Below are 230,686 nucleotides of genomic sequence, written 5' to 3'. Positions count from 1 at the left end.
GCGAGCGCGGCGACATCCTCTTCCCCGAGGACGGCTACGTCTCCGGGCTCCACTGCCAGATCTCGCTCCAGGGCGGCCGCCTGTTCCTCACGGACCTCGGCAGCTCGAACGGCACCTTCCTCCGCGTCCTCGGCGAGACCGAGATCACGGGCGGCGACATCCTGCTCATGGGTCAGCAACTGTTCCGCATCAACGTCTGAGCGCGCGCCAGCGGCGCCCCGAGGACGGCGACCCGTCCCGCTCGCACAACCCGACGCCCCATCGTACGCTCAGCAGCAGCCCTGAGGCACTCGCCATGGAAATGGTCCGCACCATCCGCGTGGTCGCCGCCGTGATTGAACAGGACGGCCGGTACCTGATCACCCAGCGCCGGCCGACCGCCGTGCTCCCGATGCTCTGGGAGTTCCCCGGGGGGCGCGTGGAGGAGACCGAGACGGACGCGGCCGCGCTGAAGCGCGAGGTCCGCCACCGGCTCGACGTCGAGATCGAGGTGGGCCAGCTGATCTCGTTCGTGAGCCACCCCTACGAGCGCTACGTCGTCGACCTGTACCTCTACGAGTGCCACATCAAGAGCGGCGAGCTCGCCTCGCTGGCCGTGAACGCGTTCCGGTGGGTCACGAGCGCCGAGTTCGATCGCTACCCGTTCACGCCGGCGGACGAGGCCAGCATGAACAAGCTCCTCGGCATGACCTGACGCGCCCGCGCCCTCACAGGCGCGGCGAGCGCCGCAGCAGCACGAGGAACATCGGCCCGCCGAGCATCGCGGTCACCGCGCCCACGGGCGGCTCGGTGCCGAGCCACCGGAACAGGAGCCGCGCGACGAGGTCGCACGTGACGAGCAGGACGGCGCCGGCCACGAGCGACAGCGGCAGGAGCCGCCGGTGATCCGCGCCGCAGAGCCGGCGGACCGCGTGCGGGACGATGAGCCCGACGAAGCCGATGAGGCCGGTGCGGCTGACGATCGCGCCGACGACGCACGAGGACGCGAGGAAGACCCGGCGCTCGACGGCGCGGACGTCGACGCCCAGGGTCCCGGCCGACTCGTCGCCGAGCGAGAGGAGGTTCAGCCGCGCGGCGTCGGCGAGGAGCACGGCGCAGCCGGCGGCGACGTAGACGGCGACGCCGAGGAGGGCCGGGGTCGTGGGCAGCTCGACGAAGCCGATGAGCCACCGGAGCAGCTGCTGGGCGCGCGAGGGAGAGACGAGCGTCTTGAGGAAGGAGATGAGGCCCGCCGCGATGGCGTTCACGATGACGCCGGCGAGGAGCATCGAGGCGCCGGAGGTGCCCTCGGCCGCGCCGCGCGCGATGGCGTAGACGAGCAGCGTCGCGACGAGGCCGCCGGCGAGCGCCGCCGCGGGCAGGAGCGTGGCGCCGAGGACGGTCGTCGCGCCGACGCCGAGCGCGATCGCGACCGCGGCGCCGAGCGCGGAGCCGCCGGAGACGCCCAGCACGTACGGCTCGGCCAGCGGGTTCCTGAGCAGCGCCTGGAACGCGGCGCCCACGGCCGCGAGGCCGGCGCCGGAGACGGCCGCGAGGAGCACGCGCGGCAGGCGCACGTCGAGGAGGAGGGTCCGGTCGAGGCCGGGCTCGGCGACGGCGCGCGCGATCGAGACGGGCTCGGCGCCGAGGAGGACGGCGAGGACGAGCGAGAGCACGAGCGCCGCGGGCGCCGCGGCGAGGACGAGCGCGCGGCGGAGGCCCCGGCCAGGCGCGGGCGGCGCCGGGAGGGAGGGCGCGCTCGCTCGGCGCGGGGCGCGGCCGGACACGGGCAAGGTCAATCCTGGCCGCCTCCGCCCGCGGGCGGCAGCGGGGCGTGCCCGCCGCCTCGCTCGGCGTTCCGCTCGTAGATCAGGCGCAGCCCGGTGAGCGTCAGGTCGTCGTCGACCCCCTCGATGGTCTCGGTCTGCGGCGCGATGAGCCGCGCCAGGCCACCGGTCGCGATGACGCGGCACGGGTAGCCGAGCTCCCGCCGGAGGCGGCCCACGAGCCCGTCGACGAGCCCCGCGTAGCCGTACACGATGCCCGACTGCATCGAGTGGACGGGGTTGCGGCCGACGACCCGGGGCGGGAGCGCGATCTCGACGCGGGACAGCCGCGCGGCGCGGGAGAAGAGCGCCTCGGCGCTGATCTGGATGCCCGGCGCGATGACGCCGCCCAGGTACTCTCCCTTCGGGGTCACGCAGTCGAACGTCGTCGCCGTGCCGAAGTCGACGACGATGACGCCGGCGGCGGCGTGATCCCCCCGGTCGGGCTCGGCCGCGTGCGCTCGCGCCGGCGCGGCGCGGGGCGCGGGCTCGGGCTGCCGGCGCACCCACTCGTGCGCCGCGACCGCGTTGACGATCCGGTCGGCGCCGACCTCGCGCGGGTTCTCGTAGAGGATGGCCATGCCGGTCTTGATGCCGGGCCCCACGACGAGCGGCTCGATCCCGAACGCCCGCTCGACGAGCCCCACCATCGTGTCGGTCAGCGTCGGCACGACGCTCGCGACGATCGCGCTGTCGATGCGGGCGAGGTCGACGCGGCGGAGGTCGAGCATCTGCCGGACGAGCACGGCGTACTCGTCCGAGGTGCGGGAGCGCGCGCTCTCGCAGCGGAGGTGGTGCTGGAGCACCTCGCCCTCCAGCACCCCGAAGCTGATGTTGGTGTTCCCGACGTCGATGGCGAGCAGCATGCTGGCCCGACTCTAGCGCCGCGCGCCCGGGATCCGGCCAGGATTTCGGACGCGCCACCGGCGCTCGCGGCGCGCTGCCGCACGCCCGCCGCGCCCGGCCTTCAGCGCTTGCGCGCGAGCGTCACCCCGTCGCGCACGGTGAGCATGACCTTCTCGACCCGGGGATCGCGGAAGACGAGATCGTTGAAGGCGGCGATGGCGCGGCCGTCCGCGCTCTCGGGGGCGAGGACCTCGCCGCTCCAGAGGGTGTTGTCGGCGACGATCAGCCCGCCGCTGCGGAGGCGCGGGAGGGCCTCGTCGTAGTAGGCCGGATACCGCTCCTTGTCGGCGTCGATGAACACGAGATCGAAGGCGGGGCTCGCCGGCATGGCGCGGAGGGTGGCGAGCGCGTCGCCGAGCGCGATCCGGATCTTCCCGCCGTGCTCGCTGCGGTCGAAGAACGATCGGGCGATGCGGACCACCTCGGGGTCGCGATCGCACGTGATGAGCTCGCCGTCCGGCGGGAGCGCCTCGGCCATGCTGAGCGCCGAGTAGCCGGTGAACGTCCCGATCTCGAGCACGCGGCGCGCCTGCATGAGCGCGACCAGCATCCTGAGCAGGGCGCCTTCGACCCGCCCGACCTGCATGACCGCCCTCGGCTCGTGGGCCAGGGTGAACTCGCGCAGCTCATCGAGGAGCGCGGGCGGCGGCTCGGAGTGGTCGTGAACGTAGCGATCCAGCTCTGGATTGACGATGGCGATCATGGCGAGGTTCCTCGGCCGGGCACCGTAGCATCGGTGCGCGCTCCCTCCTCACCTCACCTTGAGCCGCCGGCGGCCTTCGCGGTAGCGTCGACCATGGCCTTCTCTTCCTGGAAGACGTGCGCCGCCGCGGCGCTCCTTGCGGCGGCCTGCAGCTCGACGGACGGCAGCCCCGGGACGGGCGGCGCCGGCGGGGGCACGGGCGGCTCCGGCGGAGGCACGGGCGGCGCCGGCGGGGGCACGGGCGGCTCCGGCGGCGCAGGCATGGGCAGCGGGGGCGCGGGCGGCTCCGGCGGGGGCGCTGGCGGCGCTGGCGCAGGCGCGAGCTCCACGACGGCCGGCGGCGGCGCGGGGGGAGAGGCGGTCTACGACTGTGCGTCGCTCGGCGACCCGTGCACGACCTGCCTCGCCCTGCGCTGCCAGGAGAGCTATTGCGCGTGCCAGCGGAGCGCGGAGTGCGCCGCGCTGGGCAACTGCCTCCTCGGCTGCGCGGCGGAGGACGTGGCTTGCGAGCAGGCGTGCCTGACGGCGCACCGGGCGGGCATCTCGGGCATCTTCCTCGAGGGCGGCTGCGCGTCCGAGCGGTGCAGCGCGCAATGCCCATCGCGAGACGCGCTGTCCCCTTGCGCGTCCTGCCGGTTGACAGGGTGCGCAGCCGAGATGAACGCGTGCGTCGCCGAGCCGTCGTGCAGGGCAATGCTCGCGTGCGTGGATGCGTGCCGTGCGGACGGAGATGGCTGCCTGGAGGCGTGCTCGGCGATGCACGCGGACGGCGTGCAGGCTGCCGGGGCGGTCTTCGCATGCGAAGAGGCGCGGTGCGGGGCGGATTGCGGGTGACCGGTGAGCCGCCGCGAGCCGCCATGCCGCGCCGCGCCGCGGGGGTCGACGCCCCGGGCGAACAGACATACCATTCCGTCGTGGCCTTCCTCGGATTGCGCGAGATCGAGCGGGACCCGTACGCGGTCGTCCATCACGACCCCGCTCAGCAGCTCGTGCTCATCAAGCGATATTCGCTGAACTATCCGAGCATTGCGGCGATCGAGCTGAGCTTCGACCGCATCAATCGGTCGCTCGAGGCGATCGCCAGGCGGCACACCCTGCTGCTCGTCGACGCCCGCGACGCACCGCTGCGCAACGACGCCGGGTTCGAGAATGCGTTCGCTCACTGTCACACGCGGCTGACGGAAGGCTTCAAGAAGACCGCGGTCCTCCTGAAGAGCGCGACCGGGGTGCTCCAGCTAGGCCGGCTTTCGAAGGGCTATACAAAGCCGATGGGCATCTTCACCCGCCCCGAGGACGCGCTCAACCACCTCGGCGTCAGCGTCGACCTGAAGCAGCTCACCGATCCCTGACGCGCCCCTCTACCCCGAAGCGGGGCTCACCCGCACAGGAGACGGGCCCAGATCGGCGTTTTCGGCGCGGAAGCGTACTCTTGTACGCTGAGCACCGAAAACGTCGAGGTGGGCCCGTCTCCTGTGCGGGTGAGCCCCTCAGGAGAGAGGTTTGCCGCCGGTTACGCCGAGGACCTCGCCGTTGACGTAGATCGCCTCGTTCGAGGCCAGGAACACGAACGCCGGGGCGAGCTCGGCCGGCTGCGCCGGGCGCTCCATTGGATGATTCTTGCCGAAGGTGGCCACCTTCTCCTTGTCGAACGATTGCTGGATGAGCGGCGTCCACACGGGGCCGGGCGCGACGACGTTGACGCGGATGCCACGCTCGATGAGGTCCTGCGCCAGGCCCTTGCTGAAGGTGACGATCGCCCCCTTGGTGGACGCGTAATCGAGGATCTGCGGGCTCGGCTGGTACGCCTGGATCGAGGCGACGTTGATGATCGAGCCGCCTTCCTTCATGTGCGGCAGCGCGTACCGGATCATGTGAAACATGGCCAGGATGTTGACGCGGAAGGTGCGCTCGAGGCGCGCGGCGTCGATGTCCTCGAACCGCTCGACGGCCTTGCCCTGCTCCGCCGCGTTGTTCACGAGGACATCGATGCGCCCGAATTTACGCGCCACCTCTTCGACCACCTTCCGGCAATGGGCCTCGTCGGCCAGGTCGCCGGGCAGCGTGAGCGCCTCGCGCCCGGCCTCCTTGATGACCCGCGCCGTCTCCTTCGCGTCCTCGTGCTCGCTCAGGTAGGAGATCGCCACGTGGGCCCCCTCGCGGGCGAACGCGAGCGCGACGGCGCGGCCGATCCCGCTGTCCCCTCCGGTGATCAGCGCGATGCGGTCCTTCAGCCGGCCGAGCCCCTTGTACGACGACTCGCCGTAATCGGGCCTCGGCTCCATCCTGGCTTCGATTCCGGGACGCTCCTGTGTCTTGCCCTCGAAAGGCGGCTTCGGGCCCGCGCCTTTCGGATCCGCTGTCGGTCCAGTGTTCTGCATAACCTCCTCCTGACGCTGCGCTGCGGTGAGAGGACGAACGCGCTCCCACCGAACCCTGGCCATAAGGGCGGCGGGACAGCTCAGCCATCGGTGGCCGCCTGCTCTCCAGATCGGAGCTCCCCCTACCTCCACCGGCGCGGTGACCAGCGAGCGGCGCGCGCCGTCGGATCCCCGCCGGGCGCTCGCGAGCGGACACGGCAGCAGAGATCTCTCGGTGATGGACGTGATGGACGTGATGGACGTGATGGACGTGATCGACGTGACGGACGTGACGAACGTGTTCGAGCAGACGACGCGGCGGCCCTGTCGCGCGGTACGACCGCCGCGGCCTGTCACATCAAGGCTTGACAGGCGACAGCTGGTCCGGTGTCTTCACCCTGCGTTGTCTCGCGGCACGCCGCCGGCGAAGACGCGGAGGAGAACCGTCGTGATGAAACACATCGACGAGAGCCGTCTGGAGTCAGATCTCGAGTATCGGTTCGGGTATCTCATCGAGTTTGTCGGCTTCGGCGAGGCGGACATCGCGGCGATCCACGGCGCCGCGCCGCACCTCGCCCCCCGGGTCGAGGCGCTCGTCGACGCGGTGTACGAGAAGCTGTTCCTCTACGACGCCACGAAGCGCCACTTCGTGCCGAAGCAGCACGGCTACGAGGGGGCGCCCCCGGCCGACCTCGCGTCGCTCACGCTGGACCACGAGCAGATCAAGTTCCGCAAGCAGCACCTCTCAACCTACCTCGTCCGGCTCGTGACCCACCCGTATGATCCGAAGATGGTCACCTACCTCGACATGGTGGGGAAGATCCACACCGCGAAGGCCGGCAATCCCGAGGTCGTCGTCCCGCTCGTGCAGATGAACGCGCTCATGGGCTTCGTGTCGGACGCCCTGCTCCAGACCATCCTTTCGCTGGGCCTCGACCGGGAAGCCGAGGTGCGCACCCTCCGCGCCTTCAACAAGCTGCTCTGGCTCCAGAACGACCTCCTCGCGCGCCACCACCTCTCGGCGGCCTGATCCCCCTCCCCTTCCGGCCATGCGTCGCTCGCCGGGACGGACCGCAGCGGCGGGCTGCGCGCCGGCCTCCCGGGGGCGGCGGCGCGTCGAGCGGACGGCCCATTGCGCAATCGCGCGACCGCTTGCGCAAGGGCACAACGGCGCGCGCTGCGCCGCCCCGCCGCGCGCGCCACGCGCAGGCGGGGGCGCCTCCGGATCGCCTGATTCGGCCGGGAACGCCGCGACGAGGAGCCCGGCACATGCGGTGCTAGGCGCCCGCCCACCATGAACCGATTCTTCGATGGCATCGCTCTTCTCGTGGGGCTGTCCGTCATCCCGACGATCGCCGGCTGCAGCGACGAGCCATCCGAGGAGGAGCGCCGCTTCGCCCGGCTCGCGAAGCGCGCCGAGCAGGTGCGCGAGCTGTCGTTCCGCCACGCCGTAGCGGTCGTCACGATCACGCGGGACGAGTACGAGGCGGACCAGGAGGCGGCCGCGGCCGCCGCCGAGGAGGACGATCTCGCGGAGATGGCCGCGACCTACGGCCGCCTCGGCTACTTCGCCGTCGACGCGGACCTCCGGAAGACGCTGGCTCGCTCGGGGGACTGGGCCGCTGCGTGGTACTCTCTCGAGAGCAACGGCATCACGCTCATCGGCCAGGTGGACGACTCCGTCCTCATCCACGAGTACGTGCACGGGCTCCAGGATCAGCATTTCGACCTGGCGCCGGACCAGGACGACACGCTCACGAGCGACGCGTTCCTCGCGCAGCGGGCGGTCACCGAGGGCGACGCGACGCTCGCGGAGGGGCGCTTCATCATGCAGGAGCACCTCGACGCCGATCTGCACCTCGTGGACTGGGGCCCGCTCCTGGCCTCGGTGCACGCGCGCCGGGAGGAGCTCCTCGCCGAGAGCGATCTCCCCCTCTTGTTCATGGCGTATCCATCGTTCGCCTACAGCTTCGGGCTCGAGTACTGCGCTCACAACCTGACCGGCGCGAGCGCGGCGACGCCCGTCATCGACAGGCTCCCGCCGTTCGACTGGTCGAGCGAGGACGCGCTCTTCACGACGCGGGCGCCCACGAGCACCCAGCAGATCCTCGCCCTCGACGCCCAGGACCCCGAGGTCGGCGTCGGCCTGGACGAGATGCCGTCGACGCTCGACGACCGGCTCGAGCGGCTCGACTGGGACACCCTCGGTGAGTGGCTCACCTACCTGCTCCTGCGCCCGCTCGAGGGCGCGGCCGATCTCGGCGACATGCGCGCGCTGGCCGCGGCCTGGGACGGCGATCGCGCCCTGTTTGTGCGCGATCGGAAGACGGACGCGATCGGCACGGCGTGGGCGTCCGCGTGGGACGACGCCGGCGCCGCGGCGGGCGTCGAGGCCGCGCTGTGGCAGCTCTACGACGGCGCGCCGATCGCCGACGACGAGCCGCGGCTCGGGCGCGCCGGCGACGGCGAGCTCCTCTGGATCGAGCGGAGGGAAGAGCGCGTGGTCGCCCTCAAGAACGTCGACGAGGCGCTCATGCCCTCGCTCGCCGAGGCCGCCTTCCCCTCCGGGATCCGGCCGATGCGGCACGTGATCCGGACGCGCCCGTCGCTCGCGGCCAGGCTCTCGCGGCGCCTGGCCGGGCGACATCACTGAACCAGCGACGGCGCGGCGCGCTCAGATGCAGAGCGAGTCGCAGTCGTGCTCCTCTTCGCACGCCGTGACGCAATCGCCGTCGTCGTCGCACGCCGCGATGCAATCGTCTCGATCCGTCGAACACGCCGTGATGCAGTCGTCCTCGCCTTCGTCCTTGTCGTCGTCCGCGTCGACGAAACAGCCGGCGGCCAGGGGAATCGTGGAGACCAAGAGCACTGCGAGCACCTTGCGCAACATGGGTTGTCCTCCTTCGTGGTGTACTGTCCGCATGCGATGCAGGGGACATCGAACACTCAAGCAGGGGGTGTACCAATCGCTGTTCTGACGCGACTCACCCGCTGGTCCGCGGACCTGGAGAGCCGTTATGCCGCGCAAAGCGAGCTCGGCGCCGGAGCTCCGGGTCACCCGAGCGCCCCGGCCGGCGGACGTGGGGGTCCCCGCGAGAAGGCAAATCGCCACAGCGGAGGAGGCCATGGCGGCGCTCGGCGGCGTCGGCGCCGGGACTTTCGGCGCGGCGCGCCGGGCGTGCGCGCTGGGCCAAAGTGTCACACCCGGCTCGACCGTGAGGCCCGGACCTCCGTCCAGGTGAGCCTCCGGCCGCGCTGGGTCTCACCGCAGCGCGGCCCCGCGGCTCACCCCTCGTCCTCGGGCTTCTGCGGCTTGGGCGGCGGCCGGTCCACGGCGTAGCGCCGTAGATCCAGCGTGCAGGGCGCGTCGCCGTGGGCGATCGCCTGCTTCGCGGTCACCGGCCAGGGCGTCGGCCCCTCGATCGTGAACCGCTGCGCGCGCCGCGCCGACGCCTCGAACCGCGTGAGCGGCGCGGCGTCGAAGGCGCGGCCCTCGGGGTGCCACACGTGGTAGGCGCACGCGCCGATCGAGCGCTTGCCCCACGTGTCCAGGATGTCGATGTGGACCGGGTGGTGGATGCCGATGTGCGCGTGCAGGCTGTGCGGCGGCGCCCAGGCGCGGAACCGCACGCCGCCCACGTGCTCGCCCGCCGTCCCCGTCGGCCGGAGCGGCAGCACGTGGCCGTTCACGAGCACCGTGTGGCGCTCCGGCGTGAGCCCCTGCACCCGCACCTCGATGCGCTCCATCGACGAGTCCACGTAGCGCGACGTGCCCGTCGTCGTCAGCTCCTCGCCGAGCACGTGCCACGGCTCGATCGCGTTGCGCACCTCCAGCACCACGTCGCCGGCGTGCAGCGTGCCCACCACCGGGCAGCGCAGCTCGATGAACGGCCTGTACGCGTCCGCGGGCAGGGCGAGCCCGCGCTGCTTCAGGTGATCGAGCACGTCCTCGAAGTCGCGCCACAGGTAGTACGGCAAGAGGAAGCGGTCGTGCAGCGCCTGGCCCCAGCGCACGAGCCGGCCCGCGTACGGCTCCTCGGCGAACGAGGCGAGCAGCGTGCGGACGAGGAGCGCCTGGGCGACCGCCATCCGGAAGTGCGGCGGCATCTCGAAGGCGCGCAGCTCGATGAGCCCCTGCCGGCCGTGCGCCGTCTGCGGATCGAACAGCTTGTCGATGCTCACCTCGGCGCGGTGCGTGTTGCCCGTCATGTCCACGAGCAGGTGGCGGAACAGGAGGTCCGAGAGCCACGCCGGCTCGTTCTGCCGGCGCTCGAACGCGCGCGAGAGCGCGATCTCCAGCTCGTAGAGGTTCTCGTGGCGCGCCTCGTCCACGCGCGGCGCCTGCGACGTCGGGCCGACGAAGAGGCCGGCGAACATGTACGAGAGCGACGGGTGGTGCTGGTTGAACGTGAGCAGGCTGGCCAGCAGATCCGGCCGGCGCAGGAAGGGACTCGAGAGCGGCGTCGGGCCGCCGAACGTGAGGTGATGGCCGCCCCCGCTCCCCGCCATGCGCCCGTCGATCAGGTATTTCTCGCAGTGCAGGCCGCTGTGGAGCGACGCGTCGAACACCGTCTCCACGAGCGACGCGTACGCGCGCACCCCGTCGGAGGGCGGCAGGTTCACCTCGAGCACGCCCGGGTCCGGCGTCACCGAGAAGCGGAGCACGTTCGCGCCGGCCGGGGGCGGGTACCCCTCGAGCAGCACGTCGATGCCCGTCTCCTGCCGGGTCGCGTCGATCGCGGCGATGAGCTCGAAGAAGTCGGCCGGCGCGAGGAGCGGCGGCAAGAAGACGTGGACGAGGCCGTCGCGCGTCTCGACGCAGAGCGCCGTGCGCACGCCGTAGCCCGATCGCCCCGCGGCGGGCGCGGCGCGCTGGGCGTGATGCGCGGCGCGCTCGCCGTCGTGGGCGTGCCGCTGGGCCGCGCGCGCGCGCGCCGTCTCGGCGTGCTCCGGGTCGCCGTCGCCCTCGAGGAGCTGGACGCGGCGCTGCCTCTCTTCCTCCTCGTCGGCCTCGGGCTCGCCGCGCCGCGGGTCGGGCGGCGACACGAGCTCCTCGATCGGCGGCGGCGGGGCCACCGCGACGAGCGAGCGGAGCGGGAGGCGCAGGCCGATGGAGCTGTCGCCCGGGAGCAGGAAGAGGTGCCCGCGCCGGAAGCCCCAGCGCTCGCTGATCCACGACCCCCACTGGCGCGCGAGGGGCAGGACGAAGCCGACCTCTCGCCCGAGCCCGCGATCGAGGACGCGCGCGAGGCGCCGCCGCTCCTCCGCGTCGTCGAGGTTCGCCTTGAGCGGGTCGACGTCGGTGGGCAGGCTCGCCTCGTCCTGGAGGTGGCGCCAGGGGTCCTCGAGGGCCGGCATCAGGAAGTCGGCCAGCCCGAGCCGCGCCGCGAGCGCGTCGGCGAACCTCCGAGAGAGCTCGACGCCGCGCCCGCGCGACGCGCTGGTCGCCGGATCGGCGTGGCGCGCCTGGGACATCTCGGTCCAGATCGGGACGCCGTCGCGCCGGCCGATGATCTCGAGCGCCCAGCGGGGCAGGCTCTCGCCGGGGTAGTGCTTGCCGGCGCGGAGCAGCAGGACGCCGCCCGGCGTGATCCGGCGCCGGAGCTCGTGCGCGAGCCGGAGCCCTTGCGACCACTTCGTCGGGCCGAGCGCGCCCTCGCACCACTCGGGCGCGTCCGGGTACTCGCGCGAGTTGAAGGTCGGCTCGCCGCCCATGGTCAGGGAGAGGCCCGCGGCGGCGAGCCGCTCGTCCGCGCGATCGGCCACGGAAAGGAGCTCCTGCCACACGGGCTCCTCGTAGGGCGTGGTGGGCCGCGGCTCGTGGCCGAGCCGCCCGACCTTCATCTCGAAGGTCACGTCGGTCGCGCGCGTGTCGCTCGTGCCCTCGACCGGCGCCGCGAGCGCGGGCGAGGCGGTGCAGGCGAGCGGGATGTGGCCTTCGCCGCAGAGCAGGCCGCTCGTCGCGTCGAGGCCGATCCAGCCTGCGCCCGGGAGGAAGACCTCGGCCCACGCGTGCAGGTCGACGACGTCGCGGCTCACGCCGCGCGGCTGGTCGGGGATCATCCCCTCGTCCGTGAGCTGCACGAGGTAGCCGCTCACGAAGCGCGCGGCGAGCCCGCGCGACCGGAGCGCCGCGATGAGCAGCACCGCCGAGTCGCGGCAGCTGCCGCGCCCTTGCGCGAGCGTCTCCTCCGGCGTCCAGATGCCGGCCTCCTCGCGGATGACGTACCTGATGCGCCGGTTCACGGCGGTGTTCAGCGCGACGAGGAGCGACACGGTGTCGCCCTTCGAGGGCAGCCCGGCCAGGAACTCGTCGAGCAGCGGGCCGCGGGCGAGCGACGGATCGGCGCTGTCGAGGAAGGGGGTGAGGTCCTGCTTGAGCTCGGCCGGATACGCGAACGGGACCTTCTCCGCGCGCTCGTCCAGGTAGAAGTCGAACGGGTTCACGGGGCGCACGCTGACCGCGAGCTCGACGAGGATGTCGAGGTGAGGGACGCGCTCGCCCGCGGGCAAGAGCACCCGCGCGACGTGGTTGCCGTACGGGTCCTGCTGCCAGCGCGCCGCGATCTGCGGGTCGATCTTCAGGCTGTACGACTCGATCTTCGCCTTCGCGTGCGTCGCGGGCCGCAGCCGGATGAGCTGCGGGCCGAGCGAGGCGGGGCGGGGATAGGTGTAACGGGTCCGGTGCTGGATGAGCAGGCGCACGGTGGTTTGTCTCCGGGGGTGGCCCTATCCAACCAGAAGTGCCCTCTTCCGTCTCGCCTTCCGTGACGCGCGTGAGGCGCGCTGCGAGATCGTTTCGAGGACGATTCGGCCAGGGATCGACGGCGTGGCGGCGCGTGGGCAACGCGACCGCGCAGCGGCGCGGGCGTGTGACCGAGCGACCGCGCAGCGGCGCGGGCGTGTGACCGAGCGACCGCGCAGCGACGCGGGCGTGTGACCGAGCGACCGCGCAGCGGCGCGAGCGTGTGACGGAGCGACCGCGCAGCGACGCGAGCGTCTGACGGAGCGACCGCGCGCCAGCGCGGCCTCGCGACGGCGCGAGCCGTGTGGCGAAGCGACCGTGCGACGGCACAAAAACAGCGTGCTGCGGCGCCTTTTGCGCCGTTCTGTCCGCCTCGCCACGCCGCGCCCCGACACCGGCGCCGCCCGCGCTTGCCGTCCGAGGGCGAAGCGGTGATCATCGCCCGCTGTGTCGGGTCCGGAGACGAAACAGCCCTCGCTGCCCCCGGTCGAGCCGGGGACGGTGCTCGCCGGCAAGTACCGCGTGGAGCGGGTCATCGGCCAGGGCGGCATGGGTGTGGTCGTCGAGGCCCGCCACGTCGTGCTCGACGAGCGGGTCGCCCTGAAGTTCCTGCTCCCCGAGTTCACCCAGCACCCGGAGGGCTCGGCCCGCTTCCTGCGCGAGGCGAAGGCCGGCATGAAGATCAAGAGCGAGCACGTCGCCCGGGTTTCGGACGTCGGCACGCTCGAGAACGGCGCTCCCTACATGGTCATGGAGTTCCTGATCGGGAGCGACCTGGCGCGCCTGCTCCGCGATCAAGGCGTGCTCGGCATCGAGGACGCGATCGACTACATCGCGCAGGGCAGCGAGGCGATCGTCGAGGCCCACGGGCTCGGCATCGTCCACCGCGATCTCAAGCCGGCGAACCTGTTCCTGACGGCGCGCGTCGACGGCTCGCCGCTCGTCAAGGTGCTCGACTTCGGCATCTCCAAGATGGCGACCGGCGCGGTCGACGTCCTGACGGGCACGGACGCGGCGCTGGGCTCGGCCCTGTACATGTCGCCGGAGCAGATGCGGCAGACGCGCTCGGTGGATCACCGGACGGACATCTATGCGCTCGGCGTCTCGCTCTACGAGCTGCTCGCCGGCAGGCAGCCGTACTTCGCGGAGACGCTGCCGCAGCTCTGCGCGGAGGTGCTGACGGGCACGCCGACGCCGCTGCGGGAGATCCGCCCCGACGTGCCCGCCGCGCTCGCGGCCGTGCTGGAGAAGGCGTACGCCCGCGAGCGCGAGCACCGGCACGCGTCGGTCGCCGAGCTCATCGTGTCGCTCGCGCCGTTCGCGCCCGCGCGCACGTACACGACCCTGGCCCGGATCGCGCGCATGGGCGGCCTGTCGCTGCACGCCGCGATCCCCGGCGGCCAGCGCGCGTCGCAGCCGTCGTTCCCCGGCGTGGACTCGAGGCTCCCTGGGCCGGCCGCTCGCGAGCCGTCGTGGCCGGGGCCCACCTCGCACCCCGCCTGGCAGCGCGACACCGCGCCGCCGCGCCCGCCGACGCCGCTCCCCCACGGGACGCCGTTCTCGCCGGCGCCGCCCGTCGCCCACGCCTCGACGCCTTACCCGCATCCATCCTCGCCGTTTTCGCAGTCCCCGTCGCCGGGCAACGGCGCCTTCGGGCCTCGCCCTGCCGAGGACGGCAGGCCGAGCCCGGTCCCGCCGAACGGCTTCCCGGCGCCCGCGCCGCAGCAGCACATCGTCCCCGGTCCGTACAGCGCGCCGATGAGCTCCCGCGCCGCCGCGACCTTCGCCTCGTCGACCCACCTCGGGATCTCGTCGGACGGGCGCCGGATCCCTGGGCTGTCGGTCTCCCCTTCCGCGATCCTCGCGATCGCGCTGATCTCCGCGACCCTCCTCCTGGGGCTCATCGTCGGCAGCGTCTACATGCTCCGCCGGGGCGGCGACGGGACGGAGGGCACGGCGGCGGCGCCGACGGTCGCCGTGAGCGCGACGGAGACCGCAGCGCCGGCGCCTGCGCCGACCCCCGAGCAGCCCGCGCCTGCCGCCGGGACGACGACGCCGGACGGGCCGACGATCCGCCCGACAGGGGCGGCAGCCGACGCAGCGACGACGGCTGACGCAGCGGCGGCGAGCGCCTCCGCGGCCGCGAGCGCCCCCGCGCCGAACGCCGCGGCGGCCGCGAGCTCCCCCGCGGCGTCGCCGAGGACGGCGCCCACCGCCGCCCGGGGCGGCGCGCCTGCGGGGCGCACCACGCCGGCCGCCCGCCCGTCGCAAGGCACGACGACGCAGCGCCCTCCGAAGGGCATCGACCTGAACGATCCGCACTGAGCCCACAGCCATGATCCCCTCGACAGTCCATGCCCCCCGCGCGCTCCGTCGCGCCCGCCTCGCCCTCGCCGCGGTCGTGCTCGGCTCGGCCGCCCTGTTCGCGCCCTCGGGCGCCGCCGCGCAGGGCGCGGGCAGCGATCCGACGCTCGCCCAGACGCTGTTCGAGGAGGGGCGCCGCCTGATGGAGGCGAAGTCGTACGCGCAGGCGTGCCCCAAGCTGGCCGAGAGCCAGCGCCTGCGGCCCGGCACCGGGACGCTGCTCAACCTGGCCCTGTGCAACGAGGGGCTCGGCAGGACGGCGACCGCGTGGGGGCAGTTCAAGGAGGCGCTCTTCGCCTCGAAGAAGGAGGGCAACGCCGCGCGGGAGGCGTTCGCGCAGGAGCACATCGACGCCCTGGAGCCGAGGCTCTCGAAGATCCAGCTCAACGCGGAGAACACGCCCGGCCTGCTGGTCCGCGTCGACGGCGGCGACATCCCCGCGGCCGCGCTCGGCACGCCGATCCCGATCGATCCCGGGGCGCACGAGGTCGAGGCGACGGCGAGCGGCTACACGGTCTGGTCGACGACCGTCCAGGTCGGCGAGAGCGCCGATCTGAAGGCGATCGCCATCCCGAAGCTCCTGCCGGTGGCGCCCGCGAGCAAGCCCGCCGCGCCGCAGGCGCCGCCGGCCGGCGGCACCGCCGGCGGCCGCAGCGGCGGGGGCGGCCTGCAGACCGCGGGCTTCGTGATCGGGGGCGCCGGCGCGGCGGTGCTCGGCGTCGGCGCTGTGTTCGGCATCCTCGCCTCGGGGCAAGCGAGCGACGCGGAAAAGGACGAAACGCTCTGTCCGGAGAAGCTGTGTACGCCGGAAGGTCGCAAGGAGATCAACGCGGCGGAGACCAAGGCGCTCGTGTCCACGATCGGCGTCGGCGTGGGCGTCGCCGCGCTCGCCGCGGGGGCGGTCCTCGTGCTGACCTCGGGCCCATCGAGGGCGGAGGGCGCGAGCGCCGCGGCGGCACGGCAGGGCTCGCCAGCGCGGGTGCAGGCGCGCATCGTGCCGCTCATCGGCCCGGAGGGCGGCGGCGTCGGGGTGCTGGGCGCTTTCTAGCGCCGCCCGGTGACGGTCACTTACGCGCCAATCAGGGGGTGTCCTCACGTGACATCCGCGCCGGCGGGCGCTCGCTTTGTAGCGATGGATGACGCCGGCCCGCTAGCAAAGATCTCCGCTGCCTCCCGGCTCCGCAGCTGCAAGCGCGACGTGCTCGATCGCTGGACGCGCCGGGTGCTCGACGATCCCAGGGCGCCGGCGCCGCGGCGGGGCGAGCGCCCGGTGCTCGTCGACGCGGCGCCGGCGCTGCTCGAGCACCTCATCGAGGCGCTCGCGGCGAGCCGGCTCGCCGGCGAGGACGCGGCGCTCCGCGGCGCGTACGAGCGGGTCGAGGACCACGCGCGCCGCTGCGTCACGCGGGGCCGCTGCATCGAGGCGGCGCTGCGGGAGCTATCGCACCTCCGGGCTGCGCTGATCGAGGAGTGCGTCGCCCAGGACATCGCGCTCGGCGTGGGGGAGGCCCAGGTCCTCCACGCGGTGGTGGACGCGAGCATGTGGACGAGCGCCCTCGAGATCGAGCGGGCGACGCGCGCCGCGCTCGAGGACAGCGGCGCGCGCCTGCGGCTCGCGACGCAGGCCGGCGGCGTCGGCGTCTGGGATTACGACACGGTGACCGGCAAGCTGCGCTGGGACGACCGCTGCCGGGAGGTGTGCGGGCTGGAGCCGGCGTCGGACGTCGAGTCAGACGTCGATTACGAGCTCTTCCTCTCGGCGATCCACCCGGACGATCGCGCGCGCGTGCAGGAGGCCGTGCTGCGCTCGCAGGCCCCGGAGAGCGGCGGCGAGTACAGCATCGAGTACCGCCTCGTGGGGATCCGCGACGGGATCGAGCGCTGGGTCTGCGTGCAGGGGCGCACCTTCTTCGACGCGACAGGGCGCAGCGTCCGGATGATCGGCACGGCGATCGACATCTCCGATCGCAAGCGGGCGGAGGCTGCGCGGCTGGACGATCTCGCGTTTCGCGATCGATTCCTGGCCGCGCTCAGCCATTACCTGCGCACGCCGCTCACGGCGGTCACGCTGGCGTCGAGCACGCTGGTGCGCCACGGCAACCTGACGCCGCGCCAGGCGACGAGCGTCGAGGGCATCGCGGCGAGCGCGCGCCGCATGGCGCGGACGATCGACGACCTGCTCGACCTGACCCGGAGCTGCTTCGGCGACAGCATCCCTGTCGCGCGGAGGCCGGGGAACCTCCATGTCCTCTGCAAGGGGGCGATCGACGAGCTCCGGGCGACGCGCGCGGGGGTGCCGATCCGGCTCGATCTGCGGGGGAGCGGCGCGGGGCTGTGGGATCCCGAGCGGATCGCCCAGATGGTGACGAACCTCGTGCAGAACGCCGTCGACCACGCCGATCCCGGGAGCGCCGTGCGGGTGGCGATCCGGCCGCGCGGGGGCGACGTGCTGATCGAGGTGCACAACGAGGGCCCGGAGATCGCGCCGGAGCGGCTGGCGACGCTGTTCGAGCCCTGGCAGCAGGCGTCGCCCGCGGAGGGGCGAGCGAGCGCGGGGCGCGGGCTCGGGCTCGGGCTGTTCATCGCGCACCAGATCGCGCGGGCGCACGGCGGGGTGATCGAGGTGGCGAGCCAGGCGGAGCGGGGGACGACGTTCACGGCGCGGCTGCCGCGGAGGCGGGCGGGGGCGAGGGGCTGAGGGGTGGGGGCGATACACGCATAGGATGGCGTGGCGTGAGACGGCCACAGCGATGCCGCCGAACGGATTACGTTTGATCTTACAGCCGAGCGAGCCGTCCGTCGTCGAGCAGCACCCAGGGGGCGGAAGCCGAGTACGCCTCGGTCCCGGCGATGGGCAGGCTTGGCGCGTCCGTGAGCTTGTCGAGTCCCTTGTCCCGCAGCCGCATCCCACGTTCGGTGAGGCGATACACCTCCGAGAGCATGGGGTAGCCAGCATTGGGCGGCTTTGGACCAGGCGCGCGATCCACGGCCGCGCTCGACTCGTGGTCTGCCCAGTGCTCCAGCCTGCGTGACAGGAACAGATCGCCTGTACAGAAAAGGAGATGCCACATGTCTACCAGCGTCTCCGACTTCTGCGCGGCCACGCCCGCCGGAGTCTGCCACTCCGTCGACAGCCGAGAGAGAGTGATCTCATCGAATCGACTCAAGCGCAGGTCTCCCTCCGCGGTCCTTCTTGGAAAGAAGCGGGAGAGGAGCGCCCACAGGGGAGCAAGCTCCGGAAAGCCTTCGACGCCGGCCCTGCAGCTCTCTGCGAACGACAAGGGGTTCTCGTCGACGTAGCTGTCCCAGAGGCGAACGGCGCGCTCGTAGCGTTCGGGCGGCCAGGGGCTCGCCTTCTCGATTCGCGCGAGAAGGGCCTCGTCAGGGTGATCGGATACCGATTGGCTGCAATCAAAGGGACGCTTGGACCCTTCACGACTCCTTGCGCTCGAGCGGACGACGGGATCAAGATCGACGATGAGGATGTCGTGACAGGCAAGCCCTACATCGCGCAACCAGCTGCAGGTCCGCCAGAGGTTCAGCCGCTCGTGGAGGCTCGATGATACCCATGGAATGACAGGCAAGTCCCAGCGGTTCTCCTGCGAATAGAGGCTGTCCCATATTTCGCTCGAGTTCCACCATGTTTGACGTGCCCGGACATGCTCCAGAGGATTCGGACGGCTCGGTCCGGTAAGAAGGCGGTCGGATGCGAGCACGACACGGCTCGCACCGATACGCAGCAGTTGTTCTGCCGTGGGCGCATCGAAGGCGACGTGCGTCGCCCCATGGATGTCGGTGAGGGATGCCATATTCAGCGAAACCCGCAGCTATAGCACTCTCTGAATTTATAATCACTCTCCTGCCAGCAATTGTCCTGACAGATGGATCAAAGAGTGTAACCTGCATTAACATATCTATTACATGGATATCCCTTTGCGACGCAGGCCTCATACATCTCGGTACATTTGTTGATGGGTGAACACCCTGCCATCAGCTCAAACGATTCGCTGCCAACTTCTTCTGCTCCGCCTTCGCCGCCTGCTCTGAAGTGATCTCCCGCCCCTACCGATTCTGTCGGGTATCCAGCACCCGCGCTCCCCGGCTCCACTGTGTCACAGGTGTAGGACAAGTCGCATGCCGACGCGAGCCCCATCAGGAGCCCGGCGCACAGCACGATCGCGCTCGCCTTCAGCTTCAAGCTGCACACCATGGTTTCCGCCCCTTTCCGAATGCGCGCACCGTTCTCTCAACAGAGAGGCGGTGTCAACAGATCTTCTGGATCACATTACGTCCATGCGGTCCTTGCACATGCGATCGTCGCCAGCAGGCGGGTCGCGATCGCGATCCGCTGGTTCGTGGCGATGCGCTGCTCGCTGCTCTGCGCGACATCGGCGCTCGAAGTACGCCTCACCCGCGAGGCCCACCGGCACCTCGAGGCGCCGGTAATTGCGCTCCAGATGACGCCGGACCTTTCGCCAGGCGATCCCGAAGAGCCAGCTGGACTCGACACGCCAGCGCGGGCCGAGGCCGTGCGGGCGCGATGGCCGAGAGGGATCGCGCGGCGCCGGCCGAGGGAGCGACGCCGGGTCGTCCTGCTCCTGCTGCTCCTGGGCGGTGTCCGCGGCGGCGCCTGGCACGGCGGACACGAAGTCGTGGAGAAGCGGCGAGGCGGCCGGCGGCGGTGCGGCAGAGCCGGGCGCCGAGGCAGGATAGGCCGGGTTGTACCGGGGGAGGCTCGTGTAGGCGCCGAGGAGGACCTCCTGGGAGAGGTCGTCGATGTCGTCCTCGTCGACGCCGAGGTACCGGAGCATCCCCGGGAGCACGTGAACGGCGGTCGCGTGCATGGACGTCCAGGTGCTGTCCTGGGCGAGGTCGGCGGGAGGGGGCGGGAGGGGAGAGAGAGGGCTCATGCTTAGAATTGCGGGGAATTCTCGGGATCGTCACGAAATCGACGGGGGCTGGTGCCGACCATGGGCGGCATCCACCGCTCCGGGGGCGATGTCTTGTCGCTGGGGGACGGCACGGCTAGGGACGGGGGATGCGCAAGGCCGTCTCGACTCGCAGCCTCGTCTCGATCGCCATCACCACGTGCGTCCTCGCGACGACGGCCTGCGGCTCTGGCGAAGAGTCGCCTGCTCCGGACGAGGAGGTCGCCGTCGCCATCGCCGAAGCCCGCGCTCTGGCCGAAGGCTCCACGGCGACGGTCGACGGTGTCGTGACCGTCGCGCCCGGCACGTTCAACTCGGCGACCGGCGAGCAGGGCTTCGCCCTGCAGGACGACACCGGAGGCATCTACGTGAGCCTGCCCGACGCGCTCGATCTCGGCCTCGATACGCGGGTGCGTGTCACGGGGACGCTCGGGCAGACGGCCCAGCAGACGGTGCTTAACGCCAAGGCAGCCTCGGTCACGGCGCTGGGCGAGGCCGGATCCGTCGGACCGAAGGACGTGACGACCGGAGAGGTCGGAGAGCCCGTCGAGGGCCTGCTGGTGCGCGTGGGCGGCCGGGTGACCAAGGACGTCGAGGACGACCAGCCCTACGGCTTCAAGGTGTACATCGACGACGGCTCAGGCGAGATCCAGGTCTTCGTGCATATCGTGGACGGCCAACCTGTCATCGACACCGCGTCGCTCAACGTCGATCAGGACATCACGGTGACCGGCCTCGCCGCGCAATACGAGGCGACCTACGAGGTCGCGCCGCGCTCGGCAGGAGACCTCGTGGCGCAATGAGCGAGCCGGCCGGCGCGCCGACCCGACCCTGCGCCTCACCGCCTTGCCCCGCTGTGCGCCCCCGGGCAGACTTGGCCCCATGGGCCAAGCGGCCGAGAAACAGCGCCGCGCCACGTACGCCGACCTCGAAGCCGTTCCGTCGCACCAGGTGGCAGAGCTCGTCAGCGGCACCCTGCACGTGTTCCCCCGGCCGGCACCGCGACATGCACGGGCGTCGTCCAGGCTAGGCATCAAGCTGGGCGGACCGTTCGATCTGGGCGACGGAGGGCCCGGCGGCTGGCACATCATCGACGCGCTCGAGCTGCGCTTCCCCGACCCGGGCGCGCCGGGCGAGCTCGACGCGCTCGTGCCTGATCTCGCCGGCTGGCGCCGCGAACGCATGCCCGAGATGCCCGACACGGCGTACTTCGCGCTCGCCCCGGACTGGATCTGCGAGGTGCTTTCCCCTTCGACGGAGCGCGTCGACCGCGACGACAAGATGCCGATCTACGCACGCGAGGGCGTGCGGCACGCGTGGCTGGTCGACCCGATCGCCCGGACGCTGGAGGTCTACGTGCTCGGCGCGGATGGCGGCTGGGGGCCCGCCGTCGTCCACCGCGACGCCGCCCGCGTCCGCGCCGAGCCCTTCGAGGCCATCGAGCTCGATCTCTCGGTCCTCTGGGCGAGGTGACCTGCAGCCGCGCTGACCTGTTTGAGCCGACCTGGGCCGAGCAGCGATGGTTGTACTTCTGGCCGAGGGGACACAGGGTGTTGCGAGTCTCCTGTCCGATCTCCTTCGTCGGCCCGGTGGCGGTACCTAACCGATCACGTTGAAACCCGGAGAATTTTCACAGGGAGGCGGGGAGGCGGGGAGGAAGAAGAAAATGAATTTCTCCCTCTTGCCGTCTCTCGCTCCCCGCCTCCCCGCCTCCCTGTGAAATTCCTGCTCTTTCTTGTGGTTTCAACCCGATTGCAGCTCCACGGGGAGGCCGAGCCGCAGGAGAGCATCGCGGCCCGTCCAGCGGCCTCGATGTCGAGGTGCCCTTCGGGCCCACCGCATCTCCTGCGTCATCCCATCACCTGCCTCCGGATCGCCGCCGGCGCAGCCCCAGCACGCCAAGGAGTGAGAGCGCTCCGAGCCACCGCGGGGGAGCCTGGCCAGGGCTCGCGACTCGGCAGCCCATCGACGTGTCGCCGCCGCCGTCCGGAGCGCCGGCGCCGGCGCCGCCGCCTCCAGCGTGGTCTCCGCCGCCGCCTGAGCCTGGCTCTGGATCGCCGCCGGACGACTGCGAGGTGCTGCCAGCGCCGTCGCTGCTGCTGCCAGCTTCGCCGGCGCTTCCACCGGCGCCACGGCCACCGGCGCCCGCGCTGCCTCCTTCACCAACGCTGCTGCCACCGGCGCCCGCGCTGCCTCCTTCACCAACGCTGCTGCCACCGGCGCCCGCGCTGCCTCCTTCACCAACGCTGCTGCCACCGGCGCCAGCGCTGCCTCCTTCACCGCCGCTGCCGCCGGCGCCAGCGCTGCCTCCTTCGCCTCCGCTGCCGCAAATGTCGACGGCGCCTGCTGCGCACGCGCCCGCCTGGCAGGTGTCGCCATCGGTGCACGCATCCCCATCGTCACAGGCGGTGCCCGTGAGCGGCGCACAGCGGCCGTCCTCGGAGGCGCCGGCGACCACCACGCAAGCATCGCAAGGGCCGGCGTCGCAGGCGGCATCGCAGCAGACCCCATCCGCGCAGAAGCCGCTGTCGCAGGAGGCGCCATCGTCGCACGGCGCGCCGAGCGGAGACGTGGAAAGCGCGTAGAGCTCCGCGTTGGTCGTCGAGACGAGCCCGGGGATGTTGACGATGTCGACGACGTCGCCGCCGGCGATCAACACCGCGCCGTCGAGGAGCTGCGTGGCCGTGTGGCCAGCCCGGGGGAGCCTCATCGGCGCGGCCGGGCTCCAGCGCTGGGCGACCGGATCGAACATCCACACGGCGCCAGAGAACTTGTAGTAAACAGGGCAGTCCCACGGATCAGAAGTACCGGTACACGCCTCGGAGCTGGTCTCGCGCGTGTAGCCGCCCGTGAACAATGCGCGGCCGTCCCGCAGCGCCGTGAGCGCCGGCGACACGATCCCGCTCGCGGCCGGCAAGGCGAACGGCGGCATCGCGGTCTGGGTGTCCGTGACCGGGTCATAGACGCTGGACAAGACGTCGGGGCCATCGTGGCGCAGGATCATGAGCACCTTGCCGTCCGACAGCGGCACGATGTCCTTGAAGCGGAGAGGCGGCCCCAGGGTCCATGTCGCCGAGGCCGGATCGAACAGCTCGGAGCGGGAGACACCATCGCTGACGAGGACCCTGCCGTCCTTCAGCGAGATCGCGCCGCGAACCGCGTTCATCGCGGTCAGCATGGGCGTGGTCGCCGACCATGTGTCGGTGGCAGGGTCGTAGATCTCGGCGACGCCGCGGCTCGGAGAGGGTCCCTCCAGGACCCTCCCGCCGGCGACGAGCACACGGCCGTCGGCCAGCATGGCTGTGCCGCATGTCGAAGCGGCGCGAGCGGTGGGCATCCGGGCCGTGGAGGTCCACACATCGAGCGCGGGATCGTAGAGCTCGAACGAGACCCCCGACGCGACGAGCACACGACTGTCCTGGAGGACCATGACGCGGGAGGTCGCCACGGAACCGGTGATCGCCCTCGGCGCGGCCGGAGCCCATGTCCCTGTCGCCGGATCGTACAGCGCCGTGCTGGTCAGCAGCGTGTCGTCGAACAACCTGAGAGGCTCGGGCTCTACGAGGATCCGCGTCGCGCCACCGAAGACGAGGACCTTGCCGCTGTGGAGCACGACGGCGTCGTGGTCGACCCGGGGCTCGGCCATCGTGGAGGTCGCGGCGTCGGCGGACGGATCCTCGCCGGCCGGTTCGAGGAGGGGCGGATCGAGCCAGAGGCCAGCCGGCCCCCTTCCCATGTCGTCGCCCTGCGCGCAGCCGGCCAGGGCAGCGGTGAAGAGGGCGATCGCCGCTGGCCACACGGGCAGGCGCAAGCCCCCGGCGCCCGCCGCCGCGCCCCGGAAGCCGAGGCTGCTCCTGCTGCCAGGCTCGCTGTCCCGCGAGCCTCGATACGATTGAAGCGTTCGCATCCCGCAAGCTCCTGCGCCCGTTGTCGCGTCGGGCTGCAGGACGTCGGGTGCGCCGGGGCGCGACAAAATTCATCCGTGCAATCGAGGGGACCGGAGGAGCGCACGTCCTTCTGAAGTTGCTCGCCCACGACCCGATGCGTCGAGCGCATCACCCGCGTGCCGAGAGATCGGCCCGAACCCATCTCGGGATCAGCGCTTCTTGCTGGGCTCGCGCGCCGGCTCGAGCTCCTGGAAGGGCAGCGCGGGCCGGGGGACGAACCGGCTCATTTCGGCGGTCCCGTGGAGGTTCCGCAGCGCGCCGGGCGCCGGCTCCGCGGGCGGAGCGGGCCACGGCGCGCTCGCGGCCTCCCGGGGCGCGCTCGCGGCCTCGTCGCGCAGGTACGACGGCCGCTCCGCCGCACGCTCGCCCTCGAACGCGCGCGCGCCGTCGATGTCCCCCTGCTGGGCCACGGGCTCGCCGAGCGACTCGATGCGCGGCGGGAACTCGCGAAGTCGCCGCTCCTGGGTCGCGAGCGCCTTCGCGAAGCGCGTCAGGATCTCCGGCTCGTCGCGGGCGAGCGCGCTGCTCATCGCCGTGCCCCAGCCGCGCGTCGCCGCGTCCCAGCGCGCCGGCTGGACGCCGAGCCGGAGCAGCACCTCGGTCGCGCGCGCCGCGGGGAAGTGGCGGCGATAGGCCATCACCTCCGCGTAGCGCTCGATCGTGAGCCCCTCGATCTGCGGTTCGCGCTGGTGCTCGCGCCCAGCCTGCCACCCTCGCTCTGCCGCGCTCATCTCGGCTCCTTGGTCGCAGCGCCGCGCGCCTTGCGCTTCGCCAGCCGCTGCTCGCGCTCCTTCACCCATTTCGGCGTGTGGAGCGCGGGGTTCTTCAGCCACCCGCACGCCTCGCGATCGCCTCGATCGCACGCGAGCTGCGCGGTCTCGCGCGCCTTCTTCGGGTCCCTGGGCACGCCCCAGCCCTTGTCGTGGAGCAGGGCGTAATCGAGGCAGCTCGGACGGCTATCGCCATTGCATGCCTCGCGGAGACGCTCGGCGCCTTCGCGCATCCCTTCTCCCTCCCGTACCACCTCGCCGTCGTGGGAGATGAGCCAGACACCGAGGGTACGGCATGCATTGCTGTCGTGCCAGCCGCAGGCCTTTCGCCGGAAATCGAGCGATTTGTGGATATCGCGCCCCGTCCCCTCCCCGTTGAGATAAAGCGTGCCGAGGATGTCGCAGGCAGGCGTATAGCCGAGCGCGCAGCTCCGCTCGGTGAGCACGAACGTCTTGCGCGGATCCTTCGCCACGCCGTAGCCGAATTTGTGAAACCTGGCGAGCTCGAAGCAGGAGGGCTCAGCGCCGCCTCGGCACGCGATCTCGAACAGCGCTGCTGCGGCCACGTAGTCTCTGTCGCCTTGCTCTCCTTCGCCGTACATCAGCCCGAGATCGTTACATGCGGCGATGTTGTTGCGGGTTCGGCAGAGCTCGCCGAGCAGGCTCCTCGCGCTGGTGATATCCTCTTTGGCGACCAGGTTGCAGAACCGGCCCGTGTCCTCGCAGGCGGCCTTGCGTAGCGCCACCTGACGTTTGGCGAGCTCGTTGACCCGCGCCCATCTCTCATGCTCCTTGATGTCGCCGAGGGCGGGGAGGTCCGCGCGGGCCCACATCTCGGCTGCATGGCCGCAGCTCCATTCGTTGCCCATGGCGCATCCTCTTGCGAGGAGCGCGCATCCCCTGGCCTGATCTTCCGGCACATGGATCGCCGTGAAATGGATCGCCCCCAGCGTACCACAGGACTTCGCATCCTCGGCGTTGCAGGCGCGCTCCAGGAGCTTGATCGCGGCGGCGAACTCCTCGTCGGTCTGCGCCTCGATGCCCGGCTCGCTCCGGAGACGGAGGTCGGCCAGGCGACCGCAGGCAGGTTGATATCCAGCGTCGCAGGCTTTGGTATAGAGCGCCGCTGCACGCGGATAATCCCTCTCCAGCGCGCCGCCAAGGTAGAGCTGGGCGAGGCGCTCACAGCCGCTTTGCTCACCGCCGTTGCACGCCTTCTCGAGCACGGTCGCCGCCTCTTTGGGATCGGCCTGCATCCGGATCTCCCCGGCGCGGACGCAGCTCGCGAGCGCGCCGTGATTGCACGCCCACGTGCACTCCTCGATCGTGGCGCTCTTCGCGCAGTCCTTCGGGCCTGCTGGCGGAGCGCTCGCCGTCGCTGCCGCCGCCGTGGGACGTGCCGCCGCGGGCGGCGCGGGCGGCGCGGACTGGAGCGGTCGGGGCGGCGGCGCTCCAGAGCAGCCGAACACGAACATCAATCCGGTAAGCAGAGACGCTACCACCGATCTCATGCGAGCTCCACCTCACCCGGTGTCCTCGGTTCGTCGTCGATCATGCTCATCCTGAGCTCTTCGGCGTGGTCATCGTCGGTCGCGATGGGCTCGGCGTCATGCGCGCTCGCGCTCCTCGTGTCCTCGCCGTCACGGAACAGCGATGGAATCGTGATGTCGATATCGCTGTAACGGTCGTCGAAGCGCTCGCCGTTCCAGGGCACCTCGAGCTTCGGATCGCGCCCCTGCCGCGCCACGGGCGCCACGCTGTCCTTGATCGCGTTCGGCAGCGGGTTGCCCTGGATCTGCTCGTTCGTCACCCCGAAGCTGAGCTCCGACCGAGCCCGGCTCCAGTAGAGCGCGCCTCCTCGGTCATCGTTCGTCAGGACGATCTGCGCCACGTAATCCTCACCGTAGCGGAGCCCTGGCGCGGGCGGGGCATCCTTCTTCGTCTTCTTCGCTTGCTCCTTGTCGAACTTCATGCGGCGGATGACGGACACGTCGCGCGCCATATCCGAGAGCTTCCGGCTCCGTGCGCCCTTGGTCCACATCATCCTCGCGAGCTCCATCCGAGGGATGTAGATGATCCACCAGGGCTGGAGGCTGGTGAACCCGGGGGTGTTGCGCAGGGACCATGCGCACTTGCTCACCCAGAAATTCTGCCCATCGTCATCGTACGTCCGCATGAGCTTGCTGACGAACAGCACATGCCGATCGCTGAGCTCGGGCCCAGGGCGGCGCTCCGCGATCACGAGGCGCATGAGGCTGATGGGCCGCGCGCGGCGGATGTGGTCGGCCATGGTGTCGAGCGCCACGGGGGCCGTCGGCAGCACGCCCATCCCGCAGAAAACGTTGCCTGGCGGGGCCGCGGTGAGGGAGATGCCGTCGTAGATCCCCGCCTTGCCGAGCGGGTCCATCACGGTGTCCCCTGCGTGTCTGTCGAGCGGGTGGCCGTTGCTGGTGTCGAACTTCTGGATCCGCTTCTTGTCCTTGCTCACGCGGAGCACGAAGAAGATGTGAGATCCCTTGCGCTGTCCGGTCGCGGGGAGGGGCACGCCGACGAGCATGTTCGCGGCGTCTGACTCCGACGTCGGTGCCGAGGGAGTAAAGTTCAGCTCCTCTACCTTCGTGAGCTGCTCCGTCGGATCATCGACTTGCCGCTTCGGCGTCGCGTACTGCGACTTGCGCTCGGTGATGTCGTTCAGCGTCTTTTCTCTGAACTGGGCCTTGATTGCGGGCGCGCCATGCGCATCGGTCTCGATCCATCCGATGGGAACGAAGCCGGTCACCCTCTTGTTGTCCCCGAAGGGGTTATAGCAGTAGATCGTCCCGGGGCCGATCGGCGGCGTCTTCAGCAGACCCGCCGCGACGTCGAGCGTCGCCTCCCTGGTCGGATACCACTTGCCGCCCGCGAACTGCCCGGCGTCGAAGATGGGGCGTCCGGGGTTCTGGCCCGCCGCCCAGCCGGCGCCATTCATGTGCTGCTCGAGCGTGAAGCCCCGCATGATCGTTCCGTACGTGGCATTGTGCTCACACGCGCAGCAGATCGAGATGGCCGGATCGTCGTTGTCCTCCATCGCCGACTCGATCCTGCGACCGTCCTTCTCGAGCTGCTTCTTGAAGATCTGGATCTCGAGCCAGGTCGCCGGCGCGGTCGCCTTCTTGCGCACGCCCCACACCTTCTGGCTCATGTTGTCGATCGACGTCTTCTGCATCCGCGAGAAGATGAACGAGTCCCACTTCGAATCGCCGAAGTAGCACTGCCCCGGCCCCCCGTACCGCTGGCCGAACATCGCCTCGCTGAGCGCCTTGGCCCAGGCCTCCTCGGCGGGGTCGTCGACCCACTCGTCCTCGCCGTCCGTGCCCGGCGGGCCGGCCCACGCGTCGCCGAGAGGGGCGTGGATGCGCGCGTCGATGTGGGCGAGGATCTGCTCGATGCTCGCCGCGTCGGTGAGATCCAGCTCGTGCGCCGGGAACTCCGGCGCGCCCGTGGTGCCGTCGGGGTAGTCGACGGGCGTCATGTTGAGGCACGTCGTGAGCCGCGGCGGCTCGGCCTCGAACGCGGCTGGCGGCGAGGCGTGGCCAGGGCCGCCTGCGGGGACCTTGACTCCCATCGGTGCGCTCGGAGCAGGCATCGTCTCTTCTCTCCCTTGGCGTCGCGTCCCTGGCGTCGCGTCAGCTCCCGTGCCGCTCGACGATCGACCCGGCGGTCGCCCCGTCGAGCTCCCCCGTCGGCTCCAGCGCGTGGTCGCTCTGGAACCTCCGCAGCGAGGCGCGCGTCTCGTCGTCGATCTCCCCCTTGCCCGCGCCCCGGTAATAACCGAGGTTCTTGAGCCGGATCTGCGCTCCGGCGATCGACGTCGGCGCCGGCAGGTCCTCGATCTGGATCGAGTAGCGCCGCACCTGCCCCGTGGGGAACGCGCCGAGCCACAGCGTGATCTCCGCCGTCCTCGCCGCCTCCGGCACGTCCGCCTCGATGGATCCGTCGCCGCCCGTCTCGCCGTCGAGCTTCAGGCCCTCGCACACCATCTTGAACCGCTTGCCGGCGTAGGGCTCGAACCTCTCGTCGGTCAGCCGGATGCAGAACCTCTTCGTCCCGGGCGGCGCCTCGCCGTCCTCCGGCGGCTCGGGCGCGCCCTCGTCGCAGTTGAGGAGCACCTGCTCGCCCTTCACGCTCGCCTTCTTGCCGAGCTCGATCGAGGCCTCCTCGCCGTAGATCTTGACGACCTTCGACACGATCTCCGCGTCGCTCGCGAGCCGCACCGCCGGGCCCGGGCCGGACAGCGACGCGCGCTCCGAGCCCACGATCTCGATCGATCTCGCCCGGATGACGACGCCCTTCGGCGTGACCTCGATCGAGCTCTGGCCCGACTCGAGCACGATCGAGTCCTCGGCGCGGACGCGGATCACGCTGCCCGAGGAGAGCAGGTACTTGTGTGACACCGAGACCTCGGCCTGGCCGTCGTCGCGGCCCTCGCCCACGAGCAGCGTGTGCTCGGCGTCGACGCGGAGCACGTGCGGGCCGCCCACCACGGTCGTCGAGCCGCCGTGGAGCGTGGCCGTGTCCGTGCCGTGCACCTCGACGCTCCGGTTCTGGAAGATCTCCTCCGCGACGCTGCCGGTGGTGCGGCCGCGCGCGTCGCCGCCGCAGCTCCTCGACGCGCCGCCCTCGACGACCTCGACGAGCGCCCCCCTGACGTGATCGTCGCGGTCGCCCTCGACGCGGATGACCTGCTTCCCCGCGACGTTGAGGGTCTTGTCGCGGCCGACGGTCTCCGTGGCGTCGTTCTCGATCGAGGCGTCGAGATCGCGCTGGGCGCGGATCACCACCTGCTCGCCGCCGGCCCGATCCTCGAAGGCGATCTCGTTGTATCCGCCGCCGCCCGGCGTCGACTGCGTGCGGATGCCGCTCCGCGAGCGCGAGCGCGGCAGCCGGTGCGTCGGCGTGTGGAGGCCGTTGTGGAGCGCGCCCACGACGACGGGGCGGTCGAGATCGCCGCCGAGGAAGCCGACGAGGACCTCCATCCCCACGCGAGGCACGAACTGGAAGCCCCAGCCCGCGCCCGCCCACGGCGTCGCGACGCGGAGCCAGCACGAGCTCCTGTCGTCGCGCGCGCCGTCGAGGTCCCAGTGGAACTGCACCTTCACGCGGCCGAGCGCGTCGGTGTGGATCTCCTCGCCGGGCGGGCCGACGACGGTCGCTGTCTCGAGCGCCTGCCGCACCGACGCGCGGGGCGCGGGCGGCCTCACCGGCACGGCCTCGGGCGCGCAGCGGAAGCGCGCCTCGTAGCTCGGCCCGTCGCTGCCCGAGAGGTGCGCGTTGTGCCCCTCGTGCTCGACCCGGGTCAGCACGTAGCGCCCGTTGAGCGCGGCGACGTCGTGGCCCTCCAGCGAGAACCTGTGCCCCGGCGCGAGCCGCCGGCACCACGACGCGCCCTCGCCGAGATCCGCGCGCGCCCGGGCCTGCTCCAGCACGATCTGCGCCCGCTCGGCGCCGGCGTCGATCCGCTCGTCGTGGTCGTGGTGCTCGTACGTCGTGCGCGCCCGGATCGCCTCCCCCCGGGTCGCGCCGAGCTCGAGCGCCGGCCGCGCGAAGTCGAAGCCCTTCACCCGCGCGCCGCGCGGCGCCTTCGCCTGCCTCCGCACGAACCGCGTCACGTGCCGCTCCTCGGGAGCGAGCGCGGCGGCGCCGGTCGCCTGGCGGTAGGCGAGCGTGGGATCGCCGGCGATCTGCGCATAGGCCCCGGGGGAATCGGCGAAGACGATCACCTCGGGCGCCGCCGGGTCGCCGCCCTCGGGCGGCTCGAACCAGAAGAAGACGCCGTCCTCCGCGCAGAGCCTGGTGATGAAGGCGAGATCGCTCTCCTGGTGCTGGACGCAGTAGACGCGCGGGGGCCGGGGCGCAGCGAGGGAGAAGCGGTGGGGCAGCCCCGCCTCGGTGAGCACGGCGCCGAGGACGCCCGAGAGGGGTTGCTCCTGGAAGATGCGGCTCTGCCGCCCCTCGCCGAGGAGGGCGAGCCGCGGCTCGATGCGCACGCGGACGACGGCGCGCCCGTCGCCGCCTGTGCCCTCGACGCTCACCCGGGTGACGACGCCGGTCACCGCGCGCGCCTCGGTCGCCGAGGTGGGCACGCGCAGGGACGCGGGCCGCTCCATCAGCGTCGCGGCGAGGGTCGCGTCATCGATCGCCCCGGCGTCGAGCCGCGCGGTGACATCGAAGGAGAAGCAGCGTGAGAGCCTCTCGATGCCTCGAAAGCGCACGACCTCCAGATCGGGTGTCCCGGGCGCGTCGATGCGGAGCTGGAAGAGGGCCGAGGGCGAGGGCGCCTGCACAGGAGCGGATGTTCGGCGGCCGGCTGAGCTGCGTCAACGCTGGTGGAGCGTCGGCGCGCGCCCTCGATCGCCGCGGCGTGGTGATCTGGGTCGCCGGCTACGGGACCCGCGACGACTGCAAGACGCTGTTCTCGACGGTGGTCTTCTTCATCGCCGTGCAGCGCGACGACCTGGGCGAGCCCCCGCCGCCGTCTAGGTGTGTGGCCGAAGCAGCGCGTCGATCCCGTCCGCGAGCGCTTCGTGCCGCTCGTTGCGGAGGGCCGCGACGAGCGCGACGGCGAGCGGCGCCGCATCGACCATCGGCCTGGCGAGCTCGTGCAGCCAGAGCGCCATGATCTCGCAGGGGTCGCGGTCGATCGCGGCACCGCGCAGCAGCTGCGCGATCGTATCCGCGAGCTCACCGTGCCCTCGATCCCTGAGCCGTGCGAGCAGCTCGGCCGCAATCTGACCTGGATCGACCATCGGCCCGGCGACCTCGCGCGCCCAGAACATCATGATCGACCCCGCCAGGATGTCGCGTCCCTCGGTGCGAAGCCTCGTGACGGCCGCGTGGGCCAGCACATCCGCGGTGTCGGCGCGGACCACACCGTCGACGGGCGCCCTCTGGGCGGCGTGCGCAGGGTGGGGCTCGCGCGCGACGGCGGCCACGCGATGCTGGGCTTGCGGCGCTTGCTCGACGCGCTCTTGGCGTTCGACCGCCCTGCTCGTCTCGCTCACGGCGCGCGCGAGCTCCTCGCGCCCATCGGCCTCGAGGCGCCGCACCAAGAGGCTCCTCAAGTAGGTCCATGCGTTTGCATCGACGTCATCCGCCGGGCGGGCGAGGCCCTGCGCACCGCCCCGCGCGGCCACATCGCGGTCCATGGCGATGAGCGCGTGCGCCTCGTTCAGCCAGAGCACCGGGTCGACGTCGGGGGAACGACCGCTCAGCGCGGCGACAACCGTGTCGGCGAGCTGGCCGCGCCCCTCGATGCGCAGCCGCCCTATCAAGGCGATCGCGAAGAACACCGCTCGTGCCGATGGTCCGCGGGTCTCTGCGTCAGCGCTTCGCGAGATCAGACGCCCCAGGGTGTGAAATCCGTCGAGGTCGAGCCGCATCGTGAGCGCCGAGAGCAACGCGTGTGCGTCGTGAGCGCGCGCAAGCTCGCCACCGCGCAGGATCAAGGCGGCGTGTTCGGTGGAGTCCATGCGCCTCGTCACGGGATCCCCCGTTCAGACGCAGGAGCTCGGGACGTCCGTGCGCCGCCGAGGGAGCCGAGGCCTGGGCACTGTGCAGCGCATGATTGCTCCAGGCACGCGGCGATGGGCTGAGTTACGCCGTCGACGGGTCCGCTGAGCTCGACCGAGGAACAGAGAGGCGTATCGCCGTCTGCGGACAGGCAGTCGATCCAGCCAGCGCACCCTGGATCGTCGGCGCACGCGCTGAGCTCCTCGCAGCACGAAGCCTTGGCGCAGACCGCGCAGTCATCATCGTCGGGATCAGCTTCGCAGACCGGACGAATGACCATGTCCGGCTCCATTGCTTGCGGATATCCAGTGTGGGTATCCATGCAGTTCACCAGGCGATAGCTCCGCACGCCCGGGGTGACCATGACCAACGTATCCGTCCTGTCGGCGGCCATGCTGTAGCTGGTTGCGCAGGCCCATTCAGTCTGCCGCCGCTCGACGAAGCAATCGCACGCCTCCGTGACGACCGCATATTCATACAACCAGATCGTCTCACCAGGGCTATAACACTCGTCCGGAATAGTCTTCATGCATCCAGCGGCGAGCACGGCAATCAGCAGAGAGCAAAGAACCACCGCGCCGTATCGCACGGCGAGCAATCCTAGCATCACAAACCTCCCTCAATTCAATGGGACCGCCGCATTTCTGCGGCGGAGATTACGATCGGCCATCGTCCGGAACGTGGCCAACCACAGCGTCGATGGGGCCGCCGCATTTCTGCGGTGGAGATCAAGCTGCTCGCCCGTCTCCGAGAGCTCGGGGCGCTCGCTTCAATGGGGCCGCCTTTCAGCGGCGGAGGTGCAGCGCGCGCGGGCGGAGGCGGGGAGAGGTCGGTGGTACTTCAATGGGGCCGCCGCATTTCTGCGGCGGAGAGGCGGAGCTCCGAAAAGCGAGCGCCATGCTGAAGGATGCGGCTTCAATGGGGCCGCCGCATTTCTGCGGCGGAGAGTCCGGCCCCTAAGCTGACGTGGCACTCCTTCTACTTGCTTCAATGGGGCCGCCGCCTTTCAGCGGCGGAGAGCCGCTTCATTCCGCGGCGCTCGGCGTCGGAGAGGAACAATCGCTTCAATGGGGCCGCCGCCTTTCAGCGGCGGAGAGTCCGGCAGCTGCTCGACCTCCACGGCGGCAGCCAGACGCTTCAATGGGGCCGCCGCCTTTCAGCGGCGGAGAGATGATGGAGTCGGTCGTGGCCCGCCCTGGGGCCGAGGCTTCAATGGGGCCGCCGCCTTTCAGCGGCGGAGAGTCCGCGGATGCGTCATTCGCGTCACTGGACAGGACCGCTTCAATGGGGCCGCCGCCTTTCAGCGGCGGAGAGGCGGATCTCTGCACCTCGTGCTCATCGCGACCGCCGACGCTTCAATGGGGCCGCCGCCTTTCAGCGGCGGAGAGGACGTACCAGATCGCGAACGTGAACTGCTGCGTGTCCCGGCTTCAATGGGGCCGCCGCCTTTCAGCGGCGGAGAGTTGGACAGGCGACGGGACCGCCGAGCGGTGGCACAGCTTCAATGGGGCCGCCGCCTTTCAGCGGCGGAGAGCTCGAACGAGGAATGGAGGAGAGCGTGAGGAATCGCGCTTCAATGGGGCCGCCGCCTTTCAGCGGCGGAGAGGAGAAGCGGGCGGCCGTCCGGCGGCAGGCGGAGGCGCTTCAATGGGGCCGCCGCCTTTCAGCGGCGGAGAGGGCGTGGCTGCGAAAGGACGGAGCTCACAGCCACCCCCGGCTTCAATGGGGCCGCCGCCTTTCAGCGGCGGAGAGTCTACACGCCGTGAGGACAGCGCCATGACCACCGCAGCTTCAATGGGGCCGCCGCCTTTCAGCGGCGGAGAGGGACGCTCCAGGAGGTGCTGCACCGGCTGCTTCTCCAGCTTCAATGGGGCCGCCGCCTTTCAGCGGCGGAGAGAACCACGTTAGAGCCTCCGGGAGCTCTCATGGTCGGAGTAGCTTCAATGGGGCCGCCGCCTTTCAGCGGCGGAGAGAGCAGTGGAACGCGCTGGTCGAGCGCTGGCATAAGCAGCTTCAATGGGGCCGCCGCCTTTCAGCGGCGGAGAGTCGCGGCGTGAGGGGAGGAGGCTCGGATTATGGCAACCAGCTTCAATGGGGCCGCCGCCTTTCAGCGGCGGAGAGTGCAATTGGGTCCGATACAATGCTTGTGCTCCGGAGGCTTCAATGGGGCCGCCGCCTTTCAGCGGCGGAGAGCGACGGCGCGGAGACAACGATCGTGGAGCAGCCGGAGCTTCAATGGGGCCGCCGCCTTTCAGCGGCGGAGAGCTCGCCATCGTGCGCGGCAATCGGGGGATGTCCACCGCGCTTCAATGGGGCCGCCGCCTTTCAGCGGCGGAGAGGTCTCAGCTCTCCCGACGCCGTAGGGCTCGTCTAGGCTTCAATGGGGCCGCCGCCTTTCAGCGGCGGAGAGAGCTCGAACCGGTAGCCGGTCACCCGTGCCAGGAGCGCGCTTCAATGGGGCCGCCGCCTTTCAGCGGCGGAGAGACGCCGTCGATCTCGCTCTGCGTCACCTCCTGGGCCTCGCTTCAATGGGGCCGCCGCCTTTCAGCGGCGGAGAGATCGTCGGGGTAGTAGTACCCGTGGAGCGCCACGCAGCTTCAATGGGGCCGCCGCCTTTCAGCGGCGGAGAGCTCGTGAACCCGCACAAGCCCAGCATGGGCACGTTCGGGCTTCAATGGGGCCGCCGCCTTTCAGCGGCGGAGAGCCACCCCAAGGGGCAAAGCCTCATTGCCTCGGAGGGGAGGCTTCAATGGGGCCGCCGCCTTTCAGCGGCGGAGAGACCGGGCGGACCTCGCCTGTGATGACGCCGGTCGCGCGCTTCAATGGGGCCGCCGCCTTTCAGCGGCGGAGAGCCGTGGCCGAGCGCTCGGTGGAGCGTGGCAGCGGCCAGCTTCAATGGGGCCGCCGCCTTTCAGCGGCGGAGAGTCACAAGGGCGCGCGCGAGATCGTCGATGCGTTCGGGCTTCAATGGGGCCGCCGCCTTTCAGCGGCGGAGAGGTCTCTCCTGATTGCAGCGTGTAAATCGCTCGAACCACGCTTCAATGGGGCCGCCGCCTTTCAGCGGCGGAGAGCATGATCGGACCGAAGGGCGCATTCTGCGTCCAGGTGCTTCAATGGGGCCGCCGCCTTTCAGCGGCGGAGAGTGAGACGTCCCGAGCATCTCGGCCAGCGAGTTCTCCGCTTCAATGGGGCCGCCGCCTTTCAGCGGCGGAGAGTCAGGCGTCCAAGGTCATCGGCTACAAGGCCCGTCTGCTTCAATGGGGCCGCCGCCTTTCAGCGGCGGAGAGAACAGGATCAAGGAGCCGATGGCGAGTGAGTTCGAGCTTCAATGGGGCCGCCGCCTTTCAGCGGCGGAGAGCTTGGCCCCCGGGGGAACCCGGGTGTCCACCGGAATGCTTCAATGGGGCCGCCGCCTTTCAGCGGCGGAGAGATCAAGGCCCTGCTCATCTCGTCCGCAGGAGTCACGTGCTTCAATGGGGCCGCCGCCTTTCAGCGGCGGAGAGGAGGCCGATGTGCTCGCCGAAAAGTGCCGCGCAGATGCCGCTTCAATGGGGCCGCCGCCTTTCAGCGGCGGAGAGCCCTGCGCGTCGCGCTCCAGGATCCGCTTGTGGATGCTTCAATGGGGCCGCCGCCTTTCAGCGGCGGAGAGAACCCCTTCGAGGGAGCCGCGCGCCTCCTCGTACAGCTTGCTTCAATGGGGCCGCCGCCTTTCAGCGGCGGAGAGAGGCCTCCCAGACCTACCTGACATTTCGCGTACTTGCAACCCGGTCTGCGAGAGGTTCCCGTTCCACCCCCCCGCTCCGGCTGCCGGAGACCCCTTCGCGAGCCCCCGGCCGCCTCGAAATCCATCGTCTTTTCAAACACCTGGCGGCCTTGCGAGCGCCCCCCGGGTTTTTCGCGTCACTCCACCGCTCGCGACCGCGGCTCCCGCCCTCTTCTACCACACCCACGCCCCCGCTCGCCCAGCCCTTCCGTTCCGCCCGGCTGCTCTGCCGCTCCATCCCCCACCTCCGCCGCTCGCCGCCCCGCCTCCGGCGCCGTCGCCCCCGGCTCGCCCGACTCATCCCCCGCGCGGCACCACGTCGTCCCCGCGTCCCCCGACTCGCCCCCCACCTCGCCCGAGTCATCCCCCGGCTCGCCGGCCTCGCCCCCCGCGGGGCGCTCGCCTTCCGCGCTGGGGATGCGGCCCGCCGACCTGGGGCCCGCGCCCGCCGACCTGGGGATGCGGCCCGCCGACCTGGCGCCCGCGCCCGCCAACGTGGGGCCCGCGCCCGCCGACCCCGGCGCCCCGCCCTCTGGCACCGGACTCCCGCTCCCCGACCGCTGGCGCCCTTCCCCCGCACCCCGCCGCGACCCTCCCGCCCGCAGTCCTCACTATTCGCCACGCCCTGCGAGCACGCAGAGCACGTTATGGACGCACTCCAGTCATCGACAGCCATCCATCTCCTGATTAGCTCCGTACGCTGGGAGGTGAATCTTGGCCAAGCTCACGATAGGTCAGAAGGCCGAACGAGTGCTCTTGTTGCTCATGGGGCTCCGCAAGAACAAGGTCGCCGCGGCGCTCGTCGCCCACGGCTTCTCCGATGACGATCTCGCCGAGGGATGGCGCCTGCTCCAGCGCGTCACCCGCACCCGCCTCGGCTTCGTCGCCACCGCCGCCGCGGCCGACACCGGCTTGATCGACGAACTCGATGCCTGGGAAAACAAGTGGTTCCCCATCGCGTCAGCCACCCTCAAGCGCCACACCCCGCAGGCGTACGCCTTCGTCTTCCGCAACCTCGCCCAGACCGAGGGCGCCGCCGTCCTCGTCTCCGTCGGCACCTTCGTCGAACGCTGGGAGAAACTCGCCAGGTCCAAGGAAAAGGGCGGCCCCGACGCCCAGGGCGACGAAGCCCGCAAGATGCTCACCAAGCGCGGCCTGACCAAGGCCGTCGTCGACGAGGCAAAAGAGCTCCTCGCCCGCGCAGGAAAGCTGGAGCCCACCGCCGAGGACCCGCCCGCCGCCGCCACCGACGAGGACTTCGACACGGCCGAGCAGCAGCTCTGGGACTGGTACCTGGAGTGGAGCACCATCGTCCAGACCGCCATCAAGGACCGAAGGCTCCTCCGCGAGCTCGGCTTCCGCCGCGCCAGCGCCTCCAGGGCCGCCCCCGCCAGCGAGGACGCCGACGAGGAGTCCGACGACGACAGCGACACCGACGCCGACACGACACAGGCCGAGCCCGGCGCGTTCCTCACCGGCGCCCCCGTCGCGAAGGCCAAGACCGGCGCCCCCACCGCGAACGCCAAGCGCAAGGGGCGCTGAGCGGCGCGGGCGCCGGCCGCCGAGCGGCGCGAGCAGATGACGCCCCCCGCTCTCTCCTGCCTCGTCCCCCCCCGCCACCCATCGCTTCGCGCGCCCCTCCACCGCGCAGCGCCGCGCCGCATCGACAGCACCGCGGCATCGATGCGGCGCTCGCACCACCTCGGCTCCTGCTCCTCCACGTCCATGACGCCGCCCACCGCGCTCCGCACCGACCGCGGGCAGCTCACCAAAACGCCGCAACTGCCGCGCTGAAGCACTCGCGAGAGCCGGCCCCCCCCGGTCCAGGTGAGCCGCATGTCCGCCCCGCCCGAGGCGGCCTCCGAGAGGAGCATCGCCCTGCCGCTGTCGGTAGACGGCGTGGCTTCGCTCGTTTCACAGGTTCTCCTTGACGCCTCCGTCCCTTCTGCTCGAACCTCGGTGCCCGCCCATGATCGACTTTGCGCCCATTCAGCAGCGCGTGCGTCGGGCCATTCAAAGCGCTGGCGCCGACCCCTGGCTCGTCGCTTACGACGCCAACGGCATCCAGGAGCTCGTCACGGCGAGCAGCCGCCCCCTCGCCATGTTCGGCGCGAGCGCCACCATCGCCGCCTTCGACAAAGCCACGTCGGCGCGCGATGGCTGGATATTTGCCGGCGGCGGGCGAGGCGTCGAGCTCGTCGGCTCGCGCGAGGCGGCAGAGGCCCGCGCCCAGGACCTCGTCAGGAGCTTCCGCGAACAAACCCTTGTCGGCGTCATGGCCACCGCCCTCGCCCCCTATCATTCCAACGCCCCTGCAGACAGCCTGCGCTGGCTCCGGCAGAAGCTCGACATCCAAAAGGACCAGGCCCCGCCGCCCGGCGGAGCACTCCCGACGGACAAGCGCGACCAGTGCGCCGACTGCAGGATGTTCCGCGCAGTCTATTCCTCCGAGCGCACTGACGCACCCAACGAGCGGATCTGCGAGCGATGCCGCGCGATGCTTCGCGCCGGCCGCAAGGCGAGCGTCGCTGGCGAGGAGCCGATCCAATCCCTCCTCGCGCTCTCTCCCAGCCGCCGCGTCGCCGCCGTCTCGGCGGACGGCAACGATGTCGGCGACTTCTTCGCCTCCCTCACCTCGCTCGAGCAGATGGCCGCAGCGAGCGAGGCCATCCATGAGGTCTTCCGTGATGCCCACGACGAGGCGCGCGCCACGCTGCGGCACGGCAAGGTCTCGCTTGCCACCGGAGGAGATGATCTCCGCCTCTTCCTGGCCGTCGAGGATCTGCTCGACTACACCGGAGCCTTCGTCCCGGCCCTCGAACGCCGGCTCGACCAGCTCGCGAGCCTCGGCGCGCCCTTCTCGCGCCAGGAGGCGTCGCGGCTCGCTCGGGTCGGCGTGGGCATCGGCGCCGTCGTTGCCGACGCCCACTTCCCCGCGTCCCGCCTCATGGCCTATGCCCATGCCTTGGAGCGCTCGGCCAAGCGCCTCTGCCGCAACGGCGGCGCGCGCTCTGCCTTCGATTTCGCCATCCTCCGCGCCGGCGACGCGTCCTTCAGCGCCATCGAACGGCGATGTGCCGACGATGGTCGCCCCTTTCCCATGGATGCCGAGTCCTGGGCGGATCGCCGCCGTCAAGCCGAGGCGCTCGCCGCGATCCCCGGCGCGCAGCGCGGCATCCTCGCCGAGTCCCGCGCCCTGGATCCCGTCGAGTTCGCGAACCTGCTCCGCTACCAGGTCGCGCGCTCGAAGCCATGGCAACGCTTCTACGATGCCGTTGGCGTCGACTTTCGCGATCCTGCGGCCATCGTGCGCGAGCGCCCCAGACAGGCGCTCCTCGACCTCGTCCGCCTCCTGCCATCGAGCAAACACAACGACACGGAGCAAGGCTCGTGAGCGCGTTCGAACTGCTCCTCCGCTTCCCCACCGGCAGCGTGATGATCGGCGGCGCCTCGGAAGTCCATGAAGGACTGCACGGCGCCCACGCCGAGGACCGCGAAGGCCGCCCGTTCATTCCCGCCACGGCCCTGCGAGGCGCTCTGCGCGAGACGCTCGAGGCGCTCCTGCGAGGCGCGAACCTGCCCGCGTGCGTCAGCGGGACCGGCGTCGATCCGGACGGCGCGGAAGCGAACCAGATCCAGCCCCGCCCCTGTACCCTCGAAGATGGCGCGCGCTGTAAAGCGTGCCGCCTCTTCGGCACCCAGCGCGCCGCCCTCGACCGGGACGAGCGCGCGTTCTCCGGCCTCATCCTCGGCGACGCGCGCGCTCACGCAGGCGCCGACACGTGGACACTCCTGCCCGGCGTCTCGATCGATCGTCACGCACGCACCGCCGCCAATCAGCGCTTCTACCTGCGCCGCGTCCCCGCCCCGTCGCGCGAGCGCGCGTTCCTCGCGCGCGGCCGCTTGATCTTCCCCGAGCTCAAGCAGCTCTTCCAGTCGGCAGTGAACGGAACGACCCATATCGGCGCCGGCCGCAGTCGAGGTCTCGCCCGCGTGGAGATGGAGCTCCGCTGGCTCGAACTCGAGGAGGAGCCGCAGCGCGCGCCGCTCACCCTGCCCGGAGAGGGAGATCTGCGCCTCCGCGTCACCCTTCGCTCGACTGCGTCCATCGGTGTCCCCATCGCAAGCGACGATATACGCGACACGCGGCGCGAGATCCCGGGCGCCGCCCTCCGCGGTGCCGTGGGGTTCGCCCTAGCCGAGAACCTGCCGGATCCGAACGACGCTGCATTTCAGGCGCTGGTCGCCGCGGAGCACGGCGCCCATTTCGGGTATCTGTACCCTGTCGACGACGACGCGCCCGGGCCGAGCGCCCCCCTGCCCATCACGGCCGTTGCCTGCAAGCACGAGCGCCACGACCACGGCGTCGTCGATACCCTCCTCGATCGCATTGCGGTTGCGCTCGCCGAGACCGCCAAGCAGGCCAGCGACGTGGACCGGACGCGTCTCGCGCGCTGCTCGTGCGGAGCTCCGCTCCGCGGCCTCGACGGCATGCGCCGGCGGCGCTCGCCTGTACCCACCCGAGCCGTGACCCGCGTTTCTATGGATCGCGCGCGGTCGTCGGCTCGAGACGAGCAGCTATTCTCCCAGATCCTGCTCGACACGGGCACGGTGTTCGAGGGCACGATCCGGAACATCCCACCCGAGACCCGCGAACGCCTCGCGCTCGCCCTCTCGATGCCGCTCTCTCTCGGCCGCGGGCGCTCGAGCGGCTGGGGACAGGTCGACGTGGACGTCCGCGCCGTGCCGCCGCTGCCAGCCATCGAGACGCGCGCAACGAGCTTCGACGAGGCCCTGCGTCGCCGGCTGAAGGAGGTGAACCTCCCCGGTGATCGCGTGGGCCGCCTGGTGCCTCTCACGCTGCTCGCGCCGCTGCTCGTGCACGGGGACGACGACGGACGGGCGACGATACTCCGCGCGCTCGAGGCGAGCGCGTGCCTCCTCACAGCGCGACGGTTCAACCGCGAGGGCGGCTGGGATCAGCAAAAAGGCAGGATGGAACCCGCGCTCGCCGTCACCGCGGGGGGCGTCTTCGTCGTCGACCTGGGCCCCGGACGCTCCTGGCGCGACGTGCTCCCCCTGCTCACGCGCATCGAGCAGCAGGGCTTGGGGGAGCGGCGCCACCAAGGTTTCGGCCACGTACTCTGCTTCGACCCGTTCCTCTGCACCCGCACCTTCCCGAGGTAATCGCCGATGGATCCGCTGGCAGAAGCGCTGCGACTCAAACGAAAAACGCTCGTCCAGGCCGCGGAGCAGGTCATGGAAGACGCCTTCAAGAGGGTTGAGCCGAGCTCCAAGAACAGGCCCGTTCACAAGGCGCAGCTCAGCCATCTCGTCGGCGTGTGCAACGAGGCGGCGTGCGCCGAGGAGATCGCCCTGTACATTCGCTACCAGGCGAGCCGGGGCAAGGGGGACGGCGCGGTCTGGGACCCGGCGCTGGCACGTGACGTCATCGCCAAGGCCGAGGGCGCGATGGCCGATCTCCCGAGCGACGAGGCCAAGGTGGCTGCCTGGCGGCTCTACGCGGTGTATCTCGCGCGGACGTTCACCTATCTGGACAAGGCGGCGAGTTCCAGGAGCACGCACCGCGGCGGACAGCCGCAGCGGCCCGAGGGCGGGTCCGGAGGCCAGCCCATGCCGGGAGCGGCGCAGCGCAGAGATCAGGGCCAGCCGCATCGGCGCGATGGATCCCAGCCGAAAGGCGGCCGGCGATGAGCAGCTCGGCGGCCGACTTCCACCGACTCCAGCAACGCTTGCGCCTCTCCGGCCAGCTCGTGACCCGAACCGCCCTCCGCATCGGCAGCGGCGGCAGCGGCCAGCTCGACGCGGCCGATCTGCCCGTCCTCCGCGATGCCGAGGGCTACCCCTTGCTGCCCGGCGGCAGCCTCAAGGGCGCGCTGCGCTCGACCGTCGAGGCGCTCGTCCGCGGCGCCGAGCTCCCGCGAGAGACGGGCATCTGGACCTGCGACCCCCTCCGCAAGCGCGACGAGAGCGAGGGCGCCTGCGGCGATCACCGCGAAGGCGAGCGCGCCGGGGTGGACGTGACCAGGCACTGCGCGGTGTGCAGGCTCCTCGGATCGCATGTGGTCGCAAGCCACGTGCGCTTCAGCGACGCCCTCGTGCACGTCAGCCCGGACGACCGAGGCGCGCGCCGCATTCCCGTCGAGGTGCGCGACGGCGTGGCCATCGACCGGGATCTGCGGCGTCAGTATGGAAAGAACAAGTACGACTTCGAGGTCGTGTCGCCCGGCGTTCGCTTCAACCTCGAGGTCTTCGTAGAGAACCCCCAGCCGTGGCTGATGGGCCTCCTCGTCCTGGGCTTCGATCAGATCAAGGAGGGCTTTACGGCGCTGGGCGGCTTCACTTCGCGAGGGCTTGGACGCGTCGATGTCGAGTGGCACGGCATGCTGCGCATCACCGCGCGAGACCTGCTCGAAGGGAGACCCGGTGAATCGCTGGAGGGGGTGGCGCTGGAGGAGGAGTTCACCTCGTTCCGAACGGCGCTCGCGGAGCGCGCCCGGGGGAATGCCTGATGTTCAGAAAGAGCTACAACCGCGCCATTCTCGGCGTCCGTGTAGAGACTGTCACACCGCTCTTGATCCGCGCGGGCGACGTGGGCCTCGACCCGACCGCCGCAGATCTGAGCTGCGTACGCACGCGCCACGCGGTGCACGGCCGGACCGTGTATATCCCCGGCTCCAGCCTCAAGGGGGTGATCCGCTCCGCGGCCGAGGCCAGCGTCCGTGGCGAGACCTTCGGTGAGGCGCGGGGCGCCTGCAACCCGCTCGACCACAAGAACGAGTGCAACGCCCACACGAACAGCGAGCAGGTGGCGACGGCCAGGATCCACAAGGACCAGTGCCTTGCGTGCAGGCTCTTCGGATCGCTGGCGAGCAAGGGGCGGGCGGCAGTGCGCGACCTGTTCCCGTGGCTCGAGCGTGGGGACGAAGCCGCCCGGCCCGGCGGCACGAACCACCAGCTGGCGAATCAGGTCGAGCAGCGCCATGGTGTGGCCATCGACAGGATCCTCGGCTCGGTCAAGCATGGTCCCTTCGATCAGGAGCTCGTCCCCGCCGGCGTCTCCTTCTGGGGCGAGATCGCGTTGGAGAATTACCAGGTCTGGCAGCTGGGTCTCCTGGTCCGCGCGCTCGACGAGATCTCCGAAGGCTTCGCGCAGCTCGGCTCGAGCAAGAGCCGCGGCCTCGGCTTCGCCCGGGCAACGGTGATCTCGATCGTTCACGAGCAGCCGCTGCGCGCGGGCGAGCGCCCCGCCGGCGTAGGTGAGCTCGTAAGCGACGAGGAGCGATCGGCGTACGGCCTGCTCCCCGAGCCCGAGCTCCAGCTGCCTGCGATCATGGGCGAGCCTCGCGGGCTCAGCCGGCGCTTCGCAATCGATGACCCGCCGGCAATCGAGCTCTGGATCGAGGCCGCGCGGCGGGCGCTCGGGGGGCTCTCGTGAGCGCGGGGTACGAGTTCGTCCCCTTGCCCGCTCGGGTGCGCCGCGTGCGCCGACCCGAGGCGGTGCACGACCGGCGCGTCCCGGGAACGCTGTCGGCCGTCTTGTCGCTGACGTTCGTCACCGAGCAACAGGTACACGTCGGCGCAGGCTCGAAGGAGCTCGTCGACGACGACGTCGTTCGACAAGGGCTCCTGATCCACGGGCGCCCTGGTGTCCCCGGCGCTTCGATGAAGGGTGTCTTGCGGGCGCGCTACGAGGCCATCACCCGGAGCTGCGTGACGCTCAAGCCTTCCAGGGGGCAGGTGCGTGTCCGCTCCAGCAGCGGGATCCAGTCTGCCCGCCTCGACGACCGGCTGCTCGACGGCGACGTCTTCCGTGCCAAGGAGGAGGCCGCTGACGGGGACCTCTGCCCCGCCTGCGCGCTCTTCGGTCGCATGTCCCTACGGAGCCGCGTCACGCTCACAGATTTCGCAATCAAAGGCGACGCGCTCTTCGAGGTGGCGGAGATCCCGGAGCAGTTCAGTCCCAACCTGCACCACGTCGGGCGCGGCAGCCGGCGCCCCTCGAGCGAGCGAGAGCATGATCGCGGAGCGCACTTCGAAGTTCACGAGCTGCATGGCCGAAAATTCGCCGTGGGACGCGGTCCGGTGGCCGACAAAGCGCGCTGGCAGAAGATCGAGGTGTTCCCGAAGGGCTCCGCGCTCCAGGGCACGATGCGCGTGCACAACGCGCTCCCGCGGGAGCTCGGGGGACTTCTGGTCGCGCTCGGGTGGAAGCGCGAGAGCGCGCTGAAGATCGGCGGCGGCAAGGGGCAGGGGTTCGGGCGGATTCGTCTCCAGCACCTCGTGGCGCACCTGCGTGATCCTGCCGGTCGCGCTGTGGAGCTGGAGGATGCGTGGATCACGATGTTCGAGCGATCGGAGGACTGCCACGCAGAGGGGATGGCGCGCCTTGTCGAGATCCACCAGGGGGATTGCTGACGATGCAGAAGCTCACGGGCAGGGAGCTCGCCGTCCTGCAGGCGCAGGCTGCAGGGTTCTCGACGTCGAACCATGTCCGGTACCTCGCGGATGCGCTCGACGCCACGAAGGCGACGGGAGATCCAGTCGTGGGGCTGGCGCTGCTCAGGGCGTTGCCTGACGCAGGCTATGCAGGGCGGAAGGGTGGAGAGCAGAAGGAGCTTGAGGCGCTCAACGACGTGGGTGTCTGGCTCGAGCAGCGGCTGCATCGAGAGCCGAGGGTGACCGCGGAGCGGGTGGTGCTGGAGCTCTCGTGGATGCAACGGTGCTCTCGCATCGCCGAGGCCGAGGCCAAGGCCGCTCGGAAGCCCGTCGTGAGACCGGAAGAACACGCCCGGCCGAGCGGGCCGAGCAGGAATCCGATGAGGCAGCCCTCGGGGCGCCAGGCGCTCCGTTTCGGAGAGCGGCTCGACCGGCTCCGGCAACGGCGCGAAGAGGCGGAGCGAACCGCCGTCGCCGCGGTCCGACCGCCGCCACCGACCGCCGCCGCTCCGCTTGCGCGGGCGCCTCTGCCCGATCGTTTGCCTGACGTGTTGGCGGTCGAGTTCGTCAACTTCACTGAGGCGCGGAAGGCGCGCCAGGACGCCCGCAAGCGAGAGAAGCGCGAGAAGCAGCCCAAGGAGCGGTTCCTGCCCATCCAGCCCGTGGATCCGCTCCTGCGCCCGCTCGCCGCCGGGCTCGTGTGCTCGACATGGCTCGCGGGGTGCTGGGACATCATCGATACAATCGCAGCGGCGAGCAGCGCGCCGCGTCCATTTTTCGTGAGAGGCATCGAGGAGCGGGACGGCAAGCGCGTTGTCCAGGCGCTCTTTACCGATCGGCCCACGGTGGAGGTGAGGACATGACGGGGAGCGCGCGCGGCGCTGCGATCCAGGGGGATGACTACCAGCACCTCTACGCGTGGCACCACGCCTTGCGGATGCTGGCCCCCGACGAAGGCGTGACGGCGATCTCGGTCGAGAAGCGCGGGATAGACTTGCTCGACGATGTCGTCGTCCACCGGCCTGGACGCGGGGACGAGCACTATCAGGTGAAGTACTCGGTCAGCGCGAGCAACCCGATCGACAATGCCTGGTTCATCGAGGTCGGAACAGGCAAGGAGCAAGGCCGAAAGAAGAGCATCCTCCAGCGCTTCTGGGACAGCTACTCGAAGCTACGCGCCGCCGGCGGACGACCCCACATGGCGCTGTTCACCAACCGGCCGCTCGATGTCAACGATCCCCTGCTCAAGCTCCGCGACGGGTCGCGTGGGCTCCTCGGCCCACGTCTTCGCGAGGAGGGACCGCTCTCGAGGCCAGGCCAGCGCCTCAAGGAATGGGCAATGCACCTGGGCATCGCCGAGGACGAGCTCCTAGAGATGCTCGACCATCTCGAGCTCCTGACCGACCAGGGCCCCGCCTCCCTCCTCGCCAGGGCGGTCACGGATCGCATGGCGGCCCGCGGGCTGAGGGAAGACGCAGACGCCGTGGAGCAGGGTGCGCTCGCCATCCGCGAGTGGGTCAAGGAGGGGACGTTCCGGATCGACCGGGCCATGCTCGCAGCCGAGATCGATCGGCGCGCGCTCCGCGGCGGTCCACCGCGAGCCACGCTGGTGGTGCAGCAGGTCGAGCGGGATCCCTTCGCACGTGAGGCCCATGCCTGGGTGGACTGGGTCGCTCTCTTCGAGGGCGACGAGCCTCAAGTCAAGCGGCGCCTCAGCGATCCTTCGCTGTGGAACACCCAGCTCCGCGCGGACCTGCAGCAGGCGTGCGATCGCATACGCGCGCTCGGGTTCAACCGGATCTTGGTGCGTGGCAGGCCACGGCTCACGCCGGCGTTCATGGTGGGCTTCGAGCTCAGCGACACGCGGAACGCTCACGTGGCGTGCCTTCAGCGGGACGAGATGTGGAGCACGGAGGCGTCTCCGGTGCAGGTGGACCTCGATGTTCCTCCGCCGGAGGAGCTCGATCTGGGCAGCGAGCTGGTAGTCGCGCTCAGCGTCACCCATGACATCGCCGACGACGTGCGCGACTATGTGAGGCAAGCGGGGCTGCCCGTGGGTCGGCTGCTGAACATCCGCACGTCCAGGATCGGGCGTGGAGCCATGCCGGATGGCGCGTACGCGCTCGGCTGGGCTACGGCGGTGCGGAGTCAGGTCATGCGCGAGGCGCGGCGCACAGGGGCGACGAAGGTCCACCTGTTCATGGCGGGCCCCGCCGGGGCGGCGCTATTTCTGGGGCATTCCTGGAACTGCGTACCCACGACCCAGCTCTATGAAGAGTTGAATCCGGGGTATACGCCGAGCTTCTGTCTGGCGTAGTCGACCCCTCGGGGGGCGCTTCACTGGCCACACGAGAAGAGGGCATTAAGAGCGCGCCGAAGCACCGGTGAGGCTGCCGCGCACCGGGAGGCCGCGTCGGTGGGTTCGTCGCCTTTCAGCCGCGGGGGGCGTGGTGGTGCAGGCGCTCGCTCGCGATCCCTGGGCGGCCGGGGCGACGGAGCACCTCGACTGGGTCGATCGGTTCGAGGGCGACCACCACCGGGTGCGGCGGCAGCTCCGCGATCCGCGCGACTGGAACGGGCGCCTGCTGCCGGAGCTGGAGGCCGCCGAGCGCCGCATCCGCGCGCTCGGGTTCGACCGGGTCCTCGTGCGCGGCGACATGCGTTTGCCCGCGTGGTTCGTGGCCGGCGTCACGTTCGGCGATACGCGCAAGTTCCGGGTGGCGTGCGTGCAGCGCGGCGAGCGGTGGAGCAGCGACGTGGTGTCTGGCGAGCTCCCGCTGCGAGTCGGCGCGCCCGTGGAGCTCGGGGCGGGGGGCGAGCTGGCGGTGGGGCTCAGCGTGGCCAACGACATCTCCGAGGACGTGCTCGCCTATCTGCGGAGCAGCGGGCTTCCCGTCGGGCGCTTCGTCGAGATCGCGGCCGCCCCTGCGCCGAGCGACACCGCGATCCCGGACGCGGCGCGCGCGAAGGGGTGGGCGCGCGCGGTGAGGCAAGTGGTGCGCGATCAGGTGCGCGCCACGGGAGCGCGCAGGGTCCACCTGTTCCTGTCAGGGCCCGCGGGAGCAGCGCTGCTCCTCGGGCACCTCTGGAATCGGATACCCGACACCCAGCTGTACGAGGATCTGAGCCCGGGCTATGGGCCAGCGTTCTTCATCCCTGGCTGATCCGGGCCATCCTCGAACGCGTCAACGGGCGGCCCCGACGTTGGACCCGAACGGCGGCGACGGCCTCGAGCGCGTGGTCGAGCGCCTGCTCCGCGAAGCGCTGGAAGCGCAACCCATAGGGCAAAGAGATCGGGCTATAGCCCGAGATTTCCCGGCTCTCCGCCGGCCCACGTGAGCGACAACCCTGACGCTTCCAGCGCCCGCTTGGCGAAGCCTTGGGCGAGCTGGAGGACCTGCAGCGCATCCACGCCCTCCTGCACGTGGAAAATCCCCTCGTCGATGCCGACGATGAGCACGGCGCAGCGCCAGTCTCCCTGGGGCTTGCGGGGCGCGAGCGGCTTGCCAATGACGAGCACGATCTCCCGGTCGTGTTGGCCTGCAACGCCGTAGCGGCGGACGGCGATGGGCTCGCCAACGCGGTTGTCGACGTGTTTCTTGAGCATGCTCGACCATAGCTCAGGGAAGGCTGTCGCGCCTGTCCCAGTACGCCTAGGACGATCATCGGCGGACTGGGGCTACCATCGGATGTCTCGGACCGAGTCAGCCGACGGTGGACCGCGTCTAGCACTGGACGCATGGCATGAGAACAAATCGATTTGTGGCCACCGCCCTCATTGGCTGCTCTATCCAGGCGTGCACTGTTGACCAGGCACATGAACCAGAAGTCGCGCTGGAGGAGGAGGCCTTGGAGTCTAGCGCTCCGCGTGCGGTACGAGGAAGGTGCGAAGATGCGGTAGACGAAGGTGCTGATATCTGGCAGCTCATGTGCGGAGCAGCGACCGGAGTTCTGATTGCTGGTGCGCAAACGCAACTCTGCTATGCAGAGAGCTTCCAAGGGCGAGCCGCAGGCAAGGCAAAGTGCCGTTCCAGTTGCCCTGCCGCGTGCCTCGCACTCTCGTCGCGATGGGAGCTGTACTGTGAAGAACGAACGGTCACGCTCATGTATGGTATCTGTGAGCAGGCGCGCCAGAAAGGGCAGAAAAAGTGCCTGAGCTCCTGTTGAGGTGGGGCGCTTGAACGTAAGTCCTCGCCCTGGCCCGTCGCCCGAGCGTGTACGTCCCGTCGGCGTGCGCGAGGGCGAGCTCCTCAAGCAGGCGCGGCACGCGCCGGTAGAGGGCGCGGAAGCCAGCGCGGCACGCCTGATGCGCCAGCGCGCAGGCCAGGTAGCTCTTGCCCACCCCGGTCGTCCCGGTGATGAGCACGTTGGCGTGGTCGGCGATCCAGCGACCCGAGGAGAGTTGGCGGATCTGGGCCCGATCGATCTCCCGCTTCGGCCCGTAGTCGATGTCCTCCAGACACGCGCTCGGGATCCGCAGCTTCGCCTCGCGCAGCAGCCGCCCGATCCGCTTGTTGTCACGGGCGATATGCTCGGCATCGACGAGCAGCGCGAAGCGGCCGTCGAAGTCGAGCTCGGCGATCGCGGAGTCGGTCCGCTGCGCCACCCAGGTGTTCGCCATCACCTAGAGGTGAAGGCTCTTGAGCTTCTCGAGCGTCGGTTCGGTCAACACGTCGTTCTCCATCAGTTGAGGTAGTCGTCGCGGCCACGGATGTTCTCGTGGTCGATGGGTTGAGGGGCGCCGGAGGTGAATCCAGGCGCAGTCGGGCTCGGTGGGCGCGACCCCTGGCATGGCGACGGACGTGCCGTAGAGCGCCCGATCGAGCGCCTCGTCGTCCAGTTGCGTGACCTGCTCCCAGGTCGTGAGGCCGGCGGCCTTGGCGCGCGCCAGGACGCTGCCAACCGCCCCCGGGCTCGTGCCGTTGCTCGTCGCCGTCTGCCGGTGCGTACGGCCCAGGAGCCACTTCTGCCGAAGAATCTCTCGCGTTTTGTGCATGGACAGTCGCTCCGTCGCCACCTGGGACCCTCCTTCGAGGCCCGGGTGGGTGGACCCGACGTCCAGCGCCGCTACGCCTCAGCCTCGTGCGCCGTTCAGGATGCACCAGCGCGATCACGAGCGGCGATCCACGCGATCACGACCGTGATCCCGCTGATCACGATGGTGATCCTGGTGATCACGATGCGCTGATCCGAGCGATCACGATGCGGTGATCTCGGTGATCTCGGTGATCACGATGGCGTGAAATCCGCGCGCCGCCGGGGCGCGCAGGGTCCACCTGTTCCTGTCAGGGCCGGCGGGGGGAGCGCTGCTCCTCGGGCACCTCCGGAATCGGAGCCCTACGGCGCGGAAGATCGGCCCCGGGCGGGGCGACATCGAGCGCTTCCACGATCGCAGAGGCGCAGTTGAGCCCGTCAGAGAGCGCCGCTGCGACTCGCCGTGCATGTGCCATCTGTACACCTCCCCATTTCTCGAACGAATATCGGCACAGCCACGTCCCGAGCGGCCGAATGACCGTGCAATTGTCGCCATTCGAATATTGATAAGAGCACGTCCACGGCACGTCCACGTAGGCTTGCCGCCTTTGCACCAGTATGGATCGCCGAGTCGGCTGCTCTCGCTGAATGGATGCGCAGCCCGATGAACGCAGTAGGCGCCGATCGCCTTGCACTCGTTCACGCATGCAGTGCTCGCTGGAGACGCGCAAGCGGCCTGCGCTGCCGCCTCGACGGATTCGCTGCACTCGGAACGCGCCCCCGTCTCGCGGCGCCGGCGGCGCGTCCCCGAAGCCTCCGGCTCCGCCCGTGGTGATTGCGCCGATGCCGACGCTTTCGTCATGGCCGTCCCGGAGATAGCACTGACCCGTGTCATCGTTGCACGCTGCAGCGGAGATACAGATCTGCTAAAATATCGGGGGCTCGGGGTAGAGCTTAACTTGCTTCAATGGGGCCTGCCACGTTTCAGGGTCATGGGGCCACCCCGTTTCAGGGTCATGGGGCCAGGGGGAGACGACGTGATCGGCCTCGACGATGCCCGAGACCGCGAAGCGTGTCGAGGTCCCCGGAGCCGGGAGCGAAGCGACCGGCGACGTCTCTCTTTTTTGCAGGGTCATGGGGCCACCCAGGCCCCCTGGTAGGCTCTGGCGGAGAGCAGGGGCCACGACGCTCACGAACAGGTCCCCCGGCCCCCGCGGCACCGGCGGTTACCTCGACGAGGGCGGGCCAGGCGCGCCGCGGGGAGCGAGGGGGTCAGAGGCGGCGCGGCCCCGGGGGCGACGTCCTCGCCGGGACCGCAGCGGTCATCGACGCTTGGTGCGTGGATGGGTGGGCGGCTTGCCGCGCGCGGGCCGCGGCGCGGCCGTGCTGCTCTCGTCGAGCTTCGGCTTGAGCCGTGGCCTGTACGACTCGCCCTCGATGATGAAGTCGAACGCCGCGTTCTTGAACCGATCGACGGCGCTCTGCGCGAGCAACACGTCGTCGAACATCCCGAGCCACTCGGCCGTGTCGCGATTGCTCGTGACGATCATCGACCCGCGGCCCGTGCGTTCGAGGAAGAGCTGGTAGACGTCACGGCTCTCTTCCTTGTTCATCGCCTCGAGCGCGAAGTCGTCCAGGATGAGCAGGTCGACGGTCGTGAGCGCGATCATCTCGGCGTCGCGTGAGTTGTCGAGCCTGCTCTGGCGCAGCCTGCGCAGCATCGCGTCGGCGCGCAGGAAGCGCACGCTGTAGCCGTGCTGACACGCGAGGTGTCCGAGCGCGTTGGCGAGGAAGGTCTTGCCCACGCCGACGGAGCCGAGGATGACGATGTGCTTGTGCTCTTCGAGGAAGAGCAGGCTCGTGAACCCACCGAGCAAGCGCCTATCGAAGCTCACCTTCGCGGTCTTGTCCCAGAGCTCCAGGCGCATGCTTGGGTCGAGCCCGGCGTCGCGCACGCGGCTGTCCGTCGCGCTCGCCTCGCGGCGCGCGATCTCGTCAGTCAGCAGCATGAGCAACATCTCCTCGTGCCCCATCGACTGCTTCTCGGCGAGCAGGAGGCGCTCACGCAACGTCGCTGCGATGCGGCCGAGACGCAGCCGCTTGAGCGCCGTGACGAGCGCAGGGTCGACGTCGTTGGCGCTCATCGCACCTCCTCCTTCGTCACGGCAGCCGCCGTCGTACGTGTCGCGAAGTGCTCCGTGCTGCGCGCGAACCGCGGCGTGGGGAGCGCAACGACCTTGCGGTCCTCGGTCGACGGTGACGCGGCCGGCTTCGCCGTCTCGAGCATGCGCGTCACGCGCTGCACGTCGACGACGTCGAAGGCGAGCGCGCTCTGGCAGATCGCCTCGACGCGCCCATCACCGAACTTCTTGCACAGCCGCAGCAACGCATAGACGAGCCGCATGCGCGTCCAGGGCAGCGGCACGTCGAGCAGCCGCTCGGCGTAGATGCCGACGTGCGCCCCGCACTTTCTCGCGCTCGCGACGAGCGAGGCCACGTCGCGCACCGCCGCGACGGCCTTGCCCGTGGGGTAGTCGCTCGGGTCGGTGGAGCGCTTGCCCGGAGCGACCCGCGCGTGCAGCTTCACGAGCTCGGTACCCGCGTAGATTCTCACCGACGCGCGGTCGGCGCGGACGCGCACCGTGCTGCCGACGTAGCGCGTGGGCACGCTGTAGAGCGACCGGAGGACCTGCACATGATGGTCGGGGTGCACCTTCGCGTCAGTCCAGTGCGGCACGTCGAACGGCGCTTCCGGCGCCGGCCTCATGGCGCCCTTCTCGCGTGACTCGAACACCTCGCGCGGCACCTCGCGTGTCGTGCCGTGGATGCGCGCGCCGGCGACATCGCGACACCACAGCTCCGCGGATGCGCGGGCCTCGTCGAGGCTGGCGAACGACTCGCCGTCGAACCAGCTCTCGCGCACGTAGGCGACCTGGTTCTCGACGCGCGCCTTGTCTTTGGGCGACCTGACGCGTGCGGCATCGACGAACAGCCCGCGCGTCTGTGTGTAGTCGAGGAAGGCCGGCACGAGCACGACGGCGAGCTCGTCGGCGCGCAGCACGATGGCCTTCATGTTGTCCGGCAGGATCACTCGTGCCATCGCACCGAAAAACTTCCACGCCGTGTCCAGGCCCGCGCACACCGCCGTGGTGGTCTGCTCGAACGACGGCCACACGAACTGGTAGCGGCTGTACGCGAGCGTCACCACGAGCACCCACAGATTGCGAACCCGCTGCGTTGCTGGGTCGAACAGTCTTCCCATCAGGCCGAAGTCGACCTGCGCGATCTCGCCGGGCTCGGTGTCCGCGACGCGAACCGTCGGCGTCTTCTTGCGCCACGCGAGCTCCTCCATGGCGAAGCGCCGGAGCGTGCCGTAGCTCGCGCTGACGCCGTGATCGCGCTTGAGCAGCACGTGGATCTTCGTCAGCTTCAGCGGCCGGGGCTGGGCGAGCCAGGCCTCGATACGTGCGCGATGCGTGCCGATCTCTTTCCACTCCTCGCTCGTGTCGGGCACGGGGCGCGCCTGCACGCGCTGGGCGATCGCGTGGATCTCCTCGTCCGTCGGCTCGCGGTCACACGGCAGTGGCAACGTCGTTGCAGCCTCGAAGTACCTGCCGACCGTCTTGCGATCGAACCCTGTCGCGCGCGCCACATGACGCGCGCTCTGCCCCGCCGCACGACGGCGGAGCATTTCCTTGATGTCAACCATGATCAGCTCTCGGTAGGGCATCGGCCTCCTTCCGACGGCGACCCGCGCCGTCATCGGAAGGAGCCCGTCTCAGATCCCGACCTCGGCGTCCCGAGCTGGCCCCATGAGGCTGCAAAAAACCTCGGAAGCTGGCCCCATGACCCTGAAAAAAACTGGGTCACGCCCCCGCGCGGGTGGCCCCATCCTCCTGGATTTGGGGTGGCCCCATGACCCTGAAAAAAACGCCGTCAGGTGGCCCCATGAGACTGAAAACTGGCAGGGCCGCCGCCTTTCAGCGGCGGAGAGAGGGTGTCCCGTTCGTGTTCAGCAGCCAGTTCAACAGCTTCAATGGGGCCGCCGCCTTTCAGCGGCGGAGAGCCCGTCTGGACCAACGAGCGCTTCGGCGCGACCGCGGTGCTTCAATGGGGCCGCCGCCTTTCAGCGGCGGAGAGGTCGCTGGTATCTGCACGAACGACGGGGTCTGTGAACTGCTTCAATGGGGCCGCCGCCTTTCAGCGGCGGAGAGAGGCGACCCAGCGATGGGGCTCTACCGGCGACATCAAAGCTTCAATGGGGCCGCCGCCTTTCAGCGGCGGAGAGTCGGGCTCGATGGTGACGCGCACGCGCTGGCCGTCGCTTCAATGGGGCCGCCGCCTTTCAGCGGCGGAGAGTCTGGCCGAGAACGTCATGTTCACCAAGGGCTTCGGCCTGCTTCAATGGGGCCGCCGCCTTTCAGCGGCGGAGAGCCTGGAGGCTCTTGCCAGAGCCGGGGGTGTTCGCGTCGCTTCAATGGGGCCGCCGCCTTTCAGCGGCGGAGAGAGAGAAACTCGGCGCCGTCGTCGCGTTCTACCGCATCGAGCTTCAATGGGGCCGCCGCCTTTCAGCGGCGGAGAGAGCCTGCTGAGCACTGTGTGTCGCTCGGGGGGGAGAGGCTTCAATGGGGCCGCCGCTTTTCAGCGGCGGAGAGTGTCCGGGACCACCAACTTCGGCGGCGTGGGCGAGCTGCTTCAATGGGGCCGCCGCCTTTCAGCGGCGGAGAGGTCAAAGAGGCCGTCGAGCTCGACGCGCACCGTATCCGGCTTCAATGGGGCCGCCGCCTTTCAGCGGCGGAGAGAGTTAAACCGAGCCGCTGACTATGCGGGAGAGCGGCTGAGCTTCAATGGGGCCGCCGCCTTTCAGCGGCGGAGAGAGGTCGAAAACGCCGTCCGGATGGCCGGCAGGATCTGGCTTCAATGGGGCCGCCGCCTTTCAGCGGCGGAGAGACGCGGCGACCCGGGATCTTCGCGCTCTTCAGGAACGCGCTTCAATGGAGCCGCCGCCTTTCAGCGGCGGAGAGTCGCTTGGCGTCAAGAAGCAGCGCGCCCAGCAGATCCTGCTTCAATGGGGCCGCCGCCTTTCAGCGGCGGAGAGTTACGGGTGCCGTCGTTCACGTCAACACCTCTTTCCAGCTTCAATGGGGCCGCCGCCTTTCAGCGGCGGAGAGTCCCGCACCGCCGTTGATGTGATGGTCACGAGCACGCTTCAATGGGGCCGCCGCCTTTCAGCGGCGGAGAGCAGATCGCGCAAGGGCGAGAGGTTCGCGCCACGCCTGCTTCAATGGGGCCGCCGCCTTTCAGCGGCGGAGAGATGAGCCATCCCGACGACCCGAAAAACATCATCCCGCAGCTTCAATGGGGCCGCCGCCTTTCAGCGGCGGAGAGAATGGGCTCTCGTATGCGAGACGCCCATCAACGAAGCTTCAATGGGGCCGCCGCCTTTCAGCGGCGGAGAGTCGCGGCCAGTGGAGGAGGCTGACATGGCCAAGCTGACGTGGCTTCAATGGGGCCGCCGCCTTTCAGCGGCGGAGAGCGAGGTCCGCACATCGGCCGGAGGCGGTTACATCGAGCTTCAATGGGGCCGCCGCCTTTCAGCGGCGGAGAGAGCGCGGTTCGGGAGCCGACGTGCGAGGAGTGCCGGCTTCAATGGGGCCGCCGCCTTTCAGCGGCGGAGAGGTATACGTCGCCCCGTCGACCACATTGGTCGGCGCTGTGCTTCAATGGGGCCGCCGCCTTTCAGCGGCGGAGAGATCAGGACTTTAAGCGAGTGGACCGATGAGCGAAGCGCTTCAATGGGGCCGCCGCCTTTCAGCGGCGTAGAGTGGGCAGGCTGCGGGGCGATGTGCGGGTTTCAAACTTCGCTTCAATGGGGCCGCCGCCTTTCAGCGGCGGAGAGGGGATTTCCACAACCCATGCACGCTTGAGTGGTCGTTGCTTCAATGGGGACGCCGCCTTTCAGCGGCGGAGAGCACGTGGCACGCGCGATCCGGCGTCGCCAGAGCGCGTCGTTGCTTCAATGGGGCCGCCGCCTTTCAGCGGCGGAGAGTCGCCGCCACGGGCACCGCGACATGGGCGCGCCTGGTGCTTCAATGGGGCCGCCGCCTTTCAGCGGCGGAGAGGTCGTGGGGGAACGGCAGAGGAACCGAGTTCACGGTGCTTCAATGGGGCCGCCGCCTTTCAGCGGCGGAGAGCACTACGAATCCGCGCGGCGAGAACCGGCCCTCGAGCTTCAATGGGGCCGCCGCCTTTCAGCGGCGGAGAGCTGGCAAGAGGAGAGGAGGCGTCATGCAGAGCGAATTGCTTCAATGGGGCCGCCGCCTTTCAGCGGCGGAGAGTTGGAGGAGGGGCGCAAGGCGTTTCGCACTTACCTGGCTTCAATGGGGCCGCCGCCTTTCAGCGGCGGAGAGGCGGCTGCTCGACGGGCTGGGGTACAGGCTGCGGGTGCTTCAATGGGGCCGCCGCCTTTCAGCGGCGGAGAGGCGAACGTCGCGAGCCTCGCGGCGTTCACCGTCGCTGGGCTTCAATGGGGCCGCCGCCTTTCAGCGGCGGAGAGGTATGAGGGGTCTCCCTCGTCCTCCGGGTACACCGGAGCTTCAATGGGGCCGCCGCCTTTCAGCGGCGGAGAGGACGTGGCACATCTGGCAGATCGCCGGCAACGGCTACGCGCTTCAATGGGGCCGCCGCCTTTCAGCGGCGGAGAGTTCACGGAAGAGGTCCTGGGATCCTTCGGCTTCAATCAGCTTCAATGGGGCCGCCGCCTTTCAGCGGCGGAGAGACCGCAGGCCGGTGCATCGACATGACCTGAGCACGAGGTGCTTCAATGGGGCCGCCGCCTTTCAGCGGCGGAGAGGAGCCAGATGGCGCTCTTCAGCGCGCCGGCTCCGGCCAGCTTCAATGGGGCCGCCGCCTTTCAGCGGCGGAGAGTGCGGCGGCGCTCCTCGTCGCGACGGGCAAGGAATGCAGTGCTTCAATGGGGCCGCCGCCTTTCAGCGGCGGAGAGGAGCGCCGGCGCGCGGTCGTCGCGCGCCAAGAGGACGCTTCAATGGGGCCGCCGCCTTTCAGCGGCGGAGAGGACCTCTGTAGCCTGCTGCTCCCTTGGAGGTATGGCTCAGCTTCAATGGGGCCGCCGCCTTTCAGCGGCGGAGAGCACCGTCGAGGCGCGCCCCTGGGCCAGGTGGTGTGGCGGGAGCTTCAATGGGGCCGCCGCCTTTCAGCGGCGGAGAGTGTGAAGAAGGCGTCGTGACGGGGGCCGAATCGAGATGCTTCAATGGGGCCGCCGCCTTTCAGCGGCGGAGAGCGACCATGGCGGACGTCCATCCGCGCGGGTCCGCCTGAGCTTCAATGGGGCCGCCGCCTTTCAGCGGCGGAGAGCACGTCGAACGCAGGTTGTCGCCGCCGCTTCCTGCTGGCTTCAATGGGGCCGCCGCCTTTCAGCGGCGGAGAGCCGGCGACAACGCCCTTGGTGCCGCCAACGACGCGGCTTCAATGGGGCCGCCGCCTTTCAGCGGCGGAGAGTCTGACGGCGCGAAGGACGTCGGCCGGTTCATCATCGCTTCAATGGGGCCGCCGCCTTTCAGCGGCGGAGAGCGTGGAGAGCGGCCTTTCGGCGTCGGAGGCACCCCATGGCTTCAATGGGGCCGCCGCCTTTCAGCGGCGGAGAGAGGTGACCACGGTCGTCTGTCCGGACGGGGAGTGTCTGCTTCAATGGGGCCGCCGCCTTTCAGCGGCGGAGAGATGGGACGTGGGCGCGCGCCGGCAGGTACGAAGGCTCGCTTCAATGGGGCCGCCGCCTTTCAGCGGCGGAGAGCGGGGGATGCGTTCAGCATCAAGCGCAGCGAGGACGAGCTTCAATGGGGCCGCCGCCTTTCAGCGGCGGAGAGGTCAACGTGGTCGACGGGGCGACGTACACCGTGAGGGTGCTTCAATGGGGCCGCCGCCTTTCAGCGGCGGAGAGACCGTGTGCCCACTCCCGCATCCGGGCCCTGAGGCCTGCTTCAATGGGGCCGCCGCCTTTCAGCGGCGGAGAGATATCGAGTCTGTCCTTATCGGAGTAGACGACATGAAGTGGCTTCAATGGGGCCGCCGCCTTTCAGCGGCGGAGAGTTAACGAACCCTGTCTAGAGCGGTTTTCAGCTGGGTCTGGTACAAAAGCTGCTGCTCGGGCTCACTGATTCCCTATGCTGCAGGGCATCCCCGCTGGCGGAGCGCGAGAGCGCTCGCCGGGCGGCGCCATCCTCCGGGTTGCGCCGGCACGCGAGGGAGGTGGGCGACGCGGTGGACGGATGTAGCCGGCGTGCTGAAACCAACCTTTGGCGTCGCGATCAGTTACCAGACCGATGGCTCGGCCCATGGCTCGGTATACCTGCGGAACCGAGCGCGGGGCGGCGGCGCGGGTGAGCTCCTTGACTTTGCTGCCGCAGCCTTCCACCGGCGACAGGTCAGGCGAATAAGGCGGCAAAATCCAGAACTTTGCCCCGCGCTCCTCGACGGCAGCGCGAGCACCGGGAGCACGGTGTGCACCCAGCCCGTCGACAACGATCACATCGCCGGGCTGCACTCGAGGAGCGATCCGGTCGCGGATGTACGCCTCGAAGATGGCGCCGTTCATGGACCCCTCGAAGGCCATCGGTTCTACAGCGCCGCCGAGATTCAGCCCGACGATGAGCGTGATCTTCGGGTCGGTGTTACACGGCACCCTGCCGTGCGCCCGACGCCCGCGACGCGCACGACCGTACCGCCGCGCCATCCCGCGATGCAGACCGAACTCGTCGAAGAAGGTGATGTGGCGTGCGCCTACTCTTCGTGCTCGCCGCCGGAACTGAGCGCGGCGCTTGCGGACGGCGGGCCGATACTGCTCGCTCGCTCGAAGCGTTTTTTTTTCTCGTGATGCCCAGCCGCTGCAGCGCCCGATGCATCGTCGGGATGCTGACACGCACCTCCTGCCGCTGCTCGAACTGCTCAGCCAACTCGGCCAGCGTCCGGTCGTTCTTTTCCTCGACCAGCTTGCGCACCTCATCCAGCCCCGCCCGGTCGATCTTCGGCCCCACTCCACCACCGTGCGGCAAGGGCGCAAGGCTGCCTGTCGCGCGCACCTGGGTGAGGTAATTCTGCACAGTGTTCGGCGCGACCGAGAAACGCTCCGCTATTTCCCGAATGCTCCCCTCGCCGTTGACGTAGGCATCGACGATTCGCCGGCGCAGATCGAGACTGTACGGGCTCATGGGGCAGACCTTGGGCAGGTCCTGTGCCACGATCCGGTGCGGTCGAGCTCGGGCTGTAGCAGACTCGGCTGAAAGCCGCTCTAGAAGAGCGCTGCTTTATAGCGGGCTTCAATGGGGCCGCCGCCTTTCAGCGGCGGAGAGTGAGGGTCCCCGCCGGCATTCAGCACGGCGGCCATGTCCGAGCTTCAATGGGGCCGCCGCCTTTCAGCGGCGGAGAGAGATCCCGTTCGGTGTCGTGGTTGCGCGCGGAGCGACCGAGCTTCAATGGGGCCGCCGCCTTTCAGCGGCGGAGAGGACCGCGCTCGTCTTCCGCGTACATGAGCGCTGAACTGCGCTTCAATGGGGCCGCCGCCTTTCAGCGGCGGAGAGGGGTGCACCTCGCGCTCGACCCGGCGACGCGACCGGAGGCTTCAATGGGGCCGCCGCCTTTCAGCGGCGGAGAGAAGCTCCGCGGCGGGCCGCGGTTCACTATCTGGGAGCTTCAATGGGGCCGCCGCCTTTCAGCGGCGGAGAGTTACAATAAAGCCGTCGAGGAACTCCGGAAAAACGTGCTTCAATGGGGCCGCCGCCTTTCAGCGGCGGAGAGGCGCCGCCCGATGCACGCAGCTGCGCGCCACGCGCTGCTTCAATGGGGCCGCCGCCTTTCAGCGGCGGAGAGTCAGATCGGCGGCGTTGCGCATGCGCCCGAGGTGGGGCTTCAATGGGGCCGCCGCCTTTCAGCGGCGGAGAGCATAACGAGCGTCCCGTTAGCGCATTCAAAAGCAGGCCGCTTCAATGGGGCCGCCGCCTTTCAGCGGCGGAGAGGCCCGGAACGTGGCGACCCCAGAGGGAGCCTTTGGCATGGCTTCAATGGGGCCGCCGCCTTTCAGCGGCGGAGAGTGATAGCCGGGCCCCGCGTGGGTGGGTGGTACCAGTGGCTTCAATGGGGCCGCCGCCTTTCAGCGGCGGAGAGTTCGCCGCTGCGTCGTTCGTGCACGTGATGCCGCTGCTTCAATGGGGCCGCCGCCTTTCAGCGGCGGAGAGCCCCGAGCGGCTCTTCCCCGAGCCGCGGCCCGCGAGGTAGCTTCAATGGGGCCGCCGCCTTTCAGCGGCGGAGAGTCCGCGGGCTTGTGCGCTCCGGCGTACAGGTGATGGCGTCGCTTCAATGGGGCCGCCGCCTTTCAGCGGCGGAGAGTCCGCCAGCGCCTCGCGCTCGCTCGCCTCACCGACGAGGCGCTTCAATGGGGCCGCCGCCTTTCAGCGGCGGAGAGTTGAGGACGTTGACCGCGCCGGTCGCTCCCTCGACCCTGCTTCAATGGGGCCGCCGCCTTTCAGCGGCGGAGAGTTCTGCGGCTGGCCTCCCGGGCTTCCTCAACAATCCGCTTCAATGGGGCCGCCGCCTTTCAGCGGCGGAGAGAGCGCCAGGTCGGGGACAGGCTGAATCTCCAGGCCGTGCTTCAATGGGGCCGCCGCCTTTCAGCGGCGGAGAGCCCGGTACCAGGCTTTCAAGGAGCCCACGGGGACGGCGCTTCAATGGGGCCGCCGCCTTTCAGCGGCGGAGAGAGCAGGGCCGATCGGTTCAGCATGTCCGGGACCCCGGCGCTTCAATGGGGCCGCCGCCTTTCAGCGGCGGAGAGTGACCCGGAATCCGGACTCATCGTCTACCAATTCAGCCTGCTTCAATGGGGCCGCCGCCTTTCAGCGGCGGAGAGGGATCACCGTCAAGGATGTCTGGGACTGGGAGGTCGAGCTTCAATGGGGCCGCCGCCTTTCAGCGGCGGAGAGCATGGCGGACAAGCTCAAGGCCCTGGACGTCATCTGGCTTCAATGGGGCCGCCGCCTTTCAGCGGCGGAGAGCACGATCTCGTGTCAACGGACGTGAGCCATGGTTAGCTTCAATGGGGCCGCCGCCTTTCAGCGGCGGAGAGACGCAGCTCGGCCAGGACGCGATGAAGCTCTGCAACCTGCTTCAATGGGGCCGCCGCCTTTCAGCGGCGGAGAGCCGTAACCTTCTGGTAGCGGGAGAGTCCCCCGATGATGATGCTTCAATGGGGCCGCCGCCTTTCAGCGGCGGAGAGGATGTCTGCATCGATCCGCTTCTCCGCAGCATCTAGGCTTCAATGGGGCCGCCGCCTTTCAGCGGCGGAGAGGGTAGATCCAACGCCTTGAGTCCCGCCATCTTGATTGGCTTCAATGGGGCCGCCGCCTTTCAGCGGCGGAGAGTAAGAGGGCAAGGGACACGGGTCTCCCGCTGCCAATGCTTCAATGGGGCCGCCGCCTTTCAGCGGCGGAGAGGAGTGGCGAGGTGCATCAATTCATACCAAGAATAAGCTTCAATGGGGCCGCCGCCTTTCAGCGGCGGAGAGGCGTCGTGGTCGACGCCGCGGGCGTCGTGACCTTCGCTTCAATGGGGCCGCCGCCTTTCAGCGGCGGAGAGGCCGAGGCGCTCGATGCGTCCCCGAACGCGGTGGCGCCGCTTCAATGGGGCCGCCGCCTTTCAGCGGCGGAGAGAGGCCTCCCAGACGTACCTGACATTTCGCGTACTTACAAGCCGGTTTGCGAGAGGTTCCCGTTCGCCCCCCTTCCCCGGCTGCCCGGGGGCCCTCCGGAGGCACCCCTCCCTCTCGAAAACCATCGTCATTTCAAACACCTACCGGCGTTGCGAGCGCCTCCCGGGATTTTGGCGTCACTCCACCGCTCGCAGCGGGCCCGTCGCCTCCCTTCTACCACACCCCCGCCTCGCCGTGCTCAGCCCTTCCGTCGTCGCGCGTAGCGGTGTCTCTCCAGCCCGGCCTCGTCCGCTCACCCACCGTCGATCGGCGTCGCGACGTGGAGCTCCGATGGCTCGGGCCCTCGACGGTGCCCCGACCGCGCTCGACCCACCGCCGCCATCTTCCCCACCATCCGCCGCCGTCGCTCACCGTGATTCCCCCACGCCGGATCCGTTCCTCACGAAACGGCGCACGCGCACGGGACCGGCGCTCCTTCTTTCTCCTTCCTCCTGCAGCTGTCACGATACAGGGGGAGCCCCCCGCCGCCCCGCCGACGCCTGCGCGGCGCGTGCGTCCTGCGGGCCGGCGTGTTCCGGCGCCAGGACCGCGGTAACCGTGGCGCCGGCGGTCGGTCGCTGCGCCGGACAGGTCATCCTTCTCCCCGAGGCGGCCTGCGCGACCGAGCTCGCCCGCGTTCCCAGACCGTCCCAGTCCCCCGGGCGAGCGCGCTCGTACCCGCACCGCGGAGATGGGTGCCCCCCATCTTTTGTGGAGGCACGTCCACCGCGGAGACGGTTCCGCTCGTCTTTCCTGGAGGCACGTCCGGGCGAGAGATGGATCCCACTCGTCTTTTCCTGGAGGCACGTCCACCGGGAGATGGATCCCACTCGTCTTTTCCTGGAGGCACGTCCAGGCGGGAGATGGGTCCAACCATCTCCCGCCTGGACGTGCCGGATCACCCGGACGGGTTCACAGCGTGCCGACCGCCCCGGCCGGGGGCGCCGGGACGGCTTCGAGCTTCCCGGCGGGGCCGTTCGACGGGACCTCACGCGGTCGTCGACCCTCTCGACGTGGGGCGCCAGCAGGATCCATCGACGCAACGCCGCTCTCGCTCTGCCACGGCACGAAGCGCCGCCGGCAGCAGCGGCGTGTCAGGCGAGGACCGAAGGCTCCTCCGCGAGCTCGGCTTCCGCCGCGCCAGCTCCTCCAGGGCCGCCGCCCCCGGCGACGCCGACGACGAGGAGACCGACGACGACGACCGCGACAGCGACGTCGCCGAGTCGCAGGCCGAGGCCGGCGCGTTCCTCACCGGCGCCCCCGTCGCGAAGGCAAAGTGCAAGAGCGCAAGGCGCGCTGAACGGCGCGGCGCTGACCCACCGCGCACGCGGCCTCTCCCCTGTCGCGCGCCCTTCCCCCCTCCATCCATCGATTCGCGCGTGCCCGGACGCGGGGCACGTGATGCCCAGCGCCAGACGCGCAGCGCCGCGCGCGCAACGCGATTGGAACACGACATCGACGCAGCACACGTAAACCCGCTGCTCCTGCTCCTCCCCAATACGCGACGCATCTCTCCCTCGCTTCACAAAATCAGCATGCCCCACGCGAAAATTGGCTTGCTGACACGTCCGACGAATCCCATCCTCGCCCCGCACCGATGCGCAGCAGATTCGACGCCTTCGGCAAGAACGTCCTGCGCGACACCCTCGATGTCGTCGGCCCCACCGAGACCCAGGTCGAGGTCATCACGGCTTCCCAGACGATGGATATCTGGTACGTGCCCGATCCCGCCCGCGCCGCGTTGCGCGCCGAGCTCGGCCTGCTCGGCGAGCTCGCGGCAGAGGCCTGCCAGTTCGAGCTCTTCCACGACACCCCCGGCCCCGCCGAGCTGCGCGGCTGCGTTCGCAAGCAGCTCCACTGGCACCACGAGCTCGAGCGCCGCGAGGGCGGCGCCGTCCCCTTCCCGCGGCTGCGCGTCCTCAGCAGCGGCCGGCCCGCCACCGTGCTCGACGCGTTCGGCTTCGCCCCGGTGCCGGGGTGCCCCGGCCTCTACCGGGCCGCGCCGGGATGGCGGGTCGACATCGTCGCCATCGCCGAGCTGCCGCGCACCCGCGGCACGCTGCTGCTGCGCCTGCTCGGCGCCCGCGCCGTGCTCCGCGACGCCATCCGGGAGGTCGCCGCCCTGCCCAAGGACGCCTGGGAGAGGAGCATCGCCCTGCCCTGGCTGGTACGCTTGCGTTTCGAGACCCCGGCCGAGCCCGCGGCACGCACGGCAGAAGATGCGGAAGAGGAGGAGATCGTGACGGAAGTTCAGCAGTGGTTCGAGCAGCTCCAGCAATCGATCCGCGACGAGGCGCGAAGGGAGGCGCTCCAGGAAGGGCTCAAGGAGGGGCTCAAGGAGGGGCAGATCCAGGCGCTGGCTACGCAGTTCGAGAAGAAGCTCGGGCGGACGCTGTCCGAGGCCGAACGCCCCGTGCTGGCCGAACGCTTCGACCGCCTCGGCCTCTCCCGCCTCGACGATGTCCGGCTGGAGCTCGCCGCGGATGCCCTCGCCGCATGGCTCGCGGACCCGGCGGCTCGTTGAAGACCGCTCGCCCCCGGCTCCCCTCCTCAGGACCTTCACCTCGACGATCCTCCCGCCAGCATGGCGGCACTCCCGGCCGATAGATCAGCCCGTATCTCCCGCACCGGTCGGGTCGCCCCCCGCGAGCGCCGCAGGCCGCACGCCGCAGGCTCGACCATCCCCCTCCCCCGCCGGCGCAGCGCCTCACACCACCACGGCCACCCGCTCCGACGGGACGTACGCCCTCCCGAGCGACGCGATGGCGCTCAGCCCGCGCCCGTTCGCCGGACCGATGTCGATGATCAGCACCTGGTCCACCCTCGGATCGATGATCTGCCCGAGATCGCGCCGCAGCTCCACGAGCTCCCTCCGGCTCAGCTCGCACTGCCACACCGAGAGCTGCAGCCAGTCGCCGTACCCCCGCATCGCCTTGAAGATCTTGCGCAGCCGCTTCGGATCGCAGACGTCGTAACTCACGATGTAGCTCTGCCTCACGCCGGCCTCCTTCGCTCGCTCTCTCCCTCGCTCCCTCGGCCCGCGCTCTCCCGCGCCGTGCCTTCACTCACCTCGTCCGGAACGACGCCTTCACCTCGTCCGGAACGGCGGGTACGCCTCCACCTCGCCGAGCAGCACCCGCGCGAGCAGCCGCGCCTGCACCTCAAGCACCCTGCGGTAGCTGATCCGGTATCCGAATACCGGGTGCGTCACCAGCTGGTCCATCCGCCGCTCGTAGGCCTGGAGGAACTTCTTGCGCCCCGCGGGCCGCAGCGCCACCGCGCCGCCGAAGCGCTGGAAATCGTCCGGCGCCACGACCCCGTTGTTGATCGCCGCCACGACCACCGAGTCCGCCACGATCGGCCGGAACTCCTCCATCAGATCCAGCGCCAGCGCCGACCGGCCGAAGCGCGGCTGGTGATAGAAGCCGAGCAGCGGATCCAGCCCGACCGTGCCCAGCGTCGTCGCGAGATCCTTCGCGAGCAGCGCGTAGGCCAGCGACAAGAGCGCGTTCACCGGATCGCGCGGCGGCCGCCGGTTCCTCCCCTCCAGGTCGAACTCGCCCCTCGCCTCGCCCGCGCCCTTCAACATGCCGGCGAACGCCCCGAAATACACCCGGGCCGCCGTCCCCTCGATCCCGAGCAGCGACGGCAACGACGGCGCCCCCGCGGCCTTGCGCGCGAGCTGGTCGAGCTCCGACAGCACCGCCGCGTCGGGCGCCGCGTGGTTGCGCCGGAGCATCGTCCTCGCGTTCCTGATCTTCGACACCACGACGCCGCGCGCGAACGACAGGCAGAACGCCTCGTCCGCCGCCGCCCGGTGCTGCGCGACCCGGAGCTCCACGTTCCTCGACTCGAGCCCCGTCGCGCGACCCAGGTAGTAGCCGCCGTACGTCATGAAGCAGAGCGGTATCCCCCGCTCCAGCAGCGCCCGCATCGCCTGCGTCGAGATCTGCACGTTGCCGAGCAGCGCGACCTGCGACGTGTTCGAGAGCCGCGCCTCCGTGTGCCCGCCGGCGCGGCTGGTGATCACCAGCCGCTCCCCCGCGAGCCCGATGCGCGCCCCCTGCTCCTGCACGTACACGGGGAGCTTGTCGTCCCGCGCCGGGTGGAGGCGCCTGAGCTCCGCCCCGGCCTGCTCGTCCGCGTCCTCGGACCTCGCCTCCGCGCCTGCCGCGCCCGTCGCGCCGGCGAGCCCCCACGGGTCCACGTCCAGCGGGCCTTCCAGCTCCTCCGACCCGTCGGCCTCGACGGGCGGGCGCCCTCTCTCCGCCTCCACCGCCGCGTCGAGATCCTCCCCGTCGAGACGCCGCAAGAGGTTGGTTTCGTCGGGCAAGCAGATCCCCACGAGCGAGCAGCCGTTGCACTTCGGGCTGTCGACGAGCGGCGGAGGAATGGCCGCGGCCGCGGTAACTTCCCGCGCGCGGGCAGCGGCCGCGTGCGTCGTGGCGATGAGCGCCTCGTCGATCGCGATCGAGACCCGCCGGCGCGACGCCGCGAAGTAGATGGCCGCCTCGTCGCACGTGTACCCGTGCTCGCGCAGGAGCAGCACGTGGGCGCAGAGCTGCGCGCGCTCCGGCAGGTAGGCCCCGCCGGGCACGTCCGGCGCGCGGCCGCGCTTGTATTCGATGGGGACCAGGCGCCCCGACGCGTCGCCCTCCACGACATCGATCTTCGCCGTGATGCCGAGCCGCTCCGACGACAGCCAGACGCTGCGCGCCTCGTACGGCGCAGGCTCCTCCGCCTCGTCGTCCACATCGGCCCGCTTCGCCGAAGTGCGCCGTCTCTGCGCCGGCGCGGGCGACGCCGGCGGCGCCGCCGCGGCCGGCTCCTCGAGGGAGCCGGGCGCCGCGCCGGACGGCCGCGGCGGCAGCTCGCCGCCCGCGACGTCCGCGCGCCGGTGAACGCTCCGGCCCTCCACCGTGAAGACGTTGTCCTCGAACTCGCCCTGCGCCCACTCCAGGTAGAGCAGGCGCTCGCAATACAGCACCTCGTTGATCATCCGCGCCGGCACCAGCTCCGGCGGCGCCCCCGCGACAGGCAACCTCCGCGGGAGCGGCTTCGCCCGGATCAGCGGGTCGACCGGCTCCTCGGCAACAGACTCGTGCGCTCGCTCCACCGCCATGGCGCCTCCTTGCGAGGTCATGAGACGCCGGTGCCGCCGGAGGGGTCAAGAACCGAGAAAAACTTAAAATAGTGATAATTTTGAGCGACAAACCGTAAGTGTAAACGCGTGTGCCTCCTCGGCCCCCAGCGCGGAGGGCGCGTTGTAGAACCGGCACGGTAGCAGCCGCAGATCCCGCCGCTCGGCGGGCCGGCCGCTCGACGGGGATGACCTGGCGGCCCTGCCGCGGTATGCTCGCGCCGTCATGCCGGGCACCGGGTATACCGCTCTCGTCGATGGCCATCGCGTGGACGTCCTGCGGGACGGAGTCGTCGTGGCCACCGGGCGATGGACCGGCCGGCGCATCGAGCAAAGCCCTGCCTGCCTCATCCAGGGAGACATCGCTGATGTGGACGAAGCGCTCGCCGCCTCGGACGCGATCTATGCAGAGCTGGAGGAACGACTGGCCGCCGAAGAGAACGCAGCGCTGGCCGTTCCCACGTGCAACGAGGAGGGCGTCGATCTGACCCTGATCGACTGGGTCCTGGACATGACGCCGAGGGAAAGGCTTGAGATGATCGAGTCGTACGCGGGTGTCCCGTTCGGTCGCATCCTCGAGATCCTCGAGGCTCATGAGGTCGAGTTCATCGTCATCGGCGGCGTGGCCGCGAGCCTGCAAGGCGCAGACTGGAACACGAAGGACCTCGACATCCTGTACTCGCGCGACGCCCTGAACATCCGCCGGTTGCTGGACGCACTGTCCGCGCTCGAGGCCCGCTTCCGCGATTTCGCCGGCCGACACATCGTTCCCACCGAGTCGCACCTGACCACTTTCGGCGTGAAGCCTTTGAGCACGAAATTCGGTCCCTTGGATCTGCTGGGAACGCTGAGCATGCACGACGACGAGACCACCTACGAGTGGCTCCTCGACCAGACGCTCACGCTGGAGACACCGCGGCTCTCCATCCGTGTTCTCACCCTGGAGAAGCTGGTCGAAGTCAAAAAGAAAGCTGGACGTCCCAAGGACCTGCTGGCGCTGCAGATCCTGCAAGCGACGATCGAGCGCTCAAAACAGCGCGGATGAGCCGCCAGCGTCGCTCTCACGCTTCCCCTGACCTCGCTCTTCTGCGAAGCTGCTCTGGCCGACAGGAGGCGCCTCCCCGCGCGCCCGGCACCCGGAACGTCCCCACGTGATGCCTCCGCCGCCCTACGCCGCCTGGTTCCAGACCGTCGCCGGCTTCTCACCGCACGGCTGGCAGCGCGCGCTCGGCGAGGCGACCCAGTGCGGACACCGGCTCCTCCGCATCCCGACCGGCTTCGGCAAGACGGCGGGCGTGGTGCTTCCCTGGCTCTACCATCGCGTGCTCCGCGAGGACCTCGGCTGGCCCACGCGCCTCGTCTTCTGCTTCCCGATGCGCACGCTCGTCGAGCAGACCGAGACTGCCATCAAGGCATGGCTCGAGCGGTCGGGGCTGTCCATCGCCGTGCATGTCCTCATGGGCGGCGTCGAAGCCCAGCGCTGGGAGCTCGCTCCGGAGCAGCCGGCCATCCTGCTCGGAACGCAGGACATGCTGCTCTCGCGCGCCATGAACCGCGGCTACGGCGCGGGCCGCGCGCGGTGGCCCATGCCGTTTGGCCTCGTGAGCCAGGACGCGCTCTGGGTCCTCGACGAGATCCAGCTCATGGACGTCGGGCTCGCCACGAGCGCGCAGCTCGCCGCCTTCCGCGACCACGACGCGACCGAGCGACAGCGGCTTCGGCCCACCCAGGCATGGTGGATGAGCGCCACGCTCCAGCCCCGGTGGCTCGAGACCGTCGACTTCAGAGGACAGGTCGCCTCCCTCGACGAACAGGCCGTGCGCATCCCGGAGGCGGAGCGCCAAGGAGGGCTGTGGGAGGTGAGCAAGTCGATCGAGCTTCGCGACCCCGCCACGGAGGCCGACGTCGCCAAGCTTGCGCTGGAAAAGCACCGGCCAGGCACGCTCTCGCTGATCGTGGTCAACCAGGTCCAGCGCGCCGTCGACATCTTCCAGGCGCTCGACGATCGATGTCACGAGCGCAAAGGGAAGGCGCGTGTCCGGAGGCCTGGTGCGCCGGAGCTCAAGCTCGTGCACAGCCGCTTCCGCGGCGCCGAACGGGCGCAGTGGAGCCGCGACTTCCTGAGCCGCGCCGCGAGCCGCCCCGACGCGCTCCCCGCGGAGGGGCGCATCATCGTCGCCACGCAGGTCGTGGAGGCGGGCGTCGATATCTCGGCGCGCCTGCTGATCACGGACCTCGCGCCCTGGTCGAGCCTGGTCCAGCGGTTCGGGCGCTGCGCCCGCTATGAAGGGGAGTCCGGCGCCGTCGTGGTGCTCGGCAAGACGAAGACCACGGCGCCCTATGCGGAGGCCGAGCTCGACGCCGCAGCCGAGGCCGCCGCGACGCTCGCCCGGAGCGCGGGCGACGCCTCGCCGCGCGCCGTCGATGCCTTCGAGCAGGCGTGCGCCCCGGATCTGCTCGGCCGGCTCTACCGCTACGCGCCGGCCCACGTCCTGCGCCGCCGCGACGTCGACGAGCTGTTCGACACGACGCCCGACCTGACCGGCAGCGATCTGGACATAGGCCGGTACATCCGGAGCGGGGAAGACCGCGACGTCCGCGTCTTCTGGAGACCTGTCGACCCGGGGAGCAAGAGCGTCCCCCGCGAGCTCGTCGGCCGGGTGCACCGCGCCGAGCTCTGCCCCGTCCCGGTCCGCGATCTGCGCGATTTCGTGCGCGCCGATCGCGGCGGGCGCCCTGTCTTCACGCTCGATTACGTGCTCGGCACCTACCGCAGGGTCGACGAGGTCGATCGCATCCCGCCGGGGAGCACGCTCCTGCTCCCCTCGTCCGCAGGCGGGTACACGGAGGATCTCGGCTGGAACCCCAAGGCGAGCGCCGGCGTCGTGCCCGTGGTTCCACCGGCGGAGCCGGCCGAGAGCGCGGCGCTGCGGCTCGATCAGAGCGCCGAGGCCGCGGAGGACGACAGCCTCTCGCAGGCGGCGTGGAAGAGCATCGCCACGCACGGCCGCGAGACGGCCGCGGAGCTGCGCCGCATCGCGACGGCGCTCCGGTTGCCGGCGCGGCTCGCGGATCTCCTGGATCTCGCCGCGCGCTGGCACGACGCGGGCAAGGCGCACGCGGTGTTCCAGGACGCCATCCGGCAAGACGCGCGCGCGGAGGCCGGTGAAATGGGCCTCCGCCGCGATCTCGCCAAGGCGCCGGGCGGGGCGTGGACCGGGAAGGGCTACCCGACGCGGCCTGGCTTCCGGCACGAGCTCGCCAGCGTCCTCGCCCTGTTCTCGCTGCTCCGCCGCGCGAACCCGCAGCACGCCGCGCTGCTCGGAGGCTGCGCGGAGCTCCTCGCCGCGCTGGGCGAGCCCCCCTCGGCGACTCCGCCAGAGGCCACGATCGACGAGCGCCAACCGCTCGCGCGCGAGCTCGCCGGCCTCTCCGCCGAAGAGCTCGACCTCGTCGCCTTCCTCGTTTGCGCGCACCACGGCAAGGTCCGCACCGCGTGGACGAGCACGCCGCTCGACCAGAAGATGGGTCACGGCGACATCCACGGCGTACGCGACGGCGACGCGCTCGACCCCTTCGAGCTCGCCGCCGCGGAGGGCGACGCCCAGGTGCCGTCGCTCACGCTGTCCCTCGAGCTCGCCGCGCTCGGCGTCGGGGCGCGCTACGGCGTGTCGTGGAGCGAGCGCGTCGCAGGCCTGCTCGAGGCGTGGGGCCCCTTCACGCTCGCCTACCTGGAGGCGCTGCTCCGCGCCGCCGATGTGCGCGCCTCGGTCGAGGCGACCTCATGAGCCTGCACCTGCACCACCTCGCCGGGTGCACGCCCGAGCCGATCGCCGGATACCTCAAGGCGCTCGGCGTCCTCCGCGCCGTCGCCGGCCAGGCGGATCCGCGCGCGCGGGCCCGCTGGGACAACGGGCGGTTCGAGCTCGTCACATCGCTCGATCGCGATGGCCTGACGCGCTTCTTCCTGGAGGCGTACGCCCCATCGCCGATCATCGCCCCGTGGAACGGCGGCAGCGGCTTCTATCCGAAGGACACGAAGGACGGCATCGAGCCCCTCTCGTCGTCGCCGTCAGACCGTTTCGCGCTCTACCGCGAGGCCATCGCCGCGGGGCGCGCCCTCGCGGCCGCGCGTTCCGAGAGCCCGAAAGGCGAAGAGAAGCTCGAGATGATCCGCGCGTGCCGTCGCGCGTGGCCCGAGCCCATGCTCGCGTGGCTCGACGCCGCGGTGGTCTTGACGGGCGACGCCGCGAAGTACCCCGCGCTGCTCGGCACGGGCGGCAACGACGGCCGGCTCGACTTCACCAACAACCGCATGCAGCGCCTCGTCGAGCTGTTCGAGCCGGCGACCGGCGAGGCGCGCCCCGGGGCGCATCCGCTGCTCGCCGCAGCGCTCTTCGGCGAGCCCGCGCCCGGGCTCGAGCGGCGCGCCGTCGGGCAGTTCGTGCCAGGGAACGCCGGCGGACCGAACCAGGCGTCGGGCTACATGGGCGAGTCCCTCGTGAACCCGTGGGATTTCGTCCTGCTTCTCGAGGGCGCGCTGCTCCTGCCCATCGCGGCGGTGCGCAGGCTCGAGAGCGGCAACCTCGTGCAGGCGGCCGCCCCGTTCGCCGTGCGCGCGCGGGCCGGCGGCTACGCCAGCGCGTGCGCCGTCGACGAGGGGAACCAGCGCGGCGAGCAGTGGATGCCGCTCTGGGGGGGCGCAGCGACGCTGACCGAGGTGCGCGCGCTGTTTGCCGAAGGCCGGCTCGTCGCGAGCTCCGAGAAGCGGCAGGCGACACACGCCATCGACGCCGCGCGCGCGGTCGCCGGCCTGGGCGTCGCCCGCGGCGTCCGCGAGTTCGTCCGGTTCGGCTACATCGAGCGCAACGGGCAGGCGAACCTCGCGGTGCCGCTCGGCCGCTGGGCGGTCGAGTCGGGCGATCGCGCCGGAGCACCCGAGCGGTCGCAACGGCTCGACGAGATCGATGCGTGGGTCGAGGGGCTGCGCAGCGCGAGCCAGGGCGACGGAGCGCCCGCCTCGCTCGGTCGCGCGCTCCGGCGCGTGGAGGCGGCGATGCTCGCCGTGTGCCGCCAGGGGTCGGCGGAGCGCTGGCAGCGGTTGTTGCTCGGCCTGGCCGAGGCGGAGGCGGCGATCGTCGCTCGACCGAAGGCCGCGGCAGCCATGGCGTGGCTGGGGCCGATCCCGCCGCTGTCGCCGGAGTGGTTGCAAGCGGCGAACGACGGCTCCGCCGAGCTCCGGCTCGCCGCCGCGATCGCCTCGCAGACGGGCCCTGCGGATCGCACGGGCGCGGAGGAGCTCGGCCCGATCCGCGCGCACTGCCTGCCGCTGGATCCGCGCTCCGGCTTCCGTCGCCTCGCCTTCGGGGCCGACGGGCTCGCGCGCGATCCGCGCGTCGTGTGGACCGGTCGCGACCTCACCGACGATCTCGCGGCCGTGGCGCAGCGGCGCATGATCGAGGCCGCGCTGCATGGGGCGCGCGTCTTTCCCCTGCGTGGCCGCGCCTATGCGCACCTCGACGACGTCGCGCTCTTCCTGGGCGGCGCGGTCGACGAGGCGCGCGTCGCCGGTCTGGCGCGCGCCCTGATGGCGATCGAGTGGTGGCGCGCGCCACGGCCGCCGCGACCGCCTCGCGCCGCGCGCCCGCCGGCGCTGTACGCGCTCTTCCGGCTCGCGTACACGCCCGCCGCGGTGCACCCGTCCCGTGCGGCTGGCCGCCGCGGCCAGGATGGCAGCCTGCCTCCGCTCGCGCCGCGCCTCGACCCCGCGCCGCTGCGCCTGCTCCTCGCCGGCCGCCTGCACGAGGCGGGGACCGCAGCGATACGAACCCTGACGGCGGCCGGCGCGCGCCCCAGGCTGCGCCTCCTCGTGGGCGCCCCGGAGCTGGCACGGCGGCTCGCCGCAGCGCTCGCGATTCCCGTGGCGCCCGGAGATCTCGCGGAGCTCGTCGATGCTGTCTGCAAGCCAGCCCGTTCGGCCGTCGACGACGCGCCGTCCACGCCCTCGCCCGCGACGTCCACGACCTCGGAGTGATCATGCCCCTCGATCTCAACGTCCTGCTTCCCGAACGCGCCCCGTACCCCTCTCGCCTGCTGCTCGAGCAGGAGCTGCGGCCCGTGCAGGGCGTTCGTTTCCAGCCGACCGGCTTCCCGGACCTGGGGGCGAGCCTCTTCGAAGATCCCTACGAGGGCGGCCAGCGGTTGCTCGTCGAGAGCCCGCAGAGCATGGCCAACCGGCTTGAAACGGTGTGCTGGGACAAGGCAGCGCAGGACTTGATCCCCGAGCTCAAGGGCCTGTCGTACGTGCGCGTCCAGAAGCCGGACAAGAGCTACCTCACGAGCTCGGTCACGGAAGCCCACCGGCTGAACGCGCCCTACATCCTGGAGAGCAAGGACAAGTCGTTCTTCAATCGGCTGAAGGACGAGACCGCGGCGCTCGCGGAGGGGCCGATCGATCGCCGGAAGCTCGCGGCCATCGTGCTGCGGTACGATGCGAGCTCGCTGATTCACGGCCTCTTCCTGGCAAAGACGGAGCTCGTGGGCGGGCGGCTGCGCATCGAGCGCGCGCTCTCGTCGTTCATCGAGGCGGAGGGCGTGCGGGTCGCGGCGTCGGGGGGCGTCAAGAACGACGCGGTGAACCCGAGCGGCGAGGCGCGGGAAGGCTTCGGCAATGTGCCGTTCGCCCGCGACGAGTACACCGCGAAGCGGATCACCGCGTTCTTCAGCCTCGATCTGCACCAGATCCGCGGCTACGGCCTCGGCGCCGCGGCCGATCGGATGCTCGTGCTGCTCGCCCTCTTCAAGATCGCGGCGCTGCTGGAGGGCGACCTGCGCCTGCGCACCGCGTGCGACCTCGCGCCGGCGTCGCCGCTGCGCGTGGAGCGACCGGCAGGGTTCACGATGCCGTCCGTGGCCGAGCTGCGAGCGGAGCTGCCTTCTGCCATCGCGGCGTGCAAGGACCTGTTCGCAGGCTCCGGCGCGCCGACCCCTGTCACCTTCTCTTCGTGATGCTGCGGCTAGCGATTCGATTCCTGTCCGGCTCGTACCATGCCACCCCCTGGGGCCGGCATGTCAACGAGGGGGACATCGAGTGGCCGCCGAGCCCATGGCGGCTCTGCCGTGCGTTCCTCGCGACCGGCTTCGCCCGGCTTGGCTGGACCACGGTCCCGCCGGAGGCCCAGACGCTGATCGAGCGGCTCGCAGCGTCGCCGCCCGTCTACCACCTGCCGCCGGCGTCGACGGGCCATACGCGCCATTACATGCCTCTCTACAAGAACGTGACCGCGAAGGTGCTCGACGCGTTCGCGTTCGTGGGGCGCGGCGAAGAGGCGGTCCTCGGGATCACCTGGGACGTGGAGCCGACGGCCGCGGAGCGAGCGCTCTTCGAGGCGCTCGCGGACCGGTTGAGCTACCTGGGCCGCGCCGAGTCCTGGGTGGCCGCGGAGGTCACGGAGGCCTTGCCGGAGCATCTGTCGCCGTGCCGCGCCTCGGAGTGCGCTCCTGGCCCGGGGTATGAACGCATTGCGCTGCTCGCACCGCTGAGTGTCGCGGAGTATGCGGCGTTTCGGAGAGAGCGCGTGCGCGGGGGCGGCGGCGCGGAGGAGGAGCCGGCGCGCCGGGGTGCGAGAGCGCCAAAGAAGAGCGCGGCATCCAAGGAGGCCGCGAGGCTCGAGGCGCTCTATCCGGCAGACCTCCTCGCTGCGCTCCTCAAGGCTTCCGGTGATCTCCAGCGCGATGGGTGGAGTCAGCCGCCGGGCAGCCGCTGGCTATCGTACTGGCGCGAAGGTGACGCGCTCGCGAAGGTGTCGACACGACCGACGCGAGCTGCTCGCCGGCGTTTCCAGCGGCAGGATACCGCGCTCCTCGCGCTTTCCTCCGACACTGCCCGGAGGGACGTCCTGCCACACCCCGCGGACGCCCTGCTCTGCATGGAGCTGCTGCATGCGGCGCTCGTCCGGAAATCAGACCGCGGCGACGGTTTTGGACCTTCGCCATGCCTGACCGGCAAAGACGCGCACGAGGCGCGGTTGAAGGGCCACAGGCACACTTGGCTCTTGCCAGCCTCCCTGGACAGCGAGGGCCAGATCGATCATGTGCTCGTGCACGCGGCGATGGAGCTCGATGAGAGGGCGCGCGAAGCGCTCTCCTGTGTGCGGAAGATCTACAGGAAGGACGTCTGCACGCTCGTCACCCTCGTGGAGATTGGCCTGAGAGAGGACTTCGAACAGGCAGTGCCCTACGTGAGGACAGCGAAGGTATGGCAGAGCGTGCTGCCTTTCGTGCCCCCAAGACACCTCAAGCGACAGGGCGCGAACTCGCTCGAAGGCCAGGTCCAGGCAGAGCTTGCATCGCGTGGGCTGCCGCCGGCCGAGCGGATCGAGGTCGAGCTCGACGGGGGCGATTACCGCGCGGCAAGCGACTTCTGGGATGTGTGGCAGCGCCGTCACCCTGGGGAGATCCGCCTCGCCGGGCCTGAAGAAGGAGCGCCGCTGCCGGAGGAGCGGCTCGCGACGCGCTGGCGCCACTTCCGCAACGCGCGCGTGCTCAAGCCCGAACAACGCCCTCCCGCCGCCACGAGCCTCGGCCTGCGCCTCACCTTCGCCGAGCCCGTCCGCGGCCCGATCGCCCTCGGCTACGCCTCGCATTTCGGATTGGGCGCGATGACCCCATCGCCGTGATCCGCTTCCGCGGATCCCCTTCATCCCCTCCCCACCCCGCCGTATCCTGCTCGCAGGAGGCTCCATGCCGACCGCGACGCGCCCCCAGAACGCCACGCTCACGGGCACGCTGCCGCTCGACCGCCCCACGGCGGAGCGGCCGCACCGGCTCTACGTGGCCACCTCGAACCACTGCAACCGCTCCTGCCCGTGGTGCTGCACCTGCTCGTCGCCCCGGGGGCAGACCTTCCTCGCCCTCGACCGCTACCGCGCGAGCTTCCCGGCCGAGGGCCCCTTCGAGGTGCAGCTCGAGGGCGGCGAGCCCACGATCCACCCGCACTTCGACGAGATGGTCCGCCTCGCCCGCGCCGAGCCCCGCTGCGCGCGCGTCGTCGTCGTGACCAACGGCGTCGAGATCCCGCGCGATCCAGCCGGCCTCGACGCCTGGCTCCAGAGGCTCGGCGAGCCCGCCACGATCAAGCTCTCGGTGAACCACCACCTCCTCGAGCACGACAGCGGCCTGCTCGCCCTCGCGTGCGCCCTGCGCGAGCGGCTCTCCGCGCTCGGCGGCGATCGCCAGCTCGTCCTGAACGTCCGGCTGCGCAAGACCGAGCCCGACGGCGACGCGTGGGTCGTCGAGGCGGTGCGCGACGCGGGGCTCCTCGAGCTCGCCAACGTGTTCCACCTCCAGCGCTATGGCTTCGCGCAGAAGCGCGACGACTGGGACGAGCCTTTCCTCGTCGGGACCCATTTCACGATGCTCAACCCGGACGGCAGCGCCTTCGGCCCCGACCTCGTGGCGCGCTCCGACGCGATGAGGAGGCTGCCGTGAGCGCCCGCCCCTTCCGCGAGGAATGGCGCCGCCTGAAGAGCCGCGCCTTCGATCTCAAGGGCAACAGCACCGCAGGCGACACCGTGCGCTTCGACCTCTGGGGCCAGCCGATCGAGGTCTATCGCAACGCGAACTTCTCCATCTACAGCCGTCAGCCCTGCAATGCGAAATGCCACTTCTGCGTCGAGGAGCTCAGGCCCGCGTCGCGCGGGCGCAGCCTGTCGGTGCAGAAGACCGTCGAGGACGACGACGGGCGCTATTTCGATGCCATGGCGGCGTCCCTGGAAGCGCTCCGGCCGCTCGATCCGACGATCTCGGTGACCGGCGGGGAGCCGAGCCACGATCCGCGATTGCCCCGCATCCTCGCGCTCGGACAGGCCCACCGGGGCCGCAAGCGGACGCTCACCACGAACGGCTCGGGGCTGCTCCAGCAGCGAGAAGGAAAGCGGGTGATCGACTGGATCGTCGACACCGGTATCCAGCACCTCAACATCAGCCGCGCCCACCCCGATCACGAAAGGAACGCACGGCTGATGGTGATGAAGGACGGCCTCCGCGCCGACGAGCTGCGCAGCGTCGTGGCGGCGGCGACGGCGGGCGGCACCCGGGTGCGCCTCTCGTGCGTGCTCCTCGACGGGCAGATCGACGCGGTCGAGCCCATCGTCGATTACCTGCGCTTCGCCCGGTCGCTCGGCGTCGACAACGTGATCTTCCGGCAGCTGATGAAGACCGACCCCGCCGCGGTGGTCGAGAACCACGTCGTCAGATACAGCGATCGCGCCCGCGTGCGCCTGGAGCCGCTCCTCGACGCGCTGAGCGCCGACGCGCGGTTCTCGTTCGAGCGGCAGATCGTGGGGTATTACTACTATGTCGAGGTGTTCCGCTTCGAGGACATGGATGTCGTCTTCGAGGAGGCCGACCTCGCCCAGCTCGAAGAGACGAAGCGCTCGGGCCCGGGCATCGTCCACGAGCTCATCTTCCACCCCAATGCGAGGCTCGCCTCGACCTGGCAACCCTGGGACGGCGTCCTCGGCCCTCCCCCCTCGATGCGCGCCTCGCTGGCCACGTCATGACACCGCTCATCGCTCCCCTGCCTTACATCGGCCGGAACCTGCTCTTCCTCGAGGAGGCCCTGGACGAGCTCGAAGAGCGCGGCGCTCCTCCCCCTCTCCTGTTCCGCGCGAGCGAGGCGGACAAGCTGGCTCGCCTCCTCGAGCACGGCACCGACCGCGCCGGATACCCGGGCGAGAGGGCCTGGACCGACGGCCCGGATCAAGGGCGGCCGATCCGGCACGAAGACGTGATCTTCGCGACGACCGAAGACGAGATCCGGAGAGGGGAGCGGGAGCCCGAGCGGTCCACGTCGCTCAAGAAATTCGCCGTGATCGAGCGGCCTCTGTTCGTCGCGCACGACGCCCGCCGCTTCGTCAAGCTGTGCGACAGGCAGTACGAGTACCGCGATCCGGCGCAGAAGCGAGCCGCGCTGCTCGCGCTGTTCCCGGTGACCCGGGTCGCGCCCATCCAGGGCTGGTTCTCCGAGGAGGACGGCCTCGCCTACCGGGCGCTCGTGCGCCCCCTCCGGGGCGGCGCGATGGTCGAGGTGGGCTCGTGGAAAGGGCTCTCCACGGCGTACGTCGGGCGGCTCGCCGCGAGGAACGGGGTCGCGCTCCATTGCGTCGACACCTGGGCAGGATCGAGCGACAAGTACGCCGACAGCTATCGCGCCATGCTCGCCGCGGAGGACGTGCCCGGCGCGTTCAGGGCGAACATGGCGGCGCTCGGGATCCAGCCAGACGTGCTCCGGATGGCGTCCACCGACGCGGCGGCGCGCTTCGCCGACGCCAGCCTGGATCTCGTGTTCCTCGACGGATCGCACGATCGCGCGGCCGTGCTCGCCGATCTCGAGGCGTGGTGGCCCAGGCTCAAGCCGGGCGCCGTCCTGGCCGGCCATGACCACAACGAGGATCACCCGGGCGTCCTGGAGGCCGTCGCTCACTTCATGTCCCGCGCCGGGCGGGCGATCGAGCGCGGCGCAGGCTCGGTGTGGTGGGCGCGGCGGTAGGTGGGCTGGTGATGAACAAACCTCTCTTCGTGGCGACAGGGGCCTATTCGTGCGGCAAGACAACGACGCTCCGTCACCTCGCGTCCACGCTGGGCTACCGCGTGCACGGCGAGGCGCACCGGCGCGTGCTCGACGAGCTCGGCGCGCGCACCCACGGCCACGCGCCGGACGCGCCGTTTCACCCGATCGATGCGCCGGAGCACCTCTGTCCGATGTGCCGAAAGCGAGAGTTCGCCGCGCTCGTGCTGGAGGCCCAGAAGACGATCGAGGCGGCCGCGCGGGAAGGAGACTGGCTGGAGCGCGGGTACCTCGATCCCGTCGAGTACTACCTGCGCACGAGCGGAGAGGCGGAGTACCCCTGGCCGGAAGGCGAGCCCGCGTTCGAGCGTTATGCGCTGGTGTTCCTGTTCGCCGTGATGCCGGAGCTCCAGGAGCCGCGCTGGGGCAAGAGCAGAGAGGCACGCGCGGCCGAGGCGGAGCGGATCAACCAGCGGCTCGGCGCGCTCTACCGCGCTGCGGGCTTCGAGGTGATCGACGTCGGCCCCGGCACGGTGGAGGAGCGAGCCGAGCTCCTGGCGAGCCGCGCGCGGCTCATCGAGCGTGCTATCCTGCGCGCGAGCCCATGGTAGCCGCCGCGCACATGCCGCTTCCGTCCTCGACCGCTCCTGCGGGGGAGCAGCGGTTCGTGATCCACGGCGTTCCCTGGCAGACCTACGTGAGGCTGCGGGACGAGCTCGACACCCCTGGCCTGCGGATGACCTTCTGCGAGGGAACGCTGGAGCTGATGAGCCCGTCAACCGAACACGAAGTGGCGAAGACGACCATCGCCCGCCTCATCGAGCTCTTCGCGCTGGAGCGGGACGTGCCTCTCTATGGCTACGGCTCGACGACGTTCCGGCGCGAGGCCAAGTCACGCGGCCTCGAGCCCGACGAGTGCTATTGCGTCGGCGGCACGCTGAAGGAATTCCCAGATATCGCGATCGAGGTGGTGTTGACGAGCGGCGGGCTCGACAAGCTGCCTGTGTACAGCGGGCTCGGCGTCCGCGAGGTCTGGTTCTGGGAGCGCGACGCGTTCCACATCCATGCGTTGCGAGGCGAGCAGTACGAGCCCATCGCGGCCAGCGAGCTCATTCCGGATCTGGATCTCGCCGCGCTCGCGCGCTTCGTGCGCTGGCCGGATCAACACGAGGCGGTCAAGGCGTTCCGCAGCTGGCTGCGAAGCGGAGGCTGAGGCCGCCCCGCCGTCAGCCCACGGCCATGCCCGGCGCGCCAGGGCGCATGGCGCGGCGGCGCGGGGCCCTCACCCCTCCGCGAACTCCTGAGCGAGCCGCACGTCCTTGAGCTCCGCGCCGAGCAGCTCGATCGCGGCCGTGACGAGCGGGTGGTCGGCCACGGCGCGCTTGGCGGCCTCGATGCGGGCCTTGCGCTCGGCGGTCTCGACCTGGGCGAGCGACGGGCCGGCGCTGCCGCGGGTGATCGTCTCGAAGACAAGCTCGGCGGGGGCGCCGAAGTGGGCGCCGAGGACGCGGGCGAGCAGGTCGCGGGACGCCGGCTCGGTGGCCTGGCCGGACAGGAACGAGTTCGCCTCGTAGCCGAGCGCGACGCGGGTCGGCGTGAGCTCCAGCACCGCCGCGTGCTCGAGGACGGAGGCGAGCGCTGGCCGCTGCACCCTGACCGCGGCGATCACCGCGCGCCAGGTGGCGAGGTCCTCGGCGCTCATCGCCGGCGGCGGCGGCGCGCTCGACGCCGGCGCCGGGCTCTGCGCCGAGGGCGGCGCGCTCGACGCTGGCGCCGGGCCCTGCGCCGAGGGCGGCGCGCTCGACCTCGGCGCCGAGCCGGGCGCCACGAACTGCGGCGCGCTCTGCGGAACGGAGTACAGCGCGCCGCGCGGCGACGGTGGCGGAGCGCTGTCGGCGCGGTACGCGGGCGCGACCGCGCCGCTCGCGTACGGCGGCGCCTTCGCGAAGGCCGGCGCGGCGCCGCCGCTCGCGAAGCTGGTCGCGGCGCCGTGCACGCCCGGCGCGCCGTTCACGAAGGGGACGACGTTGGCAGCCGACGCGCCGCTCGCCGCGACACCGCCGGTCGCCGCCATGCCGCCGTGCGCTCTCGCCACCCCGATCCCGCCCGGCGCGCCATAGACGGCCGCCGCGCCGTTCGCTCGCGCCGCGCCGTTCGCCGCCGCGCCGTTCGCCGCCGCGCCAGTCGGTCTCCCAGCCCCGCCCGCGCCCGCCGCGCCGCTCGCGAAGGCGACGCCGTTCGCCGGCGCGCCGGTGGCGGCCGCGCCGTTCGCTCTCGCCACGCCGCTCGCCGCCGGCGCGCCATGGAACGCCGCCGCGTCGTTCGCCCTCGCCGCGCCGGCAGCCGCCGCGCCGGAGGCGTGCGCGTCCTCGGGCGCAGCCTCGGCCGATGCCGCCCCGCGCCGGGGCGCAGCCGCTCCGCCGGACGGCGCGCCGGGCCGCTGCGGCCCGCGCTCCGGCGCGCCGCCACCGCCACCCCCGCCGCCTCCGCCGTTCAGGCGCCGCTCGAGATCGCCGAGGCGGCGCAGCAGCTCGTCGATCGGCAGGAGCGGCGGCCTCCGCGCGAGCCGGACGAGCGCCATCTCGAACGAGGCGCGCGGCTGGCCGCTCCGGGCGATGTCGTCGAACGCGCGCGAGAAGCCCTGGTGCAGCCGCGTGAGATCGTCCGCGTCCGCCCGCGCCGCGAGCGCGCGCGTGTCGGCGACCTCCTCGTCCGCGAGATCCAGGAGCGGCGCCGGGTCCTCGCAGACCTTGGCCACCACGAGATCGCGCAGGTGCGCGAGGAAATCGCGGGCCACGTGGGGCAGATCGTACCCCTCCTGCGCGAGCTCGCCGACGATGCGCACGCACGCCGCAGGGTCGCCGTCCACGAGCGCGCCCGCCAGCCGGTGCAGCACCACGCGGTCGGCGACGCCGAGCACCTTCGCCACCCCCTCGGCCGTGATGCGATCGCCGCTCGTCCCCACCCACGCGATCACCTGGTCGAGCAGGCTCATCGCGTCGCGCATGCTCCCCGCCGCCTCCCGCGCGAGCGCGCTGAGCGCCGGGTCGTCGGCGGGGATCTTCTCCTGATCGAGCACCCAGCGGAGCCGCGCCGCGATCGCCTGCGCCCCGATGAGCTTGAAGTCGTAGCGCTGGCACCGGCTCAGGATGGTGACCGGGACCTTGTGCACCTCCGTCGTCGCGAAGATGAACTTCACGTGCGGCGGCGGCTCCTCGAGCGTCTTCAAGAACGCGTTCCACGCCGCGTTCGAGAGCATGTGGACCTCGTCCACGATGAAGATCTTGAACCGGTCGCGCGCCGGCCGGTACGGCAGGCTCTCCTGGAGCTTGCGCACCTCGTCGACGCCGTTGTAGCTCGCGCCGTCGATCTCCTGGACGTCGACGTCCGCGCCGACCGTGATCTCGGCGCACGGCGCGCACGTCTGGCAGGGCGTCGCCGTCGGCCCGTGGACGCAGTTCAGCGCCTTCGCGAGGATGCGGGCGCTCGTCGTCTTGCCGACCCCGCGGACGCCCGTGAAGAGGAACGCGTGGGCGACGCGATCCCGCGCGATGGCGTTGGCGAGCGTCGTGGAGACGTGCTCCTGTCCGACGAGATCCTCGAAGGACTGCGGGCGCCATTTCCGCGCGAGGACGACGTAGCTCATACGCTGCTCGACTAGCACCTTCTCGCGGGCGCGTCGCCGCGGCTGTGGCCGGTACGGAAGTCGCCCTGCATTCCGGAGAGTTTGCCAGAATTGCCGCACAAAATGCACCCCGCCCCGCGCCAGGGGCGGAACCGGCCTGAATCGACCGGAACCGCGCCACCGCACGCGCCAGGGAGCCCCTGGAGAGCGCGCCAACGAGCCCCCCGAAGAGACGGAGGAGCCCGCTCGCGGCGGGCGGCCCCGGAGGGCGATGCCCGTGGTGCCGCTCGCTGCGTCGAACGGCCGCGCGTCCCGCGCCCCACCTCGTCCCCGTCCCCCTCCCCTTCACGGTTGCGGCGCGGCGCGGTTCACGGCATAGACGCCGATCTGAATATGCAATTTCGCGGCGGAATGAACGAGCTGGTTCGCCAGGCGGCGCGCATGCAGCGCAAGATCGACCAGGTGAAGGGCGAGCTGAAGGACCGCGAGGTGAGCGCGACCGCCGCCGGCGACAAGGTCACCGTCGTTGTCTCCTGCGAGGGCAAGGTGCGCCGGATCGAGGTCGACCCCGCCTTCCTCGCGAGCGAGGGCCTGGAGATGGCGCTCGACGCCATCGTGGCCGCATCGAACTCGGCGCTCGAGGCGGCCGACAAGCTCGTCGAGACCGAGATCACCAAGGTGACCGGCGGCGTCAAGCTCCCCGGCATGCACACTTGACGGCGTTGCGTTCCCCGTCGTCGCTCCCCGGCTCCTCGAAGGTCCCGAACGGCGACCGGGGCGCGCCCGCGGCCGGCTTCCGGAGCGCGCCGGGCGGCCTGCCCGGCCGGCTGTCGCGGGTCGCCCAGCTGCTCGCCCGCCTGCCGGGCGTCGGCGAGAAGACGGCGCAGCGCTTCGCCCTCTTCCTCGTGACCGCCGGCGAGGACACCGCGCGCGACCTGGGGGGCGAGCTCGTCGAGCTCTGCGATCACATCAGGCCGTGCATCCGGTGCGGCCACATCGCCGAGCTCGACGACGGCGGCCGGGCGCTCTGCGCCATCTGCCTGGATACGCGGCGCGACGGCGCGCTCCTGTGCGTCGTCGCGCGCGTCCAGGACCTCCTGGCGATCGAGCGGAGCGGGGCGATGCGCGGGCGGTACTTCGTGCTCGGCCGGCTCCTCTCGCCGCTCGAGGGGGTCGGCGCCGAGGAGCTGCCGCTCGAGGCGCTCCGGGCGCGCGTGCGCGATCCCGAGCAGCCGGTGAGGGAGGTGCTGGTCGCCACCCCGCCCTCCGTCGACGGAGAGGCGACCGCGCTCCTGCTCGCGCGGGAGCTCGGCGCGATGGGGATCCAGGTCACGCGGATCGCCAGCGGCGTGCCGCACGGGGGAGATCTGGAGTTCGCCGACCAGGTGACGCTGGGGCGAGCCATCGAAGGTCGGAAGAGCTTCGGCTAGCAGGAAACGCGAGAATCGGCCCCAGCCAACGAAAACGAGGGCCGGGGCGGGCGGGCGTTCTTCACGCCGAAGCGCTCACGAACGTCAGAGGTCGACATGTCCAGAATCGCCATCACATCCGATCGGGCCCCGCGCGCCATCGGCCCCTACTCGCAGGCCGTCAAGGCCGGAGATCTCGTGTTCTGCAGCGGCCAGATCCCGATCGATCCAGCGACGGGCGAGCTCGTCGCCGGGGGGATCGAGGAGCAGACGGCCCGGGTGATCAAGAACCTGACCGAGGTGCTGTCCGCGGCCGGCGCGAGCTGGAGCGACGTGGTGAAGACCACGATCTACCTGACGGACCTCGCGGATTTCACCATCGTCAACCAGGTGTACGGAGCAGCCGTCGGCGGCGTGCTGCCCGCACGGGCGACGGTGCAGGTGGCGGCGCTGCCCAAGGGCGCCGCCGTCGAGATCGAAGCTGTTGCCCATCTTTCGCGATAATCGGGGAGCCGCGGCCGCGGTCCCCATCTCCACTATGTCCCCGGGAGCCTCGACATGAGCACAAAGAACGAGAGCGAGAGCACGGAGCGGACCGCCAGCGCAGTGTCCGAATCTGCGCGCGAGGGCGCCTCCGATGCAGAGAGCGGAGACAAGCCGCGCGCGCGGAGGGTCGTCCGCTCGGCGAGCACGTCCGTCGGCGCGAGCGGCGCGAGCGGCGTGAAGCGGACCGACGAGCCCGCCGAGGGCGCGCCGGCGCAGGCCGCAGGCGAGGCGCCGCGTCCCTCGTCGAAGGCCGCCGCAAAGGAACCGCAGGGCTCGCTGCTGGACGTCATCGCGCCCCGCAAGCGGCCGGCGCTCGCGGACGCGCCGCCGACGACCGAGGACGCCGCGCCGCCGCCGGCCGCCGCGCCGCGGGTGGTGCGCGACTACCGCGCGCCCAGGCCCGAGCGGCCCGCCGCGGCCTCCGGCGGGCCGAGGCCCGACCGCGGGCCCAGGCCCGATCGCGGCCCGCGCCCTGACCGTGGACCGAGGCCCGACCGCGGGCCCCGCCCCGACCGCGGGCCCAGGCCCGACCGTGGACCCAGGCCCGAGCAGGGCCCTGGAGCGGCGCAGGTAGCAGGCGCGGAGCAGGGCGCGAGGCCCGACCGCGGGCCGCGCCCCGACCGCCCCTGGTCCGACCGCGGGCCCAGGCCCGGTGGGCCCAGGTCCGACCGTGGACCCAGGCCCGACCGCGGGCCGCGCCCCGAGCGCGGGCCCAGGCCCGACCGCGGCTTCTCGGCGCGGCCGGGAGCAGAAGGCGGGCGGCCGCAGGGCCCCGGGGGCGCCGAAGGACGAGCGCCCGCCGCGGCGAAGCAGCAGCAGAGCGACCGGATGGTGACCGTTGTCGGCCAGGGCGCGACAGCGACGGTCGTGACGGGCAAGAGCGCCCGGCAGCCGCAGGGCCCGGCCAAGCCGGCGCACCTCCTCTTCGCGCTGCCGGCCGCCAAGGCGAAGCCGGTCGCGACAGCGGACAAGCCGGCGCTCACGGCGCGCGAGGCGCTCGGCGCGCGCACCGCGAAGGCCCAGCAGGCCGCGGCCACGGCGAAGAGCAAGGCCGAGGGCGGCGCCCGCCCGGAAGGCAGCCCGGGCGCCGGGGCGGCGAAGGTCGACTTCGACGCCGAGGTGCTCGCGGCGGGCTGGGATCGGGCGCTCGAGGCGCTGAAGGCGGCGGGCGACGCCGCGCCGGCGCTCGTCGACGCCTGGCTCGGCGCGTCCAACGCGGAGGCGATCGCGGCGGCCGCCGAGTCGGAGGACGCCTCCGGCGCGGCGCGCAAGGCGGCGCGGCGCGCGCTCAACGTGCTCAAGTCGCGCGGGGCGGCGATCCCGACGCGCCCGCGCGTTGTGCGGCTCGCGGAGGAGCGCGCCGAGGTGGTCGAGGCGACGCTCATCCCGCCCGACTCGAGCGGGACCGAGGCCATCGCGATCACGAGCCGCGACACGAGCGGCCGCTACCGGATCGCCGAGGTGATCGTGCGCGACTCGGTCGGCGTGCTGCACGCCGGCGCGGGGTGGCTCAGCGGCTCGCAGATCAAGGAGGGCCGCGTGCGCGCGTACGAGAACCTGGGCACGGCGCCCGTGCCGGTCTCCCTGGAGTGGGCGCGCCACCGGATCGCGGCCGCGAAGCGGCAGAACGCGGTGTCGGGGCAGGTCGTGCCGCTCGGGTTCGAGGGGTGTCGCGATCTCATCGAGCCCGCGCCGGACGCCGAGCCGAGGCACCCGGTGGCGGACCTCGAAGAGAGCCTGACGGACGAGCAGGTGACCGCGCAGATCGCTGGCTCCGCCGCGCTGCACGACGAGCCCGAGTTCCGGCACTGGCTGCCCTCGCGGCCGGCGCTCGACGAGCTCCTGCAGAAGGTCGGCCAGCGGCTCGGGGCCGCCGGGATGCGCGATCCCGGGCTGGTGAACACGGCCCTGCGGGAGGAGATCGACCTCGCGACCGACCGCTTCTTCTCGCCCGAGGTGCGCGGGCAGCTGGCGACGCGGATGCGGAGCAGCGCCGTGTCGCTGCGGGCGCGCAAGGGCGACGCGGCGGCCACCACCGCCCTCGCCGTCGCGCGCGCCATCAAGGACGCCGGGCTGATCACCTCCCCGCCGCGGGAGATCCCCTTCCTGGCGGCCTTCTTCCAGAAGGCGCTCGGCGTGCTGGCGCAGCAGGGCGGCGGGCAGCTGCGGATCCCGGTCCCGGCCGGCGCCGTCCCGCCCGCGAGGGACGCCGCGACGGGCGGCGAGGAGCCCGCCGAGGGCTCCAGCCCCGAGGCCCAGCCGTCGACCGGCGGCTGATCGGGAGCGCCGGCCTCGCCGGCGCGCCGGCGACGCGAAGCCGGTGACCCAAGGACCAGGAGGCGAGCCCGGGGCGACCCGGCGCTCGCCTCTCGGCTTTTGTCCAGGCGGGGCTACTTCACCGCGATGGTGATGTCGCCGTTCTCGGTGAACAGCTCGAGCAGGCCGCCGTCGCCGTCCCCCATCGTGTACGACGTCGCGCTGCCCTCGCCGGCGGTGGCCCACGTCGAGGGGATGCCCTGCTCCACGACGTCGCCGTGGAGCGTGTGCGCGGTCATCGTCCCGTCCACCCCGGCCGGCACCGAGAGCTCGATCGCGCCGTTGCCGGAGCTGATCGCGCCATCGGAGCTGCTCCACGCGTCGAGGTCGACGAAGACATGGCCGTTGTCGGTGGACACGTCGATCGCGCCGCGCGCGCCGACAACGTCGATGCTGCCGTTGTCGCTCACCACGGTGGTGCCGCGGGACGGGGCGCCGTCCAGGTTGATCTCGACGCCGCCGTTGTCCTGCTCGACGCGGAGCCCGCCGTCGAACGCGGCGGGCAGGATGACCTGGATGTCGGCGCCCAGCCCTCCCCACCCGCCCGAGACGCGCCGCGTCGAGATCACGACATCACCGTCGGTGATCGCGGCGAGCTTGAGGTCGTTCTCGATCTCCTCCACCGCGACCTCCCGCTCGTCCTTCTTGCGCATCGTGAACGGGGAGAAGGTGACCTCGACCTCGCTCACGCCCCCGGTGACGACCTCGACGTCCCCGTTCTCGCTCACGATGCGGACGCTCTGGGTCGGTAGGTACTCGACCCGAGCGCGCTCCTTGGTGCCCTCGTAACGCACGAGGGTCTCGGCGGTGATGGAGTTGTCGTCGATGCTCAGGGCACACCCGGCCGTCGCTGCAGCGGACACGGAGCACACCAGGAAGCAGGCGATTCGAAGCGAGCGATTCATCATGGGTTCCTCTCGGGCAGAGTGTACGGCGGGCGAAGTGCGAGCCCCATCCGACCCGCGCAGGGAACGTGCCGGCCAGCTCCTTGGACGCGCGCTCCGAGCGACACGTCATGGATCGCAAGATCTCGACGCTGTCGAGCCGGGGCGCAGCGGGCTCAGGCCGTCTCCCACGGGAGGGGCATCGCACCAGCACCCACCCTCCTGCGGAAAGCCGCGTGCAGCGCCCGGGTCTTCGGGCCGGGGACACCCGCGCCGATCGTGTGGGCGTCCACGCGAACGACCGGGACGATCTCTCGGAGGCTCGAGGTGATGAACACCTCCTCGGCGGCGAGGAGCCGGGCCATCGTGACCGGCTCGCAGCACACCGGCATGCCGAGCTCGCCCGCGACGTGCATCACGTGGGCCCGGGTGATGCCGACGAGGATCCCCGCCTCCTTGGGCGGCGTGATCAGCAGGTGCCCCGGGTCCTCCGCGCCCTCGTGCGCCGCGGGCCGCCGCTCGACAAGGAAGACGTTGGACGTCGTGCCCTCCACGACATGACCTGACGGGTCGAGGATCAGCGCCTCGTGCGCCCCCGCGGCCCGCGCCTCGCGCAGGGCGAGCAGGCTCTCGAGGTAGTTCGAGACCTTGGCGCCGGGCGCCGCGTCGCCGGCCCGCTGGGTGCGGATCGTGACGACCGCGATCCCCCCGCGGTAGAGCCCGCCCGGCAGCGGCTTCAGCGGCTCGACGAGGATGACGCGGAGGGGCGCGCCCGCGTGCGAGGGATCGAGCCCGAGCGGGCCGCTGCCGCGCGTCAGCATCACGCGGATGGTGCTCTCGAGCGGCGCGGCCGAGCCCGCGGCGGACGCCGAGCCCTGAGCGCCCGCCGTGGCCCCGGCGCTCCCGGCCGCCGTCGCTGCCCGGAGCAGCGCGACGACCTCGCGGCCGAGCTCGTCGCGCGGGATCGGCAGAGCGATCGCGATCCGCTCGGCCGAGCGCTCCAGGCGGGCGAGGTGCTCTTCCAGAGCGAACGGCTCGCCGCCGTAGGTGCGGATGGTCTCGAAGACACTATCGCCGTAGAGGAAGCCGCGGTCGTAGACCGAGACCCTGGCCTCCTCCGGCCGGTGGATGACACCATCGATGCTGACTAGCCGCGTCACGCGGCGAGATTACGTCACTTCTTGAGCTGCGCCAGGAGCTCCTTCGCAGGGGCGAAGTCGCGCTCGTTGTCGAGCGCGCGCTCGAGCATCTGGATCGCCTTCTTGTCGTCGTTCTGACGGTGGCTGATCACGCCGAGGTAATAGAAGACCTCGCCCTTGCTGATCGGCGCGCCCTCGTCGAGCTTCTGGAGGAGCAGGGCGCGGAAGGTTTTCTGCGCGCGATCGATGTGCGCCGCCTTCGCCGCGTCGTCGCCCGACTCCGACAGATCGAGCGCCAGCACGCCGAGATCGCGGAGGATGGCGATCGAGCCCGGGTCGATCTTGAAGGCGATGTCGAGCTCGGCGAGCGCCCGCTCCCGCTGCCCCTCGGCCAGGTAGGCCTTGGCGAGGCGGTGGTGGATCGCGGCGAGATCCTTCGAGCGGCGGCCGCCGTAGGACTCGACGATCTGCTGGAGCGCCTCGGCGGCCTTCTGGCCGCGGCCCGAGGCGCTGTACGCGTCGCACAGCGCGAGCAGGAGCTCGCGGTCGCCCGGCACGAGCTCGGTGGCCTTGACCAGGAGGTCCGCCGCGCGGCCGGGATCGTCCCGCTTCGCCAGGTGGATGCCGGCCGCCTTGCGGTAGAGCGCCACCTTCTCGGCCGGCTGCGCGGCCGCCTCGGCGTCGCCCGTGATGAGATCGGCGAGCTCGGTGAAGGCCTGCTGCTTCTCGTAGAGGGCGAGGAGCTGCTTCCTGATCTCCTGCGCCGATCCGTCCGCCGCGAGCCCCCGCTCGAGCACGCGCCGGACCGCCCCCTCGTCGCCGAGGGACCGGTGCAGATCCGCGAGCCGGAGCGCCGTGGCCACCGCCTCCGCGCCGAGGGCGTCCTCGAGGATCACCTCGAGCCGCTGCGCCGCCTCGGCCTTCTCCCCGCGCTGCTCGTGCAGGCGCGCCAGCGCGAGGAGCGCGCCGTGGTGGCGCGGCTCGCGCTCGAGGACCGCGCGGTAGGTCTCGATCGCCCGCGCCGTGTCGTTCAGCCGCGCCTCGTAGACCTCGCCGAGGCGGACGCTGTACGAGAGCTCCGCCGCGACGTCGCCGCGGTCCTTCGCGCGCTCGATCTGCGTGACGAACAGGTCCGACAGCTCCTGATCGCGGCCGGTCTTCTCGAGCAGCTGCGCGAGCAGGACCGTCGCCTTCTCGTTGTCGGGCTGCTCGTCGAGGACCGCGCGCAGGTGCTCGGTCGCCTCGCTCACCGCGTCGAGCCGCGAGAGGCAGATCTCCGCGCTCTCGAGGCGCAGCGCCGAGCGGGCCTCGGGCGACTCGGCCAGGTCGGTGAGCCGCTCGAGCAGCGCGAGCAGCTCCTTGTGCTTGCCGGCCTTCGCGTAGAGCTCGCGCAGCGCCGTCGCGGCGCGCTCGTCGCCCGGATCCGCCTCGAAGAGCGTCTCGTAGAGCTCGATCGCCGCCGCGTCGTCGCCGAGCCGCTCGCGCGCGACCGCCGCGGCGGCGTGCCGCGCGTCGCGGATGCGCTCCGCCTCGGCGTAGAGCTCGGACTGGCGCACGAGCAGCCGGAAGACCTCCTTGTGGTCGCCCGCCTCCTCCCGCACCTTCGTGAGCTCGGCGAGCGCCCAGGTGTCCCCCTCGTCCGCGGCGATCATCTCGCGCAGGATCGCCTCGACGAGCTCGCGGTCGCCCAGCGCGCGCTCCGCCAGCTCCTTCGCCTCGCGGCGCAGCTCGCCCGCGCTCCCTTCCATGCCGTCGAGGGCGGCGATGCGGCGCAGCGTGCCGATGAGGTCGCGCTCGCGCCCCGGCGCCCGCTGCAGCTCCTCGATCGACCGCAGGATGTGCTCGCTCGTGGGATCGTGCGTGAGCGCCGCCTCGTACGCCGCCTCGGCGGCCTTGGCGTCGCCCACCTTGTTCTTCTGCCACTCGGCGATGCGCATCCACAGGTCGCGCGCCGTGTCGCCGTCGAGCTCGGTCCCGGCCCGCACCGCCTGCTCCAGGGCGGACGCGGCGCTCGCCCAGCCGCCCGTCAGCGGGGCCAGGCGCTCGATCTCGCCGAGCACGTCCGGGTCCGACGGGTCGTCGGCGAGCGCCTTCTCGAGGGTCTCCAGCGCCGCCCTCGGATCGTTCGAGCGCACCTCGAGCACCTTCGCCAGGTCGAGGCGCATGCGGATCCGCTCCGCGCCGCCCGGCGCGAAGCGGATGCGCTTCTCGTAGAGGCGCGCCAGCGCGGCGTTGTCGCCCCGCGTCCTGTAGACGCCCTCGAGCGCCTCGGCCGCCTCCTCGAAGAGCGCCGGGTCCTCGGTGAGCGCCTCGAGCGCGGCGCTCGCCCGCTCGTGATCGACCGCGCGATCGAGCGCCTGCCGCAGGGTGTTCAGGCCCTGGGGCTTGTCGCTGAACGACCCGATCTGGATCACCGCGAGCCGGTAGAAGAGATCCGCCTGGTCGCGATCGCCGGGCGTGACCGCGACGCGGCGCTCGAGCACGTCCGCGAGCGCCCGCTCGTCGCCGAGGCGGCCGTAGAGCCGGTCGAGCGCCTCGAGGAGCTCGGGCGTGTCGCCGGCGTGCTCGACGGCCTTCGCGTAGGCCTGGGCGCTGCGCCGGTCGTCGCCGAGCTTCTCCTCGGCGATGCGGCCGATCCGCAGGAACAGGTCCTTCGCGATCGTCGCGTCGAACGTCGCCGCGGCCCGCTGCGCGAGCGCGTCGCAGTAGCGGCCAAAGCCGTCCGTGCGCTCCGCGAGCCGCTCGATCTCGCCGTGCAGCGACGCGTCGTCCGGCGCGTCCTCCAGCGCCCGGAGCAGCGCCTGCTCCGCCTCGAGCGGGCGCCCGAGCTGGACGTCCTGCACGAGGGCGATCGCCCGGAGGGTCGCGGCCCGGTCGGTCGGCTCGGTCTGCGCGCGCAGGCGCATCTCGAGCGCGGCCGCGAGCTCCTCGTGGCGGCCGGCCGCGCGCAGGACGGGCTCGAGCACCTCGGCGGCGTCGAGCCGCAGCTCCTCTCGGCCCTCGCCGATGGCGCGGACCGCCTGGATCGCGTGGTCGTTCACCGCGTCCTCGTCGAGGACGAGCCGGTACTGCTCGATCGCGTCGCTCGGGCTCTCCAGCTCCCCCGCGTAGAGGTCGCCGATCGCCGTCCGCAGCTTGATGCGCGCGTCCCTGTCCGCGGCCGCGCTCGCCTGGAGCATCAGGTTCGACAGGAGCTCGTCCCACATCCGCTCGGCCCGGTAGAGCCGCTCCAGCGAGGACAGCACCGCCGGATCGCCCTGCTTCGCCTCGAGCGCCGCGTTGAGCGCCGCGATCGCGTCGCGCGGGCTCGAGAGATCCCGCTCGTAGCGCTCGGCGGCGCGCACGTTGAGGTCGTAGCGCAGCTCCTCCTCGTCGGGGCCCGCGAGCTCGACGCGCCGGCCGTACAGCTCGACGAGGCGGCTCGCGGCGCCGCGCGGCTCGTGCAGCTCGATGAGGGCGTCGATCGTCATCGCGCTCTCGGGATCGAGCTCGAGCGCCCGCTCGTACGCCTGGATGGCGCCCTCGGTGTCCTCGAGCATCTCGAGCTTGGTCTCGGCGATGCGCCGGCAGATCGAGGCGTTCTCCTCGTCCGACGCCATCTCGCTCTTCTTCTCGAGGACGGAGATGAGCGTGTCCCAGTCGCTGAGCAGCACGGCCAGCGTGTCCATCTGCTCGAGCGGCTCGGGATCGCTCGGGTCGAGCGCGGAAAGCCGCGCGTAGGCGCGGAGCGCCCGGCGCGGGTCGTCGATGCGCGTGTCGTAGACCTTGGCCAGCGACGAGAGCAGCTCGCGCTTCGTGAGCTCGTCCGACGTGGTGCTCACGCCCTGCTCGAGGCTCTCCGCGAGCTCCTCCCAGGCGCCGAGCTGCTCGGCGAGCCGCTCGAGCTCGCCGCGCGTCTCGCCGTCGTCCGGATCGAGCCCGAACGCCGCCCGGATCGCGTCGAAGGCGCGCAGCTCGTCGTTGCCGCGCGTCTCCCAGAGCTTCGCCGTCTCCCGGAGCACCGCGACCTTCTCGCGCGCGTCCGAGGCGAGGCCGAACCGCTCGTCGTTGAGCCGGACGAGCTGCCGCCAGTCGTCCGCCCCCTCGTAGAGCGGGCCGAGGATCTCGACGACCCGCGCCTTGTGCTCCGGGTCCTGGATGAGCGCCTCGAGCGCCCGGATCGCCTCGGCGTGCGAGGGCACCTCGCCGACGATCGCCTCGAGCTGATCGATCGCGCCCGAGGTGTCCTCGAGCCGCGTGCGCAGGAGCGCCGCGAGCGCGAGCCGGTAGGGCGCCGCCCGCTCGCCGTTCGGGGCCGCCTCGGCCCGGCGCAGGTAGAGGTCGGCGAGGTCGCGCGGCCGGTCGAGCTCGCGGTAGAGCTCCGTCAGCGCGTCGAGCGCCCGGGCGTCGTTCTCGTCGACGTCGAGCGCCGCGCGGTACGTCTCGATCGCGAGCGCGGGCTCGCGGAGCTCCGTCCGCTCCAGGCGCGCGATCGTGTGGAGGGCGTCGAGCCGGTCCTCGTCCTTCCGGTAGTCGAGCGCCGCGCGGTAGAGCTGGATGCGCTCGGCGTGGCGCCCTTCCTTGACGAGCAGCCCGTCGATCGCGTCGAACAGCTCCCGCGAGTCCGGCTCGAACTCGTGCGCGCGCCGGTACCACCGCAGCGCGTCGGCCACGTCGCCGAGCTGGGCGTAGAGCTCGCCGGTGCGCCGGCTGAGCTTCGCGCTCGACGCGTCGTCCGAGGTGAGCTCCCCGAGCTCCGCCGCGTAGATCTCCGCGAGCCGCCGCTCCGCGCTCGCCACCTTCGCGAGCCGCTCGAGCTCCGCCCAGACCCCCTCGTCGGTGAGGTCCTCGTGGAGGAGCTTCGCCACCGTCTCGAGCGCCGCGCGGTAGTCCTCGAGCTGCTCCTCGTGCAGCGTCGCGAGCCGCTGCAGCAGATCGCGGCGCTCGACCGGGTCCTGGCTCGCGGCGAGGCGCGCGTCGAGCGCGATCTTCACCCGGTTCCAGTCCGCCCGGCGCAGGTACACCGGCTCGAGCATCTCGCCGGCGCGCGCCCGGTGCTCCGCCTCGGCCGAGCCCTCGAGGATCGCCTCGAGCAGCGAGACCGCGCCCTCGTGCGCCGGATCGATGAGCAGCGCCTCGGAGAGCTCGTCGAACGCGCGCTGCAGGTCCTCGGTGTGCCGGTGCGCGACGAGCGCGATCTTGACGTGCAGCTCGGCGAGGTCGCCGGCGCGCACGTCGAGCTGCCGCTCGTAGAGCCGGATGAGGTCCTGGAAGCGCCCCGCCTCGCGGTAGAGGCCGTCCAGCGCCGCGATCGCGTCCGGGTGGAGCGCGATGTCGAGGATCGTCTCGTACGTCGCGATCGCGCCGGCCTGGTCCCCGAGCGGGCCCCGCTCGAGCTCGGCGATCCGGAAGAGCAGCCCCGTCTTCTCCTCGTCGGTCTCGGCGTTCTCGACCCGGAGCTTCAGGATCTCGAGCAGCCGCCCGGCGTCGCGCGCCTCGCCGTAGAGCTCCTCCAGCGCGATCATCGCGCGCCGGTCGTCCCCGCGGGCCTCGAGCGCCTTCTTGTACTGCTCGACCGCGAGCTCGCGGTCGTCGAGCTTGTGCCGCGCGAGCTCGCCGACCCGCAGCCGCACGTTCTGCTGCACGTCGCCGTCGAGGATGTCCGGCGCGATGCGCTGGAACAGCTCGCACACCTCGGACCAGCGCCCGGTGGCCTCGCCGAGCCGCTCGACCGTGGCGATCCAGGTCGTCACCTCGGGCTCGCCCGCCGCCTCCCGCACGCCGCGGAGCGCGTAGCCGAACGCCCGCGACGTGTCGCCGAGCGGCCCCTCCGCGGTGCGCAGCGACTTCTGCAGGGTGGCGAGCCGCTCGCTCGGGAGATCCGAGGTCTCGACCTTGATCTCCAGGACCCGGAGGAGGCGCTCGGCGTCGCCGTCCGCCTCGTAGAGCGGCTCGAGCGTCTCGGCCGCGTCGCGCCGCGCGTCCTCCCGCTCGAGCATCGCCTCGAGCGCCGCGCGGCAGCGCGCGTTCGACGGGTCGAGCGAGAGCGCCTGGCGGTACGCCTCGAGCGCCCCCGTCGCGTCGGCCTGGTGCAGCCGCCGCACGTCGCCGAGCCGCGCCAGCAGATCGAGCCGGGCGGGCGTCTCCACGGCGAGGGACAGGTCCACCTCCAGCGTCTCGGCGAGGTCGACCCAGCGCTCGTCGAGCTCATAGAGCTCCTCGAGGGCCGCGAGCGTCGGGCGCTCGGGGCCGAACTCGTCGAGCACCGCGCGCCACGCGTTGATCGCCTCGGGCACGTCGGCGAGCTTCTGCGCGAGCGTCTCGGCCGCCTTGGTCATCGCGCGCCGCCGCTCCTCCGGCTCCGTCGTCGACTGCTCCCGCGCCCGGAGCACGGAGACGAGCTCCCGCCACTGCGACGTCCGCTCGTAGAGCCGCTCGAGCGCCGCGAGCGCCGCCACGTCGGCGCCGTCGTCGCCGAGCCGCGCCTGCCAGGCCTCGATCGCCTTGGCCGGATCGTCCAGCACCGTCTCGTGCAGCGTCCCGATGCGCTCGTAGAGCGACCGCCGCGTCTCGACGTTCTCCTCGAGGCGCACCTCGATCGCGAGCACGCCCGCGAGCGCCTGGTGCTGCTCCTTCGCGGCGTAGATGCGGCCGAGCGCCTGCGCCGCCGGGATCACCAGCGTCGGATCGGTCGGATCGATGGCGAGCACGCGCCGGTAGACCTTCTCGGCCCGGTCGGCGTCACCGAGGAGGTCCTCGCAGATCCTCGCGACTTCCATCAGGATTTCGCCGCGGATGGTCGCCGTCCCGCACGCGTCCGCGGCCGCCGTGAGCACCTCGGCGACCTGCTCGTGCTCGCCGAGGCGCCGGCCGATCTCGATGAGCCGCTCGCGCGCCGCGAGGTCCTCCGGCTCGAGCGGCAGGAGCTCCGACAGGCTGGCGAACGCGCCCGCGTCGTCCCTGAGCCGCTCGTCCTGGAGCACGCTGACCCGGCGGAGCAGCTCGCGCCGCTCCGACTCGGTCTCGGCGCCCTGGCGCCGGATCTCGAGGACCCGCACGAGCTGCCGGATCTCGTCCCGCGCCTCGTACACCGCCTCGAGCACGCGCGCCGCCCGGAGCCGGAGCGCCCCGATGTCGAGCAGCCGCTCGACGAGCTCGCGCGCCTTGGGGTCGTTCTGGCGGATCCGCAGCACGTCCTCGAGGTGCCCGAGCGACCCCTCGGGCTCGTGCAGCCGGTCGAGGTAGATGCTGCCGAGCGACAGCTTGATCTCGACGCTCTCGGCCTCGGTCGCCGTCTTCAGGCGCTGCTCGAGGAGCGCCGCGAGGTCGCGGAAGCGGCCCTCGCGCTCGTAGAGCTTCTCCAGCGAGTCGAGCGCCGCCGTGTAGAACGGATCGAGCTCGAGGATGCGCTCGTAGTAGCCGATCGCCTTGGCGGCGTCGCCGATGATCTCCTCGGCGATGAGCGCCACCTCGTTGAGCAGCTCGATGCGCTCGCTCTGGTCCGTCGTGCCCTTCGCGGCGCGGTCGTAGAGCTCCTCGAGCTCGCCCCACCGCTCGGCCGCCGTCAGGATCTGCTTCAGCCGCTCGAAGGCGCGGTGGTTGTTCGGGTCGAGGCTCAGCACCCGCTCCAGGTAGGGCTTCGCGCCCTCCGGGTCGCCGAGCTGCTCGTCGTGGAGGCTCGCCGCGCGCTCGCAGAGCTCGACCTCCACGGAGCTGCCGAGCACCTTGTCGCCCTCGGTGCGGCCCGCGACGAGGTGCACGCGGTACGCCTCCGCGAGGTCGGTCGGGCGGCCGGCGCGCCGCGACAGCTCGGCGGCGCGATCCCAGAGCTCGATGTCGTCCGAGAACTCGTGCAGCGCCCGGAGGAGCGCGTCGAACGCCGTCCCGGCCGCGTGCAGCTTCGCCTCCTCGACGCTCGCGAGCGTGAGGTAGAGCTCCCGCCGCCGCGCCGGGTCCCGCTCCGACTCGAGGATGACCCGGAGCGCCATGGCCTCGCGCCGGTGGTTGCCCGTCTCGGCGTACTCGACGGCGAGCACCTTGGCCGCGCGCACGCGCGTCTCCGGGCGCTCGACGAGCCGCGAGAGGACGGTGATCGCGTCCGGGTCGTGCGCCGTCAGATCGAGCGCGCGCACCGCCGCCTCGAACGCGTCCGCCGGCCGATCCAGCCGGTCCAGGTAGAGCGTCGCGAGCTCGATCTCGCGGCGCGCCCGCTCGTCGCCCTCGCTGACGTCGCGGTGCGTGGCCACGATCACGGACGCCGCCTCGTACTCGCCCGCGGCGTTCAGGAGGCGCGAGAGCACCCGCAGCGCGTTGATGCGCCCGGGCGTCAGCGCGATGACCTTGCGCAGGAGCTCGATCGCCTTCGCGGGGTCGCCGAAGACCTCCTCCTCGAGCGTCGCCCACTCCTCGAGGATCTCGGCGCGGTCCTCGCCCCCGACCTGGCTCGCCCTGAGCTCGAACAGCCACCGCAGATCGGCCTGCCGCTCGTTCGCCCGGAGGAGCGCGTCGAGCGCCCGCACCGTGTCGTCGTCGGACGGGTCGTCCTCGACGAGGCCGCGGTAGACGGTCACCGCCTCGTCGAGCTTGCCCATCTCGCGCGCGTACACCTCGGCGAGCTTCAGCCGCAGCGTGCGCTGCACGTCGGTCGCGAGGTCCTCCGCCGTCCGGAGCCGGCCCTCGACCGCCTCGACGAACGGCCCCCACGAGCCCGCCGCCCGCGACCAGGCCTCGAGCAGCTCGAGCCCCTCGTCGTCCGGCTTCAGCTCGTAGGCGCGGCGCGCGTAGCCGAGCGCGCTCGGCTTGTCCGAGAGCGGCCCGCCCGTCACCGCCGCGAGCTTGCGCAGCATGCCGACCTGCGCCTCGGCGTCGTCCGTCGCGTCGAGGAGGATCTCGTAGAGCGCCGGCAGCCGGGCCCACTTCTCCTCCTCCTCGTAGATCGGCACGAGCGCCGCCGCGGCGCGCGCGTCCTTCGGCGAGACGCTGAGCACGCGCTCGTACGAGCGCGCCGCGCGCTCGGGCGCCTTGAGCTGCTCCTCGAAGATCCGGGCCGCGCGGAAGGAGATGTCGAGCTTCGTGGCCGGGTCGGTCGCCTTGTCCGCCGCGCCCGAGAGGAAGTCGACGAGCCCCTCCCAGTCGTTCTGCGAGGCGTAGAGCTCCTCGAGCCCGTCCCAGTCGCCCGCGGCGAAGTACGCGTCGCGCAGGACGCGGAGCGCGCGCGCGTGCCCCGGCGAGAGCGTGAGCACGCGCCGCCACGTCCGCGCCGCCTGGGCCGGATCCTTGAGGCGCTCGGCGTACACGGCCCCGAGCTTCTGCAGCGAGACGAGCCGCGCAGCGTCGTCGGCCGCGAGGTCGACGCGGCGCTCGAGCACCTCGGCGACCGTGGCGAAGTCCTTCTCGCGCTCGGCCTGCTTCTCCAGCGCGTCGAGCACCCCGGGGGCGCTCGGGTCGAGCTCGAGGATCCGCTTCTGCAGCGCGATGGCGTCCGCGCCGCGGTCGAGCCGCTCGGCCGCGAGCTTGGCCATCTCGCCGAGGAGCTCGATCTTCGCGGCGCCCTCGGCGCCCTCGAGCTTGCGCTCGTAGAGCGAGAAGAGCTGCGGCCAGGCGCGCCGCTTCAGGTACAGCTCGCGGAGCTTCTGCTGCGCCTCCTCGTCGATCGGCTCGACCGTGAGCAGCGCCTCGTACGCCGCGATGGCGTTCTGGACGTTGGAGAACTGGTCGAACCAGCGCCGCGCCACCGCGCGGTAGAGCCCCGCCTTCTCGGCGGGGCTCTCGGTCAGCTCGGCGAGGCGCTGCTGGTACGAGAGCAGGTCGCGCCAGCGCCCGAGCGACTCGTAGATGCGGGTCAGCTCCCGCACGGCGTCGACGTCCTTGTCGTCGAGCTGGACGATCTGGGTGAGGACCGTGACGAGGGCCGCGTCGTTCTTGGCGCGATCGCGGTAGATCCCGGCGATCTCGCGGAGCACCGCGACCCTGCCGGTGACGTCGTCGGCGGGCGTGCGCTCCAGGTCCTGCCGGTGGAGCTCGACGAGGGCGTTGTACCCCTCGGTCTGCAGGTAGAGGCGCTTCAGGGCGTCGCGCGCCTGGCGGTTCTCCGGGTCGGTCCGGAGCACGGACTTGTACTGCTCGATCGCCTTGGCGGCGTTCTCCTGCGACTCGGCGAGCCGCGCGAGCTCCGTGGCGATGGCGCGCCTCTCGGGGCCGTCGGGCACGGCGCGCTGCGCGTCCGTGAGGATCGTCGTGAGCCGCGGCTTGTCGCCGCGCTGCTCGAGCACCTCGCGGTAGAAGTTGAGCATCCCGGCGTGCGCCGGGTCGGCGCGGCGCACGCGGTCGAAATAGGGCTCGGCCGCCTGGGGCTGGCCGCGCATGCGCCAGTGGACCATGGCGATCTGCACGAGCATGCCGAGCTCCTCGCCGGGCTTCACGCCGCCGCTGCGGAGCTGGTCCTCGTAGAGGGCGACGAGGCGATCCCAGTCGCCCGCGGCGGAGTAGGCCTCGGTCAGGAACGAGAGCGCCTCGGGCTGGCCGGGCGAGAGGTCGAGCAGCTCCTCGTACGCCGCGACCGCGCGGGCCGGATCGCTCAGGCGGGCCTTGACGGTGCGCGCCGCGCGGACGGCCGCCGCGATGCGGTCCTCCTTGAGCTGGGCCTCGCCCTTGACGAGCGACAGGACGCGGACGACGGCGTCCCAGTCCCCCGCAGAGGAGAAGGCGATCTCGGCGAGGTTGGCCGCGCGGAGGTTCTTCGGGTCGAGCAGGAGGGCGAGCTCGATGAGCTCGGCCACCCTGGCGCCGAGCTCGGCGCGGCCGTAGCGGTAGCCGATGTCGGCCGCGCTCGTGTAGAGCGCGCTCTTGAAGGCGCCGTCGGTCGCGCCCTCGGCCTCGGCCACGTACCGGTCCACGAGGTCGCGCCACCGCTCGCGCTTCGAGGCGTCGGTCTCGAGCGCCTCGGCCGCGGCGTCGTCGTCGGGGCGCAGCTCGAGCAGCCGCTTGTACGCGGCCGCCGCGCGATCGACGTCGATGAGCTCCTCGTGGTAGACGCGGGCGAGCTCGGCCTGCATCGCGGGCTCGACGGCGCTGCCTGCGGCGAGGGCGATCTCCAGCTCGAGGAGGCGGGCCACGGCCTGCCATTCCTTCCGCTGCTCGTGCCGCCCGCGCGCCGCGCCGAGCAGGCGCTCGACGTCCCCGGGGCCCGCGCCGTTGTTCGGAGCAGTCACGGCCTCCGCGAGCTCGTTCCAGGCTGCCTCGTTCTCGGGCTCATCCTGCAGACGCCCAAGGGCCATCCGAATCGTCTCAACGCTCATCGTCTCTCCGCGGACCTCGCGAATTCGGTCCGGTCCGTTCACGGGCCGGGCGAAGATAGCCGGGCGGACGACACGGTTTCAAGGCTCCTCGCCCCCGCGGGCCTGGAAGGTCGGCCGGAGCTTTCGCGCGCTTCTGCTCCTGTGGCGCGGGGACGTCCGAGCGGGCGGGCCGTCGGGCCGTCAGGCCGCGGCGAGGGCGGTTCACCGCGGTCTCGGCTTCGGCTATCAACCGCGGGCATGGAAGCTACGACGATCAAGCGCTTCGGGGTGATCGGCGCGGGCCAGATGGGGCGAGGCATCGCCCAGGTCGCCGCGGCCGCGGGCCTCGAGGTGGTCCTGTGCGACGTCTCGAGGGCGCTGGCGGAGTCGGGCAAGGCCCAGATCGCCGCCATTCTCGCGAAGCAGGTGGAGAAGGGCAAGCTGGCCGCGGAGGCGCGGGAGGCGCTCCTCGGCCGCGTCGCGGTGGCCGACGGGATGGCGGGCCTCGGCGGGGTCGACCTGGCCGTGGAGGCGGTGACCGAGAGCTTCGACGTGAAGAGCGGGATCTTCAAGCTCGCCGACGCGGCGCTGCCGAAGGGGGCGATCCTGGCGTCGAACACGTCGTCGATCTCGATCACGCGGCTGGCGGCGGTGACCGGCCGGCCTGAGCTGGTCATCGGGATGCACTTCATGAACCCGGTGCCGCTGATGAAGCTCGTCGAGCTCGTCCGTGGGGTCCAGACGTCGGACGCGACGTACGAGGCCGTCCGGGCGCTCTCGGTTGAGCTCGGCAAGACGGTGATCACCTCGAAGGACCAGCCCGGGTTCATCGTGAACCGGATGCTGATCCCGTTCCTCAACGAGGCGTGCTTCGCGCTCCAGGAGGGGCTGTCCACGCCGGAGGACATCGACGCGGGGGCGCGGCTCGGGCTGAACCACCCGATGGGGCCGCTCGAACTCGCGGACCTGATCGGGCTCGACACGGTGCTGTCGATCGCGGAGGTGCTGCACCGGGAGTTCGGGGACTCGAAGTACCGGGCGGCCACGTTGCTCAGGAACCTGGTGGCTGCGGGGTGGTACGGGAAGAAGAGCGGGCGGGGGTTCTACGTGTACGACGAGAAGGGGCAGAAGAGCGGGCGGGCGGTGTAGGCGGCTGCTGCGGAGCCAGGGAGGGAGGGGGCGCCGCGCGGGGGGCCGGCGGGGGCCCCTCCCACGAACTCGCGCCTTTTGGGGGGCAATGGCCGGCTGAACGGCGGGAGCGGTCCGGGAGGGCGTCGCACGGAGCGGGCCGGCGCTCGGATTCGTGGGGCCCTACCCCGCCGGCCCCCCGCGCGGCACCCCCTCCCTCCCTGGCTCTCTCCAGGGGGGGAGGATGACGGGGGAGCGACGGCGGGATACGCGCGAGGCGAACACGGGTGTGCGGGTCGGAGGACGGGCGGTCTGCCCGACTCACTGCGATCGCACGCGGGCTCGTGGCAGGGCCGTCATGTCGCGCGCATCCGCAGTCAAGCGGTGAGTTCGGATCATCGAGCGACGGGCCGTGTCCCGGAACAGGCGCGTGACATGCTCTGGAAATCGCTCGGTTGGAAATCGCTCGCTCGTCGGCTCGGCAACGGCCTCGACACGGCGGGATCGGACGGACACGGAATGACGCCCTCCCTGGCCCGCGGCAGGCGCTTCCCCCCGGCCCGGGGCGCTGCTAACCACGATCCATGACCGCTCAAGAACAGCAGCCGGGGGCCCGCGGTACGCTCCAGTTCGTCGCCGTCGAGCGCGAGGGTCACGTCGCCACCGTGACCATCCAGCGGCCCGACAAACTCAACGCGCTGAACCCCGCCGTGCTCGGCGAGCTCACCGCGGCCTTCCGCGACCTCCTCGCGCCCGCCGAGGGCAACGAGGTCCGCGCGGCGGTGCTGACCGGCGCCGGCAAGGCGTTCGTCGCCGGCGCCGACATCGCGGAGATGGCGGCCATGAACAGCATCGCCGCGAAGCGGTTCGCCGACGCAGGCCACCGGCTCGCCGACCTCATCGAGACTGCCCCCTTCCCCGTGATCGCCGCCGTCAACGGCTTCGCGCTGGGCGGCGGCTGCGAGCTCGCCCTCGCATGCGACTTCATCTACGCCGCCGAAGGCGCCAAGCTCGGCCAGCCCGAGGTGAACCTGGGCGTCATCCCAGGGTTCGGCGGGACCCAGCGGCTGCTGCGACGGGTCGGGCCAGGACGCGCGCGCGAGCTCGTCTATTCAGGAGACATGATCACCGCCCAGCAGGCGCTCTCGATCGGGCTCGTCAACGCCGTCTTCCCAGCGACCGATCTGCTCGCGCGCGCCCGCGAGACCGCCCTCAAGATCGCCTCGCGCGGACCGCTCGCCGTCGCCGCCGCCAAGCGCGTCCTCCTGCGCGGCGAGAGCCTCGACCTCGCCGCCGCCAACGAGCTGGAAGCCCAGGCATTCGCCGCGCTCTTCGGCAGCGAAGATCAACAGCTCGGAATGAAAGCGTTCCTGGCGAAATCGCAGGCAACGTTCACGGGCAAGTAAAGGCTCGCGAGGCGCGAGGCGCGAACCGCGCGCTCGAGGGCAAAAAAATACCGCGCATCACGCTGGAGGGGGGCCCAGAATGACCGCGGCAGGGAAACCGCGCCGGAGTCTTGAACGTCCGCCACGGTGCAGAAGAAAGACCGCATGCGCTCCGGGCTGGGGGGTCCGCGCCGGCGCGCATGCGGTAGTCAGATTGTGGCATCCGCAAGCGCGTTGTCGATAACAAAGTGCAACGCGTGCACGCCGAGCGAGCAGAACGCTCCACGCGCGAAGGCGGCCAGGCGGGCGCGCGACCCACACACACTCGATCTGCGGGAATTCACGTTCGAGCCGGGCATACCCATCCACCAGAGACAGCGCCCAGCGCTGCGTTCGTCTCGCATTCCGAGGCGAGCGAACACGAAATCCCTGCTCTCTTCAATAAGAGAGGCCACGAGGCAGCAGGCCGTGCACCGGACACCTGCTCCCGAGTAAAGAGCCAGGACGAACAAAGCACACTGCGGAAGGAACGCGCCGGCGCCGGTATTCAAGCGCACGAGAGCCCCTCGTACAGACCCAGACCGAGACGGGGGCTGCGCCCGCGCGGCGACAAAGTAAACAGGTTTTATCTAAGGGGGACATAATTCAAGGCGTGTCGATCGACGACCCTTCGCGTGATGCGTCTGGGTCAATTTCTCGGCCTCGGCCATCACACATGACAGGGCATCGATCGCTCGTCGGCGCGCATGCCCGCTCGATCGGGGGCGCCGACGGGCGCGCGGCGCCCCTCGGCAGCGATGGCCTCGTGCGCCTCGGCAGCGCCCCCGAAGGCGGGCGCCCCGAGGGCGGGCGCCCCCGAGGGCGGGGTGCCCACCAGCACAGGCATCACCGCCGCGCCGACGCCGCGCCCGCCGAGCACCTCGTCCGCGATCGGGGCGCGACGTCCTTGACGCCGGGCACGAAACGGGATTACCGAGCACCGGCCTGACAATCCATTCCTCGGGTGCCCTCCGGGGCATAACAGGGAAGCCGGTGCAAAACCGGCGCGGTCCCGCCACCGTGAGTGGGGAGCTGCCTCCGAAGACCACTGGGCCCCATTGGAAGAGGCCTGGGAAGGTGGACGCAGCGCTGGGAGCTCGATCAGCTCCCTGAACCCATGAGCCGGGAGACCTACCCGAGCCTCCCACGAGGTGCAGCTTGCGCACGTCTTCGTGGCGTTCGGGTGCGGACTTCACCCGGAGCGCCGAAATCGGTCTTCACGGCCGCGCGTTGTCGATCGCCATCGTGTTCATGGGGACGCTCCTCGCGCCCCGCCCCGCGGCCGCGATGCACCTCGCGGAAGGCGTCCTGCCGCTCGGCTGGTGCGCCGTCTGGAACGCGCTCGCGCTGCCCTTCGTCGCGATCGCCCTCCACCTGCTCCGGCGCCGCACCCAGCAGGACGTCTTCTACAAGCCGTTCGTCGGCCTCGTCGCGGCCGCCGTCTTCGCGATCTCGTGCATGCCCGTGCCGGTGCCGACCGCCGGGACCTGCTCCCACCCGTGCGGCACGGGGCTCGCGGCGGTGCTCATCGGCCCCTGGATGACCGTGCTCGTCACCGTGGTGGCGCTCCTTATCCAGGCCCTCTTCCTCGCGCACGGCGGCCTCACCACGCTCGGCGCCGACGTCGCGTCGATGGGCATCGCGGGCGCCTTCACCGGATATTTCGCCTTCCACCTCGCGCGGCGCTGCGGCGCGAACCTCTGGGTCGCGGGCTTCCTGGCGGGCGTGACGTCGGACTGGGCAACCTACGCCACCACGGCGCTCGCGCTCGCGCTCGGGCTCTCGGGCGAGGGGTCGGTGACGTCCATGTTCACGGGCGTCGCCCTCGCCTTCGTCCCCACCCAGCTCCCGCTCGGCCTGCTCGAGGGCGTCATGACCGCGGGGGCGCTCGCCTTCCTGCGCGCCCGGCGGCCCGACATCCTGGACCGGCTCCAGGTCGTCCGGCTCGCCCCGGGGGCGTCGTGACGCGGCGGCTCGGACAGCGCCCGGCGCCAGCGCCGCTCGGGCGGCGCGCGTGCGTCGCGTGCGAGCGCGCGCTCCAGCTCGCCGCCTCCCTCTGGCTCGCCGCCTGCGGCAACGCGTCCTGGGACGGCGTCGACGAGGCCGTGGTGCGCCGCGTCGCGGAGGACGCAGGGCGCCACGACACGGGGCCGCTGTTCGCGGGCCTCGAGGGCGACCTCCTGCTGTTCGCGTTCCTCTGGGCCGGGCTCCTCGCCGGCTTCGCCCTCGGCTATTTCTCGCGCGTGCTCTTCGTCGAGCGCGCGGGCGCGCCCGCGGGCAAGGTCGGCGGCGAAGGCCTCCGTGCGGACTGACCCGCCCGCGCGGCTCCGCGACGTGGACGCCCGGCTCCGCCTCGGGGCCGCCGTGGCCGCGTGCTGCGTCGCCGCGGGCGCGCGCTCGCCCGTCACGCCGGCCGCGCTGCTCGTCCTCGCGTGCGCGGCCCTCCGCCTCCAGGGCACGCCGGCGCGCGACGTCCTCCGCGCCGCCGCGCCCGCCGCGTGGATCGGAGCGGTCGCGGCGGCGCTCGCGCTCGCGCTCACGCCGGGGGCGCCGCTCCTCCCCGGCGCCACGTTCCCGGTCGACGCGATCACGGCCGAGGGGGCCCACCGCGCCGTGGCCATCGGCGCGCGCGTCCTCGCGGCGGCCGCGGTGCTCCGGTGGCTCGCCGGCGCCGCCGCGCCCGCCGAGATCGAGGCGGCGCTCGCCGGGCTCGGCGTCCCCGCGGCCCTCGTCGAGCTGCTCGCGCTGACGCGGCGCTTCGCCGGCGTGCTCCAGCGCGCGGCCGACAGCGCGTGGAGCGCCGCCGCGCTGCGCGGCGGGTTCACCCGCCCCGGCGCCGCCGCGCGCTCGGCCGGCGCCGTCGCGGGCGTCGTGGCGCTCCGGACGCTGGAGCGCTCCGAGAGCGCCGCGCTCGCGATGCAGCTCCGCGGCTACCAGGGGAAGCTCCCCGTCGCCGACCGGAGGACGAGCGCGCCCGCCGCGAACGCCGCGTTCGCCGCCGCCGCCCTCGCGGCCCTCGGGCTCAGCGTCGCCGCGGGAGAGGCCGGATGATCGCGCTGCGCGCCCCCCGGCTCGGCTACCGGCGCGGCGAGCCCGTGCTGCGCGACGTGCGCCTCGACGTCGCCGAGGGCGAGTCCGTCGCGGTGCTCGGCGGCAACGGCGCCGGCAAGACAGCGCTGCTCAGGACGCTCGTCGGGCTCCTCCCCGCGCCCGGCGGCGGCGTCGAGATCGCGGGCCGCCGCGTGGGCTCGCCCTCGGACGCCGTCGCCGCGGGCGCCGCGCTCGTGCTCCAGGACCCGGACGACCAGCTGCTCGGCGCGACGCTCCTCGACGACGTCCTGTTCGGCCCGCGAAACCTCGGCCTGCCCGCGCCCGAGGCGCGCCGCCGCGCCGAGGCGGCGCTCGCCGCCGTGCAGATCGCCCACCTCGCCGACCGGGCCATCGAGGCGCTGAGCTTCGGCGAGCGCAAGCGCGCGTGCATCGCCGGGATGCTGGCGATGCAGCCGCGGGTGCTGCTGCTCGACGAGCCGACCGCGGGGCTCGACCCGGAAGGCGAGCTCGCCCTGTGCCAGACGCTGCGCGCGCTCTCCGAGCAGCAGGGGACCACGCTGGTCACCGCGACCCACGCGGTGGATCTCGTGCCGCTCTTCGCCTCGCGCGCGGTCCTGCTGGGCGACGGCGAGGTCCTCACGGACGGGCCGCCGCGGGAGGTGTTCGCGCGGGGGGAGCTCCTCGCGCGGGCGCGCGTGCGGCGGCCGTGGGTCGCCGAGCTCTGGACCCGGATGAGCCCCGTGCCGCCGCGGGGCGGCGCCGGCCTCCCGCTCACCCTGGAGGAGGCGCTCGCGTGCATGACGACGGTCTCCTGCTGATCGGCCACGGCAGCCGCGACGCCGCGTCGAACGCCGAGTTCGAGGCGATCGTGGCCGATTACGCCGCGGCGCGGCCCGGGATCGCCGTGCAGCACGGCTACATCGAGCTCGCGACGCCGCACCTCGCCGACGCGCTCGCGGCGCTCGCGGCGCGGGCGTCCCGCGTGGCGGTCGTGCCGCTCTTCCTGTTCGCGGCGGGGCACGTGAAGAACGACATCCCGCTCGCGCTCGAGCGGGCCCGGGCCGCGCACCCGGGCGTGCGGTTCTCGGCGGCGCGGCCGCTCGGCGTGCACCCGGCGCTCGCGCAGATCGCGTTCGAGCGCGCCGCGACAGCGCTGCCGGACGACCCGGCCGCGCGGGCCCGGTCGGCGCTCGTCGTCGTGGGGCGCGGGTCGAGCGACCCGGACGCGAACGGCGATTTCTGCAAGACGGCGCGCCTCATCGGCGAGGGCCGCGGGCTCCAGCTCGTCGAGCCGACCTTCATCGGCGTCACCCGGCCCTCGGTCGAGGAGACGCTCGAGCGGGTCGCGCGGCACCGGCCGGAGCGCGTCGTGGTGGTCCCCTACTTCCTCTTCGCCGGGCGGCTCATGACGAAGCTCGCCGAGCAGGTCGACCGCTTCTCGTCGACGTACCCGTGGATCCGGGCGTCGCTCGCGCCGCACCTCGGCCGGTCGAGCGCGCTCGAGGGCCTGATCGACGAGCGCGCGCGCCAGGCCTTTGCCGGCGAGGCGCCGCTCCCCTGCGACACGTGCATGTACCGCACCGCGCTGCCGGGGCTCGCCCGGGAGGTCGGCGGGCTCAAGGCGATGCTCTACAGCGTGCGCCACACGCTCACGCACACGCAGGCGTCGAACCACCCGCACGCCCACCGCTCGCTGCGCAAGCACGTGCTCGTCTGCGGCAACGCCGACTGCGTCGACCGCGGCAGCCTGGCGCTGCTCGAGTCGGTGCGCCGCCTCGTGAAGCAGGCCGGCCAGCAGCAGCAGATCCGCGTGACGAGGACGTCGTGCATGGGGCGCTGCGGCGAGGGGCCGACGGTCGCCGTCTACCCCGACGGGGTCTGGTACCGCGGCGTCCGCGAGGAGGACGCGAAGGACCTCGTCGAGGAGCACCTGCTCGGCGACCGGCTGGTGGCCCGGCTCGTCGACGACATCATGCAGTGAGGCGCGGCGCCGGGCGCCGCCCTCGAGCGTGAATCGCCGACGCGCGGAGCCTCCCCCGCAGCCCGCGCGCCACCTCGGCCGTCGTGGTCCCTGCCCACGCCCCGCGCCAGGACCGCCCGAGTTGACTTATATGTCCAGTTCAGTCATATGAGTTCTGTGCCCGTCCGCCGCCCCGACAGACCCCGCGACCCTGCGCGGCGCACCAGGATCCTCGACGCCGCCAAGCGCCACTTCGTCGAGCGCGGCTTCAAGGGAACCAACCTCGACGCCGTCGCCGCCGAGGCCGGCTGCGCAAAAGGCGCCCTCTACCTCGAGTTCGCCGACAAAGAGTCCCTCCTGCGCGAGGTGGTAGAGCAAGCGTTCGCCACGATCCGCGCGCGCTTCGCCGCCGAGGTGCTCGGCCTGGAATCCCCGCTCGATCGGCTCGTCGGGACCCTTCGCTTCGCTTACCGACAGCAGGCGGCCGAGCCGCTCTTCGGCAAGCTCCTCCGCGAGGATCCCGACCTCCGCGCGCTCCGCCTGCTCGACGACGCCGCGAGCGCCGCCGCCGCGAAGGCGCAGATCGCCCAGATCAACGGCTGGGTCGACGAGGGCATCGCGCGCGGCGAGATCCGGCCCGACGTCGATCGCGACGCGATCCCCTTCGTCCTCGGCGTGCTGCGCTTCGCGCCCCAGCACCTCGGGCTGATCACGTCGTTCTGCGCCTTCGCCGGCGAGCGCACGCTCGACGCGATCGCGGACATCTTTCGCGCCGGCCTGGCCGCGCGTCCAGCAGCGACCCCCACGGAGACGACCTCCACGACGGCGATCCCCACGGAGCAGCGCGCGACCGCGTCGCGCGCAAGGAGCAAGCGATGAACCAGGCGATCGAGGTGAACGCGCTCGGCAAGCGCTTCGCGAAGGTCACGGCCGTCGACGGCGTGAGCTTCAGCGTCGCGGCAGGCGAGATCTTCGGCTTCATGGGGCACAACGGCGCCGGCAAGACCACGACGCTGCGCATGCTCCTCGGCCTGACCCGGCCCACCGCGGGCACCGCGCGCGTGCTCGGGCGCGACGTCGTCCACGAGACGCTCGAGGTCCGGCGGAACGCGGGTTACCTGCCCGCGTCGTACTCGCTGCCCCCCGACATGACGGCGCGCGGCTTCCTCCACTACATCGCCGCGATGTTCGCGCTGCCCGGCGACGTCGCGGCCGCGCGCGCCGGCGCCCTCCTGCGCCGCTTCGGGCTCGAGCGCGAGGCGGACCGCCCCCTGCGCGGCTTCTCCACCGGCATGGCCCAGAAGGTCGGCATCGCCCAGGCGCTGATCAACGAGCCTGCGGTGCTCCTGCTCGACGAGCCGACCTCGGGGCTCGATCCCCTCGGCCGCCACGAGCTCCTCGAGGTGCTCCGCGCGCTCGCGCGCGAGCGCGGCGTCACCATCGTGTTCTCGTCGCACATCCTCTCCGACGTCGAGGCCCTCTGCCGGCGCGTCGCGGTGATGCACCGCTCGCGCCTCGTCGCCTGCGACGAGGTCGAGCGCCTCAAGGACGCGCACGGGGCGCGCACCATGGACGACCTCTACCTCGCGCTCGTGCGCAGGGAGGCGGCGTGATCCGCCTCCTCTGGCTCGACTACCTCACGACGCTCCGCGAGCGAAAGACCTGGCTCTGCGTCGCGATGCTCGTCTACGCGCTGGTCGCGATCCCCGTCGTGCTCGCGCGCCCGCCCGATCACGTGCGCGCCGCGATCGCCGCGTGGTTCGGCGACGCCGCGCCGTTCCAGGTCTTCATGTACGTGTGGATCGACCTGACGATGAACAAGGTGATCGCGTTCATCCCCGTGGTGCTCGCCAGCGGCGTCGTGCTCCGCGAGCGCGACACCGGCGTGCTGCCGCTCCTCGCCAGCAAGCCGCTCTCGATCCCCCGCTACTTCGTGCTCCGCGCGCTCAGCGCGTGCGCGGTGATGGTGACCCTGCACGTCGCGACCCAGCTCGCCGGCGCCGCCTACTTCAATGCGCGCGTCCCCGGCTTCCGCCCCGGCCCCTTCCTCGGCGCGATGTCGCTCCACGCCTTCGCGGCGCTCTTCGCGACCGCGCTCTGCGCCGCGATCGCCGCGTGGGTGAGGCACCGCGGCGCCTCGGCGCTGATCGGGTTCGCCACGCTCGGGGGCCTCGTGGGTCTCTCGCTCATCGGCTTCTATCAGCCCGCCTGGCGGAGCCTCTCCCTCGCCAACCCGATCGCCCTCGGCGCGCTCGGCCTCGGGAGCCTCGACCACCTCGGCCCCGCCGTGCTCGGCCCCCCGATGCTCGCGCTCGCCGCGCTCACCGCCCTCACCATCGCGGTCGGCGCCGCGGGCGTCCGGAGGATGGAAGCATGACCTCGACGACCGCCCCCGCCGCGGGCTCGCTCCGCGGCTACTTCGCGCTCGAGGCGCGCCGCGCCCCGCGCCGCACCTCGCTCGTCGCGTCGGCCGCCGGCGTGCTCGTGGTGCTCGGCAGCCACGCGCTGATCGTGCGCCTGCCGGCGCAGGTCATCCGCTTCCTCGAGCAGGCCTTCGCGATCGAGGGGATGGCCGCCGTGCTCCTCATCAACGATCTCCTCGCCGCCTACTTCGTCGCGTACTTCGTCGCCCTGGCGGGCCTCGTCGACGCGACGGTCACGGCGCGAGAGGAGCATCGCCTCGAGCTCCTGCTCGCCAAGCCGATCCGCGCCCGCGTCTTCCTCGCCGCGCGCACGGCGCCCTCGCTGCTCGCCGGGGCCGGGGCGGGCGTGGTGGTCGCGGCCGCTACGGCGCTCGCCGTCGCGCCGCACATCGGCGCGAGCGACATGATCAGCGCGGCGGGCGCGCTCGGGGCCGGCCTCTTCCTCGTCGCGCTCTCGATCGCGCTGCTCTCGGCGCTCCTGCCGCTCCTCGTGCGGATGCGAGACGGCTTCCACGCGCTCCTGGTCGCGTCGGGCGCGTGGATCGCGCCGCTGATGCCCACGGCGGCGTTCATCTACCGGCCCGACGCGTTCGAGGCGCACGCGGGGCTCAGGGAGGCGGCGGTGCTCGCGTCGCTGCTCTGGAGCGACGCGACCTCGGCCTGGCTCGGCCCGGTCGCGCTGGCGATCGCCGTCCCGCTCGCCGCGGTCTCCATCGCCGCCTCGGGCGTGCTCCTCGAGCGCACCGACGCGCTCTGAGCCCGGCGTGCGCCGCGGGGTCGGGCGCGCCTCGCTCGCTCTCACGCGGCGGCGCGCGCGTCTCTTCTCCCCCCGCCTTCGCCTTTCCGCCCTCTCTCCTAGCTGGTAGGAGGGCCCGATAGAAGGGAACCGATATGGCATGTCACGAGATCGCCGCGCTCCGCCTTGGGCTCATGAACATCCTGGGCATCGATGATCCCGCCGAGCGCACGCACGAGCTCGCCGAGCTCGGCGCCGCGGCCGCCGAGCCCGGGCCGGTCTCGGCGATGCTGCGCGCCGGGGACCTGAAGAACCTCTCGCGCCTCTTCGAGGGGTCGCTCGTGGAGCTCCAGGAGAAGGTCGCGAAGACCCCCGCCGGCGACCCGAAGCTGCCTTACCTGCGCTCGCTCCTCATCCTCACGAAGCAGGTCGAGCTCGATCTGCGCGCCCAGGTCGACGGGCTCGGCCGGCTCTACCGGGAGCTCGAGGAGATGCACGATTTCGTGCACGAGATCTACCCGGCCGAGTGAAGCGCCCGCCGCTCACCGGAGCGACCATGGGCGCGTGATTGCGACCGCGCGAACGCAGGAGTGACGTCATGGCAACACAAGGCAACCCGAAGATCAGGATCGCCCACGCAACGCCGCTCGGCGACGCCGCCCGGCTGCTCCGGCTCGAGCGCGTCGACGGCGCGGAGATCGGCTTCGCCGGCGGGCAGTACGTGATCATCAACACCGGCGTCACCCTGCCCGGCGGCAGGCTCGCGAAGCGCGCCTACTCGCTGCTCTCCAGCGACGCCGAGCAGCGCGCTGTCGAGATCGCGGTGAAGCGCGTCGGGGCCGGGCCGGGCTCGAACGTGCTCAACGACATCGCCGTCGGCGCCGAGCTCGAGTGGAGCGGCCCCTGGGGCAAGCTGCGGCTCGCGCCGGGCTTCTCTGGCCGCGCGCTCGTGATCGCCACCGACACCGGCATCACCGCCGCCCTCGGGATCGCCCGGAGCGCGGCCGCCGCCGGCGCGGCGCAGCTCGACCTGCTCTGGCTCGTCGAGCCGGGCGAGACCTTCGCCTCCGAGCCGTTCGTCCGCGAGCGCCTCCCCGCCGCCGTCCGCCTCGCGGTCGCCCGTGATCTCCCCCCGATCGGCCACCCCGAGCGGCCGGCGCGCGCGTGCGCCCTCGTGGAGCGAGAGCTCGCGGCAGGGCCCCACGACGCCGTGCTCTGCGCGGGCGACGGCGCGATCCTCTACCCGCTCCGCGACCACCTGGTCTCGCTCGGCGCGCCGGAGGGGAGCGTGCTCCTGGAGAGCTTCTTCAACAACCCTGCGAAGAAGTCCTTGTAATCGTTCGGGATTTTGCGAGGGGTGGCGGGGACACCGGGCCCCAGCCCCGTGGCTGCCCGTTTCGGTTGAACCGGCTGCCCCCATGGGCCAAATGGCCGCCATGGCTGCCTTCCGACACGTCCGCGGCGCGCGCGCTCTCTCTCCGTTTCGTACCGACAAGCGCCTGACCGAGCTGAAGCAGCGGGTGCCCGAGGTGGTCGGGCTGGGGAGCCGCTGGATCTACTTCGTGCACTCGCGGGCCTCGCTCGACGAGCGCGGCGAGCACGTGCTGTCGCGTCTCCTGGACGACGACGCGCTGGCGCACGGCGGGGGCGGGACGGGCGAGGACGAAGGTCAGCTCGTGCTGGTGGTGCCGCGCTTCGGCACGCTCTCGCCCTGGAGCTCGAAGGCGACCGACATCGCCTGGGTGGCGGGGCTCGCGGCGGTGCAGCGGATCGAGCGGGGCATCGCCTACTACGTGCGGGCGTCGCGGCCGCTGACCGGCGAGGAGCTGACGCGCGCGGCGGAGGCGCTGCACGATCGGATGACCGAGTCGGTGGCCTTCGATCTGGCGGCCGGGCAGGCGCTCTTTCGCGACGAAAAGCCGCGTCCCCTCGCCCGCGTGCCGCTGTCGCGCGAGGGGCGGCTCTCGCTGACGCGCGCCAACAAAGAGCTCGGCCTGGCCCTGGCCGAGGACGAGATCGACTACCTGCTGGCCGCGTTCACGGAGCTGGGGCGGGATCCGAGCGACGTCGAGCTGATGATGTTCGCGCAGGCCAACAGCGAGCACTGCCGGCACAAGATCTTCAAGGCCGACTGGGTGATCGACGGCGAGGCGCAGGGGCTCTCGCTGTTCAAGATGATCCAGAACACCTTCGCGGCGACGCCGCACCATGTCCTGTCGGCGTACAGCGACAACGCGGCGGTCATGGAGGGGCTCGACGCCGAGCGCTTCTTTCCACAGCCGGGGGCCGGCGCGCTGTACGAGGCGCGGCGCGAGCCGGCGCACGTGCTGATGAAGGTGGAGACCCACAACCATCCCACGGCCATCTCGCCGCATCCCGGCGCTTCGACGGGCAGCGGCGGCGAGATCCGTGACGAGGGCGCCACGGGGCGAGGCGCGAAGCCGAAGGCCGGGCTCACCGGTTTTTCGGTGTCGAACCTGCGCATTCCCGGCTTCGAGCAGCCGTGGGAAGCGGAGTCGATCGGCAAGCCCGATCGCATCGTCTCGGCGCTCGACATCATGATCGACGGGCCGCTCGGCGGCGCCGCCTTCAACAACGAGTTCGGGCGCCCTGCCCTGGCCGGCTACTTCCGGACCTTCGAGCAGAAGGTGCCGGGCGACGGCAGCTCGGCCTCCAGCGTGCGCGGCTATCACAAGCCCATCATGCTGGCGGGCGGGCTCGGCAATGTGCGGCCCGAGCTGGCGCTGAAGAAGACCTTCCCGGCCGGGGCGCCCATCGTCGTGCTCGGCGGGCCGGCCATGTTGATCGGCCTGGGCGGCGGCGCGGCGTCGTCGATGGCCTCGGGCTCGTCGTCCGCCGATCTGGATTTCGCCTCGGTGCAGCGGGACAACCCGGAGATGCAGCGGCGCTGCCAGGAGGTCATCGATCGCTGCAACGCCCTGGGCGCCGGTTCGCCCATCCTCAGCATCCACGACGTGGGCGCCGGCGGCCTGTCGAACGCCTTGCCCGAGCTGGTGCACGACGCGGGCGTGGGAGGGCGCTTCGAGCTGCGCCGGGTGCCCTCGGTCGAGCCCGGCATGTCGCCGCTCGAGATCTGGTGCAACGAGGCGCAGGAGCGCTACGTGCTGGCCCTGGACGGCTCGCGCCTTGCGATCTTCGAGGAGATCTGCCGGCGCGAGCGCTGCCCCTACGCCGTGGTCGGCCACGCGACGGCGCAGAAAGATCTGGTGATCGACGACGCCGAGCTCCACGACCAGCCGATCGACATGCCGCTGTCGGTCTTGCTCGGCAAGCCGCCCAGGATGACGCGCGACGTCCGCCGCCTGCCCTCGCCCAGACAGGCGCTCGACGCCGCCAAGCTGCCGCTGCGCGAGGCGGTCTACCGCCTGCTGCGGCTGCCCACGGTGGCCGACAAATCCTTCCTCATCACCATCGGCGACCGCACCATCACCGGCCTCGTGCACCGCGATCAGATGGTCGGACCCTGGCAGGTGGCCGTGGCCGATGCAGCGGTGACGCTGGCCGACTACACGGGTTACGGCGGCGAGGCCATGGCCATGGGCGAGCGCACCCCGCTCGCCGTGCTCGATGCTGCGGCCTCGGCGCGCATGGCCGTGGGCGAGGCGCTGACCAACCTGGCATCGGCTCCGATCGAGAGCCTCGAGCGCGTGAAATTGTCGGCGAACTGGATGGCAGCGGCCGGCGCCCCCGGCGAGGACGCCAGGCTCTATGAAGCCGTGAAGGCGGTGGGCCTCGAGCTGTGCCCGGCGCTCGGCCTCGCCATCCCCGTCGGCAAGGACAGCATGTCGATGCGCACGGTCTGGGACGGCGGCCAGAAGAGCGTCGTTTCTCCCATCTCGCTCATCGTCTCGGCCTTCGCCCGTGTGCCGGACGTGCGCGGCGCGCTCACGCCCCAGCTCCGCACCGACGCCGGGGACACCGTGCTCGTGGCCGTCGACCTGGGGCGCGGCAAGAATCGGCTGGGCCTCTCGGCGTTCGCCACCGTCAGCGAGCAAGTGGGCGACAGCGTGCCGGACGTCGACTCGCCGGCCGATCTGCGCGCCTTCTTCGAGACCGTGCAGGGCCTGCGGCAGCGGGGGCTGGTGCTCGCCTACCACGATCGCTCGGACGGCGGCCTGTTCGTCACCTGGGCCGAGATGAGCTTCGCCGGCCGCGTCGGCGCGGAGCTGTCGCTCGATGCGCTGGCGGCGGACATCTCGCTTCCGGCCGCTCAGGCTGCAGCCTTGTTCTCGGAAGAGCTGGGCGCCCTCCTGCAGGTGCGTGCCCAGGACGCGCCCGAGGTCATCTCGGCCTTCGCCCGCGCCGGTCTCGAGGGAGCGGCGCACGTCGTCGGCAAGCTCCGCAGCGACGATCGGCTGGTGGTGACCGCGGGCGGCCAGGTCGTGCTCGACGAGCCGCGCGTGGACTTGCGCCGCGCCTGGTCCGAGACCAGCTACCGCATGCGAGCGCTGCGCGACAACCCCGAGAAGGCCCGCGAGGAGTTCGACGCGCTGCTCGACGCCGGGGATCCGGGCATCTCGCCGCATCTGCCCTTCGACGTCGAACGATCGCTGGCTCGTCCGCTGATCGAAGCCGCCAGCGAACGGCCCAAGGTGGCCATTTTGCGCGAGCAGGGCGTCAACGGTCAGATCGAGATGGCCGCCGCCTTCCACCGCGCCGGCTTCGCCGCCCACGACGTGCACATGAGCGATCTGATGAGCGGCGCCGTGTCGCTCGAGAGCTTCCGCGGCCTGGCCGCCTGCGGCGGCTTTTCCTACGGCGACGTGCTCGGCGCCGGCATGGGCTGGGCCCGCTCGGCGCTCTTTCACAGCGAGACGCGCGAGGCGCTGTCGGCCTTCTTCAGGCGACCGAACACCTTCGCCCTCGGCATCTGCAACGGCTGCCAGATGATGGCCGGCCTCAAGGACATCATCCCCGGTGCCCAGCGCTGGCCGCGCTTCGTCAAGAACCGTTCCGAACAGTTCGAGGCCCGCCTCGCCCAGGTCGAGATCCTGGAGAGCCCCTCGGTGCTGCTGCGCGGCCTGGTGGGCGCGCGCCTGCCCGTGGCCGTGGCCCACGGCGAGGGTTATGCCCACTTCGAAAGCGACGCCGATCGCCGCGCGGCGCGCGTGGCGGCCCGCTGGGTGGACGGCCGCGGTCAGGTCGCCACGCGCTACCCCGCCAACCCCAACGGCTCGCCCGACGGCATCACCGGCCTCACCACCGACGACGGCCGTGTGACGATCCTCATGCCGCACCCCGAGCGCGTCTTCCGCGCCGTGCAGCACAGCTGGGCTCCCCCCGAGTGGTCGGAACGCGGCCCCTGGCTGCGCCTCTTCGAGAGCGCGCGGGCGTTCGTGGGCTGAGGGTCTCTCCGGGAGCTTCGCCCCGACCGACCAGGAGGGGAGGAAATCGTCACGCCGCCCGAGGGCGGCGCGCGCCTCGAAAGCTTCTCCCACAACGCCGCGCGAAAATCGTTGTAGTCGTTGCGGCACCTGCGATGGCAGAGCTCCGGCCGAGAGACCCGAAGGGGCAGCGCGAGGGGTTCACGACGGGCGCGTGCGCGGCCGCCGCGGCCAAGGCGGCGGCGCGCGTGCTCGCGCGCGGCGCGGCGGTCGACGCCATCGAGACCACGCTGCCGAACGGGCAGAGGGTCACCTTCCCGCTGAGGCGCTGCGATCGCGACGGGCCGCGCGCCACGTGCAGCGTCATCAAGGACGCCGGCGACGATCCCGACTGCACGCACGGCGCCGAGCTCGTCGCCGAGGTCGAGCTCCGCCGCGAGCCGGGCGTCGAGATCCGCGGCGGCGCCGGGGTCGCCATCGTCACCAAGCCGGGGCTCGGGCTGCCCGTCGGCGCGCCCGCCGTGAACCCCGTGCCCCGCCGGAACATCACCGAGATGGTCCTCGAGGAGCTCGAGGGCTCGGGCTTCGCCGGGGCCACGGTGACCCTCAGCGTCCCCCAGGGCGAGGAGATGGCGAAGCAGACCATCAACGCGCGGCTCGGGCTCATCGGAGGCATCTCCATCCTCGGGACGAGCGGGATCGTGAAGCCGTACTCGACCGCCGCCTTCCGCGCGAGCGTCGTGCAGGCGATCGACGTCGCCGCGGAGCGCGGCATCGCGGCGCTCGCGCTGACGACCGGCGGCAAATCCGAGGCGTACGCGATGAAGCTCTACCCGGAGCTCCCGGAGGAGGCGTTCATCCAGGTGGGCGACTTCATCGGCACCGGGGTCCGCCACGCCGCGCGGCGGCGGATCGCGCGCGCTGTCATCGTCGGCATGATCGGCAAGCTCTCGAAGATGGCCGACGGCAAGATGATGACGCACGCCGCCGGCTCGGAGGTGAGCATGGAGCTGCTCGCGCAGATCGCCGAGGAGCTCGGCGCGCGGCCGGAGATCGCCGCCGAGATCCGCCAGGCGAACACCGCGCGGCACGTGCTCGAGCTGTGCCAGCGCGAGGGGCTCACCGGCGTGCCTGGGGGGATCTGCCGGCGCGTCGTCGAGCACACCTCGCGTCACGCGGGCGGCGCCCTCGAGGTGCACGCCTGCCTCGTCGATTTCAACGGGGCGCTGCTCGGCCGATATCCGGCCGGCGACGCCGGTGCCATCGGTGCGGACAGAGCGGAGAAGGCGGAGGAGCCATGAGCGGTGATGAGGTGCGCGCGGTGAACGACATGCGGCAGATGACCGCGCTCGGGCGGCGCATCGAGGACAGGAGCTTCGCGATCATCGACGAGGAGGCCGGCGCGCACGGCTTCCCGGAGGCCGAGTGGCAGGTCGTCCGCCGCGTGATCCACGCGACAGCCGACTTCGAGTTCTCGTCGCTCATGCGGCTCCACCCCGAGGCGATCGCGCGGGGCATCGCGGCGCTCCGGGGCGGCGCGCCGGTCCTCGTCGACGTGAAGATGATCGGCGTCGGCCTGAACGAGCAGCGGCTCGCCTCCTACGGCTGCGCGATCCACTGCTTCATCTCGGACGACGACGTCATCCAGGCCGCCTCCGCGGCCGGCTCGACCCGCGCGATCGAGTCGATGCGCAAGGCGCACCGGCTCGGGCTCCTCGACGGCGCGATCGTCGCGATCGGCAACGCGCCGACGGCGCTGCTCGAGGTCGTGCGCCTCGCCCGGGAGGAGGGCGCGCGGCCGGCGCTCGTGATCGGCGTGCCGGTCGGCTTCGTTTCGGCTGCGGAGTCCAAGGAGGCCCTGCTCGAGTCCGGGCTCCCCTTCATCGTGGCGCGCGGCCGCAAGGGTGGCAGCCCCATCGCCGTCGCGATCGTCCACGCGCTGCTGCTCCTGTCGGCGGACTCGGCGGGACCGGCAGGACCGACAGCATCCGCGGGCCCGGCCGAGCCGGCCAAGGTGGCGCGATGAGCGCGCGCCGCGCCGTCACCGTCGTCGGCATCGGCGACGACGGGTGCGCCAGCCTGTCGAGCCGCGCCGCGTCCGCGGTCGCCCGCGCCGAGGTGCTCGTGGGGGGCGAGCGGCACCTCGAGTTCTTCCCCCAGTTCCGCGGCGAGAAGATCGCCCTCAAGGGCGGCCTGTCCGCGGCGCTCGACCGCGTGGACGCCCTGTCCGCCGAGCAGAACGTGTGCATCCTCGCCTCGGGCGACCCGCTGTTCTTCGGCGTCGGCGCGCTCGTCGTCCGGAAGCTCGGCGGCGAGCACGTCGAGATCATCCCGAGCCTGAGCTCGGTCCAGTGGGCGTTCGCGCGCACCGGCATCGCCTGGGACGACGCCGCGTTCGTCTCGGTCCACGGGCGCTCCCCCGAGGGGTTCGCGACGCGCCTCCGCCGCCTCTCGAAGGTCGCGGTGCTGACCGACGGGGAGAACAGCCCGGCCCGCCTCGCGGCGCGGCTCCTCGAGCACGGCGACGCCGGCTGGAAGGCGTGGGTCTGCGAGAGCCTCGCTGGCGCCGGCGAGCGCGTGCGCGCGTTCGACCTCGCCGCGCTCGCCGCCTGCGAGGACATCGGCCCGCTGAACGTGCTCCTGCTCCTGCGGAGCGATCCCGCGTGGCGCCCGCCGCCGGCCGTCCCCTACCTGCACGAGGACGCGTTCGCGAAGCGCATGCCGAAGAACGGCCTCATCACGAAGCGCGAGGTGCGCATGCTCTCGATCGCCTCGATGGCGATCCGCCCCGACGCGGTCGTCTGGGACGTCGGCGCCGGCTCGGGGTCGGTCTCGATCGAGGCGGCGATGCTCTGCCCCCTCGGGCGGGTCCATGCGATCGAGGTCGACCCGGAGGGCGTGGAGATCTGCCGCGACAACGTCCGCGCGCACGGGGTCGACAACGTGCGCGTCGTCGCGGGCCGCGCGCCGGAGGCGCTCGCGGCGCTCGAGGACCCGGACGCGGTGTTCGTCGGAGGGAGCAAGGGGAGCATGGAGGAGATCGTCACGGTGGCGCTCGATCGGCTGCGGCCCGGCGGCCGGCTCGTGGTCAACGCCATCACGATGGAGAACGTCGCCGAGACGTACCGCGCGCTGCGGGCGCGGGGGCTCGACCCCGAGGTCACGCTGCTCTCGGTCTCGCGCGGCGTCCCGCTCGCGCGCTACGTGCGGTACGAGGCGCTGAACCCGATCCACATCTTCGCCGCGACCAAGCCGGCGAACGCCGAGGAGGCCGTGGAGGGCGCGGCGCCGACCCAGCCTGCGGCCGGCGGCGCGCGGCGGGCCACCTCGGAGGCGTCATGAGCGGCCTCGGCAAGCTCTACGGCGTGGGCGTCGGCCCTGGCGCGCCGGACCTGCTCACGCTGCGCGCCGTGCGCGTGCTGCAGGAGGCGGACGTGCTCGCGCTCCCCCGCAGCTCGGACTTCGGCGCCTCGATGGCCTACCGGATCCTCGAGCCCGTCGTCGGCAAGCAGCGGGACAAGGAGCGGCTGCTCCTCACCTTCCCCATGAGCAAGGACCCGGATCGCGTCCGCCCCTACGTGGACGCGGCCGTCGAGCAGATCGGCGACCGGCTCTCGCGCGGCCTCACCGTGGCGTTCGCCACCGAGGGGGATCCGTCGCTCTTCAGCACCTTCGTCTATGTGCGCCGCGAGGCGCTCCGCCGCCTCCCCGGGCTCGAGGTCGAGGTCGTCCCCGGCGTCACCTCGGTCACGGCGGTCCCTGCCGTGAGCGGGCTCGCGCTCGCCGACGGGCAGGAGCGGATAGCCATCCTGCCCGCCACGTACGGCGTCGACGACCTGACCGACGTCCTCCAGCGCTTCGACACCGTGGTCCTCATGAAGATCGGCTCGGAGATGCCGAAGGTGACCGAGGCGCTCACGCGCGCTGGCCTCCTCGATCGGGCCGTGTTCGTGTCGAAGGCGACGATGCCCGAGCAGCGGATCGTCCGCGACCTCCGGGCCGCCCAGGGCGAGCGGGGCGACTGCTTCGCCATGGTCGTCGTCACGCGCGGGGAGCGGAGCGGGCTGCTCGTCGGGGAAGCCCCGGCCTCGCCGCCGGGCGGCTTCGACAAGGCTCTTACCGAACCGGAGGCCCCATGACCGCCGAGCGCAAGCCGTACGCCATCTACGCCATCACGCGGCACGGGATCTCCATCGCGCGCAAGCTCATCGAGGGGCTGCCGGGCGCGGATCTCTACGTGTCGCAGAAGCTGTTCGACGGCGCCCCGGCGGGGGCGAAGCCGCTGCCGCTGCCGATGGGACCGCTCTTGAACGAGGCGTTCACGCTCTACGACTGCCACGTCTTCGTGATCAGCGTCGGGGCGGTGGTGCGCATGATCGCGCCGCTGCTCAAGAACAAGAAGGTCGATCCTGCGGTCGTGTGTGTCGACGACACGGCGCGCTTCTCGATCTGCGTGCTCTCCGGGCATGTCGGCCGGGGCAACGCGTTCACCGAGAAGGTGGCCGGGCTGCTCGGCGCGCAGCCGGTGGTGACCACGGCGTCCGACGCGCTCGGGACGCTGACGGTCGACATCCTCGGCCGGGACCTCGGGTGGACCCTTGACGATCCCGACCGCAACGTGACGCGCGGCTGCGCCGCCGTCGTGAACGCCGCGCCGGTGCTGTTCGTGCAGGAGACCGGCGAGCCCTCGTTCTGGCCCGAGGCGACGCCGCTTCCGCCGGGCGTGCGTTACGCGACGTCGCTCGACGGCGTGGATCCCGGCGCGTGGGAGATCCTGCTCGTCGCGAGCGACCGCGATCTCTCCCGCTCGCACCCCGGGATCGTCGAGCGCGCCGTCGTCTACCGGCCGAAGAGCCTGGTCCTCGGCATCGGCTGCGATCGCGGCGCGCCGCTCGCCATGGTGGAGCGCGGCGTCGACCGGCTGCTCGAGGAGCACGGGCTGTCGGCGAGGTCGGTGAAGGCGCTGGCGACGATCGACAAGAAGGCCGACGAGGAGGCGCTGCTCGCGCTGTCGGCGCGGCGGGGGTGGCCGCTCGTCACGTTCACGCCCGAGGAGCTCGACGCGACCGAGGGCATCGAGAACCCGTCGGAGACGGTGAAGAAGCACGTCGGCGCCCGGGGCGTCGCCGAGCCGGCCGCGCTGCGGGCGGCGGGGGCCGCGAGGCTGCTCGTGCCGAAGCGGGCGTACACCGAGGAGGGCGTGGGGCGGTCCATGACGCTCGCGGTGGCGCGCGTCCCGTTCGCGAAGCGCAACGTGGAGGAGAGCCATGGGTGACAGCAAAGGAGTCCTGTCGATCGTCGGGATCGGCCCTGGCGCCGAGGAGCACGCGTCCCGCGCCGCCCTCGAGGCGATCGCGGCCTCGGACCTCATCGTCGGGTACACGACGTACATCCGGCTGGTGAAGCACCTGATCGAGGGCAAGGAGATCATCAAGACCGGCATGACCGAGGAGATCGGCCGGGCGCGCGCCGCGGTGGAGCGGGCGCGGGACGGGGCGCGCGTGGCGATCATCTCGTCGGGCGACGCGGGCGTTTACGGCATGGCCGGGCTCGTCTTCCAGGTGCTGGAGGAGATCGGCTGGAAGCGCGGCGAGTCGCCGGAGCTCCGCCTCGTGCCCGGGATGACGGCGCTCAACGCGTGCGCGTCGCTCGTCGGCGCGCCGCTCGGCCACGACTTCTGCGCCATCTCGCTCTCCGACCTGCTGACCCCGTGGCCGGTCATCGAGCGGCGGCTCGAGGCCGCGGCCGCGGCCGACTTCGTCATTGGCCTTTACAATCCGGCGAGCGGGCGGCGCACGCGCCAGATCGTGCGGGCGCAGGAGATCATCCGCCAGCACCGCGCGGGCACGACGCCGGTCGCGCTGGTGAAGAGCGCTTACCGCAAGCTGGAGAGCGCGGTGCTCACCGATCTCGACCATTTCCTCGAGTACGAGATCGGGATGCTGACGACGGTGCTCGTCGGGTCGACCAACACCTTCATGTTCGAGGGGTACATGGTCACCCCGCGCGGGTATACCAACAAGTACACGTGGGATGGAGCCGCGCTCCCGGGCCAGACGCCGGGGCGCTCGCTGGTGCTCTCGGACGAGGGCGGCACCGCGGAGGAGGTCTAGATGGCACGCGTAGGGAGGCTGGGCGGCGCGATCCTCGCCGAGACCCAGGGGGCGTATTACCTCATCGGCAACACCAAGGCGCCGTGCGACTTCCGCGCGGCGGGGTTCGAGCCGCCGGACGAGGCCGATCTCGTGAAGGGGGCTTATGTCCGGCTCAAGCCGCTGCGCGACGCGGGCGAGATCGAGGTGGCGCCGCCGGTGCTGCTGCTCGACGTCGAGGGCGAGGAGCTCGCGAAGAAGCTCGTTCACCGCTTCGTGATCGACCGGAATGGCTCGGTGAGCGAGCGGCTGTGGCGGCTCGTCTACAGCCACGACGACCCGCTCGACGACGCCGAGGCGCCGGTCGAGCGGGACGCGCGCTGGCTGGGCGGGATCCCCGAGCCCATCTGGCAGCTCGTGCGCGACAACGTGCTGCGCTGCCTGTAGTCCGAGCGGACACGGGGAGGACGCTCAGCCAGCTCGCCTGGATGTCGGGGTGCTCGAGGCGACCCGCACGCTGGCCGCGCAGCGACACCCGGGAAGAGGTGTGTCCCACGCCCGGGCTCGTGTGACGTCGAGGATGCCGCTGTTCCATGGCGCACCATGGCCACGACGGCGGGATGCCGCTGCTCCTTGGTGCAACAAGGTGATGACGGCGCTACGCTTCGCGACGTGCAAGCGCTCAAGGCCCGCGTCCAGAACGGTCGCATCGTCGTGGACGAGCCCACGGATCTGCCGGAGGGCATGGTGCTCGATCTCGTCATCGCCGATCCGGGCGACGAGCTCGACGACGAGGAGCGCGCAGAGCTGCACGCGGCCCTCGAAGAGGGGCTCGCCGAGATGCGAACAGGGGCAGGTATCGAGGCCGACGTGCTGCTCGCCGAGCTGCGGGCGCGCGGGTGAAGGTCCGATTCCTGGGGAGATCGGCCGAGCAGGCGCGCGCGGTGGATGCATGGTGGCGCGAAAACCGTCCCGCGGCGCCGTCGCTGTTCGCCGATGAGCTCGCCGCAGCGCTCCGCATGCTGCAGCGCACGCCGGAGATGGGAGCCCCCTACGGCCCCAAGGCGAAGGATGGAGTGCGGCGTGTCTTGCTGTCGCGTACGCAGTACCATGTATATTACGCGGTTGAGCCGGAGATGCGCCTCATCGGGGTGCTCGCTGTCTGGAGTTGCTTGCGCGGCAAGCCGCCCAGCTTGGGTCACGCGAAGGACGTGAAGAAGAACCGCTGAGGCGGAGAGCTCTCCCTCCAGCGGGCTCGGCTCGTGATCAACATCCGTTGCGAGGCTGCTCGCCCTGAGGGAGGCGCGACGCGCCGAGCCTCCTTCGTTGACAAGCGCTGGGCGATTCCGAGACAGACGGTGCCGGCAGGCTCTCCCGGAGCGCTCCGGTTCGCCCGCGGCCGTGCTCTCGCCGCTCGCCCCTTCACTGGCACCAGATCATGATCGAGCGAGCGGCAGTGGCGGCTCGTCTATAGCCACGACGACCCGCTCGACGACGCCGAGGCGCCGGTCGAGCGGGACGCGCGCTGGCTGGGCGGGATCCCCGAGCCCATCTGGCAGCTCGTGCGCGACAACGTGCTGCGCTGCCTCTAGGCTCGATCTGCTTCTCGTCGGCGACGAACTCGCGGTGGCGAACCACCGCGATCCGTCACTTTGACCACAGTTTTGGGGTCCCAGACCACCGATCGCGCCCCTTCGAAAGGCATGGCCCGAACATGGGCCCAACCGGTGAGTCGCGGGCCCGGGGAGCTCGCGATGGTCGATCCGTCGCCTTGGGCTGCCGTGGTCACCTCGGCTACACGGGACGCCACGACCGCACCGTGGCAGTGCGTCCATGTCAACTGGCACAGCGGGGCAAGATGCCAGTTGCCTTCGGAGCGGTGTTTGGCCCCCTATCCCGCACGGGCGGCGTCAGGCACTGTAGAGGTTGGTTCCGATGACTTTCCCGTCTACCGTGGGGATGGGCGTGTTTCCAGTCAGAGCGTAGACGGGATCCTTCCCGGTGTCGACATCGGAAGCGATGAACGTGACGGCAACACCACTCAGGTTCGAAGCCGAGCAAGCCACCCAGGCCTGGGAGCTCACGTTGAGAGCCGCGGTCTGCCTGGCGAGGATTTTTTGCTGTGGGATAGTAAGGATTTGCGGCCTGGACGGCTGGTCGGGGACGACCCATCCCACGCTGTAGTGGTTGTTGTTGTCGGTCGTCCCGAGGGTGAGGGTGAACGCGCGCAGGGCGATATCGTAGTCACCCCTCGACGTGGCAGACAAGGTGATCGTCCAAGGCCAATGCCTGGTTTGATCCTCGCACTGAATCCATGTCGGCTCAACGAGAGACAGGGTCAGGTGCTGGCTTTCGTAAATGACGAGCGGAGCGGCAGACTGGCCTGACGTACTCAGAATGCTAGAATGCTTTTGTGTGGACATGGTGGATCAATCCTCGTGTTAAGACCCCAGAACTCGGGGTGGACCGACTGAGCAGGAGCAGCGCCCCTGGGTGTGACACCCGGCGATGAACGAACGGGGGCGAGCCAGGTGACCGCGCCCGCGCGCGCGATGACAACCGGCCAGCCGTCGCACGCGAGTCACCCTTGGAGCAACATCGAGGCCAGCGCGCACGGGCCCGGGCGTGCGTGTATTCTGGATAGATGGACGCCCACGATCCGAGGCCGGGCCTGGCGCCAGCGCACCCGTGCGAGGCCGCGCCGAGCGTTCACCGCAGGGCCACCACCGTGGACGCGTGGACGAGGAGATGCTCGGATGCCGTCGGGGCTCAGCTCTCGTCAGCCGGGCCTGCGTCCGGGGGGGACACTCCGCGTCCTGCTGAGACGCTGGTCCCGGATCGGTACGACACCTGCTTGCACGGGCGCGGGCGGTCGAGATAGGGCAGCTCTGCTCAGCAGGAGCTGGCCGGAGATCTCAGCCGGGGCCGACCGTCACGAGGAACGAGGGGCCCAGGTCGTCGTCCCTGCACCGGGTTGGGCCGGAGCACCACAGAGCGTGCGCTGTCGCGCGCCGCCTCCTCCAGATCGCCCACCATGGCCTCCGGGTCGTGGCGCTCTCGCCTGCGCAGCTGCTCGGCGGCTATCGGGGCTAGACGAACAGAGGGACCGGGTTGAGCTCGCCCTCGGCGAGCGGGCGGGCGAGCCACCCGAGCGCGCACGGCACCTCATAGAGCCTCCCCGGGCCGAACCGGGGCCAGAAATGGCGCAGCCCTGGGACGATCACCTGGACCACGGGCAAGCCGATGTCGGGGCGGGTCTTGTCCACCGCGACGAGCTCCAGGCCCGCCCCGTCGAGGCGACCCAGGCATTGCTCGATGTCGGCGCGCAGATCGGCGCCGCCGATCCGGGGCAGGTGCTCGGCCGCGACCCGGCGGAGATCGGGGCTCGGGAAGAGATGCGCTCGGTCAGGCAGCCGCTCGAGGTCCCACGGCGCCCGGCGCGCGCCTTCAGGCTCGAAGAGCTGGTTGAGCTCGGTGAGCGATCGCTGCACGGCGAGGCGCGGGTCGATGTGGCAGCCGAACCCGATGGTGAATCGATCCCCCCGGGCCTCGTGCGCGAGCGCGACGCAGGTGGGGATACCGAGGTCGTGCGTCAGATCGAGCACCCAGACGGCCCAGCCGAGGCGGGCATAGTCCGCCTGGAGGGCTTCGAAGTACGGGTCCCGGAAGCTGTCGAGCTCGATGGCCGGGCGCGCGAGCCGGTTGTACCACCAGACCGCGGCAGCATCGCGCTCCACGAGCTCGAGCAGCGCCTGCAGCACGGCCTCCTCGAGGCAGGTGCCGGCCGCCACGCCGTTGCCGCAGGGGCCGCAGAACGCGGTGCCGCTCTCGGGCGGGGCCTCGGCATAGCAGTAGGCCAGCGGGACGTAGCGCCGCTCGCGCTTGCTCAGCGACCACGCCGGGGTCCAGTCGATCCTGGTGCCGGCGTCGAGCGGCTCCGGTACCCACTGGCGACGATCCGCTGCCCGCGCGTTGAGCTGAGCGCGCTCGCGGTACTGCGCCTCGCTGAAGTTCAGCAGATCGCCGGGCGAGAGCGCCGCCGCGCCGAGCTCGTCCTTGCTTGCGCGGACGCGCGCCTCGTCTCCCTGGTACACGCCGCTGTAGCGCTCGAGCGCCTCGCAGAGCGCGCTCACCCTGGCCTGGTCCGCGCTGCGCCCCTTGCCGGCGCAGCCCTTGTCGAAGACGTTGGTGCGCGGGACGCCCTCCCGGGGGCAGGCCAGGTAGCCGGACGCGTACACGGCGCGGAGCTCGGTGTCCCGCCCCGGCATCGGCACGAGGTACGTCACGGCTCCGGTGATCGGGCTGACGAGGTGCTGGTAGCGCTCGTAGGTCCGCCGCGGGGTCTGCCGGCGATATCCACCGTCCTCGTAATGCGCCTTCTCCACCGGCTGCAATTCGATCGGGCGCTCGCCGACGGCCGCCATCCGCGCCGTATCGCCGCACGCCGGGCACTGCGGCCTCCGGACGACCGCGTGCGCGGTGATCTGGAACGTCGCCAGGTCGAGGGCGAGCACCCGGGCACCGAGCGCCTGGGGAGAGCTGGTATCGTCCCTGGCGAGCGCGCGGGCGATGGCCGAGGCGCCGAGCCCGCAAGCGGTCCGTACGCTCGCCTCGGTGGCCGCCCTGGGGGGAGGGACATGGCCCTCGTGCCCCCGGCGCCGGCGAACGAGCTCCTCGACCGGGCGGTTCTGGCGCATCCAGAACGCCATGCAATCCCAGCAGGGGCCGGCGCCGGGCTCGAAGACAGGCCCGATGAGCGGCTGGACGCCGGCAGGCTTGATCAGGAACCAGCGCGCTCCTTCACGCTGCGCGCGGCGGTTGATCGAGGCCAGCTCGGGCTGCAAGTAGTCGTCGGCCACGACCACCTGCACCGCCGCCTCGGCGTCGATCCGCACGCCTGCCTGTTCGAGCGCCTCGGTCATCCACCCGGCGGGAGCGGCTTCGCCGACGGCCAGGACCGACACCGGGGTCCGGCTCAGCGCCTCGGCGGCCGCCTTGCCGTCGAGACCCACCCCACGCCAGAACGCGGCGCTCTCGGAGGGGAGCTCCGGTGTTGCGGGGACCAGGTAGCCGCGCGCCGCGAGCCGGCTCAGGGCATACAGGGTCTCAGGCTCGGAGAACCGATCGCGCGCGGCGCTCAGGATCTCGTGCACCGTCCGCCGGCCGTCGACGAGCGCGGCGACCTCGGCGGTGCAGGCGCCGGAGAGGACGAAGCGCTCGCGCTCGCCGATCAGGAAGACCACGCCCGCATCCATGCGCTCGACGCGCAGCGTGGGATTGAACGCCAGCACCTGGCTCAGCTCCAGAGGATCCATCGTCGTTCCTGGTTTCACCCGCCAAGGAGCAGGCGCAAGTGGCGAGCTCGAGGAGAGCGACCACCGGATGGCCGGGGATCGCCTCGACCCCCCGAGACCCGTCAGAGTCCGGGCGGATCGGAGCTGCACAGGGCGCGCCCCTACATCCCCATGAGGCCGCAAGGGCTCTCCCAGAGGATCGCCCGCAGCGCCTCGTCCCCGAGCGCGTCCCGCAGCGCCATCATCTCGTCGACCATCCCGGGGCCGTGGTCGAGGTGGGGGAAATCGGTTCCGAATACCATCCGCTGGGGGCCGATCTCCCTCACCACCCGGTCGAGCATCACCTCGCCGGGCTCGAGCGCGATCCAGCACTGCCGCTGGAAGTACTCCGAGGGCGGCCGGCGCACCCGGCCGCGCACCTCGCCGCGCATCTGCGCGTACTCGACGTGGTCGAGCCGCCAGAGCCAGTAAGGCAGAAAGCCGCACCCCGCCTCGAGCAGGCCCACCCGCAGCGTCGGGTGGGCCTCGAGCACGCCGCCCTCGATCAGCGAGAGCAGCGCCATCATCGCCTCCATCGGATGAGAGCAGGCATGCCGGCCAAATTGGGTCTGGAAGCGATCGGCTCCCGCCGTGGGGAGGCGCGCGTGCGTGCCCTCGTGGAGGAGGATGGTGACCGCGTGGTGCTCGCACGCCGCCCAGAATCGCGCATAGGCAGGAGCGCTCAGCGTGCGGCCCCGTACCGGGTTGGGCCGGAGGACCACCGAGCGCACGCCGCCATGGACCGCTTGCTCGAGATCGCCCACCATGGCCTCCGGATCGTGGCGTGAGATGAGCGCCGGGCCCAGGAGCCTGGCAGGCGCGCTCGAGCAGAAATCGCCCAGCCATCGATTGTAGGCGCTGGCGTAAGCGCGCGAGCGCTCCGCGTCGATGGAGTCGTCGTTGACCAGGTAGGTCGCGAACGTGGGGAGCATGACGGCGACGTCGACGCCGGTCGCGTCCATCTCGGCGAGGTGCCCCCGAGGCGTCGTTGCGGCGGCAAGAAGCTCGCGACGCCCCTCGGCGATGAGCCCGACCTCGATGTACGCCGCCTCGGGGACACGCATGACGGGCTCGCCAGCCACACAGAGGATCTGGGGCGTGGGCAGGAGCGCGTGCTCACCCAGGCGATTCAGCCGCTCGGCCAGGGCCTCGGGGGGGCCGAAGGGCTCGAACCGAGGCGCAACTTCTCGCATCCGCGCCGGCAGGTACTCCGGCCACATGGCGACGGGCTCGAGGACGTGACGGTCCACATCGATGATCCGAAATCCATCCCGCATCCTCAGCTCCTCGGCGGCTGGAATACCGATCGCGTTGAAACCGGGAGAATTTTCACAGGGAGGCGGGGAGGCGGGGAGGAAGAAGAAAAAAAATGAATCTCTCGCTCTTGCCGTCTCTCGCTCCCCGCCTCCCCGCGAAATTCCTGCGTCCTCTCGTGGTTTCAACCCGTTTGTCGCGCTAGGAGCAGCAGCTGAACGGGTATTGTGCCCCTGCGGCGTTGTACGCGGCGAGGGCGAGAGGCTCGTCGCTCGAATTGTCCGGCGGCTGGGGCAGACAGAGCGTGAGCATGTGACGCCGGCTAGACTCCCAGGGGCCAGTCATGTTTTTGGGATTGCGATTTCCTGCGCCAAGACCCTCGTCGCTCGCTGCATCGCTATTTCCTACACCATTGCCCCTACCACCGGCGGGAGCCTTCCAATTAGAAGCGCAGTCCCACTTGGCGCCCTTGTCTTCCTGGATATAGAGCCCCATCTCCCAGGGCATTTTGTACTTTCGGATGGTCTGCAGAGCTTGCATGGCGTTGGTCTGGAGCATTTCTTTGAAGGACGGGTTGGCCCATGCCTTGGCCATCGCCCCGAGCAGCGCGACCTTGAACGCCGTGAAATCCGCGTCGTCAGGCATGAGCTGGCCGGAGATCGTCGGCGAGCTGATGCAAACCTCCCCGTAAAAACTGGTCGCGTCGCCCGGGTCGACCTGGAGCGGCGCGATGGCCTCATCCGTCGGTTTGATGCACCAGTTCCCCCAGTCGTCGCTGAACAGGTTCGCGTGCTGCATGTAAAACTCTGTAAGCGCACGAGCCTCGATCGGATGGTTGCCAGACGTCGTGCTCTCGGTGGAAGACGGCGCGCTGAGCGGCAGCCACAACGTCAGGCTGTCTATCGGGGGCAGGGCGGTCGGCGGGGTATTGCGGGGTGAAGACGGCGCGGGCCTGGGCCAGATCCACTCGTCGCCGGTCCACTGGAGCCTGGTGCCGCCCACGATCTGGATCTGGCATACGTTGTTCCACGGTGAGCGTTCCCAGTCAAAGCCATACTCCCTCAGGACAGTGATGGTGTTGCCGGTGCCAGCCTCGCTCGCGTAAGGGCTGGTGGTCAGCTGTTCAAGAAGTTCAGGATCGCTCCACGCTCCCGCGATCGCGCGCAAATACGCGGTGCGAAACCGCATCAGCTGGCTCATGTCTTTCATCGAGTTCTTCCTTCTTCGTGACGCTCTCCTCGATCCCTCGCAGGCACGGGTGAAGCGCGAGCAGATCGTCGAGGCGGGCTCGGTGTGGCGCGGCGCCGCCGGAGCGCCCGAGCAGCTCCAGCGTCGCCAGCGCTTCAATCCTCGGCATGTCGTGGTGCCGCGCGAGCCGGGCGGCTCGCTCCAGCGAGAGCCGCACGCCTTCGGCCGCAGGATCCTTGTGCGCCTCGTACATGGCCCGGCGGAGGTGGAGCTCGGGCTCGTAGTAGTGCTCGTCGTTCTCGCGGCACAAGGAGAGGCAATGGTCGATGCACGCGATGGCCGCGTCGAGATCGCCGCGCTCGGCCTGGCGGTCGGCCATCAGAGAGCCGTAGTACGAGAGGCCGAGCTTGCACCCGAGGCTGGAGAGGCCTTCCATGATCGCCCGGGCGCGCTGGTCGTCGCCGGTCGCCCAGTCGTGGAGGGTCTTCGCATATCCCTCGTAGGCAGGCAGCCCATATTTACCGCTCAGGGTGAGGATCTCTCCGGCCATGGAGGCGACCGCGCGCCGGTCGCCAGCGAGCTGGTAGATCATGCACCCATACAGCAGACAAAGGGCGATCGAGGGCACGTGGCCGACCTCACGCGCCCATTCGAGGGCGCTCGTGATGTGCGCGAAGGCAGAGGCGGTGTCGCCGGAGTACCAGCAGAGCTGCGCTACGTACGCCTTCGCCAGGACCAGCGAGTCCAGCCCGAACCGCACCCCGTGGTCCCGATGAAGGTCGGGATCGTAGAGCGTGGCCGCGCGCTCGGCCACGCGCCGCGCGGCTGCGTGGTCGCCATCCACGAAGAGGGCGAGCGCGTAGAGCGCCTCGACAGCGGCGCGGAGCCCCCGGTCGCCGGAGCGCTCGGCGATGGCGACCAGCTCTTCTATCAACGCGCGCGCCGTTCGGCGGTTGCTGGCCACGTGATGGTAGACGAACAGGAAGCTCAACGTCGGCACACGGTGCTCGCTGTCCTGTTCGAGCAGCTGCAGCAGGCTGGCCGAGCGATCGACGGTCGCCTTGACCCGCGGATCGGCCCAGCCATGGTTCGCCATCAGGGCCTGGGTCAGGACGCCGTTCGCGCGGAGCTCGGCCTCGACCCCCCCGGCGCCCGACAGCGCCTCGGCCCACGCCACGGCATTGGAGGCGTGCACGATGGCCTCGGCATAGGCCGAGCGTTGCAGCGCCTGCTCCGCGGCGCGCTGCGCGTAACCAGCGGCCTGCCCCTTCTGCTCCGCCGCCGCGTGGTGGTGCGCGAGCAGATCGGGCCGCGTCCGGACCATCTCCGGAAACCGCTCCTCCAGCGTCGCAGCGATCCGCGCGTGGACCCTCCGCCGCGCGCCCGTGGAGAGCGACTCATAGGCCGCGTCCCGCACCAGCGCGTGCTTGAACACCCCTACCGCGTCCTTCTGCCGCCGCTTGCGCAGCAGGAGCCCCGCGCTCATCAGCCGCTCCAGGTCGTCCTTCACCGCCGCCGGGCCGAGCGGGCTCGCTGCCGAGAGCACCTCGATGCCGAACTCCCGCCCCAGCGCGGCCGCGAGCTGGGCCGTCTCCCTGGCGCGCTCCAGCCGATCCAGGCGCGCCGTGAGCAGCGCCCGCAAGGTCCCCGGGATCGCTGCCCCCGAAAGCGACCCCGTGAGCTCGCAGCGATCCTCCCGCTCCACGAGGAGCCCCGAGTCGACCATCATCCGGAGCAGCTCCTCCGCGAAGAGCGGAACCCCGTCCGCGCGGCCAGCCACCTGCTCGATCACGGCGGGAGGCAGCGCCTTGTTGCCCACCAGCCGGGTGAGCATCTCCTCCATCTGCGGGCGCTCGAGGCGGCCCAGCGGGAGCAGCAGCACATCGGCCGTCGAGAACGACGGCGAGAACTCCGGGCGAGCCGTCATGACGACGCACATGGGGACCGCTGGCGCCTCGCGAACCAGCTCCGCGAGGAACTCCATCGTGGTGGGGTCGGCCCAATGCAAATCTTCGGCCAGAAGAAGGACGGGCCGCCTGTCGGCCATCGCGAGGAGCAGCGACGCGACCGCCTTGAGCGTCAGCGCCTTCTGCCGCTGCGCCGAGACGTCGAGCGGGGCATACGGGGCGCCGAGAGGCAGGGAGAAGAGCGGCACGAAGAGCGGCATGGACTCGGCCAGCGCGAGGCCGTGGCCGGCGAGCTCCCCCTCGAGCCGCGCGATCGTGCTGCCCGCGTCGGGCTCCTGGTCGAGCCCGAGCGCGCGCTCGAGGAGCTCGATCACCGGGCGCAGCGGGCTGTTTTGCGTGGCGGGCGAGCACCGCGCCTCGAGGAAGGTGGGGTCCTCGTGCGCTACCCGATCGCGCAGCGCGCGCGCCAGGCGGCTCTTGCCGATGCCGGGCTCGCCGGTGATGAGGCTCGACTGGCCCGCCCCCTCGCACGCGCGGCGCCACCGCTCCAGGAGGAGCCTGATCTCCGCATCTCGACCGGGGAGCGGCGCCTTCGAGCCGTCGGGGGTCGGCCACCTCGCCGCGGCGCCGTGCTCCTGCCCGAGGCGGTAGGTCTCCACCGGCGCCGCGATTCCCTCGATGGAGCAGGCCCCTTCGCCCTCGAGGTCGAAGGAGGCGCGCAGCAGCGCTTGCGACGCGGCGCTGACCGCCACGGCTCCCGGCGGCGCCAGCGCGGCGAGCCGCGCGGCGAGCCGCGGGGTGGCGCCGGTGACGAGGCACGCGCCGTCGAGATCCCCCAGATTCCCGTCGACGACCAGGCCGGTGTGAAGGCCGACGCTCACGTCGATCCGCACGCCCGGCGCAGCGCTGCGTGGGTCCTCGGCGTCCTCGGCTTGCACGGCGCCGGCCATCGCCAGCGCCGCGCGGGCAGCGCGCCTGGCGTCGTCCTCCGCCGCGCTGGGGTAGCCGAAGTAGACCAGCAGATCGTCGCCGAGCGCCGCGGCCACGTACCCCCCGTACCGGCGCCCGACGTCCGCGCAGAGGGCGAGCGCCGAGCGCAGGGGATCGTCCAGCGCCTCGGCGTCGGCGGCCTGCGCGACGGCCGCGCGCGCCCTCAGGTGACAGCAGAGCGCCGTCAGCTGCCGGCGCTCGCCGTCGAGCGCGGGCGCCCTCCGCCGGTCGAGCGACGCGGCGACCGTCGCGGCCGAGGCGAGCGACCGCGTGTCCCCGCCGGACGAGGCGCCGCCGGCGACGAGCATCGCCTCGCGCGAGAGCCCGCGCAGGGTGCAGGCCTCGAGCGCCTCGAAGAGCCCACGGGCGGTGACGTCGCGCGCGCCCTCGTCCTTGCGGAGAGCGCGGGCGAGCAGGTCGCCCAGGGGGTGGCGCTCGAGCGCGGCGGGGATCGGGACGGGATCGGGGCCGAGCAGCCGATAGAAGATCTCGGCCTCCGTGCCGCCGTACGCCGGCTTGCCCGTCAGGCACTCGAGGAACACGAGGCCCCACGAGAACAGATCCGCGCGCGGCGAAGCCTCGGCGCCGCGCCACTGCTCGGGCGCCCCGTAGCCGGGCGTGCCCAGCGCGTCGTGGCTGCCGGTCAGGCGCGTGGATCGTCCGTCGTCGAGCGTGGCGCCGATCCCGAAGTCGAGCACCAGCGCGTTGCGGCGGGCGCCCGTGGGGATCACCATGATGTTGCTGGGCTTGAGGTCGCGGTGGACGACGCCCGCCGCGTGGGCGCAGGCGAGGGCGTCGAGCACCTGGAGCATCAGGTGCCGCGCCTCGGACGGCGCGAGCGCGCCCTCTCGCTCGAGCAGGGCGGCGAGGTCGTCGCCAGGCGCGAAGGCGAACGCGGCGTAGAGGGTCCCATCGTCCACCTGCCCCGCGTCGACGAGCTGGACGATGTTGGGGTGGTGGAGCTGGGCGCAGAGCCGCGTCTCGCGCAGGAAGCGCGAGACCCGCCTGTCGGTCTGCGCGCCGCGCGCGACGCCTCCCTGCTCGGCGAGGCGCAGGATCTTCAGGGCGATCGGCTGCCCGGTGGTGAGCTGGCGGGCCTTGTGCACCACGCCGAAGCCGCCCTCGCCGAGCTTGGCCAGGATCTCGTAACGCCCGTCGAACGTCGTGCCTGGCGCGAGCGCGGCGCCGTTTGCAACAGAACACTGCATGCTCGATCTCGTGGTCGCTGGAGGCGCTCGGAGAGCGCTGGCACCGCGCGTCGTCAAGGCTCCTTGTCGGCGTCGAGCACCGCCTGGAGCTCCGGATCAACCTCACCTCCGAGCAGGTCCAGGACCTCGCGCACCCGCGAGAGCTCGCGCCGCAGCGTCCGATGGTGGTTGCGGTTCTTGAGCAGCATCTCCTGGCCGAGCAGCGTGAAGGCGTCGTCCCGGTTGCCCGCCCGCTGCACCGCCGCGCCGAGGACCATGCCTCGGAATGCGTCGGTCAGATCGAGCGGGAGCGGGGCGCTGCCGCCGCGGCGTCGCTCGGCCTCGTTCACGAAGCTGAGCGCCGCCCGCCAGAGCAGCCTGGTCAGCGCGCTCGGCTCGGCGTCGCCGTCGAAGGTGAGCGCGCGCTCGACGTGGCGCCGCTGGATCACCAGATCGCCGCCGAGGCCGCTCTGCCCCGCGAGCTGGAGCGCGTAAGCGCGCCGGACGATGTTGTCGAGCTGCCGCAGGTTGCCCGGCCAGGGCGCGGACACGAGGAGCTTCATGGCGTCGGGCTCGAAGCGCGCCGTCCCTTTGCCGTCGGCCTCCTGATGGCGCCGGTTCAGCATGTAGTCGGCCCAGCGCGGGAGCTCGTCGAGCCGCTCGGCGAGCGGGAGCAGCCGCACCGGCAGGACGTTGATGCGGTAGTACAGGTCCTCGCGGAAGCGGCCGGCGCGCACGGCGGCGCGCAGATCGGCGTTGGTGCCGACGAGGAGGCGCGCGTCGGCGCGGCGCTCCCCCGCCCCGTCGTCGCCCAGCATCCGGTAGGCGCGCTCCTCGATGAAGCGCAGGAGGCCCGCCTGGGCCTTGAGCGAGAGCTTGTCGATCTCGTCGAGGAAGAGCGTGCCCTTCGCGGCGCGGGCGACCGCGCCAGGGTTGTCCTTGACCGCTCCGGTGAAGGCGCCCCGCTTCCAGCCGAACAGCTCGGCCATCTGCAGGTCCTCGGGCACGCCGAGGAGGTCCAGCGATTCGAAGGGCTGGCCCCGGCGCTGCGAGTGCTCGTGGCACCAGCGCGCGAGCCTGGATTTCCCGGCGCCGGTCGGGCCGGTGATCAGGATGGTGTCGTCCCGCGGGGCGAAGGCGCGGAGCAGCTCGACGAGGTGCGCGGTGCTCTGACCGACGACCGGCAAGAACTCGTCCGGGCTCGCCGGCTCGTCCGAGCGGAGCGGCAGCGCGCGGGCGGCGATGAAGGCGCCGGCGATGCTGGCGAGGATCGCCAGCTCCTCGTAACACTCCGCCCAGGGGAGCTCGAGCCCGACGGCCCCCCTGCAGCTCACCTCGATCGTGATCATGCCGTCGACGCTGCCGCCCGGCGCGCGCAGCGGGACGACATGGACGTGGGTCGCGTCGCGACCGAGCATCCGCTCGCGTGTCGCGTCGCCGGGCATGCCGGCCGCCTCTGGCGGGTGGCGGAGCGCCATGGCCCCGTCCGGCATCCAGGAGCGGAGCGAAGCGCGCTGGACGTCGATCGAGACCGAACAGCGGTGCTTCTCGATCCAGCTCCAGACGCTGCCGGAGGTGAGGTAGCCGGTGCCTTCGATGCGCGCGCCGCTCGGGCGGTCGATGCCGAAGAGGCGCTGGTAGCTGTCCTCGGGGCGGAGGTGGACCACGCCACGCAGGATCCGGGCGCGGCTGGCGAACGGGCTGCCGGCGAGCGCCTCCTCGACGCAGGTGAACATGGCCTGGAGGACCGCCGTGGCAGCTTCGTCGAAATACGTGGCCGACACGAGGCGGGGGACGAGGGAGATGAAGCTCTCGTCACGGGATGCGGTCACGGTGGGCAGCAGGAAAGCAGGAGAACCGGGACGGGTCCAGGTGGAACGAACAGGCTCGCGTCTCCTGCGGACGCGCTGCGTCCCGGCGGGACGCGAGCCCCCTCTTGCCTCGGAGGCCGTGGCGGCGCCGGCGTCCTGCCCGAGGGACCACGGGGGCCGCCGCGGGTCTCCGAAAGCCGGACGGCACGCCCGGACGTCGGGGTGTTCGAGGACCCCCGTACACTGGCCGCGCGGAGACCCCCGGGAGAACCGCTGAAGCGGCAGAGCGCTGCCGTCATGCGATCTCGGCCCGATCGGCGAACGCCTCACCGATTCGCCTCAATTTATGCAATTGAAATGCGATCTTGCGTGCTCGCAGGCGTGCTCTGGCGCGCCTGACGGTGAAGCATGCTCTGGACCTCGTTCAATCGCGGTTCGGTAGCTCAATGTCGAGCGCGGCGCTCGCATAGAGGATCGGGAGCTTCTCCCGCAGCCATAGCGTCTTCCACGTGCGCCGGTACGTGCGGACCCCGATATTCACGAGCAGCCGGACCTCCTCCGTCTCGCGCGCGACCTTCAGTACCAGGAAGCTCCTGAAGTCGTTCTTGCCCTCGAGCGCGCGTCGAACGCGGTACACCCAGCCGATGTCGCGATCCCCCTCGCCCGAGACGTCCAGCTCGGTCTGCCCGATGTCGATCGTGAAGGGGCCGGCCAGCACCTTGGCCTCCGCCGCCGCGTCGACGCCCGCGCGGGCTGCGGGGTCGGCCTCGACCGAGAACTTCATGGACGCCTCCAGCGCGACGGAGAGCTGGGCCGAGGCCTGGAAATACGTGGCGTGCACGCGCTGCGGGAAGACCTCGACGGCCCGCGACGCGCGCGGGCCGTCGACACCGTCACGGATCTTCACCACGAACTCGGCATGGTCCGGCGATTCGTCGTCGTCGAGGCGCAGGCTGAACGTGAGCGCCACGAGGAGGAACTCATAACGTTGCTCCTCGCTCGCCACGCGGAGGGGCGGAGGGAGCTCTCGACCGAGCGCCGCATAGAGCGGCAGGAGCGGCGTCGTCTCTGCAAATGGCGCGACGCGCACCCCCCTCCGGACGAGCCCGATCGCGTCTTCCGGATCCGAACACACCGCCGCGGCGGGGCGGAACGGGTCGAAGAACGCCTCGGGCTCCGGCCCGACGGGCGCCTCGCCGTCACCACGGGCCGCCGCCCGGAGCGCTTCTTCCCAGCTCGCCACGGCTTCGGCCGGCAGCACCGCGATGACCTCGCGCATCGATACCTCCAGCCGTCAATAGAGCCGACTCGACCCGCCCGGACAAGGCCCGCGCGCCACGCCGCTTGCCCGCGAGCGGCGACCGCGGGTACCCTCGCGTCGTGACCGCGTGCGCCGGCCGCCTGGTTCGCCTGTTCGGACGCGTCGGGCTCGTGCTGGGCTTCGCCTCTCTCGGGCGCGAGGCCCACGGTCAGGCTGCCGCAGGGCCATGCCTGTGGGGACGCGATCCCGCGACGTTGAAGTGCCTCCCCGAGCCGATCAAGCCGCCGCCGCCTCCTCCGACGCTGGAGCTCACGAGCTCGCCGAGCGAGGCGGAGGTGTTTCGCATCCCGGCGGCGCTGGAAGGGTGCCAGTCGGCCGAGGGACGATCCCTCGGCCGGACGCCTTTGACGCTGACGCCAAAGAGCGGGTTGCGATCGGGCACGCAGAAGTTCTGCCTGAAGGCGGCGGGGTTCGGGCCGACGCCCGTCTCGGTGAAGGTCGCCCCGTCGGGGCTCACCAGACCGCCTCCCGTCACGCTGGCCCCGTTCGTGCGGGTCAAGCTCACGTGGGATCCGGCGTGCGCTTACCCCAGTCCACCCGAGTGGATCCTCCTCGTCCCGGAGGCTTCCGACGCGAAGGTCGAGCCGTCGAGAGCCCCCTTTCCGCCTGATCCCATGCCGCTCCCGCAGGGCGATCACAGGTTGGTTGTGTCGGCGGACGAGTTCAAAGAGAAGGAGATCACCGTGACGGTGGGGGCGCCGGGCGGCCCCGACCTGGATGCCCCCATCTGCCTCGAACCGGCGACGTCGGTCACCATTCGCAACGGGGAGAAGAAGCACCCGCTCGATGGCCTGTTCATCCAGCTGGTGAATCGTGAAACGCGGGTGCTGTGGAGCGGTGAGGCCCCCGTCGGATCGAAGTCCGTCGAGGTGCCTGTGCGGCCGAGGGATGTCGACGACATCTGGGTCTTCGCAGACCGCGGTTTTACCCGGCGCGTGCCGGAGCAGCACGTCGGGCGCCAACACGGGAGGACCGGCAAGGCGGAGAAGTCCATGCAGAGCGCCGAGGAGCTGGCCCGGTGGGAGGTGTGGCTCGATCTACGCTCCAGAGAAAAGGAAGATGACGCGAATCGCAAATCGATTCGCGAGTCGATGACGAAAAAGTGCCTCGATCGCGAGATCGGCTACGGCGGCGAGTATTGTGCAAGCGAAGCCTACCTGCGCGTCCACAAGGACCACGTGAACCCGTCGGGCGCGAAGGTCCTGGAGCTCCTCAGGGCCGGCTGCCGGAAGGGCGACATCGCCTCTTGCGCGGCGATGCCCTCGTCGGACGCAGATGCGCTCGCCACGCTCGACGCGCAGTGCCAACAGGGCGCCGCCAGCCTCTCGTGGCTCGCGTGCGTGCGCATTCGGCAGGGCTCGCGCCCAGGAAGCGCATTCCTCTACCTCGATAGCATCGCGGATCCCTACGAGTTCGAGACGACGCTAGACATCAGCTTCGGCGGAGCGACGGCCCTGACCGTCCAGGGGCGGCCGGGGCTCGTGCAGTGGGCCGAGGTGGGGTTTGTGATATTTCCGACGGAATTGTTCGGGATCAAGTTCGCGTTGCGTCCGCTCGACATCGCCGTCCTGCCGGCGCAGAGCGCGTCGGGCCGGCCTCGCGGCTACTTCGGCCTCGCGGGTGCCGGCATGGAGCTCGGGGCCTCGGTCAAAGCTGCGCCGAGCGTGCGCCTGGATCTCGCCGGCTTCGTGACCGGGTACTACACGGCCTCTGCCTCCAGCGCCGGCGGCTACCTCGACGTGAACGTTTCCATTCCGACGATGGACGACGAGTTCTTTCTTCAGCTCCGCGCCCGCGGCGGGCTCGCGCGCTTCCCGCAGTTCACGTCCATCCGCGACGACGAGCGCGTGCCGCAGGGCGGCGCCGTGCGTCCGTTCGTCGGGTTGGGGGTCAACTGGGGGGCTCGGGAGCAATGAGGGCTCATCGCTCCGGAAACACGTCCTCGAAGCGCCGGACGCGCTGGGGCCCCACCTCGTCGAACCGCTCGATGCGCGCGGTCTTCCCGTAACGGATCGTCAGGCCGAAGCGGCGCTGGGCCGCCTCCCACGATCGATCGGTCGAGCGCTCCCACGCGTGCAGCCTCATCCTCCCGACGAGCGGGACCGCGGCCACGACCTGCGTCTGCCAGGCTCCGACCGCCACATCGGCCGGGCTCTCGTCCAGGAGCGTCACGTCGGGCTGGCCCTCCCGCACGAGCACCAGCCAGGTCCGAGATGGGCTCGGGCCATCGACCGCGTCGACCAGCAGACCCGCGAGATGATCCTCGTCGGCGCCCGCCACCGCCCGAACGACGCACGACGGCGCGTTGCAGAAGGTCAGGGGCCACTGCTGCTGGATGGCCACCTGATCACCCGAGCGCGCCAGCACCCCGAGGATGGGCGCGGTCACGGTTGCTCGTTCGACGAAGCTCCCCGTTCCGAACGCGACGAGGCGCGGATTCCCCGCGAAGCTCGCGAGCGCATGAACGAACGGGAGGCGGAGCCCCGGGCCGCCGTTCACGTTCACGCCGCCCGCGCGGCCGGCCGTGGCGATGAGCAGCTGGTCGCCGAGCCACGCCGCAGCGCGGGCGCCATAACCTCCGTCCACCGGAGGCGACTTGTTTCCTTTGGTCAGCCCCTCGAACCAGGCGTCGAGGCGGGCGATCGACCGCCGCCCGTAGGTCCCGTCGGAGCAGACGTAAGCGATCATCGCGCCATCGCCGGACGGCTCGATCTCCAAGCTGATGACGTGTGTCGACCGGCGCGCGTCCCGCGCTCCCTGCGCGGGGCACACCGGCAGCGTCACCGCGCCTTCCCCTCGGTTGATCAGCAGCGCGTCGTCCACGGCGCCGATCGACCAGCTCCCCTCAGGCCGGATCTGCACGCGCCGGGTCCCGGATCCGGCGATTGATGTCGGCGCGCGATCCGGGCGAAACACGACGAGCTTCCCCGAGCACGAAGCCGTCAGCGTGCCATCCGCGAGCTCCAGCCGATCGCAGGCCTCCGCGCGCCGCTCCTTGCAGCGCTTCTCCTCCGTGCCCTCGTTGAGCTGCGCGGGGAGCCAGAGCGTGGCCGCAATGTCCGGCTCCGGCACGGCGGGCGCACGGTCGGCCCCACGGCGCGCGGCGGCGAACGCCCGGACAACAGCCGCCTCCTCGGAGCACGCCGCGGCGCCGAGCTGGTCGGCGAGATCGTCGAGCTCTTTCCCGCGTCGATCCCAGTAGGCGCGCGCCGCCTCGCGCGCGGGCGAGCCGTCGCCGGCGAGCCCGTCGGCCTGGAGGCTGCTCCAGGTCGCCGAGGCCTTGTCGTCGTCCGTGGCGGTCTGGATCTCCTCGGCGCCCCGCCGCGCCTTATTCTGGCGCTCGATCGCCTCCTGCGCCGTTCGATCCCTGTTGCGCTTCCACGTGACCCCGCCCGTCCCGGCGCCCGCGACGACGACCGCGGCGAGCAGGCCCCAGACCCACCGCGGCACGGGCGGCGCGGGCAGGATCTCCCGGACCCAGCGCTCGTCGAACCGCAGCCCGTAGATGCGGTTGCGCAGGCGGAGGCTGCCATCGGCGTTCCGGTGGACCAGGCCGGCGAGGAGCAGGGCCTCCTCGTCGCGCTCGGGCACGCCGGGCACGCTCTTGCGCTTGAGCATGGTGAGGTAGCGCGAGCGCGCGTGCGAGGATCCGGCGATGCGCTCCCGGACGATCTGCTCGATCCGGTTGAAGTGGACCTTGAACGTGGTCGGGTCGTTGATCTCCGCGAGCGCGAAGGCCTCGACGTCGGCGCTGCGCGCCCGCGCGGCCTTCTCGCACAGCGCGATCGTGAGGAACGGCTGTCCCGACGTCCAGGCGAGGATCTCGTCGACGACCGCCGCGCCCGGGAGCCCGTGGCCGGCGAGGTAGGCATCGAGCGGCGTCAGGTCGCACCGCTCGCGCGAGAAATCGGTCAGGCGGATGGTGCTGCCCACGTTGTACGGCGTGCTGGTCGAGCGCTTGATGAGCTCGTCCGCGGTGAGGACCCCGACCAGGCAGAAGGTCAGCCGGTCGAGCTCCGGCCGCGAGGCGCGCTCGTTGTGGAGGGAGCGAATGGTGAGGAAGAGGTCGTCTGTGAAGCCGAGGCCTTGCGTGACGTCGACCTCGTCGAAGACAACGACGATCGATGTCGGATCCGCCAGGAAGAACGCCTCGACGAACGCCTGGAATCGAGCGCCCATGGCCTCCTCCGCCGGCCGGTCGGACCACCACGCCTTGAAGGGTCGGCTCGCGCCCATGCTCAGCGCCATCTTGAGGAGCAGAGCTCGGTACCACGCTGTCCCGTCCTTCAGCTGGTTTCCGCCGAGCGCGCTCAGGTCGACCGACACCACCCGGATGCCCGCCGCCTGGAGGCGCTGCATGACCCGGTGGACGAGGCTCGATTTCCCCATCTGGCGCGACGTGAGGATGTTGCAATACGTGCCGGCCGCGAGGAGGTCATGGACCTCCGCGTCCTCGGGTCGCATGATGTAGATCGCGAGGTCGGGGACCGTCCCCCCGACCTTGATGGGTTGCAGCTGACGGATGTCGTCCGGCGGGCTCACGTGAGGGCGCCGAAGAACTGCGCGTAGGCGAGGTTCAGCGCGACGAAGCGCGGCGTTGGACGGCCCTCGGCGCGCACGAGCCCGAGCGTCACCAGCGCGGCGGCGGCCCTCGCTTCCGCCGGGGAGAGCGTCCTGTTGTGGACGATCTTGCGCATCACGGAGACGAGCTTCGGTTGGTCCGGGAGCTGCGGCGGGATGCTCTCGATTCGACTCAGCAGGGCCTTGAGGCTCATGGAGAAGGGGCCAGTCAAGGAGCCGCACTGCTCGTGAAGAAAGGCGACGCGGTCGCGGATCTCGGCCGGCGTCGGCGGCGCCGAGGGCTTGCCTTTCCCGGGGGCGAGCACGTAGGCCAGGGCCTGGCGGGTGAGGGCGGGGTGCCCGCCCGTGGCTTGATGGAGCAGATCGACCTGGGCCGCGCCCAGCCTGAAGCTCGCCCGCTCCGCGACGATCGCGATGTCACCAGGCGCGAACGTATCGAGCTCGATCGGCCCCTTGTCGATGTTGAACGGCGACCGCTTGATGTCCGTCATGAGGTCGGACGGCTCGGTCGCGATGCACAGCACGAAGCTGCAGCTCAGGCGGACGTCGTCGATCCAGGAGCGGATCGACGAGAAGAACTCCTCGGCATAGGGGCGCTCGATCACGCGGTCCACCCCGTCCAGGATAAGGACCAGCCGGGGCATGTCCTCGAGGGCCATCATCAGGACCTCCTCGAAATCCGGCGGGCTCTCGAGCGGCTGCGTCGGGAGCGGGAGCTTCAGCCCTTTGCAGAAGACGCGCGCGAGGTCGTTCAGGAACGTCACGTACCCGCGGTTCTCTCCGTCGTCCTTCGGCAGCCGTCCGAACGAGCGAAAATTGATCAGCAGCACCGGGCGCCCCTCGTCCTCGCAGCGCTGGCGCAGGCGCAGGGCGAGGCTCGTTTTACCGAAGCCGGACGGGCTCAACATCGTGAGCACGAATGTCTCCGAGCCCATGCGATCGTACGCGTCGGCGTCCACGGGCCGCTCCAGATAGAAGAGATCGCCAGGCGGGAGGGCCCCCGCGCTCATCCGGATGCGCTGGAAGTCGGCTTGCGGGAGCGACGGAGGCGCGGCCGGTGCCTGGGGGGCGCCGGGCTCGACGGCCTGGTGGCCGATCGCCGCCATGATGGCGCGGACAGCGCCGGGCGTGTCCTGCTCGCCGCGCCATGGCGCGTACTGGAGCCGCCCGAGGTAGGTATCGAACTCGAAGGGCAGCGCTTCCAGCGCCGGGTCACGCACAGGGAGCAGGATCGGTCGTCCGGTCTGCCGCCATCGGGCGTACGCGATGCGCACCTCTTGCAGGAGCATCTGGCTCTCCAGCGACTCGGACGTGAGGACGGGGACGAACACGTCGGCCCGCTCCAGCGTGGTCTGGATGCGCCGGGCCCAGTCCTCTCCGACCTTGATGTCGAGATCGACGAACGCCTCGTGCCCCGCGCCCTGGAGCGCGCGCTGGAGCTCCGCGACGAACGTGGCCTCCGGCTCTTTGCGACGGTAGGCGAGGAACACGCGCGACGAGCCCGCGATCGAGCGGAGGAACGAGGGTATCGACTGGAGGAGCCGGGTCGGCACCGCGAACGCCTTCGCGAACGCCGGGCTCACCGAGGGCTTGCCGCCGCCGTCCGGCGCGACGCGCCTGTAGAGCTGGTGACTGACCACGCCGACGACCCCTCGCTCGGTGAGGACGGGCGCGCCGGACATCCCCTCGAGTGGAGCCGGGTCCCCGTCGACGTGGAGCGAGAGCAGCCAGCCGTCGGTGCCCGCGGCGCGCCGGGCGATCGACCCGTCGACCGTGCCGCCCAGCCAGAGCGGCGCCCGCTCGATGGAGAGCGGGTGGCCGAAGCTCCGCCAGTCGGGGCGCTCGGCGAGATCCTCCCCCGAGAGCGGGAGGCATGCGGTCCCTTCGACCTGGCGCGCAAGCTCGAGAACCGCGATGTCGAGGCCGACGTCCGGATCGAAGCGCTCGAAGACGACCTGGAACGGGACCTCCGACGCGTCTCGCGCCTGGGTGAAGGAGATGTTCCCCTGCGCAGCCTTCTCGCCCGCTGGCCCTCGCAGGCAATGGGCACATGTGAGGACGCGCGTCGGCGTCACAAGGAAACCCGTGCCGTAAACCGAGCCCCCTCGATCGAGCGTCGCGCGGATCCGCCCGACGGACCTCGGGAGCGCGTCGTGCTGTAGGGTCATAAGCGTGGCCTCTCGCCCAGGATCGGGAGGAACCGACGCGGCGTCAAGGCGGGCGGGCGACGGGCGCGCCCTGACACGCGAAGTCGCCATCCAGACGTGCGCCGCTTCGATGGCCAGCTCCCGCACCGTCGGATAGCCAAGCCACCAACTCCGAAGCTGCTCCGGCGGGAGGCTGCCTTCCAGCCGTCCGATGGCGTGCTTGATCGCAAGCTCCCATCAGGATGCGACCGAAATCAGGTTCTGCGCACCGGGATCCTGGACCGCATCGACGACCTCCCGCCGTAAGCGGTTGGGTCGGCGGCGAACCAGATTGCGACGTGCGTGTCGAGGAGCCACTTCAAGGCTCGTCTCCCTCGAATGCACCCCGGACGTCGTCAGGGCGAGCGGGCGTGGCGGCTCATCTACGGCGTGCTCACCGATCGCGACGGCAATGCGACCGACGCGAACGTGAGGGAAGATCGCGACGCGATCGGCGCGCGCGTCGACGTGGACCTCGACGGAGACGGCGACTTCCGCGCGGGCGGCCATACCGGGGCCGATCGCGTGGCGACCTACCTGGTGGGCGCCGGCCAGTGGGGCGACCGGCAGCCGCCGTTGCGGCGCTCGTCGGCGGCGAGGTCCCCGGCAAGCTGGCGCCCTGACGAGCGCGAGCTCTGGACATGACCGTGGACAGCGAATTCCGCGCGTCACGAAGCCCACCAGGGATCCGCGAGCGGAGAGAGAATTCAACGCAAATCCGCCAAGAGCGCACAGGCGCAACGGTATACAAATCTATTCTTTTTTGCGCCTTTGCGCCTTTGCGCCTCTGCGCCTTTGCGTTGAATTCTCTCTCCGCTCCCTGGCGGGCGGAGCTAACGCCGCGCCCGCAGCGCGCCGAGCCGCGCTCGCGCCTGCTCCGCGGAGATGGATCGCGGGCGCGCCTTGCCCCAGCGCTCGAGGACAGCCTCGTACGCCCCCGCCGCGCCGCCCAGATCGCCTGTCGCCTCCAGGGCCATGCCCAGATAGAGCCGCGCCTCCGTGGTCGAGAACGGGTCGGCCAGGGCCGCGCACGAGCGCGCCACGCGCCTCAGCGGCCCGATCGCCTCCTGCCCCTTCCCCGCGAGCGCGTACACCTTGCCGATGCGCAGATCGAGCAGGAGCCACCGGCCGCTCTCCGACGGGAGCGGCTGGTCGAGCGGCATCGTCTTGAACGCCGCCGCCGCGTCGGCCGCGGTCTCCACGCCGGCGGCATAGGCCTCGGTCCAGAGCAGCCAGCGGTGCTCCGGCTTGATCTCCTGCGCCGCGGCGCGCCACTTCGACTGGACCCGCTCCACCCACGCCGAGCGCGCCGCATCGTAGGCCTCCTGCGTCATCGACGCTGCCCGGAGGCTGTACGGCAAGAACGCGATGGTCCAGTCGGCCGTCGTCGCCGGCTCGGACCAGGCGCTCATCCGGCGGAGGAAATCGTCCGCCACACGCCCGGCATCCCGCGGCAAACCCATCTCACGGTAGAGCTCCGCCAGCCTGAGGGCCGGGCTCGCGTGCGCGTCCTGATCGTTCCTGCCGGCGACCTCGCGCTGCCATGCGCGTGCGTGCTCCACCGCCAGCTCGAAGTCGCCGTCCATGACCGCGAGCGAGATCCGATCGAGCAGCTCCTTCGCCCTCCGCTCGGCTTCGGGGACCGCCGCCCACCCCTGCTCCAGCGCCACGATCACGCTCTCGCGCGGCGCGCCCCGCGCGTGGAGCGCCAGCGCCAGGTGCCGGTGCGCCGGCGCCGCCTTCGGATCGATCGAGAGCCAGCGGCGCGCGTGCTCCTCCACTTGCCGGCAATCGCCCTGGCGATGGAGGAGGCGCACCCGGTTCGCGAGGCAGAGCGTCGCGCCGGGAGCCGTCTCGGCGCAGGCCTGGTAGGCGGCGAGCTCCGCCGCGACATCCCCCTTCATTCCGAGCGACTCTCCCTTGGACCCCCACGCGAGCACGTGGCCCCGGTCCAGGGCGAGCGCCCGATCGTAGGCCTCGATGGCGGCGTCGAACCGGAGCTGCGCGAACCTCGCCGCGCCCAGGTACACGAGGAGCTCCGGATCGGCCGGGAACCTCGAGGCCGCAACCTCGAGCCGCCGCTCCCACGCCACGGCGTCGGAGGGCTGGCGCACGTACGGCTCGGCCGCGTCGAGCAGCGCCATGTCTCGCTCGCCGAGGGCGGCCCGGTGCCGGAGCGCGAGCTGGAAGTGCTCGCGCGCCACGGCCGGCCTCTGCCGAAACGTCCAGATCGCCACGCGCAGGTGGCCGGCGCCGAGGCCACGATCCAGCGCCACGGCGCGCTCCATCGTGCGCGCGGCCACGACCGGCGCCCCGTCACGGTAGGCCTGCAGCGCCTCCTGGTAGAGCGCCGCGGCCTCCGGATTGCTCGAGGCGGGGCGCGGCGGCTCCGGGGCGGCGACTGCCGCGCTGATCGGCCGGGGCGGCGGCTCCGGGGGACGCCGGAGCACGGCGACCGTGGCGCCGGCGACCGCCGAGGCCGCGAGCGCGAGCGCGACGAGCCCGCGCCGGCCCGGCCGCGCGCGCTCGTCGCGTGCGGTCCGCACCACGACGGCCTCGCCCGACGCGGCCCCGGCCCCGTGCTCCGGCCGCGGCGCAGGCTCCGCCCCGGCGGCCACGGGCGGCGCGCCATCGGGGCGCAGCGACGCCGGGTCGGTCCGGTGCGGCACGGTCGGCTCGAAGCCGATCCCCGCATGCTCGGCACCTGGCGCAGGGCCGCCCCGCGCGTTCGCGCTCTCGACCCGGGTCTCGGCCTCTCGCGCCGCGTGCGGTGAGCGCGGCGGGAGGCTCGGCAGCTCGCCCTCGAGCCCCTCGGCGGCGATCAACGCGCGCCAGAACGCGCCGGCGTCGGGGTACCGGTCGCGCGGAGAGACGCTGAGCGCCCGCGAGAGCACGCGCTCGACAGCGTCCGGCGCCGAGACGCCGCGCGCTCGCAGCGTGGGGCGCAGCGCAGGATCGACGACCACCGAATAGAGCTCGACGATCCCCTCCCCCGCCAGCGCCCGAGCGCCCGTCACGAGCTCCACGAAGACGAGCGCGAGCGCGAAGACATCGGTCCATGGCCCCGTCGCGCCGCGCTGTCTGTCGAACTGCTCCGGAGCGCCGTAGCGGGGCGTGAACACCGAGGGCCCCTCCGCGGTGCTCGCGAGCGCCGCGGTGCGCGAGCGCTGATCGCCGATGATCTTGGCGATGCCGAAATCGAGGACCTTGAGCGTCCTCGCGCCCCCCGCGTCGGCGAGGAAGAGGTTCTCCGGCTTGACGTCGCGGTGCGCGATGTTCTGCTCGTGCGCCACCGCGAGGGCGCGCACTGCGGGGTCGAGCAGGAGGATCGCCTCGCGGCGGGACAGGGCGCCGCCGCCTCCGGCGCGCAGGCGCTCGAGGTGGCTGGCGAGCGTCTCGCCGTCCAGCCACTCGAGCACGAGATAGGGCACACGAGCGCCCTCCTGGGTCGTGAAGACGCCGATGTCGAGCGCCTGGACGATGCCGGGCGAGAGGCGCGAGAGCTGGAGCAGGAGCCGCCCCTCGTCGCGCAGCCGTCGGATGAAATCCTGCTGCGCCTCGGGCGAGAGCTCGTCGGGCAGCTTGAGGCACTTGATCGCGACGGGCGCGTCGAACCCCTCGTGCACGCCGCGATAGACGACGCCGAACCCGCCGGCGCCGACGGCGGAGAGGACACGGTATTTGCCGTCGATCGTGGTCCCGCAGAGCCGGAATACGTCGCGCTGGGCGCCGGACATCGGCGGGAGTATACGCCATCTCCGGAGGGCAGACTCAGGGCGGCTCGGCGTTCGCCATGGCGGCCCGGAGCCGGCCGCAGGCCTCGACGAACCCGGTCGAGAGCACCTGGTCGAGGTGCCAGAAGTTCCTCTGCCGATCGTGCTCGTAGAACCGGGCGATCGTCACCAGGAGCAGGTCCACGCACAGCGCCGGATCGCGCCAGGCGAGCTCCGTCTGCGGCCCGCTCCGCGACCCGCTCCGCGGCCCGCCCGCGCACGACGCGGCGAGCGTCCGCTCGAGCACCGCGGCGACCTGCGCGAGCTGCAGCACCATCCGGCGGCACGCACTCGCGCGGATCCCTCCGCCCTTCGCAGCCACCGGCCGCAGCGTGTCGTCGAACGCCGTCGCAAACTCGCGCCACAGCAGCGCGCCCGCCTGATCCACCGCCTCCTTGAGCCCCGCGGCCGGAACGCGCGGCGAGAGCGCGTCGACGAGGCGGGCGCGCGCCCCCTCGTCCTCGGCCAGCGCGCGGTACGGCGCCGACCATCGGGCGACCTGGCGGCGAACGTCGCCCACCGTCAGATCGAGCTTGAGCCCCGTGATGGGGAGGAGCGACGCGTCCGGCAGCTTCAGGGAGGGCCTGTGCCAGGCGTACTTGCTCTCCATGAAATCGGCGAGCATCTCGGCGATGCCGTTGCTCGCGGCCACCTGGATCCGCGCCCTGACGTCGGCTTCGGCGAAGCGGAGCAGCGCCGCCTCGTCGAGCTCGGTGCGGCCCCCGCGCTCGACGAAGGCCGAGGCGATGCCGGGGCCGACCGCGCCGGGAAACACGGTGTCGAGCGGGAGGGGCTCCTCGAGCCGCGGCAGCACCGCGTACTCCCACTCGAACTCGGCCAGCGCCTCCTGCCACGCATGGCCCCAGGCGTCATGAACCACGTAGTCCTCGACCTCCGGCGTCCGGAGGACCATCACCATCGTGGCGAGGGTCTGTGTGACGACGTCCGTCGGGACCGAGGCCGCGTCCGCGAGGGAGCGCGCGAGCGCCGGATCGATGGCCGCGCGGTCGAAGTAGCCGAACGCGGGAAACCGCGCCGTCGCCGCGGTGTTCGTGTCGTCGCATCGGGCGATGAAGGCCGAGATGGCGCGCCGCTCCTCCTCGGGGCGCTCGTCCCAGCCGGGCACCTCGAGCCGCGGCGCCTCGCCGGAGCCCGCCGCGCCGGGCGAGCCGGTCGCCGGCGCCGACGCGCGGATGCACAGGAAGATCGCGGTCGACGTCATGAGCAGATCCACGTCGCCCGGGCGCCACGGCAACGGGCCGTAGATCGCGCTCATGAGCTCGGCGCACGCGGCGGGCGACGCGCCCCCCTTCGCGGCGAGCTGCGCGGCGATCGCCTTCGTGATCGCGTGCTTCACCGCGAGGTTGGCGGTCATATGATCCATCGCGGCCTCGACCTGCGCGAGCTCCGCCTCCTCCCACCCGAGCGCCTCCCGCAGCGCCCGCCGGACGCGCGGGATCCCCTCGCTGCCCTCCGGCAGATCGAGCGGGAAATCGAGGAGCGGGCGCGACGCGACCGTATCGATGAGCGGCGCGGAGCTGCTGCCGGCGAACCGGAGCCAGAGCAGCACCGCCTCGGTGAACCAGGCCCGGAACGACGCGCTCGCCGCGTGGAACTCGTCCGGGGTCGGCTCGCTCAGGGCGTCGATGCCGCGCATCAGCCGCTCGCGAAGATCGCGCCCTCTCGCCTCCCGCTCCTCGCGGCTGCCCTTCGTCGCGTCCTGCAGCTCCTCGATATCGGCGAGCACATCGAGCGTGGGCCCCCACGCGGCCGGGAGCGTCGGCTCGAAGAGGGCTGCCGCGCACAGGATGGGCGCCGAGGGCTGAGACCCGGTGTTCTTCTGGTCCATGGCCTTTCCTTGAAGAGGGGTGCGACCTCCCATCGCATCACACGCGCATGCCCCGAGCAAGGCCCCGGACCAGCGCGTCCCAGCGAGAAGACGGGAGCCTTCCGGCACACACCGCAGGTTCGTGTCCTCGGGCCTGCGATGTGTCTCTCGTACCTCCGCGCCGAGCGCACGGGCTCCACCATGAACGGTCGCGTCCGCTTCGGGACCGCTCTAGCTTCGCGCCCCCGCGGTCCCTTCCGGGATCGCCGGCGCACGAAGCGCCCCCAAGTAGTGGTCTCTCGTACGCGACGAGAGCACTGGATTCATTGGCGGGTGCAGGCGCTCACCAGTGGAGTACCCTCAGCCCCGGTATTCGTGGGAAGCTGCGGTCGTCTCGGGTTGCCACATCATACCCGACTGCGAGCGCCGTCGCCGCAATCAAGAGGTCGTGCGCACCGACAGGCGAGCCCTTCGCCGCGAGTTCAGCAGAAAGGCGAGCGTGCACGCGTGCAACCACGAGATCGAACGGAATCAAAGACAAGTCGGCGAGCAGCCGCTCGACGAACGCCTCTCGCCGGGCGCGCTGCGAAGCTTCCACCGCTCGGTGAACCCCGTGCAAGAGCTCCGATGCGGTGATCGTCGCGATGGCCACCGGTTCGTCCCCGTGATCACGAAGCACGCGCTCGAGGTCCAGCTTCCCCCGCTCGGCCGCGATGAGCACGCTGGAGTCGATCAGCGCTCCCACGGGGTCTCCGGCAGCATCGGCTGGTTCCGTGCGACCTCCTCGACGGCGTCGAGGTAATCATCGTCCGGGCGCGGCGCGGTTTGCAGCAGTCGAACGAGGTCCCGAACCGTGCGCCGCGCGGGGACGATGGGCTCGATCCGGCAGATCGGCTCACCTTCGCACTCGACGACAAACACGTCCCCATGCGAACGGACGCGCTCGAGTACGTCCGGAAACGTCTGCGTGGCCTCAGCCGCGGAAATGTAGGACGCCATGCGGCTCATGGTACCCGGTCCGACCCATCTGACAACCCGCCAGGCGCTGCCCGTCTCTTCGATGGCTGCGCCCACGCATGCACGGCAGGTATCGTGCTCATGAAGCTGCTGGTTGATCGGCAGCGATGATGCACTCATGAGTGCAAGCTTTTCTGTCTGCGTACGCAAAGCATCTGCGGACGCCCAGTCGTCTAGCGTAAGCCTTCGCCCGCCCAAGGTGACCACGAGCTTTCGGCAACCCGCGGAGCCGTCCTGCACGCGCCAGAGCACCATCTTTCGCGGAGTTGGCAGGCGCCGACCACGCTCCGATCAGTTTTCTCGAGGCTCCGCCTCGGCGGCTCTGCCCCACCCCCTGGCGTCCGCTGCGCGATCGCTCTAGCTTCGCGCCGCGCGCCCGCGGCCCCCTCCGGGATCGCCGGCGCACGAAGCAAGGAAAGAACCCTCATGCGCGTCTACATCATCGGCGCGGGCCCGGGCGATCCCGGGCTCATCACAGTGCGCGGCGCCGAGCTCGTCGCTCGCTGCCCGGTCGTCATGTACACGGGCTCGCTCGTCCCCCGGGAGATCGTGGCGTCCGCGCGGCCGGACGCCCGGGTCATCGACTCCGCCGGCATGACCCTCGACCAGATCGTCGAGGTCTTCGTCGAGGCCAGGGACGCAGGGCACGACGTGGCGCGCGTCCACACGGGCGACCCCGTCCTCTTCGGGTCGACGGCCGAGCAGATGCGCCGGATGGATGCGCTCGGGATCCCGTACGAGATCATCCCCGGCGTCTCGTCCTTCACCGCGGCGGCCGCGGCGCTCGGGCGCGAGCTCACGCTGCCCGAGCTCTCGCAGACCGTCATCCTGACGCGCGCCGAGGGGCGCACGCCGGTGCCGCCCGCCGAGCGGCTCGAGGAGCTCGCCCGCCACCAGGCGACCCTGTGCCTGTTCCTGAGCATCACCCTGCTCAAGGACGTGGCCGCAGCCCTCATCCCGGCCTACGGCGCCGATTGCCCGGTCGCGGTGGTGCACAAGGCGAGCTGCCCCGATCAGAAGATCGTGAGAGGCACGCTCGCCGACATCCGGGACAAGGTGCGGGCCGAGGGCATCAAGAGCCAGTCGATGATCCTGGTCGGCCGGGTGCTCACCTCCACCGATTTCGCCGACTCGCGGCTCTATGATCCGGATTTCAGCCACCGCTTCCGCAAGGCCGAGAAGAAGCTCCTCGTCCCTGGCACGACCGAGGAGGGCTCGTGAGCGCGGAGGAGAGCGCCGGCGCGGGCGCGGCGACGGCAGGTAGAAAAGGGCTCGTCATCGTCTATACGGGCCACGGCAAGGGCAAGACGACGGCCGCGCTCGGCATGGTGTTCCGCGCGCTCGGCCGGGGCATGCGCGTCGCGGTCGTGCAGTTCATCAAGGGCAAGTGGAAGACGGGAGAGCGGCTGTTCGCCGAGACGCTCCCCAACCTGACGTTCCTCGTCATGGGGCGCGGCTTCACCTGGGAGAGCGACGATCTTTCGCGCGACAAGGCCGCGGCGCGCGCGGCCTTCCAGGAGGCCGCGGCGCTCATCGCGGGCGGCGAGCAGGACATCGTGGTGCTCGACGAGATCACGTACGCTCTCCATTACGGCTTCATCGCCGAGGACGAGCTGCTCGCGGCGCTGCGCGCGAGGCCCGCGCACGTGCACGTCGTGATCACCGGCAGGAACGCGCCCGACGCGCTCCTCGCGCTCGCCGATCTCGTGACGGAGATGAGATCGGTGAAGCACCCGTTCGAGCAGGGGCAAAAGGCCCAGATCGGAGTCGATTTCTGATGTCCCGGGCCATCCCCCGGCTCGTCGTCGCCGGCACGGCGAGCGGCGTCGGCAAGACGACCGCCACGGTGGCGATCGCGCGCGCGCTCCGCGCCCGCGGCCTCCAGGTCGCGCTGTTCAAGTGCGGCCCCGACTACCTGGATCCGACGTACCACGCCCGCGCCGTGGCCGGGACATCACACAACCTCGACGGCTGGATGATGGGCCGGGAAGCGGTCCTGTCGACGTTCGCGGCGGAGACCGCCGGCGCCGACGTCGCGCTGATCGAGGGGGTGATGGGGCTGTTCGACGGGGCGAGCCCGACAGGGGAGGAGGGCTCGACCGCCGAGATCGCGAAATGGCTCGAGGCGCCGGTCGCGCTCGTGATCGACGCGTCCGGGATGGCCCGCAGCGTCGCGGCGCTCGTCCAGGGCTTCGCGGGCTTCGATCCGGCGCTGCGCGTCGCCGCTGTCGTGTGCAACCAGGTCGGCAGCCGCGGCCACCTCGACATCCTCCGGCAGGCGCAGGCGCAGGTGAACCGGTCGCTTCCGGTCGTGGGCGGCCTGCCGCGGGACGAGGCGCAGCGCTTCCCCGAGCGCCACCTCGGCCTGCGCACGGCCGACGAGGCCGCGCTCCCCGAGGAGCGCCTCGACCACTGGGGCGCGCAGGCCGAGGCGTGGATCGGGCTCGACGCGCTGCTCGAGATCGCGCGCGCGGCGCCGCCCTTGCCGGCGGCCGGCGCGGCGGCGATACCCGGCGCCGCCGCGACGCCCGGCGCTGGCGCAGCCGCGACGCCCGGCGCCGCCGCCGGCGCGCAGCGCGGCCGGGCGCGCATCGGCGTGGCGTTCGACGAGGCCTTCCACTTCTACTACGCGGACAACCTGCGCCGCCTCGAGGCCGCCGGGGCCGAGCTCATCCGGTTCTCGCCGCTCCGCGACGCGCGCTTGCCCGACGTCGACGCGCTCTACCTCGGGGGCGGCTACCCCGAGGTGCACGCGGAGCGCCTGGCCGCGAACGCCGCGCTCCGCGGCGAGATCCGCGCGTTCGCCGGCCGTGGGGGCCCGATCTACGCCGAGTGCGGCGGGCTCATGTACCTGACCGAGGCGATCCGCACGCTGGACGGGCGCGCGCACCCCATGGTCGGGCTCGTGCCCGCGGAGGCCGCGATGTGCGAGAAGCTGCAGGCGCTCGGGTACGTGGAGGTCGAGACGCAGGCGCGCACGATCCTGGGCGGCGCGGGGCTCCGCTTCCGCGGGCACCAGTTCCGCTACTCCGAGCTCCGCCCGTCGCAGCGCGCTGCGCCGGCGCCGGCCGAGCCGGCCGCGGCGCCGGCGCCGACCGAGCAGCCGCCGTCGCCGTCCACACCGGCGCCCTTGCCGATCGAGCACGCCTACTCCGTGCGGCGCCGCCGCGGCGGCCAGGTCGCGCGCGAGGGGTACCGGGCGGGGAGCGTCCTCGCCTCGTACGTGCACGCGCACTGGGCCTCGAACCCGCTCGTCCCCGAGGGGCTCGTCGCGAGCGCCGCGGCGCACCGGAAGGAGCGCGCGCGATGAGCGGCCCGGGCACGGCGCCGCGCCGGGTCGCCCTCATCGGCGGCGGCGTGCGCTCCGGCAAGAGCGCGTTCGCGCTCTCCCTCGCGCGCTCGCTCGGCGAGCGCCGCGCCTTCATCGCGACCGCCGAGCCGTTCGACGACGAGATGCGCGCGCGCATCGACGCGCACGTCATCGAGCGAGGCGGCGCGTTCCTCACCGTCGAGGAGCCGATCGCGCTCCCCGAGCGCATCGCCTCGCTCTCCGGCGTCGACGTCGTCGTCGTCGACTGCCTCACGCTCTGGCTCTCGAACCTGCTGCTCCGCGACGAGACCGAGGGCCGCGCGCTCGGGCCCATCGAGGAGCGCATCGAGGCGCTCGCCACGGCGGTCGAGTCGGCGGCGCCGCACGTCGTCCTCGTCTCGAACGAGGTCGGCATGGGCGTGGTCCCGGAGAGCCGGCTCGGCCGGGCGTTCCGCGACCTCGCGGGGCGCGCGCACCAGCGGCTCGGCCGCTCGGCCAGCGAGCTCTACGTGGCCGTGATGGGCGCGATCCTCCGCCTGCGCCCCGGCCCTGTCGCGCTCGTCGGCGGCGGCGAGGAAGCGCGATGACGGCCGCCGCCGCGCTGCTCGTCGCTGTCGCGCTCGACCTCGCCTGCGGCGAGCCCCCCGCCGCCGTCCACCCCGTCGTGTGGATGGGCTCCGCGATCCAGGCCCTGAAGCGCGCCGCGCCCGCGGGCGGCCGCGCCGCGGAGCTCCTCTTCGGCGCGCTCATGGCCCTCGCCGTCCCCTGCCTCTTCGCCGCGCTCGGCGCCGGCGTCGCGGCGCTGCTCGCCCCGCACCCCGTGCTCGCGCTCGCTTTGTCAGGTCTCTTGCTGAAGCCCACCTTCGCGCTCCGCGCGCTCCGCGACGCGGCCTTCGGCGTGCGCGACGCCCTCGAAGCGGGCGACGTCACCGGGGCCCGCGGCGCGCTGCGCAGCCTCTGCAGCCGCGACCCGTCGGAGCTCGACGAGCCCGCGCTGGTCGCCGCGTCGGTCGAGTCGGTCGCGGAGAACGCGTCGGACAGCTTCGTCGCGCCGCTCTTCTATTTCGCCCTCTTCGGGCTCCCGGGCGCGCTCTTCTACCGCGCGGTGAACACGCTCGACGCGATGGTCGGCTACCACGGCCGCTACGAGTACCTCGGCAAGGCCTCGGCGCGGCTCGACGACGCGCTGAACTTCGTGCCGGCGCGGCTCACCGCGCTCCTCCTGCTCGCCGCCGGGTGGCTCCGCGGCGCCGACGCGCGCCGCGGCCTCGCCGTGCTCCTGCGCGACGGCGGCCTCACCGAGAGCCCGAACGCCGGCCGGCCCATGGCGGCGATGGCCGGGCTGCTCCGGGTCGAGCTCGAGAAGCGCGGCCACTACCGCCTCGGCGACCCCGTGGAGCCGCTCCGGCGGGGGCTCATCGACGAGGCCTGCCGGATCGTGCTGCTCGCGGCGCTGCTCTTCGCCGGGCTCGCGGCGGCCCTCCTGGCGGCGGCATCCCTTGGACAGGAGCTCTTCCGATGACGGCGCTCACGGTGATGGTCCAGGGCACGGCGTCCTCGGTCGGCAAGAGCCTGCTCTGCGCGGCGCTCTGCCGCATCTTCCAGCGGCGGGGCCTCCGGGTCGCGCCGTTCAAGTCGCAGAACATGGCGCTGAACTCGTTCGCGACCCTGGACGGCGGCGAGATCGGAAGGGCGCAGGCGGTGCAGGCCGAGGCGGCGCGCGTCGCGCCGACGGTCGACATGAACCCTGTGCTGCTCAAGCCCGAGGGCGACTCGCGCTCCCAGGTGATCGTGCTCGGCAAGCCGATCGGCAGCCTGCACGCGCGCGACTACTTCGCGTACCGGGGAGAGCTCAAGGACATCATCGCCCGCTCGCTCGGGCGGCTGCGCGAGGCGCACGACGTCGTGGTGATCGAGGGGGCGGGCAGCCCCGCGGAGATCAACCTGAAGGACCGCGACATCGTGAACATGCACGTCGCGCGCGTCGCCGACGCGCCGGTGCTGCTCGCCGGCGACATCGACCGAGGCGGCGTGTTCGCGGCGCTGGTCGGGACGATGGCGCTGCTCGAGCCCGACGAGCGCGCGCGCGTGGCCGCGTTCGTGATCAACAAGTTCCGCGGCGACCTCAAGCTGCTGGAGCCGGGGCTCGACATGCTGACGGCGCGGACGGGCGTCTCGGTGCTCGGCGTGGTGCCTTACCTGAAGCAGCTGCGCATCGCGGACGAGGACTCGGTGTCGCTGGAGGGCCGGCGGCGCCGGGCGCCGGCGGGCCCGGGGCAGCTCGACATCGCGGTGGTCCGGCTGCCGCGCATATCGAATTACGACGACGTGGAGCCGCTGGAGCACGAGCCCGGCGTTGTGGTGCGGTTCATCGAGCGGCCGGACGAGATCGGGAATGCGGACCTCGTGCTGCTCCCCGGGACGAAGAGCACGATGGCCGATCTCGCGTGGCTGCGCGCGAGCGGCCTCGCGGAGGCGGTCGCTGCGCGCGCCCGGCGGGGCGGCTGGACGCTCGGGATCTGCGGCGGCTGCCAGATGCTCGGCGGGGCGATCGAGGATCCGGAAGGCGTCGAGTCGGCGGAGCCGGCGGCGCGAGGCCTCGGGCTGCTCGATGTGTGGACGCGGTTCGAGCGGACCAAGACGGTGGCGCAGGTGAGGGCGCGGCTCGCGGGCGGCTCGTTCCTGGGGGCGGCGTGCGCGGCGAGCGCTGGAGAGGCCGAGAGCGAGGGCGCGGGAGAGCTCACCGGCTACGAGATCCACATGGGCCGCGTGGAGCGGGTGGGCGGCGCGGCCGCGGCGTTCTCGATCGCGTCGAGGGGCGGCAAGGCCGAGGCGGCGCTCGACGGGGCCGTGTCGGCGGACGGCGCCGTGGTGGGCACGATGATCCACGGGATCCTCGACAACGACGGGCTCAGGCGGTCGCTCCTCGCGGCGCTGCGCGAGCGGAGAGGGCTCCCCAGGGCCGCGGGCGAGCCGGCGATACCGAGCCGGCACGAGGAGTACGACCGGCTCGCCACGGCGGTCGAGGCGAGCCTCGACAGGGCGCTGCTCGACCGCATCGTGGGGCTCGACCGGCGCTGAGCGGCGCCCGGACGAGCGGGCTCGCCGCGGCTCACTCCTTCGTGAACCTCATGTAGTGCTTGATGGGTCCCGAGGCGTCCGCCCCCGCCGGTACCGGGAAGCCTCTCGTGAACGAGGATCCCTGCACGCAGAACGGGCTCTCCTCGGGCTCCTCGCCCGCGCCCTCGGGCTCGATGGTCAAGATGGATCCGGAGACCGACCAGGTGCCCATCGACGGCGCCGTGATCCGCCCCAAGACAAACGTACACGCGCAGTCGGCGCCCGCATGAGCACACTCCGCCGAGGTGAAGGGCGACTCCTTCCCAGCTGCGAGGCGCTGCATTTTCACGCTGAGCTGCGCGCACGTGATCGGGGTCTCCTCGGCCGCGAGGCACGCCGCAGGGTACACCACCTCGATCGGCCCTTGCTGCGTGATGGTCGTGACATAGGTGTTATCGGCCCGGAATTCGGCGCGTCCGCTCATCACCACGCCGCTGATGTCGCTCTCCGCGTCACACCCCTTGTGGAGGTCCTCGACCATCGAGGGATCCAGGCACGCGTCATCCATCGTCCACGTTCCCGTCGGATCGCCGCCGCACGCCGCGACCAGCCCGCAGGAGGGGCCTTCTTCCTTGCTCTTTCCCTCGTCGTCGACGCTGCCGCCGCACGCGGGCAGCGCCAGCAGGGATGTCACGATCACGGCCGAGCGCGCACGAGAAACCCATTTCATCGCATTCTCCATGGCAACGAGCCAGCCCCTCAGGACGTGCGGTGCATAACACGGGAGGCGTCATGGCTTGCGGAGAAGCGGAGCCCCTGATCACGCTGTCACGGCAGCGTGCCTTCCGGGCAACAGTAGTCGAGGCCCGTCAGCGGTACGCACCCGGGGGGCGGTTCCTTTCCTATCTTGCAGGTCGCCCAGTCCGGAGGGTCGCCGAAGTAGGTGCAGGACTCGACGTCCGTGGCCACCACCGCGCAGTCCGCGCCTCCGGTCCTCCGGCACTGCCAATACGCCGTCCACTCGGGCCTGCACGCCGGCGCCCACGGACCGAAGAAGTTCTCGTCTGCTCCGCAGGCGAGCTGCGCGGGCTCCTGGGCCGCCAGGCAGGCGTGGTAGGCGTCGAACTCGGCAAAACACGCCTCCGTCGGGTACTGGTCCATCGCCACGAAGCACGCGAGCGAGCAGTTCTTCGGCGCGCAGGCGGCGCTGAACACGTCGCACGCGGCCTCGCACACCGCTGTCGACCGAGCCTCCGAGTACCCTTCTACGCCCCCGCCCTCTCCAGCTCCCCCGCCGCTCGAACCGCCGCCACAGGCGACAAGAGCCGCTGCGAACAACATCCCCGCAGCCCCGAAAATTTCAGCACGAACAGCAATTTTAACAGAACCAGGAACAGACCAAACGCTCATTCCGCGCCCGCACTGCAAGGCGTGAGCCGCCTCGGCGAGCGCGTATCGAGGCGCTCATTCGGGCGCCGGCGGCGGGGCGAGGTGGGGGCCGCGTCGCCCTCACCCCCCGGCACCCGCGCAGGCCCTGGCTTCGACGATGTATCGTGGCGCCTTCTCCTCGCCGCCGTTTCGCGCCATCGTGCTCGCGGGATGAACAGGGCACGAACGATCCACGGCGGCCGGACGCGGCGGGCTCCCCGCGCGATCGCGGCGCTCCCGGCGCTGCTCGCCGTCCTCTCGGGCTGCGGGGACCGGCAACGCCAGCCGGGCGGCGGTCCCGGCGACGGCGGCCCCGCCGCCCCGCGGTCGCCGCCCGACGCGGCGGCGTCGTCGTCGGCGCCCGCGCCGGCGGCGACCGCGCCGGCGGCGACCGCCTCCTCGTTCGCCGCCACCTCCGCGCACCCCGCCGTCCCGACCGCCGTCCCGAGCGCGTCGAGCGACGTGGTCGCGGGCGCGTCGCAGCGGTACGAGGCCGGGCCCTCGGTGATCGCGTCGGACAGCATCGACGGCGCCGCCCTCAGGAAGCGGCACGTCGAGCGCATCAAGGCCGACGACTCGCCCGTCACCGTGCTCCGCGGCCAGGGTCCCCTGGAGCTCGGCAAGCGCATCTGCGAGGTGGTGGTGCCGAGGCGCCCCGCGGCGACTCCCGTGCTCCTCAAGCCGAACATCTGCGGGTTCGACAGCGTGAAGGACCCTGCGAAGTCGAAGGGCGACGACGGCGTGACCGGCCGGATCACCCAGCCGGAGTTCGTTCGAGGCGTCGTCCAGTGCCTCAAGGCGCGCGGGCACACGAAGATCACGATCGCCGAGGGCTGCGGCCACTCGCACAAGTTCTGGAAGGACATCGCGCAGCGCACCGGCTACGAGGCGATGGCCGCGGAGGAGGGCGCCGCGCTCGTCGCGATGGACGACGACGGGGTCTACGACGTCGCCGGGGACAGGCCCGGAAAGCCCCTCGCCATCCGCGGCATCCAGACAACGCACGTCCCGACGCTGCTCATGCCGAAGGTGCTGGCCGAGCACCTCGACCACGGGCTCTTCCTGTCGCTCCCCCGGCTCAAGATGCACCGGTACTCGGTCATCTCCGTCGGTATCAAGGGCATGCAGGGCACGGTCATGCTGTCGGACAGCGCGCCTGCCTACAAGCAGAAGTGGAGGATGCACAGGGAGCTCAAGGCGTACCTGGACACGAAGTCCGCCGGCCAGGAGGATAGAGCTCTTTACTTGTCGTCGCTCCGCGTCTTCGCCGAGCGGATGGTCGACGTGCTCGAGATATCCGCGCCGGACGCGGTGCTCGGCGACGGTGCGCCGGCGATGGGCGGAGACGGCTTCCAGGTGCTGCACCCCACGGCGGAGATGGTGGCCGTCGGCGGCACGAACCCGGTGCGGGTCGACCGCGTGGCGGCGGAGCTCCTCGGCGTCTGGAACAGCCCAGCGCTCGCGCGCGAGCTCGGCGGCCACCGGACCTCGCCGCTCATCGACGCCGCGGCGAAGCGCTTCGGGCTGGATCTCAAGGCGACGGCGATCACGGGAGACGGGGCAGATCTGCTGAAGAGCCCGAGGCCCGTGCATTACAAGGCGATGGCGCCCTTCCGGCTCGACTGGGAGCCCGGACAGGCGCCCTTGCCCGGCGGGCCCGCGAAGGGGCTCGATCCCGCGCCGCCGGCCTCGCAGAAGGCGCCCGACGGGAAGCAGGGCGAAGGGCCGGGCGGAGGCCCCGCGAAGCCGGAGGCACACGCGTCGTCGCTGCCGCCCGGAGAGCAGATCGTGCTCGACGGGAAGGCCGACGACGCGGCGTGGGGCCGCGCGAAGGCCGTGCAGTGGGACACCGACTACGCCGGCAAGCCCACCGGGATCCCCACGCGGGCGCGCTTCCTCTGGTCGAAGCAAGGGCTCCACGCGCTCTTCGAGCTCTCGAACGCGGGGCTCGACACGGATCGCTCGAAGCCCGTCGGCGCGGAGCGAAAGGGACTTTATAAAGAGGATTGCATCGAGCTCTTCCTGACGCCGGCCCCGGGCTCGCCGAGGCGGTATTTCGAGGTGGAGATCGGGCCTTTCGGCCATTTCTTCGATATCGCGATCGACCGCGACACGCGCCTGGAAGACACGGCGTGGTCGAGCGGCGCGACGATCGCGACCAGCCAGGACGCGCAGGCGCGCACGGCCGTCATCGAGGCGCTGCTGGCGGCGCCGGGGATCGTGGACGCGCTCGCCCCGGACGCGCGGCTGCCCATGAACCTGTACCGGATGGAGGGCAAGGACCCACGGCATTACCTCGCGTGGAGCCCGCCCCGCACGAGCAAGCCGAACTTCCATGTCCCCGAGGCGTTTGGAACGCTCGTGCTCGATCCCTGAGCCGGACAGGTGCTAGAGCGACAAACGGGTTGAAGCTGCACGCGGACGGCGAGAAGTTGAGACGCCACAAGACGCCAATTTTTATTGTTTTCTTGGCGTCTTTTGGCGTCTTGGCGGCTCATTTCTCTGGTTTCCAAGCTGATCGATGTTCTAGAGCGGTCGCTGTTCACGGGAGAAGCTCCGCGGAGTTGACCTGACAGCGCCTCCTCGATTACGAGCGCAGGATGCCGATCGATCTCGCCGCCCTGCTCCGCTCGGTCGAGCTGCGCCGCGAGGACGAGAGCCCGGATCCCGGGCCGCTCTCGGCCACGTGGGAGGACCCCGCGGCGTTCCGGCGCGCCCTCTTCGCCTTCGCCGCAGCGCGGACTGGCACGCTCAAGAGCCGCGCTGGAACAGCCTATGACGTCTACGCCGACGCCGTGCTGCGACACGCCGCCTCGGACAGGATCGCCTTCGTCGAGGTGCCGAGTCGAGGGGCTCCGGCGCGGCTCCGCTTCTCCGAGCTCCACGCGCGGGCCTTCGCGCTCGCCGCGGCGTGGACGCCCCTCGGCGTCAAGCCCGGCGCCGCGATCGCGATCGTCCTCCCGCCCGGCGTGACCGGCGTCGTGGCGCTCGCCGCCGCGCTGTACGCCGGCGCGTGCGTCTCCTGGATAACGCCGAAGGGCGATCTCGCGCTCGCAGCCGCCATGGAGGCCCTCGCGCCGGCCCACGTCGTGCTCGATCCGAAGGCGCCCGCGAAGGTGGGCGAGAAGCTCGCGAAGAAGGCGCTCCCGGTCGCGGCCCCTCCGCGCGCCCCGGCCGTGGGCCCGCACGCCTACGCCCCGAAGGAGCCGTGCCTCGGCGCGCTCTCCCCCCTCCGCGCGCCGTTCGGGACAGCCACCCTCGTCCCCGCAGAGACGGTGGTTTCCAGCGCCCTCTCGGACGCGATGCTGGTTTATCGCCTCGCGCCCGGAGAGCGGCTGTCGGCGCCGGGGTTTCACCACGAACAGGCCTTCTTGCCCATGGTGCTGTCGGCGTGGCTCGCGGGCGCGGCGTACGTGTCCGTCCCGCTCGCCGCCTTCCAGTCGACCCCCGCCGTCCTCGACGCGGAGGGCGTCAACGCGCTCGGCCTCTCTGCGTCCGCCACCGCGGCGCTCCGCGCCTCGCCCCGCGCCTGGCCGGGCTCGCTCAAGGCGCTGTTCCGGGACGTTGGGGAGCCGCTCGACTGGATGGAGACGCGCGCCGCGCTCGCCGGAAACAACCTCGGCAAGCTGCCCCTCTCCAACCTGCTGATCGACACGGCCGCGGGGGGCACGGTGCTGTTCTCGGCGCGGCGCCCTCTGGGGATCAACGCCAAGGCGCTGCCCTCTCCCGGGGTGCCGTGGGACCTCTTCGATCCCGCCACGAAGAAGCCCACGACCGGCGACGCCGGCCTGTTCGTGCGGCGCGGCGACAAGCCGGACAAAGACGGTTATTTCCTGCTCGCCCGCGTGGCGTCGGAGTACCTGTGGGGCAGCACGCTCACCCCTCGGAGGTCAGCGCGGGTGTTTCCGGGAGAGGCCTTGTCGCTCGCGGTGAGCGAGCTGCCTTTCTGCGAGGGCGCGGCCGTCGTGCCCTTGCCGGGCGGGGCCGCGCGCGGCGACACGCGGTTCGTGTTGTGCGTGTTCATCGGCGGACGGAAGATCGAACCGAGCTTCACCGACGCGATCGACAAGCTCGTCCGCGAGCGCTTCGGGCCAGACTACACCCCGGACGCGGTGGAGCTCTTCCCGCTGTACGGACGCGGAAAAGGCAAGAAGGTCGACCCGGAGTGGTGCGCCTCCAACTACCGCGCCGGCCGCCTGCACGCGCGCGCCGCGAACCCGGGAGTCGCCGCGCTCGTGGAGCTGCGGCGGCGGCTGACCTCACCGCCCCCTCGTGGGGAGAACGGCGGATGAGCCTCGGGGCGCGCCCCGCTCGGGTGGGAATCACCTCCGGCGCGCGGGGAATTTGGTGCTCGCCGGCGTGACGGGTACGTTCGCGCTCGGCAGCCCGTGTACGACAACGAGATCAGGCAGGCGCTGGACCAAGGGCTCCAGCGCATCGGCGCACAGGGAGTGTCCCTCGCCCCCTTGAACAACGCCGACGACGCCCGCCCGTACATCGAGGGCGCGCTCCGATCCATTGTCTCGGATCTCGACTGGCACCTCGGCGTGGACGGGTCGCGAGCGATGATGGCGCCCCTCATCGCCTCGGGCCTCCTCGACCACGCGGTGCGCGACCTCTTCGGCCCGTGCCAGACCGCGGCGCTGCTGTACGCGCGCGGCGAGTGGAGCATCGTCAGCTCCCTCCGGACGGCGCGCACGCGCGGTCTCCTCACGACCACGACCAGCATCAGCCGGAGCCTCTTCTCCAACCTGGTGTACACGCTCCCGCCCACCGTCGCCGACCGGGTCGACGCGCTCATCAAGCTCGTCAGGCAGTCCTATATCGACTTCGGGGTCGAGATCGTCACTCGCCTGCACCGCGACAGAGCCCTCCTCGCGACCCTGTTCGGCGTGGGAGGGGGCGTGGCCGCGATCGACATTCAGGGGAGCGACCCGCACGTCTGCGCGCGCCGCGTGGTGATCGTGAGGTACGGCAACGGCGTGCGCGTCGTCTACAAGCCCACCGATCTCACGTTCCAGCTCATGCTGATGGGGTCGCCGCAGTCCTTCGCGGCGTGCGCGCAGGGCCACCCCCGCGTGGCCAACTTCAGGAGCCTGTTCGACACGTTGAACATGGGCTTGCCGCTGCTCCACATCGCCGCGCCGAAGCACAACGCCGGCTACGGATACATGGAGTTCAAGCCCCGCGCGCAGGCGATGACGGAGCAGCAGGCGAGCAGGTACTTCCACGGGATGGGCAAGCTCATCGCCGTCGCGAACGCCTTCGGGATCACCGATCTCCACCAGGAGAACGTGATGGCCACCGTGAACGGGCCCTTCCTGATCGACGCGGAGATGGGCTTCTCGCTCGCTCCGAACGCCGCACCGGCGAATACCCTCATCTCGCACACCAAGCTCGAAGCGGCGCTCGGGGCGAGACCGCCAGCGGCCACCCAGGCGGGCGGCATGTTCGCCCCCTACCGCGACCCCAACACCGGATGGGAGGCCCAGTCGGTCTCGCTCCCCGGCGGCGGAGGCCACGCGAACTCCGGGGCGGCCACCGCGAACGGCGGGGGCGTCCGGAACGCGAGGACGTACGCCCTCTTCATCGCCCTCGGCATCATGGACGGCGTGGACGGCGTGGCCGCCGCGCTCAACCACGCGAGCAACTGGCTCATGCAGCAGTTCGATCGGGTCAACCCGCTGGCGCGCGTGATCCTCACCACCTCGACCATGGTCCGCCAGCACGTGAACGGCATCACGGAGTACCTGCGAGGCACGCTGATCGACGAGGCCACCGCGATCAACGGCAATTTCATGAGCTGGACGGAGTGGTACGGCGGCGTCTTCAACGCGGTGCCCGCCGCGTTCTTTCCGCCTCGTGACAAGGCGGTCATGTACGATCCTCGCCCCAAGATCGGCGTCACGACCGCGGCCGCCGCGCTTGCCGGGGTCCACGTCTCCAGCACCCAGGAAGTCCGTATTCGGCTCGCGACGACGCACATGGGCGGCGCCATCGCCCGCACGAAGACGGATCTCCAGACAGCGCTGGAAGCGGAGCTGCAGATCCCCCGGCGCCTCCAGCATCCAGAGAGAGTACGCCAGTTCCTCTGATCCAGAAAACTTCACTCCTCCCCGTCACCTCGGGCATGCTCGCGCTCCTGCGAGAGGAGCGCTTTCCATGTCCGGTCCCCAGGTCGTCGCCGGCGCGACCATGATGTGCAGCTTCGGGCTCGCCCCCTCGACGCTCGCCGTGCTCCCCGTGAAGGGCGTGCTCTCGAGCGCGCCCTCCGCGAACATCGCCGACATGGCGGCGATCGCGACCATCCCCCCGTTCGGCGCCTGCACGTCGCTCGCCAATCCCACCGTCGCCTCGGCCACCGCGGCCGCGCTGGGCGTGCTCACGCCCATGCCGTGCGTGCCGGTCCCGGCCGGGACGTGGCTGCCGGGCAACACCAAGGTGATGATCAAAGGGCCTCCGGCCACCGACGTCTCCTGCAAGCTCATGTGCTCCTGGGGCGGGGTGATCCAGGTGCTCAATCCAGGGCAATTCAAGGTGATGGACGTCTGAGGCATGCTCGATCCCGCCCTCCTCGAAAAGGCGCTCTCAGGCGGCGGAAAGGACGCCGAGGACGGCCGTCTCCCCGCGCTCGAGAGCGCCATGGCGAACGACCCGATCGGCGGCGCGGATCTGGCCAGGAGCGCCCTCGAAAAAGGGGTGACCGACGTGCGCGTCATCACCGCGTATGCGCTCGGCCTGTTCGCGGAGCAGGGGCCCCCGGCGCTCGCCCCGATCTTCACCTCCCTCCGGAAGGCAGTCGTCGAGAGGTGGAGCGCGCTGCGCCCCGCGGAGCGCAAGGAGCGGACGGTCGATGGGGCGTATTCGACGCTCTTCCGGACGATCGTCCAGCACATCGACGTCCATGAGAAGATGAAGGACGCGACGTTCAAGCAGTGGAGCCGCGCCGATCACGACGCCGTCGGCGGACCCGCGCTCCTCGCCTCGGCCGCGCTGCGAGACGCCATCACCCAGGTGCTCCCGGCGCCGCGCTCGACGGACGCGCTCTCCGAGCTGGAGGCGCGCGTGAGGACACACTTCGACAAGATCGCCGCGGCCGCCAGGCCGGCCCCCCGGCCCGAGCCCCCGCCCGAGCCGCCGGCCGACGTCGCGCCCGAGGCTCCGGAGGCTCCCGAGGACGACCCTGCTCCCGTCTCCGAGACAGTGCCCGCCCGCGTCGCTCCCGCCCGCGCGCCGGACACCTCTGCTCCCTCGGGCACGCTGCGCGTCTCGCCGGCGTTCGCGCACCTCCTCCGGAAGCTCGACGCCTTCAGCACGCTGGTCGAGAGCGGGCAATATCCGAAGGCGGCGGTCATCGCGGACGACCTCCGTCGCACCCTCAAGAGCTTCGATCCCAAGGTGTTCTTCCCCGACGTCTTCGTGCCCTATTTCCAGGCGCTCTCCTCGCACATCGACGAGATCGCGCCCTGCTGGGAAGAGATGGGCAGTCCGCGGTGGGAGGCGCTGGAGCAGCTCTACCAGGTGGATCTGGACGCCTTCGTGGACGGGTGACCGGCGGTGGCCGCGCCCGGATTGCCCGCCTCCTCCGACCCGCCGGACGCGCCCCCCGCGGGAGAGCTGGAGTCGGCGCTCGCGAAGCACGCGCGGCGATTCGAGCCGTGGGCGCTCTACCGGCTCGTTCAGCGCCTCTTTCCGGGCCGCCCCATCCACCTCCGGGGCCGCTCGTCCGCCGCGCCGCAGCCCTCGGCCGTGGACTCCATCGGATTCGGCCCCGCCGGAGTGACCATCACGCTGAACCTGGGTCTCCGGTCGGCCACGTCGGCGCTCCCGTCGTATTTCCGGGAGCTCGAGGCCGATCCGCTGCTCGGGCCGCCCCTCTTCACGCTGATCGAGACCATCGACGCGGCCCTCCTCCGCGACAGGCTCGAAGCCCTCGACCCCGGATCGAGCGGCTGGCTCGCCCCGGCGGGGCGGTACCTCGGCGACAGGCTGCGGCAGATCTCGCGGCTCGCGACGCCCTCGGGGCTCTATTGGCTCTTTTCGCGGGTGTTCCCCGAATTCCAGGTCTCCGTCCGAAGAGGGATGTTCTCCGAAAAGCTCGCCGCCATGGCGGCCGAGCTCGGGCGAGCGGCGCTCGGCTCGGCGATGCTCGGCGGCACCGTGCGCTCCCCGACGTGGGGGTTCGACGTCGTGCTCCACAAGACGTGGAACGACACGTGGATCGACAATGATTGGCCCGTCGAGGTGATGCGCCGGCTGGAAAACACGGTATGGCGCGGGCTCGATCCCACCGAGGCGCTCCTCCGCGTCTGGCTCGTCGATCCGGACGGGCGCGCGGCGCTCCGGCTCGGCGACGGCAGGGTGGGAGTGGAGCCCCTCGTCGTGGCCTCGCGGCCCGAAGTGCGCCTGCTCTTCGAGGGTCGCGCGCCGCGCTCGCGCGGCGATTGAAGCGGGGCGCACCGGGGCTGCACCGCGCTTCTTTGGCCCTGGGCGCTGGACCGTGAAATGCTTTCCGTATCGCGCTGGAAGGCGGTCAGGCTCGTGACGCCTGCTCCGCGGTGTGAGAGCCCGCGCCCAGGAGAAGATCGTGAGCAATCAATTTCCCTATCCTTTCCCAGAACGGTTCCGTTCCCGGCTGATGCTCCGCTACCGGACGCGCATCAGCGGGACGGAGGCGCAGAAGAAGCTGCCCTTCCGGCTGCTCGTGCTCGGCAACTTCACCGGGGACCACGCTCACGCCGAAGGTGAGTACGCAAACCGGGTCTCCAACCTCCCCTCCCTCTATGACAGGCCCATTCGCTCGTACGTCTTCGGCGTGCTGGGCGCCAGGGTGGACAAGTTCATGGGGGAGCTGCTCCCCTATGTGAAGCTCGAGCCGTGGCTCGCCACCGACCTGCCCGGGACCATCACGGGCCTTCAGCTCACTGGCGCTCTCCCGGCCAGCAAGGCGCCCGAAGGAACGCCCGAGAGCGTGCAAGTGAAGCTCTCCGGCTCGGCGAGCTTCACGAGCACCGAGGACCAGAACGGCCTCTGCAAGGTGGCCGGCAAGCTCTCCTTCGGCGCCCAGGTCGAGCTCGTCGCTGACAGCCTGCCCACGATGATCGACGCGGGCCTCGGCGGCGGCGGCAAGGTGCGCGGCCTGTTCACGATCCCGGCGCGGGACGAGCCCGTCGGCGTCGTCGCGGGCGTGGTCGAGACGGTCGGCAAGGGCGAGCGGGCCTTCAGAACGAGGCTTTACGTCCAGAAATCCGAGCAGGACGACACCAAGGTCGTGGCCACGCCGATCACGATGGATCAGTGGGCAGGCCTGGTCCCGGACGAGCAGAAGGGCTTCGCCGTGGACGCGGCGGCGGCCGTCGATCGAGCGACTCAGCAGGTCACGGACGCGGGCGCGCAGAAGACCGCCACCGACGCCCTGAGCGTCGATGCGCTGCCGGACGCCGTCAAGACCGCCCTCGGCGCTACGACGCTGCAAGACGCGAAGGACGCCGCCGACGCCTCGGTCAAGGCTGCGACCGCGGCCAAGGGCGCCGCGGACACCGCGAAGACCGCCACCGATGCCTCGGCGACCAAGGTCGCCGCGCTCGACGGCAAGAGCGGCGCAGATCTGGACAAGGCCGCTGCCGACGCGGAGGCCGCGCTGCAGAAGGCCCGCGATCTGATCGATTTCGCGAAATCGGCAGGCGGGGCCGCCAAGGACGCCGCCAGCGCCGCGAAGGCGGCCCACGACGCGCTCGCCGCCCTGATCGCCAAGGGGCAGAGCGCCACCGCCGCGGACGCCACCGACGCCAGGACCAACGTCCGGAAGGACGTCGCCACCAGGGCGCAGACCAGCGCCGAGGGCGTGAAGACGTCATCGGACGCGTTGAACGCCGCCCCGCTCTCGCCGATCCCGCCGGTCGTGCCGAACGGCAAGATCCCCTTGAACGCCGAGCGCGTCCTGCCGTTCGACTCCATCGCTGCGTTCAATCCGGACACCATCGCGTCGAACATCCCGGAGCTGAACCGCCTCGGGATCATCAGCGAGCTGGTCGGATCGCTCAAGAGCGAGCTGCGCAACGTGCCCGCGCTCCGCGACACGATGCGCGCCGCCCTGGAGAACGACACGTCAGGCCTCCTCGCCCTGCAGGCCGCTCTGCAGCCCGGCTACCAGCAGCTCGCCATCGTGAAGTCCGCGGCGCCCCCCGGCGCACCGGGCAACGGCTCGCCGGGCGCCCCGCCGGAGCTCCAGAGGGCGGTGCTCAGCGCGGTCGGCTCCTCCGTGGGAGAGACGGTCGACAAGAACGGGGCGCTGGCGCTCGTCAAGCTGCAGGGCCCGGCCCCCCAGAACGGCGCGCCCGTGCGCTATTCGAAGGTCGAGTTCCGCGATCACGACGTCACCGTGAGCGACGGCGCGAGGCTCATGAACGAGCTCGCCGCGCTCCTCCTCAACGTGGACATCGTGACGACCAAGCCGACCGGCCCTCTGGCGCCCGGCGCGAAGCTCAAGCTGTATTCCGGCAAGGGCGCCAACCTGAGCGAGCTCCTCGACGTCTGCTCAAAGCTCAGCGCCCAGGTGGATCGACAGCTCAGCGAATACCTGGACAAGATCTACCACGCCCCCGGGGTCCAGGAGCTGGAGCGGAACTGGAAGGGGCTCGAGGATCTCTGCCAGTACGTGCAGCAGGAGAACATCGTGATCGACTTCCTCGACGTCACGCGCGAGGAGCTGCGCAACGACTTCCTGGATCACGACTCCGACATCTTCTCCAGCGCGCTCTTCCGCAAGGTCTACATCGAGGAGTACGACCGGTACGGCGGGGAGCCGTTCGCGACCATGCTCGGCCTCTACGAGTTCGAGGACGTGCGGGGCGACGGCGCCGACATCAAGTGGCTGCGGACCATGTCGAAGATCGCGGCGTCCGCGCACTGCCCGTTCCTCGCCTCGGCGAACAGCAAGTTCATGGGCAAGGACTCGATGCAGGACGTGGCCGATCTGGCCGATCTCGACGCCGTCCTGTCCAACCCGAAGTACGGCAAATGGGACGCCTTCCGCGACGAGGACTACGCCGCCTACATCGGCCTGATCCTGCCGCGGTACCTCGTCCGGACGCCGTGGGGCTCGACGGGAGAGCCCGAGCTCGGCAACGAGATCGCCTATGAAGAGACGGTGCACCCCGAGCGGCCGGGCGACGAGAACAACTTCCTCTGGGGCAACCCCGTGGTGCTGTTCGGCAAGAACCTCATCCGCTCGTACGCGACGAGCGAGTGGGCGCAGCACATCCGCGGCCCGAAGGGCGGCGGCAGGGTGGACGGGCTCACCGTCTTCTCGTACACGCGCAAGGACGACGAGATCGTCTACGGCAAGAAGGCCATCGGGGTCGACGGCAAGGAGGAGTTCCTCCCGCCCGTCGAGATCGTGATCCCCGACTACCGAGAGTACCAGTTCGCGAGGAACGGGCTCATCGCGCTCGTGCACAAGAAGGGCGAGGCGGTCGGCACGTTCTTCAGCGCCCAGTCCGTGAAGAAGGGCAGGAACTTCCTCGAGGACGTCGCGACGAAGAACTCCTTCCTCGTCACGAACCTCGCGTACACCTACTCGATCACGATCATCGCGCACTACGTCAAGGCGATGGTGCGCGACTACATCGGATCGACCGCGGACGGCGACTACATCCAGAAGTCGCTCGCCGAGTGGCTCTCCGGCTACGTCACCACCGTGACCAACCCGGACGATCTCACGCTCCGCTACTACCCCTTCAAGGCCACCTCGGTGACCGTCGAGCCGAAGCCCGGGCCGTTCGGCTGGTACAAGTCGGTCATCTCGGTCCTCCCGCACGTGCAGTTCGAGGGCATGGACGTCGAGCTGCGCCTCGAAGCCAGCCTGGGCGGCAAGTGATCCTGAAGCGATCCGAGGAAAGGACGAGCTGCCATGCCTGAATACAGAAGAAGCCTCGATATCTACCAGGGATACAACTACAAGAAAGACAAGCAGACCCCGGTCGGCTACCTGACCAAGATCAAGGTCGCCGGCACGGATCTCACGGTCGATCAGACCTGCAAGGACCCGACGAACCCCACCACGGATCTCAAGTGCGTGGCGGTGCTGAGCGGCGCCCTGTGGGAGACGGGCGTCACCGACGCGGTGTACCTCTCCGGCCAGGTCTCGGCGCCGAACCGGCAGACCCTCGCGAGCCTGATCATCAACAGCCTGACGAGCGTCGAGGTCGTGTACCAGTTCGCTGTGTACGACTACGACCCCGTCGCGAAGAAGTACTACCTCGCGTTCCACGCGAACCAGACCGACATGAACGGCCTGCTCGAGAAGCGCGGGGAGGACCTCAACGTCTCGGTCGCCGACGACGCCTCCAACGAGGTGCAGTCTCCGATCAACTACGCGTTCCAGATCGGGATCAAGCCGCAGCCCAGCGCGCAGACCCTCCACATCGCGACCGCTGATCAAAAGAACGTCGTCAAGTCCTGGGGCCTGGCCCTCGGCTGACGGGAGACGAGATGGAGAGCCTCGCCCGCGTCGACTGGCACCTCGGACAGATCCTCCGCCCGGAAGACTTCGAGTCTCTGGAGGAGTCCCTGTCCGAGGAGCTTCGCGCGCGGGCCGAGGCTCCCGGGCTCCCGGCGTACGGCTGGCTCGAGCTGGAGTGGGATCCCGGCGACCTGTCGCGCGGTATCCTGCGCCTCGAGAGGGCGACGGCCGCCATGCCCGGCGGGCCGATCGTGCGCTCCTCCGACAACCTCTCTCTCCCGGAGCCCGTGAAGCTCAAGGCCGCGGGCACGCCTGAGGTCGACGTGTACTTCCACGTGCTCGCCGCGGAGCCCACCGAGGGCCAGCGGGCGGGCGCCGTGGGGACCCCGCGCATCACCCTCCGGTCCGAGCTGTCGTTCAAGGAGGCGTCCGCGCGCGGCCGATCGCTCCACGTGGGGCGCTTCGAGACGCGGGACGGCAAGGCGTTCCACGTCGCTCCGGCCGCCGTCCCGCCCCTCCTCCGGCTCCGATCGACTCCCCATCTCCACGCGCGCCTCGTCGGGTTGCGAGACCGGCTCACCCGGTATTCCGACGAGCTCCGCAAGCACGTGGCGCAGGCCCGAAGGTCGGCCGGCCCCACGCAGGCCTTCCTGCGCGGGCGCGCCGAGGTGATGAAGGCCGTCGCGCTCCTCGACGACGCGCTCCTCGACGCCCCGCAGGGCGCCGAGAGCCGCTCGCACGCGCGCCTGCACCCGTACACCGTGCTCGCGGCGCTGCGGTCGCTCCTCGTGGAGCTCCACCTCGTCGAGGGCACGCTGCCCGACGGCCTCCTTCCGAGGTACGATCACGACAACCTCGGCGGCCTGTTCGGCGACTTGATCTACGCGATCGAGGCCCGGATCGACGGGCTGCCGCTCACGACGCCGACCATCCAGCTCGTCGAGTCGGAGGGCCGCTTCGTGGCGCAGGACATCCCCGAGGACGTGCTCGACGCGCCGGAGATCTACCTGGTCATCGAGCGCCCGACGCCGTACGGCGAGATGCCCCTGGAGCGGTACAACGTGCGCCTCGGCGAGCCGAGCCGGCTGCCCTGGATCAATCAGCATTCCACGCGCGGGATCCGCCCCGCCCGGACGAGCGCCTCCCCCGCCGACTTCGGCGCTCGGTTCGACGTCTATGCGCTCCCGAAGCCCGACGGCAAGCAGCGCCAGCGCCTCGAGGGGCACCGCGTGGACACGCAGCGCATGGAGCCGCACCGCGCGGACACGCAGCGCATGGAGCCGCACCGCGCGGACACGCAGCGCATCGCCACGCTCGAAGAAGAGTGGAAGTACGTGCGTGCCAGCCGCTCCATCGGCTTCTTGCGCCCGAAGGAGCTGGAGGGCATCCGCGCCGCCCTCTACTGGACCTACCCGGCGAGCACGGCGCGCTGAGGGCGGACGATGGGCCTCCTGGGACGTCTGGCCGGTGAGCGCATGGAGTCCGCCCTGAAGTCGGTCGCGCGGAACCTCGCGACCGTGCTGAACGCGAAGAAGGGATATGCCGAGGCGGCCGAGGTCTTCGGCCTCGGCGACTACGACGAACACCTCGCGACGAACCCGCTCATCGAGACCCTGGGCCGCGAGATGCTGAAGCTCATCGAGGACTACGAGCCGCGCGCCGAGAAGCCGGTGCTCACCTTCCTCGGCGCAGACAGCACCCTGTACGCGGCCTTCCAGCTCCAGTGCGAGGTCGAGGGGAGCCCCGCGGCCTTCTGGATCCGGATGCACACGATCCTGCGCTACGTGACCGTCGAGCCCATGGCCCCGGGGCCGGACGGAGGAAGGGCGCCCACGTGAACGACCGGCTCGCCGCCACGCTGACGCTCACCTGCGGCGGCACGGCCCACACGATCCAGGGCGGCAACGTGCGCGGCTTCTCGCTCCGGCTCACGCCGTGGGGCGCCGAAGGAACGGTCGAGTTCGTCCTCCAGGACGACCAGACACGAGGCGGCCAGTACATGGACGACGTGCTCGCCGACTTCCAGAAGCCCGATCTCGCCGAGGTGAGCCTCTCCGTCACCGCCGTGCGCTCGGACGCGCAGAAGGACCCTACCGTTCCGGCGATCGCGACGCGCGGCCTCGTCGTCGAGCGGAGCGTGACCGAGAAGATCCACGACAAGGGCTTCACGGAGCGCCCGGTGCTCTACCGCAGGTATCGGGTCCGCTTCGTGGACGCGGCGCGCGCCCTCTGGAGGCAGCACCACCCGACGCTGCTCTACGTGGACCAGTCGTTCCAGGACGTCCTCGACGCCAACAAGGGCGACAAGATCACGCTCTCCTACGACTGGGACACGCTGTCCGCCGCGGTGCCGATGGTGTTCTTCCACCTCCACAAGGCCGCGGGCGCGAGCTTCTACGATCTCGTGACCTGGTACGTGAGCGACAAGGCGGGCGTCCTCACGTTCGATCACGCGGCCGGGACCTACAAGCTCTCGAAGACCAAGGACGCCTCGGGGACGGCGGCGGTCCTGCCGCGCGAGGACGTCGTCGACCTGACCTGGGAGATCGCCGAGCCCGCGCGGTACGCCCCGCGCATCGTGAACGTCTCGGCGGCGTCCCCGAAGCTCTCGGCGATCACGAACCAGGACGCGGCGACTGGCATTTACGAGGACGTGGTGATCTGCACGGACGTCGCGCAGGAGGGCGACGATCAGGTGACCGCCGAGACGTCCCGCGCGCGTGCGCCCGCGACCCGGTTGGCCCTCTCGTTCGCGCGGTTCCCCACCGTGCCTGTCTCCCCGGGCAGCCTGGTCACCGTGTCGACGAGCGGCGGGTTCTCCAGCTCCATCCGCACGCCCCCGGGCGACCTGCGCGTGCTCGAGCTCTCGATGTCGGCGCGCGCGCTCGATCAGGGCCCCGAGGCGGACTACGGCGACACCGCGACGGGGTTCGAGATCGAGCTCGGCCTCCTGCTCGAGGACCAGGACGACCCCTTCGTGTCCCTCTCGCCGTTCGTACCCCCGAAGTTCCCGGGTTACCTCGAAGGAAAGTGCGTCAGCGCGATCGGCGAGGACACCGACGTCACCTACGAGATCACCGCGAACGAGACAACGTCCGTGGACGAGTACAAGGTCGAGATCCCGTCCTTCGAGGACAAGCAGATCAAGGCGCCGTACATGTCGGCGCAGGCGACAGGCACCTTCTACCTGCCCGTCTACAAGCAGGAGCGGGTGCGGCTCGCGTGCTTCTTCGATCGCGCGGAGATCGTCCGCGTCCTCGATCACCGGGCCGGCGCGCGGGTGCCGCAGGACGGCCAGGGGCAACACCTGCTCTTCGGAAAGTCCGACAAGAGCAACACCTCGATGCTCCACGACTACCAGAGCGACAAACCGGTCCTCCGCGTGCTCCGCACGAACGAGAACGACACGGTGCTCCTGCGCCTCGAAGAGGGCAAGATGACCCTCAAGGTCGAGGAGACGGAAGGGGGAGGGTCGTAGTCGTGGGCAAGCTGGTCTGCACCGTGGAGCTCGACAAAGTGGCGGGGATCACCGTCACGATCGAGAACAAGGACGACCAGATCACGCAGACCGTCGCCATGAACGGGACCTCGATCACCCTCACCGTGAAGGGCTCCGACGCGACAAGCACCATCACGCAGACCTCCGCGAAGGTCAGCGTCTCGTGCAAGGAGTTCGAGGTGATGGCCTCCGAGACGATCACCATGAAGTCGACAAAGGCGTCCACCTACCAGAGCGACGACACGATGACCGTGAAGAGCGCGAAGGACATGACCCTCTCGTCGGACAAGGACATCTCGGCGACCGGCACCAACGTGAGCGTCACCGGCAACACGAAGATCGCCCTCTCGGGAGGCGGTCAGAGCACGGTGGATCTGACGTCCTCCGCGGCCAAGGTCGCGTCGATGGAGGTCGACGCCGCCGGGCAGACCAAGGTGAGCGTGTCCGGGGCGATGGTCCAGATCAAGGCCGATGCGACGCTCAACGCGGAGTCGACGGGCACGGCCACGCTCAAGGGCAGCCTCACCAACGTGCAAGGCCAGCTCGTGAACGTGGGCTGAGGGAGCGGCGACATGGACGAAGGACCCCAGTTTCGCGCCCTGTTCCACGAAGAGCTCGCGGCGCTCGATCACACCATCGAGGACGGCGTCCGCAGGGGCGAGCTCGCCGCCGGGACGGACGATCCCGACGTGCGGAGGCTCATCGAGGCCATGGCGTTCTTCTCGGCGCGCACGCGCGCGTCCGCGAGCGCCGCGATGCGGGCGGCGATCATCCGCCTGGCCGGCGGCCTGCTCGACGATCTGTTCGCGCCGATGCCCGCGGCGGCGCTCCTCCAGGCGGACGGGTGGGGCCTCCTCGACGCGCCGATCGAGCTGCCCGAGAGCACGCAGATGCGGGTCGAGACCTATGACGGGCGGGCGTCGGTCTTCTCGACGCGAGGCCCCCTGTCCGTGCGGCCGATCCGGATCCAGAAGGCCGAGATCGCGAGGAGCGCGCGCGGCGCGGAGCTGCGCATCCACCTCGCGGCCAGGGTGCCGCAAAAGGGCCCGATCGAGCTCCCGTTCTTCGTCCGGCGGCACGGCGACTACAACGCCGCGGCCGAGCTGCACGAGGAGCTGCGCCGCCACTTCCTGCGCGCGGTCGCGACCAAGGACGATGGGATCGACCGCGCCTGCGACGTGTCGTTCGAGCCGCCCGCGCCCGCGAGGCCGTGGGACATCGGCGAGGGCGGCTCGCCGATCGACCGGATCCGCTCCTTCTTCCACGCCCCCGAGCGGGCCCTGCTCTTCCGCGTCTCCGTGCCGGCCGAAGGGCCGGCCCCCGAGCGGATGACGCTGACGATCTCGCTCGGCGCGAGCTTCCCGGAGCAGCTCTCGGTCACGACCGACACGTTCGCGCTCTTCGTGGTGCCGATGCAGAATGCATGGAGTGATCTGGCCGAGCCGATCTCCGTCGACGGCACGAGCGACGCCCGCCAGGTCCGGCTGCTCCACTCGGCGCTCGCGGGGGTCGAGCCGGTGGCGGTGCGCGGCGTCTACAGGCCCGTCCAGAAGGTGCTGACGCCTGTCCCGCCGCGCTCGCTCTCGGGCGAGGAAGGGGACTCGTACGAGGCGCTCTTCCCCGAGGACGGCAGCGTCATGGTGCGCGTCTCCTCGCCCGACGCGGTGACCGCGCCGTGGATCGCGCAGGTGGACGCCGTGTGGTCACAGCCCTCGCTCTGGCAGAACGCGCGAGGCCCGCTGACCGTGCGGCCGCAGCGCAAGAAGGCCCTCGACGGCCTGGCGCTCCGCGTGCTCGGCAATGTGCGGCCGCCCCTGCCGAGCCCCCTCGCCCTCTCGCCCGAGAAGGGGCTCGACGTGCTCGCGCTCAAGCAGAAACCCACGCTCGAGGCGCGCGACCTCCGGGCCCTCCTCGCGCTCTTCGGCGCCTCCGGCGCGAGCCCGTTCGCCCGGTTTCCCGGCCGGATCGCCGGCCTCACCGCGTCGTTCGCGCCCGATCCGATCGGCGCGCGCGGCCCGCGAAAGAGGGTGTATCGTGTGGAGATGCAGCGGCCCGCGGCAGGAGAGGAGGCGCTCGCGCCCTGGTTCCACCGGCAGGTCTCGGCGCTGCTCGACGCGTGGAGCCCCGAGCCCGCGGACGTCGAGACGACCTCCCCGCGCGCGGGAGATCAGGACATCTCACCATGACGCAGGTGGGCAGTCCATCCAGCCCGGCCGCGGCGCCTCGGGAGGACGGGGTGCTCCACCTCTTGCGCGACGTGACGGCCGCGCACGCGAAGCTCGAGAAGATCATCGAGGACGCGTTCGACGCCGGCCCGGGCCTGCCCGATCTCGTTGTGCTCTCGACCGACATCTCCGACGAGCTGGACCACCTGCGAGGGCGGGTGTCCCGGAGGACGCGCGCTGCGCCCGAGAACGTGCTGCTGCCGCTCGTGTGCCTGTACGACGAGCGCGTGCTGCTCCGCGCCGCCCCGCTCGGCGGGAGCGAGGAGTGGCTGCGCGTGCAGCGGCGCGACTACGCGCCTCGCGAGGACGGAGGAGACCTGTTCTTCGAGGAGCTCGCGCCCCTCGTCCCGCGCGCCGAGCAGCTCGCGCAACAGCCCCCTTCGGACGAGCGCGATCGGGTCCTGTTGCTCCTGACCCTCTATCGATTCTGCCTCTCGGAGGGCTTCACCGGCGGCTACGCCGGCGCCCCCGATCTGCTCCGCGAGCGCACGGAAGAGGTGCAGAGCGCGCTGCGGCTCCTCGTGCCCTCGGCGCCCCGCGCCGCGCCCCTGGCGATTCCAGAGCCCCCGGAGTCCTGGCTCGCGAGGCTGCGAAAGGCGCTCTCGCTCTGAGCGCGGATCGCCGCGGGTGAGGGCAGAGACAGCGCAGACGCCTTTTTTTTGTGGCCGCGCGCCGCCCGTGGTCAGATCCCCCCATGGAGCGCCTTGGCCCGGGGTCCGACGATGCCGCACCGGCGCCGCGCCCGTCCGCGCCGCCGGCGAAGGGCGGAGTCTCGCCCGAGCAGGCGCTCCTCGCCAGCGTCGAGGCCCGCCTCTCTGCCTCGCTCTCGAAGACGGCCGTCGCCGCCGTGCTCGCGCCGCTCCACGAAGCCGTGGCCCCGGGGGCGAAGATCGACCCAGCGAAGCTCGTGGCCACCTTCGAGACCATCGAGGACCTGCTGGAAGCAGTGGGCTGAGCTGGGATGGATGTCGCGGGCGGCTCCGGCGTGGACGGGTGGTTCATCCTTGGGATCATCGCGCTCATCGTCGGGATCCTCTGCTTCGTCCTGCTCGCCGTGGGGTGGATCCGGAAGCGCCGCGCCGCCCAGGGGAAGAAGGCCGAGGACCTGGACCTCGCGGGCGCGTGGCGCAAGGCCGTCGCCGCGATGCCCCAGCGCGAGCGCGACGGCCCCGTGCTCGTCGTGCTCGGAGAGCGGCTGTCGGGGAAGACGACCCTCATCCGCGGAGCCCTGAAGCAAGGCGACCGGTACACGCCAGACGGCCGCGATCTGGACGTCTATTCAGGCAATGGACAGCGCGTCCAGGAGATCGCCGCAGACCTCCTGTTCGACCCGCGGCCCGAGGCCGAGGACGCGCTCCGCAAGCTCTGGAAGGGCGTGGCGCTCGAGGCGCTCCGCGTGATCGTGGTGGTCAACGCGAGCGCGCTCTCGTGGAACGACGCCGGGCTGCGCGATCTCGGCCGCGTGGCGCGGCGCAAGCTCGATATCCTCACCGATCTGCGCGGCTCGCCGGTGAACGTGCGCGTCGCGGTCACGCACTGCGACGCTCGCTCCGCCGGGTTCTTACCGCTCTGCGACATCCTCGAAGAGACCAACGCCCGCGGCCCGATCGCGCCGAGGGAGTCCGACGAGCTCCCCCCCGAGTGGCGCCGCGTGACGCCGCTCGGCGCCCGGACCACGAGGTTCCCTGAGCTCGTGGGCTTCGTCTCGTCGGAGGGCCCGGAGACCGTGCGGGCCCTCGCGCCGTTCTTCGAGTCGCTCCTCGCCTCGACGAAGGACGCGCCCATCGTCAACGGCGTGTTCCTCTCGGCCGCGACCGAGCTGGAGCCCTTCCGCTCCACCGGCGACGCGCTGGCCGAGGATCCCGAGCTCGCGAACAGCGACCGTCGAGCCCGGGAGCGCCGCTTCATCACGCGCGTGGGGCTCGCGCTGGCCGCGGCGCTGGCGCTCGGGGCGATCGTGTTCACCATGCAGCGCAGCTCGGTCGAGCGCACCGCGAGCGCCGTCACGGTCATGGCGGACGCGGTGAGCCACGGCGACAGGGTGTCGAGGACCGTCGAGGAGAAGGCCGCAGCCGAGGTGCTCCGGATGGACCGCTCGGCCTGGCTGTTCGACGCGCGGCGCGCCGAGATCGAGGAGCAGTATCGGACCGCCGTCGAGGCGGGCATGCTGAATCCGAAGCTCCAGAGCACCGACCGCGCCGCGCGGATCCGCGCGCTCTCCGTGCTCGACGCGGGCAAGGACGGCGACCCGCTGCGCGCGATCATCCAGAAAGACGAGGCCGCGTGGGCCGCCGCGCTCGGCATGTCGCCCCGGACCCTAAGGAGCTACCTGACCGTGAGCGACGGCGCGGGTCCGACCGAGAAGGAGCTGTCGAGTCTGCCCGAGATCACCGCGTTGCCGCGGGGCTCTTCCCGCGCGGACTGGGCCTCTTTCTTCCGCCGCCTGTCGGACGTGCTGCACGGACAGCGCCTGCGGACCGACCCCTTGAAGGAGCTCCAGGACAGCGCGGGTGATCTCGATCAGGCGGTCCGCGACGCCGCGGAGCAGACGGAGCTCGACGAGGCGGCGCGGATACTCCAGGCGCGTCATCCGACCCAGAAGAACCTGTTCGGAAAGGGCACGACGAGCGACGCGGGCCCGTGGATGCAGGAGAACGCGGGCACGCTCCAGCACCTGCTCGCGGCCGTCCGGGGAGCCTCGCTCGACGGGCCGTCGGGCGCAGGCAAAGGCCTGCGACAGGCCGTCCTGGACCTCCAGGTGATCGCCGTGCCGCCCGAGATCGTGGAGCCGAAAGCGAAAGAGGCCACGGCGGAGCAGCAGGCCAACAATCTGCTCGATCGATTGAAGCAGCTCGTCGGGACGGCCGCCGCTTCAACAGGCGGGGTCGCCTCCGCCGCCCCGAGGTCGAGCGCCGCGCCTGCGGCCCCCTCCGCGCCTGCATCGGCTTCGGCCTCGGCGAGCGCGGCGCCCTCGGGGAGTGCGTCCTCGACCGCGGCGGCCAGCGCCGAGCCGGAGGCGAAGAAGCCGCCTGTCTACAACGTGGTCCTCGACGCCCAGTCCTGGAGCTTCGACATGGGCCAGTGGGCCCAGGCCATCGTCGCCGGCCGCGCGCTCGTCTACCTCGACGCCCTGTTCGCGGACTCGTCCAGGCGATCGGTGCTGTTCCCTAAGGACGCGGCGTATCCCCCCGTGCTCCCGCAGCCCGGGCGCGGCGCGTCCACGTACATCGACGGCCTGTATTCACACGAGGCGTTCACGGCGGAGGTCGAGCCCGGCCTCGCGGGCTTCGAGGCCGCGCTCACGGGCACGGGCCTCGACGTCTCGGAGCGCGAGATCTACCTGCGGCCCACGCGCTCGGCTGCGTCGAGCTACGGCACGGGGCTGCGCGACGCGACGGACGCGTATTACAAGAGCTTCCAGCTCTCGCGAGGGGGCGCCTCCGCGCTCGCGGCGGACGTCGCCGACATGGTGTCTCCGTCCTCGTTCTTCACCACCTTTCAGAAGCGCGTCGCGGATCAGGCGAGCATCCCGGGATCGCCGGGGACGCTGCTCCGGCTCGTGGGAGACCCGGTCGCGGACTTCGGCCCGATCGCGCGGCTCCTGACCGGAGAGAACGGCAAGTATCCCGCGCTGGAGCCCTATTACAAGCTCCTCATCACGCTCGTCCCCTCGCTCTCGGACAGGGCCCCTCCGGCCCCGAAGAGGGACGCGCCGCTCGACGATCGCCTGGCCCCGATCGGCGCGCTCGCGCTCTCGGCCCTGCGCACCCCGGCGAAATCCCCCGACGCCGAGGTCGAGGCTTGGCTGAACGACGCGACGATGACCGAGTCGCTCCGCCGGCCGTTCCGCCTCGCGGCGCAGCGGGCGCTCGCGCTCGGGAAAGCCGATCTCGACCGCGCGACGGCCGACGCGTATACAGCGGAGCTCCGACCGTCCGTGACCCCGATCCTGGGGCGCTTCCCCTTCGACACGCGGTCGACGGTGGACGCGCAGGCGGCCGACGTGGAGGCGACGTTCGGGCCCAAGGGCACCTTCTTCGCGTCGTTCGCGTCGCTGATCGGGCCGGTGTGCCGCGAGGGCCCGGCGGGCAGCTACACGCCTCTGGAGGTCCCCTCGGCGGGCGCGGTCGAGGTCCCGGCGGGGGCGCTCCGGCTCGCGTCGTGGGCGCAGGGCCTTCAGAAGATGCTCTTCGGGCCCGACGGCAAGCCGCAGTCCATCGCGTTCCGCGTCAAGGCCCCTCCCCTCTCGCCGGTCGAGCCCGAGCGCACGATCACCCTGGCGCTCCTGCAGTCGGGGACAGCCACCTTCTATGCCTTCAACCAGGCCCCTTCGTGGCAGCCTTTCCCGGTCGCGTGGTCGCCGGCAGGGGGCCAGTCCAACACCTCGAGCGTGGGGATCCAGACCACGCCGACCGGCGGCGGCGAGCCCCGGATCCAGACCATCGACGTCGCGGCCGCGGACTTCTCATTCTTCCACCTGATCCAGCGCGCCGAGGTCGCGGGCTCGAAGGTCACCTGGAAGGCCCCGCCCGAGTCCCCCGGTGACCCGCGGCGGTACGCTGCGTTCCTGTTCGAGCCGAACCCCGCCGGGCTGCTCCGGGCGCCGTCCCTCGATTGAGCGCGGATCGCCGGGGAACCGGGGAGGACGGCGGGAGGACGGGGAAGGCGTCGCGGGCGCTCGCCGGCAAAGTGGATTCCTTCGCGCCGTCACGGGATAATCGCCGCGTGCGACTGCCCTGCCTGCCCCTCCCCGTGCTCGCGGCCACCCTCGCGGCGCCGGCGGCGCTCGGGTGCACGTCGCAGGTGGAGTTCCACGTCCGCCCGGACGACGGGCTGAACGAGAACCGGCCCTGCTACCTCGTGGTCCGCAACGTCGATTCGAAGACGTACCTCGAAGAGACCTACCAGGCGGCCTCTCTCCAGGTGACGGCGCCGGACGACTCCGTGCTGGAGACAGCCGTGGTGTTCCCCGGCACGAAGAAGGAGATCTCGGTGTCGCCGCCCGCGAAGGGCATGGTGGCGCTCTACGTCTTCTTCTACCACCCGACCGGCGACTGGAAGGCGCTCTTCCCCTCCTCCGAGGCGACGTACGACGTCGTGCTGGAGGGGAGTCGGCTGCGCGTCGAGAAGAGGTGAGCCCGGGGCGGAGGCCAGCGGAGAGCGTGCTCGTGAGCGGCGATAGGGCGCCGCGGCCCTCAATCGTATGTCTTGCTACCGCCCGTCGACGTGCTGCCCGGCTTCTTCGACCCCGTGCCGGAGCCCGTCGCGGAGGGATCGTAGAGCGTGTCAATCTTGGTGGGGTCCGTCAGCCATTCGAGCTTCGTGTTCGGGTACTCGTTGGCGAGGACCTGTGTCATCAGCGGAGAGATGTCCGTCCGCCTCTTCAAGACCGCCTCTTTGTAGTTGTCCATTCCCCAGATGAACGAGTCGAGCACGCCGAAGTTGGGCTGTGCCTTCTTCGAGGAGGTGAGCTTCAGAGAGAGGCTGCTCAGCGGGGCGACCTCGGTCTTCAGCTTGGCGACCAGGACGCAGTCGAAGATCAGCGTGGAGTGGCTGCCCGCCGCGCTCGCATAGTCCTTGTGCCGGAACGTCCTCGTGGCCGGCTGACGCTTCAGCGGCTTGTAGTACGCCGAGTTGTAGGCGAAGAAAGGATACGTGCTGTGCGGCGCCTCCGGCCCGATGCGCAGGCGCGCCGGGGCCCCCACCTTGCCGCCGTCGATCGTGGCCAGCCCATCCCCGAACGTGGTGAGGCGGTCCATGTCGAAAGAGTTCTTCTCCAGGACCGCACGATCGGTGTCGGGCACCCACAGGACCTGGATCATCATCAGGTATCCGAGCTTCTTGGGATAGGAGGCGATGTACTCGATCGACATGGTCGGCTTGTCGACCCCGAGAGGCCGCCTGCCCCCCGCGTCCCACCACCACTGGTCGAGCTTCTCGGGCTCGGTCTGGTCCACTGCCAGCGCCCTCGTCGTCGGCATGTAGCCCACCACGACCCTGACATCGATGGTATCGTTCAGCAGCTTGTAGACGAGCCGTTGCCCGGGCATGGCGTCCTGTCTCCTCGCGGGCAGGAGACGCCAGCACGCCCCCGCGTGTCAAATTCCGAGTCGACGGCTCCACCAGGCGGCCGCGATCGTTCAGGTGAGGCGAGCCAGCAGGCGCCCTGCCGCGGCCGTGAGCAGGCGAAGTGAGCGGGAGCTTGCGGCCCGCGCGGGGTGCGCCATCGTCCCTCGGGCATGCCGATCATCACGGGAATCGCCCCCTCGCCTGACCAACCCGGCCACGTCGTCATCCTGGTGGATGGGGTGCCCTTCGCCACGGTGCCCGAGCAGGCCGCCGCCGGCCTGACCCCCGGCCAGGACAGCCCCGGGGCTGCGGCCGAGCCGCCGCGCAAGGCCCGCGAGGCCGCGGAGAAGACCTACGAGCGGGCGCTGCGGCTCCTGTCGTTCCGTGCGCGATCGGCCAGGGAGCTGGAGAAGCGCCTGATCGAGAAGGGCGAGCCCAGGGAGCACGTGACGACCGCGATCGAGCGCCTCACCTCGAGCGGGCTGCTCGACGACGCGCGCTTCGCGGAGGCCAAGGCGCGCTCCGGCATCGTGGGCAAGCCCCGGTCGCGCCGCAGGATCGAGCAGGACCTCGCCCGCAAAGGCGTCTCGCGCGACGTGGCGGACGCGGCCATACGGCAGGTCATGGCCGAGGAGGGAACGGACGAGTCCGCCGTGGCCGAGCGGGCGGCGCGCAAGAAGCTCCGCTCGCTCTCGGGGCTTGCCCCGGCGGAGCAACGGCAGAAGCTCTATGCTTTCCTCGCGCGCCAGGGCTATTCGCCCGACGTGGCGCGCCGGGCGCTGCGCGCGGTGCTCGACGCGCCGCCGTGAACGGCGGCGGCGCGCAGGCCCCTGCGCGGTGTACGGGCTCCCCCGAGCGGCCGAAACACCCTGTTTTCTGCCCTTCTCCCGCCACCTACAGCACGCTACAAAGGGGCCATGTCGCCCGAGCTGGATGGCCCGCCGCCGGATCGCGCGGACGCTCGCGCGGTCCTCGCCGGCGGAGGCGAGATGGGCGCGCGCATGCGCGCGATCGACTGGTCGAAGACGCCGCTCGGACCGGTCTCGTCGTGGCCGCAGAGCCTCAAGACGTGCGTGCGCATCGTCCTGACGTCGCGCCAGCCGATGTTCGTCTGGTGGGGCGACTCGCTCATCAACCTGTACAACGACGCCTACAGGTCGATCGTCGGCGGCAAGCACCCCGAGGCGCTCGGGCAGCCCGCATCCGTCGTGTGGCGCGAGATCTGGGGCCAGGTCGGGCCGCGCGCAGCGTCCGCGATGCGCCGCGACGAGGGCACCTACGACGAGGCGCTCCTCCTCATCATGGAGCGGAACGGCTACCAGGAGGAGACGTATTACACGTTCTCCCACAGCCCTGTGCCGAACGATCAGGGCGGCACGGGCGGCATCCTCTGCGCCAACACCGACGACACCCGGCGGATCATCGGAGAGCGGCAGCTCTCGCTCCTCCGCGACCTCGCGGCGCGGACCGCGGACGGGCGATCGTGGGAAGACGTGTGCGCGCGCAGCGCGAGCTCGCTCGCGACCAACACGAAGGATCTCCCCTTCGCGCTCCTCTACGTCGTCGACCCGGATCGGCGGCGCGTGCGGCTCGCGGGCAGCGCGGGGTTCGAGCGGGGGCACGCCGCGGCCCCCGAGACGATCGCGCTCACGGACGCGTCGCCGTGGCCGCTCGCCGCGGTGCTGCGAGAGCACGAGTCCTGCCGCGTCGTCGAGATACCGGCTCACCTCCGCGATCTCCCGACCGGCGCATGGCAAAGGCCGCCGACGCGGGCGGCCGCGCTCGCGATCTCCCCTTCGGGCGAGACGGGGCGCGCCGGGGTCCTGATCGTCGGGCTGAATCCATTCCGCCTCTTCGACGACGATTACCGCGGCTTCCTCCACCTCGTCGCCGGCCAGATCTCCGCCAGCATCGCCAACGCGCAGGCGTACGAGGAGGAGAAGCGGCGGGCGGAGGCCCTCGCCGAGCTCGATCGCGCGAAGACCACGTTCTTCAGCAACGTGAGCCACGAGTTCCGCACGCCCCTCACGCTGATGCTCGGGCCGCTCGAGGACGCCCTCGCGTCGACGGAGCGGAGCCTGTCGGGCGCGGATCTCGAGACAGCGCACCGCAACGCGGTCCGGCTCCTCAAGCTGGTCAACGCGCTGCTCGACTTCTCGCGCATCGAGGCGGGCCGGATCCAGGCGTCGTACGAGCCGACCGATCTCTCCGCGCTCACCGCGGATCTCGCGAGCGCCTTCCGCTCGGCGATGGCGCGCGCAGGGCTCGCCTTCGAGGTCGATTGCCCGCCCCTGCCCGAGCCCATCTACGTCGATCGCGACATGTGGGAGAAGATCGTGCTCAATCTGCTCTCGAACGCGCTCAAGTTCACGTTCGAGGGGACGGTCTCGATCTCGCTCCGCGCGCACGGCGATCGCGCCGACCTCACCGTGCGGGACACCGGGACGGGCATCCCGGATCGCGAGCTCTCGCACCTGTTCAAGCGATTCCATCGGGTCCAGGGCGCGCGATCCCGCACGCACGAGGGGTCCGGGATCGGGCTCGCGCTCGTCCACGAGCTCGTCCGCCTCCACGGCGGGACCATCCACGTCACGAGCGAGCTCTCCGTGGGGACGTCGTTCACGGTCTCCCTGCCTCGCGGGGCCGGGCACCTGCCGAAGGACAGCGTGAACGCCGCGCGGACGCTGGCGTCGACGACGACGGGCGCAGCGCCTTTCGTGCAGGAGGCGCTCCGCTGGCTGCCCCGCGCAGAGGGTGACTCGCCCACCGGCGCAGAGGGTGACTCGCCCACCGGCGCAGAGGGTGACTCGCCCACCGGCGCAGAGGGCGACTCGCCCACCGGCGCAGAGGGCGACTCGCCCACCGGCGCAGAGGGTGACTCGCCCACCGGCGCAGAGGGTGACTCGCCCACCGGCGCAGAGGGTGATGACGCCGTCGAGCACCTCGCCCCGGCGGCGTGGACGCCGTCCGGCGGCGCCGCGATCGAGGCCGGGCCGGCGGGGCGCGTCCTGCTCGCGGACGACAACGCCGATATGCGCGAGTACGTCGGGCGGGTGCTGCGCGAGCGCTGGACGGTCGAGGCCGTCGCCGACGGCGCCGAGGCGCTCGCGTCGGCGCGCCGCAGCCCGCCGGCTCTCGTGCTCACCGACGTGATGATGCCGAACCTCGACGGCTTCGACCTGCTCCGCGCGCTGCGCGCCGACGAGCGCACGAGGGGTGTGCCGGTCGTCATGCTCTCCGCGCGCGCCGGGGAGGAGTCGCGCGTCGAGGGGCTCGAGGCGGGCGCGGACGACTACCTCCCCAAGCCGTTCTCCGCGCGCGAGCTCGTCGCCCGCGTCGCCACGCACCTCCAGCTCGCCCGGTTGCGGGCGGCGGCCGAGCGCGAGCGCGAGCGGCTGTACGACCTCTTCACGCAGGCGCCGGTCCCCATCGCGGTGTTCGCCGGCCCCGAGCACCGCTACGAGGTCGCGAACCCGCCGTACTGCGAGATGGCCGGCCGGCGGGACCTCGTCGGGAAGAGCGTGCGCGAGGCGTTCCCGGAGCTCGGCGAGCACGAGGCGATCGCGATGCTGGACCGCGCGCGCAAGACCGGCCAGCCGCTTCGCATGACCGAGCTGACCCTCCCCGTCCGGCGCGGCGGCGCGGTGGACGAGGCCGTCTTCAACTACGTCGCTCAGCCCATCCGCGACCCCTCCGGCGCCGTCTCGGGCGTCATGGTGGTCGCCTTCGAGATCACCGATCAGGTGCTCGCGCGGCGCCGCATCGAGCAGCTGAGCCAGCACCGAGAGGAGCTCATCGCGGCGCTCGCGAAGACGAACCAGGAGCTCGACCAGTTCGCTTACGTCGCCTCGCACGACCTCAAGGCGCCCCTCCGGGGGATCGCGAACCTGTCCGAGTGGATCGAGGAGTCGCTGGCGGGGAAGCTGGACGGCGAGACGCAGGAGCATATCCACCTCCTGCGCGGGCGCGTGCGCCGCCTCGAGGCGCTCATCGACGGGATCCTCCATTACTCGCGCGCAGGGCGCCTGCGCGGCGACGTGGTCAGCGTCGACACCGGCCATCTTCTCGCGGAGGTCGTCGAGCTGCTCTCGCCGCCCGAGGGCGCCCGGGTCGACATCGCGCCCGGGATGCCGACGATCGCCGCGGAGCGCGTCCCGATGCAGCAGGTGTTCCAGAACCTCATCAGCAACGCCCTGAAGCACGCGCGCCGCAGCGACGCGCGCGTCGAGGTGACGTGTGAGGACGCCGGCGCCTACGTCGAGTTCGCCGTGAGCGACAACGGGCCCGGCATCGCGCCCGAGTACCACGAGCGCATCTGGGATCTCTTTCATACGCTCGAGTCGCGCGACAAGGTGGAAGGCACCGGGATAGGGCTCTCCGTCGTGAAGAAGATCGTGCAGAGCCGCGGAGGGAGCGTGTCCGTCTCGTCGCGCCCGGGCGCAGGAGCGACCTTCATCGTGCGCTGGCCCAAGCGGGTAAAGGACGAGGCCTGACGAGGCCTGACGAGGCCTGACGAGGCCTGACCAATCCGGCGCGTCCCGCGGGCTGTCCCGGGTTGACGCAGGCCCCGCGACGGTCGAAGGTGCGGGCATGCATGCGCGCCGAGAGTCGTTGGAGCCGTGGCTTCGGAGCTTCGTCGCCGACAACGGGGGTATCGCTGGCACGGTGCACCTCGTCGAGGGCGATGTGCTCGCGCTGGCCGCCGCCGTGAACATCCCCGAGAAGGTGCAGGAGATCACGCGCCGCGTCCCGCGGGGCAAGGGGATGGCCGGGCTCGCCTGGGAGCGCGACCAGCCCGTACAGACGTGCAACCTGCAGACGGACACGTCCGGCGACGTGCGGCCCGGGGCCAGGGCGGTCGCGGCGCAGGCGGCGGTGGCGCTGCCCGTGCGCGACGCCTCCGCGGGCGTGCGCGCCGTCGTGGGGATCGCGTTCGCCGGCGAGCGCGAGCTCGGCCAGGACGAGCTCGATCGGCTCGCGCAGGGCGCTTTCGCGCTGCCGGCCTGACAAGAGCGCTCCCGCGCCGGGCCACCTCGCTCGCCGCTGCCCGCCGCAGCGCCGCTGTCCAGCGGCGCCGCCCCGCCACCGCCCCACAAGGCCCTTGTTTTTCGCGGCTGCGATGCTAGCGATGCCCGCTCTCCCATGGAGACGAACGGACGCAGCGCCCCGAAAGCCGCGATCGATGCTCCGCTCGACGCGCTCGATCCGGGCGCCCGCCCGCACGTCCGCGTGGAGGACCTCGTTCGTGGCGCCGCGAACGAGCCCGCGCGCGAGCGAGCCGCATCCGGGCCTGGCGAGGGCGGCGCCGCGGGCGAGCCCCTCACGGCGAAGCTCGCCCGCCGCACCGTGCCGGGCGCGCTCTACGAGCCCGGTCCCGAGGAGGGGTATCTCCGGTGCACCGCGTGCGCGCACCGCTGCGTCCTCGCGCCGGGGCGCGCGGGCGCGTGCGGGATCCGCTTCGAGAAGGACGGCGAGCTGCGCGTCCCGTTCGGCTACGTCGCGCGCCATTACGTGCGCTCGGTCGAGACGAACACGATCTTCCATGTGCGCCCCGGCGCGAGGTCCCTCACCTTCGGGATGTTCGGGTGCGACCTGCGCTGTCCTTATTGTCAGAACTGGAAGGTCTCCCAGGCCCTCCGTGAGCCGGAGAGCGAAGGCGAGCCCATCGACATCAGCGCCGCGGATCTCGTCGAGGTGGCCGTCGCGGCGGGCTGCGGGGTGCTCGCGAGCGCCTACAACGAGCCGATGATCACCGCCGAGTGGGCGCGCGCCGTCTTCGCCGAGGCGCAGCGGCGGGGGCTCGTCACGGCGCTCATCTCGGATGGCAACACGACGCCCGAGGCGCTCGCGTACATGCGCCCGGTCACCGACGTGTTCCGCGTCGATCTGAAGGGGTGGAGCGCGGATCAATACCGGACGCTCGGCGGCCGCGTCGAGCCGGTGCTCGCGGCGATCGGCGAGGCGCGGCGCCTCGGCTACTGGGTCGAGGTCGTGACGCTCGTCGTCCCCGGCTTCAACGACAAGGCGGCCGGCCTCCGCGCCCTCGGCGCCGAGATCGCCGGGGTCGACCCCGACATCCCCTGGCACCTCAACGCCTTCTACCCGCGTTACAAGATGCGCGATCGCATGACGACCGACCCGGCGTTCCTCGTGGACGTGGCGGGCGTCGCCTACGCGCGGGGGATGAAGTACGTCTACGTCAGCAACGTGGCCGACCGCGTCCGTGAGCTCTCGCATACACGCTGCCCCGCCTGCCACGAGGTCGTCGTGCGGCGGTTCAACTACGAGACGCAGGAGGTCCTCCTCTCCGGCGGCGCGTGCCCTTCCTGCGGGACGCGCGTGCCCGGGCTGTGGGGACCGGCAGCGCCGTAGGGCCGCACAGACGGACGCCCGGCTCCTGCCGAGCCCGCGAGCGCATCGCCGCCCGGGAGCCGACTGGGCCTGTTGCTGAGAGGTTTCTGCCTCATTTCACCAGACGCCCTGTCCGGCGCTCCGTGCATCCCGGCAGAGCCATATTGCGTCCCTACCGAACTCCCCCGATCGCAGGAGCATCGCTGACCCTCTGGCCGCACAGGCCGGCTGGAATACGCCCCGCCCGCGGATCGGACTGGCCTGCTGGCCGGCCAGTCGATTGGCCGGCCAGTAGCTCACTTCGGCTGGCCACTCCGCTCACAGAGGCTCCCACAAGGAGGCTTGCCACGGCGCCGCATATGGTAAATTTCCAGCATGTCGTCGCCGTCCGAACGTCTCGCGCAGATCCTTGCGGAAGGCCGAGTCATCGCGACGCGCGAGCTCGGCGAAGCCTGTGCGGCGGAGCTCCACACGCACGCCAAGGAGCGGTATCTCGCGCTGGAGGCGACGATGCCGCGGTTCCGGAGCAGCACGAATCGCAAGCTCTTCGAGCTCGGCCCGCCGGTGCTCGCGATCTACCAGGCGCTCCTGCACGACCTCGGCGTGGACCGGGAGCCGGCCCTGCGCCTCGCCGAGGACATGCTGCTGGCCTTCTACCGCAAGCAGCTGAACCGGAGCCCGCTCCTCGGCGCCGCGATGGATGCGGTGTTCCGGCTGAAACCAGCGCGGAGCTTGCTGATGATGACCCTGCGCGCGGACGAGCCGGAGGGCATCCGCTTCGACGAGGCCAGCGGCACCGGCGCGCTCCTGGCCTTCGACGTGCGCGCGTGCCCGATCGTGGCGTTCGCGCGGCGGCACGGCGCGCCGGAGATCGTCCCCATGATCTGCCGCCTCGACGACCTCAAGGTGAAAGAGCTCCACGGCATCGAGCTCCACCGCACGGGCACCCTCGGCACGGGCGCCGAGCGGTGCGACTTCCGGTACGTGACGGCGAAGAAGTAACGTCGCGCTCCGCGGCCGGCGCAGAACGCACATGGGCTCACCACCCGTCGCTCGGGTGCGCCGGTGGGCTGCGCGCGCCGCCATTCAATGCTTGCCTCATGACGCGCTGCACCCCTGAAAAGGGTCATGATCGTGGGGCGGTGTGCGCTGTGCACTGTGCGCCGCGCGCATTTCAACATTGAAACATAAATGCTCTTTCCTGGATCCCCAAAGAGCGTGTCCGTGTTAGTTGTTGAATGATCACTCGATCCCCGATCGCCTGAAGTCGCTTTCTCGAGGAGGTCATATGAAGTCACCGTTCGCCCTGCGAAGGGTCGCCGGCGGCCTTTTGTCCGCCGCGGCGTCGTCTCTCGTCCTCGCGGCCAGCGCCCCCGCCCTGGCCGAGCCGTCTTATACGCTCTTCGAGAGCGGGCAGGTGCGCCCGCTCGCGCTCTCTCCCGGCGGAAACCTGCTCTTTGCGCTCAACACGCCGGATGGACGCCTCGAGGTCTTCCGCGTCCATCACGGCGCGCTGGTCCACCGGAGCTCGATACCGGTCGGGCTGGATCCGGTCGCCGTGGCGGCGCGGAGCGACACCGAGGTGTGGGTCGTGAACCATCTGTCCGACAGCGTCAGCGTCGTCGCGCTGTCCCCTGGCGGATACGGCGGCCGCGTCGAGCGCACGCTGCTCGTGGGCGATGAGCCGAGAGACATCGTGTTTGCGGGCCCCGGGCGGCGCCGCGCGTTCATCACGGCGGCGCACCGCGGCCAGAACAACCCGAACGATCCCGAGCTCACCACGCCGGGCGTGGGCCGGGCCGACGTCTGGGTGTTCGACGCGAACCACCTGGGCTCGTCGCTCGGCGGCGAGCCGCTCGCGATCCTCACGCTCTTCACCGACACGCCGCGCGCGCTCGCCGCCACGCCCGACGGCGCGCGCGTCTACGCGGCCGGCTTCCACTCGGGCAACCGGAGCACCGTCGTCACCGAGCTGCTCGTGCCCGACGGCGGCCCGGCGAACGGCGGCTCGCCGGGCCCGATGACCAACGCGTTCGGCGACCCGGCGCCCGAGGTCAGCCTCATCGTGAAGTTCGACGGCGCGCACTGGGTCGACGAGCTCGGCCGCACCTGGGACGACACGGTGCGGCTCTCGCTGCCCGACAAGGACGTGTTCGCCATCAACGCCATGGCGAACCCTCCGAGGCCGATCGCCGGGCCCTCGGGCCATTTCACCGGCGTCGGGACGATCCTCTTCAACATGATCGTCAACCCGGTGAACGGGAAGGTCTACGTCTCCAACACCGACGCGCGGAACGAGCAGCGGTTCGAGGGCCCCGGCGTCTTCGCCGGGCAGAGCCTGCGGGGCCACCTGCACGAGAGCCGGATCACGGTGCTCCGCCCCGGCAACGCCCCTCCGCGCGTCGCGCCGCGGCACCTCAACAAACACATCGATTACTCGGTCTGCTGCGCCCCGACGCCGAACGCCGAGAGCGAGGCGAGCCTGGCCCAGCCGGTCGACATGGCGGTCACGAGCGACGGCGCGACGCTCTACGTGGCCGCGCTCGGGTCGAGCAAGGTCGGGGTGCTCGGCACGGCCGCGCTCGAGAGCGACACGTTCGTGCCCGACGCTTCCGACCACATCGAGGTGAGCGGCGGCGGCCCGTCGGGGCTCGCGCTCGACGAGGCGCGAGGCCAGCTGTTCGTGCTGACCCGCTTCGACAACTCCATCTCGATCGTCGACACCGCGACCCGGGTCGAGACAGCGCACGTCGCGATGTACAGCCCCGAGCCGCCGAGCGTCGCGCTCGGGCGGCGCTTCCTCTACGACGCGCGCGTGAGCTCGGCGCACGGCGACTCGTCCTGCGCGAGCTGCCATATCTTCGGCGACTTCGACAGCCTCGGGTGGGATCTCGGCAATCCGGACGAGCCGGTCACGACCAACCCGGGCCCCTTCGTCGGCCCGCTGCTCAACCTCTTCACGCAGCAGCCGATGCCCCAGGAGTTCCACCCGATGAAGGGCCCGACGACGACCCAGAGCCTGCGCGGCATGGCCAACCACGGCCCCATGCACTGGCGCGGCGATCGCACGGGCGGCAACGACGCGCCCACCGCGCAGCCGGACAGCGGCTCGTTCGACGAGCGCGCCGCGTTCATGAAGTTCCAGGCCGGCTTCACCGACCTCCTCGGCCGGAGCGGCCCGATCCCGGCCGCCTCCATGGAGGCGTTCGCGGACTTCATCCTGCAGGTGACCTATCCGCCCAACCCGATCCGCCGCCTGGACAACGCGCTCACGCCGGATCAGCAGGCCGGGCGCGACACCTTCATGAGCGGCAACCTGGACGGCACCGCCATCTGCAATGGCTGTCACGTCCTCGACCCGGGGGGCAATCCCGGCGTCGACAAGCCGGGATTCTTCGGAGCGAACGGCAACATGACGTTCGACTTCCAGCCGCAGCTCATCAAGACGCCGCACCTGCGCAACATGTACCAGAAGGTCGGGATGTTCGGGATGGCCGCCCCGCTGTTCGGCATCCTGCCCGGCGACAACGATCCCATGGGAGACCAGGTGCGGGGGTTCGGCTTCCTGCACGACGGGAGCTTCGACACGCTGTTCCGGTTCTTCCGCGGGATGGGCTTCTCGCCGTTCACCGGCTTCACCAACCAGTTTGGCACCTTCCCGGACAACCCGAACGGCCTGCCGGACTCGCCGGCGGGCGACGCGGTCCGCCGGCAGCTCGAGTCGTTCCTGCTCGCCTTCGACTCGAACGTCGCGCCGATCGTCGGCCAGCAGGTCACGCTCACGTACGGCAACCAGGCCGCCGCCGATCCGCGCGTCGATCTCCTGATCGCCAGGGCGGACGCCGGCGAGTGTGATCTCGTGGCGAAGAGCCACCTGACCTTGCAGGAGATCGGCTTCCTTCACACAGGAGCAGGGCAGTTCGTCGCCGACCGGATGGCGCTGCCGCCGATCCCGGACGCGGTGCTCCGCCAGATCGCCCTCGCGACGGGGCGACCCCTGACCTACACGTGCGCGCCGCCGGGCTCGGGGTACCGCATCGGCCTCGATCGCGACGAGGACGGCTTCCTCGACGGCGACGAGCGGAGCGCCGGCAGCGACCCGGCGGACCCGGCCGACACGCCCTGATCTCCGCCTCGCGCCGCGGCGCGCGCCCGGCGCCCGCTGGCCTTCACCTGTCCCGTCATCGCACCTGCACGCCGGCGCGGAGCGCGCAGTCCGGGTCGGCCGGGAACGCGCAGGCGAGGGCGCACACCCCATCTTGGCCGCAATGGAGATCGGCGCAATCGGGGTCGACGATCTCGGGCCCGGCGTCGCACGCCGCCTCGCAGAGGCCGTCCGCGCGGCACGGGTTGTCCGCCTCGAACTCGTCGATCGTCGGCTGGATGAAGCGAGCTATCTGGTCGAGATCGGTGCGCGCCTGCACCCCGTCCAGCGTACAGGGGTCGTCGCCGAACGAGGTCACGCCGGCGTGGCGCTCGACGCCCCCGCGCACGAGGAACGCCGGACCTCCGGAGTCGCCAGCGCACGTGTTCATGTCGGGGACCTGGTAATAGAACTGGGTCGCGTCGATCGTCCCCGGCGTCCCGCCGACCTGGGCGGGGCCGACCGCCACGATGGGGAACGTCACGGCGCGGCGCATGCCGAACCCCGTCCCCGCGACGCCGTCGGAGACACCGTAACCGACGAAGGTGTATTCTGGCCCGACATACCAGGTGGTATTCTCCATCGATTCGCGCAGGAGGGGCGCGGGCTGCACGGGCGCGTCGCTCTCCAGCCGGAGGAGGGTAAGGTCGTTCTCGAGGGTTGCGGGATTGAAGGCGGGATGCCTCCTCGACGCCTCGATCCGCGCGCTCTCCGACCGCCGCCCGAGGGTCGGGCCGAAGAAGACGCGCGTGAGCGCGCCGTGGCAGTGTCCCGCCGTGATCACGGTGCGCCGCGAGATCACGGTCCCGCTGCAGTACGCCCGGTTCCGATTGCCCACGCCCACGACATAGGCGTGCGTCGTGTCCACAGCGCCTCCGATGATGCGCTGCCGGGACGTGAGCAATGGCTGCTCGCCGTCGCCCCCGGGAGGTGCGTCCGCGCAGCCGAGCCCTCCGAGGCACAGGATCGCGATCGGGATGGCATTCTTCATACTGCAACCTTTCCGTCCAGAAATGGTGTCTAGAGCGGCGGATCGCGGAGGCGCCCGCGGTCCGGCGCCGCTCGGACCCGCGGGCGCGCGGGGGGCATAACAAGCGCAGTGCCAGCGCCATGCTCGGCGCGCGCGCGTGTCGGCCGCGGGGCGCGGCGGGGAGTCCTGGAATGGCGCGCGAGCGGGGGGATCTCGCCGGGGCGATCGCGGCTGGAGGGACGGCGCGGACGTTCGCTCCGCGCCGGAGGGGGCATGGCGCCGCGGTCGCGGCCGTCGCGCGCTCTCCGATGCCACGATAGCGGAGGACCGGGAGCGGGGCAGCGGCCGTCGGCAAGCTCGCGCGCTCGTCGATCCGCGGCCGGCGCGCCGCCTTCGTCACGCGCCGGCTCGCCCAGGGCGCCTCGCCGCCGCGCTCGCGATGCCGGCGCGTGACGAAGGCGGCGCGCCGACGAGCGCCCACGCGCACGCCAGGACGAGCTACGTTGCACCTCGACCGCGGCGGCGCCGGCGCTGGCCGCTTTCGCCCTCTCGAAAGGAGACCATGGAGACCGCCAGAGCAGAAGTCGCCCCGTCAGCGGGCATGCGCGATCTATCGACGCTCCCGGGACCGCGGAGGCTGCCGCTGCTCGGCAACCTCCTCGAGATCCGGCCCACCCAGTTCCACCTCACGCTCGAGGGCTGGAACCGCAGGTATGGCGATCTCTACACCTTCTGGCTCGGCCGCACGCCGGTCGTGGTCGTCGCCAGCGCCGAGCTCGTCCAGCGCATCCTGCGGGAGCGGCCGAAGGAGTTCCGCCGCTGGAGCCCGCTGCAGGAGCTCATCGACGAGATGGGCTTCGGCGGCGTCTTCTCGGCCGAGGGCGACCAGTGGACGCGGCAGCGGCGGCTCGTGATGAGCGCGTTCACCGCCGGGCAGCTGCGCGAGAGCCACGGCACGCTCTCCACGATCACCCGCCGGCTCCGGGAGCGATGGCGCGCGTCGGCCGCGCGGGGGGCGCCGGTCGACGCGCGGCGAGACCTCGCGCGTTACACGGTGGATGTCACCACCGCCGTGGCGTTCGGCCTCGACATGAACCTCATCGAGCGCGGCACCGACCCCCTGTCGCACCAGCTCGAGACGGTCTTCGCGGCGCTCAACCGCCGCCTCTTCGCGCCATTTCCGTACTGGCGGCACGTCAAGCTGCCCGCCGATAGGGCGCTCGATCAGGCGCTCTCGGCGGTACGCACGCGCATGCTGGACATCCTCCGGACGACGCGCGCGGAGCTCGACGGGGATCCGGCGCGGGCCGCGGCGCCTCGCTCGCTGCTGGAGGCCTTGCTCGTGGCGCGCGACGCCGACGACCCGAAGGCGCGGCTGTCGGAGCAGGAGGTGCTCGGCAACGTGCTCACGCTGCTGCTCGCCGGGGAGGACACGACGGCCGACACGATGGCCTGGATGCTCCACTTCATGGCGCTGCGCCCGGACGTGCAGGCGCGGATGCGGGCCGAGGTCGACGCCGAGCTCGGCGACGCGGATCTGCCCGAGGGCCCGGAGCACGCGCAGCGGCTGCGCTATCTCGGCGCGGTGGCGCAGGAGACGCTGCGCCTGAAGTCCGCGGCGCCGATCCTGTTCATGGAGGCGTGCGCGGACACGGCGGTCGGCTCGCTGCGGCTCGCGGCGGGGGCGCGGATGATCCTGCTGACGCGGCAGATCGCCCTGAAGGAGGAGCACTTCCACGACGCAACCTCGTTCATGCCCGAGCGCTGGCTGACCCCGCGGCCTGCGGGCGCCGGCAAGCACGACCCGCGCGCCGCCCTCGCCTTCGGCAGCGGCCCGCGGGTCTGCCCCGGGCGCGCGCTCTCGATGGTCGAGAGCGCCATGGTGGGCGCCATGGTCGCGCGCGACTTCGATGTATCGCTGGTCGACCCGGCGCGACCCGTGAAGGAGCTGCTCGGGTTCACGATGAAGCCGGAAGGGCTGTTCGTCCGCTTCACCCCCCGCCGCCGCTGACGCCCCATCGCGCCTCGTTCCGGGGCCATGCTGGGGTTGATCCCACCGAGAAAGACGCCCTGAGCCCATCGGGACACGACGTGCCTACCTCTGTCAAAACCGCGAAGCTGCGCTACCTCCTGGTCCTCGGTGTCGCCGTCGTTTCCTTTGCGCTCGGATGGTTCCTTAAGCCATCCGTCCGCGTCGCTGGTTTTCCGGAGCTAGGGGAGCTGCAGCCGTTCACGAAACGGGGCTGCACCAAGGTGGGAGTGCCGTTATCGGAGCTCGAGGCGTTCTCGGAGCCCTCGCTCCGCTACTCGCCCGGCGACAGCGCGCGGCTCCAGGTGGTGGCCTTCCGCCGCACGGGCCCGGACGCGGAGCTGCTGCAGCTCGACGCGGGCGAATACGATGACGAGTTCGACGCCAGCGGGGAGGTGTTCAAGCTGCGCTGGGATGCCGCCAAGGGGTGGCAGGTCGGCGACTGTCACGTGGTCGTCAGGTACTGGCCTGGAAGGCCGTGAGCCGGGCGTCGCGCTCATTCGCCCCAGCCGACCGGCAATCTCGTGCAGTCGACAAAGATTTCCACACGACTTGCTCTCCCTTCCGGTAAGCGGTTGTTCCCGCACGCTGCATTACGTGCACCGCTCTACTCTCGCAACGCAAATTGCGGCTCTCTGATTCGCCACTTCGCATCGAACAAGACTGGACATGACGCGATGTTCGATTAGAGTCCCGCGCCAATGCACAACCGCTCCGACCAGTTCACCAAGAGCTTGCTGCGGGACGGGCTGAGCCTCGTCTCAGCGGCCGAGACCGAGGTCGAGGTGCTGGCGGCGACACAGAAGATCGATGTCTACAGCGTGCCTGATCCCGCGCGGGAGTCCGAGCGCGCTGCCATGGGACTGCTCGGCGAGCTCGCGGCGGAGCCGAGCCTGTTCGAGCCGTTCCACGGCACGCCGAGCCTTCGTCAGGTCCGGCAATGCCTGCGCAAGCAGCTCACGTGGCATCACGAGCTCGAGCGCCGCGCCCGCTCTGCAGCGCGCTCCGTCGCGCCGGACGAGGACACCGACACGCCGCCGCAGCCGGCGGTCGCCTTCCCTGCGCTGGTCGTCATCGGCCCGGGGCGTCCAGAAACGGTGCTCGACGCCTACCGGTGCGAGCCGGTGCAAGCCGGCGTCTACCACGCCGTACCGGGCCTGGTGATGCGCGTGGTGGTGCTCGCGGAGCTGCCCCGGACGCGTACAACGCTGCTGCTGCGGCTGCTTGGCTCGGGCCGCCGCTTGCGCGAGGCGCTGGCGGATCTGGCGGCACTGCCAGACGATACCTGGGAGAAGAGCGTCGCCACGCCGCTGCTGGTACACTTCCGGCACGGAATCCAGGAGCCGACGACCGACGAGGAGGACGATGTGAGCGCAGAGATCCGGGCGTGGTTCAAGGAGTACGAGCAGAAGCTCCGCGCCGAGGAGCGGAAGGAAGGTCGTGACGAGGGGCGCGCCCAAGGGCGCGCCGAGGAGGCGGCGCGTGCCGTGCTGACCGCGCTGCGGGTCCGCGGCATCGCCGTGCCGGACGCCGCGCGTGAGCGCATCCTGGCCGAGAAGGATCCTGAGATCCTGGAACGGTGGCATGAACGGGCCATCGTCGCGGCATCGATCGCCGATGTGCTCCCGGAGCTGAGCTGAGCGATGGCAGCCGGCGGCAGACTGCCCAGCTGCTAGTCCCCCTTACCCCTTTCGGGGCCGTCCACCGAATCTCCATCGGCCTCCGCCGCCTCTCGAGCCACCCCGTGCCCCACGCCGTCATCACCTCCCCCAGCGCCGCCGCCCGCCTCGATCGGGCCGTGGGCTGGCTGCGCCGCCGGCGCCCCGCCGAGCGCGTGCTCCTCGTCGGCGCCTCGGTCGAGGCCGTGAGCGAGCTCGCCCGCGCGTCGATCCGCGGCCGCCGCGCCACCTTCGGCTGGCACCGGCTGACCCTGGGGCGCCTCGCCGCCGCGCTCGCGATGCCGGCGCTCGCCGAGCGCGGCCTCGTCCCGGCCAGCGCGCTCGCCATCGAGGCCCTCTGCGCGCGCACCCTCGACGGTCTCGCGCAGGACGGGCTGCTCGGCCGCTTCGCCCGCGTCGCGGATCGACCCGGGCTGCCGCGCGCCGTCGCGCGGACGCTCGAGCGTCGCCCCCCGTCGTCGCAGCTCAATCGCCCGCTGAAACGACGCATGTCAGGGAGATTCACACCGACGTCTTCCGTGCCGCAGGCCCGTCACCGAGAAGGGCAGCGCCGCACGTGACCGTCGCCCGCCCACGCCAAGCTGGACGGTGCCCTGAGCATCCGGTACCGTCGCATCCGCCTTCAGGTGAAACCGTGTCGACCCGGGCTGGTGAACGTGGGCGTAATCAAGAACGGCTGAACGCTATCTGCCCCTACTTCACCATGTTCCCCCTGTCGGTGCCGGCGAAGCAGCTGGCGCGCCTGCAGGCCGGGGCGTGGGTCCTGGACCCGTTCTGCGGTCGCGGCAGCACCAACTACGCGGCGCGCCTCCTCGGGCTCGGCTCGGTCGGCGTGGACAGCAACCCCGTTGCTGCCGCGATCGCCGAAGGGAAGATGGTCGCCACCTCCGCCGAAGAAGTTGCGGCAGCATGCGCCGAGATCCTCGCCACCCCGATTGAGGCAGCCCCGCCCGAAGGAGAGTTCTGGACGCGCTGCTACCACCCGCGCACACTCGACGAGTTGTGCCGGGTCCGGGCCGCGCTCCTCGCCGATCATGAGTCGCCGGCCCGTAAGGCGCTCCGGGCGCTGATCTTGGGCCTCCTGCACGGCCCGCGAAACAAGGGAGCGCCCTCTTACCTGTCCAACCAGATGCCACGGACGTATGCGGCTAAGCCGGATTATTCAACCCGCTTCTGGGAACGGCGGGGCCTCCAGCCCGTCCGAGTGAGCCTGGCTGAGCTGGTTGAGCGGAAGGCCTTCCATTACTTCGGATCAACGCCGCCCGCGGTGCCTTTCCGGGTGCTCTGTGGGGACAGCCGCAAGCTTGATTTGACGGCATCGGGACCCCGGTTCTCGATGGTGGTGACCTCGCCGCCTTACTACGGGATGAGGACCTATGTGCCCGACCAGTGGCTCCGCTACTGGTTCCTTGGCGGCCCACCGGCCCCGACGTATCAGCACCCCGACCAGCTCTCTCACGGATCCGCGTCCGAGTTCGCTGAGCAGCTTGCCAGCGTGTGGGCGAACGTGGCCCTGGCTTGCATGCCTGGAGCCCGATTCATGATCCGGTTCGGCGGCATCCACGATCGGAAGGCGCGGCCGAGAGACATCATGCAGGAGGCGCTCGCCGGGTCCGGCTGCCAGCTGCGGGTGCTCACAGTGCGGACTGCTGGGCTGTCATCGAGGGGCAAGCGGCAAGCCGATCAGTTCCAGCGCTCGCTTGGCGCACCGATCGAGGAGTGGGATTTTTACGTGCGACTAGAAGGGGGACGATGACAAGTAAGGCCGTGAAGCCGAGCAAGGCCGCAACATCCACCAAGGCCGTGAAGCCGAGCAAGGTCGCAACATCCACCAAGGCCGTGAAGCCGAGCAAGGTCGCAACGCCTAGCAAGGCCGTGAAGCCAAGCAAGGTCGCGACACCGAGCGCGCCGCAGTTGCTCCCGGGGGAGGTGTTCCGTCCCACGGATGACGATGAGAAGAAAGACGCCACGGACGAGGAGTTGAACAGCCGCTACGTCACCGGGGCGTTCCGGATCGTAACCGAGTCGGCGCGCTACTCGCTGGCCGTGATCCTGACGATGCTCGACGAGACCACCGGCCCGGAGAAGCGACTGAGGTACGATCTCGACCCAGAATACCAGCGCCGGCATCGCTGGAGCAGGGAGCGCAAGTCGAGGCTCATCGAGTCGTTCTTGATGAACATTCCGGTGCCCCCCATCTTCCTTTATGAGCGCGAGTACGCGCAGTTCGAGGTCATGGACGGACGGCAGCGCCTCACTGCCCTCGCTGAGTTCTACCGCAACGAGTTCGCGCTCGAAGGGTTGCAGCACTGGAAAGAGCTCAATGGCCGTAGGTACAAGCAACTCCCCAGCAAGGTGCGAGACGGCATCGACCGGCGTTACATCTCCTCGATCATCCTCCTCAAGGAGACGGCGAAGGACGAGGAGCAGGCCGCTCAGCTCAAGAAGCTCGTGTTCGAGCGGCTCAACTCCGGCGGCGTTGCCCTGAGCCCACAAGAGGCCCGCAATGCCGTGTACCGCGGACCGCTCAGCGACCTCTGCCTAAAGATGTCGAATAACGCAGCCTTCCGGAAGATGTGGGGGATCCCTGAAGAGCTCCGTCCCGACAGGGGGGAGAGGGGAGAGATCGACGACGGGCTGACCCGCGGCGAGCAAATGTTCCAGAGAATGGATGACGTCGAGATCGTCCTGCGCTTTTTTGCGTATCGACACATGTCACGACTGGACATGGGCCTGAACAATATCTCGATGTTCCTCGATCGCTTCCTGGCCGTGGGAAACGGGTTCTCCGACGAGGTGCACCGCGAATACCGTCAGATCTTCGAGGCGACGACTTCGCTCCTGTGGGAGATCCTCCATGAGGAGGCATTCTGCCGAATCGGCACCGACAAGAATGCGCGGGAACGACCCACCAAGATCGTCTACGACCCTCTGATGTGGGTGGCGAGCCGGTACGCCACGGGTGAGAAGCGCACCGCGCTTCTTGAGAATTCGGATGTGCTGCGGGATCGACTGGTCGCGATGTACGAGAAACACAAAGACATCTTCGCTGGGCGCCGCACGAACGCAAAGGACGTCAGAGAACGCAACCAGTGTATGGAAGAGGCGTTCGCGGAAGCTATCGCGATGCTTCGGGCATGAGGCACGCAAGATGCGCTCGACCCTCGACGAAGTCCTGGCGGCACTGGACGACCTGGAGACCTACGTCCGGTCGATCGATCCCGTAAACGCGGCACTCGCAGAGATATCGGACCCCACGATTCGCGGCTACCTCACCGTCCGCCGGCAACTCGACGGCGCAGCATTCATCGTCGTTCTCTATGCAGCGTTCGAGAAATTCGTCGAGGATCTGGTGTGGTCACACACGGAGTTCGAGTCGGCTACCGTCGAGTATCAACGTCTATCCGACCGCTTGCGCAAGAAGCACCTGGAGCAGTCCGCGAACTTGCTCGCCAAGGGGCGCCTTGGCGAAGGGAGATACGCCAACCTCACCGCCGCCGATGCCATTGCCATCCTGCACGAGTGCGTCTCGGGAGTCCGACCTTACAAACTAAATCGGCACGCTGTTCTATATCATGAGAACAACCTCCGGCCGACCATCGTGAAGGAAATCTTCTCGCTGACCGGCGTCTCGGACATCAATGAGATGGTCCGGGAAACCGCGTCGTTGATGCGATGGAACCTCGAACTGACCTCCATTCCCGGACCAGTCGCACTCAGTTCGATCGAGCGGCGCCTGGATGACATCGTGGAGCGTCGAAACCAGACCACGCACACTGGGGTGCGGTCGGGACAGGTGCTCGGCTCGGCTGAGATGCAGGAGCACGTGGAGTTCATGAGGGCTTACTGCAAGGCGCTGTACGAGGTGGTCGTCGGGGCTTACCTCGACCGGTTCTATGTCGGCGACCCCGCCAAATCCACGCCACTTGGAAAGTTCATATTAGGACCTCTCAGTAAGAATGGAGGCGCTGTGGTGGTCGGCAAGCCTGCATGCAGGATTTACACCGGGCAGCCGGTTATCGGCAAGCACGGCAAACGGGTTGACCGGTGGGGCACGGTTCAGGAGCTTCGAGTCCACGATCAGCCGGTCCAGGCCGTCGAAGCTGGGGACCCGACAGCACAGGTCGGCCTGCGAGTCGATTTCGAGTTTACCGGAAGTGCCCAGCTCTATCTGTTATCGGCGAAGGATCAGGCGGTTTGGAAGTGAGACGTCGCCCATACTTCTCCTGAGCGAGACGCCTGACGAGCCGGAGCGCCACGTCGCACGATTTGTGCGTCTGGCACCGAGCCCTTTGGCAACCTGGACCCCGTGGCGGGCGGGCTGCCTCGGGGGGTACATCGCACCGCACCACGCCTCCGTAGGTGCTGAGGACGACCGAGGACAACCGGCACCGGAGAGGTGCCGCTCCCTCGTTGCTCAACGATCCCATCCCCTCCGCTGCCCTCCACGCGCGACGGGTTTCCTCCCCCTCCGTTCTGTTTCACACTCCGCCAGCCTGCATCGTCGTGCAACGGTCAGCATCGCCTCCGCCCCTCCCGCGGCCTCCGTCGCCTCCCGAGCCCCCCCGTGCCCCACGCCGTCATCACCTCCCCCAGCGCCGCCGCCCGCCTCGATCGGGCCGTGGGCTGGCTGCGCCGCCGGCGCCCCGCCGAGCGCGTGCTCCTCGTCGGCGCCTCGGTCGAGGCCGTGAGCGAGCTCGCCCGCGCGTCGATCCGCGGCCGCCGCGCCACCTTCGGCTGGCACCGGCTGACCCTGGGGCGCCTCGCCGCCGCGCTCGCGATGCCGGCGCTCGCCGAGCGCGGCCTCGTCCCGGCCAGCGCGCTCGCCATCGAGGCCCTCTGCGCGCGCACCCTCGACGGTCTCGCGCAGGACGGGCTGCTCGGCCGCTTCGCCCGCGTCGCGGATCGACCCGGGCTGCCGCGCGCCGTCGCGCGGACGCTCGACGAGGCGCGGCTCTCCGGCGTCGCGCCGGACGCGCTCGCGCCGGCCGATCTGGACCGCATCGCCCACGCGTTCGACGCCGCCCTGGACGACGCGGGGCTCGCCGATCGCGCGATCGTCCTGCGCCTAGCGGCCGAGCGCGCCCGGGCCGCGGACGACGGCGACCCCCGCTCGCGCCACCCGCTGCTCGGGCTGCCGATGCTCCTGCTCGACCTGCCCGTGCGGTTCGCGCTGGAGCGCGAGCTCCTCGAGGCCGTCGCCGCGCGCTCGCCGGACGCGCTCGCCACCGTGCCGGCCGGCGACGCCGCGTCGCTGCGCCACCTGCAGGCGGCGCTCCGATCGCCGCCGCGACGGGTCTCGCTGACCGCGGTCTCCGCCGCGCACGACGGCGCCGGCGCTGGCAATGGCGTGGACGACGGCGCCGACGACGGCGCGGGCGACGAGCCGCCGCCGGTCGCGCCCAGCACCTCGCTCGCGCGCCTGCAGGAGCACCTATTCGACCCGCTGACAGACGATGCCCCCGGGCTCGGCGACGAGGTCGAGATCCTCTCCGCGCCCGGCGAGAGCCGGGAGTGCGTGGAGCTCGCGCGCATCGCGCTGCGCGAAGCCGCCCGAGGCGTGCCGTTCGAGCGGATGGCGATCCTCCTGCGCGCGCCCGAGCAGTACCGCGCGCACCTCGTCGAGGCGCTGCGCCGGGCCGGGATCCCTGCGCACTTCGCGCAGGGCTCGGTGCAGCCCGACCCGGCGGGCCGCGCGCTGCTCGCGCTGCTCGCGTGCGCCGCCGAGCACCTGTCGGCGTCGCGCTTCGCCGAGTACCTCTCGCTCGGGCAGGTCCCCGACGCGACGCCCGCGGGCGAGCCACCGCCGGCCGCGCCCGAGGCCGATCGCTGGGTGCCGCCGGACGACGACCTCTTCCCCGAGCTGCTGCGTGGCGGCTTCGACGAGGCGCCGCCGGACGACGAGATGGCGGGGGAAGATCTCGGGTTCGATCCGCCAGGGAAGAGCTTCAGTCCGGCCGCCCAGAGCCCCGATCCGACAGCCCAGAGCCCCGATCCGGCAGCCCCGACCCCCGATCCTACAGCCCAGGGCCCCGACGCCCCCGTGCACGACGGCACCCTGCGCGCCCCGCGACGCTGGGAGCGCATCCTCGTCGACGCGGCGGTGATCGGCGGGCTCGATCGGTGGGAGGCGCGGCTCTCGGGCTTCGAGCGGGAGCTCCGGCTGGAGCTCGCGCGCGCCCCCGAGGACCGCGACGTCGCGCGCATCGCGCGGACGCTCGCCGACCTCTCGGCCCTCCGCGCCTTCGCGCTGCCGCTGCTCGCGGCGCTGCCCGGCCCGGGCGAGCGCGCGACCTTCGGCGAGTGGCAGCGCCGCCTCTCGGCCCTCGCGACGCGCGCGCTCCGGCGGCCCGAGCGCGTGCTCGCCGTGCTCGCCGAGCTCGCGCCGATGGCCCACGTCGGCCCGGTGGACCTCGGCGAGATCCGCCTCTGCCTCTCGCGCCGCCTCACCGACCTCGTGCTGCCCCCGGCCGCCCGCCGCGACGGGCGCCTCTTCGTCTCGCCCATCGAGGGCGCCCGCGGGCGCTCGTTCGACGTGGTCTTCATCCCCGGGCTCGCCGAGCGGATCTTCCCGCAGAAGGTCACCGAGGACCCGATCCTCCGCGACGCCCTCCGCCGGACGATCGCCGGGGGCGACTCGGGCCTCGACACGAGCGACGACCGCGTGGCGCGCGAGCGCCTCGCGCTCCGGCTCGCGGTCGGCGCGGCCCGGCAGCGGCTCGTCGTGTCGTACCCGCGCGTGGACATGGATCAGTCCCGGCCTCGGGTGCCTTCGTTCTACGGCCTCGAGCTCCTGCGCGCGGCCGAGGGCAGGCTGCCCGGCTTCGGCGAGCTCGAGCGCCGGGCCGAGCAGGGCGGCGCCGCGCGCATCGGCTGGCCCGCGCCCGCGCGGCCCGAGGACGCCATCGACGCGGCCGAGCACGACCTCGCGCTCCTCGAGACGCTCTTCAGCCTGCCGGAGGCGCAGACGGTCGGCACCGCGCGCTACCTGCTCAACGCCAACCCCCACCTCGCGCGGGCGCTCCGGTTCCGCGCGCGGCGCTGGATCCCTGGCTGGACGAGCGCCGACGGGCTGTTCAAGCCGATCGCGGAGGCGCGCGAGGCGCTCGCGAAGCACGCGTTCGGGCGCAGGTCGTTCTCGCCGACCGCCCTCCAGCACTTCGCCGCGTGCCCATACCGCTTCTTCCTCTACGCCGTGCACAGGCTCGCCCCGCGCCCGGCGCCCGAGGCGATCGAGGAGCTCGACCCGCTCCAGCGCGGCCGGCTCGTGCACGACGTGCTCTACGAGGTGCTGGTCGCCCTGCGCGACGCGGGCAAGCTGCCGCTCGGCCTGCCAGCGCTCGACGAGGCGCGGGCCGAGCTCGATCGGGCGCTCGACCGCGTCGCCGCGCGCTACGCGGACGAGCTCGCGCCGGCGATCCGGCGCGTCTGGGACGACGGCATCGCGTCGGTGCGGGCCGACCTCCGGGAGTGGCTGCGGCGCGCCGCGGAGGACCGCGACTGGGAGCCGATCCATTTCGAGCTGTCGTTCGGGCTGCCGCGCCGCCTCACCACCCGCGATCCGGGGAGCTCGGACGCGCCCGTGGAGCTCGACTGCGGCGTCCGGCTCCGGGGCTCGATCGACCTTGTCGAGCGGAGCGTGTGGGGCGCGATGCGGGCGACCGACTACAAGACGGGCAAGGCGCGGGCGCCGCGCGACGCGGTCGTGAGCGGCGGCGGCACGCTCCAGCCGGTCCTCTATGCGCTCGCGCTGGAGAAGCTCATGCCCCCGGGCACGCAGGTCGAGTCCGGGCGGCTCTATTACTGCACCTCCGCCGGCGGGTTCACGGAGGTGCCGATCTACCTGGACGGGCGGGCGCGCGACGCGGCCGCCCAGGTGGCGGGGATCATCGGGGACGCGATCGACAAGGCGGCCCTCCTGCCGATGCCGGCGGAGGGGGCGTGCGCGCAGTGCGATTACCGGCCCGTGTGCGGGCCCTACGAGGAGCTCAGGACCGGGAAGATCAAGCGGCGCGACATCGAGCCGCGGCGGCGGCTGGAGCAGCTCCGACGGCTCGCGTGAGCGCGGGTGTCGCACGGAAGCGTCGCCCCTGGATAGTGGCCCGCGATCGCCGGGGGCGTGGCCGGGGATGTATACACTCCGTCATGCACAGCAAGATCGCTTTGCCCTGCGCCCTCCTCGCGCTCGCGGCGACGGGCACCGGTTGCAATCTCATTTTCGGCATCGAGCCTGGCACGGAGGGGGCTTCCTCCGCTTCCTCGACGACGAGCACCGGACCTGGTGACGGAGGCTCTACCCAGACGTCGGGCGGTGGCAACGGCGGCGACGGCGGCGATGGAACCGGCGGCGACGGCACGGGCGGCGACGGCGGCGATGGCGCCGGCGGCACGCCCTCGTGCCCCCCGTCGAACTGCGCCGTGGGGGAGTGCCCGGTGACGCAGATGCAAGGGGAGCTCGGGTCCAACGTGAAAGGCATGGCGGTCACCCGGGATCTCGTGCTCCTGGCCAACAACCAGGCCATCGTCGCCATCCCGAAGGACGGCGGGGCCGCGCGCACGCTCCCGGGCACCCTCGGCTTCGGGGATACCGCCTGGATCACCTACGCGGGCGGGCAGCTCTCGTGGACCAACTGGAGCAATGGAGACGTGCTGGGGATCTCCATCGAGCCGCCGAGCTCCAGCCCGATCCAGATCGCGCAAGTCCCCCCGCAGGAGAACGGCGATCCGGCGGTCACGGCCTTCGGCCGGATCGCCTCCTTCGGCGACAGCGTCTACTGGGCGACGCAGACGCCTGCAGCCGTCTGGCGGGCCAAGGCCGACGGCAGCCAGGCCGTCGCCGAGCTGGTCGCCTCCGACGACCATCCGATCGGCGTCGCCGTCGACGCGACGCACGTCTACTGGTCCAACTACTGGTCGCGCCAGATCCTGCGCAAGACAAGGGACCCGCTCGGCGAGACCGCCGAGGTCTTCGCGGAGACGAACGGCAACCCGACCACGCTCGTCCTCGCCAACGGCGTCGTGCACTGGGTGACCGACACCAACGGCGCGGTCCAGTCCAAGGCGACGAGCGCGGCGCCGAGCGCCCCGCCCTTCACCACCACGGTCGACGCTCAGGCCGTCGCCAAGTCGCTCGCGGTGGACGACGAGTTCATCTACTGGACCGTTTACATGAACAGCGAGGGGAAAGGCGAGGTGCGGAGGGCGCACCTCGGCATGGGGGACACGATCACCCTCGCGACCGGGCAGCCGTACTTCTTCGAGATCGCCGTCGACTGCGGATCCATCTACTGGAATGTCAACGACGTGGAAGCCGAAGAGGAAGGCGTGGTGTTCCAGATGCCGAAGCCCTCGAACTGAGCACCTCGCCCCCTGACTCCGTCGCTGGTAGCGCGCTCCCGGGCAGCTCGGCGGGCGCGACGACTACCCGGCGCCCTCCGCCTCTTCCCTCCTGGGCCACGTGAACCGGAACGTCGCGCCCCTCTTGCCGTCCGACTCGACCCACGCCCGCCCGCCGCGGCTCTCCACGATCTTTCGCACGATGGCGAGGCCGATCCCCGTGCTCTCCACCTTGTCCCTCGCCTGCAGCGTCTGGAACATCCCCCACACCTTCTCCTGGAACGCAGGCGCGATCCCAGGCCCGTTGTCGGACACGGAGACCTCGACCCTGTCGCCCTGCTCCCGGGCGGACACGGAGACCGCCGCGTCCTCGCGGCCCGCGTGCTTGAGGCCGTTCGTGATGAGGTTCATGAGCACCTGTTGCAAGGGCACCCTGTAGGTCCGCAGGGTCGCGGGCGGCACGTCGAGCGTCACCCGCGCGGGCGGCCTCGGGGCGATGAGCTCGACCACCTCCCTCGCCAGCCTGTCGAGGTCGACGCTCTCCGGCTTCTCGCGGAACCTCGTGGCGCGGGAGTAGGCCAGGATCCCCTCGATCAAGGCCTCCATGCGCCGCACGCGCCCGCGCAGGAGCTCCATCTGATGGCGCGTGTCCGCGGTGAGCTTGTCGGAGAGGTCCTCCTCGATCCACTGGGCGAGGCTCGCGATGCCCCGGAGGGGCGCCTTCAGATCGTGGCTCGTCACGTACGCGAACTGGTCGAGCTCGGCGTTGGTCCGCTCCAGCGCGCGGATGAGCGATTGCGCCTCCTGGAACCGCCTCGCGTTGTCGATCAGCAGGGCGACGCGGTTCGCGAGCTCCTCGGCGAGCGCGACGTCCGCCTGGCTGAAGCGGCGGCCCGACTCCGCGTGGACCAGCGTCAGCGCGCCGATGGTCCGGTCGCGCCCCCGGAGCGGGACGACGACATACGACCTCAACCCGAGCGACCGGATCAGGCGCAGGTGCTCGGGGCTCAGCGCGGCGGACTCGATGGCCGCGTCCGGGATGTCGGCCATCCACTCGGAGCGACCGGCGCGGATCACCGCGGACACGCCCGCCGGGGCGTCGGGCCGGGGCGGGGACATCGCCCGGAGGCGCTCGGCGAGCTCGATCTTCGCGGGATCGCCGTGGTGGACGGCCACGCGCTCGATGGAATCGCCGTTCAGCATGTCGACAGCACACCAGTCGGCCAGGGTGGGGACCGCCAGGTGGGTCAGGTGCGTGAGCCGCGACGCGACGTCGAGCGAGCCGGAGAGCGCGGCGCCCGCCTCGCTCAGGAGGCGGAGCGTCGCCTGCTGCCGCTCGAGCTCCGCCGCGAGCATCTCCGCGCGCGCCCGGGCCTCGCGCTCCCGCTCGAGGAGGCGCGCCCTGTCCAGCGCCGACGCGCACTGCGCCGCCACGCTGAGCAGGAACTCGCGCTCTTCGGGGCTCCACGCCCGCTCGTCCGCGAACGAGAACGCGAGGCCGCCGAGCAGCGCCGCGTGGGCGACGATCGGCAGGACGGCGAGCGCCTTCACGTCGTCGCGGACAGGCCGCAGGGCCGCGAGCTCGGGGTACGCGGCGTGCAGGCTTTGCCTCGTGTCCACCCAGATGGGGCGGCGCTCCCGGAGCGCGTCCGAGAGCGGTAGTCGGGCGTCGAGGGGCACCCTCGCGTAGGGGCTCGCGCGCTGCTCCTCGAGCCCCGAGTGGCCGACGAGCGCCGCGACGCCGGCCGCCTCGTCCGCCGTGTACATCATCGTCGTCGAGGCGCCGAGCACCCGGTGGATGTCGCTCACGACGGCGGCGGAGACCTGCTCGACCGTCACGGCGCCGCTCAGCGCGGTGCTGACCGCGAGCAGCGCCTGGGTGAGCCGGGCGCGGCGATCGAGCTCCTCGACCTGCTTCGTGAGCTGCGCGGCGAGCTCGCCGCGCTCGGCCTCGACCTGCTTGAGGCGCGAGATGTCGGCGAACACCGAGATCCCGCCCTCGAGCTCGCCGCCAGGCCCGATGATGGGCGCGGCGCTCCCGAGGACCATGCCATACGTGCCGTCGAAGCGCTGAATCCGGGTCTCCTCGCTCTCGATGACCTGCCGTTCGGACATCGCGCGGGCCATGGCCCAGTCCTTTGCCTCGTACGGGCGGCCGTCCTCGTGGAAGGCGCGATACAGCGTCCAGTCGTTGATCGATTCGGTCGAGGCGCTGCCGGCCCAGATGCGCTCCGCCGCCCGGTTGTGCAGGACGAGCTTCCCGGACGCGTCGCAGAGGATGACGCCGTGCGGGCTGTGCTCGAGCACGGCGTCGAGCCACCCGCGATCCCGGGACCCCACGGCGCGGAGCCGCTCGAGCTCACGCTTCAGGGCCTCGATGTCCGTCGTGTCGACGCGGGCGGCGGGCCCGGGAGACGGGCCGTTGTGCGCGGAGGTTTTCATAGGATGACGGCGACCGGCGCCTCGGCAGAGGGCCGAGGCGGCGCTCGGTCGGACGTCGCCGGAGCTTACGCGCATCGATGGCGCGGCGGAAGGCGGCGCGCCCCGGCCGAGCGGGTTCCTCGGCCCGCGGCGCGCATGCCCGGCTGCCTGGCGGCGATCCGGCCGCCTGGCAGCTTATCCGGCGCGCGCGGGCGGACGGCGCCGACGGCGGCGGGTCCTCGCGCGGGCGAGTGCCCGAGCGGGTCCTTGGGATCATGGTCGCTCGCCGGGCCGGCCGCTGCGCACCGGCTCGGTCTGGGTCAGCGCCGAGCGGGACTGCGACTCTCGGCGCGATCGCGCAGGGGGCGCAGGGGTGCTCGGGGAAATGACGATGCTGGCTTAGGGCTCCACCTCGCTCACCATCCTCGCTCCCCGAACCCAGATGTTCGGGGCCGATAACTGGCAGGTGAGCGCGACAGCGCGCCGGTGTCGGCCAAGGAGCAAGCAATGATGGGCAATCGTTCAGGTCGCCTCATGGCGATCATGTTCGCTGGGAGCTTTGTCCTCGCGGGGGCCGGCGGCTGCATGGGCAGCGACGATGACGCCGAGGCGAATCGCGATGGAGCGGATGGGCAAGAGCGGACCGGCACGGGCCCCGACGGCAGGAGCCACGGACAGACGGGCCGAGACGGCGCGCGAGGCGCCGGGAGGGGCGGTGGAGCGCAGGCCGGCGGCAGGCAGGCAGGCCGCGAGCAGCCCGGTCATCAAGGCGGCAGACAGGGCGGCGAACGGGCCGGCGGCCAGCGCGCGGGCGACAGGCAGATGTGCGGAGAGCAGGACGGCCATCAAGGCGGCAGGCAAGGGGGCCGCGGACAGATCGGCAGTCAGGGCGACAGGCAGGGAGGCCGCGGAGAGCGCAGCGCGACGCAGCAGCCGTCGGACGCGGAGCTCACGATGCTGATCTCGTTCATCCACCAGAAGGAGGTGGATCTGTCGCAGATCGCCTTGGACAAGGCCGCGTCCCCGGATGTGAAGCGCTACGCCGAGCAGATCGTCGAGGAGCACGCCCAGTCCGAGCAGCTCGGCGCGGGCTCGAGGTTCAAGATGGAGTCGTGCCCGCGCTGCCGGGAGCTCGACGAGAGCTCGACCGAGGTGAGCGGAGCGCTGGAAGAGGAGGAAGGCGCCGAGTTCGACACGGCCTTCATCTGGGCCCAGATCTCCTTCCATCGCCGCGCCCTCGAGCTCCTCGACGTGCCGGGCGTCGCGAACGCGGAGAACGCGAAGATACGAACTCGCGTGAAGGCGATGCGAGCGGACGTCGAGCAGCACCTGACGGAGGCCGAGCAGCTGTTCTGCTTGCTGCTCCACGAGCAGCAGGGAGGCGGCCAGCAGCAACGCGGGCAGCAGGAAGGCACCCAGCCCGGCCAGCAGGAACGCGGCCAGTTCGGCGGGGCGCAAACCGGCCAGCAGCAGGGCATCCAGGTCGGACAGCAGCAGGGCATCCAGGTCGGACAGCAGCAACGCGGACAGGGCAGCCAGATGCAGCCCGGCCAGCAGCAGGGCGCCCAGCTCGGCCAGCAGCAACGCGACCGGCAGCAACGCGGACAGGGCAGCCAGATGCAGCCCGGCCAGCAGCAGGGCGCCCAGCTCGGCCAGCAGCAACGCGACCAGTCCGGCCGGCTGCAACCCGGCCAGCAGCAAAACAGCCAGCAGCAAGGCCCCCAGGCCTACGCGCAACGGCAAGGGGAATCGCAGAAGTCCCAGTAACAGGGCTTCATGTCCCGCAGGGCGGCGGCGACGGCGCCTGCTCGCGGCCTTCGCGAGCGCCGAGCTCCCCGAGCGCGACCCCGCCTACCCGATCCAATAACGGCGTCCATGGTCTCGTGACCGCGATCGCGGGCGAGTAGGCGCCCGCGTGCGGTCGCTCAGGCGAGCCGCGCGCGTCATGAGTCGATCCACGTCCACGGGAAGTCGACCTCCACAAGCGTGTCGGCGCCGTCGAACACGTCGACGCTCTCGACGCGCACGATGTCGCTCATCGCGTCTCCGTCGAAATCCACGAGCCAGACATCGACGTCATAGTACCCCTCGGAGAGGCCGTCGATGGTGAGGCCGAGATCATCGCAGTCCGCCACCGCGTCGAGGACGAGGAAGCCATCCTCGTCCTCGACGCTGACCGCGACCCCGCTCACGTCGTGATCGAAGCACGCCCACGGATCGTCGCTGCCGTCGATGGTCAGGGCGACGGTGAGCGAGCCGCGCGTGAGGTGATCGTGGTCATCGTCATGACCGACGACGATGCACCCCGTGAGCGAGGCAGTGGCGAGGACGCAGCCAGCGAGACCGGTGAGCACCTTCGAAAGTTTCATGAGGTTCGTCTTCCTTTATCCAAGTCTGGCGCTGTCGCGCCGATGCGCGGCACGGCAGCAAGCGCTATACCAGCGAGCGGCGCCCTGCGGTGCCACGCGGCGGCGCCCCGCCTTCGGCGGGTGGCACCGCAATTGCTCCTGTGAACCCCCATGGAGATGAACGTGCCAGTCCTCGATGTTTCCTCCCCCAGCGCTGCGGCGCGCGCTCAGCCGCGCGGCAGCAGGCTCGCCGTGCTGGCCGCGCTCGTTGCGCTCGCGCTCCTCGGCGCGACCGGGTGCGCGGCAGAAGTCCACACCAGGGCCGCTGCGCCGGCGCATGCGACCGTCACGTACCAGGAGTTCGCGGTGTACGAGGAGCCGGTCGTTCACATCGCGGCGGCGCCGGTCCACGTCGAGACCTACCCGCGCGTGTACTACCGCGGCACCTACGTCTACTATGTGGACGGCCGCTGGTACTACCCGTCGCACCACGGCTGGGTCTACTACCGGGACGAGCCGCGCGCCCTGGTCCGCTACCGCGTCGGCTTCGAGCGACACGGCCACCATCACCATCACCATCACCATCACGACGTGCACCGCACAACCACGGTCAGGCCGGCAGCGACGGTCCGGGCGGGGGCCTCGGTCCGGGCGGGGGCCTCGGCTAGGCCGGCAACCTCGGTCAGGCCGGCAACCTCGGTCAGGCCGGCAACCTCGGTGAGGGCGGGGGCGGTGAGGGCGGGGGCGACGGTGAAGGCGGGGGCCTCGGTCAGGCCGGCAACCTCGGTCAGGCCGGCAACTCCGGCGAAGCCGGCGAAGAAGCATCGCGTGGAGCGTCGACGGCACCACGTCGAGGAGAGGCACCCCGAGCGCTGACTGCCGCCTCGTAGTTGGCACAAAATTTGCTTTTGCACCAGCGACGAGGCGGTGACGCGGGTCGCGGCATGACCGCGCTCCCTTCGGGGCCGCCTCGACCCACACGCGGGCCCGGCCTCCCCCGATCCCCTGGCCCGCCCCCTTCCGCTACCCGCCCTTCGCGGCATCGGCGAAGGCCTTCCAAGTCCCCTCGGCCGCGCCCACACAGGCGCGCGTCCCGTCGCGCACGATGGGCGTGCGGAGCAGGAGCGGATCGTCGACGAGGAGCTCCGCGATCCGCGCATCGCTCGGGCCGAGGTGCTGGAGGCCACGCTCCTTCACCCGCGCGCTCTCCGCGTCGTAAAGCGCGCGCATGCCGCCCACCGCGCGCGCTACGCTCGCGAGCTCCCCCTTGGAGAGGCCCTTCTCGCGCAGATCGACGAGCTGCACCTTGATGCCCCGGTCGGCGAAGAACCGCTGCGCCGCCCGCGTCGCTTTGCACTTGGCCGTGCCGAAGATCTGGATCATGCGCGTCGTTCCTCGGTGGAATGGCTACTGCGCGCTCCGGAGGGCAGCGCGGGCGTGGAGCATAGCAACCGCTGCCCGGACGGCGCAGGGCCAGCAGCGCGCCGATTCTTCCGACCTAGGTTGCCGTCCGCTGCCGTCTCGGATCGATCCCGCCCCGTCGCGGCCGCTCCACCAGACAGATGGCGACCTCGCTCCGCCCCCTCCGAGACCGCCCGCTCCGCTCTCGACCGGCCCCGCTCCCCCGCCGGACGGCCCCGGCAACCCGCGGCCTCGCTCCGCCCCCTCCGAGGCCGCCCGTGCCGGTTCGAGAACGCCCCCTCTCGAGGCCCCTCCGCCAGCGCCCTCACGTCGCGCCCTCCAACGCCCGCTTCTCCGCCCCGCAGCGCGATCGAGCGGGACGCGTCCGCTCGCCCGGCGGCGCACACTCGTCCGGCAACGCACACGCGCGCGCCGCCATCCGAGGACAACGAGAACGCGCCCCGCCGAGCCGGGCAACAACACCGAAAAACGCCGTGGAAATGGGCGACGTCGGCGGTCGATTCGTTTTCCTATTTACGTCCTCAGCGGTTAGGATATCGAGGCGCATTGATGATCGTGCCCCCTCACACCCTTCGCGGTCGGGTACGACGCAGCGGCAACACTGGAGCGCATTGAATGAGGTTCCGTCCCTCGCTCTCGACGAGCGAGTCCGAATCGAGTCATCCCGTTTCCATCGCTTCCGCGGGCGGACGCGCGGGCGAGCGCGCGCCAGCTCGGCGCGCGAAGGCCGCCGGCGCGCAAGCCACGCTCGGCGCGACCGAGCTCTACTTCCGGGCGCTCGCCGGCAGCCAGCCGCTTACGCGCGAGGGCGAGGTCGCGATCGGCCGTCGTATCGAGGCGGGCGCGCTCGCCTGCTTCGAGGCGTGGGTCCGGTCGCCCGTCGCGCTGCGCGAGCTCGCCTCGACGGCAGAGGACGTCCAGGTCGGGGCGCTGAGCCTCCGGGATCTGCTGTGCGAGGCCGACGCCGGTGATCCAGAGGCGGACGCCTCCGCGAAGCGGCTCGCGGACCTGCTCGCTCTCGCCCGCTCGCTCCTCGGCCGGCAGATCACCGAGGACGGCGTGGAGACCGCCCTCGCGGGCCTCGCCGCGGGCCTCGCCGAGCTGCGCCTCGATCCGACCTTCGAGGAGCGCATCGAGCGGAGCCTTCGCGCAGCAGCGGCCGAGGCGGACAAGGCGGAGCGCGCCGCGATCGAGGCCACGATCGCGGCGATCGCCCGGGGGCGCCGCGCCGTCGCGCAGGCGAAGTCCGAGCTCGTCCAGGCGAACCTCCGGCTCGCGGTCGCCATCGCGCGGGAGCACCAGCGCTTCGGCGTCCCGCTGCTCGACCTCGTGCAGGAGGGGAACCTCGGCCTGATCCGCGCCGCCGACAAGTTCGAGTACCGCCGCGGCCACCGCTTCGGCACCTACGCCGCGTGGTGGATCAAGCAGGCGATCAAGCGGACGATCCTCAACCAGGGAAAGCCCGTTCGGATGCCGGTCCACCTCACCGCGATCCGGAGCCAGGTGGTGCGCGCTCGGCGAGATCTGGTGCAGGAGCGGGGGCGCGAGCCTTCCGTCGAGGAGATCGCGGAGCGCAGCGGCCTCACCGTGGAGAAGGTGCGGGTGATCAGCGAGCTCGCGCTCGAGCCGCTCAGCCTCGACGCCCCCGTCGGCGAGGAGGGCGATACCCGGTACGGCGATCTGCTGGCCAACGACGAGCCCACGCCCGCGGACATGCTGGCCCGGCGCCGGCTGATCGAGCAGACGCGCGAGCTGCTCGACTCGCTGCAGCCGCGCGAGCGCGAGCTCCTGCGGCGCCGCTTCGGCCTCGACGGCAACGAGGACGAGACGCTCGAGGAGATCGGGCAATCGTTCTCGCTGACGCGGGAGCGCATCCGTCAGATCGAGGCGAAGCTGCTCGAGAAGCTCCGGACGCGCTCGCGGCAGCGAGAGCTCGGCTCCTATCTCGAGGGGTGAGGGCTCGGGAAGCGCCGACGCGCTTCAGAAGCTGTACCCCACCGCCCCGCCCAGCCGGTGAGACGAGCCGGCCGCGTTCTCGTACGCGACCTCGACGTGGTTGGGGACGAGGAAGAGCAGGGTGTCGACGAGCAGGCAGTCGTCCGCGCCATCGCACAGCCGCTCGTCCCGGCTCCCGAAGATCATGCGCCACTTCACGGGCAGGCCGAGGCCGAGGGCCGCGCGCGCGCCGAGCGCGCCGCCGGCCTCGGGGAGCCTGTCGCTCAGCGCCCCGGCGAAGAGGTAGACCGGCGCGACGGCCAGATAGACGTAGTGGTTCATCGTGCCGCTCTCGCCGGCAAAGCCGGCGCGGAGCTCGGGACCGAGCGCGTAGCGCGCGACGCGCACCTCGCCGTCGAAGCCGCGGCGATCGTCAACGTCGGTCGAGCCTGCGCTCGCCGAGAGCCCCGCGGAGAAGTAGGGGAGCCACGACGCGCTGTCGGGGCCGATCGACCCGCACCAGCCGAGGAACAGCCTGCCTTCGACGACCCGCACGCCGCTGCCCGCGCGCGCGCCGAGGGCGAGATCCATCTGAAAGGGCCGCACCGGATCGGCGAGAGCAGCGCCAGGGGCGAGGATGCTGGCGATCCCTGCCACGGCCGCGAGCAGCCACGCGGCGCGCGTCACTGTCGCCCGGTCCCGATCTGGCCTTGGCCGTCGCTGCCCCAGCAGAACACCCCGCCCTCCTCGTCGAGCGCGCAGGTGTGCTCTCGCCCGGCGGCGAGGGCGACCGCGCGCACGTCGAGCGCCGCCCGCACCGGCGCGGAGACCAGGTTGGCCTCCTCGGAGCCGAGCTGGCCGCTCTGGTTGGAGCCCCAGCACACGACGCCGCCGTCGTCGATCAGCGCGCAGCTGTGGCGCCCGCCGGCAACGACGACCTTCGCACTGGCAACGCCCTCGACGAGCGTGACGCCGACAACCTCGTCGGCGCTGTCGACGATGGGCCCGTCGCCGCTCTGGCCGTTGAGGTTCCAACCCCAGCACGCCACCTGTCCCGTGCCGAGGGCAGCGCAGCTGTGGCGCCCGCCCGCCGCAACGTCGGTCGCGCCGCGCACGCCCTCCTTGCGGACAGCTCCGGCGGCACCGTCTCCCCAGCACCACACGTCGCCCTGCGCGTCGAGGGCGCACGCGTGCGCTTCGCCGGCGGCGACGCGCGTCACGCCGCGCAGCGGGAACCCACCCAGGTCGAGGACGAGCGCGGGCTCGCTCCTCACGACGGTCTCGGGATCGGCGCCGAGCTGGTGGCTCCGGTTGTCACCCCAGCAGACCACGGTGTCGGCGCCACGCACGGCGCACGTGAACCCGAGCGATGGGTCGTCCGCCTCCACGAGCCCGCCGGCCGCGAGCTCAACCACGTCCTCCAGGCCGGGCACGTCGCGCGGTGGCACCGGGCAACGCCCACCAGCCACGACGTCCGCGCCCCCGGAAGTGTCGCCGCAGCCCGCCGGCACGACGCCGAGGGAGCCGCCCACGTCATCCCCCCAGCACCTGACCCTCCTCTCGTCGAACAGCGCGCACGTGTGCCGCGGACCAGCGGCGAGACGCACGGGGTCCGCGGCGAGCGAGACCCACCTCGGGGAGGTACTCAGCGAGCCGATGGAAACGTCGCCAAGCTGGCCCGCGTCGTTGTCGCCCCAGCACGCGGTATTACCGTTCCTGAGAATCGCGCAGGTATGGTAGGCACCGGCGACGATCTGCGCCGCGGGTTCGAGCGCCTTCACGCGCACGGGGGTGAAGTGGTAGTCCTCCGAGCAGCCACCGGCGAGGGGCGCCGTGATGAGCAGCGAGGCGGCCGCCCGCCGTCGGGAGGTGAGACCTCTTTGTCCGATCATCATTCGCCTCGTGCGCGTGCCTGCATGAACGACCCTACCCAGGTTGCGCCGCACCCGAAAACGACAAAACGACTGACCTACGTTGCGATGCCACCAGCGGCCGGGGGGCGGCGGCGACCCACCCCGGAATGACTATCACATGGGTCCACCTTTCGAGAGGAATCATTCCGCTCGGCCAACCATCGCGTACAGCACTCTGCCCCTGACGCCGCTTCCTCTGCGTTCGGCACCGCCTGCAGACACACGACAGCACGGGTATACCGCCACACGAAATTCATCCGTCCACACCGCCGGTCCCAGACGGACGCGCCCCACGACAAGGCACCGATACCCTCGCCCGTCCCGTCCGCCTCCCTGCCACGGCGCCGCCAGGGCTCTACACCGTGAGCACGACGCCGGCCACGCTGGCGCCGTGAAACGTGCGCATCCACCACGTCCCCGCGGGGAATACAGCGCTGCGTACGCCGGCACGCCATCGCTCCAGTGCCGCACGGTACGACGCTCGAAACGCACGCACAGCGGCACCAGCGATTCGCCACGCATCTCCCTGCTCGCGACCCACCGCAAACGTCGGATTGCCGTCGCGCAGCGGCTCGAAGCTCGTCACGCGCTCGTAAGGGGACACCTTGCCGGCTCCCTCGGCGCCCAAGAAGCGAAGCCCTCGCCGCTGTACCTCCGCGTGGGCCCGCGCTTCGTGTCGCTCGAGCTCGGCAGAGACGTCCTGGCGGAAGCCCTCCGCGCTGTCCTGCTCGATGGCCGGCGGCAGCGCGAGCGAGATCGTCGCTTCCTCGGGCCACTGGGGGTTTTCCGGGTCGAGATACACCGAAGGGCGTGCCGCGCGCAGCACGCCGCGACCGAGCTCGTCCACATCCACCTTGGCGCCCGGCCACTCGCGCGCATGCTGCACCAGACCAGCGGCAACAGGATTCGCCATGACATAAGCAATCTTCTCCACCACCGCTGCGCGCGTCAGCAGCCGCACCACGCTCGTGGCCTCGTGGTCCCATACCGGGCCTTCCCACCCGCGAAGCACCTTCGTGCCGAGCGCGACGATGCGATGGAAGAATTGCAAGAACCGCGGCAGGACGCCCCTCGAGTCGGTCACGACCAGGTGCAGATGCGTTGACATGGCGCAGAGCGCATGGACCTCGATGTCGTAACGGCGAGTCGACACCGCGAGGACGTAGACCAAGAGCTGGGTGATTGCCGCATCCGGGCGGAAGAGCAGGTGCCGGCGCAGGACGCGACGGGTGATGAGGTAGGTGGCTCCGGCAACGATCTCGCGGGGCTGGCTCATGACAGGCGCAATAAGACAAGCGCCGTGCCAGGGATTTCCATCAATCATTTCGCGGCTCGACCAAGCTTTGTGGGTGGCGGCCGCCTGGCGGTCCGCCACCTAAGCTGGAGCTGTTGCTACTACTACTAGCCCAACCTGGGTTGCGGTTAGTCCGACTGCAGCCAGGTCGGGGCCACCGCCGCGCCGCCAACCTGGGTCGTTCCGCGGGTCCGCGCCGCCAACCTGGGTCGGGTCCGCCGGTCCGCGCCGCCAACCTGGGTCGGGTCCGCCGGTCCGCCCAGCACGCCCGGGTGCGCTCGACCCCTACAGCGACGATGAGAGGTTGCCGTCAGTATGCAACTCGTCCACGCACTTCAAGAGGCGCGCGGGTGCTTGGCCTTCGCCACGAGGAAGCGACGCTGCCCAGTAGCCGCCTCCCAGCGCGCTGGCCGCTGCGCATTTCCTCCCCGGCGTCCTCCTCAGCCAGCGCGGGCGCGGCACAGCCGCCGCCGGGCCTGCACCGGCCCGGACCCTGGACGGCTGCGTGAACCAGGTTGCGGCGCGAAGGCGCGTGAACCAGGTTGCGGCGCGAAGGCTCGTGATAGTCTCGCTTCGCGCCCACCAGGATCCGGGTAGAAGGCGCGAGGGGCGGATTGAACAGCGACGACAGAGGGCGCCGAGCCGAACGGGGTGGACCGTCCAGGGATCGACACCGCGGGGATCCGCCGGCGTCGGGCGACACGCTCGCCCGCGCCGTGGCCGACGCGTCGATGGCCCTCTCGCGCGCCGGCGATGACGGTCCGCAGCAAGCGATCGTGGCGGCGGCGGCGCGCCTCCTCCACGTCGACATCGCCTGCCTCTACGATGTCGCGCAGGTGCCGCACACGCTCGGGCTCGTCGCCTGCGCGGGCGGCAGCGCGGGCTCGCTGGACGCCCTCCGGCGCCTGCCGCTCGACGCCCCGAGCCTCGCCGGCGCCGCCGCCCGCTTGAACATCGCGCAGGTCGCGCCCGAGGACGAGAGCGCCGACGCGCTCCTGGACGCCGGCCACCTGCACCGACGTTGCGGCTGCACCCGCGCCTTCGCGATCCCCATCACCTTTGCCGGCACCCTGCGCGCGGTGCTGCTCTGCGCCACGGCGCAGCCCGACCCCCCGCAGACCGAGCTGCTCGAGATCGCGGGCGTCCTGTCGAGCCTCTTCGGGATGGCGCTCGCCGCCCCCGAGCTGTACGCCCAGCGCGCACGGATCGAGGAGCTCGAGCGGGAGAACCACGAGCTCGAGCGCTCGCGCGAGCAGCTCCACGCGACGATCGCGGAGGCCAGGCAGACAGAGACCGCGCTCCGGTTGAGCGAGGACAGCCTCGCCCGCGCGCAGAGGTTGGCGAAGCTGGGCAACTGGGACTGGCACATTGCGAGCAACGAGCTGCTCTGGTCCGACGAGTGTTATCGGATGCTGGGCCTGTCCCGCGACGCCGGCGCGCTCACGTACGAGCGGTTCCTCGCCTGCATCCACCCGGAGGACCGCGAGGGTGTGATACGCTCCGTCGACCTCGCGCTCCAGGGCACCCTGCCCTATTGCGTCGATTACCGGATCGTCCGCCCGAACGGCGAAGAGCGCTCCCTCCACACCGAGGCGGACGTGATCCGCGCCGAGGACGGCTCTCCGCTGCGGATGATCGGCACGGCGCTCGACGTCACCGAGCAGCGGCGCGCCGATCGCGCCTTGCGGCTCAGCGAGGAGCGCCTGCGGATGATCGCGGAGCACGCGAGCGACGTCATCTTCCATATACGGCTCGGCCCGGAGGGGGGCTACGAGTACATCAACCCCGCCGTCCTCGAGCACACCGGCTATCCGCCCGCCGCCTGGTACGAGAACCCTGAGCTGTTCGTCACCCTGATCCATCCCGAGGACGTCGGGCGCTATCATGCGTTCGTCGAGCACATGGCCGCGGCCGGCGGCCGGCTCACCTTCCGCATCATCGACAGGAGCGGTCGGACCCGCTGGGTCTCGACCCACATCACGATCCAGCACGACGAGCACGGAAACTCGATCGCCGGGATCGGCATCTCGCGCGACGTCACCACGGAGAAGCTCGCCGACGAGGAGCGCGAGCAGCTCCTCGGACAGCTCGCGGCCGAGCGGCGCTGGCTCCACGCGGTCATCGAGCGCTCGCCTGTCGGCATCCTCCTCCTCGACCGGGCCGGCGCGCAGATCGCCCGGAATCGCCGCGCCCAGGAGCTCGCCGGGACAGACTCGCCGCCCGGGCCCCCGGGCGCATGGGGCCTGTGCCTGCCCGACGGGCAGCCCCTCATGGACGAGGAGCAGCCGTCGGCGGGCGCGCTGCGAGGCGAGGTCACGAGCTCGAGGGAGCTGTCGCTCCGGCGCGCCGACGGCAGCATGCTGGCGGTGCTCGCGAGCGCTGGCCCCATCGTCGACGGGAACGGCAAGCTGCTCGGCGCGGTCGTCGTCTTCGACGACATCACCCGGCTCAAGGAGCTCGAGCGGCTCAAGGAAGAGTGGACGTCGGTCGTCGCGCACGACCTGAAGCAGCCCGTGACGACGATCATCGGCTACGCGACCCAGCTCGAACGGAAGCCCCAGGTCACGACCGCGGTAAAGACGAGGGCGGGGCACATCCTGGCGAGCGCCAAGCGGCTCGGGCGGATGGTCTCCGATCTCACGGACATCTCCCAGATCGAGTCGCGTCGCCTCGCGATCGAGCGCACCCCCATCGACCTGCGCGCGCTCGTGGAGGCGGTCGTCGAGCGGATGGAGAGCGAGACCGAGGGGCGCGTTGTCGACGTCGAGAGCCGCGGGGAGATCCCGATCGTGCGCGCGGACGCCGGGCGCGTCGAGCAGGTGCTCAGCAATCTCATCTCCAACGCCGTCAAATACGGTGATCCAGAGACGCCGATACAGGTGGCGCTGGAGCGGCGCGGCGACGCGGTGCAGATCTCCATCCGGAACAGCGGCCGCGGGATCCCGGCCCAGGACCTCCCGCTCCTGTTCGAGCGCTTCTTCCGGGGAAAGGCGAAGGAGGAGCGCGTTGTCGGCCTCGGCCTCGGCCTGTACATCGCGAAGGGGCTGGTCGAGGCCCACGACGGCAAGATCTGGGTCGAGAGCCCCGAGGGCGGCCACACGACGTTCCATTTCACGCTTCCGGTGGGCGCGGCGCCGCGCCGGGATGCAACGTAGCCACGAGCCGCCCGGCCCTCGGCGTCGCCGCCTGGGGCCTGGTGACCGGCGTCGCGATGGTCGAGAGCGGGCCCACGGCGCCGCCCGCGGCGCGCATGCAGGCGCGGGCGCGCAGGTTCTCCTGAGGCGCCAAGGCTGGTACGCTGGGCGACATGTCGGATGAGAGTGCCCGCCGTCCGCACCAGGCCACCAAGCCATCCGCTCGCGGGAGCGACTCGACCGGGGCCAGGGGCGTTGGCCCGGGGGATGTCGTCGGCCAGCACTTTCGGATCGACGAGCTCCTGAAGAAGGGAGGCATGGGCCGGGTCTACCGGGCAACCGATCTTCGCCTCGGCGAGCCGATCGCGCTCAAGCTGATGGATCCGGCGATCGTCGGCACGGAGCGGGCGCGCGCCCGCTTCTTCCGCGAGGCGCAGACAGCGGCGAGGCTGCGGAGCAAGAACGTCGTGCAGCTCCTCGACTTCAACGTCGATGCAGCCACGCAGGTGCCTTACATCGCCATGGAGCTCCTTCGCGGCGAGGACCTGGCCCAGCGGATCGCCCGCGGGCCGCTCTCCTACGAAGAGACGAAGGCGATCCTCGGCGATGTCTGCAGCGCGATCGCCAAGGCCCACCGCATGGACATCATCCATCGCGACATCAAGCCGGCCAACGTCTTCCTCGTCGAGGACGACGATGGCCCGCTCTGCAAGGTCCTCGATTTCGGGATCGTCAAGCTCGGTGACCTCGGGCTCGACCCCCAGGGAGCGCCGCAGACGGACGCCGGCGCCACCCTGGGCACGGTGAGCTACATGAGCCCGGAGCAGATCGCCGACGCCCGCGGGGTCGACCTCCGCGCGGACCTGTGGTCTATCGGCGTGATCGCCTACGAGTGCATGACCGGGCAACGGCCCTTCCGCGGCGAATCGCTCTTCGAGCTCGTCCACAAGATCTGCTTCGATGTCCCGGCCCCGCCGTCGCGCCTGGCGGACGTCCCGAGCGGCTTCGACGCCTGGTTCGCCCGGGCGACCCACCGCGACCTCGACCGCCGGTTCACCTCCGCCCGCGAGCTCATCGAGGCCCTCCGGGCGCTCGCCTGGCGCCCGCCGGAGCCGCCCCTGCCCCAGCCCCGGCCCCCGCCGCCCGAGCCCCCCACGAACCAGAGCTGGGCCTCGGACGCCAACCAGATCGATATCGGCGCCCTCAAGGACCTGACCTTCAAGAACGCCGTGGTCCGGGAGTTCCTCGACAGCGCCAACAAGCACTTTGTCTCGGGGAGCAAGGGGCTCGGCAAGACCCTCCTCCTCACGTACAAGCGCTCGGTCCTCAGCGAGATCTACCTGGCGGCGACCGGCCGCGAGCGCCGCCACGCCGCCGTGCAGTTCATCCCGGAGGGGCGGCCGTACCTCGATCTGATGGGCGATCTGCCCACCGTCGATCAGACCCGGAGCGACCTCATGTCGGGCCTCCACGAGTGCAAGCGGCTCTGGAGCTTCAGCTTCCGCATGTCGATCGTCTCCTACCAGTCCGCGGCCGCCGGCGCCGGCGATCCCGCGGATCTGGCGCCGCTCCCCCGGAGCCTGCGCGGGCTCCTGGAGGGCCGTCCGGTCGAGCCGACGATGGTGCTGAAGGAGCTGCTCTCGCTGACCGTACGCCAGATCAACCAGGTCGTCGACGCGATGGAGCGCCCGCTCGAGCGGCGGCTCCGCTCGCTCCACAGCGGCGTCTTCATCTTCATCGACAAGCTCGATCAGGCGCTCCGGCGGCTCCCGCGCGCCGCGTGGATCCACATGCAAGCGGGGATGATCGAGGCCGCGTGGGATCTGATGAACGCCAACCGGCACGTCAAGATCTTCGCCGCCATCCGCGAGGAGGCGTTCTCCGCCTACGAGTCCGACATCAAGACCAACCTCTACGGCGCGACGTCGACGCTCCGCTACGCCAAGCACGAGCTCTTCGAGCTGCTCGAGAAGCTCACGTATTATTACGAGCGGCTGCCGCTCCGCGAGTTCATCCACCTCGACGTGGTGAGCGCGGGGCGCTCGGCCCGCGGCGAGTCGACCTTCGACTTCCTCCACCGCCACACCCTCGGGCGGCCGCGCGACCTCGTGATCCTCGCCTCGGAGATCTCGCGCAACCGAAAGGCGCTCGACGAGCGGACCTTCACGCAGATCGTGCAGAGCACGAGCGCCGGCCTCCTCGTGGCCAACATCTTCGACGAGATGCGGGTCTTCCTCGAGGTGCTCTGTCACCGCGACAAGCGGGCTCGCTTCCTCGGCCTCCTCCCCTGCGACGTCCTCACCCACGACGAGGTGGTCGAGGTCTGGTGCAGGTTTCACGAGGTCGATCGCGCGTTTTACGACGCCCACGGCCGGGACGCCGACGACGTCTACCACCCTTTTCGCGAGCTCTTCGAGTGCGGCCTCCTCGGGGTGCTCGGCGCCGATCCGGGGGCCGAGCGCCAGGTCCAGCGCTTTCGCCAGCCGCACGACGCCGTCGTCGGCTCGCGCCACGAGCTGCCGCGCTCGCGGTATTACCTGCTCCACCCCTCCCTCCGCGCGTTGATCGAGCCGCTCCCCGGCGGCGGCCGGTTCCACGCGATCCGCCACGTGATCATCGGCCACGGGGAGCCCTGGCCCCGCCACTGGGACCTCGTGGTCGACGTCCAGCGCGAGCTCTTCCGGCGCCCGGACGCCGACGAGGAGATCGGCGGGGCGGTGTTCTCGCTCCTCGACCGCCTCGCGACGGAGATCGCCGACGGCGAGGCTCCAGACGCCGCGCGCCGGGCGATCGCCGCCTCCCCCACCTTCGCCCGCCTCAGCGCGCACCTCGAGCGGATCCACTGGGACGATCTCCACCTCACGCTCCTCGAGCTCTTCCCCGACGAGCGGCGGGAGGAAACGGAGCCGACCGACCGGGTCGAGGTGGCGATGCTGCTCATCGACATCGTCCGGTCGACCCACATGATCCGCAGCATCGGCGACACCGGCTTCGTCGACCACCTTCACCGGCTCCGCGGCTCCCTCCGAGGGGCGACGAACCCGCGCCTGCTGAAGGGGACCGGCGACGGGTACCTCGCTGTCTATCCCACGGTGGCCCGCGCCGTCGACGCGGCCCGCGTGCTCCGCCGCGCCGTCGACGACCCCGCCCAGCTGCGCCTCGTCGTCCACTGGGGCTGGGTGCGCATGAGCGATCACGACGTCATCGGCACCGAGGTCCACCGGCTCTTCCGCATCGAGGCGGTCACCGAGGAGGATCGCGCGGACGAGCCGAGCTCCGGGATCGGCCTGCCGCGCCCCGGCCGCGTGACGCTCTCGCGCTCCGCGGCCGCCGCGCTCCCCGACCCGTCGCGCGCGGACTTCCGCCGCGCGGGCGCGTTCCGGCTCAAGGGGTTCGACGATCCCGAGTCGATCTGGGTGGAGACCGACGAGACCGACGAGACCGACGAGGCCGACGCCTGCCCGTGAGATCGCCCGCGGTGAGCCGGAGGGCCCACCGGCGGGCCGCGCCCGCTGCCCGCGAGCGTTCGGCCGGAGGCGCGCGGCGGTGTGTGGTAGCCTGCCGGCGCCATGACCGAGCTCCTTGGCCTCGTTTTCTCGCCGTGGACGGAGAAGGCCCGCTGGGCGCTCGACGTCCGGCGCGTCCCCTACACCTTCCGGCACTTCCAGCCGCTCGTCGGTGAGCCGGCGCTCCGGGTGAAGCTCCGCCGGCTCACGGGCCGTGTCTCGGTGCCTGTGCTCACCACCGATGACGGGCGCGTGCTCGGGGACTCGGCCGACATCGCGCGCTGGGCAGACGGGCGCGGCGCGGGACCGACCCTGTTCCCTGTCGAGCACGAGGCCGACATCGCGCGGCTCATCGATCTATCGGAGCGCGGCCTCGCCGCCGGGCGCGCCCGCGCGCTGAGGCGCATGCTGGCCGACGACGAGGCGCTCGCCGAGATGGCGCCGAGGCCGATCCGCCGCGCGCTCCGCCCCCTCGCCTCGCGGCTGGGCGCGCTGGGGGTCGCCCGCACCCTCCGCAAGTACGAAGGCGACAAAGCCGACGGCGAAGCGCAGCGGCAAACGCAGGTCGCCGTGCTGGAGGAGATCCGCGAGATGCTCGCGCGTGCGGCGCCGTCCGGAGACGCGCCGCGGACGCTCCTCGGCCGCTTCACGTTCGCCGATATCGCGATGAGCCAGGTCCTCGTGAACGTGGCGCCGCCCGCCCAGCTGAAGCTCGGCGCCGCCAGCCGCCGGTGCTTCTCCGACCCCGACCTGCGCGATCGCTACGACGACCTGATCGCGTGGCGCGACGAGCTCTACCGCGCCTTCCGCACGAGCTGACCTGCCCGGTCGGGCGAGCGCGGTATTTCGAGCGCGGTGAAGCCCGGCCAAACCAGCATGGCAATGTGCTTCATCAAGGGGCTCTCTCCTTCAGGCGTCGAGTGAGACTGACCGGGAGCGCGGTCGCCCAGCGTGCCCCCACCGACCGCTGGCAGGCTCGCCCGCGACGCTCGGCCTCGCGTCGCGCCAGAGGCTCGATCGTGGACGCCGGATCTGATAGCGGTGGAATTCACCATGAAACAAGCGTGGCAAACGGACGAGCTGGGCCGCTTCTTGGAGATGTCCGTGGATCTGATCGGCATCGCCGGTTATGACGGGCATTTCAGGCGGGTTGGCCAGGCGTGGGAGCGCACGCTCGGGTTCTCGCGCGAAGAGCTCTTGTCGACGCCGTTCATCGACTTCGTGCACCCCGACGATCGAGAGCGCACGCTGGCCGAGTCGGCGCAGGTGTTCGCCGGCAGCGGCAGCGTGACGTTCACGAACCGCTACCGGTGTCGCGACGGCTCTTATCGATGGATCGAGTGGAACTCGTCGGTTCACCCGGAGGAGGAGCTCGTCTATTTCGTCGCTCGTGATATCACGGATCGCAAGCGTGCGGAGGAGTCGCTGCTCGAGGCCGAGTCCCGGTTCCGGGCGGCGATCGAAGGGAGCCTGGACGCCTTCTTCGTGCTCCGGAGCGCGTTCGACGAGGCCGGGACGCTCGTGGATTTCGTGATCACCGACGCCAACCAGAAGGCCCTCACGGGGCTGTCGTTGCCCCGCGAGGAGATCGTCGGCAAGCGGCTCAGCGAGATCTCGCCCGCCTCGCGCCGGCAGCTGGACAAGTACACGCGCGTCGCTCGGACCGGCGAGCGGCTCCTCGAGGAAGAGCAGAGCGAGGGTCCAGCGCACAAGGATGTGTGGTTCCAGCATCAGGTCATCCCGCTGAGCGACGGTGTCGCGATCACGATCAGGGACATCACGCCCTTCAAGCAGCTGGAGGCCGAGCTCAGGGAGGCGCTCCAGCGCCGGGCGATCCACGCGGAGGAGCTCGAGGAGAAGAACCGCCTGCTCGCGGCGGAGAACGCCGAGCGCGAGCGCACCGAGGCGCTGATGCGGCAGCAGCAGGAGACGATGCGCGCCATGTCCACGCCCATCATCCAGGCGTGGGAGGGGGTCCTCGTGCTGCCGATCATCGGGACCGTGGAGACCGGGCGGGCGAATGACATCATGGAGCGGCTGCTCACCGAGATCGTGCGGACGAGCGCGCGCTTCGCCATCCTCGACCTGACCGGCGTGAGCGCGGTGGACGCCGCGACCGTGGCGCACCTCCTCGCCGTGGTGCGCGCGGCGAACCTCCTTGGCAGCAGCTGCCTCGTCTCCGGGATCTCGCCCGAGATCGCGCGGACGATGACGGAGCTCGGCGCGGCGGATGGCGGGTTCAAGACCTTCGGCGTGCTCCAGAGCGCCTTGCGTTACGCGCTCTCCCGCTGCGGCGCCGAGGGCGCGCGGTGAGCCGCCCGGGCGCGCGCATCGACGCGCGCTCGAGCTGACGTGAGGCGGCGGGGAGCGCCTCGCTGACTGCAAGCGGATGACAGGCTGATGACGCCGCGCGGTCGATGCCGGGCGTGATTTCCGGGTGCCGTCTCCTCCCGCGGTTGCCCGGGAGGAGCGCGGGCACTATGGGAGCCTCCCCGAACGGCGCTGTCCGGTCGGGCCGTGCTCGGCGGGGACGCGCTGCCCGTGACCGGGCTCATCGCCACGAAAGGAACGCTCCAATGCCTGTTGACGTGAAGTACACGACGCAAGCCACCGCCCAGGGCGGCCGCGACGGCCACGCTGCCACGGCCGACGGTGCTCTCAAGGTCAAGCTCTCGACACCGAAGGAGCTCGGCGGCGCTGGCGGCGAGGGGAACAACCCGGAGCAGCTGTTCGCGGCGGGTTATGCGGCCTGCTTCCTGGGCGCCCTCAAGTTCGTGGCCGCGCAGGAGAAGGCCCGGATCCCGGCCGACGCCACCGTGACGGCGAGCGTCGGCATCGGCCCGCGCTCCGAGGGCGGGTTTGGCCTCGACATCGGCCTGCGGATCGCGCTTCCGGGCCTGGAGCGGTCGCAAGCCGAGCAGCTCGTCGAGAAGGCGCACCAGGTTTGCCCCTACTCGAACGCCACCCGCAACAACGTCCCCGTCCGCCTAGAGGTCGCCTGACCTTCTGACGCCGCGCGCTCCCTCCACGGGGGCCGGCCCCTCATTCACGAGCTCCCGGTGGAGCGCCGCGAACGCTCCCCCCCGCGCGAGCAGCTCCGCGTGCGTCCCTTGCTCGACGACCCGCCCGTGGTCGAGCACGACGACGCGATCGGCGTGCCGGATCGTGCTCAGCCGGTGGGCCACGACGAAGCTCGTCCGCCCTCGCAAGAGCCTCCCGAGCGCCGCCTGCAGCCGGGCCTCGGTGAGGGCGTCCACCGCGCTCGTCGCCTCGTCGAGCAGCACGATGCGCGGATTGGCGACCAGGGCGCGCAGGAAGCACACGATCTGCCGCTGCCCGAGCGACAGCGCCGTCCCGCGCTCGCCGACCTCGGTGCCCAGGCCGTCCGGCAGCGCGTCGAGCATGTCGAGCACGTCGAGGCCCCGCGCCGCGTCGCGGATCTCCGCGTCGGTCGCGGCGGGGTTGCCCAGGCGCACGTTGTCGAGCACCGTCCCGCTGAAGAGGAAATTGCTCTGCAGCACCAGCCCGAGCTGCGCCCGCAGCGAGGCGGACGAGGTCGCCGCGAGGTCGTGCCCGTCGACGGTGATCGACCCCGCCGTCGGCAGGTAGAGCTTCGCGAGCAGGTTCAGGATCGACGTCTTGCCGCTGCCCGTGTGCCCGACCAGCGCGATCATCTGCCCCGGCTCGGCGACGAGATCGACGCCGTGGAGCACCGGCTTGCCCGGATCGTAGGCGAAATGGACCCCCTCGAACACGACCCGGCCGCGCACCGGGGGCAGCGCCGGGAGGCCGCGCTCGTCGGGCCAGTCGGGCGCCGTGTCGAGCACGCGGAAGAGCCGTTCGGCGCCCGCCATCGCCGTGAGGGCCTGGTTGTATTGATTGCCCAGGACGGGGATCGGGTTGAACAGGAGGTTCGCGAGGAAGAAGAACTCCACGAGCACGCGCAGCTCGATCGCGCCGTGGAGCGCCTGATAGCCGCCGACGACAACGAGGACGGCCAGGAACAGCTGCCCGTTGAACTCGAGGAGCGGGAGGAACGTCGCCGAGTGGCGCGCCGCATCCATGTTGTAGCGGGAGTGGTCGAAGATCAGCGCGCGGAACAGCCCGCCGTTGATGTCCTGCCGCACGAAGCCCTGCGTCACGCGCACCCCCGTGACCGACTCGGCGAGCGTCGCGGTCACGCGGGTGAAGCTCTCCTGCGCGCGCTGGTGGGCGGCCCCGAGGCGCTTGTGGAAATAGACGATCAGCCCCCAGAAGACGGGGACCATCGCGACCACCACGAGGAAGAGCTGCCAGTGCGCGTGGGCCATCAGCGCCATCGCGACCGCCATCGTGCCGAGGTTCACCGTGCTCACGAACACGACGTCCTGCACCGCCACCCGGATCGCGTCGATGTCGGACGTCATGCGGCCGATGAGGCGCCCCACCTTCGTCTTCACGAAGAAGCGCATCGGCATGCGCAGGAGGTGGCTCTCCAGCCGATCGCGCATGTCGAACACCACCGCCTCGCCGAGCTCGAGCGCGAGCCGCGCGCGGTAGTGGAAGACGATCTCGGTGAAGAGCACGAGCGCCGCGAAGCCGAGGACGGCGAGCAGCGTGGCGCGCTCGTCGCGCCGGGCCACCGGGCCGCTGATGATGGCGCCGACCGCCCAGGTCAGGATCGGGAGCTGGATCGATCTCACCACCACGAGGGCGAAGAGCGCGTTCCGCTTGCGCGCGTACGGGCGGGTGAAGGCGAACACCCGCCGCGCGAGCCCGAGATCGAGCGTGCGGTGGTGCTGGTCCTGCTCGTCTTCGAGCGCCACGCGCGCGAGGCCGAGGCGCGCGTCGATCGGCGCCGCCCCGGCCGCGGAGCGGGCCGCCCTCGACGCCGTCGCGGGGCGGCTCGGCGTGTCGACCCCGCGGCTCACGCCGACTCCTCGGCAGGGCGCGCGCCCGCGCGGCGCGAGGGGGTGTCGTCCGCCCGCGCCCCGACGGCGTGGGCGTCGTGCAGCGCGAGGGCGCTCGCGTAGTGGCCGCGCCGCCGGAGCAGCTCCTCGTGGGTCCCCCGCTCGGCGATGCGGCCCCTGTCGAGCACGATCACCTGGTGCGCGCGGCGGAGCAGGTGCGCCCTGTGCGTCGCCATGATCGTCGTCCGCCCCCGCGTCGCGCTGAGGATCGCGTCGAGGATCTCGCGCTCCGTGCTCGCGTCCACCGCCGCTGTCGGGTCATCGAGCAGGAGCAGCGGCGGGTCGAGCAGCACCGCGCGCGCGATGGCCAGCCGCTGCCGCTGGCCGCCCGAGAGGTTGGCCGCCGCCTCGCCGAGCTCGGTGTCATAGCCCTCGGGCAGCTCCCGGATGAACTCGTGGGCGCAGGCGATGACCGCGGCGCGCTCGATCTGCTCGCGCGTCGCGTGCGGGGCGCCGAACGCGATGTTCGCCGCCACCGTGTTGCTGAAGAGGAAGTTGTCCTGGAAGACGACCCCGATGCGCCGCCGGATCTGGTCGAGGTCGTGGCGCCGGAGGTCGATGCCGTCGAGCAGGACGCGCCCCGACGTCGGATCGTAGAAGCGCGGGATCAGGCTGAGCAGCGTGCTCTTGCCCGCGCCGGTCGGGCCGATCACCGCGACGAACTGCCCTGGCGCGACGTCGAGGTGGACGTCGTGGAGGACGGGCCTCTCCGGATCGTACCCGAACGTGACGCGCTCGAACACGAGGCGCCCCTCCACCCGCGCGGGGCGCGCCGGCGCCTCGGGGCTCGTGATCTCGACGGGGGTGTCGAGCACCTCGAAGACGCGCTTCGCCCCGATGAAGCTCTGCTGCGCGGTGTTGACGATCGTCGCCATGCTCGCGATCTGCCCCGAGAATTGCTGCAGGATGCCGGCGAACACGACGAGCTGCCCGAGCGTCATCCGGTCGCGCGTGACGAGCAGCCCGCCCATGCCGAGCAGGATGACGAGGTTCGCCTGCCCGAGCAGATCGATGGTCGGGCTGAGCACGCTGACGGTCCGGAACGTCTCCTGCTGCTGCTCGCGCACCTCGCGGCTGCGCTCGTCGAAGCGGCGATGGGCCTCGCGCTCTCGCCCGAGCCCCTTGATGACCTGGATGCCCTGCAGCCCCTCCGTGAAGCTCAGGACCATGCGATCCACGAGCTCCCGGTTGCGCAGGTAGGCGGGCTGCGCCCACCGGGCGAAGAGCGTGCTCGCGATCCAGAGCAGCGGCGTCGGGGCGAGGCACGCGAGCGTCAGCAGGACGTGCGCGCGGAGCATGTACGCGACGTACACGCCGAGCGACAGGACCATGATGACGCTCGGGAGCAGCACCCCGTCGACGAAGGAGCGCACGAGCTGCACATCGCCGGTGACGCGGTTGATGAGCGAGCCGCTCTTGTTGGCGTCGAAGAACCGGAAGCTCAGCCGCTGGAGCTTGTCGTACACCCGCGCCCGGAGATCCGGGACGATCTCCATGTGGACGAGGTAGCCCACCGAGAGCGCGTAACCGTAGTTGATCACCGCGCGCGCGGCGGCCATCGCGAGGATGGCGGCGCCGATCGAGAGGACCGCGCGCATGGGCTCACGCTCGGCGTCGACCAGCCGTCCGAGGCCGGCCGGCAGCTCGGGCAGGTGGATCGACGGATCGAGCCGATGGCGGAGGATGTCGATGGCGAGCCCGGTCAGGCCGAGCCCAGCGAGCCCCAGCGAGAGCAGGACGATCTGGTAGCCGAGGACACGG

General features: G+C 71.3%; 160 protein-coding genes, 1 pseudogene, 3 CRISPR repeat arrays and 1 riboswitch (2 of these 165 cut by a window edge). Of the genes and pseudogenes, 106 read left to right on the top strand and 55 right to left on the bottom strand.

Annotated features, from left to right (window positions below):
* Positions 1-200, top strand: partial view of an FHA domain-containing protein gene (locus WMF44_RS01725; RefSeq protein ID WP_437297381.1) — the end only. Its footprint begins 901 nt before the window's first position; only the last 200 of its 1,101 coding nucleotides appear in the window; its start codon lies off the left edge, out of view; it ends in the stop codon at positions 198-200.
* A 95-nt stretch (positions 201-295) separates the two neighbouring features.
* Complete coding sequence (locus tag WMF44_RS01720) at positions 296-694, top strand: (deoxy)nucleoside triphosphate pyrophosphohydrolase (protein WP_012232930.1); 399 nt, start codon at positions 296-298, stop codon at positions 692-694.
* A 13-nt stretch (positions 695-707) separates the two neighbouring features.
* Here the strand turns inward: WMF44_RS01720 and WMF44_RS01715 are convergent, their stop codons facing one another.
* The 3 genes from WMF44_RS01715 to WMF44_RS01705 form a co-directional block, all read right to left on the bottom strand.
* Positions 708-1,778, bottom strand: a complete 1,071-nt coding sequence (locus WMF44_RS01715; protein WP_437297380.1) for a FecCD family ABC transporter permease — start codon at positions 1,776-1,778, stop codon at positions 708-710.
* Positions 1,775-2,671, bottom strand: a complete 897-nt coding sequence (locus tag WMF44_RS01710; RefSeq protein WP_437297379.1) for a type III pantothenate kinase — start codon at positions 2,669-2,671, stop codon at positions 1,775-1,777. The genes WMF44_RS01715 and WMF44_RS01710 overlap by 4 nt, the downstream gene beginning before the upstream one ends.
* Before the next feature lie 101 nt (positions 2,672-2,772).
* A complete protein-coding gene (locus WMF44_RS01705; protein ID WP_437297378.1) occupies positions 2,773-3,414 on the bottom strand; it encodes an O-methyltransferase in 642 nt (213 codons plus the stop codon).
* Positions 3,415-3,507: 93 nt separating this feature from the next.
* Between WMF44_RS01705 and WMF44_RS01700 the strand changes: the two genes are divergently transcribed.
* Together WMF44_RS01700 and WMF44_RS01695 are read left to right on the top strand one after the other, a co-directional pair.
* Positions 3,508-4,248 (top strand): hypothetical protein, encoded by a 741-nt coding sequence (locus WMF44_RS01700; RefSeq protein WP_437297377.1) that lies wholly within the window; start codon positions 3,508-3,510, stop codon positions 4,246-4,248.
* A gap of 80 nt (positions 4,249-4,328) precedes the next feature.
* On the top strand, positions 4,329-4,763 hold the full coding sequence (locus WMF44_RS01695; RefSeq protein WP_437297376.1) for a hypothetical protein: 435 nt from the start codon (positions 4,329-4,331) through the stop codon (positions 4,761-4,763).
* A gap of 138 nt (positions 4,764-4,901) precedes the next feature.
* Here the strand turns inward: WMF44_RS01695 and WMF44_RS01690 are convergent, their stop codons facing one another.
* Entirely contained in the window at positions 4,902-5,792 is an 891-nt protein-coding gene (locus tag WMF44_RS01690; protein WP_437297375.1) for an SDR family oxidoreductase, read from the bottom strand.
* A 430-nt stretch (positions 5,793-6,222) separates the two neighbouring features.
* On the opposite strand from WMF44_RS01690, the gene WMF44_RS01685 reads away from it, so the two are divergent.
* Both WMF44_RS01685 and WMF44_RS01680 read left to right on the top strand, forming a co-directional pair.
* Positions 6,223-6,801: a protoglobin family protein gene (locus WMF44_RS01685; RefSeq protein WP_437301518.1), complete on the top strand. Its 579-nt coding sequence runs from the start codon at positions 6,223-6,225 to the stop codon at positions 6,799-6,801.
* A 264-nt stretch (positions 6,802-7,065) separates the two neighbouring features.
* Entirely contained in the window at positions 7,066-8,424 is a 1,359-nt protein-coding gene (locus tag WMF44_RS01680; RefSeq protein ID WP_437297374.1) for a hypothetical protein, read from the top strand.
* Between the two features lie 21 nt (positions 8,425-8,445).
* Here the strand turns inward: WMF44_RS01680 and WMF44_RS01675 are convergent, their stop codons facing one another.
* Entirely contained in the window at positions 8,446-8,661 is a 216-nt protein-coding gene (locus WMF44_RS01675) for a hypothetical protein (RefSeq protein ID WP_437297373.1), read from the bottom strand.
* 395 nt (positions 8,662-9,056) lie between these two features.
* On the bottom strand, positions 9,057-12,476 hold the full coding sequence (locus WMF44_RS01670) for a DUF2126 domain-containing protein (protein WP_437297372.1): 3,420 nt from the start codon (positions 12,474-12,476) through the stop codon (positions 9,057-9,059).
* A 487-nt stretch (positions 12,477-12,963) separates the two neighbouring features.
* On the opposite strand from WMF44_RS01670, the gene WMF44_RS01665 reads away from it, so the two are divergent.
* The 3 genes from WMF44_RS01665 (at position 12,964) to WMF44_RS01655 (ending at position 17,578) form a co-directional block, all read left to right on the top strand.
* Positions 12,964-14,841 carry a serine/threonine protein kinase gene (locus tag WMF44_RS01665; RefSeq protein ID WP_437297371.1) on the top strand — a complete coding sequence of 626 codons (1,878 nt, stop codon included), beginning with the start codon at positions 12,964-12,966 and terminating at the stop codon, positions 14,839-14,841.
* 10 nt (positions 14,842-14,851) lie between these two features.
* Positions 14,852-15,928, top strand: coding sequence for a hypothetical protein (locus WMF44_RS01660; RefSeq protein ID WP_437297370.1), 1,077 nt, complete (start codon positions 14,852-14,854; stop codon positions 15,926-15,928).
* An 84-nt stretch (positions 15,929-16,012) separates the two neighbouring features.
* Complete coding sequence (locus tag WMF44_RS01655) at positions 16,013-17,578, top strand: ATP-binding protein (protein ID WP_437297369.1); 1,566 nt, start codon at positions 16,013-16,015, stop codon at positions 17,576-17,578.
* A 79-nt stretch (positions 17,579-17,657) separates the two neighbouring features.
* Here WMF44_RS01655 and WMF44_RS01650 read toward each other — a convergent pair whose 3' ends face one another.
* Positions 17,658-18,689: a hypothetical protein gene (locus tag WMF44_RS01650; protein WP_437297368.1), complete on the bottom strand. Its 1,032-nt coding sequence runs from the start codon at positions 18,687-18,689 to the stop codon at positions 17,658-17,660.
* A gap of 471 nt (positions 18,690-19,160) precedes the next feature.
* On the bottom strand, positions 19,161-19,790 hold the full coding sequence (locus WMF44_RS01645) for a hypothetical protein (protein WP_437297367.1): 630 nt from the start codon (positions 19,788-19,790) through the stop codon (positions 19,161-19,163).
* A 128-nt stretch (positions 19,791-19,918) separates the two neighbouring features.
* Here WMF44_RS01645 and WMF44_RS01640 point away from each other — a divergent pair, with 128 nt between their 5' ends.
* Together WMF44_RS01640 and WMF44_RS01635 are read left to right on the top strand one after the other, a co-directional pair.
* Entirely contained in the window at positions 19,919-20,611 is a 693-nt protein-coding gene (locus tag WMF44_RS01640) for a DNA-binding protein (RefSeq protein ID WP_437297366.1), read from the top strand.
* A 79-nt stretch (positions 20,612-20,690) separates the two neighbouring features.
* On the top strand, positions 20,691-21,281 hold the full coding sequence (locus tag WMF44_RS01635; protein ID WP_437297365.1) for a Uma2 family endonuclease: 591 nt from the start codon (positions 20,691-20,693) through the stop codon (positions 21,279-21,281).
* A gap of 385 nt (positions 21,282-21,666) precedes the next feature.
* Here WMF44_RS01635 and WMF44_RS01630 read toward each other — a convergent pair whose 3' ends face one another.
* The 7 genes from WMF44_RS01630 to WMF44_RS01600 form a co-directional block, all read right to left on the bottom strand.
* Positions 21,667-23,715: a Kelch repeat-containing protein gene (locus WMF44_RS01630; RefSeq protein WP_437297364.1), complete on the bottom strand. Its 2,049-nt coding sequence runs from the start codon at positions 23,713-23,715 to the stop codon at positions 21,667-21,669.
* Positions 23,716-23,904: 189 nt separating this feature from the next.
* Positions 23,905-24,486: a hypothetical protein gene (locus WMF44_RS01625; protein ID WP_437297363.1), complete on the bottom strand. Its 582-nt coding sequence runs from the start codon at positions 24,484-24,486 to the stop codon at positions 23,905-23,907.
* The gene (locus WMF44_RS01620; protein WP_437297362.1) at positions 24,483-26,036 is read right to left on the bottom strand and encodes a hypothetical protein; all 1,554 of its coding nucleotides are present in this window, start codon (positions 26,034-26,036) and stop codon (positions 24,483-24,485) included. The genes WMF44_RS01625 and WMF44_RS01620 overlap by 4 nt, the downstream gene beginning before the upstream one ends.
* Positions 26,033-28,129, bottom strand: a complete 2,097-nt coding sequence (locus WMF44_RS01615) for a hypothetical protein (protein ID WP_437297361.1) — start codon at positions 28,127-28,129, stop codon at positions 26,033-26,035. The genes WMF44_RS01620 and WMF44_RS01615 overlap by 4 nt, the downstream gene beginning before the upstream one ends.
* Before the next feature lie 61 nt (positions 28,130-28,190).
* Positions 28,191-30,848, bottom strand: a complete 2,658-nt coding sequence (gene tssI / locus WMF44_RS01610) for a type VI secretion system tip protein TssI/VgrG (protein ID WP_437297360.1) — start codon at positions 30,846-30,848, stop codon at positions 28,191-28,193.
* 192 nt (positions 30,849-31,040) lie between these two features.
* Complete coding sequence (locus tag WMF44_RS01605) at positions 31,041-31,853, bottom strand: hypothetical protein (RefSeq protein WP_437297359.1); 813 nt, start codon at positions 31,851-31,853, stop codon at positions 31,041-31,043.
* 188 nt (positions 31,854-32,041) lie between these two features.
* Positions 32,042-32,662, bottom strand: a complete 621-nt coding sequence (locus WMF44_RS01600) for a hypothetical protein (protein ID WP_437297358.1) — start codon at positions 32,660-32,662, stop codon at positions 32,042-32,044.
* A gap of 247 nt (positions 32,663-32,909) precedes the next feature.
* Positions 32,910-35,797: direct repeats of the CRISPR family, unit length 36 nt; unit sequence GCTTCAATGGGGCCGCCGCCTTTCAGCGGCGGAGAG.
* Positions 35,798-36,550: 753 nt separating this feature from the next.
* On the opposite strand from WMF44_RS01600, the gene WMF44_RS01595 reads away from it, so the two are divergent.
* The 10 genes from WMF44_RS01595 (at position 36,551) to WMF44_RS01550 (ending at position 47,460) form a co-directional block, all read left to right on the top strand.
* A complete protein-coding gene (locus tag WMF44_RS01595; RefSeq protein WP_437297357.1) occupies positions 36,551-37,378 on the top strand; it encodes a hypothetical protein in 828 nt (275 codons plus the stop codon).
* Positions 37,379-37,805: 427 nt separating this feature from the next.
* The gene (locus WMF44_RS01590; protein WP_437297356.1) at positions 37,806-39,230 is read left to right on the top strand and encodes a Cas10/Cmr2 second palm domain-containing protein; all 1,425 of its coding nucleotides are present in this window, start codon (positions 37,806-37,808) and stop codon (positions 39,228-39,230) included.
* Positions 39,227-41,023 (top strand): RAMP superfamily CRISPR-associated protein, encoded by a 1,797-nt coding sequence (locus tag WMF44_RS01585; RefSeq protein WP_437297355.1) that lies wholly within the window; start codon positions 39,227-39,229, stop codon positions 41,021-41,023. Before WMF44_RS01590 ends, WMF44_RS01585 begins: the two co-directional genes overlap by 4 nt.
* Before the next feature lie 6 nt (positions 41,024-41,029).
* Positions 41,030-41,551 carry a hypothetical protein gene (locus WMF44_RS01580; RefSeq protein ID WP_437297354.1) on the top strand — a complete coding sequence of 174 codons (522 nt, stop codon included), beginning with the start codon at positions 41,030-41,032 and terminating at the stop codon, positions 41,549-41,551.
* The gene (gene csx7, locus WMF44_RS01575) at positions 41,548-42,369 is read left to right on the top strand and encodes a type III CRISPR-associated RAMP protein Csx7 (protein WP_437297353.1); all 822 of its coding nucleotides are present in this window, start codon (positions 41,548-41,550) and stop codon (positions 42,367-42,369) included. The genes WMF44_RS01580 and csx7 overlap by 4 nt, the downstream gene beginning before the upstream one ends.
* On the top strand, positions 42,369-43,295 hold the full coding sequence (locus WMF44_RS01570) for an RAMP superfamily CRISPR-associated protein (RefSeq protein WP_437297352.1): 927 nt from the start codon (positions 42,369-42,371) through the stop codon (positions 43,293-43,295). Before csx7 ends, WMF44_RS01570 begins: the two co-directional genes overlap by 1 nt.
* Positions 43,292-44,275, top strand: a complete 984-nt coding sequence (locus tag WMF44_RS01565) for an RAMP superfamily CRISPR-associated protein (RefSeq protein ID WP_437297351.1) — start codon at positions 43,292-43,294, stop codon at positions 44,273-44,275. The genes WMF44_RS01570 and WMF44_RS01565 overlap by 4 nt, the downstream gene beginning before the upstream one ends.
* 2 nt (positions 44,276-44,277) lie before the next feature.
* Positions 44,278-45,159 carry a hypothetical protein gene (locus tag WMF44_RS01560; RefSeq protein ID WP_437297350.1) on the top strand — a complete coding sequence of 294 codons (882 nt, stop codon included), beginning with the start codon at positions 44,278-44,280 and terminating at the stop codon, positions 45,157-45,159.
* Entirely contained in the window at positions 45,156-46,613 is a 1,458-nt protein-coding gene (locus WMF44_RS01555) for an SAVED domain-containing protein (RefSeq protein ID WP_437297349.1), read from the top strand. The genes WMF44_RS01560 and WMF44_RS01555 overlap by 4 nt, the downstream gene beginning before the upstream one ends.
* A 136-nt stretch (positions 46,614-46,749) precedes the next feature.
* The gene (locus WMF44_RS01550) at positions 46,750-47,460 is read left to right on the top strand and encodes an SAVED domain-containing protein (RefSeq protein ID WP_437297348.1); all 711 of its coding nucleotides are present in this window, start codon (positions 46,750-46,752) and stop codon (positions 47,458-47,460) included.
* A gap of 134 nt (positions 47,461-47,594) precedes the next feature.
* On the opposite strand, the gene WMF44_RS01545 is transcribed toward WMF44_RS01550, so the two are convergent.
* The 7 genes from WMF44_RS01545 to WMF44_RS01515 all read right to left on the bottom strand — a co-directional run bounded on the left by WMF44_RS01545 (position 47,595) and on the right by WMF44_RS01515 (position 58,494).
* Positions 47,595-47,903 carry a DUF6968 family protein gene (locus WMF44_RS01545; RefSeq protein WP_437297347.1) on the bottom strand — a complete coding sequence of 103 codons (309 nt, stop codon included), beginning with the start codon at positions 47,901-47,903 and terminating at the stop codon, positions 47,595-47,597.
* A gap of 495 nt (positions 47,904-48,398) precedes the next feature.
* Positions 48,399-48,917, bottom strand: a complete 519-nt coding sequence (locus tag WMF44_RS01540; RefSeq protein ID WP_437297346.1) for an ATP-binding protein — start codon at positions 48,915-48,917, stop codon at positions 48,399-48,401.
* A gap of 3 nt (positions 48,918-48,920) precedes the next feature.
* Positions 48,921-49,292 carry a hypothetical protein gene (locus WMF44_RS01535; RefSeq protein WP_437297345.1) on the bottom strand — a complete coding sequence of 124 codons (372 nt, stop codon included), beginning with the start codon at positions 49,290-49,292 and terminating at the stop codon, positions 48,921-48,923.
* Between the two features lie 1,300 nt (positions 49,293-50,592).
* Positions 50,593-51,414 carry an ATP-binding protein gene (locus WMF44_RS01530; RefSeq protein WP_437297344.1) on the bottom strand — a complete coding sequence of 274 codons (822 nt, stop codon included), beginning with the start codon at positions 51,412-51,414 and terminating at the stop codon, positions 50,593-50,595.
* Entirely contained in the window at positions 51,411-52,979 is a 1,569-nt protein-coding gene (gene istA, locus WMF44_RS01525) for an IS21 family transposase (protein ID WP_437297343.1), read from the bottom strand. The genes WMF44_RS01530 and istA overlap by 4 nt, the downstream gene beginning before the upstream one ends.
* Positions 52,980-53,300: 321 nt before the next feature.
* Positions 53,301-57,376: direct repeats of the CRISPR family, unit length 36 nt; unit sequence GCTTCAATGGGGCCGCCGCCTTTCAGCGGCGGAGAG.
* A 61-nt stretch (positions 57,377-57,437) separates the two neighbouring features.
* The gene (locus WMF44_RS01520) at positions 57,438-58,019 is read right to left on the bottom strand and encodes a transposase (protein WP_437294640.1); all 582 of its coding nucleotides are present in this window, start codon (positions 58,017-58,019) and stop codon (positions 57,438-57,440) included.
* Positions 57,958-58,494, bottom strand: coding sequence for an IS630 transposase-related protein (locus WMF44_RS01515; RefSeq protein ID WP_437294639.1), 537 nt, complete (start codon positions 58,492-58,494; stop codon positions 57,958-57,960). The genes WMF44_RS01520 and WMF44_RS01515 overlap by 62 nt, the downstream gene beginning before the upstream one ends.
* Before the next feature lie 104 nt (positions 58,495-58,598).
* Positions 58,599-60,984: a CRISPR direct-repeat array (repeat unit 36 nt; unit sequence GCTTCAATGGGGCCGCCGCCTTTCAGCGGCGGAGAG).
* A 1,635-nt stretch (positions 60,985-62,619) separates the two neighbouring features.
* Between WMF44_RS01515 and WMF44_RS01510 the strand changes: the two genes are divergently transcribed.
* On the top strand, positions 62,620-63,546 hold the full coding sequence (locus WMF44_RS01510; RefSeq protein WP_437297342.1) for a hypothetical protein: 927 nt from the start codon (positions 62,620-62,622) through the stop codon (positions 63,544-63,546).
* A 183-nt stretch (positions 63,547-63,729) separates the two neighbouring features.
* Here WMF44_RS01510 and cas2 read toward each other — a convergent pair whose 3' ends face one another.
* Complete coding sequence (gene cas2 / locus WMF44_RS01505) at positions 63,730-64,020, bottom strand: CRISPR-associated endonuclease Cas2 (RefSeq protein ID WP_437297341.1); 291 nt, start codon at positions 64,018-64,020, stop codon at positions 63,730-63,732.
* A gap of 90 nt (positions 64,021-64,110) precedes the next feature.
* Positions 64,111-66,144, bottom strand: a complete 2,034-nt coding sequence (cas1, locus tag WMF44_RS01500; RefSeq protein WP_437297340.1) for a CRISPR-associated endonuclease Cas1 — start codon at positions 66,142-66,144, stop codon at positions 64,111-64,113.
* Between the two features lie 244 nt (positions 66,145-66,388).
* On the opposite strand from cas1, the gene WMF44_RS01495 reads away from it, so the two are divergent.
* The 10 genes from WMF44_RS01495 to WMF44_RS01450 all read left to right on the top strand — a co-directional run bounded on the left by WMF44_RS01495 (position 66,389) and on the right by WMF44_RS01450 (position 78,944).
* The gene (locus tag WMF44_RS01495) at positions 66,389-67,207 is read left to right on the top strand and encodes a hypothetical protein (protein ID WP_437297339.1); all 819 of its coding nucleotides are present in this window, start codon (positions 66,389-66,391) and stop codon (positions 67,205-67,207) included.
* Between the two features lie 109 nt (positions 67,208-67,316).
* Positions 67,317-69,950 carry a type I-G CRISPR-associated helicase/endonuclease Cas3g gene (cas3g, locus tag WMF44_RS01490; RefSeq protein WP_437297338.1) on the top strand — a complete coding sequence of 878 codons (2,634 nt, stop codon included), beginning with the start codon at positions 67,317-67,319 and terminating at the stop codon, positions 69,948-69,950.
* Positions 69,947-72,196, top strand: coding sequence for a type I-G CRISPR-associated protein Cas8g1/Csx17 (cas8g1, locus tag WMF44_RS01485; RefSeq protein ID WP_437297337.1), 2,250 nt, complete (start codon positions 69,947-69,949; stop codon positions 72,194-72,196). The genes cas3g and cas8g1 overlap by 4 nt, the downstream gene beginning before the upstream one ends.
* 2 nt (positions 72,197-72,198) lie before the next feature.
* Positions 72,199-73,170, top strand: a complete 972-nt coding sequence (gene cas7g / locus WMF44_RS01480; RefSeq protein ID WP_437297336.1) for a type I-G CRISPR-associated RAMP protein Csb1/Cas7g — start codon at positions 72,199-72,201, stop codon at positions 73,168-73,170.
* A complete protein-coding gene (csb2, locus tag WMF44_RS01475) occupies positions 73,170-74,840 on the top strand; it encodes a type I-G CRISPR-associated protein Csb2 (RefSeq protein WP_437297335.1) in 1,671 nt (556 codons plus the stop codon). The genes cas7g and csb2 overlap by 1 nt, the downstream gene beginning before the upstream one ends.
* A 64-nt stretch (positions 74,841-74,904) precedes the next feature.
* Positions 74,905-75,651 carry a radical SAM protein gene (locus WMF44_RS01470; protein WP_437297334.1) on the top strand — a complete coding sequence of 249 codons (747 nt, stop codon included), beginning with the start codon at positions 74,905-74,907 and terminating at the stop codon, positions 75,649-75,651.
* Positions 75,648-76,724, top strand: a complete 1,077-nt coding sequence (locus WMF44_RS01465; protein ID WP_437297333.1) for a radical SAM protein — start codon at positions 75,648-75,650, stop codon at positions 76,722-76,724. The genes WMF44_RS01470 and WMF44_RS01465 overlap by 4 nt, the downstream gene beginning before the upstream one ends.
* The gene (locus WMF44_RS01460) at positions 76,721-77,713 is read left to right on the top strand and encodes a class I SAM-dependent methyltransferase (protein ID WP_437297332.1); all 993 of its coding nucleotides are present in this window, start codon (positions 76,721-76,723) and stop codon (positions 77,711-77,713) included. The genes WMF44_RS01465 and WMF44_RS01460 overlap by 4 nt, the downstream gene beginning before the upstream one ends.
* Before the next feature lie 11 nt (positions 77,714-77,724).
* Positions 77,725-78,342, top strand: coding sequence for an ATP/GTP-binding protein (locus tag WMF44_RS01455; protein WP_437297331.1), 618 nt, complete (start codon positions 77,725-77,727; stop codon positions 78,340-78,342).
* Positions 78,336-78,944, top strand: a complete 609-nt coding sequence (locus tag WMF44_RS01450; protein ID WP_437297330.1) for a Uma2 family endonuclease — start codon at positions 78,336-78,338, stop codon at positions 78,942-78,944. The genes WMF44_RS01455 and WMF44_RS01450 overlap by 7 nt, the downstream gene beginning before the upstream one ends.
* A gap of 69 nt (positions 78,945-79,013) precedes the next feature.
* Here WMF44_RS01450 and dnaX read toward each other — a convergent pair whose 3' ends face one another.
* Positions 79,014-81,377, bottom strand: coding sequence for a DNA polymerase III subunit gamma/tau (gene dnaX / locus WMF44_RS01445; protein WP_437297329.1), 2,364 nt, complete (start codon positions 81,375-81,377; stop codon positions 79,014-79,016).
* A 372-nt stretch (positions 81,378-81,749) separates the two neighbouring features.
* Here dnaX and WMF44_RS01440 point away from each other — a divergent pair, with 372 nt between their 5' ends.
* From WMF44_RS01440 to WMF44_RS01425, 4 genes are all read left to right on the top strand, one after another.
* Positions 81,750-82,073 carry a YbaB/EbfC family nucleoid-associated protein gene (locus WMF44_RS01440; RefSeq protein ID WP_437301517.1) on the top strand — a complete coding sequence of 108 codons (324 nt, stop codon included), beginning with the start codon at positions 81,750-81,752 and terminating at the stop codon, positions 82,071-82,073.
* Between the two features lie 98 nt (positions 82,074-82,171).
* Positions 82,172-82,786, top strand: coding sequence for a recombination mediator RecR (gene recR, locus WMF44_RS01435; RefSeq protein WP_044967626.1), 615 nt, complete (start codon positions 82,172-82,174; stop codon positions 82,784-82,786).
* A gap of 96 nt (positions 82,787-82,882) precedes the next feature.
* Entirely contained in the window at positions 82,883-83,269 is a 387-nt protein-coding gene (locus WMF44_RS01430; protein ID WP_012232891.1) for a RidA family protein, read from the top strand.
* Positions 83,270-83,323: 54 nt separating this feature from the next.
* Entirely contained in the window at positions 83,324-85,588 is a 2,265-nt protein-coding gene (locus WMF44_RS01425; protein ID WP_437297328.1) for a hypothetical protein, read from the top strand.
* A gap of 113 nt (positions 85,589-85,701) precedes the next feature.
* Here the strand turns inward: WMF44_RS01425 and WMF44_RS01420 are convergent, their stop codons facing one another.
* The 3 genes from WMF44_RS01420 to WMF44_RS01410 form a co-directional block, all read right to left on the bottom strand.
* Entirely contained in the window at positions 85,702-86,535 is an 834-nt protein-coding gene (locus tag WMF44_RS01420) for a hypothetical protein (RefSeq protein ID WP_437297327.1), read from the bottom strand.
* 152 nt (positions 86,536-86,687) lie between these two features.
* Positions 86,688-87,671 carry an aminotransferase class IV gene (locus WMF44_RS01415; protein ID WP_437297326.1) on the bottom strand — a complete coding sequence of 328 codons (984 nt, stop codon included), beginning with the start codon at positions 87,669-87,671 and terminating at the stop codon, positions 86,688-86,690.
* 14 nt (positions 87,672-87,685) lie between these two features.
* Positions 87,686-98,905, bottom strand: coding sequence for a tetratricopeptide repeat protein (locus WMF44_RS01410; RefSeq protein ID WP_437297325.1), 11,220 nt, complete (start codon positions 98,903-98,905; stop codon positions 87,686-87,688).
* A 258-nt stretch (positions 98,906-99,163) separates the two neighbouring features.
* Between WMF44_RS01410 and WMF44_RS01405 the strand changes: the two genes are divergently transcribed.
* Both WMF44_RS01405 and WMF44_RS01400 read left to right on the top strand, forming a co-directional pair.
* The gene (locus WMF44_RS01405; protein WP_437297324.1) at positions 99,164-100,054 is read left to right on the top strand and encodes a 3-hydroxyacyl-CoA dehydrogenase family protein; all 891 of its coding nucleotides are present in this window, start codon (positions 99,164-99,166) and stop codon (positions 100,052-100,054) included.
* A gap of 563 nt (positions 100,055-100,617) precedes the next feature.
* Entirely contained in the window at positions 100,618-101,439 is an 822-nt protein-coding gene (locus WMF44_RS01400; RefSeq protein ID WP_437297323.1) for an enoyl-CoA hydratase/isomerase family protein, read from the top strand.
* 688 nt (positions 101,440-102,127) lie between these two features.
* On the opposite strand, the gene WMF44_RS01395 is transcribed toward WMF44_RS01400, so the two are convergent.
* Positions 102,128-102,304: a hypothetical protein gene (locus WMF44_RS01395; protein WP_437297322.1), complete on the bottom strand. Its 177-nt coding sequence runs from the start codon at positions 102,302-102,304 to the stop codon at positions 102,128-102,130.
* Positions 102,305-102,402: 98 nt separating this feature from the next.
* A riboswitch (cobalamin riboswitch) is annotated at positions 102,403-102,610 on the top strand.
* 98 nt (positions 102,611-102,708) lie between these two features.
* Here WMF44_RS01395 and WMF44_RS01390 point away from each other — a divergent pair.
* The 20 genes and pseudogenes from WMF44_RS01390 (at position 102,709) to WMF44_RS01295 (ending at position 122,293) form a co-directional block, all read left to right on the top strand.
* Positions 102,709-103,422, top strand: a complete 714-nt coding sequence (locus WMF44_RS01390; RefSeq protein WP_437301516.1) for an energy-coupling factor ABC transporter permease — start codon at positions 102,709-102,711, stop codon at positions 103,420-103,422.
* Entirely contained in the window at positions 103,419-103,769 is a 351-nt protein-coding gene (locus WMF44_RS01385) for a hypothetical protein (protein WP_437297321.1), read from the top strand. The genes WMF44_RS01390 and WMF44_RS01385 overlap by 4 nt, the downstream gene beginning before the upstream one ends.
* Entirely contained in the window at positions 103,759-104,508 is a 750-nt protein-coding gene (locus tag WMF44_RS01380; protein WP_437297320.1) for a CbiQ family ECF transporter T component, read from the top strand. The genes WMF44_RS01385 and WMF44_RS01380 overlap by 11 nt, the downstream gene beginning before the upstream one ends.
* Positions 104,505-105,326 (top strand): energy-coupling factor ABC transporter ATP-binding protein, encoded by an 822-nt coding sequence (locus tag WMF44_RS01375; RefSeq protein WP_437297319.1) that lies wholly within the window; start codon positions 104,505-104,507, stop codon positions 105,324-105,326. The genes WMF44_RS01380 and WMF44_RS01375 overlap by 4 nt, the downstream gene beginning before the upstream one ends.
* Positions 105,302-106,489: a CbiX/SirB N-terminal domain-containing protein gene (locus WMF44_RS01370; protein ID WP_437297318.1), complete on the top strand. Its 1,188-nt coding sequence runs from the start codon at positions 105,302-105,304 to the stop codon at positions 106,487-106,489. The genes WMF44_RS01375 and WMF44_RS01370 overlap by 25 nt, the downstream gene beginning before the upstream one ends.
* 147 nt (positions 106,490-106,636) lie before the next feature.
* Positions 106,637-107,347, top strand: a complete 711-nt coding sequence (locus WMF44_RS01365) for a TetR family transcriptional regulator (protein WP_437297317.1) — start codon at positions 106,637-106,639, stop codon at positions 107,345-107,347.
* Entirely contained in the window at positions 107,344-108,081 is a 738-nt protein-coding gene (locus WMF44_RS01360; RefSeq protein WP_437297316.1) for an ABC transporter ATP-binding protein, read from the top strand. The genes WMF44_RS01365 and WMF44_RS01360 overlap by 4 nt, the downstream gene beginning before the upstream one ends.
* Positions 108,078-108,845 (top strand): hypothetical protein, encoded by a 768-nt coding sequence (locus WMF44_RS01355; protein WP_437297315.1) that lies wholly within the window; start codon positions 108,078-108,080, stop codon positions 108,843-108,845. Before WMF44_RS01360 ends, WMF44_RS01355 begins: the two co-directional genes overlap by 4 nt.
* Positions 108,842-109,648: a hypothetical protein gene (locus WMF44_RS01350; protein WP_437297314.1), complete on the top strand. Its 807-nt coding sequence runs from the start codon at positions 108,842-108,844 to the stop codon at positions 109,646-109,648. The genes WMF44_RS01355 and WMF44_RS01350 overlap by 4 nt, the downstream gene beginning before the upstream one ends.
* Positions 109,649-109,782: 134 nt before the next feature.
* Positions 109,783-110,157 carry a DUF3209 family protein gene (locus tag WMF44_RS01345; RefSeq protein WP_012232878.1) on the top strand — a complete coding sequence of 125 codons (375 nt, stop codon included), beginning with the start codon at positions 109,783-109,785 and terminating at the stop codon, positions 110,155-110,157.
* A 68-nt stretch (positions 110,158-110,225) separates the two neighbouring features.
* Positions 110,226-110,963 carry an FAD-dependent oxidoreductase gene (locus WMF44_RS01340; protein ID WP_437297313.1) on the top strand — a complete coding sequence of 246 codons (738 nt, stop codon included), beginning with the start codon at positions 110,226-110,228 and terminating at the stop codon, positions 110,961-110,963.
* A 100-nt stretch (positions 110,964-111,063) separates the two neighbouring features.
* The gene (gene purL, locus WMF44_RS01335) at positions 111,064-114,993 is read left to right on the top strand and encodes a phosphoribosylformylglycinamidine synthase (RefSeq protein WP_437301515.1); all 3,930 of its coding nucleotides are present in this window, start codon (positions 111,064-111,066) and stop codon (positions 114,991-114,993) included.
* A gap of 134 nt (positions 114,994-115,127) precedes the next feature.
* Positions 115,128-116,273 (top strand): cobalt-precorrin-5B (C(1))-methyltransferase, encoded by a 1,146-nt coding sequence (locus tag WMF44_RS01330; protein WP_437297312.1) that lies wholly within the window; start codon positions 115,128-115,130, stop codon positions 116,271-116,273.
* Positions 116,270-116,998 carry a precorrin-8X methylmutase gene (locus WMF44_RS01325; RefSeq protein ID WP_437297311.1) on the top strand — a complete coding sequence of 243 codons (729 nt, stop codon included), beginning with the start codon at positions 116,270-116,272 and terminating at the stop codon, positions 116,996-116,998. The genes WMF44_RS01330 and WMF44_RS01325 overlap by 4 nt, the downstream gene beginning before the upstream one ends.
* Positions 116,995-118,314, top strand: coding sequence for a precorrin-6y C5,15-methyltransferase (decarboxylating) subunit CbiE (gene cbiE / locus WMF44_RS01320; RefSeq protein WP_437297310.1), 1,320 nt, complete (start codon positions 116,995-116,997; stop codon positions 118,312-118,314). Before WMF44_RS01325 ends, cbiE begins: the two co-directional genes overlap by 4 nt.
* A complete protein-coding gene (gene cobI, locus WMF44_RS01315) occupies positions 118,311-119,111 on the top strand; it encodes a precorrin-2 C(20)-methyltransferase (RefSeq protein WP_437297309.1) in 801 nt (266 codons plus the stop codon). The genes cbiE and cobI overlap by 4 nt, the downstream gene beginning before the upstream one ends.
* Positions 119,108-120,247, top strand: coding sequence for a cobalt-precorrin 5A hydrolase (locus WMF44_RS01310; RefSeq protein WP_437297308.1), 1,140 nt, complete (start codon positions 119,108-119,110; stop codon positions 120,245-120,247). Before cobI ends, WMF44_RS01310 begins: the two co-directional genes overlap by 4 nt.
* Positions 120,240-121,511 (top strand): annotated as a pseudogene (cobJ, locus tag WMF44_RS01305) (precorrin-3B C(17)-methyltransferase). Before WMF44_RS01310 ends, cobJ begins: the two are co-directional and overlap by 8 nt.
* A gap of 225 nt (positions 121,512-121,736) precedes the next feature.
* Positions 121,737-121,967, top strand: a complete 231-nt coding sequence (locus WMF44_RS01300; RefSeq protein ID WP_437297307.1) for a hypothetical protein — start codon at positions 121,737-121,739, stop codon at positions 121,965-121,967.
* Positions 121,964-122,293: a type II toxin-antitoxin system RelE/ParE family toxin gene (locus WMF44_RS01295; protein WP_437297306.1), complete on the top strand. Its 330-nt coding sequence runs from the start codon at positions 121,964-121,966 to the stop codon at positions 122,291-122,293. The genes WMF44_RS01300 and WMF44_RS01295 overlap by 4 nt, the downstream gene beginning before the upstream one ends.
* A 681-nt stretch (positions 122,294-122,974) precedes the next feature.
* Here the strand turns inward: WMF44_RS01295 and WMF44_RS01290 are convergent.
* From WMF44_RS01290 to WMF44_RS01255, 8 genes are all read right to left on the bottom strand, one after another.
* Positions 122,975-123,487, bottom strand: coding sequence for a hypothetical protein (locus WMF44_RS01290; RefSeq protein ID WP_437297305.1), 513 nt, complete (start codon positions 123,485-123,487; stop codon positions 122,975-122,977).
* Between the two features lie 666 nt (positions 123,488-124,153).
* Positions 124,154-126,379 (bottom strand): TOMM precursor leader peptide-binding protein, encoded by a 2,226-nt coding sequence (locus WMF44_RS01285; RefSeq protein ID WP_437297304.1) that lies wholly within the window; start codon positions 126,377-126,379, stop codon positions 124,154-124,156.
* Positions 126,380-126,519: 140 nt separating this feature from the next.
* Positions 126,520-127,674 (bottom strand): amidohydrolase family protein, encoded by a 1,155-nt coding sequence (locus WMF44_RS01280; RefSeq protein ID WP_437297303.1) that lies wholly within the window; start codon positions 127,672-127,674, stop codon positions 126,520-126,522.
* A gap of 178 nt (positions 127,675-127,852) precedes the next feature.
* Positions 127,853-128,860 carry a hypothetical protein gene (locus WMF44_RS01275; protein ID WP_437297302.1) on the bottom strand — a complete coding sequence of 336 codons (1,008 nt, stop codon included), beginning with the start codon at positions 128,858-128,860 and terminating at the stop codon, positions 127,853-127,855.
* On the bottom strand, positions 128,784-132,944 hold the full coding sequence (locus tag WMF44_RS01270) for a TOMM system kinase/cyclase fusion protein (protein WP_437297301.1): 4,161 nt from the start codon (positions 132,942-132,944) through the stop codon (positions 128,784-128,786). Before WMF44_RS01270 ends, WMF44_RS01275 begins: the two co-directional genes overlap by 77 nt.
* Before the next feature lie 53 nt (positions 132,945-132,997).
* Positions 132,998-134,755 (bottom strand): sigma-54-dependent transcriptional regulator, encoded by a 1,758-nt coding sequence (locus WMF44_RS01265; RefSeq protein WP_437297300.1) that lies wholly within the window; start codon positions 134,753-134,755, stop codon positions 132,998-133,000.
* A gap of 403 nt (positions 134,756-135,158) precedes the next feature.
* Positions 135,159-136,013 (bottom strand): hypothetical protein, encoded by an 855-nt coding sequence (locus WMF44_RS01260; protein ID WP_437297299.1) that lies wholly within the window; start codon positions 136,011-136,013, stop codon positions 135,159-135,161.
* Positions 136,014-136,203: 190 nt separating this feature from the next.
* Complete coding sequence (locus tag WMF44_RS01255) at positions 136,204-136,560, bottom strand: hypothetical protein (protein WP_437297298.1); 357 nt, start codon at positions 136,558-136,560, stop codon at positions 136,204-136,206.
* A 184-nt stretch (positions 136,561-136,744) separates the two neighbouring features.
* On the opposite strand from WMF44_RS01255, the gene WMF44_RS01250 reads away from it, so the two are divergent.
* On the top strand, positions 136,745-137,971 hold the full coding sequence (locus WMF44_RS01250; protein ID WP_437297297.1) for a hypothetical protein: 1,227 nt from the start codon (positions 136,745-136,747) through the stop codon (positions 137,969-137,971).
* A gap of 4 nt (positions 137,972-137,975) precedes the next feature.
* On the opposite strand, the gene WMF44_RS01245 is transcribed toward WMF44_RS01250, so the two are convergent.
* A complete protein-coding gene (locus WMF44_RS01245; RefSeq protein WP_437297296.1) occupies positions 137,976-140,597 on the bottom strand; it encodes an AAA-like domain-containing protein in 2,622 nt (873 codons plus the stop codon).
* Positions 140,594-142,804, bottom strand: a complete 2,211-nt coding sequence (locus tag WMF44_RS01240) for an AAA-like domain-containing protein (protein ID WP_437297295.1) — start codon at positions 142,802-142,804, stop codon at positions 140,594-140,596. Before WMF44_RS01240 ends, WMF44_RS01245 begins: the two co-directional genes overlap by 4 nt.
* Positions 142,805-143,161: 357 nt before the next feature.
* On the opposite strand from WMF44_RS01240, the gene WMF44_RS01235 reads away from it, so the two are divergent.
* Positions 143,162-143,467, top strand: a complete 306-nt coding sequence (locus WMF44_RS01235; protein WP_437297294.1) for a hypothetical protein — start codon at positions 143,162-143,164, stop codon at positions 143,465-143,467.
* 188 nt (positions 143,468-143,655) lie between these two features.
* Here WMF44_RS01235 and WMF44_RS01230 read toward each other — a convergent pair whose 3' ends face one another.
* The 4 genes from WMF44_RS01230 to WMF44_RS01215 form a co-directional block, all read right to left on the bottom strand.
* Positions 143,656-146,559: a protein kinase domain-containing protein gene (locus WMF44_RS01230; protein WP_437297293.1), complete on the bottom strand. Its 2,904-nt coding sequence runs from the start codon at positions 146,557-146,559 to the stop codon at positions 143,656-143,658.
* Positions 146,560-146,593: 34 nt separating this feature from the next.
* Complete coding sequence (locus tag WMF44_RS01225; protein WP_437297292.1) at positions 146,594-148,444, bottom strand: hypothetical protein; 1,851 nt, start codon at positions 148,442-148,444, stop codon at positions 146,594-146,596.
* 322 nt (positions 148,445-148,766) lie between these two features.
* Entirely contained in the window at positions 148,767-149,168 is a 402-nt protein-coding gene (locus WMF44_RS01220) for a type II toxin-antitoxin system VapC family toxin (RefSeq protein WP_437297291.1), read from the bottom strand.
* On the bottom strand, positions 149,156-149,560 hold the full coding sequence (locus WMF44_RS01215) for a hypothetical protein (RefSeq protein WP_437297290.1): 405 nt from the start codon (positions 149,558-149,560) through the stop codon (positions 149,156-149,158). Before WMF44_RS01215 ends, WMF44_RS01220 begins: the two co-directional genes overlap by 13 nt.
* Positions 149,561-149,866: 306 nt before the next feature.
* Here WMF44_RS01215 and cobM point away from each other — a divergent pair, with 306 nt between their 5' ends.
* From cobM to WMF44_RS01185, 6 genes are read left to right on the top strand one after another with little or no spacing between them, the layout of a single operon-like run.
* Positions 149,867-150,661, top strand: a complete 795-nt coding sequence (gene cobM, locus WMF44_RS01210; protein WP_437297289.1) for a precorrin-4 C(11)-methyltransferase — start codon at positions 149,867-149,869, stop codon at positions 150,659-150,661.
* The gene (gene cobO, locus WMF44_RS01205; RefSeq protein ID WP_437297288.1) at positions 150,658-151,218 is read left to right on the top strand and encodes a cob(I)yrinic acid a,c-diamide adenosyltransferase; all 561 of its coding nucleotides are present in this window, start codon (positions 150,658-150,660) and stop codon (positions 151,216-151,218) included. Before cobM ends, cobO begins: the two co-directional genes overlap by 4 nt.
* Positions 151,218-152,750: a cobyrinate a,c-diamide synthase gene (locus tag WMF44_RS01200; RefSeq protein ID WP_437297287.1), complete on the top strand. Its 1,533-nt coding sequence runs from the start codon at positions 151,218-151,220 to the stop codon at positions 152,748-152,750. Before cobO ends, WMF44_RS01200 begins: the two co-directional genes overlap by 1 nt.
* Positions 152,747-153,337 carry a bifunctional adenosylcobinamide kinase/adenosylcobinamide-phosphate guanylyltransferase gene (gene cobU / locus WMF44_RS01195; RefSeq protein WP_437297286.1) on the top strand — a complete coding sequence of 197 codons (591 nt, stop codon included), beginning with the start codon at positions 152,747-152,749 and terminating at the stop codon, positions 153,335-153,337. Before WMF44_RS01200 ends, cobU begins: the two co-directional genes overlap by 4 nt.
* Positions 153,334-154,272: an adenosylcobinamide-phosphate synthase CbiB gene (gene cbiB / locus WMF44_RS01190; protein ID WP_437297285.1), complete on the top strand. Its 939-nt coding sequence runs from the start codon at positions 153,334-153,336 to the stop codon at positions 154,270-154,272. The genes cobU and cbiB overlap by 4 nt, the downstream gene beginning before the upstream one ends.
* Complete coding sequence (locus WMF44_RS01185; RefSeq protein WP_437297284.1) at positions 154,269-155,831, top strand: cobyric acid synthase; 1,563 nt, start codon at positions 154,269-154,271, stop codon at positions 155,829-155,831. Before cbiB ends, WMF44_RS01185 begins: the two co-directional genes overlap by 4 nt.
* A gap of 31 nt (positions 155,832-155,862) precedes the next feature.
* Here WMF44_RS01185 and WMF44_RS01180 read toward each other — a convergent pair whose 3' ends face one another.
* Positions 155,863-156,510 carry a hypothetical protein gene (locus WMF44_RS01180; protein WP_437297283.1) on the bottom strand — a complete coding sequence of 216 codons (648 nt, stop codon included), beginning with the start codon at positions 156,508-156,510 and terminating at the stop codon, positions 155,863-155,865.
* 128 nt (positions 156,511-156,638) lie between these two features.
* Positions 156,639-157,046 carry a hypothetical protein gene (locus WMF44_RS01175; protein ID WP_437297282.1) on the bottom strand — a complete coding sequence of 136 codons (408 nt, stop codon included), beginning with the start codon at positions 157,044-157,046 and terminating at the stop codon, positions 156,639-156,641.
* Positions 157,047-157,409: 363 nt separating this feature from the next.
* Here WMF44_RS01175 and WMF44_RS01170 point away from each other — a divergent pair, with 363 nt between their 5' ends.
* The 17 genes from WMF44_RS01170 (at position 157,410) to WMF44_RS01090 (ending at position 180,561) form a co-directional block, all read left to right on the top strand.
* On the top strand, positions 157,410-159,614 hold the full coding sequence (locus WMF44_RS01170; RefSeq protein WP_437297281.1) for a DUF362 domain-containing protein: 2,205 nt from the start codon (positions 157,410-157,412) through the stop codon (positions 159,612-159,614).
* 224 nt (positions 159,615-159,838) lie between these two features.
* A complete protein-coding gene (locus WMF44_RS01165) occupies positions 159,839-161,530 on the top strand; it encodes an AMP-binding protein (RefSeq protein ID WP_437297280.1) in 1,692 nt (563 codons plus the stop codon).
* Positions 161,531-161,626: 96 nt separating this feature from the next.
* Positions 161,627-163,333: a DUF4135 domain-containing protein gene (locus WMF44_RS01160; protein ID WP_437297279.1), complete on the top strand. Its 1,707-nt coding sequence runs from the start codon at positions 161,627-161,629 to the stop codon at positions 163,331-163,333.
* 67 nt (positions 163,334-163,400) lie between these two features.
* Complete coding sequence (locus WMF44_RS01155) at positions 163,401-163,790, top strand: DUF4280 domain-containing protein (protein WP_437297278.1); 390 nt, start codon at positions 163,401-163,403, stop codon at positions 163,788-163,790.
* A 3-nt stretch (positions 163,791-163,793) separates the two neighbouring features.
* Positions 163,794-164,789: a type VI secretion system protein IglI family protein gene (locus WMF44_RS01150; protein ID WP_437297277.1), complete on the top strand. Its 996-nt coding sequence runs from the start codon at positions 163,794-163,796 to the stop codon at positions 164,787-164,789.
* A 6-nt stretch (positions 164,790-164,795) separates the two neighbouring features.
* Positions 164,796-165,686 (top strand): hypothetical protein, encoded by an 891-nt coding sequence (locus WMF44_RS01145; protein WP_437297276.1) that lies wholly within the window; start codon positions 164,796-164,798, stop codon positions 165,684-165,686.
* A 139-nt stretch (positions 165,687-165,825) separates the two neighbouring features.
* The gene (gene tssC / locus WMF44_RS01140) at positions 165,826-169,116 is read left to right on the top strand and encodes a type VI secretion system contractile sheath large subunit (RefSeq protein WP_437297275.1); all 3,291 of its coding nucleotides are present in this window, start codon (positions 165,826-165,828) and stop codon (positions 169,114-169,116) included.
* Positions 169,117-169,149: 33 nt separating this feature from the next.
* Entirely contained in the window at positions 169,150-169,719 is a 570-nt protein-coding gene (locus WMF44_RS01135; RefSeq protein ID WP_437297274.1) for a hypothetical protein, read from the top strand.
* Between the two features lie 11 nt (positions 169,720-169,730).
* Positions 169,731-171,134, top strand: coding sequence for a type VI secretion system baseplate subunit TssK (gene tssK / locus WMF44_RS01130; protein ID WP_437297273.1), 1,404 nt, complete (start codon positions 169,731-169,733; stop codon positions 171,132-171,134).
* Between the two features lie 42 nt (positions 171,135-171,176).
* The gene (locus WMF44_RS01125; protein ID WP_437297272.1) at positions 171,177-171,539 is read left to right on the top strand and encodes a GPW/gp25 family protein; all 363 of its coding nucleotides are present in this window, start codon (positions 171,177-171,179) and stop codon (positions 171,537-171,539) included.
* Positions 171,536-173,179: a hypothetical protein gene (locus tag WMF44_RS01120; protein WP_437297271.1), complete on the top strand. Its 1,644-nt coding sequence runs from the start codon at positions 171,536-171,538 to the stop codon at positions 173,177-173,179. The genes WMF44_RS01125 and WMF44_RS01120 overlap by 4 nt, the downstream gene beginning before the upstream one ends.
* A 2-nt stretch (positions 173,180-173,181) precedes the next feature.
* Positions 173,182-173,760: a hypothetical protein gene (locus WMF44_RS01115; RefSeq protein WP_437297270.1), complete on the top strand. Its 579-nt coding sequence runs from the start codon at positions 173,182-173,184 to the stop codon at positions 173,758-173,760.
* 12 nt (positions 173,761-173,772) lie between these two features.
* Positions 173,773-175,386 (top strand): type VI secretion system baseplate subunit TssF, encoded by a 1,614-nt coding sequence (locus WMF44_RS01110; protein ID WP_437297269.1) that lies wholly within the window; start codon positions 173,773-173,775, stop codon positions 175,384-175,386.
* Positions 175,383-176,036, top strand: a complete 654-nt coding sequence (locus tag WMF44_RS01105) for a hypothetical protein (protein WP_437297268.1) — start codon at positions 175,383-175,385, stop codon at positions 176,034-176,036. The genes WMF44_RS01110 and WMF44_RS01105 overlap by 4 nt, the downstream gene beginning before the upstream one ends.
* 83 nt (positions 176,037-176,119) lie before the next feature.
* Entirely contained in the window at positions 176,120-176,380 is a 261-nt protein-coding gene (locus WMF44_RS01100) for a hypothetical protein (protein WP_437297267.1), read from the top strand.
* A 6-nt stretch (positions 176,381-176,386) separates the two neighbouring features.
* Positions 176,387-180,043, top strand: a complete 3,657-nt coding sequence (locus WMF44_RS01095; RefSeq protein WP_437297266.1) for a hypothetical protein — start codon at positions 176,387-176,389, stop codon at positions 180,041-180,043.
* A 107-nt stretch (positions 180,044-180,150) separates the two neighbouring features.
* On the top strand, positions 180,151-180,561 hold the full coding sequence (locus WMF44_RS01090) for a hypothetical protein (protein WP_437297265.1): 411 nt from the start codon (positions 180,151-180,153) through the stop codon (positions 180,559-180,561).
* A 59-nt stretch (positions 180,562-180,620) separates the two neighbouring features.
* Here the strand turns inward: WMF44_RS01090 and WMF44_RS01085 are convergent, their stop codons facing one another.
* Complete coding sequence (locus tag WMF44_RS01085; protein ID WP_437297264.1) at positions 180,621-181,475, bottom strand: hypothetical protein; 855 nt, start codon at positions 181,473-181,475, stop codon at positions 180,621-180,623.
* Between the two features lie 189 nt (positions 181,476-181,664).
* Between WMF44_RS01085 and WMF44_RS01080 the strand changes: the two genes are divergently transcribed.
* The 6 genes from WMF44_RS01080 to WMF44_RS01055 all read left to right on the top strand — a co-directional run bounded on the left by WMF44_RS01080 (position 181,665) and on the right by WMF44_RS01055 (position 191,971).
* Positions 181,665-182,303: a regulatory protein RecX gene (locus WMF44_RS01080; RefSeq protein ID WP_437297263.1), complete on the top strand. Its 639-nt coding sequence runs from the start codon at positions 181,665-181,667 to the stop codon at positions 182,301-182,303.
* A gap of 108 nt (positions 182,304-182,411) precedes the next feature.
* Complete coding sequence (locus tag WMF44_RS01075) at positions 182,412-185,987, top strand: ATP-binding protein (RefSeq protein WP_437297262.1); 3,576 nt, start codon at positions 182,412-182,414, stop codon at positions 185,985-185,987.
* 97 nt (positions 185,988-186,084) lie between these two features.
* Positions 186,085-186,501 (top strand): GAF domain-containing protein, encoded by a 417-nt coding sequence (locus WMF44_RS01070; RefSeq protein WP_437297261.1) that lies wholly within the window; start codon positions 186,085-186,087, stop codon positions 186,499-186,501.
* A gap of 135 nt (positions 186,502-186,636) precedes the next feature.
* Entirely contained in the window at positions 186,637-187,866 is a 1,230-nt protein-coding gene (locus WMF44_RS01065; RefSeq protein ID WP_437297260.1) for a radical SAM protein, read from the top strand.
* Positions 187,867-188,220: 354 nt separating this feature from the next.
* On the top strand, positions 188,221-188,847 hold the full coding sequence (locus tag WMF44_RS01060) for an L-2-amino-thiazoline-4-carboxylic acid hydrolase (protein ID WP_437297259.1): 627 nt from the start codon (positions 188,221-188,223) through the stop codon (positions 188,845-188,847).
* Positions 188,848-189,133: 286 nt separating this feature from the next.
* On the top strand, positions 189,134-191,971 hold the full coding sequence (locus WMF44_RS01055) for a hypothetical protein (RefSeq protein ID WP_437297258.1): 2,838 nt from the start codon (positions 189,134-189,136) through the stop codon (positions 191,969-191,971).
* 55 nt (positions 191,972-192,026) lie between these two features.
* Here the strand turns inward: WMF44_RS01055 and WMF44_RS01050 are convergent, their stop codons facing one another.
* Positions 192,027-192,980, bottom strand: coding sequence for a S1 family peptidase (locus tag WMF44_RS01050; RefSeq protein ID WP_437297257.1), 954 nt, complete (start codon positions 192,978-192,980; stop codon positions 192,027-192,029).
* A gap of 541 nt (positions 192,981-193,521) precedes the next feature.
* On the opposite strand from WMF44_RS01050, the gene WMF44_RS01045 reads away from it, so the two are divergent.
* From WMF44_RS01045 to WMF44_RS01005, 9 genes are all read left to right on the top strand, one after another.
* Positions 193,522-194,970, top strand: a complete 1,449-nt coding sequence (locus WMF44_RS01045) for a cytochrome P450 (RefSeq protein ID WP_437297256.1) — start codon at positions 193,522-193,524, stop codon at positions 194,968-194,970.
* A gap of 248 nt (positions 194,971-195,218) precedes the next feature.
* Complete coding sequence (locus WMF44_RS01040) at positions 195,219-195,470, top strand: hypothetical protein (protein WP_437297255.1); 252 nt, start codon at positions 195,219-195,221, stop codon at positions 195,468-195,470.
* A gap of 219 nt (positions 195,471-195,689) precedes the next feature.
* On the top strand, positions 195,690-196,628 hold the full coding sequence (locus tag WMF44_RS01035; RefSeq protein ID WP_437297254.1) for a hypothetical protein: 939 nt from the start codon (positions 195,690-195,692) through the stop codon (positions 196,626-196,628).
* Positions 196,629-196,732: 104 nt separating this feature from the next.
* The gene (locus WMF44_RS01030) at positions 196,733-197,227 is read left to right on the top strand and encodes a hypothetical protein (RefSeq protein WP_437297253.1); all 495 of its coding nucleotides are present in this window, start codon (positions 196,733-196,735) and stop codon (positions 197,225-197,227) included.
* Between the two features lie 143 nt (positions 197,228-197,370).
* Positions 197,371-198,423 (top strand): DNA modification methylase, encoded by a 1,053-nt coding sequence (locus WMF44_RS01025; RefSeq protein WP_437297252.1) that lies wholly within the window; start codon positions 197,371-197,373, stop codon positions 198,421-198,423.
* Positions 198,420-199,808 carry a DUF262 domain-containing protein gene (locus WMF44_RS01020; protein WP_437297251.1) on the top strand — a complete coding sequence of 463 codons (1,389 nt, stop codon included), beginning with the start codon at positions 198,420-198,422 and terminating at the stop codon, positions 199,806-199,808. The genes WMF44_RS01025 and WMF44_RS01020 overlap by 4 nt, the downstream gene beginning before the upstream one ends.
* 10 nt (positions 199,809-199,818) lie before the next feature.
* Positions 199,819-200,874 (top strand): MAE_28990/MAE_18760 family HEPN-like nuclease, encoded by a 1,056-nt coding sequence (locus tag WMF44_RS01015; protein WP_437297250.1) that lies wholly within the window; start codon positions 199,819-199,821, stop codon positions 200,872-200,874.
* Between the two features lie 360 nt (positions 200,875-201,234).
* Complete coding sequence (locus tag WMF44_RS01010; protein WP_437297249.1) at positions 201,235-204,729, top strand: PD-(D/E)XK nuclease family protein; 3,495 nt, start codon at positions 201,235-201,237, stop codon at positions 204,727-204,729.
* A gap of 83 nt (positions 204,730-204,812) precedes the next feature.
* Positions 204,813-206,024, top strand: coding sequence for an ABC transporter permease (locus tag WMF44_RS01005; protein ID WP_437297248.1), 1,212 nt, complete (start codon positions 204,813-204,815; stop codon positions 206,022-206,024).
* 63 nt (positions 206,025-206,087) lie between these two features.
* On the opposite strand, the gene WMF44_RS01000 is transcribed toward WMF44_RS01005, so the two are convergent.
* Entirely contained in the window at positions 206,088-208,445 is a 2,358-nt protein-coding gene (locus WMF44_RS01000) for an ATP-binding protein (protein WP_437297247.1), read from the bottom strand.
* Positions 208,446-208,931: 486 nt separating this feature from the next.
* On the opposite strand from WMF44_RS01000, the gene WMF44_RS00995 reads away from it, so the two are divergent.
* Positions 208,932-210,191 (top strand): DUF4142 domain-containing protein, encoded by a 1,260-nt coding sequence (locus tag WMF44_RS00995; RefSeq protein WP_437297246.1) that lies wholly within the window; start codon positions 208,932-208,934, stop codon positions 210,189-210,191.
* Between the two features lie 176 nt (positions 210,192-210,367).
* Here the strand turns inward: WMF44_RS00995 and WMF44_RS00990 are convergent, their stop codons facing one another.
* Positions 210,368-210,793 carry a hypothetical protein gene (locus tag WMF44_RS00990; protein WP_437297245.1) on the bottom strand — a complete coding sequence of 142 codons (426 nt, stop codon included), beginning with the start codon at positions 210,791-210,793 and terminating at the stop codon, positions 210,368-210,370.
* 156 nt (positions 210,794-210,949) lie between these two features.
* Between WMF44_RS00990 and WMF44_RS00985 the strand changes: the two genes are divergently transcribed.
* Entirely contained in the window at positions 210,950-211,648 is a 699-nt protein-coding gene (locus WMF44_RS00985) for a hypothetical protein (protein WP_437297244.1), read from the top strand.
* Positions 211,649-211,795: 147 nt separating this feature from the next.
* Here WMF44_RS00985 and WMF44_RS00980 read toward each other — a convergent pair whose 3' ends face one another.
* Entirely contained in the window at positions 211,796-212,155 is a 360-nt protein-coding gene (locus WMF44_RS00980) for an arsenate reductase family protein (RefSeq protein ID WP_437297243.1), read from the bottom strand.
* A gap of 654 nt (positions 212,156-212,809) precedes the next feature.
* Here WMF44_RS00980 and WMF44_RS00975 point away from each other — a divergent pair.
* The gene (locus tag WMF44_RS00975) at positions 212,810-214,150 is read left to right on the top strand and encodes a sigma-70 family RNA polymerase sigma factor (RefSeq protein WP_437297242.1); all 1,341 of its coding nucleotides are present in this window, start codon (positions 212,810-212,812) and stop codon (positions 214,148-214,150) included.
* Positions 214,151-214,174: 24 nt separating this feature from the next.
* Here WMF44_RS00975 and WMF44_RS00970 read toward each other — a convergent pair whose 3' ends face one another.
* The 3 genes from WMF44_RS00970 to WMF44_RS00960 form a co-directional block, all read right to left on the bottom strand.
* Complete coding sequence (locus WMF44_RS00970; RefSeq protein WP_437297241.1) at positions 214,175-214,816, bottom strand: hypothetical protein; 642 nt, start codon at positions 214,814-214,816, stop codon at positions 214,175-214,177.
* Entirely contained in the window at positions 214,813-216,024 is a 1,212-nt protein-coding gene (locus tag WMF44_RS00965; protein WP_437297240.1) for an RCC1 domain-containing protein, read from the bottom strand. Before WMF44_RS00965 ends, WMF44_RS00970 begins: the two co-directional genes overlap by 4 nt.
* A gap of 373 nt (positions 216,025-216,397) precedes the next feature.
* Positions 216,398-217,318 carry a transposase gene (locus WMF44_RS00960; RefSeq protein WP_437297239.1) on the bottom strand — a complete coding sequence of 307 codons (921 nt, stop codon included), beginning with the start codon at positions 217,316-217,318 and terminating at the stop codon, positions 216,398-216,400.
* Positions 217,319-218,052: 734 nt separating this feature from the next.
* Here WMF44_RS00960 and WMF44_RS00955 point away from each other — a divergent pair.
* The 5 genes from WMF44_RS00955 to WMF44_RS00935 all read left to right on the top strand — a co-directional run bounded on the left by WMF44_RS00955 (position 218,053) and on the right by WMF44_RS00935 (position 226,978).
* On the top strand, positions 218,053-220,491 hold the full coding sequence (locus WMF44_RS00955) for a PAS domain-containing protein (protein WP_437297238.1): 2,439 nt from the start codon (positions 218,053-218,055) through the stop codon (positions 220,489-220,491).
* Positions 220,492-220,643: 152 nt separating this feature from the next.
* Complete coding sequence (locus WMF44_RS00950) at positions 220,644-223,937, top strand: protein kinase domain-containing protein (RefSeq protein WP_437297237.1); 3,294 nt, start codon at positions 220,644-220,646, stop codon at positions 223,935-223,937.
* 102 nt (positions 223,938-224,039) lie between these two features.
* Complete coding sequence (locus tag WMF44_RS00945; RefSeq protein WP_437297236.1) at positions 224,040-224,795, top strand: glutathione S-transferase N-terminal domain-containing protein; 756 nt, start codon at positions 224,040-224,042, stop codon at positions 224,793-224,795.
* 234 nt (positions 224,796-225,029) lie between these two features.
* Positions 225,030-226,289 carry a PAS domain S-box protein gene (locus WMF44_RS00940; protein WP_437297235.1) on the top strand — a complete coding sequence of 420 codons (1,260 nt, stop codon included), beginning with the start codon at positions 225,030-225,032 and terminating at the stop codon, positions 226,287-226,289.
* A gap of 263 nt (positions 226,290-226,552) precedes the next feature.
* Positions 226,553-226,978 (top strand): organic hydroperoxide resistance protein, encoded by a 426-nt coding sequence (locus WMF44_RS00935; RefSeq protein WP_437297234.1) that lies wholly within the window; start codon positions 226,553-226,555, stop codon positions 226,976-226,978.
* On the opposite strand, the gene WMF44_RS00930 is transcribed toward WMF44_RS00935, so the two are convergent.
* Positions 226,964-228,886, bottom strand: a complete 1,923-nt coding sequence (locus WMF44_RS00930) for an ABC transporter ATP-binding protein (protein ID WP_437297233.1) — start codon at positions 228,884-228,886, stop codon at positions 226,964-226,966. The genes WMF44_RS00935 and WMF44_RS00930 overlap by 15 nt on opposite strands.
* Positions 228,883-230,686 carry the 3' portion of an ABC transporter ATP-binding protein gene (locus WMF44_RS00925; protein WP_437297232.1) on the bottom strand. It continues 134 nt past the right edge of the window, so the window shows 1,804 of its 1,938 coding nt (coding positions 135-1,938); its start codon lies beyond the right edge, outside the window — the gene reads right to left on this strand; the stop codon is at positions 228,883-228,885. The genes WMF44_RS00930 and WMF44_RS00925 overlap by 4 nt, the downstream gene beginning before the upstream one ends.

It is taken from the genome of Sorangium sp. So ce426, assembly GCF_051475585.1.
GTDB classification, from domain to species: Bacteria; Myxococcota_A; Polyangia; order Polyangiales; family Polyangiaceae; genus Sorangium; species Sorangium cellulosum_B.
The sequence above is the reverse complement of the archived record's forward strand: the minus strand, read 5'-3'. Positions and strand labels throughout refer to the sequence as shown.

Coding starts and splice junctions, on each gene's coding strand:
- WMF44_RS01720 (WP_012232930.1), top strand. CDS start 296: ATGGAAATGGTCCGCACCATCCGCGTGGTCGCCGCCGTGATTGAACAG.
- WMF44_RS01710 (WP_437297379.1), bottom strand. CDS start 2,671: ATGCTGCTCGCCATCGACGTCGGGAACACCAACATCAGCTTCGGGGTG.
- WMF44_RS01705 (WP_437297378.1), bottom strand. CDS start 3,414: ATGATCGCCATCGTCAATCCAGAGCTGGATCGCTACGTTCACGACCAC.
- WMF44_RS01700 (WP_437297377.1), top strand. CDS start 3,508: ATGGCCTTCTCTTCCTGGAAGACGTGCGCCGCCGCGGCGCTCCTTGCG.
- WMF44_RS01690 (WP_437297375.1), bottom strand. CDS start 5,792: ATGCAGAACACTGGACCGACAGCGGATCCGAAAGGCGCGGGCCCGAAG.
- WMF44_RS01685 (WP_437301518.1), top strand. CDS start 6,223: ATGAAACACATCGACGAGAGCCGTCTGGAGTCAGATCTCGAGTATCGG.
- WMF44_RS01680 (WP_437297374.1), top strand. CDS start 7,066: ATGAACCGATTCTTCGATGGCATCGCTCTTCTCGTGGGGCTGTCCGTC.
- WMF44_RS01675 (WP_437297373.1), bottom strand. CDS start 8,661: ATGTTGCGCAAGGTGCTCGCAGTGCTCTTGGTCTCCACGATTCCCCTG.
- WMF44_RS01660 (WP_437297370.1), top strand. CDS start 14,852: ATGATCCCCTCGACAGTCCATGCCCCCCGCGCGCTCCGTCGCGCCCGC.
- WMF44_RS01655 (WP_437297369.1), top strand. CDS start 16,013: ATGGATGACGCCGGCCCGCTAGCAAAGATCTCCGCTGCCTCCCGGCTC.
- WMF44_RS01650 (WP_437297368.1), bottom strand. CDS start 18,689: ATGGCATCCCTCACCGACATCCATGGGGCGACGCACGTCGCCTTCGAT.
- WMF44_RS01645 (WP_437297367.1), bottom strand. CDS start 19,790: ATGAGCCCTCTCTCTCCCCTCCCGCCCCCTCCCGCCGACCTCGCCCAG.
- WMF44_RS01640 (WP_437297366.1), top strand. CDS start 19,919: ATGCGCAAGGCCGTCTCGACTCGCAGCCTCGTCTCGATCGCCATCACC.
- WMF44_RS01635 (WP_437297365.1), top strand. CDS start 20,691: ATGGGCCAAGCGGCCGAGAAACAGCGCCGCGCCACGTACGCCGACCTC.
- WMF44_RS01630 (WP_437297364.1), bottom strand. CDS start 23,715: ATGCGAACGCTTCAATCGTATCGAGGCTCGCGGGACAGCGAGCCTGGC.
- WMF44_RS01625 (WP_437297363.1), bottom strand. CDS start 24,486: ATGAGCGCGGCAGAGCGAGGGTGGCAGGCTGGGCGCGAGCACCAGCGC.
- WMF44_RS01620 (WP_437297362.1), bottom strand. CDS start 26,036: ATGAGATCGGTGGTAGCGTCTCTGCTTACCGGATTGATGTTCGTGTTC.
- WMF44_RS01615 (WP_437297361.1), bottom strand. CDS start 28,129: ATGGGAGTCAAGGTCCCCGCAGGCGGCCCTGGCCACGCCTCGCCGCCA.
- WMF44_RS01590 (WP_437297356.1), top strand. CDS start 37,806: ATGATCGACTTTGCGCCCATTCAGCAGCGCGTGCGTCGGGCCATTCAA.
- WMF44_RS01580 (WP_437297354.1), top strand. CDS start 41,030: ATGGATCCGCTGGCAGAAGCGCTGCGACTCAAACGAAAAACGCTCGTC.
- csx7 (WP_437297353.1), top strand. CDS start 41,548: ATGAGCAGCTCGGCGGCCGACTTCCACCGACTCCAGCAACGCTTGCGC.
- WMF44_RS01570 (WP_437297352.1), top strand. CDS start 42,369: ATGTTCAGAAAGAGCTACAACCGCGCCATTCTCGGCGTCCGTGTAGAG.
- WMF44_RS01560 (WP_437297350.1), top strand. CDS start 44,278: ATGCAGAAGCTCACGGGCAGGGAGCTCGCCGTCCTGCAGGCGCAGGCT.
- WMF44_RS01555 (WP_437297349.1), top strand. CDS start 45,156: ATGACGGGGAGCGCGCGCGGCGCTGCGATCCAGGGGGATGACTACCAG.
- WMF44_RS01545 (WP_437297347.1), bottom strand. CDS start 47,903: ATGCTCAAGAAACACGTCGACAACCGCGTTGGCGAGCCCATCGCCGTC.
- WMF44_RS01540 (WP_437297346.1), bottom strand. CDS start 48,917: ATGGCGAACACCTGGGTGGCGCAGCGGACCGACTCCGCGATCGCCGAG.
- WMF44_RS01535 (WP_437297345.1), bottom strand. CDS start 49,292: ATGCACAAAACGCGAGAGATTCTTCGGCAGAAGTGGCTCCTGGGCCGT.
- WMF44_RS01530 (WP_437297344.1), bottom strand. CDS start 51,414: ATGAGCGCCAACGACGTCGACCCTGCGCTCGTCACGGCGCTCAAGCGG.
- istA (WP_437297343.1), bottom strand. CDS start 52,979: ATGGTTGACATCAAGGAAATGCTCCGCCGTCGTGCGGCGGGGCAGAGC.
- WMF44_RS01520 (WP_437294640.1), bottom strand. CDS start 58,019: ATGGCGCGGCGGTACGGTCGTGCGCGTCGCGGGCGTCGGGCGCACGGC.
- WMF44_RS01515 (WP_437294639.1), bottom strand. CDS start 58,494: ATGAGCCCGTACAGTCTCGATCTGCGCCGGCGAATCGTCGATGCCTAC.
- WMF44_RS01510 (WP_437297342.1), top strand. CDS start 62,620: ATGCGCAGCAGATTCGACGCCTTCGGCAAGAACGTCCTGCGCGACACC.
- cas1 (WP_437297340.1), bottom strand. CDS start 66,144: ATGGCGGTGGAGCGAGCGCACGAGTCTGTTGCCGAGGAGCCGGTCGAC.
- WMF44_RS01495 (WP_437297339.1), top strand. CDS start 66,389: ATGCCGGGCACCGGGTATACCGCTCTCGTCGATGGCCATCGCGTGGAC.
- cas3g (WP_437297338.1), top strand. CDS start 67,317: ATGCCTCCGCCGCCCTACGCCGCCTGGTTCCAGACCGTCGCCGGCTTC.
- cas8g1 (WP_437297337.1), top strand. CDS start 69,947: ATGAGCCTGCACCTGCACCACCTCGCCGGGTGCACGCCCGAGCCGATC.
- cas7g (WP_437297336.1), top strand. CDS start 72,199: ATGCCCCTCGATCTCAACGTCCTGCTTCCCGAACGCGCCCCGTACCCC.
- csb2 (WP_437297335.1), top strand. CDS start 73,170: ATGCTGCGGCTAGCGATTCGATTCCTGTCCGGCTCGTACCATGCCACC.
- WMF44_RS01470 (WP_437297334.1), top strand. CDS start 74,905: ATGCCGACCGCGACGCGCCCCCAGAACGCCACGCTCACGGGCACGCTG.
- WMF44_RS01460 (WP_437297332.1), top strand. CDS start 76,721: ATGACACCGCTCATCGCTCCCCTGCCTTACATCGGCCGGAACCTGCTC.
- WMF44_RS01455 (WP_437297331.1), top strand. CDS start 77,725: ATGAACAAACCTCTCTTCGTGGCGACAGGGGCCTATTCGTGCGGCAAG.
- WMF44_RS01450 (WP_437297330.1), top strand. CDS start 78,336: ATGGTAGCCGCCGCGCACATGCCGCTTCCGTCCTCGACCGCTCCTGCG.
- dnaX (WP_437297329.1), bottom strand. CDS start 81,377: ATGAGCTACGTCGTCCTCGCGCGGAAATGGCGCCCGCAGTCCTTCGAG.
- WMF44_RS01440 (WP_437301517.1), top strand. CDS start 81,750: ATGCAATTTCGCGGCGGAATGAACGAGCTGGTTCGCCAGGCGGCGCGC.
- WMF44_RS01430 (WP_012232891.1), top strand. CDS start 82,883: ATGTCCAGAATCGCCATCACATCCGATCGGGCCCCGCGCGCCATCGGC.
- WMF44_RS01425 (WP_437297328.1), top strand. CDS start 83,324: ATGAGCACAAAGAACGAGAGCGAGAGCACGGAGCGGACCGCCAGCGCA.
- WMF44_RS01420 (WP_437297327.1), bottom strand. CDS start 86,535: ATGATGAATCGCTCGCTTCGAATCGCCTGCTTCCTGGTGTGCTCCGTG.
- WMF44_RS01410 (WP_437297325.1), bottom strand. CDS start 98,905: ATGGCCCTTGGGCGTCTGCAGGATGAGCCCGAGAACGAGGCAGCCTGG.
- WMF44_RS01405 (WP_437297324.1), top strand. CDS start 99,164: ATGGAAGCTACGACGATCAAGCGCTTCGGGGTGATCGGCGCGGGCCAG.
- WMF44_RS01400 (WP_437297323.1), top strand. CDS start 100,618: ATGACCGCTCAAGAACAGCAGCCGGGGGCCCGCGGTACGCTCCAGTTC.
- WMF44_RS01395 (WP_437297322.1), bottom strand. CDS start 102,304: ATGCCTGTGCTGGTGGGCACCCCGCCCTCGGGGGCGCCCGCCCTCGGG.
- WMF44_RS01390 (WP_437301516.1), top strand. CDS start 102,709: ATGGGGACGCTCCTCGCGCCCCGCCCCGCGGCCGCGATGCACCTCGCG.
- WMF44_RS01375 (WP_437297319.1), top strand. CDS start 104,505: ATGATCGCGCTGCGCGCCCCCCGGCTCGGCTACCGGCGCGGCGAGCCC.
- WMF44_RS01365 (WP_437297317.1), top strand. CDS start 106,637: ATGAGTTCTGTGCCCGTCCGCCGCCCCGACAGACCCCGCGACCCTGCG.
- WMF44_RS01360 (WP_437297316.1), top strand. CDS start 107,344: ATGAACCAGGCGATCGAGGTGAACGCGCTCGGCAAGCGCTTCGCGAAG.
- WMF44_RS01350 (WP_437297314.1), top strand. CDS start 108,842: ATGACCTCGACGACCGCCCCCGCCGCGGGCTCGCTCCGCGGCTACTTC.
- WMF44_RS01345 (WP_012232878.1), top strand. CDS start 109,783: ATGGCATGTCACGAGATCGCCGCGCTCCGCCTTGGGCTCATGAACATC.
- WMF44_RS01340 (WP_437297313.1), top strand. CDS start 110,226: ATGGCAACACAAGGCAACCCGAAGATCAGGATCGCCCACGCAACGCCG.
- purL (WP_437301515.1), top strand. CDS start 111,064: ATGGCTGCCTTCCGACACGTCCGCGGCGCGCGCGCTCTCTCTCCGTTT.
- WMF44_RS01330 (WP_437297312.1), top strand. CDS start 115,128: ATGGCAGAGCTCCGGCCGAGAGACCCGAAGGGGCAGCGCGAGGGGTTC.
- WMF44_RS01325 (WP_437297311.1), top strand. CDS start 116,270: ATGAGCGGTGATGAGGTGCGCGCGGTGAACGACATGCGGCAGATGACC.
- cbiE (WP_437297310.1), top strand. CDS start 116,995: ATGAGCGCGCGCCGCGCCGTCACCGTCGTCGGCATCGGCGACGACGGG.
- cobI (WP_437297309.1), top strand. CDS start 118,311: ATGAGCGGCCTCGGCAAGCTCTACGGCGTGGGCGTCGGCCCTGGCGCG.
- WMF44_RS01310 (WP_437297308.1), top strand. CDS start 119,108: ATGACCGCCGAGCGCAAGCCGTACGCCATCTACGCCATCACGCGGCAC.
- WMF44_RS01290 (WP_437297305.1), bottom strand. CDS start 123,487: ATGTCCACACAAAAGCATTCTAGCATTCTGAGTACGTCAGGCCAGTCT.
- WMF44_RS01285 (WP_437297304.1), bottom strand. CDS start 126,379: ATGGATCCTCTGGAGCTGAGCCAGGTGCTGGCGTTCAATCCCACGCTG.
- WMF44_RS01280 (WP_437297303.1), bottom strand. CDS start 127,674: ATGCGGGATGGATTTCGGATCATCGATGTGGACCGTCACGTCCTCGAG.
- WMF44_RS01275 (WP_437297302.1), bottom strand. CDS start 128,860: ATGAAAGACATGAGCCAGCTGATGCGGTTTCGCACCGCGTATTTGCGC.
- WMF44_RS01270 (WP_437297301.1), bottom strand. CDS start 132,944: ATGCAGTGTTCTGTTGCAAACGGCGCCGCGCTCGCGCCAGGCACGACG.
- WMF44_RS01260 (WP_437297299.1), bottom strand. CDS start 136,013: ATGCGCGAGGTCATCGCGGTGCTGCCGGCCGAAGCCGTGGCGAGCTGG.
- WMF44_RS01240 (WP_437297295.1), bottom strand. CDS start 142,804: ATGACCCTACAGCACGACGCGCTCCCGAGGTCCGTCGGGCGGATCCGC.
- WMF44_RS01235 (WP_437297294.1), top strand. CDS start 143,162: ATGCACCCCGGACGTCGTCAGGGCGAGCGGGCGTGGCGGCTCATCTAC.
- WMF44_RS01230 (WP_437297293.1), bottom strand. CDS start 146,559: ATGTCCGGCGCCCAGCGCGACGTATTCCGGCTCTGCGGGACCACGATC.
- WMF44_RS01225 (WP_437297292.1), bottom strand. CDS start 148,444: ATGGACCAGAAGAACACCGGGTCTCAGCCCTCGGCGCCCATCCTGTGC.
- WMF44_RS01215 (WP_437297290.1), bottom strand. CDS start 149,560: ATGAGTGCATCATCGCTGCCGATCAACCAGCAGCTTCATGAGCACGAT.
- cobM (WP_437297289.1), top strand. CDS start 149,867: ATGCGCGTCTACATCATCGGCGCGGGCCCGGGCGATCCCGGGCTCATC.
- WMF44_RS01200 (WP_437297287.1), top strand. CDS start 151,218: ATGTCCCGGGCCATCCCCCGGCTCGTCGTCGCCGGCACGGCGAGCGGC.
- cobU (WP_437297286.1), top strand. CDS start 152,747: ATGAGCGGCCCGGGCACGGCGCCGCGCCGGGTCGCCCTCATCGGCGGC.
- cbiB (WP_437297285.1), top strand. CDS start 153,334: ATGACGGCCGCCGCCGCGCTGCTCGTCGCTGTCGCGCTCGACCTCGCC.
- WMF44_RS01185 (WP_437297284.1), top strand. CDS start 154,269: ATGACGGCGCTCACGGTGATGGTCCAGGGCACGGCGTCCTCGGTCGGC.
- WMF44_RS01170 (WP_437297281.1), top strand. CDS start 157,410: ATGAACAGGGCACGAACGATCCACGGCGGCCGGACGCGGCGGGCTCCC.
- WMF44_RS01165 (WP_437297280.1), top strand. CDS start 159,839: ATGCCGATCGATCTCGCCGCCCTGCTCCGCTCGGTCGAGCTGCGCCGC.
- WMF44_RS01155 (WP_437297278.1), top strand. CDS start 163,401: ATGTCCGGTCCCCAGGTCGTCGCCGGCGCGACCATGATGTGCAGCTTC.
- WMF44_RS01150 (WP_437297277.1), top strand. CDS start 163,794: ATGCTCGATCCCGCCCTCCTCGAAAAGGCGCTCTCAGGCGGCGGAAAG.
- WMF44_RS01135 (WP_437297274.1), top strand. CDS start 169,150: ATGCCTGAATACAGAAGAAGCCTCGATATCTACCAGGGATACAACTAC.
- tssK (WP_437297273.1), top strand. CDS start 169,731: ATGGAGAGCCTCGCCCGCGTCGACTGGCACCTCGGACAGATCCTCCGC.
- WMF44_RS01125 (WP_437297272.1), top strand. CDS start 171,177: ATGGAGTCCGCCCTGAAGTCGGTCGCGCGGAACCTCGCGACCGTGCTG.
- WMF44_RS01110 (WP_437297269.1), top strand. CDS start 173,773: ATGGACGAAGGACCCCAGTTTCGCGCCCTGTTCCACGAAGAGCTCGCG.
- WMF44_RS01105 (WP_437297268.1), top strand. CDS start 175,383: ATGACGCAGGTGGGCAGTCCATCCAGCCCGGCCGCGGCGCCTCGGGAG.
- WMF44_RS01100 (WP_437297267.1), top strand. CDS start 176,120: ATGGAGCGCCTTGGCCCGGGGTCCGACGATGCCGCACCGGCGCCGCGC.
- WMF44_RS01095 (WP_437297266.1), top strand. CDS start 176,387: ATGGATGTCGCGGGCGGCTCCGGCGTGGACGGGTGGTTCATCCTTGGG.
- WMF44_RS01085 (WP_437297264.1), bottom strand. CDS start 181,475: ATGCCCGGGCAACGGCTCGTCTACAAGCTGCTGAACGATACCATCGAT.
- WMF44_RS01080 (WP_437297263.1), top strand. CDS start 181,665: ATGCCGATCATCACGGGAATCGCCCCCTCGCCTGACCAACCCGGCCAC.
- WMF44_RS01075 (WP_437297262.1), top strand. CDS start 182,412: ATGTCGCCCGAGCTGGATGGCCCGCCGCCGGATCGCGCGGACGCTCGC.
- WMF44_RS01070 (WP_437297261.1), top strand. CDS start 186,085: ATGCATGCGCGCCGAGAGTCGTTGGAGCCGTGGCTTCGGAGCTTCGTC.
- WMF44_RS01065 (WP_437297260.1), top strand. CDS start 186,637: ATGGAGACGAACGGACGCAGCGCCCCGAAAGCCGCGATCGATGCTCCG.
- WMF44_RS01060 (WP_437297259.1), top strand. CDS start 188,221: ATGTCGTCGCCGTCCGAACGTCTCGCGCAGATCCTTGCGGAAGGCCGA.
- WMF44_RS01055 (WP_437297258.1), top strand. CDS start 189,134: ATGAAGTCACCGTTCGCCCTGCGAAGGGTCGCCGGCGGCCTTTTGTCC.
- WMF44_RS01050 (WP_437297257.1), bottom strand. CDS start 192,980: ATGAAGAATGCCATCCCGATCGCGATCCTGTGCCTCGGAGGGCTCGGC.
- WMF44_RS01045 (WP_437297256.1), top strand. CDS start 193,522: ATGGAGACCGCCAGAGCAGAAGTCGCCCCGTCAGCGGGCATGCGCGAT.
- WMF44_RS01035 (WP_437297254.1), top strand. CDS start 195,690: ATGCACAACCGCTCCGACCAGTTCACCAAGAGCTTGCTGCGGGACGGG.
- WMF44_RS01025 (WP_437297252.1), top strand. CDS start 197,371: ATGTTCCCCCTGTCGGTGCCGGCGAAGCAGCTGGCGCGCCTGCAGGCC.
- WMF44_RS01020 (WP_437297251.1), top strand. CDS start 198,420: ATGACAAGTAAGGCCGTGAAGCCGAGCAAGGCCGCAACATCCACCAAG.
- WMF44_RS01015 (WP_437297250.1), top strand. CDS start 199,819: ATGCGCTCGACCCTCGACGAAGTCCTGGCGGCACTGGACGACCTGGAG.
- WMF44_RS01005 (WP_437297248.1), top strand. CDS start 204,813: ATGCACAGCAAGATCGCTTTGCCCTGCGCCCTCCTCGCGCTCGCGGCG.
- WMF44_RS01000 (WP_437297247.1), bottom strand. CDS start 208,445: ATGAAAACCTCCGCGCACAACGGCCCGTCTCCCGGGCCCGCCGCCCGC.
- WMF44_RS00995 (WP_437297246.1), top strand. CDS start 208,932: ATGATGGGCAATCGTTCAGGTCGCCTCATGGCGATCATGTTCGCTGGG.
- WMF44_RS00990 (WP_437297245.1), bottom strand. CDS start 210,793: ATGAAACTTTCGAAGGTGCTCACCGGTCTCGCTGGCTGCGTCCTCGCC.
- WMF44_RS00985 (WP_437297244.1), top strand. CDS start 210,950: ATGAACGTGCCAGTCCTCGATGTTTCCTCCCCCAGCGCTGCGGCGCGC.
- WMF44_RS00980 (WP_437297243.1), bottom strand. CDS start 212,155: ATGATCCAGATCTTCGGCACGGCCAAGTGCAAAGCGACGCGGGCGGCG.
- WMF44_RS00975 (WP_437297242.1), top strand. CDS start 212,810: ATGAGGTTCCGTCCCTCGCTCTCGACGAGCGAGTCCGAATCGAGTCAT.
- WMF44_RS00965 (WP_437297240.1), bottom strand. CDS start 216,024: ATGATGATCGGACAAAGAGGTCTCACCTCCCGACGGCGGGCGGCCGCC.
- WMF44_RS00960 (WP_437297239.1), bottom strand. CDS start 217,318: ATGAGCCAGCCCCGCGAGATCGTTGCCGGAGCCACCTACCTCATCACC.
- WMF44_RS00950 (WP_437297237.1), top strand. CDS start 220,644: ATGTCGGATGAGAGTGCCCGCCGTCCGCACCAGGCCACCAAGCCATCC.
- WMF44_RS00945 (WP_437297236.1), top strand. CDS start 224,040: ATGACCGAGCTCCTTGGCCTCGTTTTCTCGCCGTGGACGGAGAAGGCC.
- WMF44_RS00940 (WP_437297235.1), top strand. CDS start 225,030: ATGAAACAAGCGTGGCAAACGGACGAGCTGGGCCGCTTCTTGGAGATG.
- WMF44_RS00935 (WP_437297234.1), top strand. CDS start 226,553: ATGCCTGTTGACGTGAAGTACACGACGCAAGCCACCGCCCAGGGCGGC.